The sequence below is a fragment of the Paenibacillus tundrae genome, from assembly GCF_036884255.1.
In the GTDB taxonomy this organism is placed as follows: domain Bacteria; phylum Bacillota; class Bacilli; order Paenibacillales; family Paenibacillaceae; genus Paenibacillus.
In genome coordinates, this window is sequence record NZ_CP145605.1 from 1,924,802 (window position 1) to 2,155,487 (window position 230,686).

At 44.6% G+C, this 230,686-nt stretch carries 229 protein-coding genes, 1 tRNA gene, 2 pseudogenes and 1 riboswitch (2 of these 233 cut by a window edge); of the genes and pseudogenes, 183 read left to right on the forward strand and 49 right to left on the reverse strand.

Annotated features, from left to right (window positions below):
* From V6W81_RS08580 to V6W81_RS08600, 5 genes are all read left to right on the forward strand, one after another.
* Positions 1-40: the end of an Lrp/AsnC family transcriptional regulator gene (locus tag V6W81_RS08580; RefSeq protein WP_056698588.1), read on the forward strand. It extends 461 nt beyond the left edge of the window; 40 of the gene's 501 nt are visible here — the last part of the coding sequence; its start codon lies beyond the left edge, outside the window; its stop codon occupies positions 38-40.
* A 13-nt stretch (positions 41-53) separates the two neighbouring features.
* Complete coding sequence (locus tag V6W81_RS08585; protein ID WP_128101082.1) at positions 54-1,262, forward strand: aminotransferase class I/II-fold pyridoxal phosphate-dependent enzyme; 1,209 nt, start codon at positions 54-56, stop codon at positions 1,260-1,262.
* A 213-nt stretch (positions 1,263-1,475) separates the two neighbouring features.
* A complete protein-coding gene (locus V6W81_RS08590) occupies positions 1,476-1,697 on the forward strand; it encodes an aspartyl-phosphate phosphatase Spo0E family protein (RefSeq protein WP_186380932.1) in 222 nt (73 codons plus the stop codon).
* Between the two features lie 197 nt (positions 1,698-1,894).
* Positions 1,895-2,446, forward strand: a complete 552-nt coding sequence (locus V6W81_RS08595) for a hypothetical protein (protein WP_056698582.1) — start codon at positions 1,895-1,897, stop codon at positions 2,444-2,446.
* Positions 2,447-2,484: 38 nt separating this feature from the next.
* A complete protein-coding gene (locus V6W81_RS08600) occupies positions 2,485-3,018 on the forward strand; it encodes a bifunctional adenosylcobinamide kinase/adenosylcobinamide-phosphate guanylyltransferase (protein ID WP_338542656.1) in 534 nt (177 codons plus the stop codon).
* Between the two features lie 225 nt (positions 3,019-3,243).
* Here the strand turns inward: V6W81_RS08600 and V6W81_RS08605 are convergent, their stop codons facing one another.
* Positions 3,244-3,855: a DedA family protein gene (locus V6W81_RS08605; RefSeq protein ID WP_338543972.1), complete on the reverse strand. Its 612-nt coding sequence runs from the start codon at positions 3,853-3,855 to the stop codon at positions 3,244-3,246.
* 222 nt (positions 3,856-4,077) lie between these two features.
* Between V6W81_RS08605 and V6W81_RS08610 the strand changes: the two genes are divergently transcribed.
* The 8 genes from V6W81_RS08610 (at position 4,078) to V6W81_RS08645 (ending at position 11,209) form a co-directional block, all read left to right on the forward strand.
* Positions 4,078-4,653, forward strand: coding sequence for a cob(I)yrinic acid a,c-diamide adenosyltransferase (locus tag V6W81_RS08610; RefSeq protein ID WP_145047973.1), 576 nt, complete (start codon positions 4,078-4,080; stop codon positions 4,651-4,653).
* Positions 4,650-5,636, forward strand: a complete 987-nt coding sequence (locus tag V6W81_RS08615) for an RluA family pseudouridine synthase (RefSeq protein WP_338542657.1) — start codon at positions 4,650-4,652, stop codon at positions 5,634-5,636. Before V6W81_RS08610 ends, V6W81_RS08615 begins: the two co-directional genes overlap by 4 nt.
* Positions 5,637-5,793: 157 nt before the next feature.
* On the forward strand, positions 5,794-6,159 hold the full coding sequence (locus V6W81_RS08620; protein ID WP_338542658.1) for an arsenate reductase family protein: 366 nt from the start codon (positions 5,794-5,796) through the stop codon (positions 6,157-6,159).
* Between the two features lie 185 nt (positions 6,160-6,344).
* Positions 6,345-7,238: a 5'-3' exonuclease gene (locus tag V6W81_RS08625; protein WP_082560452.1), complete on the forward strand. Its 894-nt coding sequence runs from the start codon at positions 6,345-6,347 to the stop codon at positions 7,236-7,238.
* Positions 7,235-8,347, forward strand: coding sequence for a phosphodiester glycosidase family protein (locus tag V6W81_RS08630; RefSeq protein ID WP_338542659.1), 1,113 nt, complete (start codon positions 7,235-7,237; stop codon positions 8,345-8,347). The genes V6W81_RS08625 and V6W81_RS08630 overlap by 4 nt, the downstream gene beginning before the upstream one ends.
* A 31-nt stretch (positions 8,348-8,378) precedes the next feature.
* The gene (locus tag V6W81_RS08635; RefSeq protein WP_338542661.1) at positions 8,379-9,074 is read left to right on the forward strand and encodes an MOSC domain-containing protein; all 696 of its coding nucleotides are present in this window, start codon (positions 8,379-8,381) and stop codon (positions 9,072-9,074) included.
* 63 nt (positions 9,075-9,137) lie between these two features.
* On the forward strand, positions 9,138-10,016 hold the full coding sequence (locus tag V6W81_RS08640; RefSeq protein ID WP_338542663.1) for an ROK family protein: 879 nt from the start codon (positions 9,138-9,140) through the stop codon (positions 10,014-10,016).
* Positions 10,017-10,207: 191 nt separating this feature from the next.
* Complete coding sequence (locus tag V6W81_RS08645; protein WP_338542665.1) at positions 10,208-11,209, forward strand: HRDC domain-containing protein; 1,002 nt, start codon at positions 10,208-10,210, stop codon at positions 11,207-11,209.
* 90 nt (positions 11,210-11,299) lie between these two features.
* Here V6W81_RS08645 and corA read toward each other — a convergent pair whose 3' ends face one another.
* Complete coding sequence (gene corA, locus V6W81_RS08650) at positions 11,300-12,235, reverse strand: magnesium/cobalt transporter CorA (RefSeq protein ID WP_145047966.1); 936 nt, start codon at positions 12,233-12,235, stop codon at positions 11,300-11,302.
* Positions 12,236-12,687: 452 nt separating this feature from the next.
* Positions 12,688-12,812, forward strand: a riboswitch (SAM riboswitch).
* Positions 12,813-13,012: 200 nt separating this feature from the next.
* Between corA and metA the strand changes: the two genes are divergently transcribed.
* From metA to V6W81_RS08680, 6 genes are all read left to right on the forward strand, one after another.
* A complete protein-coding gene (gene metA / locus V6W81_RS08655; protein ID WP_056698550.1) occupies positions 13,013-13,930 on the forward strand; it encodes a homoserine O-acetyltransferase MetA in 918 nt (305 codons plus the stop codon).
* A 24-nt stretch (positions 13,931-13,954) separates the two neighbouring features.
* Positions 13,955-15,142 (forward strand): aminotransferase class I/II-fold pyridoxal phosphate-dependent enzyme, encoded by a 1,188-nt coding sequence (locus tag V6W81_RS08660; protein WP_338542666.1) that lies wholly within the window; start codon positions 13,955-13,957, stop codon positions 15,140-15,142.
* Positions 15,135-16,319 carry a trans-sulfuration enzyme family protein gene (locus tag V6W81_RS08665; protein WP_338542667.1) on the forward strand — a complete coding sequence of 395 codons (1,185 nt, stop codon included), beginning with the start codon at positions 15,135-15,137 and terminating at the stop codon, positions 16,317-16,319. The genes V6W81_RS08660 and V6W81_RS08665 overlap by 8 nt, the downstream gene beginning before the upstream one ends.
* A 403-nt stretch (positions 16,320-16,722) precedes the next feature.
* Complete coding sequence (gene mqnC, locus V6W81_RS08670) at positions 16,723-17,862, forward strand: cyclic dehypoxanthinyl futalosine synthase (protein WP_338542669.1); 1,140 nt, start codon at positions 16,723-16,725, stop codon at positions 17,860-17,862.
* Between the two features lie 264 nt (positions 17,863-18,126).
* Positions 18,127-19,056: an aldo/keto reductase gene (locus tag V6W81_RS08675; protein ID WP_338543973.1), complete on the forward strand. Its 930-nt coding sequence runs from the start codon at positions 18,127-18,129 to the stop codon at positions 19,054-19,056.
* Between the two features lie 33 nt (positions 19,057-19,089).
* The gene (locus V6W81_RS08680) at positions 19,090-20,103 is read left to right on the forward strand and encodes a zinc-binding alcohol dehydrogenase family protein (RefSeq protein WP_338542671.1); all 1,014 of its coding nucleotides are present in this window, start codon (positions 19,090-19,092) and stop codon (positions 20,101-20,103) included.
* Positions 20,104-20,232: 129 nt separating this feature from the next.
* Here V6W81_RS08680 and V6W81_RS08685 read toward each other — a convergent pair whose 3' ends face one another.
* From V6W81_RS08685 to V6W81_RS08700, 4 genes are all read right to left on the reverse strand, one after another.
* A complete protein-coding gene (locus V6W81_RS08685) occupies positions 20,233-21,138 on the reverse strand; it encodes a YitT family protein (RefSeq protein ID WP_145047962.1) in 906 nt (301 codons plus the stop codon).
* A 107-nt stretch (positions 21,139-21,245) separates the two neighbouring features.
* Positions 21,246-22,484 carry a cation:proton antiporter gene (locus V6W81_RS08690; protein WP_338542674.1) on the reverse strand — a complete coding sequence of 413 codons (1,239 nt, stop codon included), beginning with the start codon at positions 22,482-22,484 and terminating at the stop codon, positions 21,246-21,248.
* 4 nt (positions 22,485-22,488) lie between these two features.
* Positions 22,489-22,983 (reverse strand): cation:proton antiporter regulatory subunit, encoded by a 495-nt coding sequence (locus V6W81_RS08695; protein ID WP_056698525.1) that lies wholly within the window; start codon positions 22,981-22,983, stop codon positions 22,489-22,491.
* A gap of 323 nt (positions 22,984-23,306) precedes the next feature.
* Positions 23,307-23,711, reverse strand: a complete 405-nt coding sequence (locus tag V6W81_RS08700; protein ID WP_307215633.1) for a hypothetical protein — start codon at positions 23,709-23,711, stop codon at positions 23,307-23,309.
* 308 nt (positions 23,712-24,019) lie between these two features.
* On the opposite strand from V6W81_RS08700, the gene V6W81_RS08705 reads away from it, so the two are divergent.
* The 16 genes from V6W81_RS08705 (at position 24,020) to V6W81_RS08780 (ending at position 42,264) form a co-directional block, all read left to right on the forward strand.
* Positions 24,020-24,964, forward strand: a complete 945-nt coding sequence (locus V6W81_RS08705; protein WP_338542676.1) for a putative sporulation protein YtxC — start codon at positions 24,020-24,022, stop codon at positions 24,962-24,964.
* A gap of 434 nt (positions 24,965-25,398) precedes the next feature.
* Positions 25,399-27,336: a threonine--tRNA ligase gene (thrS, locus tag V6W81_RS08710; protein WP_338542678.1), complete on the forward strand. Its 1,938-nt coding sequence runs from the start codon at positions 25,399-25,401 to the stop codon at positions 27,334-27,336.
* 367 nt (positions 27,337-27,703) lie between these two features.
* Positions 27,704-28,246, forward strand: a complete 543-nt coding sequence (locus V6W81_RS08715; RefSeq protein ID WP_430701344.1) for a 3D domain-containing protein — start codon at positions 27,704-27,706, stop codon at positions 28,244-28,246.
* Positions 28,247-28,339: 93 nt separating this feature from the next.
* Positions 28,340-28,546 (forward strand): hypothetical protein, encoded by a 207-nt coding sequence (locus V6W81_RS08720; RefSeq protein ID WP_235540651.1) that lies wholly within the window; start codon positions 28,340-28,342, stop codon positions 28,544-28,546.
* A 209-nt stretch (positions 28,547-28,755) separates the two neighbouring features.
* Positions 28,756-29,799, forward strand: a complete 1,044-nt coding sequence (liaF, locus tag V6W81_RS08725) for a cell wall-active antibiotics response protein LiaF (RefSeq protein ID WP_338542680.1) — start codon at positions 28,756-28,758, stop codon at positions 29,797-29,799.
* Positions 29,800-29,802: 3 nt separating this feature from the next.
* Complete coding sequence (locus V6W81_RS08730) at positions 29,803-30,840, forward strand: sensor histidine kinase (RefSeq protein WP_338542682.1); 1,038 nt, start codon at positions 29,803-29,805, stop codon at positions 30,838-30,840.
* Positions 30,837-31,499 (forward strand): response regulator transcription factor, encoded by a 663-nt coding sequence (locus V6W81_RS08735; protein ID WP_338542683.1) that lies wholly within the window; start codon positions 30,837-30,839, stop codon positions 31,497-31,499. Before V6W81_RS08730 ends, V6W81_RS08735 begins: the two co-directional genes overlap by 4 nt.
* Before the next feature lie 192 nt (positions 31,500-31,691).
* Positions 31,692-33,350, forward strand: a complete 1,659-nt coding sequence (locus tag V6W81_RS08740) for a S1C family serine protease (RefSeq protein WP_338542684.1) — start codon at positions 31,692-31,694, stop codon at positions 33,348-33,350.
* 134 nt (positions 33,351-33,484) lie between these two features.
* Positions 33,485-34,174 (forward strand): response regulator transcription factor, encoded by a 690-nt coding sequence (locus V6W81_RS08745; protein WP_338542685.1) that lies wholly within the window; start codon positions 33,485-33,487, stop codon positions 34,172-34,174.
* A 1-nt stretch (position 34,175) separates the two neighbouring features.
* Positions 34,176-35,636, forward strand: a complete 1,461-nt coding sequence (locus V6W81_RS08750; RefSeq protein ID WP_145409574.1) for a sensor histidine kinase — start codon at positions 34,176-34,178, stop codon at positions 35,634-35,636.
* 69 nt (positions 35,637-35,705) lie between these two features.
* Positions 35,706-36,659 (forward strand): 4-hydroxy-3-methylbut-2-enyl diphosphate reductase, encoded by a 954-nt coding sequence (locus V6W81_RS08755; RefSeq protein ID WP_239292848.1) that lies wholly within the window; start codon positions 35,706-35,708, stop codon positions 36,657-36,659.
* A gap of 277 nt (positions 36,660-36,936) precedes the next feature.
* A complete protein-coding gene (gene aroF, locus V6W81_RS08760; protein WP_338542687.1) occupies positions 36,937-38,001 on the forward strand; it encodes a 3-deoxy-7-phosphoheptulonate synthase in 1,065 nt (354 codons plus the stop codon).
* Positions 38,002-38,407: 406 nt separating this feature from the next.
* Entirely contained in the window at positions 38,408-39,832 is a 1,425-nt protein-coding gene (gene glnA / locus V6W81_RS08765) for a type I glutamate--ammonia ligase (RefSeq protein WP_307215657.1), read from the forward strand.
* 232 nt (positions 39,833-40,064) lie between these two features.
* Entirely contained in the window at positions 40,065-41,156 is a 1,092-nt protein-coding gene (serC, locus tag V6W81_RS08770; RefSeq protein WP_338543974.1) for a 3-phosphoserine/phosphohydroxythreonine transaminase, read from the forward strand.
* A 216-nt stretch (positions 41,157-41,372) separates the two neighbouring features.
* Positions 41,373-41,837 (forward strand): tRNA (uridine(34)/cytosine(34)/5-carboxymethylaminomethyluridine(34)-2'-O)-methyltransferase TrmL, encoded by a 465-nt coding sequence (gene trmL / locus V6W81_RS08775; RefSeq protein ID WP_056698484.1) that lies wholly within the window; start codon positions 41,373-41,375, stop codon positions 41,835-41,837.
* Between the two features lie 172 nt (positions 41,838-42,009).
* On the forward strand, positions 42,010-42,264 hold the full coding sequence (locus tag V6W81_RS08780) for an AbrB/MazE/SpoVT family DNA-binding domain-containing protein (protein WP_024629045.1): 255 nt from the start codon (positions 42,010-42,012) through the stop codon (positions 42,262-42,264).
* Between the two features lie 124 nt (positions 42,265-42,388).
* Here the strand turns inward: V6W81_RS08780 and V6W81_RS08785 are convergent, their stop codons facing one another.
* Entirely contained in the window at positions 42,389-43,300 is a 912-nt protein-coding gene (locus V6W81_RS08785) for a serine hydrolase domain-containing protein (protein ID WP_338542691.1), read from the reverse strand.
* Between the two features lie 470 nt (positions 43,301-43,770).
* On the opposite strand from V6W81_RS08785, the gene V6W81_RS08790 reads away from it, so the two are divergent.
* The 6 genes from V6W81_RS08790 (at position 43,771) to V6W81_RS08815 (ending at position 51,595) form a co-directional block, all read left to right on the forward strand.
* The gene (locus V6W81_RS08790; RefSeq protein WP_338542692.1) at positions 43,771-44,535 is read left to right on the forward strand and encodes an alpha/beta hydrolase; all 765 of its coding nucleotides are present in this window, start codon (positions 43,771-43,773) and stop codon (positions 44,533-44,535) included.
* 10 nt (positions 44,536-44,545) lie between these two features.
* The gene (locus tag V6W81_RS08795; RefSeq protein ID WP_128101106.1) at positions 44,546-45,505 is read left to right on the forward strand and encodes an ABC transporter permease; all 960 of its coding nucleotides are present in this window, start codon (positions 44,546-44,548) and stop codon (positions 45,503-45,505) included.
* Positions 45,506-45,522: 17 nt separating this feature from the next.
* A complete protein-coding gene (locus V6W81_RS08800) occupies positions 45,523-46,425 on the forward strand; it encodes a carbohydrate ABC transporter permease (protein WP_145047950.1) in 903 nt (300 codons plus the stop codon).
* A gap of 132 nt (positions 46,426-46,557) precedes the next feature.
* Positions 46,558-48,153, forward strand: a complete 1,596-nt coding sequence (locus V6W81_RS08805; protein WP_251382846.1) for an ABC transporter substrate-binding protein — start codon at positions 46,558-46,560, stop codon at positions 48,151-48,153.
* A gap of 121 nt (positions 48,154-48,274) precedes the next feature.
* On the forward strand, positions 48,275-50,440 hold the full coding sequence (gene bglX, locus V6W81_RS08810; RefSeq protein WP_338543975.1) for a beta-glucosidase BglX: 2,166 nt from the start codon (positions 48,275-48,277) through the stop codon (positions 50,438-50,440).
* A 138-nt stretch (positions 50,441-50,578) separates the two neighbouring features.
* A complete protein-coding gene (locus V6W81_RS08815) occupies positions 50,579-51,595 on the forward strand; it encodes a LacI family DNA-binding transcriptional regulator (protein WP_338542695.1) in 1,017 nt (338 codons plus the stop codon).
* Between the two features lie 377 nt (positions 51,596-51,972).
* Here V6W81_RS08815 and V6W81_RS08820 read toward each other — a convergent pair whose 3' ends face one another.
* Both V6W81_RS08820 and V6W81_RS08825 read right to left on the reverse strand, forming a co-directional pair.
* Positions 51,973-53,037: a phosphodiester glycosidase family protein gene (locus V6W81_RS08820; protein ID WP_338542697.1), complete on the reverse strand. Its 1,065-nt coding sequence runs from the start codon at positions 53,035-53,037 to the stop codon at positions 51,973-51,975.
* Complete coding sequence (locus V6W81_RS08825) at positions 53,034-53,444, reverse strand: uroporphyrinogen-III C-methyltransferase (protein WP_056698453.1); 411 nt, start codon at positions 53,442-53,444, stop codon at positions 53,034-53,036. Before V6W81_RS08825 ends, V6W81_RS08820 begins: the two co-directional genes overlap by 4 nt.
* A 433-nt stretch (positions 53,445-53,877) precedes the next feature.
* Here V6W81_RS08825 and V6W81_RS08830 point away from each other — a divergent pair, with 433 nt between their 5' ends.
* The 3 genes from V6W81_RS08830 to V6W81_RS08840 all read left to right on the forward strand — a co-directional run bounded on the left by V6W81_RS08830 (position 53,878) and on the right by V6W81_RS08840 (position 56,773).
* Entirely contained in the window at positions 53,878-54,534 is a 657-nt protein-coding gene (locus V6W81_RS08830) for a response regulator transcription factor (protein ID WP_056698450.1), read from the forward strand.
* Between the two features lie 144 nt (positions 54,535-54,678).
* On the forward strand, positions 54,679-55,902 hold the full coding sequence (locus V6W81_RS08835) for a PLP-dependent aminotransferase family protein (protein WP_338542698.1): 1,224 nt from the start codon (positions 54,679-54,681) through the stop codon (positions 55,900-55,902).
* A gap of 244 nt (positions 55,903-56,146) precedes the next feature.
* Positions 56,147-56,773: an FMN-dependent NADH-azoreductase gene (locus V6W81_RS08840; protein ID WP_056698444.1), complete on the forward strand. Its 627-nt coding sequence runs from the start codon at positions 56,147-56,149 to the stop codon at positions 56,771-56,773.
* A gap of 134 nt (positions 56,774-56,907) precedes the next feature.
* Here the strand turns inward: V6W81_RS08840 and V6W81_RS08845 are convergent, their stop codons facing one another.
* Positions 56,908-57,756 carry a DUF2161 domain-containing phosphodiesterase gene (locus V6W81_RS08845; protein ID WP_338542700.1) on the reverse strand — a complete coding sequence of 283 codons (849 nt, stop codon included), beginning with the start codon at positions 57,754-57,756 and terminating at the stop codon, positions 56,908-56,910.
* Positions 57,757-58,115: 359 nt separating this feature from the next.
* Between V6W81_RS08845 and V6W81_RS08850 the strand changes: the two genes are divergently transcribed.
* The 5 genes from V6W81_RS08850 (at position 58,116) to V6W81_RS08870 (ending at position 68,658) form a co-directional block, all read left to right on the forward strand.
* Complete coding sequence (locus V6W81_RS08850) at positions 58,116-60,011, forward strand: PrkA family serine protein kinase (RefSeq protein WP_338542702.1); 1,896 nt, start codon at positions 58,116-58,118, stop codon at positions 60,009-60,011.
* A gap of 243 nt (positions 60,012-60,254) precedes the next feature.
* Positions 60,255-61,253, forward strand: a complete 999-nt coding sequence (locus V6W81_RS08855) for a globin-coupled sensor protein (protein ID WP_338542703.1) — start codon at positions 60,255-60,257, stop codon at positions 61,251-61,253.
* 135 nt (positions 61,254-61,388) lie between these two features.
* On the forward strand, positions 61,389-62,393 hold the full coding sequence (locus tag V6W81_RS08860) for a LacI family DNA-binding transcriptional regulator (RefSeq protein ID WP_338542705.1): 1,005 nt from the start codon (positions 61,389-61,391) through the stop codon (positions 62,391-62,393).
* Between the two features lie 218 nt (positions 62,394-62,611).
* On the forward strand, positions 62,612-65,905 hold the full coding sequence (locus V6W81_RS08865) for an endo-1,4-beta-xylanase (protein WP_338542706.1): 3,294 nt from the start codon (positions 62,612-62,614) through the stop codon (positions 65,903-65,905).
* A 290-nt stretch (positions 65,906-66,195) separates the two neighbouring features.
* Entirely contained in the window at positions 66,196-68,658 is a 2,463-nt protein-coding gene (locus tag V6W81_RS08870; RefSeq protein ID WP_338542707.1) for a bifunctional diguanylate cyclase/phosphodiesterase, read from the forward strand.
* 193 nt (positions 68,659-68,851) lie between these two features.
* Here V6W81_RS08870 and V6W81_RS08875 read toward each other — a convergent pair whose 3' ends face one another.
* Complete coding sequence (locus V6W81_RS08875) at positions 68,852-70,288, reverse strand: SpoVR family protein (protein WP_338542708.1); 1,437 nt, start codon at positions 70,286-70,288, stop codon at positions 68,852-68,854.
* On the reverse strand, positions 70,285-71,451 hold the full coding sequence (gene yhbH / locus V6W81_RS08880) for a sporulation protein YhbH (protein WP_056698424.1): 1,167 nt from the start codon (positions 71,449-71,451) through the stop codon (positions 70,285-70,287). The genes V6W81_RS08875 and yhbH overlap by 4 nt, the downstream gene beginning before the upstream one ends.
* A gap of 395 nt (positions 71,452-71,846) precedes the next feature.
* Between yhbH and V6W81_RS08885 the strand changes: the two genes are divergently transcribed.
* The 9 genes from V6W81_RS08885 (at position 71,847) to V6W81_RS08925 (ending at position 82,124) form a co-directional block, all read left to right on the forward strand.
* Positions 71,847-73,184 carry an MFS transporter gene (locus V6W81_RS08885; protein WP_338542709.1) on the forward strand — a complete coding sequence of 446 codons (1,338 nt, stop codon included), beginning with the start codon at positions 71,847-71,849 and terminating at the stop codon, positions 73,182-73,184.
* Between the two features lie 473 nt (positions 73,185-73,657).
* Positions 73,658-74,932, forward strand: a complete 1,275-nt coding sequence (locus tag V6W81_RS08890) for a sulfotransferase family protein (RefSeq protein ID WP_430701164.1) — start codon at positions 73,658-73,660, stop codon at positions 74,930-74,932.
* Positions 74,929-76,860, forward strand: a complete 1,932-nt coding sequence (locus V6W81_RS08895; RefSeq protein WP_338542713.1) for an asparagine synthase-related protein — start codon at positions 74,929-74,931, stop codon at positions 76,858-76,860. The genes V6W81_RS08890 and V6W81_RS08895 overlap by 4 nt, the downstream gene beginning before the upstream one ends.
* A gap of 63 nt (positions 76,861-76,923) precedes the next feature.
* On the forward strand, positions 76,924-77,064 hold the full coding sequence (locus V6W81_RS08900) for a paeninodin family lasso peptide (protein WP_174715277.1): 141 nt from the start codon (positions 76,924-76,926) through the stop codon (positions 77,062-77,064).
* A 220-nt stretch (positions 77,065-77,284) separates the two neighbouring features.
* Positions 77,285-78,232, forward strand: a complete 948-nt coding sequence (locus tag V6W81_RS08905) for an aldolase (RefSeq protein WP_145047934.1) — start codon at positions 77,285-77,287, stop codon at positions 78,230-78,232.
* On the forward strand, positions 78,229-78,528 hold the full coding sequence (locus tag V6W81_RS08910; RefSeq protein WP_145047933.1) for a lasso peptide biosynthesis PqqD family chaperone: 300 nt from the start codon (positions 78,229-78,231) through the stop codon (positions 78,526-78,528). The genes V6W81_RS08905 and V6W81_RS08910 overlap by 4 nt, the downstream gene beginning before the upstream one ends.
* 3 nt (positions 78,529-78,531) lie before the next feature.
* Positions 78,532-79,026, forward strand: coding sequence for a lasso peptide biosynthesis B2 protein (locus V6W81_RS08915; RefSeq protein ID WP_260985389.1), 495 nt, complete (start codon positions 78,532-78,534; stop codon positions 79,024-79,026).
* On the forward strand, positions 79,016-80,203 hold the full coding sequence (locus V6W81_RS08920; RefSeq protein ID WP_338542716.1) for a nucleotidyltransferase domain-containing protein: 1,188 nt from the start codon (positions 79,016-79,018) through the stop codon (positions 80,201-80,203). The genes V6W81_RS08915 and V6W81_RS08920 overlap by 11 nt, the downstream gene beginning before the upstream one ends.
* Before the next feature lie 4 nt (positions 80,204-80,207).
* Positions 80,208-82,124: an ABC transporter ATP-binding protein gene (locus V6W81_RS08925; RefSeq protein ID WP_338542717.1), complete on the forward strand. Its 1,917-nt coding sequence runs from the start codon at positions 80,208-80,210 to the stop codon at positions 82,122-82,124.
* A gap of 169 nt (positions 82,125-82,293) precedes the next feature.
* Here the strand turns inward: V6W81_RS08925 and cysC are convergent, their stop codons facing one another.
* Entirely contained in the window at positions 82,294-82,932 is a 639-nt protein-coding gene (gene cysC / locus V6W81_RS08930) for an adenylyl-sulfate kinase (RefSeq protein ID WP_145047930.1), read from the reverse strand.
* Between the two features lie 168 nt (positions 82,933-83,100).
* On the opposite strand from cysC, the gene V6W81_RS08935 reads away from it, so the two are divergent.
* From V6W81_RS08935 to pdaA, 3 genes are all read left to right on the forward strand, one after another.
* On the forward strand, positions 83,101-84,330 hold the full coding sequence (locus V6W81_RS08935) for a glycosyltransferase family 2 protein (protein WP_338542718.1): 1,230 nt from the start codon (positions 83,101-83,103) through the stop codon (positions 84,328-84,330).
* 130 nt (positions 84,331-84,460) lie between these two features.
* Positions 84,461-85,267, forward strand: coding sequence for a hypothetical protein (locus V6W81_RS08940; RefSeq protein ID WP_338542720.1), 807 nt, complete (start codon positions 84,461-84,463; stop codon positions 85,265-85,267).
* 93 nt (positions 85,268-85,360) lie between these two features.
* Positions 85,361-86,140 carry a delta-lactam-biosynthetic de-N-acetylase gene (gene pdaA / locus V6W81_RS08945; protein WP_056698387.1) on the forward strand — a complete coding sequence of 260 codons (780 nt, stop codon included), beginning with the start codon at positions 85,361-85,363 and terminating at the stop codon, positions 86,138-86,140.
* A 214-nt stretch (positions 86,141-86,354) separates the two neighbouring features.
* On the opposite strand, the gene V6W81_RS08950 is transcribed toward pdaA, so the two are convergent.
* The gene (locus V6W81_RS08950) at positions 86,355-87,203 is read right to left on the reverse strand and encodes a DegV family protein (RefSeq protein ID WP_338542721.1); all 849 of its coding nucleotides are present in this window, start codon (positions 87,201-87,203) and stop codon (positions 86,355-86,357) included.
* Positions 87,204-87,304: 101 nt separating this feature from the next.
* A complete protein-coding gene (locus V6W81_RS08955) occupies positions 87,305-87,730 on the reverse strand; it encodes a hypothetical protein (RefSeq protein WP_056698381.1) in 426 nt (141 codons plus the stop codon).
* A 294-nt stretch (positions 87,731-88,024) separates the two neighbouring features.
* Between V6W81_RS08955 and V6W81_RS08960 the strand changes: the two genes are divergently transcribed.
* Positions 88,025-88,411, forward strand: a complete 387-nt coding sequence (locus V6W81_RS08960; protein ID WP_145047925.1) for a DUF423 domain-containing protein — start codon at positions 88,025-88,027, stop codon at positions 88,409-88,411.
* A gap of 157 nt (positions 88,412-88,568) precedes the next feature.
* Here the strand turns inward: V6W81_RS08960 and V6W81_RS08965 are convergent, their stop codons facing one another.
* On the reverse strand, positions 88,569-89,126 hold the full coding sequence (locus tag V6W81_RS08965) for a hypothetical protein (RefSeq protein ID WP_338542722.1): 558 nt from the start codon (positions 89,124-89,126) through the stop codon (positions 88,569-88,571).
* Between the two features lie 290 nt (positions 89,127-89,416).
* On the opposite strand from V6W81_RS08965, the gene V6W81_RS08970 reads away from it, so the two are divergent.
* Together V6W81_RS08970 and V6W81_RS08975 are read left to right on the forward strand one after the other, a co-directional pair.
* Positions 89,417-89,977 (forward strand): hypothetical protein, encoded by a 561-nt coding sequence (locus V6W81_RS08970; protein ID WP_338542723.1) that lies wholly within the window; start codon positions 89,417-89,419, stop codon positions 89,975-89,977.
* A 338-nt stretch (positions 89,978-90,315) separates the two neighbouring features.
* Entirely contained in the window at positions 90,316-90,618 is a 303-nt protein-coding gene (locus V6W81_RS08975) for a YunC family protein (RefSeq protein ID WP_056698365.1), read from the forward strand.
* A 194-nt stretch (positions 90,619-90,812) separates the two neighbouring features.
* On the opposite strand, the gene mtnA is transcribed toward V6W81_RS08975, so the two are convergent.
* Both mtnA and mtnK read right to left on the reverse strand, forming a co-directional pair.
* Complete coding sequence (mtnA, locus tag V6W81_RS08980) at positions 90,813-91,886, reverse strand: S-methyl-5-thioribose-1-phosphate isomerase (protein ID WP_338542724.1); 1,074 nt, start codon at positions 91,884-91,886, stop codon at positions 90,813-90,815.
* A gap of 25 nt (positions 91,887-91,911) precedes the next feature.
* Complete coding sequence (gene mtnK / locus V6W81_RS08985; protein WP_338542725.1) at positions 91,912-93,129, reverse strand: S-methyl-5-thioribose kinase; 1,218 nt, start codon at positions 93,127-93,129, stop codon at positions 91,912-91,914.
* Positions 93,130-93,424: 295 nt separating this feature from the next.
* Here mtnK and V6W81_RS08990 point away from each other — a divergent pair, with 295 nt between their 5' ends.
* The 9 genes from V6W81_RS08990 (at position 93,425) to V6W81_RS09030 (ending at position 101,447) form a co-directional block, all read left to right on the forward strand.
* Positions 93,425-93,886 carry a Dps family protein gene (locus V6W81_RS08990; protein WP_056698356.1) on the forward strand — a complete coding sequence of 154 codons (462 nt, stop codon included), beginning with the start codon at positions 93,425-93,427 and terminating at the stop codon, positions 93,884-93,886.
* 141 nt (positions 93,887-94,027) lie between these two features.
* Positions 94,028-94,609, forward strand: a complete 582-nt coding sequence (locus V6W81_RS08995; RefSeq protein ID WP_338542726.1) for a DUF1802 family protein — start codon at positions 94,028-94,030, stop codon at positions 94,607-94,609.
* 364 nt (positions 94,610-94,973) lie between these two features.
* Complete coding sequence (gene sufC / locus V6W81_RS09000; RefSeq protein ID WP_056698351.1) at positions 94,974-95,756, forward strand: Fe-S cluster assembly ATPase SufC; 783 nt, start codon at positions 94,974-94,976, stop codon at positions 95,754-95,756.
* 26 nt (positions 95,757-95,782) lie between these two features.
* Positions 95,783-97,087 (forward strand): Fe-S cluster assembly protein SufD, encoded by a 1,305-nt coding sequence (gene sufD, locus V6W81_RS09005; RefSeq protein WP_145047918.1) that lies wholly within the window; start codon positions 95,783-95,785, stop codon positions 97,085-97,087.
* Complete coding sequence (locus V6W81_RS09010) at positions 97,084-98,304, forward strand: cysteine desulfurase (RefSeq protein ID WP_145047917.1); 1,221 nt, start codon at positions 97,084-97,086, stop codon at positions 98,302-98,304. Before sufD ends, V6W81_RS09010 begins: the two co-directional genes overlap by 4 nt.
* On the forward strand, positions 98,294-98,725 hold the full coding sequence (sufU, locus tag V6W81_RS09015; RefSeq protein ID WP_056698341.1) for a Fe-S cluster assembly sulfur transfer protein SufU: 432 nt from the start codon (positions 98,294-98,296) through the stop codon (positions 98,723-98,725). Before V6W81_RS09010 ends, sufU begins: the two co-directional genes overlap by 11 nt.
* A gap of 20 nt (positions 98,726-98,745) precedes the next feature.
* Positions 98,746-100,143, forward strand: a complete 1,398-nt coding sequence (gene sufB / locus V6W81_RS09020; protein WP_128101144.1) for a Fe-S cluster assembly protein SufB — start codon at positions 98,746-98,748, stop codon at positions 100,141-100,143.
* Between the two features lie 249 nt (positions 100,144-100,392).
* Positions 100,393-101,115: a M23 family metallopeptidase gene (locus V6W81_RS09025; protein WP_338542731.1), complete on the forward strand. Its 723-nt coding sequence runs from the start codon at positions 100,393-100,395 to the stop codon at positions 101,113-101,115.
* Positions 101,116-101,312: 197 nt separating this feature from the next.
* Positions 101,313-101,447 carry a YjcZ family sporulation protein gene (locus V6W81_RS09030; protein ID WP_217363773.1) on the forward strand — a complete coding sequence of 45 codons (135 nt, stop codon included), beginning with the start codon at positions 101,313-101,315 and terminating at the stop codon, positions 101,445-101,447.
* A 145-nt stretch (positions 101,448-101,592) separates the two neighbouring features.
* Here V6W81_RS09030 and V6W81_RS09035 read toward each other — a convergent pair whose 3' ends face one another.
* A complete protein-coding gene (locus V6W81_RS09035; protein ID WP_145047915.1) occupies positions 101,593-102,642 on the reverse strand; it encodes an HD-GYP domain-containing protein in 1,050 nt (349 codons plus the stop codon).
* Between the two features lie 120 nt (positions 102,643-102,762).
* Positions 102,763-103,503 carry a molybdenum cofactor biosynthesis protein gene (locus V6W81_RS09040; RefSeq protein ID WP_338542733.1) on the reverse strand — a complete coding sequence of 247 codons (741 nt, stop codon included), beginning with the start codon at positions 103,501-103,503 and terminating at the stop codon, positions 102,763-102,765.
* A 123-nt stretch (positions 103,504-103,626) separates the two neighbouring features.
* Between V6W81_RS09040 and V6W81_RS09045 the strand changes: the two genes are divergently transcribed.
* The 8 genes and pseudogenes from V6W81_RS09045 to V6W81_RS09080 all read left to right on the forward strand — a co-directional run bounded on the left by V6W81_RS09045 (position 103,627) and on the right by V6W81_RS09080 (position 111,505).
* On the forward strand, positions 103,627-105,057 hold the full coding sequence (locus V6W81_RS09045; protein ID WP_338542734.1) for a bifunctional metallophosphatase/5'-nucleotidase: 1,431 nt from the start codon (positions 103,627-103,629) through the stop codon (positions 105,055-105,057).
* 69 nt (positions 105,058-105,126) lie between these two features.
* A complete protein-coding gene (locus V6W81_RS09050; RefSeq protein WP_260985388.1) occupies positions 105,127-106,251 on the forward strand; it encodes an HD-GYP domain-containing protein in 1,125 nt (374 codons plus the stop codon).
* A gap of 349 nt (positions 106,252-106,600) precedes the next feature.
* On the forward strand, positions 106,601-107,737 hold the full coding sequence (yfkAB, locus tag V6W81_RS09055) for a radical SAM/CxCxxxxC motif protein YfkAB (protein ID WP_145047912.1): 1,137 nt from the start codon (positions 106,601-106,603) through the stop codon (positions 107,735-107,737).
* A gap of 45 nt (positions 107,738-107,782) precedes the next feature.
* Entirely contained in the window at positions 107,783-109,135 is a 1,353-nt protein-coding gene (locus tag V6W81_RS09060; protein WP_145047911.1) for a hemolysin family protein, read from the forward strand.
* 214 nt (positions 109,136-109,349) lie between these two features.
* The gene (locus V6W81_RS09065) at positions 109,350-109,574 is read left to right on the forward strand and encodes a spore coat associated protein CotJA (protein ID WP_056698319.1); all 225 of its coding nucleotides are present in this window, start codon (positions 109,350-109,352) and stop codon (positions 109,572-109,574) included.
* 3 nt (positions 109,575-109,577) lie between these two features.
* Entirely contained in the window at positions 109,578-109,856 is a 279-nt protein-coding gene (locus V6W81_RS09070; protein ID WP_145047909.1) for a spore coat protein CotJB, read from the forward strand.
* 165 nt (positions 109,857-110,021) lie between these two features.
* Positions 110,022-110,222: pseudogene (locus V6W81_RS09075) on the forward strand (manganese catalase family protein); the annotation flags it as partial.
* 269 nt (positions 110,223-110,491) lie between these two features.
* Complete coding sequence (locus tag V6W81_RS09080; protein WP_338542738.1) at positions 110,492-111,505, forward strand: hypothetical protein; 1,014 nt, start codon at positions 110,492-110,494, stop codon at positions 111,503-111,505.
* A 195-nt stretch (positions 111,506-111,700) separates the two neighbouring features.
* Here V6W81_RS09080 and V6W81_RS09085 read toward each other — a convergent pair whose 3' ends face one another.
* The 4 genes from V6W81_RS09085 to V6W81_RS09100 form a co-directional block, all read right to left on the reverse strand.
* Positions 111,701-113,314, reverse strand: a complete 1,614-nt coding sequence (locus V6W81_RS09085) for a recombinase family protein (protein ID WP_338542740.1) — start codon at positions 113,312-113,314, stop codon at positions 111,701-111,703.
* Between the two features lie 219 nt (positions 113,315-113,533).
* Positions 113,534-113,998: a hypothetical protein gene (locus V6W81_RS09090; RefSeq protein ID WP_338542742.1), complete on the reverse strand. Its 465-nt coding sequence runs from the start codon at positions 113,996-113,998 to the stop codon at positions 113,534-113,536.
* Between the two features lie 206 nt (positions 113,999-114,204).
* Positions 114,205-114,576 carry a hypothetical protein gene (locus V6W81_RS09095; protein ID WP_338542744.1) on the reverse strand — a complete coding sequence of 124 codons (372 nt, stop codon included), beginning with the start codon at positions 114,574-114,576 and terminating at the stop codon, positions 114,205-114,207.
* Between the two features lie 347 nt (positions 114,577-114,923).
* Positions 114,924-115,292: a helix-turn-helix domain-containing protein gene (locus V6W81_RS09100; protein ID WP_338542746.1), complete on the reverse strand. Its 369-nt coding sequence runs from the start codon at positions 115,290-115,292 to the stop codon at positions 114,924-114,926.
* 159 nt (positions 115,293-115,451) lie between these two features.
* On the opposite strand from V6W81_RS09100, the gene V6W81_RS09105 reads away from it, so the two are divergent.
* Entirely contained in the window at positions 115,452-115,682 is a 231-nt protein-coding gene (locus V6W81_RS09105) for a helix-turn-helix transcriptional regulator (protein ID WP_338542747.1), read from the forward strand.
* A gap of 255 nt (positions 115,683-115,937) precedes the next feature.
* Here V6W81_RS09105 and V6W81_RS09110 read toward each other — a convergent pair whose 3' ends face one another.
* Entirely contained in the window at positions 115,938-116,210 is a 273-nt protein-coding gene (locus tag V6W81_RS09110) for a hypothetical protein (protein WP_338542748.1), read from the reverse strand.
* Positions 116,211-116,304: 94 nt separating this feature from the next.
* On the opposite strand from V6W81_RS09110, the gene V6W81_RS09115 reads away from it, so the two are divergent.
* The 18 genes from V6W81_RS09115 to V6W81_RS09205 all read left to right on the forward strand — a co-directional run bounded on the left by V6W81_RS09115 (position 116,305) and on the right by V6W81_RS09205 (position 126,979).
* On the forward strand, positions 116,305-116,544 hold the full coding sequence (locus tag V6W81_RS09115) for a hypothetical protein (RefSeq protein WP_338542749.1): 240 nt from the start codon (positions 116,305-116,307) through the stop codon (positions 116,542-116,544).
* A gap of 22 nt (positions 116,545-116,566) precedes the next feature.
* Positions 116,567-116,809 carry a hypothetical protein gene (locus V6W81_RS09120; protein ID WP_145047901.1) on the forward strand — a complete coding sequence of 81 codons (243 nt, stop codon included), beginning with the start codon at positions 116,567-116,569 and terminating at the stop codon, positions 116,807-116,809.
* Positions 116,810-116,908: 99 nt separating this feature from the next.
* Positions 116,909-117,154 (forward strand): helix-turn-helix domain-containing protein, encoded by a 246-nt coding sequence (locus tag V6W81_RS09125; RefSeq protein ID WP_338542752.1) that lies wholly within the window; start codon positions 116,909-116,911, stop codon positions 117,152-117,154.
* Between the two features lie 4 nt (positions 117,155-117,158).
* The gene (locus V6W81_RS09130) at positions 117,159-117,440 is read left to right on the forward strand and encodes a hypothetical protein (RefSeq protein ID WP_338542754.1); all 282 of its coding nucleotides are present in this window, start codon (positions 117,159-117,161) and stop codon (positions 117,438-117,440) included.
* Positions 117,437-117,667 carry a hypothetical protein gene (locus V6W81_RS09135; protein ID WP_338542756.1) on the forward strand — a complete coding sequence of 77 codons (231 nt, stop codon included), beginning with the start codon at positions 117,437-117,439 and terminating at the stop codon, positions 117,665-117,667. Before V6W81_RS09130 ends, V6W81_RS09135 begins: the two co-directional genes overlap by 4 nt.
* Positions 117,668-117,755: 88 nt before the next feature.
* Positions 117,756-118,001 (forward strand): hypothetical protein, encoded by a 246-nt coding sequence (locus V6W81_RS09140; RefSeq protein WP_338542757.1) that lies wholly within the window; start codon positions 117,756-117,758, stop codon positions 117,999-118,001.
* A 98-nt stretch (positions 118,002-118,099) separates the two neighbouring features.
* Positions 118,100-118,339 (forward strand): hypothetical protein, encoded by a 240-nt coding sequence (locus tag V6W81_RS09145; RefSeq protein WP_338542758.1) that lies wholly within the window; start codon positions 118,100-118,102, stop codon positions 118,337-118,339.
* Positions 118,336-120,327 (forward strand): AAA family ATPase, encoded by a 1,992-nt coding sequence (locus V6W81_RS09150; RefSeq protein WP_338542759.1) that lies wholly within the window; start codon positions 118,336-118,338, stop codon positions 120,325-120,327. Before V6W81_RS09145 ends, V6W81_RS09150 begins: the two co-directional genes overlap by 4 nt.
* Positions 120,328-121,362, forward strand: a complete 1,035-nt coding sequence (locus V6W81_RS09155; RefSeq protein WP_338542760.1) for a recombinational DNA repair protein (RecE pathway) — start codon at positions 120,328-120,330, stop codon at positions 121,360-121,362.
* Positions 121,362-122,069: an MBL fold metallo-hydrolase gene (locus V6W81_RS09160; RefSeq protein WP_338542762.1), complete on the forward strand. Its 708-nt coding sequence runs from the start codon at positions 121,362-121,364 to the stop codon at positions 122,067-122,069. The genes V6W81_RS09155 and V6W81_RS09160 overlap by 1 nt, the downstream gene beginning before the upstream one ends.
* A gap of 205 nt (positions 122,070-122,274) precedes the next feature.
* On the forward strand, positions 122,275-122,466 hold the full coding sequence (locus V6W81_RS09165; RefSeq protein WP_338543976.1) for a hypothetical protein: 192 nt from the start codon (positions 122,275-122,277) through the stop codon (positions 122,464-122,466).
* A gap of 18 nt (positions 122,467-122,484) precedes the next feature.
* Positions 122,485-123,477: a hypothetical protein gene (locus V6W81_RS09170; RefSeq protein ID WP_430701168.1), complete on the forward strand. Its 993-nt coding sequence runs from the start codon at positions 122,485-122,487 to the stop codon at positions 123,475-123,477.
* A gap of 305 nt (positions 123,478-123,782) precedes the next feature.
* A complete protein-coding gene (dnaB, locus tag V6W81_RS09180) occupies positions 123,783-125,195 on the forward strand; it encodes a replicative DNA helicase (protein ID WP_338542768.1) in 1,413 nt (470 codons plus the stop codon).
* An 18-nt stretch (positions 125,196-125,213) separates the two neighbouring features.
* Complete coding sequence (locus V6W81_RS09185) at positions 125,214-125,372, forward strand: DUF6906 family protein (protein WP_338542770.1); 159 nt, start codon at positions 125,214-125,216, stop codon at positions 125,370-125,372.
* 38 nt (positions 125,373-125,410) lie between these two features.
* Positions 125,411-125,581 (forward strand): hypothetical protein, encoded by a 171-nt coding sequence (locus V6W81_RS09190; protein WP_338542771.1) that lies wholly within the window; start codon positions 125,411-125,413, stop codon positions 125,579-125,581.
* On the forward strand, positions 125,559-125,714 hold the full coding sequence (locus V6W81_RS09195) for a hypothetical protein (RefSeq protein WP_338542773.1): 156 nt from the start codon (positions 125,559-125,561) through the stop codon (positions 125,712-125,714). The genes V6W81_RS09190 and V6W81_RS09195 overlap by 23 nt, the downstream gene beginning before the upstream one ends.
* Positions 125,711-126,130 carry a RusA family crossover junction endodeoxyribonuclease gene (locus V6W81_RS09200; RefSeq protein ID WP_338542774.1) on the forward strand — a complete coding sequence of 140 codons (420 nt, stop codon included), beginning with the start codon at positions 125,711-125,713 and terminating at the stop codon, positions 126,128-126,130. The genes V6W81_RS09195 and V6W81_RS09200 overlap by 4 nt, the downstream gene beginning before the upstream one ends.
* 21 nt (positions 126,131-126,151) lie before the next feature.
* A complete protein-coding gene (locus V6W81_RS09205; protein WP_338542776.1) occupies positions 126,152-126,979 on the forward strand; it encodes a hypothetical protein in 828 nt (275 codons plus the stop codon).
* Positions 126,980-127,039: 60 nt separating this feature from the next.
* On the opposite strand, the gene V6W81_RS09210 is transcribed toward V6W81_RS09205, so the two are convergent.
* A complete protein-coding gene (locus V6W81_RS09210) occupies positions 127,040-127,852 on the reverse strand; it encodes an HNH endonuclease (RefSeq protein WP_338542777.1) in 813 nt (270 codons plus the stop codon).
* Between the two features lie 235 nt (positions 127,853-128,087).
* Between V6W81_RS09210 and V6W81_RS09215 the strand changes: the two genes are divergently transcribed.
* From V6W81_RS09215 to V6W81_RS09230, 4 genes are all read left to right on the forward strand, one after another.
* Positions 128,088-128,564 carry an ArpU family phage packaging/lysis transcriptional regulator gene (locus V6W81_RS09215; protein WP_338542778.1) on the forward strand — a complete coding sequence of 159 codons (477 nt, stop codon included), beginning with the start codon at positions 128,088-128,090 and terminating at the stop codon, positions 128,562-128,564.
* A gap of 58 nt (positions 128,565-128,622) precedes the next feature.
* On the forward strand, positions 128,623-130,239 hold the full coding sequence (locus V6W81_RS09220) for a hypothetical protein (RefSeq protein WP_338542779.1): 1,617 nt from the start codon (positions 128,623-128,625) through the stop codon (positions 130,237-130,239).
* A 166-nt stretch (positions 130,240-130,405) separates the two neighbouring features.
* Positions 130,406-130,606, forward strand: a complete 201-nt coding sequence (locus V6W81_RS09225; RefSeq protein ID WP_338542780.1) for a hypothetical protein — start codon at positions 130,406-130,408, stop codon at positions 130,604-130,606.
* A 95-nt stretch (positions 130,607-130,701) separates the two neighbouring features.
* Positions 130,702-130,977: a hypothetical protein gene (locus tag V6W81_RS09230; RefSeq protein ID WP_338542781.1), complete on the forward strand. Its 276-nt coding sequence runs from the start codon at positions 130,702-130,704 to the stop codon at positions 130,975-130,977.
* On the opposite strand, the gene V6W81_RS09235 is transcribed toward V6W81_RS09230, so the two are convergent.
* A complete protein-coding gene (locus V6W81_RS09235; protein ID WP_338542782.1) occupies positions 130,949-131,200 on the reverse strand; it encodes a hypothetical protein in 252 nt (83 codons plus the stop codon). The two genes, V6W81_RS09230 and V6W81_RS09235, sit on opposite strands and share 29 nt — an antisense overlap.
* A gap of 604 nt (positions 131,201-131,804) precedes the next feature.
* Here V6W81_RS09235 and V6W81_RS09240 point away from each other — a divergent pair.
* From V6W81_RS09240 to V6W81_RS09260, 5 genes are all read left to right on the forward strand, one after another.
* Positions 131,805-132,449, forward strand: coding sequence for a winged helix-turn-helix domain-containing protein (locus V6W81_RS09240; protein WP_338542784.1), 645 nt, complete (start codon positions 131,805-131,807; stop codon positions 132,447-132,449).
* Positions 132,450-132,714: 265 nt separating this feature from the next.
* Positions 132,715-133,311, forward strand: a complete 597-nt coding sequence (locus V6W81_RS09245) for a hypothetical protein (protein WP_338542786.1) — start codon at positions 132,715-132,717, stop codon at positions 133,309-133,311.
* A 305-nt stretch (positions 133,312-133,616) separates the two neighbouring features.
* Positions 133,617-134,132, forward strand: a complete 516-nt coding sequence (locus V6W81_RS09250; protein ID WP_338542788.1) for a ParB N-terminal domain-containing protein — start codon at positions 133,617-133,619, stop codon at positions 134,130-134,132.
* Positions 134,125-134,733: a protein Mom gene (locus V6W81_RS09255; RefSeq protein WP_338542790.1), complete on the forward strand. Its 609-nt coding sequence runs from the start codon at positions 134,125-134,127 to the stop codon at positions 134,731-134,733. Before V6W81_RS09250 ends, V6W81_RS09255 begins: the two co-directional genes overlap by 8 nt.
* A gap of 131 nt (positions 134,734-134,864) precedes the next feature.
* Positions 134,865-135,074, forward strand: coding sequence for a hypothetical protein (locus V6W81_RS09260; RefSeq protein ID WP_338542792.1), 210 nt, complete (start codon positions 134,865-134,867; stop codon positions 135,072-135,074).
* Here the strand turns inward: V6W81_RS09260 and V6W81_RS09265 are convergent.
* Positions 135,071-135,730 (reverse strand): DUF4145 domain-containing protein, encoded by a 660-nt coding sequence (locus V6W81_RS09265; protein WP_338542794.1) that lies wholly within the window; start codon positions 135,728-135,730, stop codon positions 135,071-135,073. The genes V6W81_RS09260 and V6W81_RS09265 overlap by 4 nt on opposite strands.
* A 72-nt stretch (positions 135,731-135,802) precedes the next feature.
* On the opposite strand from V6W81_RS09265, the gene terS reads away from it, so the two are divergent.
* The 27 genes from terS (at position 135,803) to V6W81_RS09400 (ending at position 159,740) form a co-directional block, all read left to right on the forward strand.
* Positions 135,803-136,690, forward strand: a complete 888-nt coding sequence (terS, locus tag V6W81_RS09270) for a phage terminase small subunit (protein WP_338542795.1) — start codon at positions 135,803-135,805, stop codon at positions 136,688-136,690.
* Positions 136,671-137,987 (forward strand): PBSX family phage terminase large subunit, encoded by a 1,317-nt coding sequence (locus V6W81_RS09275; protein WP_338542796.1) that lies wholly within the window; start codon positions 136,671-136,673, stop codon positions 137,985-137,987. The genes terS and V6W81_RS09275 overlap by 20 nt, the downstream gene beginning before the upstream one ends.
* A complete protein-coding gene (locus V6W81_RS09280) occupies positions 137,988-139,478 on the forward strand; it encodes a phage portal protein (RefSeq protein WP_338542798.1) in 1,491 nt (496 codons plus the stop codon).
* Positions 139,471-140,301: a phage minor head protein gene (locus V6W81_RS09285; protein WP_338542800.1), complete on the forward strand. Its 831-nt coding sequence runs from the start codon at positions 139,471-139,473 to the stop codon at positions 140,299-140,301. Before V6W81_RS09280 ends, V6W81_RS09285 begins: the two co-directional genes overlap by 8 nt.
* Before the next feature lie 92 nt (positions 140,302-140,393).
* Positions 140,394-141,629: an XkdF-like putative serine protease domain-containing protein gene (locus V6W81_RS09290; protein ID WP_338542801.1), complete on the forward strand. Its 1,236-nt coding sequence runs from the start codon at positions 140,394-140,396 to the stop codon at positions 141,627-141,629.
* Between the two features lie 2 nt (positions 141,630-141,631).
* The gene (locus V6W81_RS09295) at positions 141,632-142,576 is read left to right on the forward strand and encodes a phage major capsid protein (protein WP_338542803.1); all 945 of its coding nucleotides are present in this window, start codon (positions 141,632-141,634) and stop codon (positions 142,574-142,576) included.
* 13 nt (positions 142,577-142,589) lie between these two features.
* Positions 142,590-142,829, forward strand: a complete 240-nt coding sequence (locus V6W81_RS09300) for a hypothetical protein (protein ID WP_338542805.1) — start codon at positions 142,590-142,592, stop codon at positions 142,827-142,829.
* Complete coding sequence (locus V6W81_RS09305; RefSeq protein WP_338542806.1) at positions 142,798-143,184, forward strand: hypothetical protein; 387 nt, start codon at positions 142,798-142,800, stop codon at positions 143,182-143,184. The genes V6W81_RS09300 and V6W81_RS09305 overlap by 32 nt, the downstream gene beginning before the upstream one ends.
* Complete coding sequence (locus V6W81_RS09310) at positions 143,181-143,504, forward strand: hypothetical protein (protein WP_338542807.1); 324 nt, start codon at positions 143,181-143,183, stop codon at positions 143,502-143,504. The genes V6W81_RS09305 and V6W81_RS09310 overlap by 4 nt, the downstream gene beginning before the upstream one ends.
* Complete coding sequence (locus tag V6W81_RS09315; protein WP_338542809.1) at positions 143,494-144,018, forward strand: HK97 gp10 family phage protein; 525 nt, start codon at positions 143,494-143,496, stop codon at positions 144,016-144,018. The genes V6W81_RS09310 and V6W81_RS09315 overlap by 11 nt, the downstream gene beginning before the upstream one ends.
* On the forward strand, positions 144,018-144,488 hold the full coding sequence (locus V6W81_RS09320; protein ID WP_338542811.1) for a hypothetical protein: 471 nt from the start codon (positions 144,018-144,020) through the stop codon (positions 144,486-144,488). The genes V6W81_RS09315 and V6W81_RS09320 overlap by 1 nt, the downstream gene beginning before the upstream one ends.
* Positions 144,485-144,733, forward strand: coding sequence for a hypothetical protein (locus V6W81_RS09325; RefSeq protein WP_338542812.1), 249 nt, complete (start codon positions 144,485-144,487; stop codon positions 144,731-144,733). The genes V6W81_RS09320 and V6W81_RS09325 overlap by 4 nt, the downstream gene beginning before the upstream one ends.
* Complete coding sequence (locus tag V6W81_RS09330; protein ID WP_338542813.1) at positions 144,714-146,066, forward strand: phage tail sheath subtilisin-like domain-containing protein; 1,353 nt, start codon at positions 144,714-144,716, stop codon at positions 146,064-146,066. The genes V6W81_RS09325 and V6W81_RS09330 overlap by 20 nt, the downstream gene beginning before the upstream one ends.
* Positions 146,067-146,510 (forward strand): phage tail tube protein, encoded by a 444-nt coding sequence (locus V6W81_RS09335; protein ID WP_338542815.1) that lies wholly within the window; start codon positions 146,067-146,069, stop codon positions 146,508-146,510.
* Positions 146,511-146,629: 119 nt separating this feature from the next.
* Entirely contained in the window at positions 146,630-147,454 is an 825-nt protein-coding gene (locus V6W81_RS09340; protein ID WP_338542817.1) for a hypothetical protein, read from the forward strand.
* Between the two features lie 36 nt (positions 147,455-147,490).
* Entirely contained in the window at positions 147,491-147,901 is a 411-nt protein-coding gene (locus V6W81_RS09345) for a hypothetical protein (RefSeq protein ID WP_338542819.1), read from the forward strand.
* Between the two features lie 158 nt (positions 147,902-148,059).
* Complete coding sequence (locus V6W81_RS09350; RefSeq protein WP_338542820.1) at positions 148,060-151,374, forward strand: tail tape measure protein; 3,315 nt, start codon at positions 148,060-148,062, stop codon at positions 151,372-151,374.
* Positions 151,375-151,377: 3 nt separating this feature from the next.
* Positions 151,378-152,043, forward strand: coding sequence for a hypothetical protein (locus V6W81_RS09355; protein WP_338542822.1), 666 nt, complete (start codon positions 151,378-151,380; stop codon positions 152,041-152,043).
* Between the two features lie 13 nt (positions 152,044-152,056).
* Entirely contained in the window at positions 152,057-153,037 is a 981-nt protein-coding gene (locus V6W81_RS09360; RefSeq protein WP_338542823.1) for an XkdQ/YqbQ family protein, read from the forward strand.
* A complete protein-coding gene (locus V6W81_RS09365) occupies positions 153,037-153,360 on the forward strand; it encodes a DUF2577 family protein (RefSeq protein WP_338542824.1) in 324 nt (107 codons plus the stop codon). The genes V6W81_RS09360 and V6W81_RS09365 overlap by 1 nt, the downstream gene beginning before the upstream one ends.
* A gap of 3 nt (positions 153,361-153,363) precedes the next feature.
* The gene (locus V6W81_RS09370) at positions 153,364-153,807 is read left to right on the forward strand and encodes a DUF2634 domain-containing protein (RefSeq protein WP_338542826.1); all 444 of its coding nucleotides are present in this window, start codon (positions 153,364-153,366) and stop codon (positions 153,805-153,807) included.
* Positions 153,804-154,628, forward strand: coding sequence for a baseplate J/gp47 family protein (locus tag V6W81_RS09375; protein WP_338542827.1), 825 nt, complete (start codon positions 153,804-153,806; stop codon positions 154,626-154,628). The genes V6W81_RS09370 and V6W81_RS09375 overlap by 4 nt, the downstream gene beginning before the upstream one ends.
* Positions 154,625-155,278, forward strand: coding sequence for a hypothetical protein (locus V6W81_RS09380; RefSeq protein ID WP_338542828.1), 654 nt, complete (start codon positions 154,625-154,627; stop codon positions 155,276-155,278). Before V6W81_RS09375 ends, V6W81_RS09380 begins: the two co-directional genes overlap by 4 nt.
* Positions 155,278-155,598, forward strand: a complete 321-nt coding sequence (locus V6W81_RS09385; protein WP_338542829.1) for a hypothetical protein — start codon at positions 155,278-155,280, stop codon at positions 155,596-155,598. The genes V6W81_RS09380 and V6W81_RS09385 overlap by 1 nt, the downstream gene beginning before the upstream one ends.
* A complete protein-coding gene (locus V6W81_RS09390) occupies positions 155,591-158,518 on the forward strand; it encodes a hypothetical protein (protein WP_338542831.1) in 2,928 nt (975 codons plus the stop codon). The genes V6W81_RS09385 and V6W81_RS09390 overlap by 8 nt, the downstream gene beginning before the upstream one ends.
* Positions 158,519-158,620: 102 nt before the next feature.
* On the forward strand, positions 158,621-159,040 hold the full coding sequence (locus V6W81_RS09395; RefSeq protein WP_338542833.1) for a phage holin family protein: 420 nt from the start codon (positions 158,621-158,623) through the stop codon (positions 159,038-159,040).
* Complete coding sequence (locus V6W81_RS09400; protein ID WP_338542834.1) at positions 159,033-159,740, forward strand: N-acetylmuramoyl-L-alanine amidase; 708 nt, start codon at positions 159,033-159,035, stop codon at positions 159,738-159,740. The genes V6W81_RS09395 and V6W81_RS09400 overlap by 8 nt, the downstream gene beginning before the upstream one ends.
* Positions 159,741-159,809: 69 nt before the next feature.
* On the opposite strand, the gene V6W81_RS09405 is transcribed toward V6W81_RS09400, so the two are convergent.
* The 4 genes from V6W81_RS09405 to V6W81_RS09420 form a co-directional block, all read right to left on the reverse strand.
* On the reverse strand, positions 159,810-160,544 hold the full coding sequence (locus V6W81_RS09405; protein WP_338542835.1) for a hypothetical protein: 735 nt from the start codon (positions 160,542-160,544) through the stop codon (positions 159,810-159,812).
* A gap of 507 nt (positions 160,545-161,051) precedes the next feature.
* Entirely contained in the window at positions 161,052-161,456 is a 405-nt protein-coding gene (locus V6W81_RS09410) for a type II toxin-antitoxin system HicB family antitoxin (RefSeq protein WP_338542837.1), read from the reverse strand.
* A gap of 111 nt (positions 161,457-161,567) precedes the next feature.
* Positions 161,568-161,783 (reverse strand): type II toxin-antitoxin system HicA family toxin, encoded by a 216-nt coding sequence (locus V6W81_RS09415; protein ID WP_338542839.1) that lies wholly within the window; start codon positions 161,781-161,783, stop codon positions 161,568-161,570.
* 133 nt (positions 161,784-161,916) lie between these two features.
* Positions 161,917-162,585: an SOS response-associated peptidase gene (locus V6W81_RS09420; protein WP_338542840.1), complete on the reverse strand. Its 669-nt coding sequence runs from the start codon at positions 162,583-162,585 to the stop codon at positions 161,917-161,919.
* Positions 162,586-162,800: 215 nt separating this feature from the next.
* Between V6W81_RS09420 and V6W81_RS09425 the strand changes: the two genes are divergently transcribed.
* The 4 genes and pseudogenes from V6W81_RS09425 to V6W81_RS09440 all read left to right on the forward strand — a co-directional run bounded on the left by V6W81_RS09425 (position 162,801) and on the right by V6W81_RS09440 (position 165,245).
* Positions 162,801-163,547 carry a hypothetical protein gene (locus V6W81_RS09425; RefSeq protein WP_338542841.1) on the forward strand — a complete coding sequence of 249 codons (747 nt, stop codon included), beginning with the start codon at positions 162,801-162,803 and terminating at the stop codon, positions 163,545-163,547.
* A 147-nt stretch (positions 163,548-163,694) separates the two neighbouring features.
* Positions 163,695-164,081 (forward strand): annotated as a pseudogene (locus V6W81_RS09430) (manganese catalase family protein); the annotation flags it as partial.
* 241 nt (positions 164,082-164,322) lie between these two features.
* The gene (locus tag V6W81_RS09435; RefSeq protein WP_338542842.1) at positions 164,323-164,688 is read left to right on the forward strand and encodes a YybH family protein; all 366 of its coding nucleotides are present in this window, start codon (positions 164,323-164,325) and stop codon (positions 164,686-164,688) included.
* A gap of 317 nt (positions 164,689-165,005) precedes the next feature.
* Entirely contained in the window at positions 165,006-165,245 is a 240-nt protein-coding gene (locus tag V6W81_RS09440) for a hypothetical protein (protein WP_145047834.1), read from the forward strand.
* 134 nt (positions 165,246-165,379) lie between these two features.
* On the opposite strand, the gene V6W81_RS09445 is transcribed toward V6W81_RS09440, so the two are convergent.
* The 4 genes from V6W81_RS09445 to V6W81_RS09460 all read right to left on the reverse strand — a co-directional run bounded on the left by V6W81_RS09445 (position 165,380) and on the right by V6W81_RS09460 (position 169,145).
* A complete protein-coding gene (locus tag V6W81_RS09445; protein ID WP_338542845.1) occupies positions 165,380-166,372 on the reverse strand; it encodes a 3-oxoacyl-[acyl-carrier-protein] synthase III C-terminal domain-containing protein in 993 nt (330 codons plus the stop codon).
* Positions 166,373-166,645: 273 nt separating this feature from the next.
* Positions 166,646-166,996, reverse strand: coding sequence for a hypothetical protein (locus V6W81_RS09450; RefSeq protein ID WP_145047832.1), 351 nt, complete (start codon positions 166,994-166,996; stop codon positions 166,646-166,648).
* A gap of 125 nt (positions 166,997-167,121) precedes the next feature.
* Positions 167,122-167,490: a carboxymuconolactone decarboxylase family protein gene (locus tag V6W81_RS09455; protein ID WP_338542847.1), complete on the reverse strand. Its 369-nt coding sequence runs from the start codon at positions 167,488-167,490 to the stop codon at positions 167,122-167,124.
* An 11-nt stretch (positions 167,491-167,501) separates the two neighbouring features.
* Positions 167,502-169,145: a thiamine pyrophosphate-binding protein gene (locus V6W81_RS09460; RefSeq protein WP_338542850.1), complete on the reverse strand. Its 1,644-nt coding sequence runs from the start codon at positions 169,143-169,145 to the stop codon at positions 167,502-167,504.
* Between the two features lie 411 nt (positions 169,146-169,556).
* On the opposite strand from V6W81_RS09460, the gene V6W81_RS09465 reads away from it, so the two are divergent.
* Positions 169,557-170,513 (forward strand): Gfo/Idh/MocA family protein, encoded by a 957-nt coding sequence (locus tag V6W81_RS09465; protein WP_338542852.1) that lies wholly within the window; start codon positions 169,557-169,559, stop codon positions 170,511-170,513.
* 193 nt (positions 170,514-170,706) lie between these two features.
* On the opposite strand, the gene V6W81_RS09470 is transcribed toward V6W81_RS09465, so the two are convergent.
* Positions 170,707-172,425 (reverse strand): methyl-accepting chemotaxis protein, encoded by a 1,719-nt coding sequence (locus tag V6W81_RS09470; RefSeq protein ID WP_338542854.1) that lies wholly within the window; start codon positions 172,423-172,425, stop codon positions 170,707-170,709.
* Positions 172,426-172,710: 285 nt separating this feature from the next.
* Between V6W81_RS09470 and V6W81_RS09475 the strand changes: the two genes are divergently transcribed.
* The 8 genes from V6W81_RS09475 to V6W81_RS09510 all read left to right on the forward strand — a co-directional run bounded on the left by V6W81_RS09475 (position 172,711) and on the right by V6W81_RS09510 (position 182,816).
* A complete protein-coding gene (locus V6W81_RS09475) occupies positions 172,711-173,397 on the forward strand; it encodes an HAD hydrolase-like protein (protein WP_056698291.1) in 687 nt (228 codons plus the stop codon).
* A 278-nt stretch (positions 173,398-173,675) separates the two neighbouring features.
* A complete protein-coding gene (locus V6W81_RS09480) occupies positions 173,676-174,566 on the forward strand; it encodes a carbohydrate ABC transporter permease (protein WP_056698288.1) in 891 nt (296 codons plus the stop codon).
* A 21-nt stretch (positions 174,567-174,587) separates the two neighbouring features.
* Positions 174,588-175,457: a carbohydrate ABC transporter permease gene (locus tag V6W81_RS09485; protein WP_056698285.1), complete on the forward strand. Its 870-nt coding sequence runs from the start codon at positions 174,588-174,590 to the stop codon at positions 175,455-175,457.
* A gap of 108 nt (positions 175,458-175,565) precedes the next feature.
* Positions 175,566-177,317: a cache domain-containing sensor histidine kinase gene (locus V6W81_RS09490; RefSeq protein WP_338542858.1), complete on the forward strand. Its 1,752-nt coding sequence runs from the start codon at positions 175,566-175,568 to the stop codon at positions 177,315-177,317.
* A gap of 11 nt (positions 177,318-177,328) precedes the next feature.
* On the forward strand, positions 177,329-178,933 hold the full coding sequence (locus tag V6W81_RS09495) for a response regulator (protein ID WP_338542860.1): 1,605 nt from the start codon (positions 177,329-177,331) through the stop codon (positions 178,931-178,933).
* Positions 178,934-179,065: 132 nt separating this feature from the next.
* On the forward strand, positions 179,066-180,466 hold the full coding sequence (locus V6W81_RS09500) for an ABC transporter substrate-binding protein (RefSeq protein WP_338542862.1): 1,401 nt from the start codon (positions 179,066-179,068) through the stop codon (positions 180,464-180,466).
* Positions 180,467-180,543: 77 nt separating this feature from the next.
* Complete coding sequence (locus tag V6W81_RS09505) at positions 180,544-180,879, forward strand: cupin domain-containing protein (protein WP_145047822.1); 336 nt, start codon at positions 180,544-180,546, stop codon at positions 180,877-180,879.
* Complete coding sequence (locus tag V6W81_RS09510) at positions 180,876-182,816, forward strand: heparinase II/III domain-containing protein (protein WP_338542863.1); 1,941 nt, start codon at positions 180,876-180,878, stop codon at positions 182,814-182,816. The genes V6W81_RS09505 and V6W81_RS09510 overlap by 4 nt, the downstream gene beginning before the upstream one ends.
* An 82-nt stretch (positions 182,817-182,898) precedes the next feature.
* Here V6W81_RS09510 and V6W81_RS09515 read toward each other — a convergent pair whose 3' ends face one another.
* The 5 genes from V6W81_RS09515 to V6W81_RS09535 form a co-directional block, all read right to left on the reverse strand.
* Positions 182,899-184,077, reverse strand: a complete 1,179-nt coding sequence (locus V6W81_RS09515; RefSeq protein WP_307215795.1) for a YheC/YheD family protein — start codon at positions 184,075-184,077, stop codon at positions 182,899-182,901.
* 87 nt (positions 184,078-184,164) lie between these two features.
* Positions 184,165-185,271, reverse strand: coding sequence for a YheC/YheD family protein (locus tag V6W81_RS09520; protein ID WP_145047820.1), 1,107 nt, complete (start codon positions 185,269-185,271; stop codon positions 184,165-184,167).
* On the reverse strand, positions 185,271-186,644 hold the full coding sequence (locus V6W81_RS09525) for a YheC/YheD family protein (RefSeq protein ID WP_145047819.1): 1,374 nt from the start codon (positions 186,642-186,644) through the stop codon (positions 185,271-185,273). Before V6W81_RS09525 ends, V6W81_RS09520 begins: the two co-directional genes overlap by 1 nt.
* A gap of 61 nt (positions 186,645-186,705) precedes the next feature.
* Positions 186,706-187,896: a YheC/YheD family protein gene (locus tag V6W81_RS09530; RefSeq protein ID WP_338542864.1), complete on the reverse strand. Its 1,191-nt coding sequence runs from the start codon at positions 187,894-187,896 to the stop codon at positions 186,706-186,708.
* A 30-nt stretch (positions 187,897-187,926) separates the two neighbouring features.
* Positions 187,927-189,294 (reverse strand): YheC/YheD family protein, encoded by a 1,368-nt coding sequence (locus tag V6W81_RS09535; protein ID WP_145047817.1) that lies wholly within the window; start codon positions 189,292-189,294, stop codon positions 187,927-187,929.
* Positions 189,295-189,567: 273 nt separating this feature from the next.
* Between V6W81_RS09535 and V6W81_RS09540 the strand changes: the two genes are divergently transcribed.
* From V6W81_RS09540 to V6W81_RS09550, 3 genes are all read left to right on the forward strand, one after another.
* Positions 189,568-189,915 carry a YlbF family regulator gene (locus V6W81_RS09540; protein ID WP_145047816.1) on the forward strand — a complete coding sequence of 116 codons (348 nt, stop codon included), beginning with the start codon at positions 189,568-189,570 and terminating at the stop codon, positions 189,913-189,915.
* Between the two features lie 150 nt (positions 189,916-190,065).
* Positions 190,066-190,350 (forward strand): hypothetical protein, encoded by a 285-nt coding sequence (locus V6W81_RS09545; RefSeq protein ID WP_145047815.1) that lies wholly within the window; start codon positions 190,066-190,068, stop codon positions 190,348-190,350.
* 257 nt (positions 190,351-190,607) lie between these two features.
* Positions 190,608-191,942, forward strand: coding sequence for a DRTGG domain-containing protein (locus V6W81_RS09550; RefSeq protein WP_338542865.1), 1,335 nt, complete (start codon positions 190,608-190,610; stop codon positions 191,940-191,942).
* A gap of 158 nt (positions 191,943-192,100) precedes the next feature.
* Here V6W81_RS09550 and V6W81_RS09555 read toward each other — a convergent pair whose 3' ends face one another.
* The 3 genes from V6W81_RS09555 to V6W81_RS09565 all read right to left on the reverse strand — a co-directional run bounded on the left by V6W81_RS09555 (position 192,101) and on the right by V6W81_RS09565 (position 193,410).
* Entirely contained in the window at positions 192,101-192,442 is a 342-nt protein-coding gene (locus V6W81_RS09555; protein WP_145047813.1) for a YtpI family protein, read from the reverse strand.
* A 128-nt stretch (positions 192,443-192,570) separates the two neighbouring features.
* Complete coding sequence (locus V6W81_RS09560) at positions 192,571-193,059, reverse strand: hypothetical protein (protein WP_056698250.1); 489 nt, start codon at positions 193,057-193,059, stop codon at positions 192,571-192,573.
* 21 nt (positions 193,060-193,080) lie between these two features.
* Positions 193,081-193,410: a YtrH family sporulation protein gene (locus V6W81_RS09565; RefSeq protein WP_056698247.1), complete on the reverse strand. Its 330-nt coding sequence runs from the start codon at positions 193,408-193,410 to the stop codon at positions 193,081-193,083.
* 239 nt (positions 193,411-193,649) lie between these two features.
* Here V6W81_RS09565 and V6W81_RS09570 point away from each other — a divergent pair, with 239 nt between their 5' ends.
* The 9 genes from V6W81_RS09570 to V6W81_RS09610 all read left to right on the forward strand — a co-directional run bounded on the left by V6W81_RS09570 (position 193,650) and on the right by V6W81_RS09610 (position 203,749).
* The gene (locus V6W81_RS09570; RefSeq protein ID WP_338542866.1) at positions 193,650-197,663 is read left to right on the forward strand and encodes a DNA polymerase III subunit alpha; all 4,014 of its coding nucleotides are present in this window, start codon (positions 193,650-193,652) and stop codon (positions 197,661-197,663) included.
* Positions 197,664-197,873: 210 nt separating this feature from the next.
* Positions 197,874-198,365: a phosphatidylglycerophosphatase A family protein gene (locus V6W81_RS09575; protein ID WP_338542867.1), complete on the forward strand. Its 492-nt coding sequence runs from the start codon at positions 197,874-197,876 to the stop codon at positions 198,363-198,365.
* A 288-nt stretch (positions 198,366-198,653) separates the two neighbouring features.
* Positions 198,654-198,842 (forward strand): hypothetical protein, encoded by a 189-nt coding sequence (locus V6W81_RS09580; RefSeq protein WP_017689496.1) that lies wholly within the window; start codon positions 198,654-198,656, stop codon positions 198,840-198,842.
* Between the two features lie 227 nt (positions 198,843-199,069).
* Entirely contained in the window at positions 199,070-199,246 is a 177-nt protein-coding gene (locus V6W81_RS09585) for a hypothetical protein (protein ID WP_162248944.1), read from the forward strand.
* Between the two features lie 2 nt (positions 199,247-199,248).
* Positions 199,249-200,142 carry an acetyl-CoA carboxylase, carboxyltransferase subunit beta gene (accD, locus tag V6W81_RS09590; protein WP_056695477.1) on the forward strand — a complete coding sequence of 298 codons (894 nt, stop codon included), beginning with the start codon at positions 199,249-199,251 and terminating at the stop codon, positions 200,140-200,142.
* Complete coding sequence (locus V6W81_RS09595; protein ID WP_145047809.1) at positions 200,143-201,174, forward strand: acetyl-CoA carboxylase carboxyltransferase subunit alpha; 1,032 nt, start codon at positions 200,143-200,145, stop codon at positions 201,172-201,174.
* A 106-nt stretch (positions 201,175-201,280) separates the two neighbouring features.
* Entirely contained in the window at positions 201,281-202,708 is a 1,428-nt protein-coding gene (gene pyk, locus V6W81_RS09600) for a pyruvate kinase (protein WP_145047808.1), read from the forward strand.
* A gap of 136 nt (positions 202,709-202,844) precedes the next feature.
* Positions 202,845-203,348, forward strand: a complete 504-nt coding sequence (locus V6W81_RS09605) for an acyl-CoA thioesterase (protein WP_145047807.1) — start codon at positions 202,845-202,847, stop codon at positions 203,346-203,348.
* Between the two features lie 5 nt (positions 203,349-203,353).
* Positions 203,354-203,749 (forward strand): FxsA family protein, encoded by a 396-nt coding sequence (locus V6W81_RS09610; RefSeq protein WP_056695468.1) that lies wholly within the window; start codon positions 203,354-203,356, stop codon positions 203,747-203,749.
* A 96-nt stretch (positions 203,750-203,845) separates the two neighbouring features.
* On the opposite strand, the gene ytvI is transcribed toward V6W81_RS09610, so the two are convergent.
* Positions 203,846-204,964, reverse strand: coding sequence for a sporulation integral membrane protein YtvI (gene ytvI / locus V6W81_RS09615; protein ID WP_338542875.1), 1,119 nt, complete (start codon positions 204,962-204,964; stop codon positions 203,846-203,848).
* A 605-nt stretch (positions 204,965-205,569) separates the two neighbouring features.
* Here ytvI and citZ point away from each other — a divergent pair.
* The 4 genes from citZ (at position 205,570) to V6W81_RS09635 (ending at position 209,644) form a co-directional block, all read left to right on the forward strand.
* Positions 205,570-206,682 (forward strand): citrate synthase, encoded by a 1,113-nt coding sequence (gene citZ, locus V6W81_RS09620; RefSeq protein ID WP_307215826.1) that lies wholly within the window; start codon positions 205,570-205,572, stop codon positions 206,680-206,682.
* A gap of 150 nt (positions 206,683-206,832) precedes the next feature.
* The gene (gene icd, locus V6W81_RS09625) at positions 206,833-208,125 is read left to right on the forward strand and encodes an NADP-dependent isocitrate dehydrogenase (RefSeq protein ID WP_145047804.1); all 1,293 of its coding nucleotides are present in this window, start codon (positions 206,833-206,835) and stop codon (positions 208,123-208,125) included.
* Positions 208,126-208,140: 15 nt separating this feature from the next.
* Complete coding sequence (mdh, locus tag V6W81_RS09630) at positions 208,141-209,082, forward strand: malate dehydrogenase (protein ID WP_056695460.1); 942 nt, start codon at positions 208,141-208,143, stop codon at positions 209,080-209,082.
* 136 nt (positions 209,083-209,218) lie between these two features.
* Positions 209,219-209,644 (forward strand): hypothetical protein, encoded by a 426-nt coding sequence (locus tag V6W81_RS09635; protein ID WP_145047803.1) that lies wholly within the window; start codon positions 209,219-209,221, stop codon positions 209,642-209,644.
* A gap of 296 nt (positions 209,645-209,940) precedes the next feature.
* On the opposite strand, the gene V6W81_RS09640 is transcribed toward V6W81_RS09635, so the two are convergent.
* Positions 209,941-211,500 carry a histidine kinase N-terminal 7TM domain-containing diguanylate cyclase gene (locus V6W81_RS09640; RefSeq protein ID WP_338542877.1) on the reverse strand — a complete coding sequence of 520 codons (1,560 nt, stop codon included), beginning with the start codon at positions 211,498-211,500 and terminating at the stop codon, positions 209,941-209,943.
* 373 nt (positions 211,501-211,873) lie between these two features.
* Between V6W81_RS09640 and V6W81_RS09645 the strand changes: the two genes are divergently transcribed.
* The 12 genes from V6W81_RS09645 (at position 211,874) to V6W81_RS09700 (ending at position 225,244) form a co-directional block, all read left to right on the forward strand.
* On the forward strand, positions 211,874-212,743 hold the full coding sequence (locus V6W81_RS09645; RefSeq protein ID WP_145045910.1) for an SDR family oxidoreductase: 870 nt from the start codon (positions 211,874-211,876) through the stop codon (positions 212,741-212,743).
* Positions 212,744-213,082: 339 nt separating this feature from the next.
* Positions 213,083-213,424, forward strand: coding sequence for a cupin domain-containing protein (locus tag V6W81_RS09650; protein ID WP_338542878.1), 342 nt, complete (start codon positions 213,083-213,085; stop codon positions 213,422-213,424).
* A gap of 117 nt (positions 213,425-213,541) precedes the next feature.
* Positions 213,542-215,371, forward strand: coding sequence for a two-component system histidine kinase PnpS (gene pnpS / locus V6W81_RS09655; RefSeq protein ID WP_338542880.1), 1,830 nt, complete (start codon positions 213,542-213,544; stop codon positions 215,369-215,371).
* A gap of 164 nt (positions 215,372-215,535) precedes the next feature.
* On the forward strand, positions 215,536-216,264 hold the full coding sequence (locus V6W81_RS09660; RefSeq protein ID WP_338542881.1) for a response regulator transcription factor: 729 nt from the start codon (positions 215,536-215,538) through the stop codon (positions 216,262-216,264).
* Between the two features lie 151 nt (positions 216,265-216,415).
* Complete coding sequence (locus V6W81_RS09665; RefSeq protein WP_338542883.1) at positions 216,416-217,597, forward strand: methyl-accepting chemotaxis protein; 1,182 nt, start codon at positions 216,416-216,418, stop codon at positions 217,595-217,597.
* 248 nt (positions 217,598-217,845) lie between these two features.
* A complete protein-coding gene (gene pstB, locus V6W81_RS09670; protein ID WP_056695443.1) occupies positions 217,846-218,601 on the forward strand; it encodes a phosphate ABC transporter ATP-binding protein PstB in 756 nt (251 codons plus the stop codon).
* 59 nt (positions 218,602-218,660) lie between these two features.
* The gene (gene phoU / locus V6W81_RS09675; RefSeq protein ID WP_145045919.1) at positions 218,661-219,320 is read left to right on the forward strand and encodes a phosphate signaling complex protein PhoU; all 660 of its coding nucleotides are present in this window, start codon (positions 218,661-218,663) and stop codon (positions 219,318-219,320) included.
* Between the two features lie 186 nt (positions 219,321-219,506).
* Complete coding sequence (gene polA / locus V6W81_RS09680) at positions 219,507-222,158, forward strand: DNA polymerase I (protein WP_145045921.1); 2,652 nt, start codon at positions 219,507-219,509, stop codon at positions 222,156-222,158.
* Positions 222,159-222,289: 131 nt separating this feature from the next.
* Complete coding sequence (gene mutM / locus V6W81_RS09685; protein ID WP_145045923.1) at positions 222,290-223,120, forward strand: DNA-formamidopyrimidine glycosylase; 831 nt, start codon at positions 222,290-222,292, stop codon at positions 223,118-223,120.
* Between the two features lie 169 nt (positions 223,121-223,289).
* Positions 223,290-224,078, forward strand: a complete 789-nt coding sequence (locus V6W81_RS09690; RefSeq protein WP_338542887.1) for an MntP/YtaF family protein — start codon at positions 223,290-223,292, stop codon at positions 224,076-224,078.
* Positions 224,079-224,087: 9 nt separating this feature from the next.
* Positions 224,088-224,684, forward strand: coding sequence for a dephospho-CoA kinase (coaE, locus tag V6W81_RS09695; protein WP_056695434.1), 597 nt, complete (start codon positions 224,088-224,090; stop codon positions 224,682-224,684).
* Positions 224,681-225,244 carry a lytic transglycosylase domain-containing protein gene (locus tag V6W81_RS09700; RefSeq protein WP_056695432.1) on the forward strand — a complete coding sequence of 188 codons (564 nt, stop codon included), beginning with the start codon at positions 224,681-224,683 and terminating at the stop codon, positions 225,242-225,244. The genes coaE and V6W81_RS09700 overlap by 4 nt, the downstream gene beginning before the upstream one ends.
* A gap of 164 nt (positions 225,245-225,408) precedes the next feature.
* On the opposite strand, the gene V6W81_RS09705 is transcribed toward V6W81_RS09700, so the two are convergent.
* Complete coding sequence (locus V6W81_RS09705) at positions 225,409-225,630, reverse strand: alpha/beta-type small acid-soluble spore protein (protein ID WP_053783555.1); 222 nt, start codon at positions 225,628-225,630, stop codon at positions 225,409-225,411.
* Between the two features lie 116 nt (positions 225,631-225,746).
* Between V6W81_RS09705 and nrdR the strand changes: the two genes are divergently transcribed.
* The 3 genes from nrdR to V6W81_RS09720 all read left to right on the forward strand — a co-directional run bounded on the left by nrdR (position 225,747) and on the right by V6W81_RS09720 (position 228,330).
* Positions 225,747-226,214: a transcriptional regulator NrdR gene (gene nrdR / locus V6W81_RS09710; RefSeq protein WP_056695429.1), complete on the forward strand. Its 468-nt coding sequence runs from the start codon at positions 225,747-225,749 to the stop codon at positions 226,212-226,214.
* 207 nt (positions 226,215-226,421) lie between these two features.
* A tRNA-Ala gene (locus tag V6W81_RS09715) sits at positions 226,422-226,494 on the forward strand.
* 426 nt (positions 226,495-226,920) lie between these two features.
* Complete coding sequence (locus V6W81_RS09720) at positions 226,921-228,330, forward strand: stalk domain-containing protein (RefSeq protein ID WP_338542892.1); 1,410 nt, start codon at positions 226,921-226,923, stop codon at positions 228,328-228,330.
* A gap of 133 nt (positions 228,331-228,463) precedes the next feature.
* Here V6W81_RS09720 and V6W81_RS09725 read toward each other — a convergent pair whose 3' ends face one another.
* A complete protein-coding gene (locus V6W81_RS09725) occupies positions 228,464-228,850 on the reverse strand; it encodes a RidA family protein (protein ID WP_338542894.1) in 387 nt (128 codons plus the stop codon).
* Between the two features lie 108 nt (positions 228,851-228,958).
* Here V6W81_RS09725 and V6W81_RS09730 point away from each other — a divergent pair, with 108 nt between their 5' ends.
* From V6W81_RS09730 to V6W81_RS09740, 3 genes are all read left to right on the forward strand, one after another.
* Positions 228,959-229,297, forward strand: coding sequence for a winged helix-turn-helix transcriptional regulator (locus V6W81_RS09730; protein ID WP_056695424.1), 339 nt, complete (start codon positions 228,959-228,961; stop codon positions 229,295-229,297).
* Positions 229,298-229,770: 473 nt separating this feature from the next.
* Positions 229,771-230,580 (forward strand): alpha/beta hydrolase, encoded by an 810-nt coding sequence (locus tag V6W81_RS09735; protein WP_338542896.1) that lies wholly within the window; start codon positions 229,771-229,773, stop codon positions 230,578-230,580.
* Positions 230,581-230,626: 46 nt separating this feature from the next.
* Positions 230,627-230,686, forward strand: the 5' portion of a protein-coding gene (locus V6W81_RS09740) for a MarR family winged helix-turn-helix transcriptional regulator (RefSeq protein WP_338542898.1). The gene runs 462 nt beyond the window's last position; 60 of the gene's 522 nt are visible here — the first part of the coding sequence; the start codon lies at positions 230,627-230,629; its stop codon lies off the right edge, out of view.

The window sequence follows — 230,686 nt, forward strand, 5'->3', positions numbered from 1 at the left end:
AGACCATCAGGAAGACAACCGTCTCATGATCTCGCCGTAAAGGAAGATGTGTCATGATAGTGAATGAACAGACAACAGGGAATAACAAGAAAATGACTTCGTATCTGGCACCTTTGGTTCAGCAGATACCGCCATCCGGAATTCGTAAGTTTTTTGATCTGGTTGGTGATAACAAAGACATCATTACACTTGGCGTCGGGGAACCGGACTTTGTTACGCCATGGCACATGAGAGAAGCTTGTGTGTATTCATTGGAAAGAGGCATGACTAGTTATACGTCAAATGCCGGTATGCCGAAGCTGAGAGAAGCTATCAGCGATTATTTGCATACCCAATTCGATACAAAGTATGATCCGAAGGACGAAATTATCGTAACGGTTGGCGGCAGTGAAGCGATTGACCTCGCATTGCGGGCCTTGATCGTACCTGGAGACGAAATTCTGATTCCAGAACCGTCGTATGTAGCATATTCACCCATTGCTTCAATTGGTGGGGGTGTGCCTGTTGGTGTTGAGACCTACGCCAAAGATCAATTCAAAGTAACAGCGGAGGCGCTTGAGGCAAGTATTACGCCTAAATCCAAAGTTGTGATTCTGTGTTATCCAAGCAATCCAACCGGAGCAATCATGACGTATGAAGAATGGCTTCCGATTGCTGAAGTGATCAAGAAGCATGATCTTATTGTCATTGCTGATGAGATATATGCTGAGTTGACGTATACGCAAAAACACGTTAGCTTCGCTTCAATCCCTGATATGAAGGAACGCACAATTCTAGTCAGTGGATTCTCCAAAGCATTTGCTATGACTGGCTGGCGGATCGGATACATGTGCGGACACCCAGAGCTTATTGCGGCAATGCTCAAAATCCATCAGTATACGGTTATGTGTGCTCCTGCGATGGGCCAAGTGGCTGCACTTGAAGCTTTAACGAACGGATTAGGTGAGAAGGACAGAATGGTGGAGTCCTATAATCAGCGCAGAAGGCTGATCGTACAGGGGTTCCGCGATATTGGATTAGACTGTCATGAACCCCAGGGTGCATTTTATGCATTCCCAAGTATTCAAAAGACAGGCCTTACTTCTGATGTTTTTGCTGAACGATTGCTCACAGAAAATAAGGTTGCTGCTGTACCTGGTAATGTGTTTGGCCCACAAGGTGAAGGTTTCCTTCGTTGTTCCTATGCAACTTCAGTGACTCAATTGAACGAAGCGCTGGAACGAATCGGAAATTTTGTTTACAAGATACAAAAAGAGGGTTAATAAGTAAGAGGAGTCTTTTGAATGTTTGAAAAGGATACCCGAATGATACAATTTGTTATATTAGAAAAAATGACTTTCTTTTACAAATTATTGTGATATAATTTCAATTTGAAATAACTTTTTCTAGCATTTAACATTCGGAAGAACATTTTCCAAGGAGGGGTTAGCTTGTTTTGTGTTGAATATGAGTTACCGACTAATCGTGGACAATATCTGGCTGAAGGCGATCATGGCGACCGATGGTCGGTGAAACGAGATCACGCATCATTGCATGACATTTCCTTGGAAGATGAAATTCATCTGCTGCGTCTGAAGATGGAGCAGATCTTCCTTGAAGAAAAATCATTCACTTCTGACATCGTTATTGAGATCAGCAGTTTGCTTGATCTGAAGATTAACGAGTACATGAAAGCTAACCCGATCAAAAGCAAATGATATTTTGCCGGGTATATGTAATATAGATTGCTGTTGTTGCAGGCTATCGAAACGTTACGTATATTGGCTGTAGAGAGACCCAGAGGGGTCTCTTTTTTTGTGGCATGAGTCGAATCATAGCCTTAGAAGGCGTGCTTATTTTTTTGCGTGGAACAATTGTGATATATTGGACATAGGAGACAAAAGGGGGAGCTGGAATGAAAAGAGTTTGGGGTCTAATGGCAATCATCTCCATAATTTTGGTGCTTACTGGTTGTGGAGGAAAGAGTGGATTCACGATTTTTATTATTGATAACCAGGGTGATCCGTCCGTTATTTCAGAACAACTACAGGCGAATTTGCAGCAAAAGCTAGGTGAAGAGCCTAAAGTAGAGGTTGTCACTAGTGCGATGTATGATGTACAGAAAATCCTGGTAGAATATGCCGCAGGTGGGCATGATATTTTTATACTGCCTGAAGCAGACATGAAGCAATACGGCAACAATGGCTCAAACGTGTCTTTAGATGATACATTCGATCAAGAGAAATACGAGCGAGGAGTATTTGAAGGTGGAGTTTTCGTTGAAGATGGCACAGGAGATGATGGATCTGATATCAAAAAAGAAACACATCTCTATGGAATTCCGCTTGAAGATATGAAGATGTTCCAAGAAGTGCAGTATGCTGCAAAAAATTTATTTGCAACCATTCCAGTGTCCGCTTCAAATATTGAAGAATCGAAGAAAGTACTGAAGGCATTAACAGAGTAAATAGGTGTGAAGCCTAGCTATGGAAGGAGGGGAGCGGATTGTTGATTACGGTCACTGGGGGTATAGGTAGTGGTAAAACGAAGTTTGCCCTTGGTTATGCGGCGGAGATCAGCCGGGAAGGCATCTATTTATCAACTGGCGATCATGAAGCGATCATTCCGGAATTTCCATCCGCTCACTATCGTGTCATTGAAGCTGGGAATGGTCAACATCTGACGGAAGTTATTCATCAGATTAATCGAGAATCTAATTTATTTCTGGCAGATCGTCGGATTGTAATCGTGGATAGTTTAACCTCGTGGATGGTTGCTGGTTTTAGAGCGAATGACGATTTGGATGAACAACGTGTAGAAACGCAGCGATTGCTGGATGCCATGTTGTCTTATCAAGGGAAGATGCTTGTTATCACCAATGAAATGCATGGTTCACTGAACCCAACGGAAGAAGAGCGTATCTTCGCTGCAAGAATGGCATCGGTGAATCGTGCACTTCAGGCGCACTCTGAACAAGTCTACATGCTCGTATCTGGTCTAGCGATGGAGCTTAAGGCACGCTCAGTACGTTATGAATAAATCGTCTTATATCATACGAGTCATGGCAAAGGCTACATAATGGACGTTTAATAAAGAAAGACGTGCGGTCTATAGGAGACGGCACGTCTTTCTTTATAGGGGCACTAGTGAGAGTAAACGAGGAAAGAGCCAATCATACCCATCCTTTACGTAACATGAATTTGTATATTAGTGTGTATCTTATATCAAATTCAAATAAGAGTTGGCAGAGTGCTAAGGCACGGTCTAGTTCCGAGCTCTACTCCGTTTGATCCACCATATTATGAATCCTACAATAAGGATTGCGAGAATGATGTAAATCACAAGGGAGTACACATCCATAAAGCTCAGAATACTTTCCCATGATGCTCCAAGTGCGGCTCCAACAGAAACAAGAATAATATTCCATACGAATGTACCGATTGTGGTAAAAAGGACGAATAATCCAAACTTCATATTGGACATACCGGCAGGGATGGAGATTAAGCTACGAACAAGAGGAATCATACGGCAGAACAAGACAGTCCACATTCCGTATTTATCGAACCATGCGTCTACACGATGAATGTCCTCTTTTTTGATACGTAGAATATGACCCCAGCGGTCTACTATTTTCTCTAATCGGTTCACATCAATTAACAGTCCAATGGCATATAAAATGATAGCTCCAAGTACAGATCCGATCGTTGCAGCAATAATAACGCCAGGCAGTGTGAGGCTAGTATACGTAGTCATAAATCCGCCGAATGGCAAAATAATCTCAGAAGGAATGGGCGGAAATACATTCTCAAGGGCAATTATCAGCGCGATTCCTATGTATCCATACTGTTCCATGAAATCGGTTATCCAGTTCTGCATCATCGTCTCCTTTTTTTATGGGGGTTTATCAATTTCATGTATACTCAGCATTACAACTCCATTCAATATACGTGGCAAGCTTCCAAGCGGTTTCTGAAAAAAATGCATTTCCGTATCTTATGGTGGTCAAGTATACTGGTTAAGTTGAAGTTAAGGAATGTTCGCAATACTAATAACCCGAATATTCTACCGCGCGAATCAATAACAATTGGAGGGATTAGCATGGGCATATACACACGAACAGGTGACGAAGGTCAAACATCAGTGATTGGTGGACGGGTCATCAAGGATGATGATCGAGTAGAGGCATATGGAACAATTGATGAACTGAATTGTTTTGTGGGACAGGCAATCAGTTTAATTGATCATGCAACAGGGCAATTCGAGGATCTCCGTGAGCATTTGCTTGAAGTACAACAGGAGTTGTTTGACTGTGGATCAGATCTCGCTTTTGTAAGAATTAGTGAGACAAAATATAAAGTGCGGGATGAGATGGTTACTAGATTGGAACAATGGATTGACATGTATGATGCGGAGAATCCAAAGGTAGAACGTTTCATCTTGCCGGGGGGAAGTCAGCTATCGTCTGCACTGCATGTATGCCGTACTGTATGTCGTCGTGCGGAACGCCGCGCAGTTACCTTAGGGCAACATACCGATATTAATCCATCGGTAAGACGTTATTTAAACCGTTTATCGGATTATTTCTTCGTGGTTGCACGGACAGCCAATGCGAGACAACAGGTAGCTGATATTGAATATGTGCGGAGCAAAAAAGTTTTCCGCCGCAAAGAATGAGCCTGTATTATTCGCCGCTTGTCTATACGATTCCTGAGCAGGAGGATGGCTGGCTACTGAAGACCGTGCTTCAGCGGCGGCTGCAAATATCCCGTAAACTTTTGTCGAGGTTGAAGCTCACGGAACAAGGAATCATGTTGAACGGAGAGCGTGTGTATATCAGCGTGAAGGTATCCGCGGGGGATCGACTCGAAGTTCGAATGGAGCAAGAAGAATCAGATGACATTTTGCCAGAAGAGCTGCCTTTTAACATTTTATATGAAGATGAGCATCTGCTTATTGTCAACAAGGATTCGGGCATTATCGTACATCCCACGCATGGGCATTATACAGGCACGCTAGCCAATGGCGTTGTCCATTATTGGAAGTCCAAAGCAGAGCGCTTCCGCTTCCGCCCGATCCATCGTCTGGATCAGGAGACATCAGGTGTGCTGGCGATAGCCAAAAACCCTTATGTGCACCAGCATGTGTCGGAGCAGATGATTGCGGGAACGGTCGATAAAAAGTATATGGCTATTGTGCATGGCTCTCCTGCTGAGGTAGAAGGTGCGGTGGATGGCCCAATTGACCGTGACCCAGAAGAGCCTCATCGTCGAATCGTAACACCTGATGGTTATGCCGCAAGAACCTTATACAACGTGGTAACGACATGGGGAAATGGCAGTGCCAGTGTAGTGAATCTGAAACTGGAGAGTGGCCGAACCCATCAAATTCGTGTACATATGACATCAATTGGTTGTCCGCTAATTGGTGATCGGATGTATAAGACCTTGCCAAGCGATAGAATCAATGCTGAGACAGAAGCGATGCGAAACGAGCGAGATGGGTGGATTGATCGTCAAGCCTTACATGCATACGAGCTATCATTCGACCATCCTATTCTGAAGCAGCGGATGACATTCCAGGCACCACTGCCTCCAGATCTGGCAGCGTTGGAGAAACGACTTGATGCCGAGACGCAACCAAGAGAGGATCGCATCTGAAGATCGCAACCATGCTGAGTATTTGAGTGATCCATATGAAATGGATTGCTTATGAAGTAAAACTGCAATGCGATGGTATTGTTTTCGAGCGACTTTTGGATTTGCAAAGCAAACCAAGGGAAGCGAGAAACGAAACCGGAGCGAAGGAGGAGTAGCAATGAGTCAATTAAAAGTATATCAGTACGCCAAATGCGGGACATGCCGCAAAGCAGTGAAGTGGCTGGAGGCACAAGAGCATCAGCTAGAGTTAATTCCTATTTTTGATACCCCGCCTACTGAAGCTGAGCTTACAGATTTGATCCAGAAGAGCGGCCTTGAGGTTAAGAAATTTTTCAATACTAGCGGAGAGGTCTACAAAGAGCAACAGCTGAAGGATAAGTTGCCTGGGATGTCGGTAGAAGAGCAGATTCGTCTGCTAGCTTCGAATGGTCGCCTCATCAAACGTCCTATTGTAACGGACGGAGACAAGGTCACCGTTGGCTTCAAGGAAGATACGTATGAGCAGGAGTGGAATAATCGCTAAGAACGACGAATAACTTGGATTCTACCGTAACTGAAAAGGTAGTATAATTGTTGCCCTGAATATTAATAATTCAGGGCTTTTTTGGCTGACCGATAAGTGGTAGAACTATGCTATAATGATAGAGTTATTCTGCAATGCAATTATATTTTATTGGTTACACACAAGATAGGAGAGAGTAAACACAAGTGAATCAACGTAATGAACCTACTTTGTTGCTAGTAGACGGTATGGCAGTGTTGTTCCGGGCATTTTACGCAACATCTGCAAGCGGATATATTAGACGTACAAAGGCAGGCTTGCCCACCAATGCAGTTTACGGATTTATCCGTTATTTCTGGGATGCGGTTCAGACCTTTGGGCCAAGTCACGTCATCTGTTGTTGGGATATGGGTGGAAAGACGTTTCGTGGCGAAGAGTATGCCGCTTACAAAGGCAATCGTCCCGAAGCTCCGAATGATCTAATTCCGCAGTTTGAGTTAATTCGTGAAGTCATGGATAGTCTGAATATTCCGAACATTGGAGCAGCTGGATATGAGGCTGACGATTGCATCGGCACGTTAGCGAAATATTACACAGAGCAGACAGACATGAATGTAATGGTACTGACGGGTGATCATGACATGTTGCAACTGATTAATGATCGTACAAGCATTATTATTATGAAAAAAGGTCATGGCAACTACATGGTGTACACACCAGAGTCGCTAATGGCGGAGAAACAACTTACACCTCGCCAAGTCATTGATATGAAGGGCTTGATGGGGGATGCAAGTGACAATTATCCAGGGGTTCGAGGCATTGGTGAGAAGACGGCACTGAAGCTTGTTCAGGAGTATGATTCAATCGAAGGGATTCTGGACAACTTGGATAAGCTTACACCTTCGGTACGCAAAAAAATTGAGAATGATCTGGACATGCTTCATCTGTCCCGCAAATTAGCAGAGATTCACTGCGCTGTTCCAGTTGCATGTGCACTGGATATGTGTGAATTACGTCTGGATCCGGATACGGTGATGGACAAGTTTGAACAACTTGAGATGAAGAGCCTTGGCTCTTGGATGGGAGTGGCAATAGGGTGAGCAGTATTCAAACAAGATCAAGTAAGAGATGGTGGACAGGGGCTATGGCTCTTGTCCTGGCTTTACCGGTATTATTATCAGGGGCAGTAAGTGCTCCACAGACAGCCGAAGCAAAAGCAGCAATCAGTACTAAAGTGCAGAAAGTAAAAGCAGCAGGACGTAGTTTCACCGTGCAAACGGTTAGTATTCCAAAAGGTACACCAGTGACAGTAGGATTAGCGAAGAAACAGGTAGGTCAGACAGCAACATTGCCTTCCATTGTCAAAGCGTATGGGGCGCAAGCAGCGATTAACGGAGCTTTCTTTGAGGCTTATAATGGTGCTCCAGATCCATATGGCATGTTAATAGCTAATGGTAAAGTAATACATATAGGAAGATACGGTACAAGCATTGGTTTTAAAGAAGATGGCACAGCTATCATGGATTCACTTCGTGTGAACTTAACAGGAATGGTAACGACGCCAGAAGGCAAATCCCGCAGTTGGTATGCTACCTTTATTAACAGAACCCCTTCAGCAAATGCAAGCATTACGATGCTGTATACGCCTGAGCGTGGTTCGACGGTTGGGTTCAAAGGTGGTACAGCAGTAGTGATCGAGAAAGGGATCGTTACCAAAAAAGTACCGAATACCAATATTGCCATTCCTAAGAATAGCTCAGTTCTGGTCTTCACAGGCAGTCATAAATCCAACGCCGATCGTTTCGTGGTTGGCTCCACGGTTGAGATGAATTATAAGTACACGAATGCAGCAGGCAAGGAAATTCCTTGGGATGAAGTCGTTACTGCTGTAGGAGCTGGCCCGCGTCTCGTTAAGGATGGGAAGATTTCGATTAATCCAGCAAGTGAAGGCTTCAAGGATCCAAAAATCTTGAATGCCTCTGGTGCAAGAAGCGGGATCGCTATCATGGCCGATGGTTCTGTTCTTCTGGCGACCGTTTCCGGAGCAACGATGAAGGAATGGGCTGCTGTGATGCAGAAGCTTGGAGCGAAGCAAGCGATGAATCTGGATGGTGGTGCATCTTCAGGTATGTATGCTGGTGGTAAAATGCTCACTTCGCCTGGTCGCTTGTTAAGCAACACACTCGTTTTTGGTGGCTCCGTTAAATAATCCGTGAACAATGAAAGGGAGAAATGCACAAATGAAACTCACACAACAATCCGAATTGGGCGATAGCCCTACAGCTGTCCTTTCTCTAAATGTGGGTCAGCCTAAACCTTTGCCTGGTCAAAAACGTGAAGTGCTGAGCGGAATTGTGAAGACTCCCGTTTCTAGTCCTGTTTTCTTGTCATTCACGGGCATGACTGGGGATGCTCAGGCTGATCTAGAGCACCATGGGGGACCCGACAAGGCGGTTTGTGTCTATGACTATAGCCGTTATCCTTTGCTGGAGCAATTGATGGAGCGCAAGCTGGAGTGGGGGGCTTGTGGCGAAAATTTGACGGTCGAGGGCTGTGCAGAGGATCTGGTGCGGATTGGCGATGTGTATCAATTAGGCGATGCTATGGTTCAAGTTAGTCAGCCCAGACAACCTTGCTTCAAGTTGGCAGCTCGATATGACTACAAGGGCTTGCCTGTATATTTTCAGGAAAGTGGACATACCGGCTTTTATTTTCGTGTGTTACAAGAAGGAGAAGTGAAGCCAGGTTCTGTATTCAAACGAATTAGCACGGATTTAACCTCCATGACTATTCTGGAAGCGAACCGGGTGATGCATCAGGGTAAACGGGACGCGGAAGGCATTCGTGCCTTGCTGGCCATTACAACCCTCTCGAACAGCTGGAGACAAACGTTGGTAAACCGTTTGGAGAAGCTGGAAGGCGAGTCGTTGAATTGAACGAGTAGAGTGATCGATGACAGAATGGAATTCCTTTTACATTAATTGAGGAGTGTGACGAACATGACGATCTTAGGCGCGATTGAAGCTGGAGGCACGAAGTTTGTATGTGGTATTGGAAATGAAAAGGGAGAAGTGTTGGAACGAGCAAGCTTTCCTACGACAACACCTGAAGAAACGATGGCGCAAGTCATTGCTTTCTTTGAAGGTAAAAATATTGAAGCTCTAGGTGTAGGTTCTTTTGGCCCAATTGACCCGATTGAAGGCAGTCCAACGTACGGATACATTACCACTACACCCAAACCACATTGGGGGCAATACAACCTTATTGGCAAATTGAAGGAACATTATGATGTGCCAATGACGTTTGATACCGATGTGAATGGAGCTGCACTTGGTGAAGCGACTTGGGGCGCAGCCAAAGGATTAGACAGTTGCTTGTATATTACGGTGGGTACAGGAATTGGTGCAGGTGCTGTAGTTTCTGGTCAAATGGTACATGGATTGTCTCATCCAGAGATGGGACATATCATCGTACGTAGACATCCGGAGGATACCTTTGAAGGATTCTGCCCTTATCATAGCGATTGCCTAGAAGGACTTGCTGCAGGTCCAGCGATTAACAAACGATGGGAACAACCAGCTTATGAGTTATCACCGGATCACAAAGCATGGGAGATCGAGGCTCATTACTTGGCGCATGCACTTATGAACTATGTTCTGATTCTCTCCCCACAGAAAATTGTGATGGGCGGCGGTGTGATGAAGCAGGAGCAGCTCTTCCCTTTGATACGCAAAAAATTACAGGAATTGCTGAATGGTTATGTACAGCATCCCGCACTTCAGTCCGATATCGATCAATATGTGGTCTCACCGGGTCTTGGAGATAACGCAGGGCTGTGCGGCTCCTTGGCGCTTGCGAAGCTTGCACTAAATAAATAAAGTATACAACACGAAATGATTGACGAATTTTTCCAATATGGTATGATATGAGCAACAGCATAGCACGGTTTGTTGAGGAAGCACCTCTCTTGCATTCATTTTGCAGGAGGGGTGTTTTTTTGTGCCTTTTTTGAAGGTGATGAGGGTGAGCCTTACAAGCGGTGTAGCTGAACTCGAAGGAGGGATTGACCATGGAAGTCATTTTTATGAACAGATTAGCAAGAATTACAGATCAGAATGAAGAGCTCGCACAGGTGTGGATTGGCGAAGAAGAAGGCGCATGGCATCTGGGTTGGAGCTTGTATGAGGAAGGGGATCGAGAGGATAAGGTTTGGTATGAGGGCAGTTCGTGGGAAGAACTCATGCATATTTATCGTCATCAACTAGCACTACAGATGAGTGAAGGGTTCCGACCGTTACTACAAGGTTTATTTCATGAGATTGAAGATTTGCGATCACGAAATTATGGTGGACAACGGCTTCAATGTTATAGCGAGTTGTATGCCAATGAAACATTGTATGCAGATCTATGCACATGGCGTAGAAAGAGAGCCGCTTCTGACCGGAAGGCTCCTTATTTTATTGCAACGAACCGGTTGCTTCGCATGATTAGTTCGTATGTGCCATTGACGATGGATGAACTGATGCAATTGCCGGGTGTTGGAGAGAGCAAGGCCTCCGAGTATGGTCAAGCATGGCTGGAGCTAACGAACGGAGTGGAGCGTTCCACCGTATTTCCACTCGACTGGGTATACTCTGCATTGAAAGAAGAGGAGTACGAGAACTGGCTTTATCGACAGAAGGAACAGAAGTATAAACAGGAACTAGACAAATTCAAGACACGTAAGCAAGTACTTGAAGGCATGAAGGAAGGGCACACGTTAGAGGAGATTGTTCACCGTTCGGGATTGTCACGCCGAGAGCTAATCGAATTACTGGAGATCTTAGATCTAGAGGGTTATGATACGGATTGTCTTCTTGATGCAGAGCTTGCCATTATGCCTGAACAAGAACAAGAAGCCGTATGGAACGCCTATGAGGAACTAGGAGACGCGTTTCTGAAGCCTGTGCTACATAAAGTATATGGGGAAGAAAAACCAGGTGGAGGTAGCCTGGAGCAAGTATATGAGAAGCTTCGTATGATCCGGATTCGTTATCGTCGTCATGTGGAGACGGAGCAGAACGTCAGTTAATGTGCGATTAGACCAAAAAAAGACGAGGCCATAACCCCATTAGGGAGGCTTCGTCTTCTATTCTCTTTGAAATGTTCATTCCGAGTCTAATCAGATCCAGTCTTTTTTGCGGAAAATGAAGAACATACTCAGGCCAAGTGTCACCATAAGCCCAATAACCACAAAGTATGAATATTTCCAGTGCAATTCTGGCATAAATTCGAAGTTCATCCCGTAGATACCGGTAATAACGGTCAAGGGCATGAATACTGTGGTGATGGCGGTAAACACACGCATGATCTCATTCGCTCGGTTCGCAATACTGGATTGATAAGCCTCACGTAAGTTGCCCATCAGATCCCGATAGGTTTCGAACGTTTCGGAAATCTTTACCGCATTCTCATAAATATCGCTGAAGTATTTCTGCAATTGATCATCAATGAGACGCAAGTCTTTTTTGTTAAGTGTATTGATGACCTCTTTTTGAGGACCAAGCACTTTTTTGAGCCATAGAATCTCACTACGAAGCCCGATTATTTCGTTTAGGTGAGATTTTTTGGTGTGCATCAGAATATCTTCCTCAAGCTTCTCGATCCGTGCCTCAATTCGATCACCGACAGTAAAGTAATTGTCGACAATTAAGTCAACCAGCAAGTATAACAGACGATCCGGAGTACTGACTTCCTGCTCCCATAGAATAGGTTTTAAAGTTCGCAGCTCACTGACTTTCTGTTTGGTCACACTGATAATGAAATGTCTGCCCAAGAACAGGTTGACGGCACGTAAAAATATCTCTTCATCATCAAAACGAATGCTATTAATGACAATAAAATAATGACTTTCATAAATTTCGATCTTCGGACGCTGTTCCTCGTCACTTAAGCAGTCTTCCACCGCTAGGTCATGCATCATAAATAGCGGCTGAAGCACGGCCAGATCATCCACATCCGCATCAATCCAGTAAAAGCCCTCCGCTGGTGGAGTCAGCGCTTGCTGAATATCATCCACTGGGATAAATACACCGTTGTTTACCAACCGGATTTTCATCGTTATCGACTCCTTCTGCACCCGCCAGGTTGGCGGTTCTTCATCATTATGGGCGCAAAAAGAAGAGATCAGCCGGTCGGCAGCGGAGCCTGGAGATCAGGTCTGCGTTCGCTCTATATGCAAACGGAAGTAACGTCCCGCTGCCGGCATGCTGATGTCAATTCTCTATGCTGTTTGTCGGAATTCGGCTGCCAGTCAGGCCTCGGGTCGCCATCCATTGATTATGTCACCTCTCACATAAGGGTTTACAACACCTGTTTAGTATACCGCTGGTCCAACGTGCTTTCAAGCGCAAAAATGTGTCTATTTCGCGCTCTGAGGCAGTGTATGATAGGTGGTGAAAAACGGTTCCGAGATGTAGAAACTTAGGATGAACTGTAGCTTGACGTGAACGAATTAATGTTTTAAAGTAAACGGAAAGCAATTAAATTTCAAAAATTAAATACAGCGAAATCTTATCAAGAGTAGGTGGAGGGACTGGCCCGATGAAACCCGGCAACCGGCGGTATACCGCACGGTGCTAATTCTTGCAGCGACTATGTGCCCAAGAGGTACTGTTGTAACTGAGAGATGAGAGAGGCGCATATCTATTTACATATGACCTTTCTCGGAATCCGAGGAAGGTCTTTGTTATATGCCCCGACTTCTCAGCACTGATTTTCGCTAAGGAACTTGAGCCTGTCTCACGGCATTAGACGTAGGAATTCTATGCTTGTAGAGCAAGCTCATGGCAGCGTATGCTGCAATCTATTTATGCTCAAGGAGGAGTTTGACACCATGCCAATCAAAATACCGGACACTTTACCTGCGAAGGAAGTGCTTGCAGGGGAAAACATCTTTGTCATGGACGAGACATCCGCATATCAACAGGATATTCGTCCGCTTCGTATCGCTATATTAAACCTTATGCCAACGAAAGAAACGACCGAGACCCAGCTCTTACGTTTGGTGGGGAATACACCTATACAGGTCGACATCGTTCTGGTACATCCGAAATCTCATACATCTAAGAACACTTCCCAGGAGTACCTGGATGAATTCTACAAAACATTTGATGAAATCGAACATCGCCGCTTCGATGGCATGATCATTACAGGTGCACCTGTAGAACAGATGGATTTCGAGGACGTGAACTATTGGAAGGAAATCCAAGAAATCTTCGAATGGACCAAAACAAATGTTACTTCAACCATGCATATATGTTGGGCCTCACAAGCGGGCTTATACCATCACTTCGGCGTTCCTAAAGTTTCATTGGACGAAAAGTGCTTTGGCGTATTTCCACACACGATTAACAAATCTCATGTTCCACTCCTGCGTGGTTTCGATGAAGTGTTTAATGTTCCTCATTCACGTCACACTGAAGTGCGTCATGAAGATATTGAGAAGGACGAGCGTCTTGAAATTTTGGCTGAATCTGAGGATGCAGGTATTTTCCTAGTTGCAACCAAAGACGGTAAACAGATTTTCGTTACCGGACATGCTGAGTACGATCCGTTATCCCTCAAGTGGGAATATGACCGCGATGCAGCCAAAGGATTAAATGTAGCGCTACCTAAAAATTATTTCCCGAAAGATGATCCTTCCCGTGTTCCTCCAGCGACATGGCGGGCGCATGCTAACTTATTATTCTCTAATTGGCTCAATTACTATGTGTATCAAGAAACACCTTACGATATTGGTCCGCAAATTTAATCGAGATAACAGGGGGATTCTGCAATGGAAGATAACAAGTTGAAAATCGAAAGCCGCTTAGCTCAAATTGGTTCTATTCATGAACCGGTCACAGGTGCAATTAACTTTCCAATCTATCAAGCAACTGCGTTTCGCCATCCGAAGCTTGGACAGAGCACGGGATTTGACTATATTCGTACAACGAATCCAACACGTAAAGTGTTGGAGGAAGCAGCAGCTGCACTGGAGTCTGGGGATGCGGGTTTTGCCTGTAGCTCAGGCATGGCAGCACTGCAAACGATTTTTGCATTGTTCAGTCAAGGAGATCATCTGATTGTATCACTTGATCTGTACGGGGGCACATATCGTCTGCTAGAACGTATTCTATCTCGTTTCGGTGTAACAGCAAGCTATGTCGATACGAATGATCTGGCTGCACTAGAGAAAGTTCTCCAGCCGAATACCAAAGCGGTCTTTATTGAGACACCAACCAACCCGCTGATGATGATTACAGATGTTGAAGCGGTAAGCACATGGGCGAAGAGCCATAACTTTTTGACTATCGTGGACAACACGTTGTTGACTCCATTCTTCCAACGTCCAATCGAGCTGGGTGCGGATATCGTTATTCACAGTGCAACGAAGTACCTTGGTGGACATAACGATGTCCTTGCTGGATTGATTGTGACCAAAGGAGAGGAACTGTCAGCAGAAATGGCATTCTTACACAACTCCATTGGTGCAGTGTTATCTCCAACAGATTCCTACCAGTTGATGAAGGGTATGAAAACATTGGCTCTCCGGATGGAGCGCCATGAATATAACGCGTTGACAATCGCTAAATATCTTTTGGAGCATCCAGCTGTTGGTGAAGTCTATCACCCAGGATTGTCGGATCATCCCGGATATGAGGTGCAGAACAAGCAATCCAGCGGTAACACGGGTATCTTCTCTTTCAAAGTGAAGGATGCTCGTTACGTAGAGCCATTGCTGCGTCACATTAAACTCATCGCATTTGCTGAAAGCTTAGGCGGCGTTGAATCATTAATGACATATCCAGCAGTACAAACTCATGCCGATATCCCGATTGAGATCCGTGATGCTGTCGGCGTGGATGATCGTTTGTTGCGCTTCTCCGTAGGTATTGAGCACGCAGAGGATCTTATCGCAGATCTGGGCAATGCCCTAGCAGCAGCAAAACTCGAAATTGAAGGAGGAGCACATCATGAGTGAACAGAACAAAAATTCCGGTTCTTCTGATTCTTCTGAATTGAAATTCGATACCAAACTGCTGCATTTCGGGGATGAGGTAGACAAAACGACGGGAGCTTCCAGTGTGCCGATCTATCAGGCGTCCACCTTCCATCATTTTGATATCTTCAATCCACCACAACATGATTACAGTCGTTCAGGGAATCCTACGCGTCAGGCTTTGGAGGATTACATCACCCTGCTAGAAGGCGGGGTACGTGGTTTTGCGTATTCTTCAGGGATGGCAGCAATCTCCAGTGTCTTCATGATGTTCTCGGCGGGGGATCATATCATCGTGACAGAGGACGTTTACGGCGGAACGTATCGCTTGCTGACTTCGATTTTAAACCGGATGCAGATTGATACGACATTTGTCGATATGACAGATATCGAAGAAGTGAAAGCAGCGATTCAGCCCAATACGAAAGCCGTTTATATGGAGACACCATCCAATCCAACGCTGAAGATTACGGATATCGCTGCAGTAACATCATGGGCTCAGGAGCATGAATTAGTTACAATTCTGGACAACACATTTATGACACCTTACTACCAGCGTCCAATAGAGTTAGGTGTAGATATCGTTGTACATAGTGCTACTAAGTTCCTTGGTGGTCACAGCGATGTGTTAGCAGGGCTTGCTGTAGCTCGTACAGAAGCTCTGGGTAAACAGCTCAAGCAGTTGCAGAACGGGTTGGGTACTGTGCTTGGAGCGCAAGAGTCCTGGCTACTCATGCGTGGAATGAAGACACTTGGTGCTCGTATGGCACACAGTGAACAGAGCACAGCCAAGCTTGCGGCTTGGTTAAATGAACGAAGTGATGTTTCAGCTGTTTATTATCCAGGGTTACAGGATCATCCAGGTCGCGAAGTGCACGAACGCCAGTCAACAGGCTATGGTGCTGTCGTATCCTTTGATGTAGGTTCTGGTGATCGTGCCAAAGCAGTGCTTAATCGTGTGAAGCTACCAATCGTTGCTGTGAGCTTGGGAGCAGTAGAGAGTATATTGTCTTATCCTGCAATGATGTCTCATGCCGCAATGCCTGCAGCGGTTCGTCGTGATCGCGGAATCACGGATGGATTGCTTCGCTTCTCGGTCGGTCTTGAGGACATTGATGATTTGATTGCGGATTTGGAGCAAGCACTTCAAGAATCCTAGAAATCTTCTCTGACAGCAGTAAAAAATATACAATTTGATATGCATGTGTTCAAAAAAGTTGGTTTTCAGTACCAAGAAGATGGGATGAAGATTGAAATAGAGTAGCGGAGCGTAGATTAAGATACGTGAGCAACGGATATTTCGGCTAAATTCCATCTTCGACGCTGAGATGCTGTTAGGCATCCTTCGTAATCAAAAGCGGATTTATTTGAACAATTCTATATGTCTACATTTTCACTTATTTTTAAAGCACCTGCTCATAAGGTGCTTTTTTTCACATGTAACCTGTGTTACGATAGTTGGAGTACAGAAATACGATGTTTTCACCGGAACTTGTGTATCTAGTCCACAAGCTAGGATGATCGTTATCATATTTTCACTTCATGAGGGAGGCTTTTTTATAATGAGTACGGTAGACCGTATCTTAGATAAAGCCCTTCGGGGCGAGCGTTTAGATTTGGAAGATACGATTCAACTATTTGAATCGGACGAAGTGGACAAAATTGGGGCGGCAGCTAATGTTATCATGAAACGCATGCACCCTGAACCATACAGAACATTCGTAATTGGGCGTAACATCAACTACACAAACGTATGCGATGTATACTGCCGTTTTTGTGCTTTCTATCGCAGACCTGGTTCCGATGAAGGCTACGTATTGCCAGATGAACTGATCTTCCAGAAGATTCAGGAGACGGAAGACGTTAACGGTACCGAAATTCTTATGCAAGGCGGTACGAACCCGAATTTGCCATTCAGCTATTACACAGACATCCTCAGAGAGATTAAAGCGCGTTTCCCGAATATCACAATGCACTCCTTCTCTCCAGCTGAAATTATGAAAATGGTTGAAGTTTCGGATGGTCTTACACTGGAAGAGGTTGTACGTGCGATTCACGAAGCAGGATTGGATTCCCTCCCAGGTGGTGGTGCTGAGATTCTAGACGACCGTACACGTCGCAAAATCAGCCGTCTAAAAGGCTCATGGCGCGATTGGATGGACGTTATGCAAACGGCTCACCGGATTGGTATGAACACAACAGCAACGATGGTTATAGGTCTTGGTGAATCCATGGAAGAGCGTGCATTACATCTGATGCGTGTCCGTGAAGCTCAGGACGAATGTATCGCTAATAAATATGACTCTGAAGGGTTCTTGGCATTTATTCCATGGACATTCCAGCCGGATAATACGAACCTCAAATTAGAGCGTCAGACACCTCAAGAGTATCTAAAAACTGTGGCAATCAGCCGTCTGGTATTGGATAACATCAAAAACATTCAATCCTCATGGGTTACAATGGGACCTGAGATTGGTAAGAAATCCCTCGAGTTTGGTTGCAATGACTTCGGTAGCACAATGATCGAGGAGAATGTCGTATCCGCGGCAGGTGCAACTTACAAAGTAAACATTGGTTCAATTCTTCAACTGATTCGTGAAGCAGGTTACATTCCAGCTCAACGTAATACGAGATACGAAATTCTGCGTATGTTTGATGAGGAAGAGAATACCCTTGACCAAGACTTCGTTATGCAGAACTAATAATTAATTGAACGTAAGCTTATTGATTCTTCAAGAAGCCATAATGTCGCGAGTTCCTTCATGTAGAAGGACTTCGCGGCTTTTTGTATTATCGACTAATATTTTTTATTTAGGAAAATGGAGAGCCTAGTCAGATCATGAAACAGTATATAATCCACATATGAAGGTATTTTATATTCTTATTGAACTGGTACAATGAAAAAGCAATGTATTTTACATGACCTCAGATGTTCTCAAATGATGTATAGGGAAAGGGGTAGGATGATGAAGCAAAGAATACTTGGAAGGACAGGACTAAATGTCCCCATACTAAGCTTTGGTGCATCTTCCTTGGGTTCGGTATCTCGTAATATTGATCCTAACGAAGGTATTCGTACAGTACATGCTGCACTAGATGTAGGCATGAACTACATTGATGTGTCTCCTTATTATGGATTAACGAAAGCTGAGACCGTGCTAGGTCATGCAATTCGTACTGTGCCACGTCAATCCTATACGTTATCTACGAAGGTAGGGCGATATGGTGAGCATGAGTTTGATTTTTCACGTAAGCGCATTCAGGAAAGTGTGCAGCAGAGCTTAACAAGACTTCACACAGACTATATTGATATGTTGTTTCTTCATGATATTGAGTTTGTACCAGCTGATATCATTATTGAAGAAGCCTTCCCAACCTTGTTAGACCTCAAAGCGCAAGGAGTCATTCGATTCGCGGGCATATGTGGACTGCCTTTAACCTTGTTCGAGAAAGTATTGCCACAGATCGAAGCCGATGCGATCATCTCGTATTGTCATTACACCTTAAATGATACATCGTTATTATCTCTGCTGCCGCTATTGGAAAAAAACAATGTTGGTCTTGTGAATGCTTCGCCACTCTCCATGGGTTTGTTAAGTACTAGAGGTGCGCCGGCTTGGCACCCTGCGACTGAACGAGTGAAGCAGATTTGCTTGGAGGCTGCGCAATTCTGTGCCGAGCAAGGAAGTAACATCGCGAAGCTTGCTGTGCAGTATGCAACCGCCAATGAGCAGATCCCAACCACTTTGGTGAGTAGTGCGAGTGTTGAGAATATCCGCAATAATGCTGACTGGCTAGATGAGGAGTTAGATGAGGAATTGCTCTCAGCAGTGCTCCGTATACTTGCACCAATTCATAATGAGACTTGGCCAAGTGGTCTTTCAGAATATAATTAAAATCATCTAGGAAGCATCTAAGGGGGAGTAGAGATGAGAGCTGTCGTATGTGAAGAGGTTGAACATCTAACCTTACAGGACGTACCTGAGCCTGAACGAACCGAGCATGAGGCGATCGTTTCAATTAAACGCATTGGTATCTGTGGTACAGACCTTCATGCGTATAAGGGGAACCAGCCATTTTTTACGTATCCTCGTGTGTTAGGACATGAATTAGCAGGTGTCATAGAAGATATCGGGCATAATGAAGCAGGTTTACAAATCGGCGATACGGTTAGCATTATTCCATATCTGCACTGTGGACGATGTATCGCGTGTCGTTCAGGTAAAACGAATTGCTGTGTCTCCATGCAGGTGATGGGTGTACATGTAGATGGCGGCATGCGAGAAAGAATAGCGGTACCTGTATCTCATCTATTGCGAGCGGAAGGGCTGACGTTGGATGAAGCGGCGATGGTCGAACCCCTGAGTATTGGAGCTCATGCTGTAAGAAGAGCTAGAATACAACCAGGAGAACAGGTTGTTGTTATCGGTGCAGGACCGATTGGTCTTGGGGTAATGGCATTCGCCAAACAAGCGGGAGCTAGAGTTATTGCTGTGGATCGAAATCAGGAACGATTGGAACTTAGCCGCTCTTTGGCAGGGGCAGACATCCTGGTACAAGCAACAGGACAAGCAGTGGAACAAGTCAGAGAAGTTACAGAGGGAGATTACGCTACCGCGGTCTTCGATGCAACAGGTAACGTTAATTCAATGAATGAAGCCATTCGTTATGTTGCTCATGGTGGGCAGCTAGTATATGTAGGTTTGGTCAAAGCAGATATTATCTTCCATGACCCGGAGTTTCATAAACGGGAGATGAGTATACTGGGAAGTCGGAACGCGACCCGAGAGGACTTTGAACAGGTCATGCAAGTTTTGCAAGCGAAAAGACTGGATCTGGATGCCTACATTACGCATCGAACGTCTTTTGATCTGTTACCTTCGGCTATCGAGCAGTGGCTACTTCCAGAGTCTAAGGTCGTTAAAGCGATCGTTGAATTATAGTGTTCGTTCCTAACAACATAAAAAATACCAAAAACTCTCTCAGATCCTCAGGATAACAAGTATCCAGAAGGTAGAGAGAGTCTTTGGTGTATTTCGCTATATCATAGTGACCGTTTATAGAAGTCAAGATCACTTCTCTGGATTCGTGACAAGACCCGCATGTGGATCAATGTGTCGCACGATTGATTTGAGCCAGATCATTTCAAGAAAGTGAACCTCGTAATAGAGTGCGCCTGGAAAATGTTGAACCCATCCATCGCTTGCAGCGGATTGGAGAGAATGACTTGGTGGGTTTGGTGTTACAGGTTCTCGGCGTAATCGTTTCCGCAAAGCCTGCGTGACTTGATCCCTCTGCGCGGTTAAGATATACACCTTGCGTTTCGCAGAGAATCCGCGGAAAGCGACATACACCATTTCATAAGCAATTAGATATGCAATGACAGAGTACATGGCCTGATCCCAACCAAATACAACACCTGCAGCCGTTAGAATCAGCAAGTTAAACAGCATGATTATTTTTTCGATAAGCATCCGTTTCCCGCTAAATAAACGTTCGGGTGGCCGAGAAGACGGATCACCGATTTCCAGCGTATCCAGTGTCCCGCCATAACGCACCACTAGTCCGATTCCTATTCCCAGACATAACCCGCCGAACATCGCTGCGGCAAGTGGGTGTTCTACTAGTGGTGGCATGGGATGAAGCACGATGGCACCGATCGAAAAGACAACCAGACCCAACACAGTAACGAGCACAAACTTTTTCTGCACGATCTTGTAGGAAATAAATATAAATGGAACGTTGAACAAGAAGAGGAATAATCCAATTCTCATCTCAGTCCAATGAGCAAATAACGATGAAATGCCCGTAATGCCTCCAATAATAATCTTATTGGGGTGAAGGAACAATTCAAGTCCCACGGAGGCCAGAATACCACCTGCTATCACAAATAAAAGGTTTAACAGGCGACGACTTGATGTGATTCTGGTCTTGGCGGTATGTGGCGCCGGATTAGCCGATATCAGAGGTGCTTTCATACGTCATCCTCCTTTGTGCGGTTCCGAGCCCTTCTCCCTGGGTTATTCACAGAAAGATCGGCGTAGAGCCGCGAGTTGCTATATAATGTCTATTCCACATAGACATGTCATCCTTCTTTTTGCAAAACCTTAGGTTCTTCTTTTTTCTTGCGTTGGTCTTTGAACTTAAATATTTTATCCAAAATTCTAAACACATGTTTGGACTCTTTGGTCAACAATGGTCCGAGGATTGCCAGAATGAGTACATATAACGCGGCAAACGGTTGAATCATTGCCATCAGTCCCCCGGCTTTACCCATGTTGGCCAAGATAATGGAAAATTCACCACGTGATACAATGGTTAATCCAATATTAGCCGATGCTTTTGGAGATAAGCCTGCGCTACGGCCAGCCAGCATGCCTGCAAGGAAATTACCAAACAATGTAAGAGCTACTGCAACCAGAGCTAGCCACACGGCATCGCCACCCAGAGACAACGGATCAATGGAGAGCCCGAAGCTGAAGAAGAAAATGGCTCCAAAGAAGTCACGGAACGGCAGAATCAAGTGCTCAATCCGCTTAGCATGTTCTGTCTCAGCCAGCACGAGTCCAACTAACAAAGCACCAATGGCTTCAGCGACATGGATCGTTTCGGAAAATCCAGCTACAAGGAACAGTGCTCCAAATACGACTAGGGAGAAGAGTTCGTTGGAGCGGATTTTGAGCACCTTGTTAAGCAGTGGTGTTGCTTTCCGTCCAAGAATAATGACAATTAACATGAACCCAAGGGCAATAAGCGCGGACATAATGACGCCTCCGACGGAGGATGAGTCACTGAGTACCAGTCCGGACAAGATCGAGATGTATACCGCGAGGAACACATCTTCAAACATGATGATTCCCAGTATCATTTCAGTCTCTGGATTAGCTGTACGTTTCAGATCGACGAGTACCTTGGCTACAATGGCACTTGATGAAATGGTGGTGATACCGGCAATAACCAATGCTTCTGCAACTGGGAAACCGGAAACAAAACCGAAGATTAATCCCAGCGTAAAGTTAATACCGATGTAGATCGAGCCACCTACTGCAATAGAGCGACCCGATTTCACCAACCGTCCTACCGAAAATTCAAGTCCGAGATAGAAGAGAAGGAATAGAATACCGATCCGACCCATGAAGTCGATAAAAGGCTGACTCTCGATGAATCGGAAGTCTAGATGCCAGATTTTCATGGCATGTGGACCAACGGCCATACCAATCAAAATATAAAAAGGAACAACGGAAAAACGTAATTTAGCAGATAGGAGTCCGGCTGCTGCAATGAGCACCAGCGCTAGACCCACTTCGAATATCAAATGATCCATTCACTCACCCCCTCCCGCTCAGGAGGAGGGATTTGAACAGTTTCTGCTGGTTACGTTCGCCGACAGCGACAACCGTCGATTCTGCAGTGATCACGACCTCCGGACCGGGGCTAATATGTTTTTTGTGGTTTTTCTCAACAACGGCAATAACCGTTGCTCCAGAGTTCTGACGTACGTCTAGTTCACCGATGGATTTACCGATACATCCATAGGAAGCCTCAATTTTGTACCATTCAATGATCAGGTCATCAAAAGTAACTTCAATATTCTCAAGCTGTTTTGGCTTATAGGTCAAGCCGCCGACAATAGCAGCAATCTGTCTTGCTTCATAATCGTCCAGTGTAATCATGGAGATGCTTTGATCTGGATCATCATACTCAAAGTGATACATTTCACGACGTCCATCATCGTGAATAATAATTACAATTTTATCGCCACTACTCGTTTCAATCTGAAATTTCTTACCGATACCTGGTAGATCCGTTTCGCGTACATCCATGGATAGTTGCCTCCTTAAAATGAGGGCTGGCCACAGAAGGCAGGCTTATTTCCCGTAAATCGAATGATCTAATGATGGGAAGAAACATTAAATATGCGGGTAAACAGAGCCAGGAACTCCTGACACACAGCCGTAATGTTTTGAACTCAATTTTTAAATATGGGTATGACAAAAGAGTGCTACAAAGATTGGCATCCAAGCCAATAGGGTATTAATATCTAACTTAGCTAAAAGGGTAATGAGTTATGCACAAGTATTCCGTCTTTTCATAAATGAACGAAGAGGAGTCTCTATGCAAAGCAACCTTAAATACGCTGCAACGACTAGCGAAGAGTGTACACGTATTTTGGTGCTATAGGGGTAGGGGAAACATACATACTGGTGTATTTAATAGGTAGCAGAATTAATCTGCGTTTAAACAGACAAATCAACGGTTTAAAGGGCAGACGTGGTGTTGGAATCCGCAAAATCAATAGTAATGCGAGCACAAGAAAGACAGGTTTCTTATGCACAACCGCAAGAAGTTTAGCCATCACTTGTGGGTATCTACGGATGACGGGCTTCTGTTGAGACTCTGGAATCTGAACCATTATTTCCTTATTAGAGTTTGAATCAACAGATACACCGACAGCGGATTCTGTCTGCATCGGAATAGGGAAACACAGGGCTTGGAATACGCACAAAATGATAATCAAAACGCTGCGGACAATTCTTGGTTGTGTTCTCATTCTGGCTTCCCCCCTTTTCCGTGAAACATACTGTTATAAAAATAATAACACATTTTTGGCTGATCTCCAAACCACTTTTGAAAATAGAATGCAATTTTTTGTGAATAAAGACCCCATATGATCAGCAACATGTAGTATAAAACTAGGAAAAAAGCCGCTAGATCTTGTACTTGAGAATGATTAAAGAGTGAATGTGGCAAAATGCTGAAATATACTGAGAAATCATGACATGCTTTCCATCAATCCGCTTCGTATATCCCCATTCACCTTGCCATATACTTTGAACAGGACGGAAAGGAGTGATTCTTGTGGAACTGTTTACCGTATGGACAGATGTATCTGGGCAAGAGGAAGCGGACCAATTTCATCACTGTATCAAAGAAAAAACCAAAGGTTTACATATAAGTAAAAGAGGCTTCAGGCTTACCTTCAAACATAATGATGGTAGGGCAGTCTGGGTATGCAGAGGTAATGAGAATCACAATGACTTCCAGCAATGGCTACCACAAATTAGTGAATTATTTGCTAATGGCTTGGCTGATTTTATTATGCTTACTCGCGAACGACATATGGTGGAAGATATGATCTCCAAAGCATGTTCCGTCATGGATGAGCACGAAGTAGAGAAGGTAAACCGAATTTGTATGCCGCTTTTGATCAATGGTGATCTGGATCAGCCAGGACTCCGTGAACGTCGACGCTCAACACTCGCAAGTGGATTGAAGAGGGATTTGGAGGATGTTCATTTTTTTCATCTAGATGGTATTGTGAACTTTCGAATGAAGCAGTACAAACAAGAGCTGCATGAGCTGGTGGAGTATGCTCTAGATGAGTTTTGGATGGATCGACAATACGAAGAATTTATGGGATTGCTTAAATATTTTGTTTTCTTCCAGGAAGCGAAGGTGCCTCTAATTCATCTCGTTCATAAAGGAAAGCATGAATTCCAAGTGTATGATGCTGCGCTTAATCTATTGCCTGTGCAAAAAGATGAACAGGTTGTGGTGGAGATGCCTGGACTGGAACTGGAAATGGATATAGAAGATATGATCGTGAGCACGCTTATATCGATCTCGCCTGAGAAAGTGATGTTGCATACCAGCACAGTGGATATGCCCATTATTACTACCATTCGTCAGATCTTTGAGGACAAGGTGCAGTTATGCCATCATTGCCCGGAATGCGAGGTACTGCGCGCGGGTTTATTGACTGGTCTTGACGCAAGCGATCTCGGCAATTATAATAACTGTTGATCCACGAATTATGGGTCGAGTTACTTATAATGACTAATGAACTAAAAGCGTTGACAAAGATATGAGCCACTCAGATGGTCGGTGCAGAGAGAGGGAACTTTGGCTGAAATTTCCTCCGGATTCCACGTTTGGTTTACCCCTTTGTAGTTGCGGTTTTGAAAGCGGAATGTAGAGAGCCACTGGAACGATCAAATGGAACTTAGCCGTGAGTAAGGATCTGCCGGGTCATGCCCGTTATCGTCATGCCAATGAGGGCTGTATATCCAGATCGGATAAGTCAGCTGAATTAGGGTGGAACCACGAGTATATTACACTCGTCCCTTTACCGGGACGGGTGTTTTTTGCGTTTTTTTGCCTTCGTGCGAAAGATCGCAATAGATAATCAGTCCATTATTGAATGGACAAAGGTTACATTTACAGGAGGAATGAGACAAATGGCAGTTAACATTAAACTCCCTGATGGTTCCGTACGTGAGTACGCTGAGGGAAGCACGATTGAAGATGTAGCGGCTTCGATTAGTAGTGGCCTACGCAAAAATGCTGTAGCAGGTAAATTGGATGGCATCGTGGTGGACTTGTCCACAACGCTTCATGAGGGTGCGCTGGTAGAGATCGTAACGTTGGATTCACCGGAAGGTCTGGAAGTGATGCGTCACAGTACTGCTCACTTGATGGCTCAAGCAGTGAAGCGTCTATACGGTAACAAAGAGGTTCATCTGGGTGTAGGTCCTGTTATCGAAGATGGCTTCTATTATGATATGGATCTGGAACAACCACTCAATCCTGAAGATCTGCAGAAGATTGAGAAGGAAATGGAACGTATCGTTAATGAGAATCTGCCGATTGTTCGTAAGGAAGTTAGCCGTGCTGATGCAATCAAAACGTTTGAAGAAGTGGGCGATCCTTACAAACTCGAATTGATTCGTGATCTACCAGAAGATAGTGTAATTACGATCTACGAGCAAGGTGAATTTTTCGACTTGTGCCGCGGACCACACGTACCATCAACAAGCAAAATTAAAGTGTTTAAGCTGATGAATGTTGCTGGTGCATACTGGCGCGGAGACAGCAAAAACAAAATGTTGCAGCGGATCTACGGTACTGCGTTTGTGAAAAAAGCACAGTTGGATGAACATCTGCACTTGCTTGAAGAAGCTCGTAAACGTGACCACCGCAAATTGGGTAAAGAGCTGGAAATGTTCACATTCTCACAATTGGTGGGACAAGGTCTGCCAATCTGGTTGCCTAACGGTGCCAAATTGCGTCGTACATTAGAACGTTATATTGTAGACTTGGAAGAAAGCCTGGGATACCAGCACGTATACACACCTGTTCTTGGTAATGTGGAGTTGTACAAAACGTCTGGTCACTGGGAGCACTACCAAGAGGATATGTTCCCGAAAATGGTTATGGACAATGAGGAACTGGTTCTTCGTCCAATGAACTGTCCTCACCATATGATGGTGTACAAGTCCAGTATGCATAGCTACCGTGATCTTCCGATCCGGATTGCTGAGCTTGGCATGATGCACCGTTATGAAATGTCAGGAGCACTTACAGGGCTTCACCGTGTACGTGCGATGACATTGAATGACTCTCACATCTTTGCACGTCCAGACCAAATTAAAGAAGAGTTCGCTCGTGTAATCGAGTTGATTCAAACCGTTTATAAAGACTTTGGTATTCATGAATACCGCTTCCGTTTGTCATATCGTGATCCACAAGATACAGAGAAGTACTTCCAAAATGATGAAATGTGGGAAATGTCCCAACGTATGTTGCGTGAAGTTGTAGAAGAACTGGATCTGCCATTCTACGAGGCGGAAGGCGAAGCAGCATTCTATGGTCCGAAGCTGGATGTTCAGATCAAAACAGCACTGGGCAAAGAAGAAACGCTCTCTACCGTACAACTGGACTTCCTATTGCCAGAGCGCTTTGAGCTTGAATATGTTGGAGATGATGGACAGAAGCATCGTCCAGTCGTTATTCACCGCGGCGTAATCAGCACAATGGAGCGCTTCACAGCGTTCTTGCTCGAGAACTTTGCTGGAGCATTCCCGCTGTGGCTCTCTCCAGTACAAGCAAAAGTAATTCCGGTATCGGGCAATTTCGAAGATTATGCGCGTGAAGTTGAAGAGAAGCTGAAACGTGCGGGGATCTCGGCAGAAGCAGACTTGCGGAATGAGAAGTTAGGATACAAAATCCGTGAAGCTCAGCTTGAGAAACTTCCATACATGTTTGTCGTTGGGGAAAATGAGCGTAATGCGGCTAGTGTCTCTGTGCGTAAGCGTGGAGAAGGCGATCTCGGCATGAAGCCACTTGACGAAATTATAGCTCAGCTTAAGGAAGAAATTACAACACGTCTCGTGTAATGTTCTAAAAAATATGCTTATCACCGTCTGGTACAGTGGATTCGTCTGCTGTGCCAGACTTTTTTTATTTGCCAGATATCTGTATAACGTGTTTGCTTTTTGGAAAACCTTTGCAGTGAGGGGAGGTTTTATAATGAAAAAGCAATTTATATTACAACAGAGCAGGTTAAGATTACTGATCTCATGGTGTGTGGTAGCCGCCGGATTAGTCGTAGGTATAAATCAGGCAGAGGCGTATACATTCGAAGAGGAAAATGAAGTGAGGCATGTTGAAAATCGTTACAGCAGTAGTCCAAATGTGGTAGAAGTAGAAAAGCAAGAAATTAGGTTGCCTGAGAAATATAGTGACCAAGCTCAGTTAACTACAATGGTCTACATGGGTTTATTGTGGTCTCCACAGCCGATTGTCATCCCTAAACCTGTAGCTCCTGGCAAACAAGTTGTTCTGGATCCGTCCATGCCTGTATTGGCTCCTCGTTCAGAGCAAGTGCTTGGAACACAAAAGGTAACGGCAACGGGTTATACCGCTGGAATTGAGTCGACGGGAAAAGGACCTAAGCATCCTCAATATGGGATTACATATTCTGGTGTGAAGGTAAGGCGAGATAAGGAGACCGTCTCCACAATCGCTGCCGATCCCAAATTGTTTCCTTTAGGTTCTATCCTTTATATTCCTGGTTATGGCTATGGGATCGTGGCAGATACGGGGTCAGCCATTAAGGGCAACAAAATTGATCTTTATTTCCCTACAACAAAGCAGGTATACAAGGAGTGGGGTAAGAAGGATGTAGAAGTTCAGGTAATCAAGCAGGGCGGCGGAAAATGTACGGAACAAATGTTGGACGAGCTGTCGCAGGCAATCGATGTGTATAAATCGGTACCTGATTCATGGCTCGATAAAGCGGTATGATTTTGGAAGTTCCGATCAATGAATAAGCGGGGGGCTCTCTTCACATAATACTCTCTGGGGACGAACCCCACGACTCAGCAATGAGACGTAAATATGAAGAGAGAGGTGATTGTTGTGGCTAAGAAATCCCAAGGTTACAAAACGCCAAACGAGAAGTACAATGCGGAGTTTGGTCAAGAGAACGTAGCGAGCAAAATTAAACAATCCGAGCAAAACAAAGTGAAGGATAATTTTCAAACACCTGATGAAAAATATAACGCTGAGTTCGGCGTAGAAAACACAGGCAAAACACAAAAGTAAGCTGCACACAAACACCTTGGAGCATGTTCTCCAGGGTGTTTTATTATGTGTATATACTTCAAGTACATATTGGGAAACGACTTAAAAAAACCATAAATATCCTGTGGACTCGGTCTAGAGACTGAGATGACTTCCATCTGCCGCCGCTGTTATCAGAGCCTCGTCTGAGGTACACTGGATACAGAATACAGACGAAGGAGACATGAGCGATGAAACGATCTACGCGGGACCGCTGGTGGGTGGGCATACCCCTCATAGCTATTGGTGCAATGATCTTGTTCAGACAATTGGGATATGACATTGATATAGGGTACATTTTTAGAACCTATTGGCCGTTGTTTTTAATCTGGTGGGGAGCAAAAGGAATTTCCGAAATTCGGCGCAATGGGGGCTACGCCTTCATCGGTCCTGTTATCGTATTGTTGATCGGAGGTTACTTTCTTGCCCGCAATCTGGGATGGATTCATTATTCAATGGGAGAGTTTATCCGCTATTTGATTCCAGTGATGCTGATCGGCGGAGGATTGTTTGTACTGGTCGGGCCGCGGCGACGTGATCGAAAGCATCATGACAAAATGCAGTCACCTCCACCACCTGAACAGCCTTATCAGCCATTGTCACCAGAAGATCTAGAGATGCAGTCTACATTTGATGAACAATTTGAGAAAACATTTGGCAAACCCAAGCAAGAACAGAAGCATGATCCATATGGTTCTCACCATACAGATCAAGAGCATTCAAATTCTTATGAGCATCAACAATATAAAAAGCACAGCACGCAAGATTCATCTCACAAAAAATATGCGAAATTCGATTCGAGCAATCCATATGGTCAACACTCCAACGATTATGGGAACTACGACGGCTATGGCGATACGATTAATAAGTCTGCCTTCATTGGCGATCTGTACATGGGGCAAGAAGTATTTACACTGAAGCCAATGAACATCTCCGCATTTATCGGGGACACGGTGATTGATTTGACAAAAGCACAGATCCCGTATGGGGAGACCAAGATTGTGATCTCGAACTTTATAGGGGATGTCAAAGTATTCGTGCCAGAGGATATGGATCTTGGTGTAACCGTGACAACCAATTCCTTCATTGGTGATATGTCATTGCTCAACCAGAAACGTGGTGGATTCATGAGCAGTGCTCAAGCTGAAACTGCACATTATCGTGAAGCAGGTAAAAAGGTACGAATCATTGTGAGCGTATTTATTGGTGATGTCAAAGTTAATAAGGTGGGTTAACACATGATTCGAACGATTCTCAAAGCGAATAAATGGGAACTGATGATGTATTTTGCACTAACCGGTCTAATTACACTTGGCGGCTTCTACTTATTATATGGAGAAGTGCTCTCCGGAGAGAGCCGTCAACGTGCTTGGACCTATGTTGGTGTAGTTGTGTTAGCCACCATTGTTACTGGATATATTGCCGCTCTGCGGCTACAACGCAAAATTGATCTGTTAGACCTCAACATGCTGAAAGTATCTAAAGGTAATCTGACGGTTCGTATGCCTGAAGCAGACGATGCTTCATTTGGTCGGGTATACCAAGAATTCAATGTAATGATGGATTCTATTGAGAAAAAAATGAGGTTGCTTCAGCGCCTCGGTGAGCAGGAAGTGATTGAGAAGGAACAGGCTTCAGAGCGAGCCGTTATTGAAGAGCGCAAACGAATGGCAAGAGACCTGCATGATACAGTAAGTCAACAGTTATTCGCGATGCATATGTCGGCTTCATCACTGCCGCGTCTACTGGAGATGAATCCGGAACAGGGTCGTAATGTGCTGGATCAACTCATTCAGATGTCCCATATTGCACAGCGGCAGATGCGAGGGCTTATTGCACAGCTCCGACCAGTCGAGCTGGAGGGACGTGATCTATCTGCCGCACTGGATAGCTGGTTTCCTGATTATTGCAGGCAGAATGGCCTCAAGGGTGTGAAAGAGCTGGAACTGGATGGCGGAATTTCAGATGCCATTGAGCACCAGCTATTTCTTGTTATTCAGGAGGCTGTTGCGAATGTGGTGAAGCATGCCGAAGCAGGACTTGTTAGTTTGTCGATCCGAGAGAGTGAGCATCAGATAAGCATGAGCATTAGCGACGATGGGCAAGGTTTCTTGCAACAAGCCGACCGCCCGGGGTCTTATGGGTTATCCACGATGCGTGAGCGGGCTGAGAAGCTTGGAGGACAGGTACAGATCATATCGAAGCCGGGAGCGGGAACAACGGTACGGGTGTTCATCCCGAAATTCCCGAATGAATCAGAGGGGGAGACCGAATGAGCGGAAAAGTGAAGGTAATGATTGTGGATGATCATGATATGGTTCGCATGGGGTTGAAGACGTATCTCATGTTGGAGCCGACATTTCATGTGATTGGAGAAGCAGGGAACGGGGAAGCGGCACTGCACCATTTGCGTAAGCTGGATGAGAATGAAATGCCTGATCTAATCTTGATGGATCTGATGATGCCCGTAATGAATGGTGCAGAAGCAACGGAGGCCATCATGAGCGAATTCCCGACTATGAAAATTGTAATGCTGACGAGTTTCCTTGAAGACGATCTGGTTGTACAGGCCATTGAAGCGGGTGCTGTAAGTTATGTGTTGAAAACTGTATCTGCTGAGGAGCTGATCTATGCTCTGCAAGGTGCTTACCGTGGAATGCCAGTCATGACAGGAGATGTGTCACAGGCGTTGACCCGTGGAATCAGACAGCGTACCGCTCGGGAAAGTGAGTCCGGTCTCACCGAACGAGAAAAAGAAGTGTTGCTGCTCATTGCAGAAGGTAAGACAAATAAGGACATCGGCGAAGAATTACATATTAGTATCAAAACCGTCAAAACACATGTCAGCAACCTATTGATGAAATGTGAGATGGATGATCGAACACAACTGGCAATCTATGCTCATCGACAAGGATGGGTGAAGACAAAGGATTAAAATACTGGTCGGACGGAAAAAATGAACTTATAGAGGTCGTTACTGAAAATCGTACTTTTTGAACATGAACTTATTATGATAGGGTTTTATCTCCTTTTTAATTGTTTTTAAGGTACAGTTAAGGTTTAAAGTACAAAATAAGGACAGTTAAAGAATATCTCTTACGAAGAAGAGATTGGGAGGTAGAGAGGCATGGACGAACGTAATTATAGATCAAGCCGTCAAGATGAGGAAAATGAAACAAAGCAAACGGAGAACCGTAATTCTTCCGGGACGGACGATTCCTCATATTATTATTCTTATGGACCTTTTCAGTCCGTGAATCAGGAAGATACAGCAAGTCATCAAGGGGATATGAACCAGCGTGCAGAAGGTGACGTGCAGATTACAAGACCTGATCCTGTGAAGCCAGTACCTTCATATTACAGCCAAGGAGCTTCCGAAGACGCTAGTCGAGGTAAAGCAGGAAGCGGTGGTGGAAATGGTGGTAACGACGGTAAAGGTGGGAATTGGAACTATAACAATCGTCGCCCACGCTCGTCCATCAGATCCCTTATGTTCTCTTTCATTGCAGGGATGTTAGTTATTACTGTTCTAATGTACGTGGCGGACACAACGAACATGTTCACACCGCAAGCATCGATGACAAGTGCCCAAAGCGAGAGCGCAAGCAAAGAGTCTTCTACAAACACGGGTGGAGGCAACAATGTAACGGCATCGCTTTTGCCTACAGGTAAAACGGATGTGTCATCCGTTGTGACGAACACTAGCCCGGCTGTAGTCAAGATTGAGACATTGGCGAAGCAATCAACTCGTAGTGGTGGCTACCAAGGCGGTTCTACGATGAGTGACCCACTATACCAATATTTCTTCGGTAATGGTGGAACCAATGGCAACCAAGATCAACAACAACAGCAGCAACAGCAAAGCAGCAATCAACTTGTCCCACTGGGTATTGGTTCTGGATTTATTTTTGACAAAGAAGGCTATATCCTGACGAACCAACACGTAGTCCAAGGTGCAGATGTTATTCAGGTAACTTTAGAGAACAATAGTAAGCCTTATGAAGCTAAACTGCTGGGAAGTAGCTTCGATCTTGACCTAGCTGTACTGAAAATTGAGAAAAACAGTGGCGATGCTGATTTCCCTGTAGCTCCATTAGGTGATTCCAACAGCACACAGGTCGGTGAATGGCTTGTGGCGATTGGTAACCCTGAAGGATTCGAGCACACTGTTACTGCAGGTGTTCTGAGTGCGAAAGAACGTACGATTAGCATTCCAGACGAAGAAACAGGCAAAACACGTGAATACAGTCACTTGTTGCAAACAGATGCGTCCATCAACCCTGGTAACTCCGGTGGCCCATTGCTCAACCTTAATGGTGAAGTAATCGGTATGAACGTTGCCGTAAGTGCAGATGCGCAAGGTATTGGATTTGCTATTCCTTCGAGTGTAATTTCGGAAGCAGTGAAATACCTGAAAGAAAACAAAGAAGTTCCAAAAGAGCCAGTACCGTTCATCGGTGCATCTCTGATGGCACTCACACCTGAAGTTGCTAAACAAATGGGAACCGACATTACTGAAGGTTCTGTAGTAGCAAGCACGATCTATCAATCTCCGGCTTATCAAGCAGACCTGCGGGCATATGACATCATTACAGGTGCCAATGGTACGCCGTACAATACAAGCCAAGACTTGATTGATTTCATCAAGAAACAGGAAATTGGTAGTGAAGTAACGTTGAACGTCGTTCGTGACGGTAAGAAAATGGATATCAAAATCAAGATTGGTAACAAAAACGATTACGACACTTCACAAACTTCAAATGAGCAACAACAAACGCAACCATAATCGTTGAAGACGGATGTTGCAAAAGCAGATAAGCGGAAGGGTTTGAGGGCCCTTTCGCTTTTTTTGCCTCAAGATGCAGATTGTGCTTCTGCCTGTTACAATAGGAATAAAATGTAGGATAAAGGAGAAAGACCATGCGCTCAACTATTCTGATTGTTGATGATGATGAAAAAATCGTGTCCATGCTTCGTCGGGGGCTGGCATTTGAAGGTTATGAAGTACAGACGGCTTCCAATGGAGCTGAGGGTCTCAGTAAACTGATGGATAAGGAACCGGATATTGTCGTTCTGGATGTCATGATGCCCCAGATTGACGGATTCGAGGTATGCCGGAGATTACGAGAAGCAGGCAGTAAAGTGCCAGTTCTCATGTTAACGGCCAAAGACGAAGTACAGAGCAGGGTAACAGGGCTGGATACGGGAGCGGATGATTATTTGGTTAAACCATTTGCCCTTGAAGAGCTGCTTGCTCGTGTTCGTGCGCTGCTACGCCGTAAAGCGGACATTGTGGATAAACAGGACAACCGACTTGTATATGAGGACATCGTTCTCGATAATGATTCCCGTGAAGTGTTGCGTGATGGACAACGGCTAGAACTTACTGCCAAGGAGTTTGAGCTTCTGAATTTATTTATGCAAAATCCAAAAAGAGTGTTATCCCGTGATCTCATTATGGACAAAATCTGGGGCTATGATTACAGCGGAGAATCTAATGTTCTAGAAGTATATATCGCGATGTTAAGACAGAAAACTGAAGAGTATGGAGGCAAACGCTTGATCCAGACAATTCGGGGAGCGGGTTATATCCTAAGAGGTGATTCCTGATATGTCCATTCGGTTAAGATTAACCGCATGGTATTCGGGTATTTTGGCAGCCGTGCTTATCTTCTGGGCCGTCGTGATTTATGCTTTTGTCTATTTTAACTCTTATCAGGAAGTGGAACAGCAACTAAAGGTTAAGAGCGAACGCATTACAGAACAAATTGGTGTTAATCCGCTTTCCCAATCGCTCGACCTAGATCCATTCACAGAAAGTCAGCTTCAAGAAGCGCAGATCTATATTCAACTGGTGGATTATCAGAGCAGATCGATTAAGATCTCCGGAAATATGGAGAAGGCTGGCATTGACTTTCCTGTTGTGGAGCTGAAGGACATACGGGAACAGCGAGGCATATCCAAAATATACGTGCATGGCACTCCTTTTCTTGTGAATCAACAGCCGTTGTCCCTTCAAGGAACGAATGAAATTAGGGGACTGCTGCAAGTGGGAGCCAATGTTACTTCCCAGGAGCGGCTTCTGGAAGCACTTCGTAATATATTGATCTTTGGCTGGCTTGTGGCGATGGCTCTTGCCATTACATCAGGGCTTATTTTGGCTCGTAAATCCATGCGGCCGTTGGTTAATGTCATTGATGCTGCGAATCAGATTCAGTCAGGAAATGATCTTAGTGTCCGTATTCAATACACCGGTCCGAAGGATGAGATCGGCCGTCTCATTGAAACGGTAAATAACATGCTTGAACGAACCGAATTATCCTTCCGGGGTTTAGAGGAGACCAATGCGGCTCAGCGACGATTCGTATCTGATGCATCGCATGAGCTACGTACACCACTTACGACGATACGGGGTAACGTAGACTTCCTCAAGAAGCTGTGGGATCAGGAGAGTACGGATCGTCCGAATCTTGATGAAGAAACAGTTAAAGAGATGTCCCTTGAGGCGATTGAGGATATGGCAGATGAGGGGAAACGGATGAGCCGGCTAATTAGTGACATGTTGTCACTCGCAAGAGCGGATACCGGTCAGAAGATTGAGCTGAATCCAATTCCATTGCAGATTTTAGTGCAGGAAGTGGCTCGCAGATCCCAATTCCTAGATCGTCAGTCTGAATGGCGTCAGGGCGATTTATCAATCCTCAACGGGATCTATGTCAATGGTAGCAAAGATTATTTGCAGCAAATGCTGTTTATTTTTATTGAGAATGCGTTTAAATACACTCCGGAAGGCTCAGTCACACTTGACGCTATATTGTACAAAGGTCAGGTAGGGCTGCGCATTAGTGATACAGGCATTGGTATGGAACGAGACGAGGTACCGTTTATCTTTGATCGTTTCTATCGTGCAGATGAATCACGCGGAGCGACACCAGGAATCGGCTTGGGGCTATCGATTGCTAAGTGGATCATTGAAGAGCATCATGGCTCGGTAGAAGTCGTCACTAAACGTGGAGAAGGTACCACATTTATTATCTGGTTGCCTGTTGTCTTTGCTCCCCCTATCGAATAAAGGTATAATAGAGTGGACTGCAATTACATCGGCAAGCTTGCCGAAGAAAGAAAGCGGGTGGCAACCAAAGTGGAAGTACTGCGAATTTCGCCAAGGGGATATTGTTACGGAGTTGTGGATGCCATGGTTTTGGCACGTCAGGCTGCACGTAATCTAGATCTACCCCGGCCTATATATATATTGGGAATGATTGTTCACAACAAACATGTGACAGATTCCTTTGAAGATGAAGGCATCGTTACACTGGATGGACCTAACCGGATGGAAATTTTGAGTCAGGTGGAGAGTGGCACTGTTATTTTTACAGCGCATGGTGTATCTCCAGAAGTCCGTAAGCTGGCACGTGATAAAGGGTTGACTACAGTGGATGCGACTTGTCCAGATGTTACGAAAACTCATGACCTTATTCGTGAGAAGACGGCTGAAGGGTATCAGATTATCTATATCGGCAAAAAGAACCACCCAGAACCTGAAGGCGCCATTGGTGTTGCTCCAGATCAGGTTCATCTGATTGAAAAGGAAGAAGAGATTGATCAGTTGAATGTACCAAATGGCAAGATTCTGATTACCAATCAGACTACAATGAGCCAGTGGGACATCAAACATATTATGAGTCGTCTTCTGGAGAAATTTCCAGGTGCCGAAATCCACAATGAAATTTGTCTCGCAACACAGGTTCGTCAGGAAGCTGTAGCTGAACAAGCAGGACAATCGGATCTCGTTATCGTTGTTGGTGATCCGCGGAGTAATAACTCAAACCGACTAGCTCAGGTATCCGAAGAAATCGCGGGTGTAACAGCTTACCGTGTGTCTGACGTAGCTGAGATTCAGCAGGAGTGGCTGAAGGGCGTGAACAAAGTAGCGGTTACCTCGGGCGCTTCAACGCCGACACCGATCACAAAGGAAGTTATTACGTATCTGGAGCAGTATGAGCATGATCAACCAGAGACGTGGGAAATTAAACGTACTGTGAACATGAGTAAACTGTTACCACCTGTGCGTGAGAAAACACGTACGACCTAAAACCAGAATGAATCTTGCGCTAGTCTTCCATTGCCTTTGGAACCTAGCTCGCAAGATTCTTTTTTTTGGATAATGTGCAAACGTATGAGGTCCTTGACGAAGAAGGCAGACTATGGTATATTTACTTTAGTGGTTAAAAGCTTAAAAGCGAACAAGCGTTTAAGCGTGACAGAGAATAGTTAATAATCAGATGCACTTTATGGAGTGCTTTTATTGTTCGTAATCAGAAACGAACATATTGAACAACCTCACATACAAGGAAGGATGGGAATATATTATGATCGTTATTGCAGGCAAAGCTACTCCGGAGGAACAGATTCAGGATATTGTAGCCGTAATCGAAAAGGAAGGTCTTCAAGTTCATATTTCACGTGGAGAAGATCGTACAATCATCGGCTTGATCGGCAAAGTAGAACCTAAAATGCAGGAGCATCTTCATCAAATGAAGGGTGTAGAGAATGTAGTCAAAATCTCGAAGTCTTACAAATTGGCAAGTCGTGACTTCCACCCAGAAGATACAGTGATCTCAATTAAGGGCGTTGACATTGGCGGAAAGGAACTTGTCGTCATGGGTGGACCGTGTGCGGTTGAATCCGCTGCACAGATCGATGAGATCGCTGGTCTGGTGAAAGCAGCAGGAGGACAGGTGCTTCGTGGTGGTGCGTTTAAACCACGTACAGGTCCATACAGCTTCCAAGGTACAGGTGTGGAAGGTTTGATCATGATGGCTGAAGCACGTAAGAAGCATGACCTGTTAACCATCACAGAAGTCATGACACCGGAATATGTAGATATCTGTGCAGAGTACGCTGATATTCTGCAAGTAGGTACACGTAATATGCAGAATTTTGATCTGTTGCGTAAATTGGGTGAGTGCGGTAAACCTGTACTGTTGAAACGTGGATTCAGTGCGACTTATGATGAGCTGTTAAATGCGGCAGAATACATTCTAGCAGGCGGTAACCCCAATGTAATGCTCTGTGAGCGTGGGATCCGTACTTTCGAATCATACACTCGTAATACGCTCGACCTGTCAGCAATCCCTGTATTGCAGTCTCTGAGCCATCTGCCGGTCATCTCAGACCCAAGTCACGGTACTGGACGTCGTGAGCTCGTTGAGCCAATGACGAAGGCTTCTGTTGCAGCGGGCGCAAATGGTTTGATTATTGAGATGCATACGGATCCAGATAACTCTATGACAGGAGACGGTGTACAGTCGTTGTTCCCTGATCAATTCGCCAACCTATTGCAGGATCTAGAGAAGTTGGCACCAATCGTAGGTAAAACATTCAACACAGCTAAACAACCAGCAGAGTTCTTCCCAGCTAGAGTCGGCGTATAATTTATAAGTAAGCTATATGTGCAAAGTTCCGGACATCTACAGGCTGTTCATTCAACATGAATGCAGCTTAAGGATGTCCGGTTTTTCATTCTTTTGGTCATTGAATGGATTTATTAATCAATGGTGATAAGAAACATTTATGATGTGAAGTTTTTTCCATAATTTAGGTATTAATGCACCTGCTTTACCGCATTAAATCGATTAAATATAGCTTGTACAAGTTGTTATACGAAGTTCATGTATTTATAAAATGTGAGTATAGCTAACATCCTCGCAAAAAATACCTTACATAAGTATTGACGATGTCATGTTTGAGATTTTATAATGACGACAGAAAAAAATTCGAATATGGACATTTTCATTAGTGGGGTTGTTTATTGTTCGGAATATTTGGGAGGACGAATACATGTCGGTTGAAAACGTATTGAAAGCAATTCAAGAGAACAACATCGAGTGGGTAGATTTTCGTTTTGTAGATTTAGCTGGTCGTGCACATCACATCTCGTTGCCAGCTTCGGCTGTTGATGCAGACACATTCGTAAACGGAGTAGCTTTTGACGGTTCTTCTATCCAAGGTTTCCGTGGAATTGAAGAGTCCGATATGGTTATGATGCCAGATCCTGAAGCGACATATGTCGATCCGTTCACAGCACACCCTACATTGAATGTTATGTGTGATATTTTCACACCTGATGGTGAGCGTTATGAGCGTGACCCACGCAGCATCGCTGTTAAAGCAGAAGCTTTCTTGAAAGAAAGCGGCGTTGGTACAGCAGCATTCTTCGCACCTGAGTCTGAGTTCTTCATCTTCGACGATGTACGTTACGAGAGCGGTACGAACAGCTCTTCTTACTATGTTGATTCCGAAGAAGCATCTTGGAACACAAACCGCAAAGAAGAAGGCGGCAACCTGGGCTTCAAAGTTCGCACGAAAGGCGGATATGTTCCAGTAGCTCCAGTTGATACTCAACAAGACATTCGTAGTGAAATGTGTCGTCTCTTGGAAGAAGCAGGTTTGTCGATCGAGCGTCATCACCATGAAGTGGCGACAGCAGGTCAAGCCGAAATCAACTTCCGCTTTGATACGTTGAAGAAAACAGCAGATAACCTGCTTGTATACAAATACATCGTGCACAACACTGCACGTCAATATGGCAAAGTAGCTACATTCATGCCAAAACCATTGTTTGGTGACAACGGTAGCGGTATGCACGTACACCAATCCATCTTCGATGGCGATTCCCCATTGTTCTATGACAAAGCGGGATATGCTAACCTGAGCGAAATGGCTCTGCACTACATCGGAGGTATTCTGTACCACGCTCCAGCACTGATCGCTTTGACGAACCCTAGTACGAACTCATTCAAACGTCTCGTGCCTGGTTATGAAGCACCGGTTAACTTGGTTTACTCCAAAGGTAACCGTTCTGCAGCGGTTCGTATCCCAGTTGCAGCAGTGACACCTAAAGGTTGTCGTATCGAGTTCCGTACACCTGACTCCACAGCTAACCCTTACCTGGCATTCTCCGCAATGTTGATGGCGGGTCTGGACGGAATCAAACGTAAAATCAACCCAACAGAGCTTGGATATGGTCCATTGGACAAAAATATCTATGACCTGTCCGATGCAGATAAAGAAAACATCCGCAGCGTGCCAGCTTCTTTGGAAGAAGCGCTTGATGCACTGGCAGCTGATAACGAATTCTTGACTGAAGGCGGCGTATTCACTAAAGAATTCATTGATAACTATATCAACCTCAAACGTGATGAAGCTAAAGCGGTAGCGATCCGCATTCATCCGCACGAGTACAGCCTCTACTTCGACTGCTAATCCAGTCGGAACGGACTGTTCCTCATTCAGAAAAAGCCTCCGGGATTCGTTCTCGGAGGCTTTTCCTCGAATTGAAATGTTGTAGTGCTTTAACTTTGCAGGGTGATAAAGGAATTTGATAGCTCATATTGTGTTTTCAGTGCTTATTTCACTTGAAGCATATAGGGAATACTGATATCATAGCGATAATATTTACTTCTTATGTAAGCTACGGATGGAAAGGGCGGGGGATATTTTGACAAAGAGAGCGTATAATTTTAATGCAGGACCAGCGGCACTGCCACTTGAGGTTTTGGAGCGTGCTCAGGCGGAATTTGTTGATTTTCGTAATACAGGTATGTCGATTATGGAGATGTCCCACCGTGGAGCTGTGTACGAATCGGTACATAACGAAGCTCAAGATCGTTTATTATCTTTGCTTGGCAGCCCGAAAGGCTACAAGGTGCTATTTCTACAGGGCGGTGCAAGTACGCAATTTGCCATGTTGCCTATGAACTTGCTCGGTGCGGGTCAGACAGCCAGTTATGTGAATACAGGCAGCTGGGCTAAAAAAGCACTGTCTGAGGCTAAATTAATTGGTGAGGCTCAAGTGGTCGCTTCGTCCGAAGCGGACAAGTTCATGAAGCTTCCAGATGTATCGAATCTAAGCCTGCCAGAAAACAGTGCATATGTACATTTAACATCCAATGAAACGATTGAAGGGACACAGTTCAAGGACTTCCCGGATACAGGCTCTGTGCCTCTAATTGCAGATATGTCCAGTGATATCTTCTGTAAACCATTTAAGTTGAATCAATTCGGGATGATCTACGCTGGTGCGCAGAAGAACTTGGGCCCATCGGGGATTACGGTTGTCATTGCTCGCGAAGAGCTAGTGAGTGAGTCACCTAAAACAATCCCGACCATGTTCCGTTACAGTACACATGTGGAGAATAACTCCCTTTACAACACACCGCCTTCCTTCTCGGTATATATGGTGAATGAAGTGTTGAAATGGATTGAAGAGCAGGGCGGCCTGGCAGGTGTCGAGCAAAAGAATAAGAAGAAAGCCGAATTGCTCTATAATACGATTGATTCTTCCGGTGACTTCTATCGTGGTTGCGTCGATGTTAATGACCGTTCCTTGATGAATGTTACATTCCGTCTAGCGACAGAGGAGTTGGAGAAACAATTTATTAAGGCTTCTGAGCAAGAAGGATTTGTAGGTCTGAAAGGACACCGTAGCGTAGGTGGTCTGCGAGCATCTATCTACAATGCAGCTCCATATGAGAGTGTGAAAGCACTCACGGACTTTATGACCCACTTCCAACAAACGAACGGGTAAAGAGGAGAGAGTCACAGGAGCAACAAGAGATTGGGCATTAAATTGCGTGTTCAAAGAGGTCGTCATCCTTCGTAATGAAAAGCGGACTTGTCGACTAACCTCTTAAAACGTTGCATCTGTGCCTTTCCAGAGCCTTCCACATTGACGTGTGGAGGGCTTTTCTTTAAGATTAAGGGATTGTCGTTAAACATGAATGAAAAAGGAGATCGAACCTATATGGCTTTACACATTGTTCTGGTTGAGCCCGAGATTCCCGCGAATACGGGCAATATATCCCGCACATGCGCGGCTACCGGCATCCACCTACATCTGGTTCACCCACTGGGGTTTCGTACGGATGACGCTACACTGAAGCGTGCAGGCTTGGATTACTGGCATGCTGTACACATTGAATATCATGATTCTTTTGCTGAAGTTCAAGAGAAATTCCCTGAAGGACGATTTTTCTATGCAACGACGAAGGCGAAGAATCGGTATAGCGATTTTGAATTCCGTGATGGGGATTTCCTCGTTTTTGGTAAAGAAACCAAAGGACTTCCGCCGGAACTTATTGCGGCTAACCCAGAAACGTGCATGAGAATGCCAATGACAGGTGACGTACGGTCGTTGAATCTCTCAAATTCCGCAGCGATTATCGCATATGAGGCATTGCGTCAACTGGAATTCCCGGGCCTAGATTGACCGGGTTCCATCCTGCTAAATAGGTTACGAATGGTCAAAAAAAACATTTTTCAAAAAAAAGGACAAAAAATGTTTATTTCCAGCAGGATTCGACAAAATGTTGGCGAATCTATAAACTTAGTACAAATGTACCTAGAAATTTAGAGTGAGATAGGAGAGGTGTGCCGTAGCTATGAAGCCAGCTGGAGTCGTTCGCAAAGTTGACCAATTGGGTAGGATCGTATTGCCTAAATCTTTGCGTAAAAGGTATCAAATGAATGAAGGAGATCCTGTAGAGATCCTAGTTCAAGGGGATCATATTATTTTGGAGAGATACCGTCCAAAATGTATTTTCTGCGGATCAATGGAAGAAGTCAATGAGTTCAAAGAGCGTTACATATGCGCACAATGTTTAGATGAAATGACCCAGCTTCCACAGCACGGGTAATAAAATTACGTCATGGAGGAACACTCCATGGCGTTTTTTCTTTTTGAAGACTAGGCTAACCTATGGATAGGAGAAGGATAACTCAAGCATGTGTAGCTGATCTTATCATTTGCTCCTTGTTAGTTCAGGATAGGATCGGGAGAATCTCATTCCACACAGCATTAAGAATCTGCTGCATTTGATCTTCTTCACTATTGATCGAGATGACGGCGTGCTGTGCAGGCAAAATGATACAAAGTTGACCATGAGCGCCATCAGCCCGATATGCATCATGCGAACACATCCAGAATTGAAATCCGTAACCCTTACCCCAATCACCATCTCCAGATGTCATAATCTGTCTACGTGTAGCACTTCGAATCCACTCAGCAGGTATAAGCTGCTGCCCCTTCCAGTTGCCCTCTTGAAGAAGCAATTGTCCGAATCGACTCAACTCCTCATTGCTAATCCAAAGACCCGCACAACCCAAAGTAACGCCAAGTGGAGAGGTTTCCCAATCGACATTATGTATACCCAGTGGTTCAAATAAGCGTGGGGTTAGAAAGTCCTTCACGGTTTGGCCAGTTACTGCTTGAAACAGAGCCGAGATCATGAAGGTATCCCCACTACTGTAGGTAAATTGTTTCCCTGGCATTCGATCCAAGGGTAGCGACATGTAATATTTGACCCAATCCTTCTCTTCCAAAGAGGCACGTTCTTCTACGTGTAGTGGAGGATTGTCATGTCCAGAAGACATACGAAGTAGATCCACCAACATTAACTGCTGTGGCGGAAACATCGTCTCGGTGATGGAGGTGGGACTATCGTATGTGAAATAATCGCCAAGTGTTGAATTTAGGTGAAGTAAGCCTTCTTCGATCGCAAGACCAACAGCCATGCATGTGAAGGATTTACTAATGGAATGTTGTAATCGTCGAGTGTCTTGATTGCGATCCCATTGTGCAATGAGATCTCCTTGATGTAATACGCGAGCGGATAACACGTTAAGACGTTCATTCATGATTTTATGAACAAATCCATTTAGCCTATTAGTCATATATAAACCACCTTTCGCAGGATGAAACCCTAGTGAACTAGGTTGGTGAAACGTTTCCGTAACCAAATGCAAAATTAGGGTTTATGTTAGTACATTCCGGGATTGATGTCAATGAATGATGTGCAAACGGTTACGTATAGGCAGTTACCCGCCAGATAAAGTGCCTTTTGGCGCAATTTATAGGGTGCAAAACATGTTTTTTAACAAAAAAAGCGCGAAAAATGTAAAAAGGTTATTGACAGGATTTACTGATCGGGATTATGATTTATTCGAAACGATTCGAAGAAATCGCTTCCAAGTGAATTATGGCTTTTGTAAGTCCATATATATTAAAGTTGATTGAATTTGAAACGATTCGAGAGAATCGTTTCGATAACCCAGCAAACAACAGGGGAATCTACGACATGCTGCAGGCAAGCACCGCAAAAGAGTAGAGTGAGGGCGGCAGTCGATAATGAAAGGGGTTACAAATGGCGCATATAACGATCGAAACGGGATCACCCACGTTATGCATGAATACGAGCATACATGTTGTGTCCAGTGACTCTGGAGAGACTTCAGGCGGTACGCTATATCTGCTGCATGGGGCAGGCGATAATGCAAGTACATGGCAGCGTCTGACGACAATCGAAATGTACGCTCAGCAGTACGGCTGTACCGTCATTATGCCAGAAGCCAATCGAAGCTATTACACGGATATGGAATACGGCCTGAATTACTTCCACTACATCACTCAGGAGTTACCTGACTTATGCAAGCGTCAGCTTAATCTGAATTCCGATCCAGCGAAGACGTATGTTGCCGGTTTATCTATGGGTGGATATGGTGCGCTGAAATGTGCACTGACTTATCCAGAACGATATCGCAAGGTCGCTTCCTTATCGGGTGTGACGGATATTCAGAAACGTTTACAAGATCCGATGATGCCTCCAGACATGATTAAAGAAATGAAAGCGGTTTTTGGTGAACAGTTGGTAGTGAAGCCTAATCAGGATCTATACACCTTGTCAGCCAACTTGCTGCAGCAGGGTGGAGCCTTACCCGATATTCTGAGTTGCTGCGGCGATCATGATCCATTTGTCGAGATGAACCGAGCATTCGCTGAATATATGCAGGATACCGCTTTTGAATTTCGGTATGTGGAGACACCAGGCACTCATGAATGGAGATTTTGGGAACAGCACCTAAGAACGATGTTTGATTTTCTGTATAACGACAAGACCAAAGTAGAGTGAGGAGATGCAAATGAAACCTGCAGCCGAAGGACCTAGCAAAAAGCTGAAGGGACACGTGAAAGGCAATTCGCTCTGGAGTGAAATCTGGAAGCACCGAATGACATATACCCTGTTGATACCGGGACTTGTCTGGTTGATCCTATTTGCCTACATGCCAATGGGAGGTCTATCTCTGGCATTCAAAGACTACAAGGCAAACTTGGGAATCTGGGGCAGTCCATGGAGCGGATTTGAGAATTTTAAATATGTTTTCCGTGACCCAACCTTTATCGATGCCGTATGGCGAACGCTGTACATCAATATTTTGAAACTGATCATCCAGTTCCCGTTCCCGATCATTCTGGCATTGTTGCTGAATGAATTGCGAATGCGCAGAGGGAAGAAATGGTTCCAAACCGTCCTTACCTTCCCCCACTTCCTATCTTGGATCATTGTATCTGGGGTAGTTATCAACGTGCTGGCGTATGACGGACTGGTCAATAGCGCGCTTGGATTACTCGGATTGCCAACGATTAATTTCTTAGGTTCCGAATCGAACTTCGTACCCATGCTGTTATTGACTGATATCTGGAAATCAAGCGGATGGGGCGCAATTATCTTCCTAGCAGCTATATCCGGTATTGACCAGGATCAGTATGAATCAGCACAGATTGACGGAGCTTCGCGTATGCAGCAGATGTTCCGTATCACGCTGCCTAACATTCTTCCAACGATCACGGTTATGTTTATTCTGTCGGTTGGTGGACTCATGTCTTCCGGTTTCGACCAGATCTTCAACTTAGCCAACGCTGCAACCAAAAATGTATCAGAAGTGCTCGATGTATATATCTATCGAATCACGTTCCAGTCTTCAACCGATTTCTCATTCTCGACAGCAGTCAGCCTATTCCGTTCCATCGTGAACATGATTTTGTTGCTTCTCGCTGACCGATTTGCGAAATGGCTTGGCGGAGACGGATTGTTCCGATAAGAGAGGAGGAGTAACGAATGAGTAAGAAAGCGAACAAGAAGCCGAGAATTGGCACTGAAAAAATGACCTTTCTCGATTACATCATATTTGCCATTCTACTTGTGCTTGCCTTGATGATTCTAATTCCGTTCTGGAACGTGATCATGATCTCATTTGCAACACAAAAGGAATATGCTGAAAATCCATTTCTGATGTTCCCGAAAGAGTTCACACTGGATTCATACCGAGCATTATTCGCTGACGGAAGTATCATTTCAGGGTACAAAAACACACTTATTTTGCTCGTGATTGGATTGCCGCTCAGCTTGTTCCTGACAACGAGTATGGCTTACGGCTTGAGCCGCAATAAGTTTCCGTTTAAAAAGTTTCTGTTTTTCCTAGTGCTGTTCACTATGATCTTTAATGGTGGGATTGTACCACTGTATCTCATTATGAAATCGTTGCACCTTACAGGTACATTGTGGTCAGTGATCCTCGCGGGAAGCTTCAGTGCCTTCAATATGATTCTGATGATGAACTATTTCTATACCTTGCCAGAGTCACTGATGGAGTCTGCGAGATTGGATGGAGCGGGTGAATGGAGAATCCTGTTCTCTGTCGTTCTTCCACTGGCGACGCCGATCATAGCTACCATCACGCTCTTCTATGGGGTAGCTTACTGGAACAGTTGGTACGATGCGATGATCTTCTTGCGAAAAGCGGATCAGTTACCATTGCAGAACGTGCTCAGGACGATCATTGTTACGTCTCAGACCAATGCATCCAATGCATCTAGTGTCGATGCAACCCAAGTCAGCAACTTCTCTATGGGTATGAAGATGGCGGCTGTATTTGTAACGATGGTTCCGATTATGTGTTTCTTCCCAATGCTGCAGAAGCACTTTGCCAAAGGGGTATTAACAGGGGCAATCAAGACCTGATTATACGTATAGAGGTAGTTCAGAAAGTGCGCTTTTAATTACGCAAAATGCCTGTGGGCACCATCGGCATGGAACGTCCTTTTTGAACACGAGTAGGTTTAGAAATTCAACTACAAACATGGGGGTAAGAGCATGAACACGAACAAAAAGTTGTCAGTTAGATCGATCTTTGCTATCACACTTTGTTTATTGATGCTGGTGGTGACGGCTTGTTCTAATGGTGGCTCAGAAGGTAGTAACGAAAAGGACGCAGATGGCAATTACAAAGATAACCTGACCATCTCTGTAGCGAACCTGACGGAAATTAAAAACGGAAATTTGGATAATGACTTCCATAAGTTCTGGACAGACAAATTCAATGTAACGTGGGATTACAACTATATCGACTGGGATTCATGGGGCGAGAAGCTTCGTCTGTGGATCAACTCGGGTGACTTGCCGGATGTATCGGTATGGAACTACGTTCACGGAGATGCGCTGAATAACATTGATCAAGGCTTGTTCTACAAATTCCCGGATGATTGGAAAGAGCGCTGGCCGAATGTTGCTGCAGCGTATAACTTGACAGGGCTTGGCGATAAGTTGGAGGAGCTGACAGGTGGAACGTATCTCCTGCCTAGACCGATTTATTATGAGAACAAACCTGCTGATCCACTTACGAACCAAATCGGTGTCATTGCTCTTCGTAAGGACTGGGCAGAAGCGGTTGGTTTCGAATTGAAGGATGCGTATACCACATCTGAATTGAATGAATATGCTGCACTCGTAAAAGAGAAAGATCCAGGTAAAGTGGGGAACAAGCTTGTACCCCTGTCTTATAACGCTGCTGATGCGATGACTAACATCATTATGCCAAACAGCGTGCATGCGATCACAGATTCTCCATTCTTCAAAGGTGAAGATGGTCAGTTCCACTGGGGACCAGCAGAGCCTGAAACACTTACAGGGCTGAAATTGATGCAAAAAGCATATAAAGATGGTTTGCTCAACCCTGAGTTTTACACATGGAAAAACAATGAAGGTCAGAACAACTTTAAAGTAACAGGTACAGCAGCAGTAACAAGTCTGGGTGGACTTGCTTCATACAGACAAGGTCTAGATTCGGATATTCGTAAAAATCTAGGTGTAGATAGTGATGAAATGGTTCATACGGCAATCGTTCTTGGTGACGACGGTAAATACCGTAACCTGGAGCAAGCCAACTTCTGGTCCGCATTGATCTTCAATCCGGAGATTAGTGACGAGAAATTTGAACGCATCATGGATCTGATTGACTATTCCGCAACCAAAGAGGGACAATTGCTCATCAACATGGGCTTTGAAGGAACCGATTGGAAATACGATGAGAACAACGAATTGGTGAGCTTGCTGCCAGAAGGAACGGTTCTAGAAGATAAGTACCCAGCTCGTTTCGAAGGATTATACCTGCTTGGTGACGATTTCAGTGTAGTCAACCCTGCGATCAAAAAGGATTACCGCGACCGTGCCGTAAAACTGTTTGAAGAAAAAGCAAAACTTGGTACAGAGGGTCAATCGCTCGCAACCTATGACTGGGATGTCAACCTATACGACTCCAAAGCGAAAAGTCAGGCTTCATTCGATTACCAGAACGAATATGCAAACCTGATTCTCAAAAGTGGAGATCTGGAGGCTAACTGGAAAGAATGGGTGAACAGTAAAATGTCTCTGGTTCAACCTTACCTGGATGAGCTGAACGAACAATTTTAAGTGAAGATTCAGGAAGTAGATGGGACATGGTGGAAGTAACCTGTCTCATCCACCCGAACCCGGTGCGTAGTTAAATATGCAGCCGGGTTCTTTAATTCAACGAGGTGTGGAGGAATACATGATGAATAATGAGCAATTGATCGATCTGGTGGGACAGATGACTTTGGAGGAAAAGACAGCCCAGCTGCTCCAATTAACTTCTAACTTTTATGAAGGGACGGATACGCAGGGGCAGATTACTGGCCCGATGGAAGAGATGGGAATTACCCAGCAGTCTGTGGATGCAAGTGGCTCTATTCTAGGGTTGTCCGGTGCTCAGGCGATTATTGATGTGCAGCAAGCTTATATGGAAAAAAGCCGACTCGGCATCCCCCTTTTGTTCATGGCAGATGTCGTGCATGGGTTCAAAACGATTTTCCCCATCCCGCTGGCGATTGGTTGTTCATGGGATACCCAGTTAGCGGAGCAAAGTGCTGAAATTGCAGCACGTGAATCTGCAGTATCTGGTTTACATGTTACATTTGCCCCTATGGTGGATTTGGTTCGCGACCCGCGCTGGGGTCGTGTCATGGAAACGACAGGAGAAGACCCTTATCTGAACAGCTTGTTCGCCGCAGCCTTTGTTCGTGGATATCAAGGGGACAATCTACAGGAGGAGACAGACCGGCTCGCGGCCTGTGTCAAACATTTTGCTGCGTATGGTGCGGCAGAGGGTGGTCGTGATTACAACACGGTGGATATGTCGGAGCGCAATCTTCGTGAGTATTATTTACCAGCTTATAAAGCTGCGCTCGATGCAGGTGTAGAGATGGTGATGGCATCATTCAACACAGTGGACGGTATTCCCGCTAGTGGCAATGAGAAGTTGATGCGTGACATTTTGCGTGAGGAATGGGGATTCGAAGGGGTGCTTATCTCGGATTGGGCTTCCATTCGTGAGATGATTGCCCACGGGGCAGCGGAGGATGATCGTGAAGCTGCATATCGTGCGATTCGTGCTGGTGTGGACATCGAAATGATGACACCTTGCTATGTTCATCATCTGCCTGCGTTGATTGCGAGTGGTGAGGTGAGCGAGAAACTTATCGATGAAGCGGTACTTCGTATATTGCAGCTCAAAGAAAAATTAGGCTTGTTCGATAATCCGTTCCGAGCAGCCAATCCAGAACGGGAGCGCGAGATCGTGTTCTCGAAGGAACACCGTCAGGTGTCCTATGAGCTGGCTACCAAGTCGGCAGTGCTGCTGAAAAATGCGAATGGCATTCTTCCATTGAATCCACAAGCCCATATTGCCTTGATTGGCCCATTTGCCGAAAGTGAAGATATTCTAGGATGGTGGTCATGTGAAGGGGTAAAAGCGGATGCAGTTAAGCTGGGAACAGCATTGCAGGAACGTCTTGGCACAGATCATGTCCATCTTGCCCAAGGCAGTGGTGTGCATACGATCACATCGGAGCAGATTGCAGAAGCGCTAGAAGTTGCAAGCAAAGCAGATTTGATTGTACTTGCGCTGGGTGAGGATTCGGACATGAGTGGTGAGGGTGGATCACGCACTGATATTCGTTTGCCAGCAGCGCAATTAGAGCTTATCAAGCATATAAGATCTACAGGTAAACCGTTGGCAACTGTTATCTTCAATGGCCGCCCACTTGATTTACATGGCATATGGGAAGAATCGGATGCCGTACTTGAAGCGTGGTTCCCAGGTAGTGAAGGTGGGACAGCCATCGCTGATGTGCTGACAGGTGTGGTGAATCCGTCTGCTCGATTGACGATGTCCTTCCCTCAATCGGTAGGCCAAGTTCCTGTCTATTACAATCATTTTAATACAGGTCGACCATTGAATCCTCAGAAGACGGAGGAGCGCTATGTTTCCAAATATATCGATAGCCCGAATGACCCGTTGCTCCCATTTGGTTATGGTCTATCTTATACAACCTTTGAGTATGGTTCACTTGATATCTCCAGCCGGGAGCTGAGTAATGAGCTGCCTCTGACCATCAAGGTGAAGGTAACCAATACTGGAGAACGTACAGGCGTGGAGACCGTTCAGTTATATGTGAGGGATGTAACGGGTGAAGTGGTACGTCCAATGCGTGAATTAAAAGATTACGTCAAGCTGGAGCTGGCTCCAGGTGAGACAGGCACTGCAACGTTTACGCTAAGCGAGGCACAGCTTCGCTATCACCACTCGGATCTGAGTTATCGTAGTGACAAAGGCACATTCCACGTCTATGTGGGGCCGAATAGCCGTGATACTCAGGAGACTAGCTTCCAATTAGTATAGTCGGTTATATGTTTAAACGAGGCTATTATGGAATGGTCTCGTTTAAACTAAATTCCATTTTGAATATTCAAAGAGTATAGAAGACATCGGGTTCTCTGATCTGGGGAGCCTGATCCATATAACAGAGGAGCGAAGAATGTGGTCAGTATTAAGGATATCGCCAAGAAGGCGGGGGTTTCGATCTCCACCGTGTCGTATGCACTGAATGGCAGCAACAAAGTGACAGATGAAACGAGCTCCAAAATTTTGGCCATCGCCAAAGAGCTGAACTACGTTCCGAATGCTGCTGCACGGACGTTGAAGAAAAGGGAGTCCAAAATTGTAGGTGTATTTCTGACCGATTTTAGCGGAGATGTCTATGGGGACTTGCTTACTGGCATGAAGGCGGTCTGTAACGCACAAGGGTATGACCTAATAGTATGCAGTGGTAGACAGTCTCATCGGATGCTTCCAGAACGAATGATCGACGGAGCCATCATTCTAGATCACACCTTTGCCAGTGAGGAATTGCTGCAGTACGCTGATCGTGGACACAAGATCGTTGTGCTTGACCGGGAGTTAGATCATATGAATATCAATCAGGTTCTGCTGGATAATAAGGCTGGAGCAACGCTTGCGATGGAGCACCTTATGGAGCAAGGGCTTACCAAGATATACGTAGTGACTGGTCCGGAAGGCTCGTTCGACTCTGTACAGCGTATGAAGGCTGTGAGACAGGTTACTGAGCGTGAACCCAGTGTGGAATGGACGGTGATTACGGGGGACTTCGAGAAAAGTAGCGGAGAAATGGCTGCGAATCAGATCATCCAAGAATATACGAGCCCCGTTGGTGTGTTCTGCTTGAACGATGAGATGGCGATTGGGCTATGTAACCGACTTGCCAGTAGTGAGCTACAGGTTGGACAAGATATCCACGTCATTGGATTTGATAATATTGAACTTAGCAGTTATGTTAGTCCAAGGCTCGTTACCATTGATTATTCCAAACGAAAATGGGGCTCATTGGCAGCAGAGCAATTAATTAAACTTATGGCTGGAGAACCAGTAGAGCATGAACGGATCTACGTGAAACTCGTAGGAGGAGGCTCTGTTCGCAATCAGGTTGAACATACATCTGTTATAACCGTAGGCGACAATTCGGCGGCGTATTATTGATGATGCAGTCCAAAGGTCGCGAGTATATAACGTTTAGCGCGCAAGAACTAAGAGACAAGAATTAAAAGAATGATTACATTCTTTATAATCCTTGTCTCTTGTTGTATTGTCTGTATTTGAGTCCAGGGTACAAACTTAGATTTAGGCTTCGTTATAGGCAAAGAAAAAAGCCTCTTCGCGAAGAGGCTTGGCCATTATAGACCTTTTGTTTTGTCATTGTTGTAGGATGCAGTCAGGATGCCTGCCATATACAGAGCGAGTACGATTGCGATAATCCAGAATGTCAATGAGAACGACATATACTTGCCACCTCCTGCACATATCTCAATTTCTTCTATTATAACCAATATGGGAAGAAAAGGAATGCCTATACAGGGTTATTTATAAAATAAAAAGTGAGTAGGTACAGGTCTGAGATTTCCATCCGATGGATTGTTGACCACCCGATTGTTCAGAACCAGTGACGAAGATCCACCACCGTCTAGATTATATGCGTCAACGACGCCAAGCTTGTACAGCCGAGCTTGTAGCTCTTCTAAGGTTGCCCCGGAGCTACCTTTCTCGTTATAACCATCCACTACAATAATCAGTATCTGATCATCCTTGTAATTGCCGATGACAGTACGTGGAGCCCGCTTAGGGGATACCTTCCATTTAGCAGGGATAGGCGTTTTACGACCATTTTGCAGCAATACAGGTACAAACGTAGCTCCAAACTGAGGCTGTAGGCGATCTAGGGAGCCTTTGTCAAAAAACTTGCCACCGACGAGCTTACCTGCATCGTTCAGTCCTACAAAAAATAAATCTTTAAAACTAGCCTGAAATCCATTCACATACTTTCCATCCATAACGGTTGTACTTAGAGGATAACGTTTGCCCCCGCTATCAGCGAAGCCGCCCGCATTAATTCCAGCAATGGCTCCGGTGCGTCTGACAGCCTGCATGGTCGTCTCTGACTTTCCGGCTTCACTATTGAGAGCCATCTGCATCGCTGTCGGGTCTTTAAGCTTGATTTTCATTGCATAGCCCTTATAAGTGCCCGGATTAACTCGGTACATCTCGATCGTAAGACGGTCACTGTTGATCCGTTCAAATGGTACGCCCAGTTTAGACGAGATCCGTTGATTGTAGATCGTCTCTGGGCGAGTGGCTTGTGACGTCGCCTTTTGAACAAGAGCTGACATTGTACTTGTTGTTTGATTGTATAATTGCGTTGTCTTTTTAATAGAAGAAGATGTTTGGACGGCAGCTTCTTCAGCCCCCGAAAGATCCTGACGAATAGCTTGGGTTTGAGAAGTAATCGTCTCTTCCGGCGGCGTGAGTTCCGCTAGACTAGCGGGCTCAAGCGAAGGACGAAACAACAGCAGACAGAGCATAAGTCCAACAAATGGAGCGAGTGCAAGCATAAAAAAACGATTAACCTGTTTGACGGGTGTAATCATTTGAGCAGATCCATCTTTTTCTGGAGGGTCTCCAGTTGTTTTTTGACTTCGCTCAGTTGGGTATACAATTTATTGCTGTTGTCCGTTTTGTCGTTTGCATTGTCCTTGGTGAAATTCAGCAATTCGTTGAAGGATTGCACTTGTCCCTGTAAGTCAGAAACTTCCTTCGATATCGTTGTTAGCTGCTTTTCATATTCTGATTTCAATGCGTTAATCTGCTGTTGATTATGTGTCTGAAGCTGATCAATCATCTGCCGCTGGAGATGGTTACTATAATAGTAGGTTCCGATTACTCCGAGTGCAATGAGCACAATCCACATGACCAGAAACAGTTTAATTGAAGAACCGGCCTTGCTTTTGGTGCTCCGGGTGTGATGGGTGTCAGAAGGTTGAGCAGAAGGTTTCATATCATCACTCCTGGTTATTTATAGGTACTAAAAAAATTCCAATCCTCATTCTATCACGCCCCTATTGATTACGCAAAAATGAAATTCTTTCAGTAATAGGATAAAAAGAGATTGCATCGGAAGGAAGTCCTAGGATACAATTTCTTATAGATGCAATAAGTAGGAACTTTGGGCAAGTTTTTCGACCTTTTTAGCTAGGAATACAGGAGAATTATACTATATTGTGATCGTAATAGACGGAATAATTGGGATTTTAGCACAATATAGAACATATGTAGGGCTTGATCAGAGCCTTATCACTTATTTTTCTTCAAATTTCGACATTGTGCAGCGTATGCTTCTTCTATACGTGGACTGTCGCAGGCAATGGTGAAGAGTGAAGTCGAAGGATAGAAAAGCAAATTTGTCCAATACATAACCAGGGGGAACAACAATGAAAAAAGTATGGCAGGTGGTCATCGTAGATATCCACCCCACCAGCATGCTGGGAACGAAATTAATTTTGGAAGAGCAACAGGATCTGCTGGTACGTGGCATGACTTCGACAGGAACAGAAGGACTTGAGTTGGTGAAAGCCAATCAGCCTGATCTGGTTCTGATGGATTATCGACTTCCCGAAGGTCAAGCAGATCAATTTATTTCCGAAATAAAAACGGTATCAGCGCACAGTCATATCGTTATTCTCACGGATGAGGATAATGTGAAGTTATTCCGTCATCTAATGAATCTCGGGGCAAGCGGAATGCTGTCCAAGCAGGCTTCCCCTAGCCAACTGATTCATCTGATATCTGGACTGCGCGAAGGTTATGTGTCCATGCCGATGGCTTGGTTGACCAGCGCAGAATGGGCGGAGCCGATTGAATCAAGAGCGGAAGAATTCATCGTAGATTTGACGGAAACCGAAAATTTTATTATGGAAAGAATTGTTCAAGGGGTAACCTATGATAAAATAGCGAGTGAGATCAACGTTAGCCGTCGTTCGATCGACAACTATTTGCGTAAAATCTATGTGAAGCTAGACGTGAGCAGTAGAGCGCAAGCTATCGAGCGGTATGCGTTGTGTGCCAGACAGACCAAATCCATCTCTTGATGAGCCGCATTTCATGACTCTCGCGTTCTAGGATTCGTTAAGTGACATGTACAATCGTCATATTCTATGTTTTATTGGAATAGGTTGTAGTGGCTACGAGCTATGTGCATAGTTCGGAATAGGGACGAAAGGAGAACGAGACCAATGAGATATTTCTTCGCCTCCCGTACAAACAGACTGTTGTCTTCACCGCTCAGGGATATTCGCAAAATGTCTGACAAGGATTATTTCATTTCTCTAGCGGAGGAGTTGCCAGCAGAGGAATTGTTCCCATTTAAACTGCTGGAAGAGGCGGCTGTGTCTGTATTTAGTTCGGGTCCCTCTGCGCTTCAGTATGGTGAACCGGCTGGATACAGACCCCTAAGAGAGTGGCTGGACAAGGATTGGAACACTCGCAAAGGCATACGAACAGTTCCGGAGCAGATATTATTAACGACTGGAACGCAGCAGGCCATTGATCTCGTCATGAGATTGCTGCTAGAGCCAGGGGATTCTGTTCTAGTTGAACACCCCACATCTCCAGGCTGCCTCGAAGTTTTGGAGATGCAAGGAGCCACCATTGTGCCTGTGATGGGCGACTCTGACGGAATATTGCCAGATCAATTGGAACGCCATATGCAGCAGGTGAGGCCGAAGCTGCTTTTTGCTGCACCTAGCTTCTGTAATCCTACGGGTACGTTGTGGAGCTTGGAACGACGGGAGGCGGTATTGGACTTATGTTCTCGTTATGGTGTGCTGCTTGTAGAGGATGATTCGTACGGTGAATTGCATTTTGATGGCCTTCAGACCGAGGATTTCTATCGCAAATACCCATCACTCTTCGCATTGGATACAGCAGATCAGGGTGGACATGTCTTGTACATTGGTTCGTTCAGCAAAACGGTTGCGCCAGCCTTACGCACAGGATGGGCTGCAGGTCATCCTGCTCTAATTCAGGCGATGGCATCGGTTAAACGGATTGCAGATGGACAATCCAGCCCAATGAATCAGCGATTGTTGTATCAACTATTAGCACATTCTCCTTTTCGCTGGACGGATCATTTATCCTTGTTGAACCGGGAATACAAAACCAGGCTGAAATTGATGCTGGAATTGTTGAAAAGGCCTGGCTGGAAGGGTTCCAATTACGATATACCCCGAGGGGGCATGTATCTATGGGTGGAATTACCTGAAGGATTGGATAGCGGGGCATTGCTTAGAGCAGCTCTGTTAAAAGGTGTATCTTTTCTACCGGGTTCTCTCTGTTCTACAGGAGAACAAGATCATCGTCATATTCGATTGAACTTCAGTCATCCCGGTCGAGATGAGCTGTTACTTGGCATGAACCTAATCAGCGAGTCCATCGCCGAATTTACGGCACGTAGTTAATTACACAGTAGAATAAATACAATTTATATAGTGAAGCAAAATATTGGATCTGCACCTGAGATGGTCGTTACACGTACATTTCAGGCTGCGGGTTCTATTCCGTCCAAAGTAATTACGTTATTGCATCCACTAACATTTTTATATATAATGTGTATTAATAAGTTGTGCTCTTATAAATAGGGGCGGCAATTTTAATTTAGTGCCTATCGCACTTATCATTTTAAATTAACGGGGGAAACCAAACATGGCTAATATTTTATTTGTTAAAGCAAACGACCGCCCTGCGGATCAAGCAGTGAGCGTTAAATTGTATGATGCATTCTTGAGTGCATACAAAGAATCCCACCCAGGTGACACAGTTACTGAGTTGGATCTTTACAATACAGATATCCCTTACTATGGTAACGACGTAATTACTGGTGGTTACAAAGCAGCTAACGGTATCGAAGCAACTCCAGCAGAACAAAAAGCAGCTGCACTTGCTGCACAATTGCAAGATCAATTTTTGGCAGCTGACAAAGTTGTATTTGCATTCCCGCTCTGGAACTTCACAGTTCCTGCTCCATTGGTGAACTACATCTCTTACCTGAGCCAAGCTGGTAAAATGTTCAAATACACTGCTGAAGGCCCTGTAGGTCTGGTTGGCGACAAAAAAGTAGCATTGTTGAACGCACGTGGTGGCGTATATTCTGTAGAGCCTATGGCTTCTGTAGAAATGTCCGTTAAATATGTAACCAACGTATTGAACTTCTGGGGTATTCAAAACCCTGAATTGGTTATCGTTGAAGGACACAACGCTTCCCCTGATAACTCCGAAAATATCGTTAACGCTGGTTTGAAACTGGCTGCTGAAGTAGCTAACAGCTTCTAATTCAGTCGATATGCAATGCAGAGAGCCTGTCTTTCCTATGAGGAAACGACAGGCTCTTTTTTTATAAATGCCACAGCAATATGCGGCTATTATCATCGTGGTTGAACATACGAGTGGGAGAATCTTCCCACAGTTCAGTCATTTTTTTGGATTACATAAGATAACATGTCTTCGGCGACGTGCTCCAGCTCCTGTTCCCCCTCATTAGAGAAGGAGTTCTCTGAATCAGAGCTCCATTCCAATTCATTCATGCGAAGTTCAAGCAGCTCCTGTTGGTCAAGCATATGTGCGTGTGCTGTAAGAGCCTCAATTCCCTTAACGGTAAGGATGTACTTTCCCCGAGATACTCGTTCGAACCAGCCATAATAATTCTTCTGTAGGATCGATGCGGTCGAACCCACTCCTGTCTGTTTAGCGATAATCGCTGGTGAAGCTTCACCTTCATTCCTTAATGCAGTAGCAACACGTAATGCTTTTTCGCGGTAAGCCGTCATTAAGGGTTGGCGTGTACTGCCTCCTGTATTGTAGTCTCCGGTACGTTCGTCGAATTCTCTTAGCAGCCGTTGCCGTCTAACGCCGCCTTTACGAGAAGATGAAGGGAGCGCATGATTTAGTATGATGGGTTCACAGAGGACATCAATCAGAGGCGATTTGGTTTTGAAGAATGTAACAGCAATTAAACCAAGTCCTAGTTTATTGCAGACTGCGGTCAGTTCACTCCAGCGTTGGTTCACCGCGCCTCGTTTACTACGGTTACGTTCTACCGCCAAATATACATTCGGACTTAGTTTCAATCGTTGCATACCTTGTAGTAGGAGAGAGAGGTTGAAGGACTTTTTCATCTCCACGATTAGAGGCACGTCCTCATTAGCCCTAATACCAACCAGATCACAATGCTTCACTTCGGCTCTCACGGTATACCCCCGCTTCTCGAAGAATGCCTTTATTGGCGGATATAATTCGGTTTCGTATTGAATAGCCATCCTCGCCGCTCCTTTCCTGTGAAGCTCTTCTGCCTTGCTAAGTGCTGTCCGTTTTCCTGAATTAGAACCTTTATTATAGCATATCCGTTCTTTTTTTTCTGAGGGTCAAGATGTCTGATAGAACAAGGAATGGGTAAAATTAAGAGCTGTGAATTGAAAAAAAGAGGTCAACTTATCCAATTTGCCGCATAGGTATGTAATACACTTTTCACAACAATATCAGTCGTTTGGACAGAGGGTGGCGGGACTAATCCGGACCGCAGATGGGTATTCAAGCAGGAGCCGCAATTCTATTGATTTCTTCATACCATTCGGAATGGTTGACAATCACACTAAAGGAGCCATGGGAGGTACCAAGCATGAATATTTTTGAACGCGTTGCGGAACATCGGGCAGAGAGTGACCGTTTGTCATGGAACGGAACATTTGAGGATTACATCGCACTGCTGAGAGAAGATCCGACTCCGGCAATGACGGCTCACGCACGAGTGTATCAGATGATTGAATCATTCGGCGTGGAAGAAGTGGGTGGACAAAAACGATACAAGTTTTTTGAACAAGAGATTTTTGGCTTGGATCGTTCCATTGAGAAGCTAGTCGAAGAATACTTCCATTCAGCAGCACGCCGATTGGATGTACGTAAACGGATATTATTACTTATGGGACCCGTCAGCGGAGGTAAATCGACGCTGGTGACGTTACTGAAGCGTGGCTTGGAGAAGTTCTCCCGTACAGAAAAGGGTGCGGTGTACGCCATTGAGGGATGCCCAATGCATGAGGAGCCTTTACATCTCATTCCACTGGAGCTTCGTCCAGAAGTAGAGAAGGAAATAGGTGTTCGAATTGAAGGCAACCTATGCCCTTCCTGCCAGATGCGGCTTCGCACAGAATACGGCGGAGATATTAGCCGCGTGAAGGTGGAACGCGTCATCATTTCGGAAGATAACCGGGTAGGGATCGGAACATTCAGTCCATCGGATCCGAAATCCCAGGATATCGCAGACCTCACAGGAAGCATCGACTTCTCCACAATAACTGAGTTTGGTTCAGAGTCTGACCCGCGTGCTTATCGATTCGACGGGGAATTAAATAAAGCAAACCGGGGACTCATGGAGTTCCAGGAGATGCTGAAATGTGATGAGAAATTCCTCTGGAATTTGTTATCGTTAACGCAAGAGGGTAACTTCAAGGCTGGACGATTTGCGTTAATCAGTGCGGATGAAATGATTGTCGCACATACGAATGAATCAGAGTACAAATCGTTTATTTCCAACAAAAAGAACGAGGCGCTGCAGTCCCGGATGATTGTAATGCCAATTCCTTACAATCTGAAGGTGTCTGAGGAAGAGAAAATTTATGAGAAACTCATTCAACAAAGTGACATGAAGCATGTTCACATTGCGCCGCATGCTCTGCGGACAGCAGCCATTTTCTCGATACTTACACGTTTGAAAGAAACCAAGAAACAAGGCATGGATCTGGTTAAGAAAATGCGGATGTATGATGGTGAGGAAGTTGAAGGGTACAAGGAAGCAGATTTGCGTGAAATGCAGAATGAGTATTTGGATGAGGGGATGTCGGGAATCGATCCGCGGTACGTCATCAACCGGATATCCAGTGCTTTGATTAAGCAAAATCTTCAGTGCATTAACGCGCTGGATATTCTTCGGGCAATCAAGGACGGTCTGGATCAGCATGCTTCTATCTCCAAAGAAGAGCGTGAGCGCTATCTAAACTTTATTGCTCTGGCTCGCAAAGAATACGACGAGCTTGCCAAGAAAGAGGTACAAAAAGCGTTTGTTTATTCATTCGAGGAGTCTGCAAGAACATTGTTTGAGAACTACCTTGATAATATCGAAGCTTTTTGCAATTGGTCCAAAATTCGAGATCCATTAACAGATGAGGAAATGGATCCGGATGAGCGTTTGATGCGTTCGATTGAGGAGCAGATTGGCATTTCTGAAAATGCGAAAAAAGCATTCCGGGAAGAGATTTTGATCCGAATCTCGGCATATTCCCGCAAGGAGCGCAAGTTCGAATATAGCAGCCATGACCGTCTGCGTGAAGCGATCGAGAAAAAGCTGTTTGCCGATCTGAAGGACATTGTCAAAATTACGACATCAACGAAGACTCCGGATGCGACACAATTAAAACGAATGAATGAAGTCATTAAGCGATTAATTGAGGAACATGGTTACACTGCGACGAGTGCCAATGAGTTGCTGCGCTATGTGGGTAGTTTATTGAATCGCTGACCGAATATCAGACCATTCCGGATCAGGCTCTTAATGCCTGCTGTGAGGCTCCTTCACGGCAGGATTGAGAGCCTTTTTACATGCTTTACATAGAAATGAAGTGAGTTTAATCACAATCCTGTACAAAATTATGACAAAATAGTTCTAATGGTTTATGAAAAAGTAGGTCATTTAGTCTATAATCTATACAATATTTAGAAATTCAAGTTTTTTATTGGTTACTAAGGAGTCGATTACATCACTATGAGTATTGCTGCAGCAAGACAGAAACAACTCGATTATATTGGACTGACAAGCAAAGATTTGCAATTACTTGCCGCTCACCGGCCAGTCTTTGAGAAAGTGGTAAATGAAGTTGTTGATCACTTTTACAGACATGTAGGCAACTATCCTGAACTGGTGGATCTGATTGCTCGATTCTCTAACATTGACCGATTAAAAGAAACACAACGGATGTATTGGTTATCCATGACGGACGGTATCGTGGATGACGCTTATATTAATCAACGTATTGAGATTGGGTTGGTACACTCACGAATTGGATTGTCTGAAGATTATTATCTAGGTACATATATGGTCTATCTCGATATTGCGACAACCATTTTCCAGCAGGTCATTCCTGAGTCATGGCATCCCATCATTCAAGCACTTAGCAAAATGTTCAATCTAGATTCTCAGCTTGTACTGGAAGCCTATGAGAAAAAAGAAAAAGAAAAGCTGCATCATCTTGCGGCGGATCAACAAAATACGTTGCTGGCCATTACGCAAATTACACAACAGCTGACAGGGATGATCAGTGAACTGAATGAAAATGCTCGAGCGATCTCTGATGTGGCTATGCAAACGGCAGCTTCCCAGGATCAAGCACATGAACTGCTGGAAGAGTTAACAGGAGAAATACATCAGATCGGTAAGATGGGGGAGCTCATCCGCGAAATTTCAGATCAGAGTCACCTTGTTGGATTGAATGCAGCAATTGAAGCTGCACATGCTGGGGAGTTCGGTCGTGGCTTCGAAGTTGTCGCAAGTGAGGTGCGTAAGCTTGCAGCGAGTTCTCGTGATGCACAAGGAAAGATTCAGGCTAATCTAGAGCAGATTATGAAGAAACTAAGTCATGTACAGAAGGAATCAGAACATACGTCTCAGGGGGCACGCAGTCAAGCGTCCCGTTCTCAAGAGCTGGCTGTGTTCGCCACAACGATGGAGAAATTGGCAGTGGATCTGCAGAAACTGGATCATTAAGCTGTAGATAATACACTTGTTGGAACCGGTATTACCGTTTCTGGCTGTTTTAAGCTATAATGGGTAGACAAACCTGCCGATGTGTTAGCGTAAGCAGCCGGAGACAGGGGATTTATAAGAGGTTGAGGTGATCAGATGGCTTCTATCCATGATGTGGCCAAAGAAGCGGGCGTATCTGTTGCAACCGTTTCCAAAGTACTGAATGACTATCCTGATGTAAGTGACAAAACTCGAAAAAAAGTCAATATAGCCATCGAACTATTAAAATATCAACCCAATGTGGTCGCACGTGGATTAGTTAAACGTCGCTCTTGGACAGTAGGCGTACTCTTAACCGTACCGTTTACCAACCCATTTGTATCGGAATTGTTAGAAGGGATCAAGACAGCGCTAGAGAATAGCGGTTATGATCTTGTTCGTTTATCTACCCGTTTCGATGACCCTGGCTATTCATTCATCAAGCATTGCCGGAGCCGTAATGTGGATGGTGTTGTAGTATTTGGTGAAGGAAGAGAAAACAAAAGTATTGAAGAGCTAGTTCATGCAGAGATTCCAACGATGTTTGTGGATACGGATTTGTTCGGCAAGCGAGCTGGATATATCACAACGGATAATGCGAATGCTATTGGCATGAGTGTCAAACATTTATATGAGCTGGGGCACCGCCGGATTGCGTATATTTCGGGGACGTTAGGTTCAGCGGTAGCGAACCTGAGGCTAGACGGATACAAAGAAGGGCTGAGACGCTGTGAGATCCCGTATTCAACCATCTATTTGGAAGAATGTGATTATTCTTTTGATGGTGGAGGTAAAGCAGCGAGAAGGCTATTAGCCCTGAAGGATCATCCTACTGGCATTGTCTGTGCTTCGGACATGTCCGCATTTGGAGCAATTCAAGAAATTGAACGGCATGGTCTGCGTGTACCTGAGGACATATCTGTTATTGGCTTCGACAATACATACTATGCACAGGTGTTCAAGCCTGGACTAACGACGATTAATCAAAATATATATTCGATTGGTATCAAGTCGATTGAGTATCTGATTGCTATGATCGAGAATCCAGACTATACGCCTCCAGTAGTTACGGAGCCTTCCAATCTGGTCATTCGTCATACAACAGCACCTGTGCCTGAGTAGGTGACCATAAGGACAAAAGAGGACAGCCAATGGCTGTTCTTTTTTTGTATGTGATTAGAAGATATGCCTCATCTGTAGGTGAGCGTATTCGCTGCTGAGGTTGCTGATGGTAGTGGTGGAAATGGAACAAGATGGTAATTAAATCCGTTAGTGGCCTATATAATGAAAGTGTTTACAAAAGCATCGATGTATAAAAGAAATACGAAGGAGGCAATGGGATGCGTTATCGAAAATGGTGGAGCTTGTGCTTAACAATGGTCATGGTAATCAGTTTGCTGCCTTTGACGAGTCCGGGAAAGATAAGTGCCGAGGCAGCAGATGAGGATGACTTATTACTGTTTCATTCTTATGAAGAGGGTACCTCCCAAGGGTGGACACCTAGAGGCAGTGTTACGCTCGCCGTGACGGAGGAGGATGCGTATGAAGGAACACACGCTCTCCAGACAACAGGTCGAACCGCAGCGTGGAATGGACCTGCCTTGTCCGTAACGAATATAATGGAGAAACACGCTGTCTATGAAATATCAGGATATGTGAAGCTGTTACCTGGGACGACTCCGACCAATCTTAAATTTACCGTTGAGCGTCGTGAAGGTACTCAGCCTGCACAATATGATCAAGTAAACACGGCTATTCCTGTAACTGATCAGGAATGGGTTAAGTTACAGGGACAGTATAGCTATCAGCAAGGAACAGACCTGCTATTGTACTTAGAAAGTGATGACCTAACGAGTAGTTATCTGTTGGATTCGTTCCAATTGCGACGGGTAACTGCTGCACCGGAGCCTGAGAATCCAAGTGAACCTGGTGAACAGTTGTTTGCAGCCGATTTTGAGAATGATCAGGTGGGAGAATGGCGCCCGCGAGGCTCTGAGCAGCTGAGTGTTGTCACAGGCACTGGCCATAACAGCACGCGTAGCTTGAAGACGTCCTCCCGTACAGAAACATTTCATGGACCGCTCATCGAGGTGTTGAATTACTTGGAGAAGGGAAGCACCGTGCATATTTCCTTTTGGGCGATGTATGATGAAGGGCCAGCCACTCAAGTTATTAATGGTTCCTTGGAGAAGGAGTATCATGACGACAGCTCAACCAGAGAATATGCTACATTTGCTTCAACCAGTTTGACTAAAGGACAATGGAAGAAGATTGAAGCGGATGTCGTCGTTCCAAGTGAAAGTAGTGGAATTACTGGCTTTCGATTCTATGCGGAAACTCCGTGGAAATCGTCTGAAAATGTGACAGAGGCGGATACGATTCCATTTTACATTGATGATGTTGTGATTACAGCGACAGACTCACTGAAAATTGAACAGGACATTCCAAATTTAGCTAGCACGCTCGGAACCTCTTACGACGTTGGGGCGGCTATTGACTTGTCAGCTCTTAATCCACAAGATCCACATGCACAGTTGTTAGTCAAGCATTTCAACAGCATTACCGCGGGTAATTTTATGAAGATCGATGCGATGCAACCACGTGAAGGTGAGTTCGTCTGGTCGGACACCGATCGATTGGTTGAGTTCGCCGAGAACAACAATATGCAAGTAAGAGGTCATACGTTAGTATGGCATAGCCAAGTCCCCGAATGGTTTTTTACAAGTCCGGATGATGCATCACAGCCAGCGACTAGGGAACAACTTCTTGCACGGATGAAGACACATATTCAGACAATCATGCATCGATATCAAGGCAAAGTTCACACTTGGGATGTTGTCAATGAAGTCATCTCGGATGGAGGAGGTCTGCGTAATCAGGCAAGTGGTTCCAAGTGGAGAGATATCATTGGTGATGTAGACGGTGACGGTGATGACAGTGATTATATTGAACTGGCGTTCCGGTATGCACGTGAAGCCGATCCTAACGCTGTGCTGGTCATCAACGACTATGGGCTGGAAGGTAGCGTTAATAAACTGAATGATATGGTGGAACTGGTCGAAAAGCTGCTCGCGAAAGGTACACCAATTGATGCGGTTGGGTTCCAAATGCATGTGTCCATGTATGGACCGAATGTACAGCAAATCCGTGAAGCTTTTGAGCGAATTATTGCTCTGGGAATCAATATACAAGTGACAGAGCTGGATGTGTCTATTTATTCGGGTTCATCGGAGCAGGAGAAACCAGTCACAGATGAAATATTGATGCAGCAGGCATACCGGTATAAGGAATTGTTTGATCTGTTTCAGGAGTTTGATCAGCGCGGAGTACTGGATAGCGTAACCGTTTGGGGGCTTGCGGATGATGGAACATGGCTGGATAATCATCCCGTGCAGGGGCGTAAAGACGCACCTCTTTTATTTGATCGGAAACTGAAAGCGAAACCCGCTTACTGGGCATTGGTTGATACGACAACACTGCCGGTGTATCGGAACGAATGGACAGCGAACAAGGCTAGCCCTGCTATGCCGGATCGCAAAGGACAGGAAGATGTGCTTTGGGGAGCCGTGAAAGGTGTGCAAGTTTCCCATAGAGTAGAAGGTACATCGGATGTTACGGGGCAAGCAAGCGTGCTGTGGGATAATAAAAAGGTAAATCTTCGCATAGAAGTACAAGACACCTCCCGACAAAAGGGGGATCAGGTGCAGGTGTTCCTTGAAGAAGAATGGAGTGACCCCACAGACGAAGGGGTGGCTGATCCTACTTCTAAGAAGAAAAAAGAACCCAAACCAGTGAATGGACAGTATACATTTGAACGAAATGGCGGCAAAGGGAAGGATCATAAGTTATACAAAGTAAAAGAGACATCGACGGGTTATATCATTTATGCAGCTATCCCATTGTCAGCCTCTGTACTTGCCGAAGGCAAAACGTTGTCCATGGATTATCGAATTCAAGATCAGCAGGCGGATGGTCACACCTCCGTTGTCGTCTGGAACGATGTCAATAATCAACAACCGAATGAACCGGGGAATCGTGGCAAATTGAAATTAGGCAGTACCCTGAAACATACGAAGGTCACGTATGGTACACCCGTGTTAGACGGTCAGAAGGATCGTATATGGAAAAAGGCGGCTTCCATTCAAACGGATGTGTGGGTTCTTGGGAGCTCTGGGGCAACAGCGACAGCACAATTGTTATGGGATGAACAATACTTGTATGTGCTCGCCGAGGTCAAAGACCCGCTGCGTAGCAAAGCTAGTGTGAATGCATACGAGCAGGATTCCATTGAAATTTTTGTGGATCCCAATCATAACAAAACGTCGTTTTATCAAGAGGATGATGCTCAATATCGAATCAATTATGATAATGAAACCTCTTTTGGAGGCAATGCCCTTCAGGATCGGTTTCAATCTTATACACGTCTGACGGATGCGGGTTACATTGTAGAAGCAGCCATTCCATTAGATCTGGTGTCGACACATAATGCACCGTGGATCGGATTCGATCTGCAAGTGAATGACGATAGCACAGGTGAAGGCAAACGTAGTAGTGTCTCCATCTGGAGTGATGTTTCAGGTAATTCATATCGCGATACCTCCGGATTCGGTAACCTGCTGCTCGTTCGCAAATGATAAAGCATGAGAGGAAGCATAATTCGTGCCCGGTTCAATGAATTGGCAGACAATAGATATGGAAATAAGTGTTGATTTTCGGGAGTAGGACGATTAGACTATATACATCAATATTAAACGGGTTTCAGATGTGCATATAGCTAGGGATACGTGATGTATCCGCTTGCTGGAGTTTGTGGTTACAAGTCAAATGAAGTGAAGGGAGTGCCTGTCACCGGGACAGAGCACTCGCTTCTTTTTTTACTTTTAACATACATACAAGACATTTGCCGGTTGAAAGGAAAGACGGAGTGGAGCACATACATGGAACGTACAACTCGGAACTTGTTATTTTATCTTACGTTATTGCTGCAGTGGCTTCGTACGCAGCGCTTGATCTTGCAGGGCGGGTAAGCTTGGCCAAGGGGATGCCAAGAAACGTGTGGCTCACCTGTGGCGCGATGTCGATGGGACTAGGAATTTGGTCAATGCATTTTGTGGGCATGTTGGCCTTCACCCTCCCGATGCACGTTTCCTATTCAATGGGTGGAGTAACACTTTCAGTTCTGCTTGCCATCGTTGCATCTGGTGTAGCTTTGCATATCGCTGGCCGAGAGTCAGTGTCGATGAGGCAGCTCATGGTTGCTGGCTTGCTCATGACTGTCGGGATCAGCAGTATGCATTATGTGGGGATGTCGGCGATGTCCGCTTCAATTACGTATCAGCTGTCTAAGGTAATCCTATCGATATTGATCGCGGCAGCGGCTTCCTTTGCTGCATTGTGGCTTATGTTTTTTTTCAGGCATCAACATTCACGTTCGACCTGGGTGTACAAGCTGGGCAGTGGACTTATTATGGCGATTGGCATAACGGGAATGCACTATACGGGGATGTCAGCCGCGCAATTTCAGAATGGGCATGTCATGGTAAAACACTCAGGCATGCAGATGAACCCCGACATGCTCGCTTATTTAATTGCAGCTGGCACGTTTGTTACGTTGGGCTTTACGTTATTCGGTATTTTCTTCAATCAACGTCTCTCTCAAAAAGACCAGCGTATCCATGAGAATGAACAATGGTACCAAGCGCTGTATCACAACCATTCCGATGCCATTATATCAGTGGATCGAGAAGGCTACGTCAAAGGCATTAATGCTGCTGTTACTCGTATAACAGGGTATGAAGAGCAAGATGTGATCAATCGGCGTATTGATGATACTCTCGAACATGTTGAAATCTATTGGCAAAACGATATGCAGGATGTGGCCTGGGGAGAAGGTTGTCTAGATCAGCATAACTACAACGCAACGATGAGGGTCATGGACGGGCGGTTGCGAGATTTGCATGTTAGCGTTGTGCCTGTGTTGATCAAGGGGAATCATATGGGCAGTCATATTTTAATCAAGGATGTTACTGAAGAGAAGCAGGCACAAGAGAACATTCTTCATCAAGCTCTGCATGATTCACTTACAGGGTTGCCCAACCGGCGAAAGCTGGATGATGTACTGGCCGCAACCATTGCCTCCTCCGAGTTAACAGGTCAACAATTTGCAGTTATGGTGATGGATATTGATCGCTTCAAAATGATTAATGATTCGCTGGGTCACTCCATTGGAGATATCTTCTTGCAAGAGGTTAGTGATCGAATCATGGATGCGATGAAAGCCTGGGATCCCAAAGCCGAGGGTAATGTTATGTTAGCTCGTATGGGCGGAGATGAATTCACATTAGTTGTTGCTAATGATCCGAGGAACGAGATTGGCGTGGCTGAGCTTGCAGAGCGAATCGTCAGTGCGATTCAATTACCATACCGTCTAAAAGAGAATGACTTCTATGTTACCGCAAGTATTGGCATTGCGATGTATCCCGATCATGGTACGGAAGCGGATAGTTTATTGAAACATGCGGATACCGCTATGTATGAAGTGAAGAAAAACGGCAAGAACGGCTTTCAATTCTATACCACCCAACTTGATTCAGAGTTGTATGAGCGAATCGAACTCGAAGGATATTTGCGTAAGGCGCTGGAACGTGATGAGATGGTGTTGTATTATCAGCCCCAGATTCGGACGGAGGACAGTCGGATGATTGGTGTGGAAGCACTCATTCGCTGGAACCACCCACACAAAGGAATTCTGCCACCGAATGTCTTCATTCCACTCGCTGAGGAGACAGGTATGATCTATGCGATTGGAAACTGGACGCTGCGGGAAGCCTGCAGACAGATGAAGCAATGGCATGAGGCTGGTGGGCCACTCATTCCAGTCTCGGTTAACTTATCCAGCCTGCAATTCCATCAGGCTAACCTGCTAGAGCAGGTGCAACACGCGCTGCTTGAAACTGGGCTGGAAGCCAAATATCTTGAGCTGGAGATTACAGAGAGCATGATGATGGACGCTTCTGTGTCTACGGAAATTCTTAACGAACTTACCTCGCTCGGCGTGAAGATCAGCCTTGATGATTTTGGTACAGGCTACAGCTCGCTCAGCTACTTGAAGCATTATCCAATCCACAAACTAAAGATTGATCGCTCGTTTGTTACCGATATTACGGAGAATCGGAGTGATCAGGCGATTGTCGCGACGATTATCTCGATGGCTCAGCATTTGAAGATGGAAGTTATTGCGGAAGGCATTGAGACCAAGGGACAATTGGATATTTTAATGCAGAATGACTGCAAAGAAATCCAAGGGTATTACTTCAGTCGTCCCTTGCCAGCTCAAGAGGTCGAGCATCACTTTTTTGTTCCACTGCGGTTAGGAGATCCATCTTAGAATTGGTTTTGAAATTGTGGGGTTGAGAGTTCATTATTAGCTATGATCAATTTTATAACATCATGCCAAGCGGCAAGTCCCCGTTATTCTACAGGGACTTGCCGCTTTATTTGTTAATCATACATATTGGATTAATTAAGAATTGAACAGTTAAATCCATTTGGATTCATTAGTTAATCAAGGTGAGGACATCTCACAGAAACTTACGATGGTGCTTCTTGCCATCATAGGTAAACCAGATTGGTTTATCCTCTACACGGGTTTCCAGATGCACTGTGCGACCCCATAGCTTGTAGAGATAAGGAAGGGTGCGCTCCATATATTTAAGATCCAGCTCAATGCCTTCATATTGATGTTTGAGGACAAGCTCGCCAGTTCGCAAATAGTCTGCGTCTTGAACAACGAGGTAAGGAGAGCCGCCGTTTACGCGTGAGAATACAAGCTGATCACGTATGTTTTCCCAAGACTTGTCGGTAATTTTCCAGTCTGGGCCCTTTTTCTCAAATACGTATAGGTCAAGGTCTTCCGTTAATTGTTTGGTCATGTAATTGCGGATAAACGAGGTGTCTGAATCGAATTCACGAACCTCGAACATTTTGGCACGACCCATACCCGGTTTGCGTCCCAAACGCTCCCGCTCTTCCTTGGATGGATGATCCCATCGGTGTTCAATATCCTCGAATATTTTAAGTCCCAGGTAATATGGATTCAAGCTTTGTTTGGACGGCTGCACCACAGAGGAATTCAGCTTGGCGAATTCAATGGTGTCTTCACTACTAAGATCCAATTCGCGTATAATGCGTTGATGCCAGTACGAAGCCCAGCCTTCGTTCATGATTTTGGTTTCCATCTGTGGCCAGAAATAAAGCATTTCTTCGCGCATCATACTCATGATATCCCGCTGCCAATCGGTTAACACTTCGGAAAACTCTTGAATGAACCACATCACATCTTTTTCCGGCTCAGGGGGGAAGTGATGGACTTTAATTCCATCTGCAGGAGTTGCCTCATCCTGTCTATCGTCCAGAGCCCATAAATCGTCATAACGCCCTTCAGGTCTAGGCGCTTTCTCCCCACGCTGTTCACGTATCTTCATTTCCATGTAACGTTGTTTGTCCAATTGACGGGGCTTAATGAGCTGTGGATCAACATGCTCCTGAATGGCAATGACAGCATCGATGAAGGCTTCCACGGCCTCCGTACCGTATTCCATCTCATAGTTGCTGATCCGGTCAGCTGTCGCTGCCATGCTCTCGACCATATTTCGGTTTGATTTAGAGAAGCGGGCATTGTTTTTGAAAAAGTCACAGTGCGCAAGCACGTGTGCCACAATGAGTTTATTTTGAATAAGGGAGTTTCCGTCGAGCAAGAAGGCGTAACAAGGGTTAGAGTTGATCACAAGCTCGTATATTTTGCTAAGTCCAAAATCGTATTGCATCTTCATCTTATGAAAGGTTTTGCCAAAGCTCCAGTGGCTGAAACGAGTAGGCATGCCATAGGCGCCAAAAGTATAGATGATGTCTGACGGGCAAATTTCGTAACGCATGGGGTAGTAATCTAGGCCGAATCCATCGGCAATCTCCATAATTTCGGCAATGGCATATTCAAGGTCGCGGATTTCATCGGTCATCCTACACTGCCTCCTTCGCGTTTCTGAAAAAAGCTGCGCAAAGCTTTGTATACTTCGCCTTTTTCTTTGATCACATAATACATGAACTGGTCCATCTTGATATGGCGATAAGCAGACATGAGTGTACTGCTGCGATTGTATTGGTTCACTTCGCCATAACCGAACATGTTGCTTCGTTTCATCAATTCACCGATCAGCTTCACACAACGCTCGTTGTCAGAGGTCAGATTATCCCCGTCAGAGAAATGAAAAGGATAGATGTTGTAGCTGGAAGGAGGGTAACGTGAATCAATAATGTCCAGTGCCTTCATATATACGGAGGAACAGATGGTGCCCCCGCTCTCGCCGCGGGTGAAGAATTCCTCTTCGGTGACCTCTTTTGCTTCGGTATGATGGGCAAGAAACACAATTTCGACCTTCTCATATTGACGACGCAGGAAACGAGTCATCCAGAAGAAGAAGCTGCGTGCGCAATATTTTTCGAAGGAACCCATCGATCCAGAAGTATCCATCATCGCAATAATGACAGCGTTGGATTGTGGAATGATCTTATCTTCCCACGTCTTATACCGCAGATCGTCAGGACTGATGTGATGAATGCCGGGATTGCCCGTTGTTGCATTTCGCCGTAAGTTCTCCAAAATGGTTCGTTTCTTATCAATGTTAGACTGCATTCCTTTTTTGCGAATATCGTTGAACACGACCGTATGTGTCTCGATGAGATCTTTGTCCTTCTGTTTCAGATCTGGAAGCTCCAGTTCTGCAAATAACATATCTTCCAATTCCTCTATGCTAACTTCCGCTTCCACGATGTCATGACCGGGCTGATCGCCGGCTTTTTCGCCTTTTCCTGGCTTCTGCGACGCAGGATCACGACCGATGACGTCACCGACCTGACTGTCACCATCACCTTGCCCCACATGTTTTTGCTTCTGGTAGTTATACACAAAACGGTACTCATCCAGACTGCGGATTGGTACCTTGATGATTTGTTTTCCATCAGACATGATGATGTTTTCCTCCGTGATTAGATCCGGAAGATTTTGCTTAATGACATCTTTAACCTTTTGCTGATGGCGCTGTTGGTCCTGGTACCCTTTGCGGTGAAGCGACCAATCTTCCCGGGATACGACGAACGAGTAAGGCTGGTGTGAATTTGACATGTAGGCACCCCCCATTGATTACGCGGCACAGTTTGGCCTGTCGGTAATTAAGTATATTCACGGGCGGGGACGATATGTGATGAGAGAGCATATAAAATGATACATTTATGAAGCGAGTAGCTTTGAATCCTTCGGAATAGTCGCATCCTGTGGGACGTTAAGCGCTATTTTAGACTAATTTGATTGGAATACATGTTATATCACGATTTCATTGCGATAATTTACAAAAAGCGGGAACAAGTATGATAAACTTCCTTTAGAATAGATAGGTGCGAGTTCAAAAAGTACGTTGTTACAAAACGTGTTTTGTAAGCCACAACGGACATTTGGAACAACCTCGAAATGGAAATGATCCAGCATCCCACATGAGGATGTATGCAAAGGAAGGGTTTTATTTGGAGAAACGGGCGGTTAAAGCTTGGATTATGTATGATTGGGCTAATTCGGCTTATGCAACAACAGTGCTAGCAGCTGTGCTTCCTGTCTTCTATGCTTCAGTAGCAGCAGCGACACTAGATGCGGATACAGCCGCGTCTTATTTGGCGTACACGCATTCCATTGGTATGTTATGCGTAGCTTTACTCACACCTTTGTTGGGCACACTTTCCGATTTATCGGGACGTAAAGGGGACTTCCTACGAGTATTTGCCTTAATAGGCATAATGGCTACATTAGGATTCAGTATTGTAGGAGAAGGAGACTGGCTTCTGGCCTCCGTACTGCTCATTATTTCTACGATAGGTTTTGCGGGCGGTAATACATTTTATGATGCCATGTTGCCTGATCTTGTGCCGATCGAACGGCGAGAGATGATCTCTTCGAAGGGGTATGCATATGGTTATATCGGCGGAGGTTTGTTGTTAGCACTCAACTTGTTAATGATACAACAGCCAAGCTGGTTCGGCTTGGACAGTACATTAGCAGGTACTCGGCTTGCCTTTATCTCTGTAGCGATCTGGTGGTTGCTGTTTTCTATCCCAATCTTCCGCTTCGCTCCACGCCGTCCTGCGGCAAAAGATTTACCACAATCGTGGGGAGGATACGCCAGAGTAGGTGCACGAAGACTACGTCAAACCTTCAAACAGATGTTACGTTTTCCTCAATTAATACGGATGTTGGTTGCCTTTTGGTTTTTTAATGATGGAATTAATACCATTATCCTGATGGCGACTATTTATGGGACAAGTATCGGTATTGGGACTACGGATCTAATGCTTGCGCTGTTAATCACCCAATTCGTTGGTTTCCCATGTACGTTATTACTGGGGGCTTGGGCACAGCGTTGGGGAGCTAAACCAATATTGCTGGTAAGCTTGTCTGTGTACATATGTATCGTTATTCTCGGTTATTTCATGACAGAGGCGCTTCATTTCTATATACTTGCCGGGCTTGTTGGTGTGGTACAGGGCGTCAGTCAGTCTACGGCTCGTTCCTTGTTCAGTAATCTGATGCCTTCTGGCAGGACAGGGGAGTATTTTGGATTCGTCAACATAACAGGCAAATTTTCCTCTATCTTTGGGCCGTTTGTGTTCGGACTGGTAGGTCAATTAACGGGTTCAAGTCGCTGGGGGATACTGTCTTTAATTTTCTTCTTTGTTGCAGGCATCGCCTTCTTGTTAATGGTCAAAGTACAGCAGGGAATTACGGATGCTCAGCTTGCGGACCAGGAAGATCAGAAGCAGTGGGGCGGACATTCGCCCAAGGTTGGATCAGATATCAATGTATCAGGATAACTTCAAGCGTAGCACTGGGGGAACAGCGATCGGAAGGTTGTTCTGTCATCGGAGTGGCAAGTGTAAATATTCTATAGTTCAATTCACATATCAGCTAAACATGAGATTATGAATCTTATCTGTCACTGGAATCCATCTCATAATCCTATAGAGCTTCAGGTCAGTTCATTCGTTGAACAGATCCTGGAGTTTTTTTATTTGGCGACAAGTCATAAATGAGAAGATGACCGGAATAGGTATGGAGGGGTGATTCAACTACGGTAGCAACGAAGATTCGCACGAAAATTATGAAAAATTGAAAATAAAAGATTGACATGATACATTTTGTATCATAGAGTAAAACTATGAATACATAACGTATCAAAAACGTTGTCGAAAGTACATATATTGTCTAGGCATACGAAATCACGTCTGATCCTCGAGCTTTCCTGAGTATACCAACTGCATGCTTATTATATAAACAAAAGGAGAGGATGCCATTGGTAGATATTCAAGGTAACGGACTTGTATTTTTACTTTGTGTCCCTCGCAGTGGAAGTTCACTCTCCACCGTCATGTTACAAAATCACAGCCGCATATTTGCCACGCAAGAGATGTGGTTCCTAATGAGTCTGGTCGATCTGGCCAAAGCAGAACCTCGCCCCTATGGTGGAAATGCCATCATTCGTCAGTTCTATAGCGCGATGGTGTCTGAGGATGTATTTGAACAAGCATGTCGAAGGTTCGCCCTAGAAATCTATAATGGTTTCCTACAAGGCAGCGGGGCAGACTTCGTTGTAGATAAATCTCCGCGTTACTATTATATGCTGGAATGGCTTGATCGTCTTTTTCCACAGTCCAAGCGAATTCATCTCCAGCGTAATCCACTTTCCATTGCTGCATCATTCAAAAAAGTTAACCGTAACTCAGGCAATGGATTCGAACTCATTCAGAGTTTACAAAGTCCCGAATTAAATATGAGAGCCGTTGACCTGACCTTAGGTTTGCTCAGACTAAATGATTACTTTGAGGTGGAGCATCCTCAAGCTTATGAGATAAAGTATGAACAACTCGTCGCAAGCCCCAAGGACGAACTGGAGAACTTATGTACCTTTCTCGGGATCAGCTACGAAGAGGGCATGGAGCAATATGGACGGTTTGTGGATACAACGAAATCCAATATGTTCTACAGCATGGGTGTAGGCGATCCGTTCTTGGCATCACATCAGGAAGCACACAAGGATTCAATTAACAACTGGAAAAGTATACTTAATCATCAAGAAGTTGAGCTATATTGCCGAACTATTGGAGCAGATTTGTTTCATCGAATGGGGTACAGCCAGCAGTTAGAGGAAGCGGAGCAATGGACGGGTGTACGTTATGAAGCCAGCGCAGATCAAGAGGTTGTGGAACGACTTACACGTCAATTCACAAAAGCAACCGGATGTGAGTGGCAGCCTCATTACCGAATAAAGCCTGAAGCTGCAGCAATACATTCCGAGCTTGAAAGAACAGATGCTACAGATACACAGCAAGCATCAGCACCCGATCCAACGCTAGCTGCATTAGCAACGATAAGGCAATTGGAAGCTGCATTACGGGCTGCGGATCATCGGTTAGAGCGAGGATATAACGAGCGCGAGCGATTAAAGATGCAACTAGCCTCGACGCAAAGCAAGATACAGCGGATCAAATCCTTGATTCCATTTGGTCATCAGCTTAGTGCCTGGGCATCCCAGCGCAAGATTCTACGGGGAGGAAAGTCATGAGCGCCATTGCGGGGATTGTTCACACCGAGGGTCAAGAAGCATTGTGGGAAGATAGTTGGCGGTTGTATGCCAGCTTGGGTCATATTCCAGCGGACACGACAGGAGTGTGGAAAGGCAATGAAGCATTCCTAAGCTGTCATGCACAGTGGATTACACCAGAATCAGTTCATGAAAAAACACCTTTATATGACGAGGCTAGCGGCCTCTCTATTACCGCCGATGCTATCTTGGACAATCGGGAGCAATTAGCAGACCAATTGCAGATATCCAGAAGAGAATTAGCTGAGTTGGCAGATAGTGAGTTAATTCTAAGAGCTTATCAACGATGGCAGACAGACGTGACAAGCAAGCTGCTTGGAGACTTTGCTTTTGCCATCTGGGATGAACGCAAGCGTACGTTGTTTGCGGCTAGAGATATTACGGGCATGAGATCCCTGTACTATCGCCATGATGGACAGCGCTTTGCCTTCTGCACCCTAATGAATCCTCTGTTGTCCTTGGAGGGTGTTTCCAAAGAATTAAGCGAATCCTGGTTAGCTGAGTTTCTCGCGATCCCCGCAATGCATGGCGCAGCAGACATTCAATTGACTGCATATCGGGGCGTGAGGCAGCTGCCTCCGGCTCATACGCTGCTTTTTCGAGACGGTAAGATCGAGTTGAACCAGTATCATCGCTGGGATGAGGTTGAACCGCTTCGCCTCAAATCAGATGGAGAGTATGTAGAAGCATTCCGTGATGTTTTTGCACAAGCTGTAAGCACACGATTGCGGACTCATCGGCAAGTCGCTGCTGCCTTAAGCGGTGGCCTTGACTCAGGAGCGGTTGTTGGTTTTGCCTCAGGTACATTGCGAAGCCAAGGGAAAAAGCTGAACGCCTATAGTTATGTCCCTGTGTCCGATTTCAAAGATTATACACCCAAAACATTGCTTGCAGATGAACGACCTTTCATTCGATCTACGGTGAATCATGTAGGCAACATTTCGGAGAATTATCTGGATTTTGAAGGCAGAAGTCCCTTCAGTGAAGTGGATACATGGCTTGAGATGATGGAGATGCCGTATAAATTTTTTGAAAATTCGTTCTGGATTCGCGGCTTTTACGAAAAGGCCAGTGAGCAGGATGCGGGCGTTTTACTCACTGGAGCAAGGGGCAACTTTACGATCTCCTGGGGACCGGCACTAGAATATTACGCAAGCTTAATGCGAAGTGGACGCTGGGTGAGACTATTCAAAGAAATGAAGCAATATAGTGAACGTACAGGGATGAAATTTTCACGGATTGCTCGAATCACAGCGCAGAAGGCGTATCCAGAGCGATTTCAGTCATCTCGAAGTGGTGGAATTCCACACGCAACCAATCAATTAATTCATCCTGAATTCGCCCAAAAAACAGGCGTGTTGGATCGTTTGGGTTCACTGGTTGTGCTACAAGGTGGGGCACAGGCAGACGCCCTGAAAGTGAGAGCAGAGAAGTTCAACAATTTGGCGATTGCGAGCAAAAATGGGGCAATGGCAACAAAATGTTCACTCCGTTATCGTGCCTGGGAACGAGATCCTACGAGTGATGCACGTGTGATACAGTTTTGCCTCTCTGTACCGATTGAGCAGTATGTTAATCAAGGTACAGACCGATCATTAATCCGCCGGGCAACGTCACCCGAGTTACCGGATAATGTGAGACTGAATCAGCGTGTACGAGGTGTTCAGCCAGCCGATTGGTTACATCGTATGATTCCGGATTGGGGAGCATTCACAAGTGAAATTCGGGCATTGTGTTCTGATAGTCGAGTAGCTGGCATATTAAACACGGATCGAATCTATGCAGCTCTTCAAAACATACCTCAGCCTCGTCCTGAGCTTGCATCGCATCCTGACTTGCGCTTAATGATGCATAGCCTCATTGTGTATCGGTATATCCGGCAATTCTGATACCGGGTGGTGCTATTGATTGGTGCCTAATCCAACATGCACTCATGAAAGGGGGTGAACACAATGCAAATCGAAAAAAAGCAATGGCAAGCTCCAGCACTTGAAGTTTTGGAAGTAAACCAAACCCTCGCAGGTAAAGGTTACAGACAAATCGACTGGATCACAGAACACGATGCTGATCTGTATGATCCACCTGTTTCCTAAGTAAGAAGCAATAAGCATTGTCATTATACTTAAAGGGCGGAAAGGCAATAGCTTTCTTTTCGCCTCCGCCCTTATATTAAGCAACACCAATATAAGGGCTTTTTTTACTTTTTTTAATGGGTCGGCCGTACCGTTCAAAATACGTTAGCTCATTATGCTTACTACTGCAAGCAGATGCTTTAAATATGCATGTTTAATAACTTGCCAAGAGGAGGCGTTTATGTTGTCTCTGCGTTATGAAGCTTATGGATTACATTGGATAAGCCAGATTCACATGCCCGAGCTCCGGATTGTGCCAAGCGGTCATGAACCGATGACGAAGACCACGGACGTATACATAGAGTCCACCGATTTAACTGCCCTGTGGGAGTCATGGGATGTGGGGGAAAGTAACTTTGTATGCAGAGAAGGGAGCCTTTTTTTTCGGGTAGCTGGAACAGGACTCTTCTTCATGGAGCAAGGACGGCGTATCCTGGTATCTCCTGAACCGGGAGCTGAAGAGAAAAAAGTCCGTTTATACATTCTGGGCACATGTATGGCTGTAATTATGATGCAGCGTAGCATACTTCCACTTCATGGGAGTGCTGTAGTCATTGATGGGTGGGCCTATGCATTTGTTGGTCACTCTGGTGCAGGGAAGTCTACATTATCGGCCGCACTTGCCTCACGCGGTTACCCGCTTATGACCGATGATGTGGTTGCACTGACGTGGGATGCAGGCGGAAGAGCCATTGTATCGCCGGGATATCCTCAACAGAAGTTATGGCAATCCAGCTTAGATGGCTTCGGGATGAACGAGCAGAACTATGCAACCATTCATGCCGAGGTAACAAAATATGCGATACCTGTTCAGCATTATTTTCATGATCGGGCTGTTCCTCTTGCGGGAATATTCGAATTAGATCCGAGGCCGGAGGAAGCTTCAGCAAGCATTCAAATGACAGAAGTCACGGGATTGGAGCGGTTGCACCTGTTGTGTACACATACGTTTCGAAGCACGCTTGTATCACGTCAAGGACTCGCACAATGGTTGTTCGAGACCGTCTCTAGGTTGTCTGCAAGTATAGAAGTTCACCGAATTACGAGGTCAGGCTCTGATTTTACGGCGTTTGAGATGGTAGATCGGATCGTAGACCATGTACGCAAAGGAGTGTATACAGAACAATGAATATGACCCAACCAATCCAAGAACAGGATCGCTTTGTACAGAAGGAAGGCCATCTCGTCAGTGATATGGGCGGTGAGAAGGTCATGATGAGCATTCAAAGTGGCAGGTATTACAATCTGGGCAGTACAGGGGGACACATCTGGGAATTGATTGCGGAGGAGCGCACATTGGCTGAGCTGGTAGATGCACTTGCCTCGGAGTATGAGATTGATCCTGAGATTTGTCGTGTGCAGGTTGTTCAGTTTCTGGAGCATTTGACCCGTGAGGGATTAATTAACGTCACCCGTGGAGCATAGAGAATGTTTCGGAAAATGGTTCGCAAAATCAAAGCGTACTTCTCATTGACACGGACTCTCCGTCTTATGTTGTGGGAAGCATTCTTCTATCTCGGACTGGCGCGCATTCTCAAAGCAATGCCATTTGCCAAAATTGCTCCAGGGCTCGGCATCCCCATGCATGAGACCCCGATGACTGGCCTAAATCGTAGTCAAATCGTCGCCTTACGGAATGTGTCTAAAGCGATTATGTTGGCAAGCAAAATCACACCATGGCAAAGCCGATGTCTCGTTATGGCTATTGCTGCAATGAAAATGCTAGAACGACGCAACATTAGTAGTACGCTCTATATGGGTACTGCTCGAAATAAAGAAGGGCAGATGATGGCTCACGCCTGGCTCAGAAGTGGAAAGCTGATCGTGACTGGAGCTGACACGATGGATCAATACACCGTAGTTGGTGTGTTTGGTAAACAATGTTCAGAGAAGGGATCTGGGGAAATTGTCTATGAATCTTGAATTTGAAGATTATACAACGGGGTTCCCGCAGGAACTCAAGCTGATGTTGTTCATGATCCAGAGTGATCCAACCTCTCAATCATCAGCACTAGAAGCGATGGCGGAGAACATCGATTGGAATCTATTTATGCGGTTAGTATATCATCATCGGCTGTATTCGGTGCTATATCTAAAGATCAAACATGGCAATATGTCATTTGTTCCAGCAAACGTTGTGGAAAGTTTCAGGCAGGAGTACACGGCGAATACATTTCGCATGTTACATCTAACAGCAGAGATGGAGCATGTGTGCGGTGCCTTGGCTGGACAAGGAATTCGGAATATCACGCTGAAGGGACCAGCTCTCGCTCACGATCTGTATGGCGAGATATCCATGCGTACATCGAAGGATCTGGATATCCTTATTCCTTTGGAGGATGTAGCAGCCGCAGAAGAAGTGCTAGAGACCCTAGGGTATGTAACGAAGGAAGGCACACGTATTACCGCAGTCCAGAGCTGGAAATGGCGAGAACATCATGTGTGTTATATGCATCCGGTCAAACGAACACAGGTAGAGGTGCATTGGCGTCTGAATCCAGATTCTGGCAAAGAGTCAGATTTTGAGGTGTTGTGGAAACGAAGCCGATTGAGCCCGTATACTCAAACCCCTGTTCGAATGCTGGAGAGAGAAGATCTATGGGTTTACCTGGTGACACATGGTGCAAGACACGGCTGGTTCCGATTACGCTGGCTCTTGGATATTGATCAGATGATCCGTACGATGCCGATGGATACAAATCTTCTAACGAAACGTTTGAAAGCAGAGGGACGTATGGCGATTGGAACGCAAGCTCTGCGATTAGTCTCAGCTCTGCTGAATACACCTCTGAACTCGAGCTATCATTCGCTGTTATCCTTGAATTCCAAGACAGGAGATCGGCTTGCAAGACACGGTGTGCTGTTTATGCATGAGATGGTTGAAAGCCCTGCACATGTGAAGAGTTACCAGTCTTATCTGTTTGCACTGAGAAGTCGGAGACAGAAAATGTTTTTTTTCATTGAACGATTGTATCCAAGCACTTGGGATGTGGAACAGTTTCCGCTCCCACGTTATTTGCACTTTTTATATTTTCCGTTACGTCCGTTCCTCTGGTTCTGGCGTCGAATGAAAAGGAACACGATGGCGGAAAGGGGATAACACGATGCTCTCAGAACTTCAATTTTATATGCGTAAATTACGTAGTGTAACTGGACCGGTACTCTATTGGAATCTACTAGGGATGATCAGTATCAGCTTGATGGAAGGCATCGGCATTTATATGTTAGTTCCGATGTTGAGCTTAATTGGAGTGTTCCAGCTGAACTCGGCCGGGATTCAGATCCCGTGGATCTCTGATGCCTTAAGTGGGTTATCTCAGAACAATCAGTTGCTCCTGGTACTTATAACTTTTGTTGTTATCCTCTCAGGTCAGGCATGGTTGCAACGTCTGCAGACGATTCGAAACACCAAAATCCAGCAGCAGTTTATACGGACACTACGCCTAGAAACCTATCGTTCAATCCTCGCGGCGGGCTGGCCTTTTTTTCTCCGAAAAAGAAAATCCGATTTTAACCATATATTAACGACTGAACTGGCACGGGTTAGCCAAGGTACGAATATTATGCTGCAAATGGCGGCCTCGTTAATCTTTACGGGTATTCAGATCGGTCTTGCTTTCTGGTTATCAGCCAAACTAACCACACTCGTACTGGTTTGTGGATTAGTGCTGTTCTTCGTTCTAAGGAAGTTCGTCAAACGTGCTAAGCAAATCGGAGATCAGACATCTGAATTCTCGCAACATTATTACCACGGGTTAACAGAACATTTTAACGGGATAAAAGATATCAAAAGTAACATGCTCGAAAGTTCTCATATTCATTGGTTTGACGGCATGTGCAAACGAATCGAACGTAATGTTATCCAGTTTAGCAAGCTTAATAGTGGAACACAGTTCATCCACAAGGTATCTTCAGCCGTCATTATTGCTGCGTTTATCTATCTCTCGATGCGTGTCCTAAATGTGCCCCCAGCAAGTTTGCTGCTTATTATTCTTATTTTCTCCCGTTTGTGGCCGAGATTCACTTCCATTCAGTCTAACCTGGAGTATATCAGCTCCATGCTGCCCGCTTTTCGGATTGTTCGTGAGCTACAGCTGGAAACGGAGAAAAGTCGTGAAATACATAATACCCTCACAGGTGCGGCATATCAGCCTGATTCTGATCCGTCTAGTCCTGGTCCGCGTTCCATGCGGATGAAAGCGAAATCCCAAGCCCAGGCTCAAGTGAGCACGAGTGGTATGGTGGAGGATATGCGTCCCATTCAGCCCTTGGAATTACTGCGCTCCATTAGCTGTGAGTATGTGAATTATCGTTATGAGGGAAGTAATACGTATGCTCTTCGTGAGGCGAATGTCACAATCCCGGCCAAAGGCATGACGGCTATTGTAGGTAAATCCGGTGCGGGAAAAAGTACCCTGATCGATCTTATTATGGGTCTGATACGACCGGAGAGTGGTCAGATTCTTATTGATGGTGAACCTCTCACCGAAAGCTCATTGCTGGCTTGGCGAAGCTCCATTGGGTATGTGCCCCAAGATCCATTTTTGTTTCATACGAGCATTCGTGAAAACTTGCGTTTGGTTGACCCAGATGCCAGCGAAGAACAGATGTGGCAAGCGTTACAGTTTTCGTCCTCGGCGTCCTTTGTACGCAAATTGCCACAGGGTCTAGATACCGTTATTGGTGATCGTGGCATAAGGTTATCCGGTGGTGAACGTCAACGGTTAGTGCTTGCACGTGTGATGTTGCGCAATCCTTCCGTGCTGGTATTAGATGAAGCGACAAGTGCATTAGACAGTGAAAATGAACAACATATTCATGAAGCGCTCGAACGCTTAAGAGGGCATGTAACGATCATTGTTATTGCCCATCGCTTGTCTACTATTCGTACAGCCGATCGTGTCATTGTCCTGGATGAAGGCCAGGTTATTCAGCAGGGCGGTTACCAGCAGCTGTCCACCGATCCTATTGGAACCTTCAGTAAGTTGCTCAATATGCAGGCAGGCGTAGTAGGTCAGTAGGAGTAGAGCAATAGGTGTTGAGTGATGTAAGCATTATTTCATGTTGTGCATGATAAAGAGGCGCAGACTATAGCTGCGCCTCATATCTTTAACATACGTCTGCGAACTGACAGTTACAGCCTCATACCTTCTACCTTCAAACTTTGAACATGAAAACTGCCGTAAGAGCTTATCCGATCCGGTTCGTGGTTGTAGACAGGGGAAGTTGTAGAGAATCGGTCTGCTCTAGATGCCTTACGATCTCAGCTACAGCTTCGTCCAAAGAGAGCAGTTCCGTATCGATAATGAGCGAAGGTTCCTCAGGAATATCATAAGGTGCGGAGATCCCAGTGAAATGTAGGATATCCCCGTTACGAGCTTTCTTGTATAAACCTTTTGGATCACGCCGCTCACATTCTTCAATAGAACAACGAACATAGATTTCAATAAAGTCACCAGGCTCGAATAACTGCTTGACCATTTCGCGATCCTCTGCGTGAGGAGAAATAAAAGCTGAGAGAACAATTAATCCAGCATCCACCATCAGTTTAGATACTTCACCAATACGGCGTAGGTTCTCTTGACGATCGGTGGCGGTAAAGCCAAGATCCCGATTAAGTCCATGACGCACATTGTCCCCGTCCAGCACATAACAACGTATTCCTGCGTCATATAGATGCTTCTCTAACGCAAAGGCAAGGGAGGACTTCCCTGCACCGGAAAGACCTGTGAACCACAGTGTACGGCTGCGATGACCATTGCGAATCTCGCGCTCTTGTCGATCTAAGCTGGATTGTTGCCAGGTAATGTTACGTTCTTCTCTCGTCACAGATATCCGCCTCTTCCTATGTAGTATATGTATAATATTTTAACATCTTTTCAAGATTGTAGCATCAAATTATACCTATCAATCATAGGCTATGTAAGGTATTTATTCTCAATTAAGAACCGATTTCTGCATCATAATATGGTATGGAATGGAGAGATCATAGGGAGCATGTTAAGTTCAATTTTGATCGCGCTGCAGGTCGTCATTTTAATCTGGTTTGGGTACTGGTTTATCATATCGTTGTTTGGATTCGGCAAAGCGAAACCGATGGAAATGCGTGCTCCTAAGAGTCGGTTCTTGCTGCTTGTTCCTGCTCATAACGAGGAGGTTGTCATTGGAGATCTACTAGACAATCTGAAGATGATTGATTATCCAGCGGAGTTGTTCGATATTTGTCTCATTGCCGATAATTGCTCTGATCGCACCGCCGATATTGGTCGTGAAAAGGAAGTCATTGTACTGGAACACTATTATATGCCTGGTGAACCTAAAGGCAAGCCGTATGCGATGAAATATGCACTAGATATGATCGACCTTGATGATTATGAAGGAATTTGCGTTTTCGATGCAGATAACTTGGTAACTCCGAACTATCTCAAAGAAATGAATAACCATCTCATCGCAGGCCATCGGATCATTCAATGTTATTTGGATACGAAGAATCCCAAGGATAATTTTATCACGATGTCTTATGCAACCAGCTATTATATGATGAACCGCTCGTGGCAATTAGCCAAATCTCGATTGGGGCTCGGAAATGCAATTGGTGGCACAGGATTCTGCGTGGAACGCCAATTGTTTAACGAGATTGGTTGGACTGCGCGCAGCTTAACCGAAGATTTAGAGTTCACCATGCAGGCATTGTTGAAAGGCGTTAAAACCCATTGGTCTCATTACGCCAAAGTGTATGACGAGAAACCAACGAATTTCTGGTTCAGCTGTGTTCAGCGTTTACGTTGGGCTAGGGGGCATTGGGACGTATGTTTCAAATATGCTTTTCCACTGATCTGGAGAGGCATCACGAAGCGTGATATGTCAGCGATTGATGGGGCGATGTATCTTCTTAACCCAGGGAAAGTAGTTGTCGCTACAGCAATGAGTATGATGTTTTATATATCACTGGTATTTGGAAACCAATTGTATGATCCATTTGTGCCGATGTGGTTATATGGAGCGATGATTCTATTTAATGTAGTGTATATTGGTATTGCGCTCCGAGATGCATCTCACAAGATCAATCTTTTCAAATCTTATGCAAGCCTGCTCTTCATTAGTTATTCCTACATTCCATTATTTATGTGGGCGTTGGTTACTTTTACGAAGCGTGTATGGATTAGAACAGAGCATACCAAGAGTACAAGTTTACAAGAGGTGGAGAAAGCTCAGGCCAGCGCCTAGTTAACGAAGAAGAGTCATCGGAATCTCAGGCTCCGAGGGACTCTTTTTTTGGTATACTATATGAGGTTGAATCGAATCAAATCGAATTGAAGGCACAGAGCAGTGACAGCTTAGTTGGAGGTTTCTTTGTATGAAAGTAAGTATTACGACATGGCATTCTCAGCAAAATCAAGAAACCTATATGCAGACCGTTCCGATCAAGCGAGGCTTATTATTCTATTTGGCACATACATACGAAACTTCCCATACATCAGGGCCATATGCTTTTGTCATGCAGATCAAACAGATGCAAAAGCTGCAAAGATTGTTAACCCCAAAAATGATCGATGGGAGGACGCTCTCTACTTCCATACGTATAAAGTGCAGTGATGGCGTTAAACGCAAATTAGCAATTCGGAAATTCGGACAAGATCACCTTGGAATTGGATTGCATATGGATGAGTATACATTTCTGACAAATGGAGAAGATCTAAATTCAATTCTTAGCGTCATTAGGGATCAATTGTCTCGGTTAAGTGTACGAGAAGATGAAGACTATAGCTGCCAAGAACGTGTTACGTTATACTCTGCGCAATCAACAACACAGTTTGAGTATGAAATGATAGACCGCCGCTTCCGTATCGTCATGATGCAGAAACAGTTGATAGAGGGTAAGGTGCGCGGGGGAGCCATATATGAATTTTACCTCGATATTCAAGTGTTACTTCAGTTGCAAGCTTGGATGAAGCACATGTCCTCTCATTCTCTCATAGAAGATACATTAACGATTACATTATCGGGTGCAATGGACATAGACCTCAAGGTGACGCGTTCTGAAAGGGGAGTTCAATTGGACATGATCAAAAAAGACGTTAAACAATGCAGGTTCTCATTACTCCCCGGTGAAGAAATTCAACAATTTGTCCAGTACATTCATGAAGCTATATACTGTTACTAAGAAACCAAAATACATATATTTGCTGTCCCTAAGGCATATTACCTGTAGGTGTTTGTATTAAATAAACAATACTCAGGAACAGGGGCGAGTTGGATGAAGCGATTGGTGCTTTACGTGCTGTTAGCGATAGTAGCAACCTGCACGCTGCCGGCACAGATTGAAGCATCGCCGGTGACCGGAGCATATCATTTCGGGTTCAAAAAAAGTCAAAATGGACAGTTACCTTCAATTGATCAGGAAGGGTTTAAGGCGATTCTAGAGCAAAATGATGCCATTTTCTTGGGAGATACGAAGCAAAAAGAATTGTACCTCACGTTTGATAACGGATATGAAAATGGGTTTACACCTGCGATTCTGGATGTGCTTCGTGACAAGAAGGTGCCTGCGGCTTTCTTTGTTACAGGACATTATCTGAAGGATCAACCGGAGCTGGTAAAACGAATGGCGGCTGAAGGCCATGTGGTCGGCAACCATTCCTGGAGCCATCCGGACATGACTAGAATCTCGAATGACAAGATCCGAACAGAGCTGGATCAGGTCAAGACTGAAATCAATCGATTAACGGGACAACAGGTGAGTTTTTTACGTCCGCCACGAGGTATTTTTAACAATCGTACGCTTGCAGAAAGTCATGCACAGGGATATGTGAATGTATTCTGGTCTGTGGCGTATAAAGACTGGGATACTAATGTACAACGTGGGGCGGATTACGCACGTCAGCAGGTGCTGAAACAGCTGCATCCAGGTGCGGTTATTCTGTTACACTCGGTTTCCAAAGATAACACAGAAGCACTCGGTTCCATTATTGATGAAGCGCGTCGGCAAGGATATGTGTTTAAACACTTGGATGATCTCAAAACAAAAAGCTACTAATGAAGTTTAGTGACAGGTTGAAACAGGATCAACTGTTGTTTTGAGGATATTTTGACGTTGAGATAAATTGCATCAAAATTAGGAATTTAGAAAAATATTATCTGCTTGAATACAGAAGGGCATCCTCAGCTATAACTAAGGATGCCCTTTACTTTGTAAATATAAAATCGTTATAGAAGCAGCTCCACATCATCTGGAATGTGACATTCAGATGTTACAATGCGGTATTATAAATAATACCGATCGTTTTGGGACCACAGTGACTACAGATCACACATCCTGCGGTAGCTAGCTCTACACGAGCGCCTGTCTCTTCTTGAAGTGACTTTTGCAAATCAAGCGCATCTTCCTCTGCCATCGTATGCACTACGATAATCAGATCCTTATCGATCTGCTCCTTATTGCTTAATGTGTTCTGCAGCATTTGCTCCAGAGCCTTTTCGCGTTTGCCGCGAACTTTGTAAGCGGGAGCCATTTTACCATCTGTAACTCGAATCACGGGGCGGATTTTCAGCAGGCTGCCAATTAGATTTTGCATGCCAGAGCATCGACCGCCTTTATGTAAATACTCCAGCGTATCAATGACGAATTCAGTCCGCACATTGGGTTTGAGGGCTTCGATTAAATGTGTGATCTCTGATAAGGTTTGACCATTCTGCGCTGCATGAACTGCTTTCATGACAAGCAGTCCAATTCCGGATGAGAGATTCAAGGAATCTATAACGGAAATTCGCCCTTCTGGGAATTCAGAGCTGGCGAGCAGGGCATTTTGATATGTAGAAGAAAGTTCAGAGGATAAACTGATATATAGGATATCATCCCCTTGGTCTATGTATGGCTGGAATGCCGTCATGAAATCCGCTGGAGAAGGCGCAGCTGTTTTGGGGAGACGACCATCCCTACTTACGCGCTCATATAGCTGCTCCGGTTTAATCTCAACACCGTCTTTCAATGATTCCTCGCCAAATACAACATAGAGCGGAATAATTCCAACGTCATACGTTTGAATCCACGATGGGGTCAGATCACTGGTGCTGTCTGTAAAAATTTTGATTCGTGACATGTTGATCTCCTTTGGATATGATAATTTGAATAAAAAGTATGTCATATGTTTGACGTTTGCAACGTATATGTTGCTGCTTCGTGCGACACCGTGTTGCCTGATTACGCCATGAACATCCCCGCTAGAATCAGTCCGGCAAATGCCAAAATCAAGATACCATTAAGAATCGTCCCGATAATGGCGAAGATTTTCTTCCGATTTTTGAGCACAAGCCCAATGACACCAACGATAAGCCCAGCCAAATTCAGGACGAGACAAACTAGGATGGATAGCGAAGCTAGAATGACCGCAGGATGCAGAGCAATTTCCTCAACGTTCGCAGGTGTGAACGAATCCAGTGAGCTAGTCAGAGCCATCGCAGCAAAGAAGAACGTTAAAATATAAGCAAACAGAGCGACTAATCCAAGAATAAAGCTAGCAATACCAGGGCCAGATTGTTTCAATCGGATATTGTTCGGTTCTTCTGGATACGGCGTGAACGAGTTGTTATCGTATGAATGTGGTTCATTCAGATGGTTATTATTCATATTATATGATTTCCCTCCTTATCCTGCTGATTAGGTAATGCATGTTATTACCCTTATTTAAACGTAGTGATTCTTGAGTTGGTTTCAAAAACACACCTTTTTACTTTTCCATAAAAGTCGATAAAAATCAAGATATCTCAGCACTTTCGCTATTGTTTTCGAGTGAATGTATACTTTATAACAACCAAAGTAGGCGAGTACGTTCAGTTATTGAGCTAACTGGCAAACGATAGTGAAATTCGGTTACAATAAAACATAGTGCAAACTATGAACTTAAAGGGGAGATAGAGGGAAATGCAACGTAAATGGATGATGCTGGGCGCAATACTTACGATGCTGTCTGTGGCGATTGGTGCGTTCGGTGCACATATTGTAAAGGAGCACATTGATGCCAAAGCCCTTGCTACCTATGAAACGGGTGTACAGTACCACATGATCCACGCTGTCGCTTTGCTGATTGTTGGACTTACCGCAGGACAACTAGGGGAGTCGGCGAAGCTTAGATGGTCGGCACGTCTTCTGCTGATTGGGATCATTGTGTTCTCTGGTAGCTTATATGTACTCAGTACAACAGGAATCAAAATATTAGGCGCCATTACTCCAATTGGTGGTGTAGCTTTTATTGCAGGTTGGCTACTGTTCGCCTTAGACGTGTGGCAACGAGGTAAGGGACGATCCTAATTACATAAGGATGCTTCCGTGTTTCACTTGAAAAACCATTGTTAATATAGAATACTTGATTTAACTAATGCGCTTACACCATGTTTAAAAAAAGCAGCCTACATGGAAATGTAATGGGATTTCCACGCGGGCTGCTTTTCATTATACTTTGTTGTTTTTACAAAAACTCATCAATTTCATTCGTTTTGAAAGTGTAAACCTGCTTCTCATCTACATGGTAAATGCTTACGAGGTTATTTTCCCGATCAAAATTTAAAATGCGGCAAGGGATACTCTGATGTTTACCGTTCTTGTTGTTTACCACAATACGTGTTAGACGATTTTCCTTAATCAGTGTGTCGATCCATTCATCAAATGAGTTTCCGCTTTGGGAAGGCTCGGATGATTCCTTCTTTGGAGTGACATCTTTAGGTTGCTCTTTTTTGGCTGGAGCAGAAGAAGCATTCGTTGAAGCGCTTTTCTGTACCGTACTGTCCTGAGCTTTTTTTCGTCCATTGTGAAGAGCCGTAATGGATTCTTTTTTAGATTGAATTGTCGCTTCAATAATCTTGCCAAGCTCTATACCGGATTGAATCCGGAAGTCCACAATCTGTTCCTCTTTGTTCATGAGCTCCAACAGGGACTGCAGTGCCAGTGCATTTGAGCGGTTCTTAATCAGAACATCGACGTTAAATAGATAGCCGATTTCTTCTTCGTTGGATAAGGTTTCTTTCATTCATCCCAGCCCCGTTAAAATATATGTGAATACCGTAATACGTCTAACCTACTATATCATTAATGTGGCAATAATCATAGTGTCAAGGCGGAGAAAATGCTATGGAAGAATCGGTTAAAGCCAGGGGGGTTGAAGCGGCATTCATTTTTGCTTTTTAGCTATATTATTTGTAAATAAAGTTGGTAATGACTGGTGATTCAGTAGAGTTATAGATGTGGATAGTAATCAAATTCGAAAGATTCGTTTTGAAGACTATGAAAGAACACTTCGAAATTGAAGGAGATGAACAAATGAGTTATTACGAATTAGCAGCGAAGAGAATCAGAAATATTGACCCTAACCTATATATTGGAATCTCGCAGAAAAGATACGAAGAAGTAAGAACTAAAGGGGAGTACGCTGCAGACGCCACATTGATTGCTGAATATTACCGTAGGGTGGGCGTTTTTTTGCAGCATCTCTCCAAAGAAGCCACCGGCATTTATGTGGGAATGGATTTGTTAATTGGTTATCGAATTCCTGATGATGCATGGGACAACTTCGTAGTTGATTTTCCTAATTTTAAAGATATTGACCTGAGCCTTATAAAGCTGTTAAGTATGCACTATCTGCGATGGTGCGCTCTAATTGATGAGAAGAACGGTTTTGCTTTACAGTACCCAGACATCTATGAACCGATGATCACATTGTTTGAAAGAGGAGGTGGACGCATTAGTACCCATCACCATGAACTAGTTGGAGGGTTTGGCGGTTTTCCTAAGACGATCTATGCCACGAGAGGGGACATGAACCCTTTTGACATCAGCGAGAGCACACTTAAAAAGATCATTGAAGAGGTGGAGTTCGCGTAGCATATCTTAAGGTGTATAAAAATGGGGATTTAACTGAACGGAACTGTATCCGTTGCGGCAATCGTCTATTGATCCATTCACACATCACGGAATATGGTTATCCATGGTACAACATTAAATGTGAGTCTGAGAGTTGTTTTGATAAAAATTTCTCATGATTCAATTGATAAAAAGATTGTAAATGGCTTGCTGATTTCGAGAATAAATTGATCTTATCTCGAATGTGAAAGACGGATTCGGAAGCCATTTTCTCGATACACGGCAAGTGTCCACACGACTCTTCAGGGCAAGGCATACAATTATCTTGACCTGCGGAAGAGGAGGTGGATCGGAAGACTATGGTGACGATGGAGCCGATTGTCGTTGGGGAACACGTGTTGGTGGGAGTAGAGGTTAAGCTGCCCAAAACAACGCTGCTCACAATTAACACATCGAAGGGGTATATCATGTGTGGAGCACTCGATGTGGGATTACTTAATGAGGTGCTGGGAGATCGCAAGATTATTGCAGCTCGGGCAGTAGGTGTGCGCACACTGGAACAATTGCTGCATGCTCCGATGGAATCGGTGACAACAGAAGCCGAAGCTATGGGCATTACAGTTGGCATGACCGGCGTAGATGCATTATTGAAAATGATCTGAACATCTAAATGGATTATAGCATCTAATCCAAACTAATATTATCCCCATCCCAATTTAAATGGTATTTCAACTCTACATCAATCCAATATCAAACTAACTTCAAGGTTAACGCCAAAAAAAAGGGCTCCTTTCAGGGAGCCCTCATTTCTTTACGTATCATTTATGTCATAGAACTCGGTTCATAAATATAGGAATTAAGCTTCTTCCTTAGCAAACAATGCTGCAAGATTCTCTTTGAAAGGCGCACGCACGACACCTTTTTCCGTAATGATGGCTGTGACATACTCGTTCGGAGTAACATCGAAAGCTGGGTTAAATACTTTAACACCTTGCGGTGCGGTACGTTTGCCAAAACCTTCGGTAACTTCCTCTGCTGCACGCTCTTCTATTGGAATAAGATCGCCTGATGGCGTAGACAGATCAATGGTGGACAGTGGGCTAGCTACATAGAACGGAATGTTATGCGCTTTGGCAAGTACTGCAACGCTGTACGTTCCGATTTTGTTCGCTACATCGCCATTCGCAGCCACACGATCTGTGCCGACGATAACGGCTTGAATCCATCCCTTCGACATGACCATTCCGGCCATATTATCACAGAGCAGTGTAACGTCAATGCCAGCCTGTTGCAATTCAAATGCAGTCAGGCGTGCCCCTTGCAGTACAGGACGAGTTTCGTCCGCAAATACTTTAAGGTTGATACCGCGTTCTTGAGCGAGATACATCGGTGCAGTTGCTGTGCCGTATTTGGCTGTCGCGAGTCCACCGGCATTACAGTGCGTAAGCACACCCATACCATCCTCGAACAGTGGGAGTGCGTTCTCGCCGATCATACGGCATACTTCTTCGTCTTCTTTTTGAATGAGAAGAGCTTCGGCTTCAAGCGCTGCATTACCATCCTCAATCGATGTGCCAGCCTCTGCAAGCTCATTGGCCTTTTGCATCATACGATCCAGCGCCCAGAACAGATTAACTGCTGTTGGACGAGATGTTGCCAAGTGAGCACAGATGGATTTTACATGATCCAGCCAGCCTGGTGTACCCATTCCATCATAAGCTTTGGCGCCTAGAACAACGCCGAATGCAGCAGCAATCCCGATCGCAGGAGCTCCACGTACTTTCATGGAATGAATCGCTTCCCATACTTCCTCAGGTGTGTACAGCTTCAGCATCAGAATGGTCTCGGGTAGAAGACGCTGGTCAAGCATTTCAAGCTTGTCCTGTTTCCATATCAGGGAGGACAAAGGCTGGTGTTCAGAAGTTGTCATGGGTGTGCCTCCGTTTTTGTTAGATTTATGATTTGAGTGCAGAGACAGCTGTAGACACGGTGTCTAACAGTTCTCCGATGGTGTTCAAGCGACGATTGCTCTTAATAAGAGCTTTACCAATGGCTAGTGCTTTGCGCTGTGCGCGTTCACGTTGTGCTGCATCTTCAATGGTATCGATATCCGCTACATGTGCGAGACCTACAATACGACGTACCATTTTTGCACCAGCGAAGCCAGCTGTATCCCGGAACACTTTTTGTACATAGTGGTCTTGATATCCCGGAGCTTTTGCCATAGGGTCAACCAAATCATTCACCCACAGGGCACGGAAACGGCTCTCAAATTCGGTCCAGACGTCCCGAACCATGTCTAGCAGCAGAGCTTCACGCTCTTGAAGTGCTTGGCTATCTTTGATCGATCCTGGAAGGGAAGCATAATTGAGTAGCAGGTTCGCAATCACCGCACCAATATCGAAGCCCATCGGCCCATAATAAGCAAACTCTGGATCAATGACTTTAGTGGATTCTGGTGTTACAAAAATGCTGCCTGTGTGCAGGTCGCCATGAAGCAGTGCTTCACCATGAGTCAGAAATTTCTCGCGTAATAAAGCAACTTCCAAGTGAAGTTCTCCATCCGTACGAAGCGCCTCAGCTTCGTCCTCAATAGAAGCTTCATAATTATTTTTCTCAGCGATCCGGTAGGGCTCATCGAATATCAAATCCTCGGTTATTTTACACTGATCTGGATTGATAAATCGACCTTGTTTTTCTTTCTTCAGTTGCTGGTTCATGCCGAGGTCGGAAGTAAAGAAGAGTGTTCTTGCCATAAATTCACCGATATGTTGTGCAAAAAGTGGATAGCTTGTACCCTCTATAAGACCTTTGCGCATAATCACATGATCACTCAGATCTTCCATTACCGTTAATGCAAGATCGTCATCGTAATGATACACCTCAGGCACCATTCCAGGGCAGAGACGATACTCTTCCTGTAGAATTTCACGCTCAATGCGAGCCCGTACAAGAGACAATGGCCATGATTCTCCTACGACTTTCGCATAAGGAAGCGCCTGTTTGATAATGATACTTTTATCGGAGTTCTGATCTGTGATATGGAAAACCAAATTCAGATTGCCGTCGCCGATCTCACGACATTCTAGATTCGAATCTGCCGTAAACGGATCAGGTAATGTTCGCGCCAATTCGATTGCTTCCTGGGGTGTTAAAGGGTGATATTGGGACAAGAATGCCACCTCCATATATATGAAGAAACAGGAAAACCCACTTCTTTGCTTGGTATATGTCAGTATATCGGAATTAGCTCTGCTTTTGTACCCTTTTTTTGATACTGGCGATGTCAATCTTGTTTCACACTTCAGGGACGAGGGTAAAAACAAATAGGCCGGACGGTTGAAGTAAAACGCCCGACAAGGCTTCCCGCAAGCGGCGGTGCCGAATAGCTAAATCTCTGTTATACAGGGCAGAACGACTCTGCTTTCTCGTGTAACGGACTAACTTTAAATAAAGGATGGGATTCAAATGGCTACAACTAACAAAACAAATCAAACAAAAACAGTTGAACAATTACTTAATCGTCAAGTGGCAAACTTGAACGTCCTTTACGTCAAAATTCATAACTATCACTGGTATGTAAAAGGTCCTAATTTCTTCACATTGCATGTTAAATTTGAAGAGTTCTATAATGAAGTGACTGTACAAATGGACGAAATTGCTGAGCGTATTCTTACACTTAAAGGTAGCCCAGCAGCTACAATGAAAGAATATCTGGAGCTCTCTTCTATTCAAGAAGCTGCAGGTGGAGAAGATGCGAAACAGATGGTGCAGAACCTAATCGAAGATTTCGCAACGCTGTCTAATGAATATCAGGAAGGTATTGAAGCGGCTGACGCTGCTGAAGATCAACCTACATCAGATATGCTGACAGGATTCAAGGCAGATCTGGAGAAGCATATGTGGATGCTTCGCTCCTTCTTGGGCTAAGACATCGATTTTCATCCATTACTATAGTACCTAAGTATGTACTAGTACACGAATCGTCGCCTTTCCTACGTTATGGAGAGTTGTCAGGTAGGCGCCCCAACGTCTATACTGCTGACAAGACCGATTCGGGGAGGGGAGCATATGATAGGTAACAATATACCGGCATTGAAAGAGTGGGCTTCCACGATCAAAGCCTTAGAACAAGGTCGCCAAATTATGGTGATGCGTAAAGGCGGGATCGTGGAGGAAACTCGACATTTTGAGCTGAAAAGTCCAGCGTTTGTTCTGTATCCGACTTATGAACATCAGCGTATAGAACTGATCAAGTCCTCTGATCATCCCTATGTTGAGGAGTCATTGGCCGAATGGGTGCCCGAAGCCTCGACAATCCGCATCACCTCTTATGCCGAAGTGGTGCAAGATGTGGAGATTAGAGATCAGGAGACGCTGGATAAACTTCTAGATTTACATATGTGGACTGCGGATTTTGCCGAAGACCGCCTGAAGTGGAAACGAAAAGATCCGCTCCATGTATTATTGTTGCGCGTGTACCGTTTGAATGAACCGATGGAGATTCCGATTTTGTCTGAATACAATGGTTGTCGTTCTTGGATTTCCATTCCGAATGGTTCGTTGCCGAGCGAAATGACGCCGGTGATGGACGTTGCGGATTTTGACGAACAGGTACGGAAGGTTAACGAATTGCTCAAAAACGAAGAATAATGACAAGAAGGGCTTGTCCATCATATGGATAAGTCCTTTTTTTTGTAGGAGGACATGCTATAACAAAAGATGTGTTACAGTGATTTTTGTCACTGTTTATATACTGTCAGGATGTATTCTCATTTGATTCAAACCTACTTTTATTATAGAATCAGGTAGAATAATGTTTTATCCGGAGGACAAGAGTTCTCGGAAATGACTTGATAATCAATGAGAATCAGTTTAGAATTATTCTAAAGTGTTCTTGGCTTTACAGATTACAGTACCCTAAGAAATTCAGAGGAAGCTCTGTTCAGATATTAATAGGTGCTTTTTCGTTTTCGACAGCAAACATCAATTTAATCAATGGAGGGAAACAATACACATGGCTACGAATTTCGTCATTGAAGGTCTGAAAGCGACGATCGAAGGTAAGGAAATCCTGAAAGGAATCAACTTGGAAATGAAAGGTGGAGAAATCCACGCAATCATGGGTCCAAACGGAACAGGTAAATCAACACTGGCTTCCGCGTTGATGGGACATCCTAAATATGAGGTAACTGATGGTGTAGTAACACTTGACGGTGAAGACGTACTGGATATGGCTGTAGATGAGCGCGCACGTGCTGGCTTGTTCTTGGCAATGCAATACCCAAGTGAAATTGCTGGTGTTACTAACTCCGACTTCTTGCGTAGTGCAATCAACGCACGTCGTGGCGAAGGAAACGAAATCTCCTTGATTAAGTTCATTCGTCAAATGGAAGGTAAAATGAAAGAGCTCGATATGAATCCTGAGTTCGCTCATCGTTATCTGAATGAAGGTTTCTCCGGTGGTGAGAAAAAACGTAACGAAATTCTGCAAATGATGCTGCTTGATCCAAAAATCGTAGTACTTGATGAAATCGACTCCGGTCTGGACATCGACGCTCTGAAAATTGTTGCAGACGGTGTAAATGCAATGAAGAGCGAAGATCGTGGATTCTTGATCATCACTCACTATCAACGTCTCTTGAACTACATCACACCTGACTACGTTCACGTTATGATGCAAGGTCGCATCGTGAAATCCGGCGGACCTGAGCTGGCTCAACGTCTGGAAGCTGAAGGTTATGATTGGGTAAAAGCAGAACTGGGAATTACAGATGAAACTGTAGGTCAAGAAGCGTAATAGACAAAACGGAGGAGGATCATTTCATGACAACACAAACAATTCTTCCGGTTGAGTCTGAAGCGCTTCGTACCCTGTCGGAGAGCAACAATGAACCCGGCTGGTTGACTGAGCAACGGCTTGAGGCTTTGAAGCTTGCAGGTGAGCTTGCGCTTCCTAAACTGGAAAAGCAAAAAATCGAACGCTGGAATATCAGCGAGTACGGAACATATAAAACGAACGGAGCAATTGCTTCTTTGGAAGAAGTACCTGCTTCAATTAAAGAGTTGGTTCAAGACCAAGCTGAAGGTAGTCTGGTTATCCAACGTAACTCTGCTACAATCTACTCCAACTTGTCTGCTGATTTGGCGGCAAAAGGAGTAATCTTCACAGATCTGGCTTCAGCGGTTCGTGAACATGGCGATCTGGTGAAACAATATCTGGGCACGGCAGTAAAAGCGGATGAGCATTCTATCGCGGCACTACATGCAGCTCTTTGGAATGGTGGAGTTTTCCTCTACGTTCCAAAAAATGTTGAAATTGAAATCCCATTGCAAGCGGTCTTGCTTACAGATGATGCATCTGCAACATTTGCACCTCACGTGCTCGTTGTTGCTGAAGCAAACAGCTCTGTAACTTACGTAGATAACTATGTATCCGGTGAACTGTCCGCACCTGTTTTCCATAATGGGGTCGTGGAAGTGTTCGTTAAATCTGGTGCTAAAGTACGCTTCGCAACAGTACATCAGTTGAATGTGAATGTAACAGATGTTTCCTACCGCCGTGCAGTGGTAGAGAACGACGGCTCAATCGAATGGATCGTTGGTGAAATGAACAATGGTGACACAGCAAGCAATACGATGACTGTGCTCAAAGGGAATGGATCCAGCTCGGATTCCAAAGTGATTGCGGTTGGTTCCGGTTCACAGAAGATCAACTATACGACAGAAGCTCGCCACTTTGGTAAAAACACGCCAAGCCAAATGATTACTCGTGCGGTTATGCGTGAAGAAGCTTCAGCGATTATCAACGGCATTACGAAGATCGAGAAAGGTGCCACAAGAGCGGATGGACAGCAAACAGAGAAAGTACTGATGCTGAGCCCTAAAGCGCGTGGAGATGCCAACCCGATCCTTCTCATTGATGAAGATGATGTAACAGCAGGTCACGCAGCTTCCGTAGGTCAAGTGAATGCGGAGCAGATCCATTACTTGATGTCGCGCGGGATTAACCGTACGGATGCGGAACGCCTGATCATTTATGGCTTCCTCGCACCGGTGGTGGCGGATATTCCTTTGGAAGCACTGCGTACCCAATTGCAGTCCCTGATTGAGAAGAAGCTGGGACAATGAACCCATCCATTCGCGAGCAATTTCCGATCCTCCACCAGGAAATTAACGGACATCCGCTCGTTTATCTAGATAGTGCTGCAACTTCACAAAAGCCTCGTGCTGTGATAGAAGCAGTTAAGCATTATTATGAATATGAGAACTCAAATGTGCACCGCGGTGTTCATACCCTTGGTAGCCGTGCCACAGACGCTTATGAAGGCGCGCGTGAGAAGGTTGCTAAGTTTATCAATGCACGTCGCACGCAAGAGATCATATTCACACGCGGGACTACGACAGCCCTGAACCTAGTGGCTTCGTCGTATGCCCGTGCGAATTGCAAAGAAGGCGACGAAATTGTTATTACGCAAATGGAGCACCATAGCAACCTGATTCCTTGGCAGCAAGTGGCTAAGGAGACAGGTGCAACATTGAAATACATCCCACTTCAGCCTGATGGTCACATTGAATTGGCTGATGTGGAGAAGACGATTACGAACAATACCAAAATTGTAGCAATCGCGCTCGTATCCAATGTTATGGGGTTAGTTCATCCCGTAAAACAAATTGCTGAAATTGCACACCGCAATGGTGCGGTCATCGTGGTTGATGGCGCACAGAGCACACCGCACATGAAGGTGGACGTGCAGGATCTAGATTGTGATTTCTATGCGTTATCCGGCCATAAAATGTGCGGTCCAACCGGAATCGGTGCACTTTACGGCAAAAAGGCGCTGCTGGAGTCCATGGAACCGGTTGAGTTCGGCGGTGAAATGATTGATGATGTAGGTTTGTATGAATCAAACTGGAAAGAGCTACCTTGGAAATTCGAAGGTGGAACGCCAATTATCGCTGGTGCGGTAGGCTTGGGCGCTGCTATCGATTTCCTAGAAGAGATTGGCATGGATGAGATTGCGCATCATGAAGGTGTACTGGCAGCGTATGCTACAGAACGTTTGTCCGAAATTGATGGGCTTACGATCTATGGACCAGCTAAACGGCATGTCGGTGTCGTAACCTTTAACTTGGGAGATGTTCACCCCCATGATGTGGCAACGGTACTGGATGCGAGTGGCGTAGCTATTCGTGCCGGACACCATTGCTGTCAACCGCTAATGCGCTGGCTTGAAGTGAGCTCAACAGCTCGTGCCAGTTTTTATCTATACAATAACGAACAAGATGTGGATCGGCTTGTCAGCGCCTTAATCCAGACAAAGGAGTATTTTGGCGATGCAACTTGATGATCTGTACCGGCGTGTTATAATGGATCACTACAAAAACCCGCGTAACCGCGGAACGTTTGATAATGACGCTGTCACGGTGAATTTGAATAATCCAACGTGTGGCGACCGGATTTCACTGCAACTTATGCTGAAAGACGGAATCGTTCAGGAAGCCAAGTATACGGGTGAAGGCTGTTCCATCAGCATGTCTTCGGCATCGATGATGTCTGAGGCGGTTAAAGGTAAAACAATGGAGCAGGCTCTCGATATGGCTAACCGTTTTTCCTCACTGATGAAAGGGGAAGAAGTCGATTTCGACGATTATGAAGATCTCGAAGCCCTATCCGGTGTGAACAAGTTCCCTGCACGCATCAAATGTGCCACTCTGGCCTGGAATGCATTACGCAAAGGAATCGACGAAGAGGACAATGTACAATAACGATAGGGAGGTAGAGTAAGATGGCTAAAAAAGCACCAGAAATGGAAGAGTATAAATATGGTTTTCGCGATGAGCACGAATCCATCTTCAAAACCGGTAAAGGTCTGACTGCAGAGATCGTTACTGAAATTTCTCGGATTAAAAATGAACCAGAATGGATGTTGGAATTCCGTTTGAAATCCTTGAAACAATTCGAGAAAATGGCTATGCCAAAATGGGGTGGAGACCTCGACGGATTGGACTTCAACGATATTCAATACTATGTTCGTCCTTCTGATAAGCAAGGGAAAACATGGGAAGAGGTTCCTTCTGAAATCAAAGAAACCTTTGATAAATTGGGTATTCCTGAAGCAGAGCAGAAGTTCCTTGCAGGTGTATCGGCTCAGTATGAGTCCGAGGTGGTATACCACAACATGCAAAAGGAATTGGAAGATCAAGGTGTTATCTTCATGGATACCGATACAGCTCTGAGAGAGCACCCGGAAATCCTGCGTGAATATTTCGCTACCGTTATTCCACCAGCAGACAACAAGTTTGCAGCGTTGAATAGTGCCGTATGGTCCGGAGGAAGCTTCATCTACGTGCCAAAAGGCGTGAAATGTGAAGTGCCTCTGCAAGCATATTTCCGGATCAACTCCGAAAATATGGGACAATTTGAGCGTACACTGATCATTGCAGACGAAGACAGCTTCGTTCACTATGTTGAGGGCTGTACAGCTCCGATCTACAGCACGAACTCACTTCACAGTGCGGTTGTTGAAATCATCTGTAAGAAAAATGCCCGTGTTCGTTACACAACGATTCAAAACTGGGCACCAAACATCTACAACCTCGTTACTAAACGTGCGGTTGCAGAAGAGAATGCAACGATGGAATGGGTCGATGGTAACATCGGTTCCAAACTGACGATGAAATATCCTGCTGTTGTTCTGAAAGGCCGTGGAGCGAAAGGTTCCGTTCTGTCCATCGCTGTAGCTGGTAAAAATCAGCATCAGGATGCAGGTGCGAAAATGATCCACTTGGCTCCAGATACAACATCAACGATCGTTTCCAAGTCCATCAGTAAACATGGTGGTAAAGTAACGTATCGTGGTCTGGCTTCCTTTGGTCGCCAAGCGGAAGGCGCGAAATCCAATATCAAGTGTGATACCCTCATTCTCGATAATGAGTCCACATCCGATACAATTCCTTACAATGAAATCATGAATGACAACATCATGCTGGAGCATGAAGCGACGGTATCCAAAGTATCTGAGGATCAACTCTTCTATCTGATGAGTCGTGGTCTGACCGAAGCAGAAGCAACACAGATGATCATCATGGGCTTCATCGAGCCGTTCACGAAGGAATTGCCGATGGAATACGCGGTAGAAATGAACAGATTGATCAAATTCGAAATGGAAGGTTCTATCGGTTAACCTTTGTCTGACAATGGTTAGCGGATAAGCTGGACGCTTGCGCCCTAATTCCTGCCTGAATAATTTCATGTAATACAGATTAAGATCGAGGATTTTCCTCGGTCTTTTTTTGTTGTCTAAAAGTATGTTTTATTTTGTGTGAAACGTACCTTAAGTGCATGCTAAATGTTGATTTTTTGGTATAAAATAGGATCATTCGCACAAGCCATCTCATAGATTCAAGCATCTATTGATAGAAAAGGATGTGACATGATGAGCTTAAATCCGTTTGAGGGATATCGTATTACCAGCTCATTTGGTTATCGTATTCATCCCATCCATGGCGGGCAGACATTTCATCGGGGTATTGATCTGGTCACAGAGCCATGGAATGGCTCTGTCTATGCTTTTTTGGAGGGAGTCGTACGATTTGCTGGTGAAGGGGTTACAGGCTCAGGATTCGGAGGTTACGGGCTTACAGTAGCGGTAGAAGATCATCGAGGTTACTTACATTGTTACGCTCATCTGTCCCGAATTGCGGTGAAGGTTGGACAACATGTTCAGCAAAAGCAACTCATTGGCAATCAGGGCAGTACGGGTCAGAGCACAGGACCGCATGTGCATTATGAAATACGTAAAGCAAGTAGACCCTCTTATGGTTTCACAGCGAGTGAGAATGGCGTTGTCGAGCCGGAAACATATCTGAAGTCCGAATATCGCTCCATGGCGGAGGAAGAGGAGGCACAGCCCATGACAAGTGAGGAGAAGCAAAGGTTTGAGACTATGCAGAGAACATTGGAAGCTCAGGCGTCCTGGATTAAGCAGCAGCAAAATCGTGCCAATATGCCCTGTCCCGCCTGGGCACAAGATGCATTCAATTATTACCGTTCATTCATCATGACGGATACAGGGAGCTATGATTTTTGGAGGTTGCTTGTCATTATGTACCGCAAGGAGAAGAATATTAACGTAAATCCCGACGCGACAAATTAACAACTAGGTATTGACCAGGCTAATGATTGTTCCAACCATGTGATAAGCTTCAACAAAGTCCTAATGCTCTTCAACAGGTAGCTGAACTTAGGCAGATATAGGCGGATAACCATTTATGTATTATTGCCAATTCGCCCGGTTCAAAAAAATGCTGTTGTCATATGTTAGGGTATACCTGATGAAGAGGAGGCAATCACATGAGCGAAGTAGGATATGGCTGTGGTGGTAACAACGTAGGTGGCGTGGGTGGTTACAACCCATTCACATCGACAGGTGCAATCTTGGTATTGTTCATTCTGTTGGTTATCATCACTAAAGCGTTCTGTGTATAATTCGTAAACAATTCTCTAAATAGAAAAGGGAAGCCGTTCACACGGCTTCCCTTTCATACATTATAATGGCGAAGGTTGAGTCACTATTATGACTTGATATGTCTTCATCCAATCTCAATAAATCCTTTTTGATCCCTAATCAATACTACTGGACATAAATCTCAACAATCGCAACATCTCTTTCCTTCGCTAAATCGATAAAGGCAGAGGATGTCTGTACGAGTGGACGGAAGTAATCCGCTGGATTATTCATGACAATGAGACCAGTCTGACCTGTGGTGAGAAGAACTCGTTTACCGATAAAATTAGGAAGCATATGTTTAATAAGTTCCTGAGTGACTTCTCCATTTAATTGACCAAAACTAAGGCTGTACAGCTCGCATAAGACAGAGATTAGCTCTTGTTTGGTCTGATATACCCGATTGGTTGTCATGGCGCTGTACACGTCAGCTACAGCTGTAATACGGGAGTATGGATGAATCTCGTCTCTTTTTAGTCCGTAAGGATAACCACTACCATCCTCACGCTCATGATGCTGTAATGCTACGGTTGCAAGAAGTTCATCTTGAGTCGATTCCATAATAATCTCATACCCATATAGGGTGTGCTTTTTCATTTCTTCGAATTCTTCCGGAGTTAATTTCCCCGGCTTATGTAACATTTCAGGAGGAATCTTCGATTTGCCGATGTCGTGCAAATAACCAGCTTTGGCCACGGTCAAACACTCTTCTGGATTATACCCCATCCACCCCGCGATATAGAAGGCAAGCATGCCAACTTGTAACGAATGAGTGTACGTGTATTCGTTATCTCCGTCCATCATAAGTAGAAGAGAAACGACATCTTTTTGTTTTTCAAGCTGAGATGTTAAGTTAACTAAGATATGATCAACCTGAGTCTCATCAATAAATCCCTTTTCCATGGCTTGCTCGAACAACGTTTCAGTACCTTTTATCGTATCTTCAAACAGATTAGTTAAAAGACGGGTTTGATCGGAACGTAAGGTTTGTTCATCAGAGTGTAAATCGGATGGTGTATGCTCTACATCTGCGTAATCGATTCCGTGTTGCAGCAATTTGGCAATATCATCTTCGCTAAGCGTGGAACCTTTCACCAGCATGTGGAGACCTGCATTGTTATATACGTCATTTATTAACAGGTCGCCAGGTTTAAGATCAGTAACATGCACTCTCACGTATAAACCACCTTTTCCTCGACTAATATCGACACATATCATTATAATAACAAGAAAAAAATGGGTTGACAACGACTTGTTTACTAATTTAATTAGTAATTCAAGAGTTAGAATAACTAATTATTGTTGTTGCATAGGGTTCCAAGGACCCAATTGATGACCCTTCCACTCGGAGCCATCTTCCCATATTTCTTTTTTCCAGATCGGCACAGTTTGCTTCAATCTCTCGATGGCATAACGACTTGCATCGTAACAATCACTGCGATGAGGAGAGGAGACGGCAATGACCACACTAATCTCAGCAACGTCTACTTGTCCAATTCGATGGCTTATTGCGCATAACACGCCAGGCCAGCGCTCAGAGATTTCATCACCGATGGCTGCCATCTGTGCTAGCGCCATGGGAACATAAGCTTCATATTCCAAGTGCACTGTTCGTTGTTCACCCGTCATCTCGCGCGTAGTTCCGACAAACGTAAGAGCAGCACCATGGTTAGCGGTAATGACAAGATTGGTCGTTGCTTCCACAGACAAGGGAGATGTAGTGATCTGATATCGTCCATCTGGAGTAGTAGAGGAAGCCCCTTGCTCGGACTTCCGATTCTCTGTGCCATCACCTCCGGATACAGGAGGTATCAAAGCAATCTCATCTTGAGCCGATATAATAGTATCGGCAGGAGCGTACTGTTGGTTTACAGCAAGAAAGGAAGTGCGGATCTGAGAGGCTAATTCAGGGTATGATTCGGCTAATTTTTCTTTCAAAAGAGCAGCTGTTGGCTCAGCTCCGTCATATTCATATTCAATCAGAGAAGTGCCGAGGCGTTCAGCAATACCTGCAAATAGTTGAATGTTCAATTTCATGAGAATTTTCCACCTTTTTTTCAAAATCTAAACCCTTTCAATATATCATAACGAGAAGGAAAATGTTATGCTTATCTATTAGAGGAATGAACGTTTTAAACGGAATCAGAAGGAGGCGGTGTGATGAGCACCACGAATACACAAGTGTTAACAATACTGCATACGAATGACATTCACAGTCATTTTGGTGCCATGAGTTCGATCGCCGCCATGATTGAAAAAGAAAGAGAACAAGCTGAGAATATTTTGGTTCTTGATATAGGAGATCATATGGATCGTAAGGCTGTGGAGACGGAAGGCACACTTGGAGCAGCCAACGTCGACGTGATCAATCTTACTGGATATGATGCCATTACGATCGGGAATAACGAAGGACTTACGATAACACCTGAACAACTGGCAAGAACATATTCCGGGCTCCAATGTCCTGTTGTTTGCGGAAATGTTGTGGAATATGAGACTGGACTTGTCCCATCCTGGATGCACACGTCGCTCGTCGTGACCAAGGGTGAATTTCGCATCGGTTTATTAGGGGCAACAGCACCATTCACTACGTTCTATGATTTGTTAGGATGGAGTCTTCTTGATCCTATCGAGACGCTGAGTAAACAAGTTGCTGAATTGTCTCCCAAGGTGGATGTCATCATTGTTTTATCACATTTGGGACTATCCACAGATCGCAGATTGGCAGAGCAGATTGAAGGCATTGACGTGATCTTGGGCGGACATACACATCATGTGCTTGAGGAGCCTCTGATAATTGGCAATACCACCATTGCAGCAAGCGGTAAGTTCGGGGAATGGCTCGGTAAAGTGGTCTTAGAGCGTCAGAACTCTACGAGCAAGCCTATCCTTGTAAGCAGTGGATGTGTTCCGGTGACATCCACTCTTCTGGAAGAGCAAGTTACTCTCGCAATCGCTACGAATCGTGCTGAAGCAGAGAAATCACTAGAGCAGACAGCCGTAATGGTGGACAAGCCACTTTCCGTTCATTATGAGCGTGAATCCCCTTTTGCCACCTTGCTTGCGCAAGCGGTTAGACAGGCTACAGGTACCCAAGTGTCTCTGGTGAATGCAGGACAGTTACTTGGAGATCTTCCACAGGGAGTTATTACCAAAGGAATGTTACATTCCCTATGTCCTTCTCCGATCAATGCTTGTACAATATGCTTAAAAGGCAGCCACATCCGTGAAGCACTTGAGCAATCATTGCTGCCAGAGTTTACGGATAAACCAATCATTGGATTTGGGTTTCGTGGGAAGGTTCTAGGAACGTTATGCGTGGACGGGATGGAGATTGAATATGATCCTGAGCGACCGGCATATGAGAAAATTCGTTCTATACGTATTGCGGGCAGTCCTATTCAGGAGGAACAACAATATGTGGTCGGTACACTCGGAATGTTTACGTTTAATGTGGGATATCCTCCACTCGCCCAGGGTACAGAAACGAATTATTATCTTCCAGAATTCTTACGGGATCTAGTGGAAATAGAACTAAAACGACCAGGAGCGCTGGACGAATGCCTGCGACCTCGCTGGCGAGAAATATAATAAGTACTTGCCTTCTGCTGAAGCGGCGGCTAGTTGCAATTACATCTACGGAGCGGGAGAGGATAGGCTGTGCGTTTAGTACATATAAACTTATTGCAGCCTGGCATGAAGCTGGGGAAAAGGATATATAGCGAAGAGGGTTTGGTACTGCTCAGTGAGGATGTGGAATTAACTCAGCGATTAATCTCTCGAATGAAAGATCTCGGGATCGGATATGTCTATATAAAAGACGCGGCAACAGAGGATATCATTGTACCCGAAATGTTACAGGAGGAGACCAAGCGTAGAGCGTTGGTTGAGATTAAGCAGCAGTTCCAGAACATGTCTGGCTTTCGAACGAAGAGCCGAATCCCGCATTTCGGTAAAACACTGACCGGATTAATGAATACGATTTTAGAAGACATCGGTAGCCAGAAGGAAGCCATGATTATGCTCATGGACATGAACTCTACTGATTTTGACTTATATAATCATTCATTGAATGTTTGTGTATATACATTGGTTCTTGGGGTAGCATCGGGCTACAATAGACAACAGCTAATGGAAATTGGCCTTGGTGCCTTATTGCATGATATCGGAAAAACACAGATAGCTTCAGAAGTACTGTATAAGCCTTCTAGATTAACGGACGAGGAATTCAAACTCATTCAGCAGCATACTACATATGGACATCGTATCCTCAAAGACGAGCCGGGTATACCGCTTTTGGCTGCACATTGCGCACTCCAGCATCATGAACGAATTGACGGTAGCGGTTATCCATTCGGCCTAAAAGGTAATGAAATTCATGAATATGCCAAATGGATTGCACTCGCGGATTCATACGATGCGATGACAACCAATCGAGTGTATCAGCAAGCCTTATTACCACATCAAGCTGTGGAAGTACTCTACACTGGTTCTTGTACGCTTTATGAACAACGGATGCTTGAGAAATTTCGAGATTGTGTTGCGATCTATCCTATTGGCATGTCGGTTACACTAAGTACAGGTGAGGTTGGTGTCGTGGCCTCGATCCATCCACGTATCCCGCAACGCCCAATCATTCGAGTGCTGAAGGATGCAGAGGGTCAGGTTTTGCATGCACCCTATGAGATTGATCTATCGACTGCATTGTCAGTTATGATTACAGGTGTGGAGGGCGCGGAAGAGATGCCTTCGATGCCAGTTAGTGGACAGTATTTGGAAAGCTGACATCCAACTTAATCAGTACAAGACGCTTCTATCGTAATATTTGGGTTGAATAGACTCAATATACAGGAGCGTTTTTTTGCCTTGTAATTGTACCCATTAGTTATAAGGTTGTTCAAAGTTACGCTTTATGATGATGAAACAAATCTGGTCTGATTATCTACAATTAAAGTGGGTTTTACAGTACAAATGTAAGCCTACGTAGGGCAGTTTTCCTACACGAAATAGACAGACCCTTTCCTCCGAGGCATTCAAAATTGTGCTATGATAAAAGATAGCTCCAAAAAGATTGAGTCGGAGTATGATGTAAATAAAAATTTTTAGGTTAATAAAAGGAATAAGGTGAAAAACAATGACCATGCTAAATTCAGGATCGGTTCAACCGATGCCTTTATCGCCGACAAACGATCCATGGGATCCAATCGGTTCTTTGCGTACATATGGACGCCATGTACTGACTAGTGTAGAAATGACCGTGACTCATTTGTGTAATATGCGCTGCGAGCATTGCGCGGTGGGTGATATGCTTACGATGCGTGAGGCTCCAGCTCTTCCGTTGCCTTTGATGTTGAAACGGTTAGATGAGGTAGAACATCTGCAAACGATTAGTTTGACAGGTGGGGAACCAAGCTTCAGTCAGAAAACGGTGGATGAGATGATTATTCCGCTGCTCAAATATGCGAAGGAGCGTGGCATAAGGTCCCAGATCAATTCCAATCTTACGCTAGATCTGAATCGATATGAGAAGTTGCTTCCTTATTTGGATGTCATGCACATCTCCTTTAATTATCTGAATGCGGATGATTTCCATCAAGTTGGGTTTGCGAACAGTGGCAGACCGGTTAAACGCGAAGTTGCGGTGAAGATGTACGAGAAAATGATCGAAAACTCACGTAAGTTAAGTGAAGCTGGCATGTTTATCTCTGCCGAGTCCATGATTAACTACCGTACTCATGACAAACTCGAGGGTATTCACCAGTTAATTCGTGAGATGGGCTGTGTACGTCATGAAGTGCATCCGATGTATAATTCGAACTTTGCATCCAACCTGCCTGTTCTGTCGCTGGATCATATGCGTACGGCCATTCATCGATTGCTTGACGTACGTGATAAGGAGATGTGGATGTTGTTCGGTACACTTCCATTCTTCGCATGTAGCGCTGCGGAACAGGATCGTGAGCTGATTAATCGTCTGCACAGTGAACCGAACGTAACCGTTCGTAACGATCCAGATGGGCGTAACCGAGTTAACGTAAATATGTTTACAGGTAATGTGTATGTGACTGACTTTGCAGACATCCCAGCCTTTGGCAACATTCGAGATCGTAAGCTGGATGATGTCTTCCATGAGTGGTCGGCAGAGCATCCGCTGAACCAGACAGTGAATTGTCACTGTGATATCGCATCCTGCTGCGGCCCTAATCTGTTGGTGGCGGATATGTATTATAAGGGTGTTGATTTTAAATCAAGAAAGGCAATTACACGCTGACCTTCCAGGTGCATTCCTGAATAGATAGAAAAGGGGAGTTTCGACTTGGATATTCATACCGAATTTCATCTTGGGCAATTACTGTTTAATCTGGTGTGTGTGTTTCTGCTCGTCTTCTTGAATGGCGTATTTGTTGCAGCGGAATTTTCCCTCGTGAAAGTGAGGCAGACTCGTCTGACGCAATTACAGAGTGAGGGCAATCGTCTGGCTGGCTATGCGCTAAAAGTGAACGGCAAACTGGATGCGTATCTATCTGCAACCCAGTTTGGAATCACGTTGACTTCCCTTGGACTTGGATGGCTCGGTGAACCAGCGATATCTGAATTACTGGTTCAACCCCTCATGACCAAGCTTGGTGTAGTAGATACAGCGCTCATATCGACAGTTTCCGTTATCGTAGGTTTCAGTATTATTACGTTCCTACATATCGTACTTGGTGAGCTTGCTCCCAAATCACTGGCGATTCAAAAGACAGACGGAGTTGCGCTGTTCTTGTCTGCACCACTGCTCCTTTTCTATAAAATCTTCTTCCCATTCATCTGGGTGTTAAATGCGTCGGCGAATGCGTTACTCCGTCTTGCTGGAATTGAACCTGCAAGTGAAGGAGAAGCACATTCTGAGGATGAGCTGCGCATTCTCATGAAACAAAGTGCCAAGAGTGGAGTTATTGATAAGGATGAGATCAAATTGATGGATAACATCTTTGATTTCTCTGATATGCTCGCTCGTGAGGTCATGTTGCCACGTACAGATATGGATTGTCTTTACACCAATCTGTCTTTGGAGGAGAATCTGAAGATCATCAATGCGACTAAGCACTCTCGATATCCGGTAGCGGTGGAGGATAAGGATGAGATCATTGGATTTATCCATATTACGGACTTACTGCTAGCTGAACCAGAACAACAGCATGACCTTGCTTCTCTCGTTCGTCCAATTCTCAACGTTCCGGAATCCATGGAAATTAGTCATGTGTTACGTCTCATGCAGAAGAAACATTCTCAGATGACGTTGGTGGTTGATGAATATGGCGGTACAGCCGGATTGTTAACAGCTGAAGAGATTCTGGAAGAGATTGTCGGAGATCTGTACGATGAGTTTGAGGACGAGCGTCCACATATGGAGCGCAATGGGGATTCTTTCTCAATCGACGGTCGCTCTCTTATTGAAGAAGTGCATGAATGGACTGGAGCCGTTATCGATGATGATGAAGTGGATACCATCGGCGGCTGGCTGTTCAAGGAGCTTGAAGGTAGTCCTGCCAAAGGCAAAACACGCGAACGGAACGGATACGTATTTGAGGTGGAGGAATCCAGTCGATTGCGAATTACGCGGGTGAAGGTGTACAAGCATACAATATCGCAGGACAATGATGAACCAGACCAACAAGATGAATAATTAAAGTGAACACGTATGCTGAATGCTCGTGAGTTACGTTGACCTTCGTGAAGCTTCCCTGTGGGGATTGGAGCGGAGGTCTTTTTTTAGCTTTTACTGAAAAATACGGATTAACCCATACGATTGAGACATATGGTTATAGAGACGGGAAGCGTAGGGTGATTATGAAACGTAGGAAGGTTAATTCAAAAAAACTAGAAAGGAGGTTTGTGGTATGAAGGATCCGCAGATTCGTGCATACAGGCCATTTATTGGACCATTTGATCCGTGTGAACCGAAGGAGATTCGAACGTATTTGGTTCCTCCACAGCTGTTTATTCCATTTCAACCTATGGGATGGCCGCAGTATAGTCCCGCAGAAGCGCTTAGATTAGGAACGTTGTGGCCCGCCTTGTACAGCCCATACACATCGGCAAAAGCGAAGGAAAAGGGGGTGTAATTGATGGAATCTGAAGAGGTAGCTAAAGCTTGCGATGCTAGATATTATGAGTTGCTAGAGGAATTACAGGCCTTAGATTTTGTGTTAGTGGAGCTTAACCTGTATTTGGATACACATCCTGGAGATTATCAGAGTATTGAGCAGTACAATAAGTTCGCTCAAGAACGCATGCGAGTAGCACAGGAATTTCAGCAATTGTACGGTCCGTTAACGAACTTTGGTCATGCCTTTTCCAAATACCCGTGGGAATGGTCACAGACGCCTTGGCCTTGGCAAGTATAGAAGCAGTGGGCAGAAATTAGAGCATATGCGTAAAAAGCAATTGGAATTCTTATTTTATAATTGATTTTGGGGATACGAAGATCGAGGCATTTTGGGAGCCTATGAGCTGGAGCGAGCGTTAGATTTGAAGCTGAACCAAATGGAAAAATAAAGGGGGAGCCCTGTGTGTGGGTGTATGAGAAAAAATTGCAGTATCCCGTTCGGGTAAGTAAATGTGACCCTCATATGGCTAAACTACTTATGGAGCAGTACGGCGGTGCCGATGGAGAATTGGCTGCTGCGTTGCGATATCTAAACCAACGTTATACGATTCCTGATAAGATCATTGGGCTGCTGAACGACATCGCTACGGAGGAATCAGTACATCATAGCTATCAATCATAGTCTAATGCATTAACCTAAAATACTTACTAAAAAAGATCCTTGGAATTTTATTGGTAATTCCAGCTGCAGCCAATAGGGGTGTACTTTTTGATTAATAAACAGATTTTCAAATCACAATTGATACAATGAAATAAATTTAAATATTATTACATAATATACATTAAATTACATCTTATGTTTAGACTTTAATATCTCCAAAGGATTATAGTAACAATTGTTAGTAAACAAATAGAAAAGGGGATTAATTCAGAATGAAAAAGTATCTACTAGTATTGCCATTAACTATGTTATTGGTGTTCCTTTGCTTGCCATTTGCGAGTGCATCTGCAGCTTCAGTTGACATTTTGAGGGGACTTGAACCAGTAAATTTTGCACGAACAAATTTTGTTAATTCTATTAGTAATGCAACAGATGGGAACGATGATACATACCTAGAAACAAATTACTTAGCTAACAATGGCACTCTTACGAGCTACGCATACTTGTATAAACTGCCTGAAGCAACGAGCTTAAACAAAATTAGAATTAAAGTCGATAGCATCGAAAACTTTACGAGTATAGGATTTGAAGATGCTGCTGGCAAGGGTCTCTATAATGTACAAGTAAAATCGAACGATCAAACTACAGTTCTTGATGAAGTTAAAATTTCTAAAGAGGTTAAACAAATTCGTATATATGTTACTAATAAGGCAGCATTAAAATTGTATTCACTTGAAGCATATTCTGATCAAGTCCAAACTCCAGATGTACAAGCACCTGCTGATCTTGTAGCTAACGCAGCGGACGGCAAAATTGACCTGACATGGAGTGCAGTTCCTGAAGCCACAAGTTATGCAATTAAACGTGCTACAACTTCTGGTGGCCCTTATCAAACTGTAACAGATAGTGTATATGATACGAAATACACTGATACGACTGTTACCAATGGTGTAACGTACTATTATGTTGTGACCGCAAATGTTAACGGTATTGAAAGCGAATATTCAAATGAGGCTTCAGCTACACCTACTGAAACTCCAGTTGTAAGTGGTAATAGAGCTCGTGTTGTCGTTTATCTGATCAGCGGATTAGAGAAGGAATATGATCTTTCTAGTTCAGAACTATCAGCATTTATTTCATGGTATAGCAATCGCGCTGAAGGCATTGGTCAAGAAGTCTACGCCTTTAATAAGAATTCTGACATGAACAATTATATTAGCAGAAAAGACTTCATCGCTTTCAGTAAGATTGAGATGTTTGAAGTTAATGAGTATGTATCAAACTAAATAGTTTAAAGGAGCAGCTAAATAGCTGTTCCTTTTGTTATCGTAATTAATTGTCGATATTATTAGAAAAAGTTTATTAGGAGTATAGGCAAGAGTTGACAAGTCGAATATCAATTAAAGGAAACATTAGTAAAGGTGTTAACCTCCTACTAACATCATAAGATATGTTACGCCAGACTTATGAATTACTCTTATCTACACTCGGGGGAGTTTAGGGAATAATTTCAAATCGAATTGCCCAATTGCTTCTGGTCTTGTCCAGTGGCCTTTTATTGTTTTGGTGTATACCGCCACTTCAAGAACTGACTTTAACAAATTATTCTTTTGCTCGGGGTCGTCCGTCTTTGTATAAGTATCCAATACATATTCAACATTAGGAATAATGTTTACTTTAGCGGTTTGTCTTCGTTTCTCCAAGTCCATTTCCCCTAAAGCAGCTCTAATGCTTTCCTCAGTTTCCCCAATCCGTTGTGCGAGGGTTTGTGATCTCTCTAGGTACGTCTCTACAGTATAAATTTTCTTCTCTAGTAAATCATGCAGATTATTATTCTGTTCGTGAAGCTCATGCAGCTTCTTTTCGAGATCCTTTACAATCTGCTCTTTAATGTTTAAAGTAGATTCGTTTTCTGAGATCCTCTCAGGTTTATGTGTGTTCCACTGGGCTTTATAATTTTCTAGCCAGACACGTAATCCTTCTAGTATTCTTTCTTCTACTATATATCCTGGTGAACTGATATTCTTACATGTCGGCCCCTGACATATTAGTCCTGTTGGAGTATCAGGATTTTTGTAAGGACGACGAACCATAAGACGCCCACACATTCCGCATCTGATTAATCCGGCTAGAGGATTGATTATAACCCCTCTTGGAGCTGGAGGATGATAGTTGCCCTTCAATATCTCCATTGCCTTATCCCATGTTTCTTTAGTTATAAGCCCATCATGTTTACCATCAGCAAGCAGCCATTCACTCTCATCTACTCGTGGGCGGTATCTGTGGACTACGCCGTTTTTCCGGGTTTTCTTTTCGGGGCGTCTGCGCCAAGCGATAGCACCGTAATAAACTGGATTGCGAATTATCCCATTAATCGTAGCGACAGTCCATTGGCTGTTCTTTAATGTAGGTATGGATAGTTGATTCAGCTTTTTTGCAATTAAGCCTGTGCCAACCCCTTGATTAACGTACATATCAAATATCATTTGGATGATAGGGGCTTGCTCGGGATGAGGTTCCAATGTCCAACCTTTTTCTTTCTCTAATTTGATGCGATTGAAACCATAGGGTGCTATATTGCCAATGAATTTTCCTTCAAGAACGGAGTCCTTACGCCCAGTCTGTTGTCGACGATTGATAGTTTTATACTCACGACGGGACATGAAGAGACCAAATTCAAAGTACTCTTCGTCAAACTCATTGTCAGGATCATATGTTTTAACAGGCGTAATGATTTTTGTGCCGGCATATTTAAAAGTTTGTGCGATGATCCCCTGGTCGATGGTATCACCGCGCGCCAAACGCTCAATTTCCATGACAAGTACACCGTCCCATAGTCCTTCTTCAACTTGACGAAGAACATTCTGAATAACAGGACGTTGTGCTATGGTTTCGCCTGAAACGATCTCTCTGAAGACTTCAGAAATATTTATCTTTAGCCGTTTAGCTAAATCAAATAGATTGCGCTCATGTCTTGCCAGCGTTTCTCCTTCACCGCGACTCTCGGCTTCCATATCCGCCCGCGATTTACGCAAATACATGCAGAAACGCCCTTGAAGTTTTGAGGTGAGTTTTGCGTATAATTCGTCTGACATGGTCAAGCCTCCTTAATATTTTATATGTATTTTTTTGAAAAGTATGTTCATTATCAATAATATAGCACATATGTTCTGGTTTTTGGGTGAAAGAAAAGCCCCGAAGGGCTTATTGATCGTTCGCGCTTCCTACTGATAACATTAGAATCTTGGTATCTTTCACAAAATTCATGCTGTACCTAAATCCATTACGTATTACAGAAGATGAGAAGTGTATTTTCATAAAGAGTCTATAAATTCTTTGTATTTATTGAATTCTTCTTCAGGCATAGTTGCTGGGACTTGCAAAAGGATATTATCTTTTGCATATGTAAGTGAACGGAACATTTCTAAGGTTATTCCTAACTCTTCGTAGATGTTCTCCATTGTAGCAAGATCGTCTGTATTTTCAAAAATGAATATATGTCCCGAAGGTATATCTTTTAAGACAAAACCACTGTTTTCAGACCCTTCTGTTGCAGAAGAACCCTTTAGAGAAGGTAATTCAAATCTAACCAGTTCAGCGGTTTCAGGCTTTAAACTCATGTCTCCATCTTCGGTAACTTTCCTTGGGTTCTCAGCTTCTATGCTCAACTTTTCTAATTTTGCAATTACGTCATCAGCAGTAACAGATCTCCCACTACTGCATCCTGTAATAAGAAGCAGAGCTCCTAGAAAAATGAGGATTGGCCATCCTTTTTGCATTGTTTATTCGCCTCTCGTTTATAAAATTATTATAGGCATAAGAACATCACTCTGTATAAGATAGACACAGTTGCTGCTATCTGATATAAGGAAGTGTGAAAGAAAAGAAACACATTCACACATCCTTAAAAACTCTTATGTAAATAGTTTTGAGATTAAAATTAATGACTATTGTTACTGAATTATGTTCAAATACTCGTGAGAAATCATCTTCTTCTCCACTCAAGAAAAGCATTTAAGTGTAGGCTACCAAAAATAATTAATGCAAGTACCGACAATACAACAGATGCGCTAACACTATTAAACAAATTACCTAAGTTCCAGGCTAAATAACCATAGCACCCAGTCAAAATAATTAAAACAATGGCTCGTGTCACTTTAAACCAGAGCAGAACTGCTAATCCGATCAGCAGTCCCCCAAACAATAACCACGAAGAAAATTGACCTCCTAAACCAGCAGAGACTATCAAAATTTCAAGCAAAACAAGCCCTGATCCAGCCCCGTAACTTCTTGCGTTGATGACCCCGTGTTCCACTTTTCTTTCTATAGAAGCATTATTCTTATGATCCATAGACATTGTTCTAAGCCGAGCCTCCTTTAATAAAATTTTGAAATATAGAAGCAGCTCACTTCACGAAAGTAAAAAAGGCAGGAATGGTTCGTTTAAGAAACCATCCCGTTAAAGTAAATCTATATCTGCATTTTTCAGCCCTTTTAACCACCAAAATTCTGCCAGAAGAGCATTTACCTGATTATAGACACATGTTAAAATCGAACATGAACAGAACGTTTGTTCTTTTTTTAACAAGAACTAGGAACGGAAGTGTCATCATGGAGAAAACAGATATTAAAAAAGCTATGATTGAGTTGGATGGAGTACCTTTGGGACACCTCGAGAAGGAACAAATTATTATAAATCTAAAATCAATCTTCCTCGGAAAAGATGATTTGTGCAGCTCGCTTGAGCTTTTTTTGAATAGCGGGGTCAGACAGATCAAGCCCTAGTCTCTTTTCTAAATCCTCAAAGAATTCAAATTTAGCTTTTAGTTCATTATCAAGAGTTAAAGTTTCCCGAATATTTGATCTTCCATAGAGATAATCGACATTGACTCCAAATAGGTCAGCTATCTTATTCATAGTATCCATAGGAGGCTGTTTAGTTCCATTCTCATATGCAGTATAAGTAGGTCTTGCAACACCTAATATTTTTGCTACATACTCTTGAGTCCAGATAGGACTCTTTTTTTTCATCTCTTCTCGCTCATTCTTTAACCTTTGAGCAAAAACTTCCATAATAACACACCAACTTTTCTAGGATAGTACCAGTATAGTGTTACTGAAAGAAACTTTAAACTTAAGTTCCTAAAAGAAACAATTATTGTTGACAAGTTCCTTATAGTAACGTAATATGTGTTTATGGATGTTACTTAAAGGAACAAAGGAGGTTGAAGCATGAGATCTTGGCTTAGAGAAATTCGCGAAAAATATAATATGACTCAAGAACAAGTGGCTTTTAAAGCGGGAATTTCTCGTAGCTATTTTACTAACATTGAAAATGGAACCAAAACGCCATCAGTTATAGCTGCAAAGTCAATCGGTGAAGCACTTGATTTTCCGTGGTCATATTTTTTTGAGGAGAAATGTTACTTTAAGGAACAAAAATACAAGGAAGGAGTGAGCTGATGAACGAGTGCCCACGATGTACCAGTAACAAAATCTCAACGACAGATAACTTTTGCAAAGTTTGCGGATTCGAATTATTCCAAATCACAATACAGAAGTTTGAAGTTAATTCAGAAACCGCCGCGGCCACGGCAGCTTCTGAACAGCCTAAATTAATTATGACGAGTAAGTTTTTCATCTTTCCAGATCTAAGTGAAGAAGAAATAGATTCTTTGCATATGACACTAATGAGAGCTGCTTTTGAATGGAAGAGTTCTAATGGATTTCAGTATAAGTAATTGAAATTGGTAAACCGCAATGAGTGCAGAGCTCATCATTTGAAGCTATATAACCTGCAGGGAATTTAATTCCATTGTTACTTGCACAAGAAATGCTATAAAAACTCACTTTATTTTCAGATGGATGTGTTTCTGGAGAATGTGCCACGGATCCTTCGCCACCGATTATCCAGCCGAGTTTTTTAAGTTCCTTGTTCAAATTCAACTTATCCTCTTCAGAAAGTTTCCTAAAGTAAACCGAATGATTCATACATTTCACCTCCTTTCCTATTAAATGGTGTGTGCAAACTCCATTTTAGCAGAAAGAGGAAAGACAAACCCAGAAAAAGGAGGTTCAAAAAACAATGGCTGTCCCACAACTTGATCCGCATAAACATAATCCTGGGAGGGATGTGCCGATGCCGATCCAATCTAAAGAATTGCCAGCAGGGAACGTTGTAGAGACGTATCAGTTCGGAGTAACCACTGTTCATATCTGTGATGACTTCATTGCCCAAACACCTATGCAGATTGCCAAAGTGATTCGAGAAATGCACATAGCTGGTTGGGCTATCTTACAGAACCAGAAAAGCGAAGCCGAATAGGCTTCCATTGGAGGACAAGCCTATGAAATTTGTTTGGATCAAACCCACATCCCGAGCATGTTTTATCGCTGCTGTAGTAACAAGAGTGAATGTTGGAAAAATGACAATCGATCATGCAATCCATCACACACTTTCTTTGGAACGACAGTGCAGACATCCACATCTGATCTCCAAGAGAGAGCTTAAATCTGTGAAACGTGAAGCTGAGGCTCAGATCCGTAAGATACAAGAAACCCGCCGAGCTGTACCGACTGGCGGGAGTTGAGAGGATCGATGGAGCCGGGGAAGCTCTAAAAGTATAATACTCCCCTTGTTAATAGCATTTCCATTCCAATATGGAATATTCGGGAGGGGGTGAACACGGTTGGATATAAAGTTTGGGGCAATCATGAGGGCTTGCCGCGAACGAGCTGGTTTTACGCAGGAACAAATGGCGGACAAGCTCCATCGCACGCAAGCCTGCGTTTCAAAATTTGAAAAGGATCATAAGATTCCGGACATGACCACTATGATGCGATGGGCAGAAGTAACAGGTGCAAGGGAAGTTGTTGTTGCTTTCATTTACGGAATGGACGGAATCAGCATGATTCAAAGACTGATTGGAGGATAAACGAATGAAGGTAGATCAATTGGAATTGGAATTACAGTTCATTGCGGCAAATGCTCGGCACAACCTGAACCTCATACATATGAACCCTGAAAGAGTGCAGGAGATGAAGCGTGAACGGGTAATCGGAGCATTGGAATTTATGGATGGATTGCATGAGGCATTTGAAGGACAAAAAGAAAATGCCCGCCTTGCAGGGCGGACACTTGGTCTGAGAACTTGGTTGAAGTCTCTTCTGCTGCTCATTTTATCGTCTCCCGAGCAAAAGCGCAAGGGGGAATCAGTATGAGTGAACAACTCGCACGTCAGATAATCGACAATTATGTTGCTTCGACACTGGCTTTACGGGCAAGTAGCGTGTCTCCATCGGAGGTTGGTGTAACTGACGCTGATGCCTATAGTAGTCATCGACTGGATATCTTCATTCGTTGGGAGAATGCAAAGTTCAGCCTGCAGGAGCTTCCTACTGAGTACAAGCTTCAAGCAATTCAAGCAATAGATGCAATTACCGCCTGATGAGTTCACTGCGGAGTGAACGAAACCTAGCCCTATGGGGCGATGGTCGCGGGAAACCGCAATACATATGAAGGGAGGAACTGAGTATATGGCAATTCATGAATCAGTGAATAAGATTCTAAACCAGCTGAGTAGCCTGGCAGATGACACAAATGATGCTTTAAATAACACAGCGTACATTCTTCGCAGATTATCAGAATTTACTGATGGTGAGCTCAATGAAGTGATTACTCAACTTGAAGCAATCAGAGATCAGGTAGAAGAGTTGGAAGAAGCGCACGAAAAGGTTCAAGAAGAGGTTGCAAATTTGGAAGAAGAATTAAACGAAAAATGACCGCGGGCTAGGCGGTCATCACTGATCTTTCACAACTAAATATGGATACACGGTCATCTTACCATGGGTGACCGTTCCAAACAAGGAGAGTTGATATCATGGCAAACTCACATTCGGCTTACTCAGTCGATTTAAGTCAACAAAACACTGAAACGAAGGTGCTACCAGCCAACGTTTACAATCCTGCCGCTCTTGAAATCAGAGGTAGCTTCGGGAGTATTCAAATCGCCGCATCCGAAGGGCAACTTGCTGAGATTGAATATGCCATCAAGCAACACCTCGACAGCATTAAGTATCCGCAGCCGGTTCCTCCGGTTCAAGAGGAGGCGACGGCATGAAAGAGCTGATCCTTGTATCCCTGACCCTTCGTAACTTCAAAGGCATTCGGGATTTCGTGCTTGAGACTGGTAGTTCCAGCGTGTCCGTGTTTGGTGACAATGCCACTGGCAAAACAACGTTGTTCGACGGATTCGTGTGGGATTTGTTCGGTAAAGACAGCCAAAACCGCACAGACTTTGAAATCAAAGGCCTGGACGAGGATGGCAAGGTCGCTGAACACGGTCTGCAACATGAAGTTGAAGCTGTTCTGATGGTTGATCGTCGCCGTCGTTCCTTTAAGAAGGTGTTCTCTGAGAAATGGACGCGTAAGCGTGGACAGGCTACTGCCGAATTTGGGGGTCACACTACAGATTATTACGTGGATGGCGTACCAGTTAAGCAAGGGCAGTACAAAGCTGAGGTAGATGCTCTGATCAGCGAGGACATTTTCAAACTGCTGACAAGTCCTTCTTACTTTAACGAAATTCTTAAACCGGATGCACGTCGTAAAGTACTGATGGAAGTATGCGGTGAAATGACGGATGAAGAGATCATTACAGGAAATAAGCAACTTGCACCGCTGACTGACATTCTTGGTGATCGGAGCCTTGAAGATCACCGTAAGGTGATTGCAGCCCGTCGAACCGTGATCAATAAGGAGCTGGATAAAATCCCTGTCCGCATCGATGAAGCACGTCGAAGCATGCCAGATGTGTCCGACCTGGACCCTGAGTTACTGCAGGAAGACATTGAGACGATGCGAGGTAGGGTGGACGCTAAGACAGCCGAACTCCAACGGATTCAATCCGGCGGTGAGTTATCGGCCAAAGAACTCCGCTTACGGGAGATCAAAGCTGAGCTAACGGACATTAAGCAACGTGTCCAGGCTGATGGTTTACAAGCAGTTGATGGACAACGCAGATGGGTTATGCAACTGAAAAGCGAGGCATCTGATTTACAATCTCGCATTTCTGCCGGACAACGTGAAGTTGAACAATACAAAGGACAAGTAAGCCGTGCTGAAAGCCAGGCTTCACGGTTACGTGAGGAATGGCATGCTGCTAATGGATTGGAGTTTCCTGTTCATGAGCACGAACACGACGAGAATTGCCCATCTTGCGGACAATCACTCCCTGCGGATCAAGTTCAAGCTGCTAAAGACAAAGCCTTGTCAGATTTTAACTTAGATAAGTCCAAGCGCCTTGAGCGGATCTCCGCTGACGGTAAAGCGGCAGCCAATGAAGTTACTAAGCTGAAGCATTCCATGTTTGATGTGGAAGAAAGCATCAACAGTTTCCAAGAACAATTGATAGCCAAACAAAGCGAAATTACCAATGCAGAATCGACCTTGCAAAGCTTGCAATCGAACATTGCTGATCCAGCTGAGAATGCAGAGTACCAGGCGAAACAACGCGAAGGTGAGACAGTACGTGCTGAAATCGAGAGTCTTCGTTCTTCTGCTGCTGATGCTATTGCTAAGGCTCAATCAGAGATTCGTCTCTTGCGTATCCAAGTGGACGAGCTTGAAGCAGACAAAGCGAAGCTGACGACCGTAGCAGCTACGGAAAAACGTATTGCTGAGCTGGTCGAAGAGGAACGCAAGCTCACTTCTGAATTTGAGAAATTGGAACATGAGTTATTCCTTACCGAAGAGTTCACACGGACGAAGGTTAGCATGTTGGAATCCAAGATCAATAGCAAATTCAAGCATGCACGATTCCGGTTGTTCGAAGAGCAGGTCAACGGCGGCTTGAAAGACGTTTGCAAGACGACGTACAACGGTGTTCCTTATGAGGGTGGCCTGAACAATGCAGCACGAATCAATGTTGGCTTGGACATCATCAATACGTTGGGACAGCATTACGGGTTCAGTGCTCCGATCTTCGTGGACAATGCCGAAGCCGTTACACAACTGATTGATACGGATGCCCAAGTGATTCGCTTGGTGGTATCTGAAGGTGACAAGAAGCTCCGTTTGGAGCATAACGACATCCAGGAGGCGATTTAATTGAGTACAGAAAAACAACAAGCTCCCCAGCCAGGGGAGCAAGCCATTACTAAGACAGAGCCAACACAATCTGAACGATTTATGACCAAGGTCATTTCTGAGTTTGGTTCAAGTGTTGGTGAAGTTGCCCTTACCAACTTCCAAAAGCGTCTTGCACAGAATTACTTCATTGCTTTGGATGCAGTGTTGAAGACTGCAGAAGAAAAGCGCCTGAAAAAGTCTGACCAGTATCGTGATCCTGTTCCTATGACTTGGGCGAACGTGAACATGGATAAGTTGTCACGCGATGTAGTTGCTTATGCACGGATCGGATTTGACCCAGCTCAGGCAAATCACATCAATCTGATTCCATTTAAAAATAACAATACAGGTAAGTACGATATCGGCTTCATTGAAGGGTACCGGGGCATTGAACTCAAATCAGTAAAATACGGTTTGGAAGTTCCCGACCACGTAACTGTTGAGCTGGTTTACTCAAATGATTACTTTGCACCTATTAAGAAAGATGCAAATCACCCACATGAAAGTTATGAATTTGAGATTAAAAACCCTTTTGATCGCGGGAATATCCTTGGGGGATTTTATTTTCACTCATTCATAAAAACTCCTGAGAAAAACAAGCTGGTAATGATGACGCTCAAGGAAATTGAGAAAAGAAAACCAGAAAAAGCTAGTGCCGAGTTCTGGGGAGGCGAGAAAGACAAATGGGAGAAAGGTAAAAAGGTAGGCACTGAAACGGTGGAAGGCTGGTACGACAAAATGGTTTGGAAAACTGTCTACCGTGCAGCTCATAATGATATCACCATTGACAGTCAGAAGATCGATGACGATTATCTGCGCTTGAAGCAAATCGAGAGTGACTTGTCAGAAGCAGAGGTTTCAGAGGAAGTACGAACTAATGCAAACCGTAACATCATTGACGTTACTCCACCCCATATGAATGACGTTCCTAACGAGCCATCTTCATCTGAGGAACAACGGGAAATGGACTTCGGAGCTGAAGCTCAACCAACTAACGATGGGCCAGGCTTCTGATGATCGAGATTACTTCCCTCGGCTCCAGCAGCGCGGGTAACGCCTATCGTATCACTGATGGCAAAACCCCGCTCTTGCTGGATGCAGGACTTAAATATAAGGAGATTCAACGTGCTCTTGCCTTTCAGGTATCGTCCTTAGCAGGATGCCTTGTAAGTCATGAGCATGGCGACCATAGTGTCGCTATCAAGGATCTGATCAAGGCTAGTGTGGACATTTACACCAGCGCTGGTACTGCAGATGCATTGGGGATTGACAGTCACCGTTTGCATCGCATATCTGCCCTAGAGCCATTCACAATTGGTACCTGGTCGATTCTACCGTTTGACGTTCAGCACGATGCAGCGGAGCCTTTGGGCTTCCTCTTGGCTAATACAGCAGGGGACAAGCTGCTTTTCGCAACTGATACCTATTACATCAAGCATCGGTTCAACGGTCTGACTCACATCATGATCGAGTGCAACTATTCAATCAATATACTCAATCAAAATATTGCCGCTGGCCGTGTGCCGGCGGTCATGAAACATAGATTGCTTCGTTCTCACTTCTCGCTCGAGAACGTGAAAGAGTTCATCAGAGCGAATGACATGCGTCGTGTGCAAGAGATTCACTTACTCCATCTGTCAGACAACAACAGCGACGAAGAATTGTTTAAACGGGAAATAGCAGCCCTCACAGGCAAACTGGTTTATGTAGCAGGTAGGTGATGGCATGGATGATCTAACTGGCAAGCCGCTCCTAAAGAGCATGATGGGCGAGCGGATCTGGCGGCTGTTTGATACTGACAAGGCAGCCTTCCAACGAGAGACGCTTGCATATTTCGAACGAGGTTACCCGGATTGGGAAGTCAAGCGGGTTAAAGAACCGCACGTATTCTTACAACACAGAAAGGGTCGATGATACTTGGCAATTGTGAAGCAAATATCGGTTGGGGCTTCATTCACGAAAAATCTAGGCAACTTTCAGAGTTTGAAGGTGGAGGCCACTGTCGTTATGGAGTTGCAGGACGGTGACGATCCGAATGCTGTATACGCTGAAGCGTGGGAAACAGTGCAAGCGCAAGTACGCAAAGGACTGGCTAACAAGGTTGATAAAAATAATTAACAACAGGGGATGAACGGTATGCCCGAAGGCAGTTACCCGTTTCCGATTTACTCCGGCATCTTGGAGCCAGAACACTACAAACGAATAGGCAACGCGATATGGCTTTTCCTCTGGTGCATCAGTTCAACTACGAAGGAGATTGAGGAAGAGGAAACTGTCTGGGGCGTTGTCCTCGGCGGTAAGCCAATGAAGCTGTCTGAGATAGCCGAGTATTTTGGAGTTAACGACAAGACAGTGAGCCGCTGGTTAAACGATCTGGAAACTAACAAGTACATTGAAGTGACCAGGGCACCAAGAGGATTAATCCTGAAGGTTCGAAATTCCAAAAAGAGATCAGACAAAAGTGTCCGATCAGTCGAAAGTGAACAGACAAAAGTGTCTGATCATACTGTCGGTGATAAGACAGATATGTCCGATCACAATCAAAGTGATAAGACAATATTGTCCGATCAGTCGGCAAGTGATCAGACAGAAATGTCCGATCACACACCAATTTTGGGTAGTGATCAGACAAATATGTCCGATCTAAAAGATATTACTACTATTACTACTACTGCTACTACTAACGAAGCATCAGATTCATGGGATGGCATTTTGAATCCTGTTCCTCCTGAGGACGATGGGATGATTGGAATATTGAATGCCTATTGCAAGATGCACAACAAACTAGATTTTCACGTTAATCAAAACGAACGTTCAGCCATGGGTAAGATGGTCGCCGGAGGTACGCCTAACCCTTTTACCATCCGAACTATGGCAAGCCTACTTGAGGCAAAACGTCAACGTGAGGGAAACACATTCAAGCTTCCAAAGAGCTTTTTGTACTATGTCGAAGGTATCGAGGAGGCTTGGAAAGTCCATCAAGCAACGGAACAACAGCAGCCATTTAAACCTGCTTTGGTACCGAACGCACAAGCCCCAGCGGCTACTCAGCCGCGCAGATTAAGCCGTCAGCAGCAAGAACTTGCAGACTTAAGACGGCGAGCGGAGGAGGAACGTAAGCGTGGATAGAGCTGAAATTTTTGACTTGTTAATCGAGATCAAGGAGAACTACCCCAATTTCGATGTGAGTGAAGAGAATGTGGATCGCCACATGAAGTATCTGCATGATTTCTCGTTTGAAGCAGCTCAGCAAAACCTTCAGGAGCATGTAAGGACGGGGAAGTGGCCACCTAATATTGCTGAGATCCGCGGCAATTTAGGAGACCAGGAAGCTCGGAAACGTGAGCTAGAAGCAACTAGGGCTTATCTGGATCAACGAGAAGCAAATCGGGCAAAGGCAACGTTACCGCCTCCCGGATGGAAGGATGGTTTACTTGCAAAACTTCGGAGCGATTGAAGACAGGCTGCCGATTAGCATCGAATTTGAACAAGCTGCTCTTGGTGCATTAATACTCAAAGCGGATGAAGCATTGGAACATTTTGAGCTACTTACACCGGATGCATTTTATGACAAGGCCAATCGCCTGATTTATAAGACTATCTCTGAACTGGCAGATGCCCAGCAGCCGATTGATCTGACGACGGTAACCGCCCGTCTGAAGGAGAAAGGTGAGTTAGAGGACGTTGGAAATGTAAGTTACCTGGCTAAACTCGCTCATGGCGTTCCAACCGCTGCGAATGCAGGTTACTACTTCGAACAGTTAAAGGATCTGGCAATCACCCGTGAGTTTATTCAAACCAGCATGTTGCAAGTCGAACAAGCAATAGCTGGCACGAAGGTTCCACAGTTACTTGCCAGTGCCCAGCAGTCACACAACAAGATTGCCGATCGTGCTGCACCAAAACAAGATTTCAAGCCAATCAAGGACGTGCTCATGCGGTTCGTGGATGACGTGGAGACGCGGGTATACAACGTCAAGAACGGTATCGTCAACGGGTTGCACACTGGATTCATTGATTTGGATAGCATCACAGGTGGATTGCAACGTAGTGACCTTATTATCGTCGCGGCACGGCCATCCGTAGGTAAGACGGCTTTTGCACTGAACATCACGCAAAATGTCGCTAAGAATACGAAAGATGCAGTGGCACTTTTCAGCTTGGAAATGTCTGATGGGCAGTTCGCTCAACGACTTGTCAGTTCAGAAGGAAATGTCGATGCCAGTTCGATTCGGATGGGTGACATACAAGATGAAGACTGGATCAAAATGACCACAGCTATTGGTACCTTGGCTGAAACGAATATCTACGTGGACGATTCGGCAGGGATCACCATCCAGGACATATGTTCCAAGTGTCGCCGCTTGAAGAAGGAAAAAGGCTTAGCAATGATCATGATCGATTATCTGCAGCTGATCGAAGTTGCTGGAGGTAAAGGTAAGTCGGGTGAGAATCGTCAACAAGAGGTTTCGTTCATCAGTCGGACATTGAAGCACTTGGCGCGTGAATTGGATGTTCCCATTGTCGCACTTTCACAACTCAGTCGGGCAGTCGAGCAACGCCAGGACAAGCGTCCAATGATGAGTGACTTGCGGGAATCCGGATCCATTGAGCAAGATGCCGACATTGTAGCGTTCTTGTACCGGGACGACTACTACAACCAGGAAACCGAGAAGAAGAATATCATCGAGATCATCATTGGTAAGCAGCGTAATGGACCGGTAGGTACGGTGGAGCTGGTGTTCTTGAAGAACTTTAATAAATTCGTTAACTATAACCGAACACATAACGATTCATACGGGCCAACACCGCCAGAACCGCCTAAAAATATCGAACAACGCCAATAGGCGTAGGGAGGAACGGATATGAAACAGGGAAAAAAGCCGACAAAGCGGCAAAAAATGGAGATTAAAGCAAACGGCTTGAGTATGGATAACTGGCTTGTTGAACGTGATACACCAAGCATGATGATTATTGTTCACCGGGAATCCGGAAATTCTCGAACCATTCGGCGAGGAGCCTGATGGGTAGCCCTTGGACGCGATGGAGCGTCTACGAATACATGAAACATCGATTCGTCCGAACTGGTCATGTTCCCAATGTAGATGAGCTGCGGACTGAATTTACGGGGATTGATCAAACTGAGCTCCATGAGGGGATCGCTGAGTTTGAGACAATCGTCGGTGATTGGTCAGAAGTGGAGGTACAGCATGCAACAACGAAAACCAATTGATCCATTCTTTCAAAGCAAGATTAAGTACGACGTGGTTGGTGAACAGGGGCAGCTCATTGGTGAAGTTTTCTTGCTTAGTCGGGATATGTTGCCTACCAAGCAACCTGATCGGAAGGAGCTGATCACCAAATGATTGCTTTCACGGTTTATGGGGAGCCAGTTGCTCAAGGGAGACCGCGAGCATCTACGCAAGGTGGCTTTGTTCGAATGTACGATCCAAAGAAGTCCAAAGATTACAAGGATTATGTTCGATTGGCTGCTGCTGAGCATGCACCCGGTGCACTGCTCGAAGGACCACTTGGAATGGTGTTGACAGTGTACCGATCAACACCGAAATCCTTCAGCAAGAAGAAGGCAGCGTTGGCTGAATTCGGAGAGATCCGCCCGATCAGCAAGCCTGACGTGGACAACTACCTGAAGGGCGTGAAGGACGCACTCAAAGGCGTTATTTGGAAAGATGATAGCCAGGTTGTTGAAGTCTTTGCTCAGAAGCGATACAGCGCCAGACCGCGCATTGAAGTGAAAATCAAACAGTATTCACAATTATAAAATTCGAGGGGATGAACGAATATGACAAACGAAATGGTGAAATTTACGGCAGAAGTAGCAAAGGGTATCAGCGTAGGAACGAAGGATGTAACGATTAAGTTGCTTATTCCTCTTGCTGCAGTTGAGTCCAGACTTTCTTCCTTGGCTAAGCTTCAGGAAAAAGAAGTGATGGTATACCTCGGAGATCCGCAAGGCTCATTCGACTTCGACGATGAAGATCAAGATCCAATGTACCGGACTTATGAAGGTGGTCGCCGTGTAACAACCGATTCATCAGGTGTGGTAACGAGAATTGAAGGATCTGAGGAAGAGAAGGACGAGAACCAGGCGGAATTGATTGATGGTGAAGGCAACCCTGTTCAGCAGCAGGAGCCAACTGAAAGCGATGAGGAAACGGAAAATGACGATGGACAGCCTACTGTTACGCCAACAGGTGAAGAAGATCCAGGTACAGATAAAGACGATCCATATGGTGATAACGACGATATTCCGGACTGGATGAGACAGAGCGGTGATGGTCAACCCAAATCAGTGGAAATGGACTTCTCAACTGATAATTCCACAGGCGATCAGAATCCATCCGATCAAGATACACCTTCGGGTGGTACAGAAGGGGCTCCTGATGAATCTTCCAAGGATGCGCTTGAACAGTACATCATCACTCAGCGGCCATCCTTCCCTGACATGCCGCTTGATTTCCCGGATCTCTTCCAACAGAAGCGTGATCAAGGCGTCACATGGCGTGAAATTGCCAATAGCGTTGGCATGACGTCCGGTCAATTGAGTAGCAAGCTTACGAAGTATAAAGAACGTGTTAAGGAAGCAATGGCTGCTAACGGAGTAGCATAAACATCATTCATATAGCAACTACCCCGGTCAAACATTTGACCGGGGAATAATTGACTATTTTCAGGAGTAAAAACTATAGAGCTGATCAAGGCTAATTTCTATTTTTGATTTTTTTAGCCTACTGATTCTTTTGTTAAATAACGTATCGATTAAAAGCTTTTTCTCTACAAATATAGCATGATGCAGCTTTTTGTGACATGTACTACAAAGTGAAATAATATTAGCTTCCACATCTAAGCTAACTGGTACAATGTCTTGAAATCCCATAGGGACAAGATGGTGTGCCTCTACGTAATTTTTACCTGTTTTAAAAGAAGTGAACTCTTTGTGATTGGAATTGAATTCACATAGGTTATTGGCAAGTTCGATAGCATTGCGTGCCACAATAGGATCTCTTGAATACTTAAACTTACTATTGCTCAATACTTTATTTTGTTTAGGTTTGGGAGCATCAATTATTACTAGGTTTTCTGGCACTTTAACATTAGCGATTTCTTTTTGATAGCTAGGGTCATCGGCTTCTTCATCGATATCGCTGTAGGAAAGAAATCTCATTTTAAGTTCGAAGGGATTCTCTGTTCTATAAAACTCTATATACTCAGCATCATCTTCAGGAACTATTACAAAAGGTTTTTCTTTACCAGCTAAAGTCTGATTTTTACGTTCAGCAAGTATATATCTATAGCTATGAGAGAAGGAATCTTTTAAGAGGTTTAAGAGATCGTGCTTTGAATCATATCTTATCTGGTATGTATCGTTTGTTCTTGATTTAATCAAAGATTTTTGTAGTGATACAGGAAAGATTTTTTCCTGATACAAGAGGTTAATTCTGTTTCTATTTAGTTTACCATGAGGATCCGGTTGACTAGACATTAGAAACGATTCGTGAAAATCAATGGGTACAGTGCTCCCCCATTGAAAGATACTCCAATCAACTTTTTTTCTTCCTACTAGATTTGGAGCATTAGGTCTTGTCCAGCTAGTTTCTTTTACCAGAAATATCATTCCAATCTGAATAGTTTTTGACTCTCCCCCGCAAGCTTGCCGGCACGACGGGGGACACATCGAATAAACTCACCAAAATTATACCACGGGTGAGGGGATCATAATGGGGAAAAGACGAAAAAACAACTTACAACTGACGTTTAACATACTGCCGATTGACGAGAAAGCTACCCGCCGCGCTGTGGAGGAATATTTGGAAACCGTTCGGCAGTACCGGCAGATCGGTTTCACACGCAGAGAGGCAGCGATCACGCAGGCGTATGTTTATAGAGAGCACCAATCTACAAATGCTATCAGCAAACAAACAGAAATTATTGCTGTTTACAACGTAGATAAGGAAACGGAACTGAAGGAAAAAGATCGTTTGCTCAGGTTGGCCATGGAAAGGCTATCGTCTATTCAGCGTGAGGTAATACAACGGAGTTATCTGGACAATGAAGGTGAGTTTGATTACATCAGTTGTGGAGAAATGGGGCTAAGCGATAGAACATATAGAAGAATTAAAAATGAAGCGATAAACATTTTATCCTTTGCTCTGGATCTAACAGTTTCACATAATGAAGTAATTTTAGTAGAGTAGTCGATGATATTTTCGGCTACTTTTTTTAATGATATTATAAGTTGAGGAGAGGTGGAGGATGAATTCAAAAGGGAATTTTATAGAAGTTTATGCAACCTATAGCGATATTTTTGGTGAGAAATTTGATAAAGACAAGTTAATCAGTATGATATATGACCTTCCACTCGGAGGAGTGATTAACATTTTATCAATGCTCAATGCTCGTGAACGTAGTGATACAGAAATAAGAGCTCGTTTTTATTCTTTCTTAAAAAATAGTCCAAATGCAGATTATATAATTCAGGGGTTAGAAGGAAGAACATTGTATACTTCCCAAGGGCTACTTTCTATTTGGAAATGGTTACTCACATATGGTGATTTCAATAAAATGAACGAGTGGGTGGATCCTGATCAGGGTATTTTTATTGTCCTATATCTTCATCTAATCCTTGGTGACTATCTTTATTCAAGTGAAAGTGAAGAGAATGATGATGCAATTATCTACGAGTTGTTCAGTAACTTGAACTTTAATTCCCAATTAGATGTGTACTCGGCTTTTGGACGTGCATGTGTTATATATGATGAGATTGCTAAAGATACGAGTAATTTCAGCACTAATGAATACATGGATATCAATTTGGCCTTCGAAAATAAATATGGATACAGTATTAAAGAATATCTAGCTTGCTTGTTTTCTATAGTTGCAACGTTTGATGTAGCAAAACAGAAAATTCAGAGTAGTGGCGCGAGAGATATTAACTATTTTAAACAATTTTCGAATAATGTTAGAATCGATGAGATTATGGAACAACTATCAGTAAATATAAATAATGCTAGAGAATGGTCTATTAAAAATGTTGAGAATAGTTGGAATTTTCAGCTTTTTAAAGAAAAACCTTTGATTAAATTAAACAACGGATTTTACTTACCATTCAGTCTCAGATTTCTTCATGAACAGGTTTACTCTCAACTTTTCTTTAAAATCAGAGAATGTTTTCCAAAAGATGATGGACAAATAATTAGTTTTATAGGGAGGTGTTTTGAAAAATATGTTGAGATCATAACTGAAGAAGCTTTAAAAGTTTCTAATATTAAATATGAAACTATACCAGAGTTTCGGTTTAAGAATGATAGATCCCCCGATTTCATGGTTCGGTTAGGTGGGAAGTTACTAGCAGTTGAAGCTAAAAATAGAAGATTAAAACTGGACTCTATAATAAATAGAAATCAAGAAACAATAGATTCTGATGTGAAGAATATGATCGAAGAACCGATAATGCAATTGCACAAATGTTTGAAAAAACTATTTGAACGCAAACATCAATCTGTAGTGGGTGTTGACGAAATCTACCTTGTAGTTGTAACACAAGGGTCTATATCCACACTTCCGAATTTTATGAAAGATATTGAAAATCATGTTTTTGGAGAATTTGAAATTCCAGTAAAGGCTATCTATCATTTTGATATTGAAGAGTATGAATATTTGTTAGGAATAGTTGGAAAAAAAGGTGCTAAACCGATATTTAGAATTCTTAATGATAAGACTAATTTGGCTCCATATGTATCATTTAAGAACTATTTGTACATGAAATCTTATATCAATAAGCGATTAGCCTTTATTGGAGATAAATTTAAGCATTACACTAATATTTTTGAGAACATGCTAACAGGGAAGACTGGAGACAGTGGCCGTTAAATAACCTTAATTTGTCCGTTAGTTGGCCCAGTACTGTACTTTTAATGTTGTATATTGGTAATGTGGAAATCGAGCGAGAATGAAACGCACGGCTGCACAATGCGGCATTAGACCGGGGCGTTCCTCTTCTCGCCTTTTCTATTTCAATTAATTGGAGGTACTATATATGAAACCATCAATTGGACGCATCGTTCATTATAAGGATACTGAAGGTAAGACACTTGCCGCCATGGTCGTCCACGTCAATCCAGACACTGAAGGAATGGTTAATTTGACCGTGTGGAATGAGTTTGGTAAGCAGTTCAATACGTTGAACGTCCATCAAGGAGACGGAGCAAAGCAGTGGAACTTGCCGCCACGCGTTTAATCATTTCGTTGATTTTAACGATATGATCATGTCGAGGTAGTGCTCGATTTGATATGTAGGAATGGAGTATGGATTTAGAAGGGAGGAGTGGGCTGGTGGATACTACTATTGATAAAGAACTTCAAGAAACGGCAATCGTATTTCTAAAGTGGGCTAGGAACAAGCTTGAGAATGAGTCGGTCGATATAGACACTATGAATTTGGTTCCTCAGATTGCAGGAGTGGCATGCACCATGATTACGAACATGAAAGATCAAGGAGCCACTGAGAGCCTTGAACAATTCGTTCAGAAGCTCCAGCAGCCAGGCGGAAAACTAGCATTAAAAGAGATTCTCAGTAATACTATTTCTGATTCTCTAAATAAGAACTGAGTTCTCTATGATAATCCTTCAAGATTTGGAGGGTCATTTCAGCTGACATTCCTAATGTTATGTTGGACATCATAACAATTTTAGTATTGGTTTCACCGAACATGGATTCCATTTCCGTATACTTTGGATTTTTCAGAGCTTCATCCAGTCTAGAAGTTAGCGAATTCGTTAATTCAGGAACTAGATTCTTTATTTTACTTTCAAAATCAAACTCAAAACTCATGCTTAATCTCTCCTCATAGGTTCAAATGGTGTGCGACAACTTCATTTTAGCAGAAAGAGGAAATAGCAGGTTGGATTATATATGAATTAGCTAGGAATCAGCAGGAAACGACGGGTTTGTTCCAGTTCATCGGGACTCACCCGTTTTCTGTTCCTTGACCCGTATTGGTAGCTTCAGTAAAATGGTCTTGTTCTTCCTCTATAGTTACAAAGCACGTATGCTTTAAAGCAAAGAGCAAAGCGTTTTTGCTGCGGACGGTACGGACGCCAATCTTGTAAAAGCGTCACACGATTTGCCAAAAGCGTCACTTTATAGCCAGTAAACGTAATTTCATTAGCCATTATCGTACATATTACAGCCAAAGTCGTTCCTTCGGGATCGGCTTTTTTTATTGGAGGAGTTCAATTGATTAGCAGCAGAAGACGTAAAAGGAAACGGGCACGACCCAATAAGCAGCCTGAGAAGTGCAGAGGTTGTGTATGGGGTAGATGGGATGGAGTGAAACAATTTTGTAGTAGACCTGTTTGTACAAAAAAATAATTTTCTGTCGCATATTGTATCATTTTGGAAACCCAGTTATTATTGTTCGGGGGAGTTGAGAAATATGAACAATAAAAGCAAGGTTCAGAATCCACTTACAATTATTGCAATCTTCGCGGGAATTGCTGAAATAGCAGGAACTGGAGTGTTGCTAGGCTTACCTTTAGAGATACAAAGTACATTTATATGGTTTGTTATGTTATTCCCAGTGGGATTGGTAACAGCATTCTTTTTGGTTTTGTTATTCAAGCACAATGTCCTTTATGCTCCAAGTGATTTTGTAGACGAGAACAATTTTATGAATCTACTTCAAAATAAAAAGGTTCAAAATGATCTCATTGAAGTTGTGGATTTGCTACAACAGATAAAAGAAAATAACACAACAAACGAGCAACTCAAAGGTGTTCTTAATGAAGTTATGCTTAAACTTGAACGTACAAAAGAAAGCAATGAAGATATTATTGATAATTTCAACGAAATAAATAAAATTAATAAATTTTTAAGTTACAGTGTCGAAAAGTCTAGTTTGGAGATTGATACAAATTTAATTGAAGTTATTAAAAGCGCTGGAAACGAAGGTATAACTAGAACGGAATTAGCAAGAAAACTTGGCCTAAGTACGGCCAGAACTTTCGCTAGGGCTTCAAAATTTGTTAATATGAAGCTTATCAGAATAGAGAATAACGTTTACTATTATAATGTGAACTGATTTTGGCACCCATCGTGGTGCTTTTTCTTTTGCTCTAATATGACGAGATACGATCAGTTTTAAGCTTGAATAGGTGAGAACGTCCGTTTGCAGGGGTCAACCATTTTAAGAGCGGAGAACAGCAACTGAGTGAGCGTACGCATGCATATGATGGTCACCCAATCGTTGAAACCAACTCAACACAAAGAAGGGGTAAGGAATTGATCCATAACATCACTTTTCAAGCTCTTATGCCGACATAATAGTATGAAGGGAGATGTCCAAAATGATTGAGCAAGATGCTGAAAAATATTTGCAATGCATGGAAGAAATCAAAGCTCGAATCGGAGTTATAGAAACGCTTGGAATCCAAAATAGCGTCACGATTTTTGAAATTGAATTCATTTATCTGCAGTTTAGAAAGATAGTCGAGCTCATAATGTTTTCTTCAATATCAGCAAATAGAGTTGAATATAAGAAACAACATCGAAGATTCAAAACTCATTGGAATGCTAAAAGGATTTTAAAGAGTATGCATGAAATTAATCCAAACTTCTATCCCCAACCAAGTAGACAGGGATATGACAGTGAAAATCAAAGGACGGCAGATCCGATTTTAGATGGTTATCTCACGAAAGATGATTTAGTTAGGTTGAATGATCAGTGTGGAGAAATATTACACGCTACGAATCCTTACAGTAGAGAAAAGAATTATAGAGCGTACTACGATGAAGTGAGTTCATGGGTACTTAAAATAGTGAATCTACTGAGTCATCACCAAGTTCAATTGATTGACAGAGACTATCAGCTATGGGTGGGTATGCAAGAAGAAATGTCTGGAAGAGCGTTTTATTCAATAATGAGATTAGAAGGAACTACTTAATAAGCGCCTGTTCTCATTTTTTATCTTGCAGAACACAAATAAGGGCAAACCGTAAATGGTCTGCCCTCTTTGCTTATTTGGATTTCATTGCTTGGATTACTGCAGTCTTATATTTGTATCGGTGAATCAAGACTAAGCAAATCCACGGGATTGTAACGGTCAATAGAGCCGTCATCATATGCGTTCACACCTTCCGTAATTTGGTCACCGTAATCATCGTTCTATGGGTAGGAATAGTTGTGATGGCCAAGACATTTTCTTTAAAACAGCCCTTTGTCATCATAAAATCAATGGAGGTAATTGAGATGAACATCAGAATCGTGCCAATCGATCAGATTAATGCAGCTGCCTACAACCCTCGGGTTGATTTACAGCCAGGCGATCCTGAGTATGAGAAGCTGAAGCGTAGCATTGAGGAATTCGGCTATGTGGAGCCGATCGTCTGGAATGAACGCACAGGGAACATGGTCGGCGGTCATCAGCGGTATAAGGTAATGATTAACGAGCTTGGACACACTGAGCTGCAGGTATCTGTGGTTGATCTAGATGATCAGCAGGAACGGCTCCTGAATATTGCTCTGAATAAGGTATCAGGTGATTGGGATGAAGATGCCCTATCGCAGTTGCTTGTTGAGCTGCAACAGGAAGGTGTGGATATTTCCTTGTCCGGGTTCGACGATGTGGATCTAAAGCAAATGCTTGGTGACATCGATGTGCCGAACTTTGATGTAGGTACCGCAGAGGATCAAGGAGATCTGGGCGTATTAACTTCACGTTTGGTGACTTGTCCGCACTGCGGGGAGGAATTCGAGCATGATTGATTTAAAAGTGGATTGGGCGACTCATGCAGCCGCTAAGTTTGCCTGTGAGAACTTCCATTATAGCCGCAGCTTGCCAGCAGGGAAGTCGGTTAAAGTAGGGGCTTGGGAAGATGGTCAATTTATCGGGGTTGTCATATTCAGTCGTGGGGCGACTCAAAATATCGGTTCCCCATACGGATTGACGCAGCGCGAATGTTGTGAACTTACACGGGTTGCATTGACCAAGCATCAATCATTTGTATCGGAGATCCTTGCCAAAGCAATTCGATTCTTAAAGGAGCAATCGCCAAACGTTGAGCTGATCGTCAGTTATGCAGACGTTGAACAGAACCATCATGGCGGGATTTATCAGGCAACAAATTGGATTTACGAAGGAAAGACAGACGGAGAGCATTACTTCATCATCAAAGGGAAGAAGGTACATCCTAAGTCGATCCACAGCAAGTATGGTACAGGTAGTCAACGTATCGACTGGATCAAGAACAACTTGGATAGCAATGCTGAGTTGTATCGTACAGAGGGTAAGCACAAATACTTGATGCCGTTGAACAAGAAGATGCGGCGTAAGATTATGCTTCTTCATAAACCTTATCCCAAATAAAGAGGGAGACGCGCTAACGTCTCCCTGATCACCCAGGGTATCCCCCGGCTGAGATAGCGGCAAGCCACGCGTGGCATTCTCTCAGATCCGCTATCTCGCATTCCATCATAACGGAAAGCTGAGGGATACGCATGAGAACACCAGATGAAGTTTTGTTGCAACACGAACTCGCAGTAGCGGAGAGTATCCTTGAGAGCAAAGAGCAGTACCGAAAAATCGTTAAAGCAGCCATTGCCCAGTGGGTGAAAGACCTACAGGCTGGACATATAAAGATGCAGACGGTTCAGGATCTGGAACGTCTCATTGAATTGGATATCAAGCTTCAGCAGGATGAGTTTTAAGTAGTCTCAGGAACTGGTCTTTCACGCATCTCTATTTGCTCTCGTTGGCCTTCTGAGATTGTTTGATTATAGAGTTCATTTAGCATTTTCGGCTGAGTTATTTGATTCTCAACAATGAAATTTATAAGTCCGAATAAAGTCAATGTAGTGTGATTGTCATCTTTCAGGTCAAGTTTACCGGGATGAACTGCATTGTTTCCAACGACTCTTACAATATCTAATGCTTGTTCTACTCTTTGTGGAAGACCATTTCGTACTAATAACTTAATATTATCGTTTATTCCTTTACTATTTTCGCCTACCAGTTCGGTTAAAAGTTTTTCAAGAACGAGTCTTAACAGTGCAGCGGCTCCTCTGGGCGACAGAGGGGCTATACTTCTTGCTTCCTCATAATCTTGAACTAATTCAATAGGCATATCTTGATGAGGGGAAGGGATTTTACTGTAAGACTCAACAGGAATGATCATCTCACTTTTATACCAATATGATCTCTGAAAACAATGATCACATGTACACATGGCTAATTCCGCTAGCTCAAAATAGCCATCTGATCCTCCGTAGAAAAGATCGTCCCAGCTCTGTGTAGTGTAAACTTCACAATAAGGACAACTGAATTTATCTGATCTGTAATCCGGAATAAAATATTTAGTCTGCATGAATTGTTTCCTTTCTAGTTTAGGATGTTCCTTAATTATACATTTTTTTGTTGGGGGTGGTGATGAATGTAGATGGCCAGAGAACGCAGTCCCGAGCGGGACAAGGCTAAACTGATGTGGCTGGAGAGCGGCGGGACGATGAAGTTAAAAGACATCGCCGCCGCTCTTTTTGTTGGGGAAACGCAGATAAGAAAGTGGAAGTCTCAGGATGCTTGGGCATCCGAGTTGAATAGTAACGTTACCAATGATTCCAATAGTAACGTTACCAAACGCGGGGCGCCCAAAGGGAACAAAAATGCTGTCGGGAATCGTGGGGGAGCACCCCCAGGGAATAAACGTGCTGTCGGCAATAAAGGCGGTAACGGTGGACCATTTGGGAACAAGAAAGCCGTAACGACAGGTGAGTATGAAACCATTTGGCTTGATGCCTTGGAAGATGACGAGCTGGATCTCATCGATCGGATTGATACTGATCCGATTTTGCAGGCTGATGAAGCAATTATGAAATTTGAGATCCGAGAACGTCGGATGTTATTACGAATCAAGAGATTGACCGATGGACTGACCGAGAAGGAACGGCGTGTTCTTTATGAGCTCAAATCAATAAAGGAAGCCATGACGGTTCATGATGAGATGACAGGTAAAACGAAGGTCGTTCCGCATACTCGTACAGAGCTGGTCGAATCCGAGATTGAGGAAAAGACATTCCGCGTCATTGATGACATCATTTCACTTGAAGAAGCTCTAACACGGGTCCAGGACAAGAAGTTGAAAGCTATTGAGCTGAAGGCGCGGCTACAGGATGAGGAGAAGCGTGTCCGTATTGAGATGCTGAAGCATGAGCTGATGATCAAACGTGGCGGTGCTGAACCTGATGAAGTTGAAGATGATGGATTCATGGATGCTCTGAGGGGACGTGCTGCGGAGGTGTGGGCTAAAGATGGCAACTCTAAAGCTTAAACCTTCATCATTCAAGTGGAAACCCTTCTCTGACAAGCAAGTCCAAGTCCTGACTTGGTGGATGCCTGAAAGCCCTCATCATGATTTGGATGCAATCATTTGTGACGGGTCAGTTCGTGCCGGCAAGACAGTAGCAATGTCATTCAGCTTCATTGTATGGGCAACGGAGACGTTCCGAACTGAACAGTTTGGTATGGCAGGAAAGACGATCGGGGCTTTACGCCGTAACGTTGTGGGTCCACTCAAACGTATGCTTGCCAGTCGTGGGTACCAGGTGCATGACAACAAGACTGAAAACGTCCTGACGGTATCCCGTGGGCTTGTCAGCAACCAATTTTTCCTGTTTGGCGGTAAGGACGAACGATCACAGGAACTAATCCAAGGTATCACCTTGGCGGGTATGTTCTTCGATGAGGTAGCCCTGATGCCGAAGTCCTTCGTGGATCAGGCAACTGCCCGTTGTTCGGTTGAAGATGCAAAGATGTGGTTCAACTGTAACCCTGCGGGACCTTATCACTGGTTCAAAGTGGAATGGTTAGATAACCTTGTTGTTAAACGGGCTATTCATTTACACTTCACCATGGAAGACAATCTTTCGTTGTCCGAACGTGTCCGAGATCGGTACCGTAGGATGTACACCGGAATATTCTATGACCGATTTATTCTTGGACTGTGGGTTATGGCAGAAGGTGTGATCTTCTCCAAGTTCAATGACAAGCTGCATAAGAAACCACGCGACTGGTTCCCTACAAAGTTTGATCGCAAGTTTATATGTATTGACTACGGAGCTAATAACCCAACCACCTTTTTAAAATATGGTGTGGTTGGTAACGTCTATTATGAGCTGGACGAATACTATCATGACATAAAGAAGCTAGGCGAACGGACAAACAGCGAATATGCTGACGATCTACTGGCTTTTGTCGATGGTGATGAATATGCAGTCTTTATTGACCCGAGCGCCAAGGCTTTCATCATTGAACTGAAGCGTAGAGGAATTAACCATGTTAAGGCTGCGGTCAATGATGTACTGGATGGTATTCAAACCGTTTCAAATCGTTTCCAAAACGATGAATTGTATATCTGTGCCGCCAACACCAACTCTCTCAAAGAGTTGGTTTCTTACATTTGGGACGAGAAAGCATCCCAACGTGGTGAAGACAAGCCGATTAAACAAAATGACCATACCTGTGATGCTCGGCGATATGGCATTCACACAGATTACCTAATGCAGCAATCTAAAGCACGTAAAAATGAAAGGAATCAACGAAATGATGAGGGAGTGGGGTGGATTTAATTGAGTACCATTGAAGATACAGCGGGGCCAACGTTTATTCCGATCACTATCGCCAAAGCTGAGGTTCCTGCTAGTGAAAGGCTGCCAGATCTTTTTTCAGGTAGTTATACACCAGAAAACTTGATCAGTTACCCTCAAGGTGGAGATCCTGCTAGTTGCAAAGCGATTGTGAAAGAAAGTAATATCCTCCCCCAATGTGTAGACGCATATAAAAGGAATATTGCTGGATATGGAATAGCTTTGGAATATGCCGCGGGGGAATCAGATGAAACGGCTCAAGGTGAATGGGACTTAGCAGATAAGTTTCTTAAAACGGCCAATCTTGAAAAGTCAACGGATACCATTATTGAAGATTTAATCTGTGACTTAGAGGAATGCGGTAATGCTTATTTAGAGGTTGCCCGTGGTCAAGGAAGTGAACTTCCAGCCTTGTACAGGATTCCGCCTAATAACGTTCGATGTACGCCAGAACACGATAGGGTGGAAGTGAAGTACAAACGGATGATTAAAGGGAACGTTGAAACATTTACCCAGCAATCATATGTAAGGAAGTATGCACAGAAGAGGGGCGGCAAAACGACGTGGTTCCGACCATTTGGGACGAAAATCGACGATACATCGTCTGAAATAATCCATCTTCGTATCGGTAATGATGGTGCATACGGTGAACCTCGTTGGTTTGGTAATACTCCTGGTGTGCTGGGAAGCCGGAAGGCTGAAGAACTGAATCTAGGTTACTTTTCTAATGGGCGAATGTTGAAGATGATCTTGACTGTGATCAATGGCCGTTTAACTAAACGATCTATTGAGCTGCTTAAGGAAGCGAGAGGACAAGATTCACAAGACGGCATTCTCTATTTAGAAGTCGAAGGTGATGAGATAGGTGGACCACTTGATGAGAGTCGGGAAAAATCGCAAATCAAACTTGATAAGTTGAATGACCTTCTTCAACAGGATGCCTTATTTCTGGAATATGGTAAGGAAAAGAAGGCGGATATCCTTTCTTCATTCCGAATGCCTCCGATTCTGGTTGGGCAAAGTTCAGATTATAACCGTGCTACAGCTCAAGCGGCGCTGCAGTTTGCCGAGGAACAAGTTTTCCAACCTTATCGACAATGGATCATGGACGAAGTGTTCAACAATCGGCTTTTACCTGATATGAATATTCACCGAGTGAAAGCCATATTGAGAGGACCGAATATTATTGATCCAGAAGATCGTAAAGCAATGTTGGAATTCATCGCTGACCGCGGTATCATGCTGGTTCGTGACCTGATCCCGATTGCTGAGGATGTCCTTGGTACAACCGTCGATGAAAGCAAGTTCAGCCAAGAGTACCTTGATACACCGATTGCTCAATTGGCAAGCAGCCAACCCGCTATACTCGATCCTGAAGAACAAGGCGATGCTGACGACCTGCAGGAACGTGTTTCCGTTATTGCGAAGCGTTTGCTACGTAAGGGGAGGGCAGAGGTGGGCGTCCATGTGTGAGTCTTGTTGGGAGCTGATTGCCAAAGCTGATGACGATGAATTCCTTGATAGCCTTGAGCTGACATTTGTGGAACGCAAGTTGCTCGAAGAGTTGTACAAGCAAGGCGAGGATCGGATCATGGAGATCCTTGAACTTCAGGGACAAGCTCTGCAAGATGCAATAGCTGAGCTGAGCGAAGAAGCTTTAGGAAACATCGGTGAGCTTGGCAATGTGCTACTTGCTTTACACACTTCTGATGTCTTCAGTCATCTGTTTGAAACGGCGGTACAGGAAGCATTTGAACCGTTGTTTAATCTGGCTGGGGAATCGGAGTTGTTACAGCTTGTTGATGAGAAGACATGGAGCATAGGCAACGAAGCGGCTAAGCAATTTGTGCAGGAAATACGCAGCCTGGTACCCGATATGACTCAATCATCAACGGATACGCTCCTTCGTAGCTTCGAAAAAGCGATTGAGGAAGGGAATACACCGTCTGAACGTGCTTTATTGGTGCAGGAGATCAGCGCTATAGCTGCTACAGGCGAGGATGGTCCATTTACCATGCAACGAGCTCAGCGGATCTCGCGAACTATGAGCACGGCAGCAGCCAATGGCGGTAAGCTTGAAGGCTGGAAGCAATCCGAAATTGCTAAGGGTAAGAAATGGCGTTCTGCTGGGGGTTCACGTACCCGGAAGACCCACCGCAAGGCATATGGTCAAGTCGTGGATCTGGATAAGCCGTTTAAGGTGGGCAAGAGCAAGTTGATGTATCCGGGTGATCCTGCTGGAGATCCGGAAGAAATCATAAATTGCCGCTGCGCGATGCAGTTGGTACTTGATTAGAGGTGAACTGAATATGAGAAGCGTTGGTATGGTGCTGTTGTGGTCATGCCTGTTTGCTGTGCAATTATACATGAGAGGAGGTGAGAGAAGAAATGACCTACAAAATGAAGGACGCAAAGATTACGCACTTGTCGCTGGTAGATAAGGGCGCTAATGGTGTGCCATTTGCCATTATCAAAGCAGCGGGTAAGAACGCCATTCAGAAGCAAGTTCAGATTGCAAAGGTGGATGACACGCAACACATCGTTATTGGTGTGGTGTATCAGCCAGATGTCGAAGATGCCCATGGTGACATGATGGATTCTGTCGAGATCGAGAAGGCAGCGCATCTCTTTATGCAAGAGCAGCACACCTACAACATCGATAAGCAGCATGACCTGGACGCTGACAAAGGCTATGTGGTTGAATCATACATTGCCCCGTGCGACATGGAGATTGGCGACCAAGTGATTGCTAAAGGCTCGTGGGTTGCTGGTGTGAAGGTCACTGACGACGACACATGGGAAGACATCCAGAAGGGAGACATCACTGGATTCAGCATGTTTGGTGTTGGTAAACGTGAAGAGGTTGAGGAAGAAGTGTCCAAAGGTCTCATGCACAATATTAAAAAGGCGATTACTGCAGCAGTAGCACCCATCATCAAGGGGGCTGTAGCTGACAAATACAATAAGAACCGGAAGAACCGCGAATTTTGGGCAGCGCAAGACGCCTTGAATGCGGTTCTTTTTCGTTGGGACTCATGGGAATCAGGTATGGAAACAGATCCCGAGATTATTCGTGATGCTCTGCAGGATTTTGTTGAGATCGCACAGGACGTATTAGTGCAGGAAGACATCGTGAAGGCGATCGGTAAACCACCGGAAGCTATCGTGAAGGCTGGCAAAAAGATATCTGCAAGCAACCTGCAGCACATTGATGATGCCATTGCTACATTGACCGACCTTAAAAATAAAACGGCTCCCGAAGAAGAGTCCGAGGAGGAAGAAGATTTGAAAGCAGATGACATTGTAAAAGCGGTACAGGCAGCTGTTGCACCTATTGTTAAGCAAGTGGAAGGATTGAATGCTGAAATCAAAGAGTTGAAGAAACAGGATGGCGAAGGTGATCCAGATCCTAACGTTGGAACGGGCGCTAAACCAGAAGCCGACGCTGTGACCGATGCTATTGCTAAGGCTCTTGAACCACTGACCCAGCAAATGACCACATTGGCCGCTGATGTGCAGCTCGTTAAGAACAGTCGGGCTGGCAGCGCTCAAGGACCTGATAACGATCAGATTACCAAAAGCGCAGTTCCCAGCTACATCACAGCAATGAACGGAGGACAATAATCATGACTAACAATGCACAATTGATTTCTAAGGAACAACAGATCGCAAGAATTCATAAATCCGTTAATATCACTATGCCTAAAAAAGAGGCAGAAGAATTTATGGTTGATACAACCAAAAAAGCAACAACTTTACCGAAGTTGAACACCAAGTACAGAGATGTACCAGCTGGTAAACTTGATCGTTTGAAAGTGAAATCTCGTCAGATCCGACAACATACTGGTAGTGAAGCACCAAGCGGTACCGGTGGAATTGAAACACCACAAGTTGATTATGCAGTTCGAAAAGTGTATTGGGATGAGTGGTTGAAAAACGATGATGTTTGGTACAACAATACTGCTCGTGGAGAAGATATCGAAACCAAAACGATTGACTTAATTCAATCGCAGTTTGGTGTTGATTTGCAGGATCTCCTGTTTAACGGCGATACCGATGCAAAGTTGTCTGATGGAACAACTACTGATCCATTCTTGTCAGTGCTGGACGGATTTGTGAAGAGGATGAAAGCATCCACGCTTAAAACCGACCTTGCTGCTAATGAACCTACCATTGATGACTTTGTCAATCATGTGATGCTGCTTGATGAAAAATATTTGAACATGACTGATCTCACATGGATTATGAATCGCCGCACGTACCAGAAGCTGGTTTCCTTAGTCCAAAAGCGGCCAACTACATTGGGTGACGTTACACTGATTAATGGTAAGTTGACGGAGATCGCTGGATATCCAATTGAAGTTGTTCAATCCTTGCAAGGTGGATTTGTTGCATTGACTCCACTCAGCAACTTGGTGCCGGTGTTTACTCGCGATTTGCAATACAAACGTACCGCTGAAGGAGCAACGGCAGCGATTAAAGATTCAACGTATCACATCCTTTTTGCCCACGCTGATGCGGTTATCCTTGAACTTGAATCCGTCGCTTACATGACAGGCAGTAAACTATAATAGGGGGTAACACATGATGCCAAAAGTACAATATAAAAACCAAACGGGCGCACTTCATGTTGGTGGAGGGCGCTTTTTTTATGCTAACAAACCGGTTGATCTAACGGATAAAGAATGGGCATTGCTTGAAGATCGAGAGGATCTGGAATTGGTCACTACAGATAAAGCCAAAGGAAAGGGTTCTACTGCAGATACTGAAAAGGATAAAAAGGAGCCTGCCAATGAACCCGACAATCCTACGGCAACGAAGTAGGGTAACCCAAGTCCAAGATGCCAATGATCAATTACTTGAACAATATATTGATGATGCACAGGTTCGAATGGAATTGTTCTTACCTGTGCCATTTCCGGACACGCCGGACAAAACAATCATTCTTGCTTGGGTGAAGCTGGCTGAAGGACTTGCCTTGCAAGATAGTGAAGAATATCTTGCTGCTGTTGCACGTAACTATGGGTCAGAAAGCGATGGTGCATGGACTTATACCCGGAATGCAGTTAAAGGCGTTACGACTGGAAACGTAGATGTTGATACCATTCTATCGCTTTGGATACGGAAAAATCAGGCCGATCCAGACGACGGTGGAAACATTAGGGCGTTGATTCTATGAATCACCGATTTAAAACGCCGCTTACTGTTTATCGGGTAGGCAATAAGCGAGATGATAACAATTTGTTTGATGTTCGGGAGCCTGGTCAATCAACCACCTTAAAATGCCATCTCATTAAGACGGAGATATCCGACAAGACAGATACCAAACCTGTGATGTACATCATTAAAAAGACTATTGGTGTGCCGAAGTCGGCAGATGTCCAAATCAGTGATGAGATTGTGTTGAGTGGTCGCCGCTATTTGGTGATCGATGCGAATCCACGTCGATATTGGATGGAGCTCTTAGCTTCATGTGAGGTGAAGGGCAATGATCGTTAATGATTTTGATGGACTTGCGAAGCGATTCAAACGGCTTGCCGATAAGGGAATGAAGCAAGTCTTGACCAACGTTGCTGAAGCGATGGGTGAAAGCCTGTTAAACCATATCATTGACGAGATTGACAGCCAAGGGCTGATTGATACAGGTCTAATGTGGAACTCTTTTACCCGTGGCGGTGACGGCAACGTTTGGGAATGGGATATTGATCGCAATTCAATCACATTGGAAGTCGGTTCCGACCTCGGATCTGGTTCGTCCAATCAAAATGAGTGGGGCTATCCAAGGCTGATCAATGAGGGATACACAATCCATAAGGCTCACTTTGTACCAGGTTACTGGAACAGCGGTGGGTCTTTTGTGTATGACCGTAATGCCAAAGGTGGATTTATGGCAAAGCCGCGTAGCTTCATCGGTCGTAAGTATTTCGATATTGCTGTTACACAGTTTGAAGGCGGCATGAACCAGCTCATCATTCAACGCCTGGACAAAGAACTGGAAAGGGTGTTGCGTTGATGGATGCAGGTTTAAATACATGGGGTGAAATTGTACGGCACGTTTACCCGGATCTCCAAATGTTCCATGATCGATCGCAGTGGCTGGCGGGAAACTTCGATACGCCATCGGTGTTTATTGAAACGGATCTCGTATCTGATAAGGTCAGTACCCCGCGTGCTAACCGAATTGTGGAGGACGTGGGTCTGGTGTTCCATTTTGACAAGGAACGAGTGACGGAAGAAGACGAGGGAGAACCAATTCCTTTCGATCTAACGCCATTCTTCATGTTCTTACGCCAGAGGAAGTACCTCTACGCTTCGAAACGCTTTGGTATTGCAATGATTATGGAGCCACCACGCAACCGACCTGAAAAGGATCGGATTGAGGTCACCTGCAGGTATTCCTACCTGATCAGTGTTCCGAAGATTCCGGTACCGAAGATTAATGAATTTTACATTGGCTATGAAGGAAAGGAGCTGGCTCCATGAGTACACGAAACAGGGACAAACCCGCTACTCAGGCAATGCAAGACCTGAACAAGCGGACAAAGGATGAATGGATTGAGGGTGCAGCCGCCTTGAAGCATGAACGCTTTGAGGTGGCGGGCGCCCTTTTTGATTGTAAGGCTGATACCTTGCTATCACAGCAGGAAGTACAAAACCGATTGGATGCATACTTGCGACCAGTGACGGTAAAGAAGGAGGAAACGTTGAATGTCGATTCAGAGAGCTAGACCAGGTGCGTATGTCGAATTGATCGCATTGGCTAAGGCCAGAATTGTAGCAGTGACAGGCCGTGTGCTTATCCCGTATCAATCAGAGTGGGGAGCAGTCAGCCAGGCTGTTGATATGGCGGACACATCCGAAAGACTCAAGGAAAGCGGCCTACAAGTGGACGAGCTGGAGCTGGCATCCGAAACGGGCGCAACCGTGGTCGGGTACCGTGTGACGAATGGATCTGAAAAGGCTGCCGCTATTACTGTCACGGATAGTTACACGATTGAAGCACGTTATCCAGGACTCCGCGGTAACGACTTTGAATACATGATCCGGACAAGCTTAGTGGATGCCACTAAGAAAGAAATCATCGTCCGTGATACCAAAGGTATTTACGACACAGAGACATTTCTTGTTGCTGACAAATCTGCTGCAGAAGAAACGCTAAAGAAATCCAACATGATTCGTTTCAGATCTACTGGTGCGGTGGATCTGGTAGACGTGGCGTACACGCCACTAACAGGTGCTGTATCCGGCACTGCAATGATTACGGCATCTGAATGGAGCCGGGTTTTTAACCGTGTCGATGGTTTGACGTTCGATGTGTTTTACTTACCTTCCACTGAGGCTTCTGTTCAAGCGGCTGCCAAACAGTGGCTCCTTGATCGTCGTTTGAAAGCCCGTAGGCTTGCTCAGTTGGTTGTTGCTGGGATTGGACTAGACGATACCGATATCGACAAGCACAATGCCCGTAGTAGAAATATGAACGCTCGATATATCGTCAATTGTTCCATTGCCGGTACGCATATCAATGGGAAAACATACAACTCGGTGAAATGGGCAGCATGGTTGGCTGGTTTGATGGCTGGTACTCCGGCGAATAAGTCGTTTACTGGTGTGAAAGTACCTATGACTCAGGCTGCCATTGACTGGAGTCACTCCGAAGTCATCAAAGGATTGGCTGAGGGTACATTGATGGCTACGCGTGACGGTTACGACTACATCATTGAATCAGCAGTGAATACACTGACTACGTTGGGCGCAGGTGAGCGTGAGGACTTTGGTAAGATTCGTGTTTCCATGACCATTGATCAGGTCTTGAACGATATTTATTCAACAGCCAAGAAGTGGAAGGCAAAGCTTGATAACGACAAAGATGGTCGGGGGATGTTTATCGCGGCTGTGTTGGAGTACTTGGCAATCCGTAGAACTCAGAAAGCGATTGATGAGGGTTACACCTTCACGGAAGATCCCAACAACGTAAGTGATTTCGATTACGCGTATTTCAAATTGTTCGCCAAGCCGCTTGATGCAATTGAAGCATTCTACATCACATGGGAGGTGGCGTAATTGGAACGCGAACTTATTGGTCGAAACCTTTCGGTTGAGGATGATAATGGCGATTCTATCCAGACCATTAAAGAAATTGAGGTTACATTGAATCCTGAAACATTGGATATTGTCCGTGCCAGACGCATGGCGAAGACTAAGCAAATTGTGGGTTATGAGATCCCGATCAAGCTGGTCATGTCTAAATTAGAGTCACGGTTGCGTTATCGATTATTGGAAGATTTCAAGGCAGGCAAGACTATGTTCTTGGATCGGATCACAGGGGCATTGGAAGATATGATCACTGGTAATGTGGAGCGTGTTTTGCTTACGGGTATTCACATCCACGGTAACATGGATATCATAGTTGCGCAGATTGATAGTAACACTGGTATTGATATCACACTTGAAGGTACTGTTACAGACTTTGAGTTTGTAGAGCAATTCCCAGATTACATGGCTTAAAGCTATCCCCAAAAATATTATTATGTGGTAAAATTTATGAAGCTAACATGTCTAATTGGGGGAATTATATGTCATTCAGAAAAACCAATTCGAGATATAAAAGGATTATACTGCGGATAGTGGCTATTTTACTTTTTTGTCTTGCTATCGTAACAAGTGCCTTTCCAGAACTAATAAAATGGCCAAAATTGAAAATCGATGGTTATGTTCTTGTTTTTCTGATATCTGGATGTATTATTTTGAGTATTGAATATCTTAAAACAATAAAAATGATTCTAAACAAGAAAAGTTTTCTAAAAGCTAGCATTGTAGTCTTAGGAATTATAATAATAGTTTTGAGAATGTTCTTTGAAAAAATTAGATTTGATAACACCTCTTTATATGTATTGGTTCTTTTAGTCCTAATATTGCTAATTCCTAATATTCAAGATCTCATTTTGAGAATTAAAAAAATTAAAAAGGGAGACTTTGAATTAGAGTGGGATGAACAGATGATTAAAGAATTAATAAACAATATTGAAAAAGTTGAAGAAAGAAAAATTGATCATAAAGAAGATGACACTAAACAGCCAAATCAAGCAAAAGACGATACTCCTAGTGTCGATTACTTCAAAGAAAGTTTAAAACCGTATATTGACGAGCCAAGGATTATTCTTATTCTAGTAGCTATAGAGATTGAAAAAAGAGTAAGAAATCTAGCCTTTGATACTGGGACAAAAATTATAATGTCTCATAGACAAGCTTTAAAAGAAGTGATTGATAAAAACATAATCTCTACTGAAGTATTGTTGATGAATGATCAATTTATGAAAGTAAGAAATGTTGTAGTGCATGGAAGAGATGATGAATTATCTAATAAGGATCTCTATGAAACAGCTAGTCTTGGTCTGAGAATTTTAGCGTTTTTACCAATAAAATATAAAATCAACGAACAGAGTTCCTAGAAATAGGGGCTCTGTTTTATTTTGGGAGGAATTATGATGAGCGACAAATTACAAAAATATCTTGCAGCTGGTACGGCTGACACTAAGCCAGAACAAATTGAAGTGGATCTGGATGGAGAGAAGTGGTCTGTTCGTCGTTTGACCACGATGGATCTGCGCCGTGCCTATGAAGCGGCATACAACGATGATGGTACACCAAAAGGGAATTTTAATGACATCGATGCGATGATTGTTAAAGCTACTGAACACGATTTTGATTGGAAGAACGTTAAACTGCTGACCGCATACAATTGTGTGACTAAAAACGAATTGCCACCGCGTATGTTGAACAATCCGGATCATTATGCAAAGTTGTCCAAAGCCGTTCGGAATTTCAAAGAGACGAAGGAAGAGCTGCTTAGAGAAGCAAAAAACTTATCCGGCGAGACGGAGACGCAAGCTGGGTAGCATCCTTTTGGATCAACCAGAAAAAGTTACCGTCCGAAGTCTTGCCGTATGAAGTAAATAAGAACAGGCAGTACCTATTTTGCCTAGCCGCATCGATGCTGGCTGAGGAAGAACTGAAGAAGCTTAACAAAAAGTAGGCCGGGAAGGGGGTGCATACTATGTCTACGGCCAGTCGTATTACAGTACCTATTGAAGCAAGGGATCTCGTATCCGGTACGCTGCGTCGTATGCAAAGCGGACTCAGAAATACGCAAGACGATGTTGGCGGTCTTCGTCGTGCTGCGGATCGCATGGGACAAGAGTTCAGTTCGTCCATCCATCGCGCCGGCGAATCGGCTCGTGATCTAGGAGCTCAGGTCGGACGTGCAGCAGATGAGACGCGTCAACTCGGACGTGCAGTTGTAGGTGATTTGTTTCGCCGCGCACGTTCCAGTGCTGAAGACTTCCGTCGTTCCGTTTCCCGTGCTGATGCAGAAGTTAGGGGGGTGTCTGATGCTCACGTAAGATTGCATGCAGATGACCAGATCAGTCCGCTGATCGATAACATATCTGCCAAGATAACGGGCTTGGCCGCTCTTGGTGGCGGGTTGATACTCGGCGGGGGTATGTCGGATGCAATGTTTGGCGGTGTGGGTGATTATTATCAAGAAACTGCTCGTCTTGCTCCATATCTATCGTCACAACAACGATCTGAGGTACTAGCTACGAATGATCACTTGTACGCTCAAGGACTTATCTCTGATAAGGCTACAGGAGCTAGAGAACTTTCAACCCTCGTGCCGATGGTACAAGATAAATCAAAAGTAAGTGAAGCTTTTGCTGCTACTACTAAATTACAGGCAGTGATCCCTGACTCTGGTTCTGAAGAGATGCAAAGAGCGGTTACTCAAACAGCAAAGAATTTCAAAGAATCATATTCCCAAGTAGCTGACAGCATCGCTCATGCGTACATGTCCGTGGGTGATCCTCAAAAAGACTTAGCCGATACGTTCTGGGAGTATAGCCCTTACTTCGCGAGTAGCGGTGTAGACTCGGCTCAAATGAGTAATTTTTTAAGTAGTACAGTCAAAGAAGGCGCCTTTAACTTCGACAAGCCGGGTGATTTCTTCAAAGAAGTTTTCGGCGTTAAAGCTTTGAATGTCGATGATATGTCTAGTTACTTTGAGGCTCGCGGCGCAGGGAAAAAGGAAGCGGCTCGCCAAGCTGCTGCTTTTACTGACGATATTAACTCAGGAGACAAGCAGAAGGCACAAGGGGCAATAGCTGCTCTCCTTGCAGATCTGGCCAGCCAGAACCGAAATGAGTTAAAGCAATCCTTAACGACTCTGGGTTCAGCTACAGGTGAGGACAACGCAGACGCTATTCTAAAAACATATGGTGTTGCTTTTGAAAAAGCGCCTGATATGACTGGAACTACGGATAAAATGGTTTCTCAGCAACAAGCGGCAAACCCGATGACTGAATATATCCAGGCGCAGAATGCAATGAAGTCTCAGCTACAGGATATTGGCGGTAACATTATGCAAGCATCTGTTCCTGCGATGAAGGAATTCAACTCCCTATTGACGGATAACAAGGTTCAGATTGAAGCGTTAGGATCTGGGGTAGCAACAGGAATTAGTAACATCGTTAGCTTTTATCACGAGTTTTCTGGTGTCATTAACTCGGTTCTTGGGGTATTAGCAGGTGTATTGGTTCTCAAAGGTGCAGTTGGTATGGCTAAAGGAACAAAGCAACTATACGATGATGTCACCGGCGCTGGTAGATCGGTTTGGAATAGACTTCCTGGTACCCGCAAGTTTGGTGGCGGCGGTGGTTCATCGCCGATCAGTGGAGCTGATCTTGTCTCCAGCATGAACGTCAATGCTTCTCGTGTTTATGTCACCGGCAACATGGGCGGTGGAAATGGCGGGGGTAACAGCAGAAACCGACGGAGAAATCGCCGGAATGGCGGTTCAGACGGGTCAAACTCAAGAACGAACAAACCTAGCAAAACGATCACCAAAACCGACATTATTGGCGATAAGAAGACGAAACCGCAAACCAGCACCAAGACAAAGGGTAAGGACGTTTCTTCTACTACAACCAAACCGTCGAAAACCAATCCTAAGCTAGGTTCAGATGGTTTGCTAACGACTGGACTAAAAGGTACAGGCGGTGCTGCCAAAGGCGTTCTGAAAGGTCTTGGTGTACTCGGCACAATTGCCAATGTTGGCTTTTCTGCTTATGACATGTACGGGGTTGCTAAGGAACAAGGTTGGAAGGAAGCTATTTCTACTCAGGGTGGATCTACGGTTGGTAGTTTAGCAGGTGGTACAATTGGTGGTTTACTCGGGTCATTAGTTGGTCCATTAGGAACTGCCGCAGGTGCTGCAGTCGGCAGCTGGGCAGGGGAGAAGCTTGGTTCATGGGCGGATTCAAGCGGTGTAACTCGTGACATCGTAGATGGTGTATCCAATCTTACGAGCTCAATCAAGGATTGGATGGGGTTTGGCTCAAAAGACGAGCCTAAGCCGACTCCTTCAAAGCCTGAATTACCTAAAGAATCATTCATTACCACCACTGCATCCACAACCAAAGAAGCTGAACAGAAGATTAAAGAGACAATGGAGAACGTTGTTTCCAATGTGCAGCAGAGTGGATTGAAGCAAGGTCTTACAGATGCAATGAACGAGAGCGGCGTTACCCAAGCTGCAGATCATATCAAGGACAAGCTGGTGAGTATGTTCCGAGGTTCCGAGTCTAAAGAAGCAGAAAGCAACATCAAGTCTGTTGGTACGGCGGCTAAGGAAACTGAACAGAAAGCTAAGGACTTGGGAGTTACATCTAAATCAGCGGCACAGGATGTGGTAAGCAGTAATAGCAAGGCTGGTCAAAGCTTTAGTAGTGTTAGTTCGGCAGCTCAAAGTGCTGTCAGCCAAGTGCATAGGGATCTGATGTCGCTGAGTAGCGTTTCAAGCCAGGGCAGTAGTTGGGGAAGCAACCTGATCAGCATGATGGTTTCGGGTATGCGTAGTCAGTTTCCTTCATTGACTTCTGTTGTCTCCAACGCCGCCAAGATCATGCAAAGCTACCTTGGATTCGCATCACCTACAGATGAGGGGCCGGCTAGTAAGTCAGACAAATGGGCACCGAACTTTGTCTCGATGTTTGCTGATGGTTTGCGTCCGGATTCGATTAAAGAACGGATGAACCTGATTGCTGGGACGATGCGTGACGGTGTGGATGGCATCGAAGGGGCAAGTTTGTCCGGAAGTCCTATTCCGGTTCGAACAACGCCATTATCTGCAGAAGCATCCACTGGTAGCAAGTCAGTAACGATCGGCAACATTACGATTGACTTTGGACAACTCGCTAAAGGCATTACTAATTTTGCAGAGTTTGCTCAAATGCTGAAAAGTCCTGAAGGACGGGCATTACTTCGTGATGTTTTGGGAGAAGAGTTATACAAAGCATTGGAGACAGGGGGTTAACTCATGCTTGCAATGTCTCAGGGATCAACCAGATTAACCTTCCCTATCACGCCAGCCGAGGTTCAAATCACAACAGGAAATGATGTGGATTCATTCAACGTTATAACTGGACAAGAGCGAACAGGGAAACCCACTGCCAAGTTGCAGCGGGTTTCTTTTTCGGCTATCTTACCGCGTGAATGGCGTGAAATATGGGAGACGGATAAGAAGCAAACCGTTACCTACAAACGTCCTGAAACAACATGGCAACTGTTGGAGAAGTGGAAACCCAAGCCTGTTGTGCTGAATTTTGAGGAGTTGTTCAGCACAACGATGTTGATCGAGAACATGGAGATCGTTTATAAAGACGGGCAAGGCAACATTCACATGACAATGACTTTGGTCGAGTATAAGCCAGTCAAAATTATTTCATATTCCAACACAAAACAGCTCCTTAAGCCTGGTGTGATTATTACGAAAGCCAGCAAGAGCCGTCCGAATACCACAAGTAAAAGCGGTAAAAAAGACGACAAGAAGAAGACTACGACCAAGAAGAAAGTCGCAGCAAAGAAGAAGTCCACGGCAGCCGCCAAGGATGCTGCAGATAATGCGACAGGTTCATTTGACTACACAGGTCGCAAAAACAATATTGCAGCCGCAATGAAAAAAACGAGCTATATACAAAGTTAATAGGAGGGCAAACATGGACAAATTTGCAGTCATATACGGTAAACAGGATGCCAGGTCTGCCCTCACTCCTGCAATAACGGACATTTCATGGTCATCCCAACGAGATGAGATTGCGCGCAGTATGACAGTTCGGCTGCGCGATATCCCAACAGTTAGTGTAGCTGGTATGCTGATGTGCTTTTCGCATAAGGTGGGTAAATCCCTTCTTCATCATAAGAACCAGTTTTTCCACGGACCCATCATTGACTACGAAAAAGATGAATTTACAGGCGCTTGGGAGATCAAGGCCAGGGAGATTGGATGGTACCTTGCGAAGAACAAAGGTGTGCGACCATACCTGAAGGGCGAAGCGGGGGCTGAATTGCAGAAGTACATCAAAACAACTGGAGTTGATTTTCGTTGTCCTGCCCTCGGGTTTAACCTGGATGAACGATACGGGACGATGGCACACTCTGAGGTGATCCTGGATGTGTTGCAAAAGGCATATGAGCGTAGTGGCTACCGGTACCATGTCGATGCGATCCGGACGGAGCAACATTTTTATCTGCAAGTCGTGAGGGAAGGCACCAATGAAAAGGTGCCTATTTTTGTACCTGAACAGATGGAAGCGAGCAGCGCAGGGTACAACATCGAGGACACATACACGGTTGTCACTGCTCAAAAATATAAGGATGACAAGCTATCTGTATCAGTTACAAAAACGGATGCCAGCGCCTTGAAAACCTTTGGTCGAATGGAAGAAATCATCGAAGTAGAAGAGGAAGAGAATCCGACCACTGTTGCTACTCAGCGACTAAAAGCAATGGCTAAGCCTAAGCAACTCAAGCGAATCACGGTACGTCATGAGGATTATACATTGGCTGGCTTACGGGCTGGTTGGCTCGTGCTGATCAAGACAACTGTGGTTACCAAATGGATCGTAGAGAGTGCCGACACGAGCTGGAGCAACGGCATATTTACGGTCAAGATGGTCTTGGAACGGAGGGAAGCATAATGATGGGTGATGCGATTCAACTGATGAAAGAAAAGCTGAAAGGTCACATTGATGCGCGGGATACAGAACGTGCGACCCTTGTTAGCTGGCCTAATCCGAAGATTGAGATTGATGGAGATCCGCATCCCTATGAATCAGGAAGTATTGTTATTGCAGATTATTTACAGGAACGTGAGATTGAGATCACTTTTGAGGTCGTGGAGCCAGAGCCAGCGATTTTGAAAGGTAAACTCCTGATCCCTAGCCCGTTGGAGGTGGGAGATAGGCTGCTTGTATCACGCATGACGGGTCAGCGTTATTACGTGTTGGGAAAGGAGCGTTAGCACATGAATGAAGACGAAACGTTATTCCCTGAAATGGATCTCGAAGAAGTAGACGTCACCGATCTAGTCGATAACATTCCTTCTGAAACCAAATGGACATACAAAATGGATTTTCGCAATCGCCGAGCTGTCCTTGATGAGTATGGGCGTCCTGTTCGCACGAAAAGTTATGAGGAATTTCTTGTTGAAACGGGCATGAAAATCCTATGCACAGAACGCTTTCAATATGTCGTCTATGGAGAAGATGTAGGCGTTGAAAAATCAGAGTGGCCAGGATGGGAAGACAATGAGATTATCCGTGATATTGAAGAAGCACTAACGGCTCATCCTGAAATAGAACAAGCTGAGGTAATATCAATGACTCGTGTTGACCGTGGGATGGATCTGACAATTAAAATTATGGGCTTAGTTGGCACGGCTGAATTGAGTGAGGTGATTGATGTATGAGCTTGATTATTAACGATCTGCCAAAGTTTCCTTCGATTCCGATTTTGGAGGAAACGCCTGATATGATCTATCAGCGATGGGTTAACCGTGTTATTGCCTTGGCGAATGAACGAGGAGATCCACCGCCACCTGTAGGCGAAGGTGAATTCTTTTACGACATGTGGTACCCAATCGCACAAGAAGTAGCCGAACAACAGGAGTTATGGGGCTATGGCGTACTACAAGCTACGCCGATCTGGGCAGATGATGAGTTTCTGGACGCACACGGCTGGGCTGACGGAATAGTGCGTAAAGATGGTGAATCTAATGATGATTATCGACTACGGATTCTTGAACGTGCATTTACCGAAGAGGGCAGCGGCCGCCGAACAGATTACGAGCGCTGGGCAAAGGAGATCCAAGGCGTTGGAGCTGCTGTCGCAAGGGAAAAAGAGCGACATGACAACTCCATTGACCTATATCTAACTGACATGAACGGCCAGCCGATCACGCTAGAATTTGCTGAGCAAGTCAAAGCGCTAATGTGGGATGAATATCGCATTGCCGGTCATGATCTGGCTGTGCATCCAGCTCCGGTGTTTGTAGTTACGGTAAAAGCGACATTGGAAACGACGGAAGAACTGCCTAAACTGGCTGAGCTGATCCGTCAGCGTGTAGTGGCATACGCTAATGGTCGCAATAAGTTGTTGTACAACTACATTGCAGCTCTATTGCTTGTGCCTGGTGTCGAGAATTACAGTGACTTCACGATTAATGATGAACTTGAGGATGTAGACGTGCCTGCTGTGTCGTTGCTGCAGGTAGAGGTGGTGTTATCATGATCCCTGTTCGATACCGTGAGGTCTTGCCGCCTTACTGGTACGAAAACGAGGTAGCAGTCTGGCATTTTGGAGTAATGGAGGAAGAGATAGATTTACGAGAACAGAAGATGAATGACCTCGTAAATCAGTTTCTATTGCAAAGGGCTACCTGGGGGCTGGGTATTAAGGAATGGATTTACTTCCGTGCGGAACAAGTTGGCACATTGGCTAACCGCCGCGAAGCAATTCGCAGGAAACGGTTAGCGAAGAAGCCGTTCAAGTTACCTATTCTCCGACAGATCGGCTTACAGTATGGCAAGCTCTTACAGGTGAGAGAAGAGTTTCAGGCTAAAGAGATTCACTTTGAATATGACTCAAAAGCTCCAATCAATTTAGCGGGGCTATTTGGTGATTTCGAATATATCCGTCCTGTTCACATTAACCGTGCCGTTCCTGTGATTAAGACGACTACTCCAGCGATTACGCTCAGCGGGAATGTATATTGTCATGCCGTAGATTTTCCGATATGCGGTTTAGAAATGCCCCTTGAATTGGGGAGAAGTGGGGTTCTGGCTTCTCAAAGTATTACAATCGCGCCGACTGCGTCGCATACTCGGATTGACAGTCCAATTACAGGTTTTGAAATACCCATGCAAGGAGGAGTGCCTTAATGGCAGATATTATTCAATCGCTATTGCTTGATTACTTGGTAACGGATGCTGATTCGCATTTTGACCATGCTCTAGTCAATGTAGGAGGTGAACTAGTCCAATACCCCATCTATAACACGGTTATTTCTGGACGAACAATACGCAAATACGTCTATTTAAGTGACACAGAAGTAGTAGGTAAACAGATTCTTGGTGCATCCCTTATGGATGGGCAGGGTCGAACACTTGCTAACCAAGCTCTTAATGTTATTAAGAACGATCGGGGTTTTCTGATCGGGTTTGAACTCTCGATTAAGTTGGAGGTGAAGGCGATTGTATAACAAACAGGAGTGGAAAGATGAGATACCCGATCTGACTAAGCCAATTATGGATTCATCTACAGGAAAACAAAAAACGGATCGGCAGACTGGTCGGCCTCTCTTTGAACTTGTGCAGGAAGGAACTCGTATAACCTCATCTAGATTAAATACAATGGAAGACGGCATCGAAGCTGCCCATGGCTTAGTTGAGATTTTGATTAAGGAAATGGGTGGGAACTTTGTTGCAACTTCTAATGGAATTAGAGGTTTGGCTTGCACTACGCAAGGTTTGAAAGTGACATGGACAGCTGGTGTTGCTTATGTAAATGGGTTGCGATATGAGGTGGCTGCGGGTGAAATCGATTTAGCGCCAACGAAAGGTCAGTATGTGTATGTAGACACTGATGGCGTGGTTAAAGTAGCCACAAATGTAAAAGTCGTTCACAAGGGCTTAGTTATTTTTTATGCTTCGACAGATACCAGCGGTGTAATTTCTTCTGAAGATCGTCGAGTTAATCTCAATATGGAAGAGCTTCGGAAACGGATTGAAAGTGTTGAGAATGACATAATCACAAAAACAAATACAGCGGAAAGAAATGCGAAAACATACACAGATGAGCGGGTAGGCGTGCTTACTGACCTCAAAACGAATGCAAAAGGAAATGCTGTCCTAGCTATTAACGAGCTTTTTCAATCTGTCAGTAACGGGAAAGAATTACTAGCCAATGCGATTACTGACATGGGTCAACCGACATTGGCTACTGATTCTTACGAGGTAATGTCTGAGCACATTGGTATGCTGACTACCAATACCTTCATGAAAGAGTTCGGCATCACTACTGCTGGGTATGATCTACCTACAACTCTGACTCAGGTGATGAAGGTCAGCTTCAGATATGTAGGTCTCCTCAACTCATTTGCTCCGTACATTCTGTACTCGAACAATGGCTACCTATGGACACCTGCTACAATTACTGTCCCTGAAGGAGTATTACTTAATTCAGCTAGGCAAATGGCCTACGGCAGTGACTTGTTCATTGTCTTGGCTAACGGCAAAAACTTACTTCGCTCAGGGAATGGGGTTGACTGGGAATTAGTAACGCAACCTACGAGCTCTGCTACTAGCTGGACTAACATTGTATATGCTGGCGGTATGTTCTGTGTAACCGATGGCAAGTCAACTATGCTCTCTGTTAATGGCTACACCTGGACTGTATATGAGAACTCTGTCGCCGCCCTGAATACTGGAGGTAATATTCCTAATAACCTTACAGGAGGAGAATCAAGCCACGCCAAGTTTATCATGTCCTACCCAGCGGACGTAAACAGCACCAACATCATTTACTCCAATGACGGAGTTGCCTGGAATCATATTGTGACTTCTTCAGGACTGCTGCCTCCTGTAGTAGGAGCATTTACCTTCGGATCTAGAGGATGGGTTGCGCTAGGCGTTGAAGGGGTAGCTACTTCTGTAGACGGGGCTCTCTGGGAAGTAACTACTTTTACAGGCAGTCAGATCAACAGTGTTCCGAGTGGCTGTTTAGCTTACTTCGGTGGGCAATATGTGGTAGCTGGTCAGTCTAGGAACGCATCTAATTTTACCCGTGCCGCCATCTTCACATCTAGAGATGGCAATGTGTGGGAGCGTGTCTGGATGTCAGCTGATAACTTCACTCTATCGTCTTTTCGTAGCTTGGCATATGACGAAGAGTCGGCCATCTTCTACTCGACAACCACACTACTGACGGTATACACCGGTAAGGTGAATCCCGGTAGCATCTTCGATGATGCCAGAGTACGCGAGCGAAACTTCCGTACCAGCCTTGCACAAGCCATCTTTAAGCAAACTGTAGGTACTTCCACAGTTGCTGCGCCTGAGTTGATGCTGGAGAATATTGCACGAATTCCAAGGAACGTAGCTGCTACGGATTGGGTGAATCGACAGACCATCGCGCCAGCTGTTTTAGTTAAAGCTGTATGTATGGTTAAGGCTTCCTTTGTTGGCGTAACCCAACTCGCCAGCGGGGCTACTTCGGGCAATGCGATTCGATCTCAGAATGGCGGGACAAGCTTCGCAACAGTCAGCACGCCTAAAGTAGATGCTGTCGATATTGCTCACAACAATGCAGGTATGATCGTAGCGGTTGGTCAAGCATCGTCTGGAGTAGTTGCGTCCGCTATGTATTCCACCAACGTAGGACTTTCGTGGACTGCTGTATCGACTGCGCAATTGTCAGCTAGCTTGGACTTCGGCATTATCCAATGGACGGGTACTAAGTTCATCGCCATCACCAGATCGGCAGCGGTATATTCTTCTACAGATGGTACTACGTGGTCTTCTGAGCCTGTTTGGATGGGTCTTAGAACAGGTACGATTATCGACTCTGTGATTACTCCACAGGGTATGTACATCATGACTAACTACAACATCCTGTACACCGCGGACTATGTTACGTATGAGACCATCTTGACTTGTAACAACTCATGCCTGTCTGCTTTAGCCTATGGCAACGGCGTCTTAGTAGTTACAACTACTGCTGTTACTGTCATCAACAGGCCAGACGGTACGCAGGATATGTCCAAACGAGGAGAAGTACTAACGAGTACAGATGGTGGCGTAACCTGGCAGTTCAATATATTAGGCTCCAACAATGCTGGCTGGGGTGGAGGTAGTGCTAAGCAGTTCACGGACGTGACCTTCAACAGAGGACTATTTGTAGCTACGTTGAATAGCTCGTCTAGTCCGAATATTGCTGTATCACACGATGGCGTTAACTGGATTGGGCGAAGCAAAGCAAGTGGAGCCAGTGCAACCAACTACAGTAGAGTCACGGGCTTCGGGGGAGTGTTCATCGCATTCCCAGGGGGATCAGCTAACAGTACTTGGATGACATCCGGCACTATCGACCAAGAACTATACAACGCGGGACGAGGCTATTAATTAGCCCAACTGAGATAAAATTGATTTTAATGCCATTCGGCATTATTGATCCTCTCTGAATTCAGGGAGGATTCTTTATATTATTTTGATGGGGGATATGAAATGGAGAAAGTGGGGAAATGGGCTTTAGCCGCAGGTAGCTGGCTGGTGTCATACTTATTTGGAGGTTGGTCTGGAGTGCTGGGAGTTTTGTTAGTTTTCGTTATGCTAGATTATATAACCGGGATTGCTGCTGCTGCGCATACTGGACAGCTTAAAAGTAAAATTGGCCTTATCGGGATTGCCCGTAAGGTCTTTGTTTTTGCCATGGTGGCAGTTGGGCATTTGGTTGATGGTATTTTAGGTGACGGTCATTTATTTCGGGATACGGTCGCTTTCTTTTATATTGCGAACGAGCTGTTGTCTATTACCGAAAATGGCGGGAGACTAGGAGCGCCAGTTCCTGCTGTGATCAAACAAGCAATTGAAGTCTTGAAGGGTAAAGGTGGCAATAACGATAAAGGAGCTGGTACGAATGCTTAAAGTATGGATTGATGCAGGACATGGTGGCAAGGATCCGGGAGCAGTAGCCAATGGAATCCAAGAGAAGGATATCGCCCTGAAGGTATCACTCGGCATTAAGGAACGATTGGAAGAAACATATGAGGATGTACAAGTTCTGCTCTCAAGATCCACGGATGTATTTTTAGAACTTCGTGATCGGACAGCTAAGGCAAACGCAGCTGGTGCTGACGTCCTGGTTTCTATTCATTGCAACGCAGGTGGTGGCAAGGGAGGATTTGAGTCTTTCCGTTATACTTCGGCTTCACAAAATAGTATCAAGCTTCAGGAGACATTGCACAAGGCGATTATGTCCAAGCTCGGTGGAATTGATCGTGGGCAGAAGTCGAAGAATCTGCACATGGTGCGTGAATCCAGGATGCCAGCAGTCCTGACAGAGAACTTGTTTGTTGATGTGGTAGCAGACGCAGATTGCCTTAAACAAGCAAGTGTAATCAAAACGATTATAGAGGGTCACGTCCTAGGCATTGCAGCATACTTAGGACTTACTAGCAAGTTAATGGAAGTTCAACCTGTGAAACCAAGAGATATTAATATAGTTAGTAAATGGGCTGAAACCGCGTGGAGGGACATGTCAGAAAGAGGATACTTCGATGGTCAACGTCCGGGGTCACCCATTACACGAGAGGAAGTTGCCGTTTTACTTAGTAGAATTTTATAAAAAAATTCAAGGAAGTTTTTTTATAAAAAGAGAGGCGCCAGAGAATAAGCGCCTCTTCATACATGGAGATTAAGGAGTTTCAGTCAAGAATGAATAACCATCAACCAATCCACGAACAGTATAGGTAGCATATGCTACACTAGCGACATAGTGATCTTCAAAAACATTTTTATTGTAGTTTGCATTTTTCGCAGAATTTGTATAATCCTTTGAGAAAACTAATCCTATATTTGTACCACCTTCCCCAAAAAGACCAAAAGCTCTAACCTGCACGACACTCCCAATACTACTATGGTATTCTTGATTAGTGTCACGAATTACAAAGTTTCCAGTTAAGAAGTTATTTACGAATCCAATATCATGCGTTCCATGTCCAGTGAGCTCTACTTTGTTAAAATTCCCCTTGAAGTACCAGCTGGCATCACTTACTTGTGGCGTTGAAGATGATTGAACCGATTGAGTTGAGAAGTTTTGGTTTACTGGTATTGCATGAAGCTTGACAAAGTTTGCATCTTCTTCAGAGAAAATTTCACCGATCTCATATTTGTCAGCAATCTCAGTGAGCTTAGCATTGATTTCGTTCGTTGTCATTTCATTTGAAAAGGTATTAATATTTGTTATAGGTATGGCGTTTTCTTTTACGGAATTCGCTTCTTCTTGAGAGAGTATTTCTCCTGCACCATAATTCGCTTCGATTTCACTTATAGGACTTGGGTTAACGCTTTGAGCATTAGCTGCCATAGGCAACAGTAAAGTAAATGCTCCAGCAGTTAATAATGTTTGGATAGTCTTTTTGTTCAACATTTTGTAGTTATCTCCTTTAGGTTGAATATTATGTTAAAGTTTAACATTAAAATTAATTTACCATATATGGGTGTTTTAGGTATATAGGACTTTGGGATTAATTGTATTTTATTAGTTGCTAAAGGTTGTTTTTCAACGTGAGATGGTATAAAGTTGGATGTAATGTTACAGGATGAGGAGGAAATGCTGTATGCAACATTCATTTAGCATACCAGGAATAATAATATTGTTACTGGGATTAGGCCTCGTAGTATTTATTGTAAGAAGTATAGTGAATAAGATTTGGTATTCAAAAAAATAATATTTCAACTATAATTAATAGAAAGTTAGATAACCGTTACGAAACGAAACAAAAAAGGACACTGATGACAGTGTCCTTTTTTGTTTCGTTGTTCTTTTACTGAAAATTCTCTAAAAGTGTCCATATTTATCATTATAAAAAATGATAATATGCCTGATGGAACTATCTGAAGTCCTCTTCTTAAAAGCGAACGGGTAGACAGCTGATTATTTAATACCCAATGCATCCTTAACTGAGTTCTGTAGAAGCTGAGAGAAGTTCAATTCGGCATCTTTGCCGGCATCTCTCAACCACTGTGGGACAGTGCAATTAACTGTAACTGATTTATTCGCTGCAGCATCACGATACGGAGGGAGGAAAACCTCAACAAATACAATTCGGTCGCTCGGATCGTTCAACTCAATAGCATCAAGTTCAGAAGGTGAAGGAATCTCAGCATTTTCATGTTCCATTTCAATAATGCAATCAATCAACATGCTTTTAGCATCTTTAATGGCAGTTTGAACGTCAGGTGCAAGAACTGCTGTTCCAGGCACGTCAGGGAAATAAAGACCAATGCCACCATCTTCACCTTTTTCAACTACAGCAGGGAAAATAAATGTGTTTACCAATTTATCTCGCTCCTTAAATTCATTTTATTTTACACCTGTCGTGTTATCTATACATAACATGACGAACCGGTCTATGCCGGAGGCAAGCAATGGCTTTAGAGAAGGGAGGGGTTAAAAGATAACCCCTGATGTCTTCTCGATGCTTTTGAGTGTGCCAATCGGTATCGTCTGACCACTGTTGTGGAAACTGATGATAGCAAATCTGGATGGATCATCTTTATGTATCCATTTACTATGACTTCCGCCGCCAGTGTGTGAAGGGGATTTTATAAATCCTTCTTCTTTCAACCGTTTGAGCACTTCTCGTACCGTTCGCTGTTTCGGCATCGCTTACCTCCTTTCTATAGTATAATTATAACACGTGTTTTTATGCGTGTCAAATAATTACGCGCGTAAATATGCGTGTTTTTATTTTGGTTGAGAAAAAGAGCAGGAGGGATAACCTCTCTGCTCTTTATTCCTAACTTACCTCTTTGATCAAACCCTCGTTATTATTCCGCACATTCCCTACTGCAGAATCGACCTTGTAGGCACTCATTCCAGCAGCGTCATACGGTCTGAGTAGCCCCAGAATGCTTTCCTTATCCGAATCCTTTTTCAACCATTCCGCTTCATCCTGTGACCGAAGAATGACTGGCATTCGATCGTGGATGTCTGACATAAGGCTATTAGGTTCTGTAGTGATGATTGTGCAAGTCGACAGCTTTCTTCCGTCCTGATCGATCCATGTATCATATAGACCAGCAAGAGAGAAGATTGAATTGTCCTTCATTAGAATCCGCATTGGTTGCTTATTCGATCCTTCTTTCTTCCACTCGTAGAATCCATTACAAGGCACAATACATCTTTTAGAACTAATCAGTCGCTTGAAAGCTGGTTTCTCATCTAACGTCTCAGCTCGGGCGTTGATCATCTTACTCCCGATTTTGTCATCCTTTGCCCAAGAAGGTACAAGACCCCAACGTAGTGAGCCCAATCGATTCCCTTTACTACTTCCAATGATCGTCGGAATATACTGCATTGGCGCAGCGTTAAAGTTTGGTTTGTAATCAAATCCTTCTGCAATTGACGCCATATAACGTTCCATAATGTCTTCTAGTGGATCTATTATAGTAAATCTTCCGCACATACTCACTGCCTCCTTTGAGACGATATACTATGTAATTTTACTCAAAATATTGAGATTAGAAACGGGTAATATGTGGAGTTAGTTATCCATAAAAAAATAAAAATGCAATAAATTAGATGATATTTATAGATCAGCAAGTTTATGTTTAGACATATTGTGATTTATTCTGTAATCTTCAAACAGATATACATTAAGCACAAAAAAGGGGTAGTAAGATGAAAAAGAAAATTAGCTTTATACTTAGTTTAGCACTATTTGTTTCAATCCTAATCCCACTTGCTTCAGTAAGTGCATACATGGGTGGACTAGCGGATGGAAAAGTAATGATTTTAACCGACGGTAATCCATATCATCCTGCGCAAGACAGCACTTATTTAATTACTGATAGTGATGAAACTACATATTATACTATTCCTGTCGGTAAAGCGATTTCAGTCAATCTAGGTTCAAAGACAAATTTTAATTACATTCGTATTTTGGCAGACTCAAACCAATTAGCAATAAATACGTATGCTAACTCCCATGTGGCTGGAAAAAGAGTAGATGCATTATATAGTGGTGCTCCTGATGGTTCTTTAAAAGATTTAAGTATCTCAGGAATACAATACGTACAATTGAAAAATAATTCGAATGTAGATATTAACCTTTACGAGTTTGATGTATTTACAACAGACCCTACAGTTCCAGAACCACAACCACAACCTGAGCCTGAGCCTCAACCTCAGCCAGATAGTAACAGGGCTATTATGGTCATAACAATGACAACTGGCTTGGAAAAGGAATATGACTTAAGCATGCAAGAAGTTAACAGCTTCATTGACTGGTATGAAGCGAAACAAGCGGGAAGTGGAAGGGCGTCATATGCAATTGACAAGCATGACAATAACAAAGGTCCGTTCAAGAGTCGGAAGGATTATATCTTGTTTGATCGGGTACTGACATTTGAGGTAAGTGAATACTAAAAGAGTTGGGGCTTCATCGGTTCAATACTGATGAAGTCTTTTAATGTGGTTTTCCAAGGATGCCATTAGTCTTATCTCGATGCTAAAGTCATAAAAATAATGAATTGGCATAGCGATATGTTAATTTATGAACGATAACTATAGTGCACGGAAGAATTTGCTCATCTCGAAATGATTGCAACCATGATCTACAAGCTTACCAAAGATGTAACGGTAGAGCAGTTGGAGCAGGCAGGCTTAGATGCACATTACGTCAATCATGATCGAGCGTTGTTCTATAATAATGCTGCAGGCGTGCCTTTCACGGCTACGTATATCCAAGCTAAAGGTGATCCGATTGCCGATCTCTATGAGGATATTGCAGCCGAGGAGAAGGCACGAGCTACTTATCAATGGTTAATCGATATGACCGATGATGTTGATCTACAAGATAGTCTGAAGTTTCTGCGTGAACGGGAAATTGTGCATTCTCTGCGATTCCGCGAAGCTGTGGAGATCCTGAAGGATGATCGGGATACGAAGAAGATATTTTAGGGGTTAGGTACCGGTTATCAGTAGATTTGAATAAAGAGCCACTCCTTTATATTAAGGAGTGGCTTTGGCATTAGCGCGAGGCACCTACATATATAGAACTTACGACTAATAAACATAAACATCTATACATCACATCGTTTGATTTAACCAAACTCATAACAATGTACAATCTTAACATGAAATTCATATAATGATAGTTAAATAGAAACATCAACAAATGAGCAGAGGAGAGAGCCGATCAATGAGCTATGAGAATGCACTTCAACGTTATATTCATGCGACAAACACACATCACTTTGAGAATGTTAACCAGTTACTACACCCCAATGCGGTTTACTGGTTTTCAGATCAAACGTGCAAGACGACTCACGAAATTCAAAATTATTTTGAGAACTCTTGGGATACGATTAAGGATGAAGTCTACTCCATTTCAGATGTACAATGGCTAGTGACTGAAGAGAATACGGCAACATGTATCTATACATATCATTATGAGGGAGTGCTTAACGGAAAGTTTGTATCTGGCAGTGGTAGGGCAACGAATGTTTTTGTCAAAGTAAACGAAGAAGAGTGGAACATCATTCACGAACACCTCAGCAGTCTTTAGCGCATCCTTAACACATAGTCGTAGCAGTATCCCATTATGAAAATGGATCACTTTATCTAGATAATCAATTAGATTAGAGACATGAAGCAACTTATTACAAACAGGAAGGAAACTATTTACGAGAACAGAGAACATGATCAAATAGAAACGAAATGGCAACCTTTAAACAGGGTGGATATCATTTGATTCTGTTTTACATTTTATATGTATAATTGCTATAATAATACTTATTAAGTTAAATCAAGAATCCCCCTCAAACTTCACAGGATACTTGTACCGCTAACGCTAGACACAATACATACTTTGGGAGTGATCGGATGACAAGAAGTGGATTTAGGAACATGCCGATGTGGTTTATACTCGTTGCAATTGCAGTGATTGTTCTCATTTCAGTCAATTTCTTTTACTTGAATACTGCGGTTAATATGATTGCATTAACAATCTTGAATGTTGCCAACGCCATTCGATTCTGGAAGGCTGAACGGAGCGTGGCCATCGTGCTATTAATAGCAGGTGTTGCTTGTGGGCTGTATCTCATCAAGTACTTATTGAATTGAAATCTCTCAAGAAGCGCTACAAATAAAATCTGGTCGTCCACTTTGGCGATCTTTTTTTATGCATAATAAAAAAACAACCGCCATTGTAGTTCACCAATGAACGGTTGCCTTCATTATATTTAATAGTCAACTAATTAATATTCAACGATCATGGCAACATTTTGCCACCCAGCACCGACAGTCCAGAACAGCACTTTGTCACCACGTTCAATCTGTCCTGAGGCAATAGCTCGGTGTAATGCAATGAATGGACTGCTCGTGGATGTATAACCGAACTCATCTCCGATGTACACCGCAATTTCATCCGCAATCCCAATGTTCGCCGATACCGCACGAATATTGGCAATAGACAGTTGAGAGAAGCAAGCGGCTTTAATTTCACTCGGTGCTATTTCATTACGCGCGAGCAACGTCCGAATAGACTCGGAAGCGGCATCTACACAGATGGAATCATCGAAAGGTGTGAATTTCACGTGAAAAGCACCTGCGTCTACTCCGGTTTTACCCAGCTTCGCTAATCCTTCAGCAGGAAAGAGAGAGTTACCATACACACACGTATCTGTCTGATAGATGGAGTCAATGAAACCAACACGCTGCTCCTCGCGCTCCACGATTACGGCTGCTGCAGCATCTCCGAAGTTAGCAAAGTATACTGGATCATCAGGGTTCGCATGAGGAGCTATATAATCCGAACCGATAATTAGAGCGCGGCGGATTCTTGGATTGCCTAACATCTGGCGGCTAACCTGTTCGAAGGCTGCGGTCATTCCAGCACAGTTGGCATTGCTATCGATACAGATGGTATGAGAAGCTCCGTTAATCAGACGGTGAATCATTAAGGAATTCGTAGGGAAGATGTACTCTGGTGTTTGGCTTGCATAAGCAATGAGGTCAATGTCTGCACCCGTCAGTCCAGCCTTCTCAAGAACATTGCTAGCCGCTTCGAACGCCATACTAAGTGAGTTCTCATCCTCATTGTCAATCTTATAACGCTGATCGCGCCCAAGTGCTTTTAACAAACCACGAATATCTACACCTCTTGCATCAAAATGTTCAATATAAACGTCATTGCCCACTTTGTTTGACGGATGATAGATATCGATGTCTACAATACGAATTCCGGCCATCTTCGTTCTCCTCCTGTGCGGGACGGTTTATCCAGAGCTTGTCCGCCTGGTATTTTAAGTAGTTGTTCAAAAAGTCCGCTTTTGATTACGAAGGATGCCTGACTGCATCTCAGCGTCGAATATGGGATTCAGTCGAAATAAGTGGATGCTTACGGAGCTTGTTTCCTTCGGAAACATGTAGTTGCTCACCTAGTTTGCCTACGCTCCGCTACTCCATTTCTATCTTCACCCCATCTTCTCGGTACTGAAAACCGTCCTTTTTGAACTTGCATTTTAAGTTGTCACAGTAGATATGATTTCGAGGTTGTCCAGACCAACCGCACGGCCGAGTCGGGATAACTGCATTTTAAGAATAGAATTATTCTCAAGGGTCAGAACAATTTTTTTGTACCCGTCTTTTTTGAACATCGCGAGGCAGCCTTCAAGCAATGGCACAATATCTGGAGCAGTAACGTTCAGCTTTTTGCAATCAATATTCAAGTTATACTCTTGGGTGTTAATCGGAGCAATGGTATCTTGATACGCAGAGATCGAACGTAATCCGTCTTCCTGTGAAAATGAACCTTCTAGCTCGATGTTTAATACCTTGTTTGCTGCATCCGTTTTAAGAATAAAACTTCCCATGATTGTTCTCTCCCTTTTAATGAGTTAAGGCTATCCCGAAGGATAATTTAACCATATTATAAAGGGATTGATGTAAGAAGATCAATAAAAAAGTCGAATCATGTATAAAGATGTAGAAAAGTGAATTATTGGATTTCCTCGAGTGTCGCGAGCAAGATATTAAACGCGCTGATGATACGTGGTGCGCCAACACATGGAGCCAAATGTAGCAGAATTCCTTTGAGTTGCTCGACGGTTATTCCAACACTCAGAGCCATCGTATAATGCACGCCCAGCTGCTCATATTGTCCCTGTGTAATTAATGAAGAGATGATCGCAACTTCTTTCCACTGATCTGTTATCGTGGTACGTTGAAAAATATCCCCGTAGGCTGTCCCCATAATGAATTCAGCCAATTCAGGAAACTGTTCCTTGATCGGATTCAGCGCACGTGCACCATACTCGCCAGATAACTTGGCAAAACGTTCTAATCCCTGATTTACGTGTTCACTCATCGCTGTTCCTCCTAGTTCAAATTAAGTGTACGATGGGCTGTTGGTGGAATTTCATCACGATCCGTAAGCAGTTCAATGACCGTAACTTGATTTAATTGTTGGGCTTCCTTAAGCGCAACATTGAATTCAGCCTGCGTCTCTGCTCGGAAGGCCACTGCGCCAAGAGATTCTGCAAACTTCGCTGCATCCATTGGAACCTCGAATAATGTGCCATCGATCCGGCCTGTTGTTTTTTGCATACCTTTGAGTGCCATGTCCAATTGCTTGTTGTTCACCACGATAAAAATCACGGGGAGCTGGTTACAGACAGCGGTATTAATCTCAGTCCCTAACATCATGAAGCAGCCATCCCCTGTAATACATACGATTGTTTCTTCAGGCGCAGCTGCTTTGGCTCCGATTGCCATACCGATGGCATTACCCATGCAAGCGAAGTAGGCATCGAATACGAAACTTCCTGGTTTCTTGACTTTGTATCGCTGAACCGCATGGAATCCGTGGCTACCATCATCCACGAACAAGGTGTGGTCATACGGAAGGATATCGCTCATGTTCTCGAGGACAGATGCCAACGATAACTGAGATAATTCTGGAAGCGGAAGGAAGTAATCCGCAGGTGGTAACGCTCTGTTCATTGCTTGAAGTTGTATTGTATGTTCTGTGAGGTTCCCAAGAAGGTGGTTCATATTATCTTTAAGATCGCCGGAGATATGTAAGGTTTGTGAGTTTAGAATTTTACCAACGAAGGTAGGGTCGCTATCAAACTGGATTAGGTATGCCGGATGATTCTCTGGCTTAAGGTTACAAATCGTCATATCACTCAAACGAGAACCTAGCACAATATATAGATCACTCTGATTCATCAGATCATCCGCATGTGGGAAACCTCCGACTCCACAAGGGCCATGATATAACGGATGATTCCAGGCGATGGCACCTTTTCCACCAGGTGAAGTGATGACGGGAATATGAAGGAGTTCGGCAAGCTGTAACAGTTCATCATGAGCATGTGCACGGCCAACGCCCTTGCCAGCGATAATTAATGGATGTTTGGATTGTTGAATTAAGGGGAGAACTCGGTTTAGATTAGTAACACTGATCATAGGCTCAGGCTCGGGAAGGATGATTCGGCATTGTTCCACAAGTTCGGTCTGTACATCAAACGGAAGGCAAAGATGAACAGGGCCTTTGTTTGGACCTAGTGCGATGGAGATCGCATGATTAAAAAGGGTAGCGAAGTGGTCTCCACGCTCGACAAGCTTACTGAATAATGTGGCGGGTCTGAACATCTCAGCTAGATCGGCCAAATAAGACGAGGAATCCTGGCATTGGGGAAGTCCCAATTCTTGAATGGACTGATGTCCGGTAATAAATAGTACAGGTAGGTTGTTCGCCTTCGCATGGGCAGCGGCGGTTAATAGATTGGTTCCGCCTGGACCTGAGGTTGCAAATGCTACACCCAATCTCCCAGTCTGAAGTGCATAACCCGATGCGGCGAATCCTGAACTAGATTCATGGCGTCCAGGGATGAATTCCAGTCCATAATCGACCATCTTCAACGCAGCAGGGCAAATGGATTTTCCGATAATTCCAAAGACATGGGTCACGCCTAGATTACGCAGAGCTTCCGCTAAATAATCTGCAACGGTTCTCATTTGGGCACCTCGCTTCATGAAATAGGTTTTTAGACCCAAAGGTCTGATTCCTTTTTTTGAGAGCAAATTACGGTATTAGGTTGTAATAGGAAATAAATGCTTGATACTAGGAAGAGTATCTTTTTTTGTGGTTTTTTGTCAATAGATTTTTAAGATTATTAATTTTTGATTCTTAGGCTGGTAGCGCTTAAAGTCTTACTACAACTCACAAAAAAATATAGTAAAATATAACTGGAACAAAATACCTATTATTTTCTAATTACATTTAATGTAAAATAATGACTTAAAATGATGGTTTTCAACTGAATTAAACAGAAAAATAAGAGCGAGGCTTCACTTTTCGTATCTACGCAAAAAGGAGTGGCGCTGTATCACTTTCTGGTATACTAGAATTCGATTGGAGTGAACTCAATGAAAAAGATTAAAATGGCTGTCATTGGATTAGGTAAAATGGGCTTACATATGATTCATCAAGCCAAGAATGAACAGCACGTAGACGTAGTGGCAGTATGTGATAGCAACGAGCAATCTCTTGCGGATTATACAGCCTCGAACCCTGAGACAAGTACATATACGGATTATCGTCGTTTGTTAGATGAACATGAGATTGATCTGGTATACGTTGCGGTACCACCCAAATATCATTATGGAGTAGTGATGGAGGTGCTTCAGCGTGGAATCCATATCTTCTGTGAGAAGCCTTTAGCTAACAGTGTAGAGGAAGCCGAAGCTATGCTTGCTGCAGCTGAGCAGTCAGGTGTGCTCCATGCGATCCATTTCTCCATGCCTCATGAACCAGCAGTGCTTCAATTGCAGAAGCTAGTACAGGAGGGAAGTACGCTTGGTACTATTCGTAAAATTGAACTGGTTCTCCGGTTCCCGCAATGGCCGCGAGCTTGGCAACAGAATCCATGGATTTCGACCCGGGATCAGGGTGGATTTATTCTAGAAGTGGGTATTCACTGGATTCATGTGATCCAGACGGTGTTCGGTGGACTGAACGTCATAAACAGTCAGGTGCAATATCCCGATCATTCGAACGGTTGCGAGAGGGAAATTCATGCAGAAATGCAGCTTCAAGATGGCACTCGGGTAGAGATGAACGGAATCTCACACTTTGCGGGTGAAGAACGTGTATCTATGGTGGTGTATGGTACGGAAGGAACAATCGCGCTGGAAAACTGGGATCAACTGATGAGTGGGCGGATTGGAGAGTCACTAACACCCGTAACCGTTGATGAATCGCTGAGTGAATTACCTGTACTGAAACATGTAATTGCACGTGTTCAAGACAAGCCGGGCAGAATATATGATTTCAGGGATGGGCTTGAAGCGCAACGGATCCTGGAGGCACTTCGAAGTAAGTAACCTAAGCGATAAGAATAAATAACCGATAGGATACTTTCTGGATCTACTGAATCAAAAAAATGAATGTCTCAGAAGGCATTTCTTCCCTACACAGTGTCAATGTGATCCAAAATTACAAAAAAAGAAGCAGTTGCCGAATTCAGCAACTGCTTCTTGTATTTAGTTTCACTAAACGATAGTTCTCATTTCCTCATTATGCAAGTTTGAATCGGTTCACGAGCTCATCCAGTGCATCGGACATTTGGTTCAATTGTTTGGATGTGTCGGTCATTTCTTGCAAGGAGGCTAATTGTTCCTCGGTCATGGCGGATACTTCTTCGGTTGCTGATGCAGTGTCTTCCACAACAGCGGATACGGCATGAATAGAAGACATAACAGCCTGACTGCCTGCTGTGAGCTCTTCCACCACAGCGGAGATGTCCACCATTTCCCCACTTAGATCATGAATGTGTTCTGTAATATTAGCAAAGGCATGTCCAGCATCCTCTATTGTTCGTAATCCTTCTGTGACATGAACAGTATTGGAGTCTACGATCTGAACGGTGTTATGCACACCTGCAAGTACAGTTTCAAGAATGCTTGTAATATGTTTGGCTGAGGTAGCGCTTTGATCTGCCAGGTTGCGAATTTCGGTGGCGACAACAGCGAACCCTTTGCCATGTTCTCCGGCGCGCGCAGCTTCAATTCCAGCGTTAAGAGCCAGGAGATTGGTCTGTCTAGCCGTTCCTGAGATCGATTCTGCAATGGAGATGACCTGATCAGACATTTTAGAGATGTCATTAATAGACTCCTGAACGGAGCGGAACGATTGTTCAATGGTTTCCATTTTACCCACTGCATTATTAATGCGTCCTTGTCCATCCAGTGCGATTGATTCGGTTCTTACAGCACGTTCAGCAACATCAGCTGTAGAAGCGGATACTCGGTTAAGTCCAGTCAGCGATTGCCCCATGGCAGCGACCATCGTTTGTGTCAGAACGACTTGTTCATCTGCGCCTTCAGCAACTCGTTCCATGGCGGTGGCAACTTCCTTACCTGCGGACAGGTTATCCGACACACCTTTATCCAATCGATCTGAAGCCGTACTCAGGATGCTGGCATTGTTCTGAATCTCAAGCATCATTTGTTGCAATCCGAGCAGCATTGCATTAGCTGCATCTGCCAATTCGCGCGTCTCATCCTTCATATGGGTCGCAATCCGGAGGGTTAGATCTCCGTTAGATGAGCCAATGTCGTTCAGTGCGCTGGTGACGCTACGAATATTTTTGACAATAGAGCGGGACAGTGTCAGAGCTGCAATGATCGAAATCAAGGCAACAAGGATGAGCGCACCGTATAGTTCGATGTTGAGTAGCTCGTTTTTTTGTTTGAGTGCTTCAGTGCGTTGTTCGGTCAACACTAGCTCATTGGTGCGAAATGTTTTTAGTGAATCCCGAATTTGATCCATATCCTGCTTACCAGGATCATTCACGAAGAACGCTTGCAAGGTGGACGTGTCGTTAGCTCGTCGTGATTCAATAACTGGTTCACCCGCAACCTGTACCCAATTGTTTATTACATTATGTATGTTCTCAAGTAGGGCGAGCTGTGCTGGATTATCAGCAATGAGTGCTGCGAGCTGTGAGATGATTGTTTCCTTCTGTTCTAAACCCTCGGTGTAAGGTGCAAGATAACTGTCTTGTCCGGTAATGACATATCCTCGTTGACCTGTCTCCATGTCCACCATCGTTCTTTCCAACTCATACGTTAAATCATGTACTTTCATATCGTGATCGACCAAGAAATCCAGCTCCCGTTGGAGTTGGCTAATACTATTTTGGATCAATACAATAGAACCGGCTAGAACAGCCAGCACGAGCAAATAGCCCAAACCAATCTTGTAGAAAATTTTAAAGGTTCTGCGCTTTACCATGTTTGTTATTCCTCTCTGTCGGGTATATATATTTGTCGAAAAAACAGGAAAAACACTAAATTAGGACTTTAGATGTAGGGTCTGGATGACTATTTTCAGTATTATACTTAAACTAAATCATTTTGTATATAGTTTGTTTACTTTATGTATAATGTTATCTGCTGAGTTGTATAACGTTCGCGGAATGTGTTTTACAATGTTCGGTTTACACCTGCAAACGTTTATGTTTATCATGGGGAGGGAACGATTCCGAATACATATCCCAATCCGAAAGGACGCTTTGATATGACAAAAGAAAAGGTATTGCTTAAACCGGAAGCAATGATATTTGATATGGATGGCACACTATTTCAGACAGAGACGCTGTTGTTGCCTGCTTACCACCAGTTGTTTGATACGCTGAGAGCAGAAGGACACTTTGAAGGTGAGACCCCTCCAGAGGAACGGATGATTGGAAGTCTTGGTATGTTACTTGAAGATATATGGAAAGTAGTTATGCCTGAAGCATCGGAGGCGGCACATCGTCGCGCGGACGAATTGTTGCTTCAATTGGAGATTGAAGGTCTGGATCAAGGGGGTTCTACACTCTATCCTCACGTGAAGGAGACTTTAACAGCGCTCAAAGAGCAGGGGGTGCGGTTATTTGTTGCGAGTAATGGACTTGAGGATTACGTCAAAGGTGTAGCGTTTGCCCACGAGATCATGCCTTTGTTTGAAGGCGTGTACAGCGCTGGTCAATACAAAACCCCTTCCAAAATTAATCTCGTTCAGATCTTGCTTGAGAAACATCGGATTCAAGATGCGTGGATGGTGGGTGACCGTTCATCGGATGTAGAGGCAGGGAAAATGAATGGACAGACCGTTATTGGCTGCGCTTATGCTGGTTTTGGTAGGGATGAAGAACTGGCGGGATCGGATGTATTGATCTCTGATTTCACAGAACTACTTCGTCTGTATAAGGAAGCAGAATAACCGTATAAAACATTTAACATATTTATTGTTGTTAACAAGGTATAACCTGCATTTCCAATGAAGTTTCGTTGGAGGTGCTGGTTTTTTTGTTTTAAACTCCTCATATTCTTTCACATTCTTTCCCATTCACTCAATTCATTCACACGCTTCACATTTCCATTCACTCATCCACATTCACTCAGTTACATTCTCCCCTGTAAAAAGTGGATTTCCCCATCCCGCTTCACACGGTGATCGCTCTATACTTCTTGCAAAAGCAAGTAAGGGGGTCAATGTTGATGAAGCCAAAAAAAGTGCATGCGTACCTGTTCATCTTTCCCAGTTTATTTCTAACTCTCGTGTTTGGGGTGTATCCCCTCATATGGGCTCTACGTTATATGTTCTACGATTATCAAGGCATTGGTACGCCCGTATTTATTGGACTTGGCAACTTTGCCCGCATTATGCGGGATACACAGTTCTGGTCAGCTGTTGGCAATACGGGAGTCTATGCATTAGGTAAACTTGTGGTCACGATTCCGCTAGCTCTGACACTCGCCATCATCTTGAATCGCAAATGGAGAGGGCGTTCACTGCTAAGAGCTGTGTACTATCTTCCAACCATTTTCAGTGCTTCAGTTATGGCGATTGTATTCTTTATTATTTTTAATTCGTACAACGGAATATTGAACCAACTACTGGTGAAGTATCATGTGATCTCTGCCCCGATTGGCTGGTTAGATGCCGATCATGCCATGATGACGACCATAATTATTGCGATCTGGGGAGCTGTGGGGAACTATATGCTGCTGTTTATTGCCGGTCTGCAGAGTATTCCTGAAGAACTGTATGAGGCGGCATCGCTGGACGGAGCGAATGAGTTCCAGAAGCTTAGAAATGTGACGATTCCACTACTCGGTCCTGTGCTGCAGATGATTATTATGCTGGCGATTACAACCGCACTCAAAGGATACGAGAGCATTATGGTACTAACCGAAGGAGGCCCGTATGGCAAAACGGAAGTGATGTACTTGTATCTGTTTAAATTGTTATTTCCGATATCCGCTGATACACAATCGCTCCAGCAACTGGGTTACGGCAGTGCAGTAGGCTTCACTACAGCCATCATTGTAGGTGCCGTCACACTCATTTATTTCTGGATATCCAAGAAGCTTAATGATGTTTATTAACAGCAGACAGGAGGAACGGACATGTCACAAACGGTCATAAATCCGAGTATTTCACCTAAGTGGGTTCAAGGAATAAAGCGAACACTACTCACTATTTTTCTGCTTATCATCGCTGTCCTGTCGTTGTTTCCGATTCTATTAGTACTGCTAGGCTCGTTCAAAACAAATCAGGAATTAACGGGCGGTGCAACGATATTACCTAAGGTTTGGCAGTTCTCTAACTATGCTCAGGCATGGCAGACAGCCAATTTCTCAGGATTTACGCTCAATAGTGTCTTTGTTAGCGTCACTGCAACAACAGGAATGCTGTTAGTTTCATCCATGTCTGCCTATGCCGTGGATCGCGTGAACTTTAGAGGGAAGAAGGCGTACTCCATTTTGATGGCATCTACCTTGTTTATATCCATCGGAGCTGTGGTTCTGCGTCCGCAATTTGATCTGATGGTCAAATTAGGCCTGAATCATACCCTATGGGGTGTCATCATTATTTTAATTAGCGCTCATGCCGCGACGTACTTCATTTTAGTGGGCTTCTTCAAAAGCATCCCGCGTGATCTAGATGAGGCAGCCATGATCGATGGCTGTAACTTCTACACCGTGTATTGGCGCATCATTCTTCCATTGCTTCGCCCCGGTTTGGCGGTTGCAGGACTTGGAGCATTTCAGAGCTCGTGGAATGAGTATATCTTGCCTTTTGTGTTCACGATGAACAATCCCAATTTGCAGACCTTGCCTGTGGGCTTGGCGAATCTACGTTATGGCATCGGGGCTGCTGCTGAGGTTCAACTTATGATGGCTGGGGCGTGTCTATCGATATTGCCACTGCTCGTTGTGTATATCTTTGCGAACAAATCCTTTATGCAGGTGACATTAGGTGCGGTCAAAGGCTAGGCGTAATCTCCTTAAAATGGGAACGGTATTATGGGATATTCTGCTGTGCTATACTCTTGTTAAAATCTCCAGTGGCAGAGCTAATCCGTATCCGAGGAGTGAACGCCGATGAACATGAACTTCTATAAGATGACTCTGAAAAAAAGGATACAACTGTTGTACATTTTCCTGGTTGTATTATGCATCAGTGTAACAGGAATTAGCTCGTATCTCTTCGCTGCACGAAGCATTGAACGAAACGCGCTTGAGTTGAAGCAGGGCATCCTGAATAAGTCAGTTCAGGTAATGGATGAACATTTAAGGCACATCGTGGTATCTTCATATTCGTTTATGCTGAATGACACCTTTACTCAGGTGATGCGAGATGTTCGCAACAATAATGCCTCCCACTATTATCAGAATCTATCACTACTGCAAACGTCATTTACGCAATTGAAGCTTGTAGAGCCCTTAATTGATACGACCTTTTTAACAACACCAATTGGTGATTTTTACTCAACCAAAGATGTACCGAACCGGGATGATGGATTTGCTAAGGAGTACGGGCAGCTTGTGAAGCAACAGGGCTGGAATACAATGTGGTTTGGTTCGCATCCAAGTCAGTTATTCCAGGCGAAGGAACATGTGTTGTCACTGTTACTCAAACCGATTGTGGTTGATAATCACTCCTTGTCTAACGTTTATATGGTGGTCAATATGAAGGAAGAAGCGATGAGGGATATTCTGGTTCAGGACTTGATGAATAATTCAATTGAATTGTTTTTGCTGAACAAAAATGGGTCACAGGTTATCCGGTCAACCTCCCAGGATGTGAGTTACCTAACCGACCCTGAATTCAGCCGCGAGATCAGTCGTGGTACAGGCGGGGATTTTAGATATACGAGTAGTCAAGGAGAGGACATGCTCATCAACTATTCTGCATTATCAATGAATGAGGACTGGGTGATGGTCAGTGTGCAGTCCAAATCAGATTTATTGTCTCCACTGCGGAAGATTCGTTGGTTAGTTATTGGGATTATGGGTTTCTGCATCGTGCTCGCCCTAGGGCTGTCGAACTTGCTGGCATCTGCTCTGCTCAAACCGCTGAATAAGCTGCGTCGTTTAATGGTTGAAGTACAATCGAACGATCTGGATGTGCGCTTCCGCAGCAAGTACGATGATGAGGTCAGTGCGGTGGGGTATCGTTTTAATCGAATGCTGGATCAGATCCAGGTTTTGTTTGAGGAGGTACGGGTAACCGAGCGGGATAAACGACGTTTCGAAGTGAAAGCGCTTCAAGCACAGGTTGATCCTCACTTTCTCTACAATACGTTAAATACAATGTTCTGGAAAAGTGAGAGTGGTGAGAAAAAAGACGTTAGTGAAATGATCGTAGCATTGTCACTGTTGTTCCGACTCGGGTTGAATGATGGGAAGGACATGACCAATGTAGAACAAGAGATTAAGCATGTAGAGCAGTACCTACAACTTCAACAACAATGTTATGAGGATCTATTCATTTATCGTATTGAGGTGGGTGATCCATCCTGTTATTCCGTAGAATTATTGAAAATATTACTGCAGCCTTTAGTCGAAAACTCCATACTGCACGGATTCCGTGATAAGGATGAGCTCGGCGTCATTGTAATCAGAATTAATCGAGATGAAGACATGCTGACACTTGAAGTCACTGATAACGGTTGTGGCATGGATATGGCTGAGGGGCAGATCAGAGAAGGAGTCGAAGGTAGACGTCAAGGATATGCACTTGGGAATCTCCATGACAGATTAAGCCTATATTACGGAGATGCCGCTTCAGTTGTATTTGAGAGCAACATAGACGTCGGAACGACGGTTACCATCACGATTCCAATCATCTGAGGAGGGGTAGTATGGATCATTTGACGGTATGTGTCATGGATGATATTCAGGCGGTTGTAAAAGGCATATCTTCGACCATTGCTTGGGAAGAGCATCAGGTGAAAATTGTAGGTACAGCCAACAATGGCGAACAAGGGTGGTTCCTACTTAATGAACAAGAGCCGGATCTTGTCATTACCGATATCAAAATGCCCCGCCTCAGCGGTCTTGAATTGATGAAACGGGCATCCGATGCAGGGCTGCGCACCAAGTTTATATTCATTAGTGGGTATTCTGATTTCCGTTATGCCCAAGAGGCGATTAAACTAGGTGCTTCCGATTATTTGCTCAAACCGTTTACCCCTGATGAAATATTAGGCGCAGTGCTCAAGGTAAGAGAAGTGATTGAAGGTGAGCAGGCACAGTCGAGGCAGCTTGAACAATTGGAACAAAAGGCGGAGAGCAGCAGCGTGCATATTCGTCATAGCTACCTTCTGGGACTGCTTCGTCAAGAGGTTGGTGGTTTTATGAATGAGAATCGTTGGGATGAACTACAGATCGATCTCGATTCTTCGAATCTTCAGCTCATGGTGATTGAAGTCGACGGGTATACCCGGTGTGAAAATACAATACATCTGGATGCCGAGATCGTGCCTTTTGCGATCCAAAATATTGTGGAAGAGACGCTGAATCGCCACACCAGAGGGGTTGTATTACGCGAGAGCAGATACCGGCTTGTGGCGATGTTTAATACACCAGCATCCATGACAGCTCCAGAGCTGCTGGAGGAATGTCGGCTTAATGTGGAACAATTCAGTAAAAAGACGATCTCAATCGGTTTGGGCACGATTGCCCGAAGACCTCAGGAGGTGTGGAGTGCGTATGCACACGCCGATAAAGCCATTGCCTACCGCTTTTATAGTGAGGGTAACTGCATCTTCCAATATGCAATCGTCGAACGTCAGGAGTGGATAGCACCTGCTTACCCTTTGGAGAAGGAGAAGGAACTCTTTTATGCGCTCAAGTGTGGCAATGAGAGCACCTGTCACCGGATCATTGATGATATTTTGGATGAATGGCAGTTTTCGGAGGGATATCCTGAGCCACTTACTATGATCCGTTTGTTGTCCGGACTCGCGTTCGCCATCTATCGTGCTTTTTGCGATGAAATTACGGAGGAAGAACGCATGCGTTTAGAAGCTGACCTGATGGTGCTGGAGGCGATGCGCTCGTTGACATTTGACGGTTGGAAAGGGTACATCAAGCACTTTAGCAGCATGGGCTGCGACATTATGGATAAGAAGCGGCTTACGGATGTGAAGCAGGCCATTCATAAAGCTCAGGAATTTATAAGTATGAACCTGGAAGAGAACCTGACGTTGAACCTTTGCGCTCAGTCGGTTCACTTAAGTCCTAGTTATTTTGCCAATGCATTCAAGAAAGAGACCGGCATGACCTTGATTCAATACATTACAAAAATGAGGATGGAGAAGGCCAAGGAACTGTTGGTCGCAGGCATACAAGTACAGGAGATCTGTCAGATGCTGGGTTACGAGGATCGCCCGTATTTCAGCGGATTGTTCAAAAAGTACTGTGGTATGACACCTACGCATTTCCGTCAAATGTATCTGAATTAATGAATGCAGGGAACATCATTTGTCCCCCATTCATAGTTATAATGTCCCTCACTTCATCAACGGTAGAGCGATTATCATTACGTTATCGGGTAACCTGAGAGGTTGTCCAGACAAGCATAGGGGGGCTTTTCAATGGCTAAGAAATGGATGATGACTACACTGAGTGCATTGCTCGCATTGAGTTTGGCTGGATGTTCTACCAACAATGGAACGACAGCAAGCACCGGAACGGGTGGTAGTGATGGCAAAAGTACAGAAGGGAAAACCAAGGTCATCTACTGGACGCCCGATCGCCATGATGCTGATTTTATGAAAACCAAAATTGATGAGTTTAATAAAACCAATAAGGATAATATTGAAGTGGAAATGACCGTGATGGGTGACAATTACCCTCAAGCGGTAGATATTGCTTTTGCAAGTAAACAAGCACCGGATGTGCTGCAAGTCAATGATTTTCAGACCTATTATCAAAAGGGATATCTAGCTCCAATTGACGGCTATATGAGCGAGGACATGAAGACTACGTTCAAAGACAGCCTAATCGATAATAAGAATACAATAGATGGAAAAATATATACTCTCCCGAATACAGGACAAGTGTGGAGACTCGTGTATAACAAAGATATTTTTCAAAAAGCCGGAATCACCAGTCCGCCTAAAACGTTGACCGAAATGGTGGAGGATGCGAAGAAAATTACGGACGCTGGGAAAAGTGAAGGAATCTATGGCTTTGCTAGTCCGTTCAAAAGTGGAAGCGGTTTCTGGAGAGCAGCGAACACGATCGCAGGCGCCAGTAACAATTACGGCATCGATGGCTATAACTACCGTACAGGTCAATTCGATTTTGGCATGTACAAGGATGTTGCACTTGCGCTTCGCCAAATGAGTGAGGATGGAAGTATGCTGCCAGGGGTTGAAAGTCTGGATATTGATCCGCTGAGAGCGCAGTTTGCACAAGGCAAAATTGGGATGTACATCAACCATTCCGGCGAACCAGGGGTATACAAAGATCAATTCCCTACCGAAGAGAACTGGGCTGCTGCTCCTGTGCCCACAAGTGATGGAACGATCAAGGGTGCTTCGCAAGTTATAGGTGGTTCATATATCGGAATCAGTGCAGATTCAACGCAAAAAGAAGCGGCATGGAAGTTTATGGAGTATGTATACAGCAAAGACCTTCAGAGTGAGTATTACGAAAAAGGCTATGGTATCTCCCTTATTCCAGCGGTATTAAGTTCAGGTAAGAAACCAAACATTCCTGGCATTGAAGGCTTCTTGCCGAAGCGCTATGATGCGATTTTCCCTGCGAATCCAGGGGTAGTAACAGAAAGCTCGCTGGAAGGAACGAAATGGACAGATGCATTTTCCATCTTTGTCTTTACCGGCGGCGATATCGATAATGTGATCAAAGATCTGGATAGCAGATACAATGCTGCGCTGGAGAAGACCAAAGCGGCAGGCTTAACCAATATAAGCGCTGATCCTTCCTTTGATTCCTCCAAGCTTCAAGGCAAATTATCAACAGAAGAATAGCAGTAGTGATGCGTTCAATTAAGCGGCTGGGGTTCCAAGACTCTGGTCGCTAATTCCTAAGGAGAGGGGCAAGAACTATGATATTGGAAAATGCAGCGATACCTGCACAAGTCATTAACGCAACGAGCTCTCGTAAAATTTTGGGTATGGGTGGAACATTGATGATGGTCGAGGTGAGCTTTGCGAAAGGCGGAATCGGTGAAGTTCACTCTCATGATCAGCATGAGCAGGTAAGCTATATCGTTAAGGGCAGTTTTGAGGTTCAAGTTGGTGAGGAGACACGCATCCTGAGGGCAGGGGATAGCTTCTATGCTGGCTATAACGTTCCGCACGGGGTCAAAGCACTGGAAGATTCCATCATTCTAGATGTGTTTACCCCTTTTCGTGAGGATTTCATTGAGGAGCCCCAATGAGTGATTTCTTCCTTTCGACTGTTGAACTGCATCAGGCGGCGGACTATTATGAGCGACATTTTCCAGAGGAAGCACGAAATTCGGTGACCATTGCTAATCGTGCAATCATTAATGAATTTATCGTTCCTTATACGAATGATCTCAGTCGATGGATTCCGATGGGAACCCCTGTAGATTGGCTTCATAATCCAACCAATGATCTGGAATTCACCTGGGGCATGAACCGGCATTGGCATATGATTGATCTGGGCAAAGCGTATTTGATGAAAGGCAACCCCCTATATGTGTCCACCTTTATGGCTCACCTTCGAAGCTGGAGAGAGCAGAACCCAGTACCTGCTCAATTGCCTTATGATGAGGCCGTCTTTTTCCAAAAGCCGGGTCCTTGGCGTCTGCTGGAGACTGGACTGCGGGTACAGTCATGGATATCTGCCTACAAATACATGGAGGATAGTCCACTGCTGGACGCCGACTTTCAGGCAGAATTCAGGCAAGGTTTAGAGGAACACGCCGAATACTTGACCCGATACCTAGGAAGTACAGAGATTAATCATGCCATCATGCACATGCAGGGATTATTCATGATCGCGATCTTTCATCATACCCACCCAAGAGCTGCATATTGGCGGCAGGTAGCGATGGAACGATTGGAGCTGTGTCTGCTTCACCAGATTAACTCAGAAGGAATACAAATTGAACTGACGACTCATTATCATAATGCGAGCATTGAAATGTTTGGAACACCGTATTTACTAGGGAAAATAGCGGGTCATCCTTTCTCAGCATGGTATGGTGAAAGTCTACGCAAAATGGGTGCGTTTACCGAAGCATTAATTCGGCCAGACCATCAATCAACCGGGATTGGTGACTCGGACTGGATCAGTGATGGAAGGCAGCGCTTAACCCTGCTTGGTGCCATTCTGGAGGACGATCATTGGATCGGTCGAGGGACAGAAAGCTCCGAATGTCTCTGGCTTCTCGGTGCAGATCAGTATAAACGTTGCACGCAACTTCAGGTAGCAAGTACACCTTCGTTGTCGAGCAGTGCGTTCCCACAGACAGGGTACTATGTGATGAGAGACCATCATCAATATCTCTTCTTGGATGCTGCTTCAATGGGCGGAGCACACGGGCATGCAGACGCGCTGAACATGGAGTGGATGTGGGGCAAGCAGCTTATGTTCACAGACACTGGACGTTATACGTACGAAGAAGGGGAATGGCGACATTATTTTAAAAGCACACGAGCCCATAATACGATTACAGTGGATGGGCTAGATCAGACTCCTTACGTATCCACACAGCAATGGGGTGAGCCTGAAGCGGTAGCTACAACATTCCGTTGGGAGAGCAATGACTGCTATCATTTTGTGGATGCGTCGCATGACGGGTATACCCGCCTAGCTGATCCGGTTACACATCGCCGCTGGATTATGTCAGGCGTAGACGTTCCTCTGCTCTTCATCGTGGATTGGCTGGATGCGGCAGAAGAGCATGTGTTAGAGCAACATTTCCACTTGCATCCAGATGCTCGTCTCACATGGGAAGGGGAAGCAGCTGACGAGCGAGTAGCTCAAATGACGTATTCAGGAACGAATACCACGCTTTCCATGCAGTGGGTCACAGCAGGTATAGCAGAACATGCATTACAGCTGACGGAGCATACAGGCTGGGTATCCGAAATATACGGCTCTAAACTTGAAACCACCGTCATTCAAGGCAAAGCTGCTTTTACAGGTTCAATCGGCATACTTACGATATGTTTGCCAGCGAATCAGCAGATCGATCAGGTAACACAGGTAACCTCGTGTAGACTTAAACCTGAGCGGATGCAAATCGAAGTAGCATACAGGTATGGTGACGAAAGTGGGGTTATCGTTATTGATAACGACACTGTGCAATGGACGGCAGAAGAGGATTCCATTCCATCCCCATGATTGAAACGAGTGGAGTTAGAACGGTGAGAAGGAGTGGATGTTCACGTAAGTGACATTCACTCCTTCTACTGCATTCTAACATTTATCTGGTTTTCCGGACTTTTCTCATCCGTGTACTTTTCTTCACCGTTGTTATGATGCTGCGTTCTTTTCGAGGGATGCCTGGTTTCTTATTGCGGTACACCCACAATGCGTAAGCCAGAGGTTGAGTGATGGCTTTTTGATAGATTTCACGTTCACCAATACGAGCAAACACCTCACGCGCTGGCTTGGGATTCACCTCAAGCAGATAGATCCGACCACTCTTATCAATCGCTAAGTCTAATGCAAGCTCGCACAGATCCCCATACGTATCTTCTAGAAAGGAAGCTACATCAATGCCGAATTTCTCGGCAGTTGTATGGATCTCAATTCGCTGATCTTCATCCGATATCCATTGCTTCATCAAGCGGTTCATCGCTACCGCCTGCCCCCCGCCATGCAGATTGGACGTTACACTTTTCTCGGCTCCCATTCGTCCAGCACAACCAGTCAGTTCCCATTGTCCCTCGCCGTTCTTCTGAACAAGCATACGGTAATCATGCACACGCCCGTTGGGAAGCTGAAGCTGGATACCTTCTTGAACCAAATATTTATCTTTCATATTCCAGTGTTGGAGCAGGGAACCCAGTCGAGACAAGTGCACTTTACGCGGTGTAATAATTCGCCTCTTCTGATCTCGTCCCTGCACCAAGACCATATTGGATTCACTTTTGATTCGTTCAATACGCAGAATGCCACGTCCACCGGTGCCATTAATCGGCTTGAGATAGATGAGAGCAGCACTTTTCAACATGCGATTCACGTCGGACATATCCTGGAACAGGATCGTTTCTGGCAGATGCTCGCGAAAGGCAGGTTTCCCAGACAGTGTCTGATGAATCGTCCACTTGTTGCGTAGTGGACGATTCAGAAAAAGGAGATGCCCGTATTTTTCACGAAAAGCAAGGAGCTGTTGAAATCGACGATTACGCTGTATCCGACAACGATCGAAGATCATATCGGGGAAAGGACGCCACTCTCTGGACCAACCCTTCTCCGAATGAAAGACCATTGCTTCAATCTGCTTACCTCCCGGATGTACATCCGCAGGTGTGAATACATATATGTCGAGTCCCCGCTTGCGTCCTTCGAGGATCATCCTGCGATATATGCTCCGTTCTTCTAAGGCTCGGTGTTCGTTCAGGTACAACGTCATAATGCCTAGAACAGGTGAGGACACAAACAATCACCTTCTTTAGCTTTTATTCCTTTCCAGTATGTCTTTCGAATAGATGTTCAAAGTGTACTTTTTGAACAACCTCTTCCATTAACGTTTGGACTGACGGGCAAGATAGGCACTGTAGTGGAAAATGCGTTCCAGCGACCTGCGTCTGATCTGTGGTTCATCGAATTTCATAGGCTTTGCATTAGCTTCAAAAAACCAGATCTCGCCGAGATCATCCACCCCAAGATCCATGGACATCTCGCCAAGGGTATGCCCCGATCCACGTTCGACTTGCCTAGCAATCATCAGCGAGGTTGATTTCACCCTCTTCATTAGCGTGGTGCTTAACTCCTCACCGAAGAGCTCAGTCAACAGCTTTTCGGGATCCTCCACACTGCCTCCGCGAGGGACATGTGTCGTGATGCTGCGGGAACCGGCCAACCTCGCACCGACGCCCGTAACACTCCATTGACCTTTACTATTCTTCTGCACAAGTACCCGGAGATCGAAAGGGCGTTTGCGTGAAGATGCGAGTTCAATGCCTTGCTGCATAATGTACGGGGTATGACCCGTCTCTCTACGGATGCGAGCCCACAACTTGGCGAGTGTAGCAGTTTTGTATGTGGTGCTTTTTCTAGAACTTTGGACTTTGAGCCGATAAGGGAGCCGATCCTTCTCTTGAAACTTGAGCATCATGATGCCTTTTCCCGCTTTGCCGCTTTCGGGTTTCAAGTATAGATAAGGATAGGATTTGAGTACTGTAGCGAGTGCGGATGCACTGCGCATACGGCGAGTATAAGGTATTAGGTTTTGAGTCGATTTCGACTTCTTGAGCCATTCAAATAGATTCCACTTGTTGAAGAAAAAAGGATTATATAACTCGATCCCAGATTCCATGCATTCAGCGATTTTACGTTGAACCGACGGTTTGCGCTCATCCTCCCGGTTCGGTATGCGATTATACAGGACATGGGGAAGTGGGAAGGACTGTGAAGTCCATTTTCCACTTCCTTTGTTGTAGATGTAGCCCTTGACGGTGGAGCCAGCCACATTCAGATCGCGGACAGTCACGATGTAGACCACATACCCCATACTTTCTCCGGTTTGAATAATGTCTTGAAAATTTTGATGATTTCCCCTGAACATCCGTTGATCATCATGCATCGTCAACACGGCAATGACAGGTTTAAAATCATCGTGAAGGCTCATCAAATGTCGTCCTTCTTCCGGAATTTGCTCAAGTATAGGCAATGTTCCAAGATGTGCTCCACTGATGATTTTCCCTCCACTCGGAGTGAAGGGTGACGGAAAATGGAGCGTCCGGGTTTGGCGTTCGCTTCGAACATCCATACATGTTCCTCCTGATCAATGCCCAGATCAAAGCCAATCTCACCAATCAAATGCTGGTGCTGGGTTTCAATCGCCTGGGCCAGTGTAATAGCGACGGATTTGGCCTGCCCTAGCACTTCTCCCGCGCGGTCACCGAAGTTACGGCTGAGCGCCTGCTCAGGGGTCATTAGAGAGCCGCCGTTTTTGATATGTGTTGTTACGCTACCCCGACCTGCCTTCTTGGCGCCGATACCTACGACGACCCACTGATTGCTGCCGTTTTTGTGCATGTGAAAACGAAAATCAATCGGGCATTCATCGATTTCAATAAGACGGATTCCCTGCTGAACGACGTAACCACGGAGCTGCTTGCCATGTCTGCCTTGCAGCATCCGCATCAAGCTATTGAACGAGCCAAAACGCAAAAGTGCATTGCCGCTTTTTTTGCGATAACGTGCGAAATATCCCCGTTTGGGCGAGTAGGTCAAACGATAAATCCCGTTGCCGAGACTTCCAGCCGTTGGCTTATAATAGACAAATTGATGGCGCTCGAGCATTTCTTTCATTTGCTCCACAGTCGGATTCGTAATGGATTCAGGAATATAACGCCCTGCGGACGGATCATTCTCCAGCAATTTATAGATATCCGATTTGTTAAAAAAGCTCCAGTTGAAGAAAGGAATTTTTCGGCGGATGAACCGTTCGCGCAACTGGTTAATCGCAGGCGAAAAATCGGAACGTCGGCTCGGCAACCGATTATATACAACATCCGGCAACGGTACGGTTTTGCGTACAAAGCTACCATTTTCATTCAGAAAGTATCCGGATACCGTCTCATTTGACCAATTGATATCTCGTGGTGTGAAGGCATAAATATAAGATTTACGACTTCCTTCACGAAGCAATTGTTTGATAAAGCCGGTACGAGAACCGAACGGATTCGTACTGGTCGCTGGTCCGTCAGACAATACACCGATCAGTGGTCCAAGTTGAACCTCATCGTTCTGCAGGTTGCGCAAGTAGATGCTCCCACGTTTGGGGACATTCATCAGATTGCGGATGCCTGAGGCGAGATAGAGGTGTTTCCCCGCCTTCTTAATAGGTTTGATCGTAGCAGGTACGCGGTCTCGACCAAATCGCAGATGTATCGTTTTTTTACCAGACAGATTGAGGCTCTTCATTAATGCGTTGGACACATATACCACCTTATCCGGCTGTTGAGTGAAATGCAGATTGCAAAAGGTCAAACTCATGATTTATCCTCCTATCCTGAAAAAGATCCTTCGGCTCCATGGCAAGCGGGCGCTGCAGGCCTTAGCCGCCGTGAATCGGGATGGGTTTCAGGCCAGCTTTGCTGGATGTATTCGGCATTTTCATTGTTGGACGGTAGACGTCCGTGAGAACATGTTGTTGCAGCAAATAACGAGCATAGGCAAGTGGTTCGGTATACGTCAGTGTATGCATCTGCGGATTATCCGCCATTGCGAATGCGGATCGGCCTGGTTTGGAATTCACTTCGAGCAGCCAGAGACGACCGTCAGTGTCTGCTCCGAAATCAATGCCAAGTTCAGCCAGCCGACCGAATCGGCTCTCCAGCAGCGGAGGAATTAGAGTAGCCGCCTGCTTGATCCTCTCCAGCAAAATAGCGGTATGAGATGAACCATATCGATCCATCAGATAAGAATGCACAGGATGTGCTGTACCTCCACCATGTAAATTAGAAGTGAGTGATCCTTCGATACCTTCTCGCACCATACATCCGGTCAGGGACCATTGCCCGTGACTATTTTTTTGTACTAGGGCTCGAATATCGAATGGATGCCCGTGATGGCTTAGATTAAGGTAAGGCTGCATAATCATGCTGTGGCGGGTCATAGATGATTCGACCCAGTCATGTACCGATTGATACGTATACAGTGAATAGCTAAACCTCTCATTGTGGGAGTCACGACCATCTACGATCCAAGAACGGCCTGCTTCTGAAATGAGTCTGAAGGTATCCCGTCCGTGAGTTCCAGCCACCGGCTTAAAGAACAGTCCTGATGACCAGCGCTCTAACCAAGGCTCCCACTTCACACCGGGTTGTAGGAGGAGCGTGGGCGTCAGTAAGGAACGCAGCGCCGGTTCGTGGGATAACGCCCGGTGCACCTTCCATTTGCCAGGTAACGAAGTTGACCAGTAACGCGGTCGCTGTCCACTAGTTGACCACACAAGATGGTGAAGCTGTTGTCGTATTTGTTTGGGGATAGGTCGTAAGCAACGATCCATTAGCAGATGAATTTCGGGAATAGGAGCTTTCTTCCATACTCCGTGCCGGTACACATATCCATGTTTAGGCAGTGTGCATGTCATCTCACTCGATATGACGAGAACGAATATATTGAGATTAAACTTCGGACTTTCCAAACTAAGACGCCTACAGAAGAGTTCATCTGCGAAGGGAGAGGTTGCTTCCTCGCCACGAACCAGTATCGCCATGGTTTTGGGCGGATGCCATGGGAACATTGCTCTACACCTCCTGTTCTAGATGACTCTTCAGAATCCGGCGAGATAGCTTGAATATTCCAACATCGCTTTGACCGAAGGTCGGATTTTGCTCTCGCTTAGCGGTGTATTATCATTTTTGGATGGCTTCGAGTTGACTTCCAGCAGCCACACACGTCCTGTGGTATCTAGGGCTAAGTCAATCCCGAGTTCACCAAAATGAGCGGGAATTGCTTGCTCAATGCCTTTCGCAATATCCAGTGCAGCCGTGTGCAGCCCAGCGTAAGCTGAAGCTTTGGCAGCACTGGACAATGCCGTTTTGGCGACAGCTTCCTTGACGGTGCTTAGACTCCCGCCTCTTGCCAGATTGGAGACATAGTGACTTCCACCAGCAATGCGGGCAACAATGGAAGTGACACTCCATTTGCCCACTTTGTTTTTCTGCACCAGAGCACGGAAGTCTACAGGTCTGCCGCTATTATCGATCAAGGTCAGTCCCTGCTGAATCTGGTAACGAGTTGTTTTCATTTTTCCAGACAGACTGGCATACAGTTTATCCAATGAAGTATAGGTCTGCTTACGAGTGCCTCCAACGCTTGTAGCTAAAGTGAGGAAGCTTCCATCGTTCTGGCGGGATACTCGAATGATCCCTTTGCCTAGAGAGCCGCGAACAGGCTTAAGGAAAACGACGGGATATCGGTTGCACATCGCTTTGAGCATAGAAGAAGTTTTGAGCAGATGAGATTCCGGCATCACTTTTTTGAGCGTTGTGATGGACTTCAAAGCATCGAACACTTCATTTTTGTCCAGAAATTTTTCATTAAAGGTTTGCGTACCGTAGAGCGATTTTACTTCTTTCATGAAATGCTGTACGCTAGGTTTGTTCTCAAGCTTACGGGACGTCAGCCGGTTATTGACGACATCTGCTACAGGCAGAACGGTCTTTTTCCAGCCGTCATCGTACACCCAGCCTCGCATTTGACCCTTGATCGTTCCAATATCCTCTGGCGTAAAGAAGGATACATAGGCGCCTTGCTTCCGGCAGGCGTTCACCAGTTCATGACAGAACATCGTGATGGAGCCGAAGGGTCGATCAGGCTGATCGGGGTAATCCTGGCTTACCAACACACTGATGAAGGGACCAAGGCGCAGCGTGCGACTGGCTGAACGATAAGATACGCTAAGCACAGAGCGGGGTACAAGGCCAGTTTGGCTGGCTACCGTCTGATTGATGCGTAGACCGTCATAGCGAGGAACCGGAATGACGGTAACTTCACGGCGGAAAGAGCCAAATTGTAACTGAAGCGGCCTTCCCGAAGGGATCTTTAATGCTTTGAGTACCCCTTCGCCCAGCATGATGACGTCGTCCTGCAAGATGCCCGAGCCGGTAACCTGAATCGTTACTTTTTTTGTGGACATCACGGATCTCCTTCCGGGCGGCAACTTGATGTCTGATCTCGAAATTAAAGCGGCATCTGAAAACATGGCATGTGCTTCATCATATGAGGACATATATCCCTTGGTGATTGACCCATTTGGATTAAATGCAATTCCTTGGGGTCAGGTGATGGAGGGCTTGTTTTGACTTGCCTTGTTTGACAGTAGTTATTTACGTGTATTAACACGGATGAACGTTGCGATGAGAATGTGATGAACAAATGAACAACAACTCATATCCGAGGAGGAATTATAGTGAACATTTATGACAAAGCCAATGATTTGGCGAAAGCCCTGAGAGAAAGCAACGAGGTAGAGGAAATTACCTCTGCAATGAAGTTGATTGAAGCTGATCCAGAAGCAAAACGTATGTTAGATGGCTTCCGTGACCAGCAAATGGAATTGCAACAACGTATGATGAGCGGGGACATGCCTGCACCAGAAGAGATGGAGAAAATGGAAAAGCTGTTTGAGGTGCTGAGCCTTAACCTGAACATCCGTCGTCTATTTGATGCTGAGCGTCGTCTGAGTGTCATCATTGAAGATGTGAACAAAATTATCGCTGATAGTCTTGGTCACTTGTATGGTGGCTCAGAAGCATAAGTGATCTAGCAGCTCCACACGCGCGTATACACGTCAAGTTATGACTATACGAATGTATCCCTAACGATTTGTCCAAACCTTTCATATTACAGCAATCCGGTTCATAGACTAGACATATAGAGTCGATCAAGAACGAAGGAGCTGTGAATAGTGAAAAGGTTGAAAAAAGCAAAACACGTGATCTATCTCTTAGTTGCCTTGTCTATGCTAGTTATTGCATTACCGCGAATTTCCTTCGCAGGTGGAATGGACTGGGTGAACATTTTTGGTATCGTGTGGGTGCTATTCTCCATGTTAATCATCGGTGCTCACTTACATTTCATTCTGGGTGTAGATGAAGAGAAGAAGCGTGCTCTTGAAGCGGTTAGACGCGCCAAGTTGCGGCAATGGGAAATGAAGCTGTTGGACAAGCAGGAACAGAGTAAATCGGTGTAGAGATTGTTCAAAAAGTCCGTAATGGATCAAGCATGGTTAGGTCGTAGTGCACGACTTGGAGCTACTGTGGAAAGGCCGTATTCTCTTCTAGAGTGAAGAGATGCGGTCTTTTTTTGCGATCTTTTTTGAATTTAATAAGGTGTGCATGATCTATTAAAGAGGTTGTATACATAAGGAGACACGATGGGGTTATTTTCCTCTGCTCGTGTTATAATAGATACAGAATAGTACAGATGCATCTTCGGGGGTGGTACAGTTTGGACGGACAAGAAGAGAATGTAACGAAGCATGAACAACTGCTACAGCATATCGAACAATTGAAGGTTGGTAGTAAAATATCTGTTCGTGGATTAGCGCGAGAGCTTGGGGTAAGTGAAGGTACAGCATACCGCGCGGTGAAAGAGGCAGAGAACTTTGGGATGGTTGTGACCAAGGAAAGAATCGGAACCGTTCGAATTGAGAAAAGACCTCGGGGCATGACAGAGCAGCTTACTTTTGCCGATGTGGTTACGATTGTAGAAGGACATGTGCTCGGCGGCAGTGACGGACTTGCCAAACCGCTCCATAAATACGTGATCGGTGCTATGAAAGAACAAGCGATGGCTCGTTATATTGATGCAGGCAGTTTGTTGATTGTTGGTAACCGTGATAATGCACACTCACTTGCCCTGGAGCAGGGGGCTGGTGTATTGATTACTGGGGGCTTTGGAACAAGTCGTGAGGTGCGTTTGTTGGCTGATGAACTTGGGCTACCCATTATCTCTTCCAGACATGATACATTCACTGTGGCCTCTATGATCAACCGAGCAATCTTTGACCGACTGATCAAGAAAAAAATCATGCTGGTTGAGGATATCATCGGTCAGAAACCACGACTTCAGGTGCTTAAGGTGACCAGTTCTGCGTCTGATTTCCACAAGCTGGTCGGAGAGACAGGAGAACATCGCTTTCCTGTGGTGGATGAATGGAACCGTGTTATTGGGATTGTGAGTCTCAAAGATGTGAGTGAATTGAAAGAAGATCAGAGTATTGAGAAATGTGTAGTACGCCGCCCGGTTACGGCCTCACTGCAGACCTCTCTCGCTTCGGCTGCTCAGATTATGACCTGGGAGGGAATTGATTTCCTGCCGATCGTGGATCGGAACCGTAAATTGATTGCTTCCGTGACACGCAAAGAAGTCCTTCAGGCGATGCGGGATGCTCAGAAGCAACCCCAGCTCGGGGAGACCTTTGATCATCTGATCTGGAACGGATTCGCCGAAGAACGCGGAGAGCAGAATGAACTGATGTTCCATGGATTTATTATTCCGCAGATGGCGACGGATCTTGGAACAATCTCAGAAGGGGTTCTCCTTAACATAATGACACAAGCCGGACGCCGTGCTGCATGGGACGTGACGGGCAATGACCATGTTGTGGATAATGTGACTACCTATTTCGTCAGACCGGTGCAGATCGAAGATCAGATTTTGGTTCGTCCGATTATTTTGGAGACAAGCCGCCGTACCTGCAAAATGGACATTGTGATTACACGTGATGGAAGTGTAGTATGCAAAGCGGTCATGACCTTACAATCCATTGATCATGCGTAGTAGCGTCGTGGTTACTATTATTGGGTGGAATGCCAAAAGAGGATATCTCCTCATCGTTTACGTCAACCGTTATGGAGTGCGCGGGCAGACATGTATTCGATGTAGGCAGAGATCCTCTTTTTGTTAACCTAACGCATGGAAAGACAGGGTGAGTTACATTATACGGATGGGCTAGATGGATGAGGTGATCTGCCTTCTGCCTGTTGCTGCAGCCGAGCATAATGACTACGGTTACGGAAACCAGCAAACAGATTGTATGCACCCACTAGCAAAAATAGCGCTTCCACAACGATGGATAATGTTGAGCCGCTAAAGACAAACATGAGGATTAGAGCCAGTACAATGAGCATTGCACCCATCCAGATGTTTGTCCAGGAACGATACACTCCTGTGGCAGCAGGGTGTGTGCTTCGATGGGAACGAATACTATTCACGGCGGCACAGACCAGGGTCAATGTGAAGATGGCAATAAGGCTGTACTTGAGTACTTCAATAAACACGAATACCAGGCTCCTTTTCTGGAAAGCATTTACTGCCCTTATTGTATCATGCCATTTGCAGACAAGGGCAGTTTTTTTGTTGTGGTATTCGTAAATCTATTTTCATTCTTGAAACTACATCGTGTGGGTTACGTTGGGACATGTTGACGAATCTGCACCCAGACTTGTAGCACACCTTCCATTACTAGCATCGTTTTTACTTGAACGGTATAATCCTTCTCTCGAACCGTATACACCTTTTGATTTAACATAATCCGGGTCATTTTACTATATTCGTCGATGTTGAAAACATCTCGTCCACGAAGCGCCTCCAGTTCATCGCCGAGCTTTTGCAGTAATACTTTTAACGAAGCCTCGTCTGGCCCCTTGTCAGAATCCTCTGCTCGGACTTTAATTTCTTTGATGACCGTTTGGCGTTTACTATATTTTTTCAGCGTTTTGATATCTTTCTCATTCTGATGAAGTTGTAGCTGTAATTCCTGATTGTTCAGCCACAAGGTGTTGTAACTGAGGTGGAATATGCCATTGTAAACAATGGCTCCCGCAATCATACCAAGGACAAAAACAGCGGTCATGCGCATTAATGGACGGTAGTTGGAGAACGGCGGAATTCTCATAAACCTTGCCTCGTGACCATATCAGCCACGTCCGCCGCCGCAGACCCATTTCACAAGTTCGGTTCCCATATGAGCGCCCATGAAGGCTGAGATGAGATACAAGATTTGTTTGACTGCTGGTGATAGATTACCGTCAAAGAAATTACTTTCGATGACACGCATGGGATCAATCGTACCTCCGACTGCCGCTGCAAGCGCCCATATTTTTATTTTGCCTGAAATATCTAGCATTGTCTGCGTAGGTGGCTGAAGAGAAATGACAGCTCCAATCCCTCCAATCATGGCACCGCCAAGTACGATCCCAAATGCGATAAAGAAATCAAGAATAGCTTTGGACAAAAATGTGCTCATCTAGCAACACTCCTTCTCAGACCCAGTACACGTCCCCAAATCCGAGTTCGAATAGGAGGGCGGCTTGTACTTCTATTGTATGGGCGTGCCCCCAGACGTTATGATAAAATAGAATAATAAAGTATTTTGTCCATATCGATGATTTAACAATTCATAGAAGAGGTAGAGGACAGAAATAACTGTTTCATTTATATAAGTTATTGCCTATTGCAATAATAGCGGCGAAAGGAAGAAAAAACATGAGTTCTTTTGTGCATTTGCATGTTCACAGTGAGTATAGTTTGCTGGACGGCGCTGCGCGTATTTCGGATCTCGTGGACAGAGCTGCAGATCTCGGAATGACATCACTTGCGCTAACCGATCACGGCGTGATGTATGGCGCTATTCCTTTTTATAAAGCGTGCGTAGCACGGGGTATTAAGCCGATTATCGGATGTGAGGCGTATATGACTGCGGGCTCTCGCAAAGAGCGGGGAAGTCGTAAGGATCAGCCGATTCATCATTTGATTTTGCTGGCGAAGAATATGACAGGTTACCGTAATCTGATGAAGCTATGTTCGATCGGTCATTTGGAAGGTTTCCATTATAAGCCACGGATTGATATGGAGAGCTTGCAGGCACATCACGAGGGCATCATATGTTTAAGTGCGTGTCTGGGCGGAGAGGTGCCCCAGCATTTGCTGCACGGACGAGAAGAGGAAGCACGGCGGGCAGCGCTGCGTTACAAAAACATTTTCGGAGAAGACTTCTATCTTGAACTTCAGGATCATGGCCTCTCGGAGCAAAAACGTGTCAATCCACAGCTAATGAAATTAGCTGCTGAGCTGGAAATTCCGCTCGTAGTGACGAATGATGCTCATTATCTGTTAGAAGAGGATGCGGAGCTCCAGGATGTGCTGATCTGCATCGGGACAGGTAAGACTGTTGATGATGAAACTCGGCTGCGGATTGGAACGAACCAGCTGTACCTGAAAAGTGGGGAAGACATGGCGCGCTTGTTCCCTCATGTGCCTGAAGCTATAGCCAATACCGTTCGCATTGCGGATTCTTGTGAATTGGAGCTGGAGTTTGGCAAATCTATTTTGCCTGAATATAGACCTCTCCCAGAAGGACAGAGCCCATCTACGTATTTGCGTCAATTGTGCGAGGTAGGTATGGAAGAACGGTATAGCAACACCGTGCGGTGGACGGACAAGGAGCAGCGTTCAGAGCTGGAGCAGCGATTGGATTATGAGCTTCGGGTGATTGATAGCATGGGATTCTCCGATTATTTCCTTATCGTATGGGACTTTATCGCTTATGCTCACAGTCAGAACATTGTGACCGGACCCGGTCGGGGTTCATCCGCAGGTAGTATCGTAGCCTACACGCTGAAAATCACAGATGTTGATCCTATGAAGTACAACCTGCTCTTCGAGCGGTTTCTGAATCCTGAACGGATCTCCATGCCCGATATCGATATTGACTTCAGCGATGAACGTCGGGATGAAGTCATTGATTATGTTGCGGACAAGTACGGAAAAGCGCATGTAGCACAGATTATTACCTTTGGTACGATGGCTGCTCGTGCAGCAGTACGTGATGTTGGACGTGCACTCAACGTGCCGTATGGCGAAGTAGATAAAGCCGCGAAGCTGATTCCGGCTCAGCTAGGCATCAATATTCAGCGGGCGATGGAAACGACGCCTGAATTGATGACCTTGTATGAGACTAAACCGAAAACACGTGAGCTGTTGGATATGGCGATGAAGGTAGAAGGTATGCCTCGTCATGCCTCCACACACGCAGCCGGAGTGGTCATCTCTCGGGATCCGCTGACAGACGCTGTTCCGCTGCAAGAAGGCAGTGAGGGCACTGCTCTGACGCAATATTCTATGGAGAATTTAGAGGCCATCGGATTGCTCAAAATGGACTTTCTCGGATTACGTACCCTTTCTATTATTGAGCGTTGTCTTCGTTGGATTGGGGAGCATGGAGAGGTGCCAGATTTCCGCCATATCCCAGACGATGATGCACAGACGTATGAGATGCTGGGGCGCGGCGATACGATGGGCATTTTCCAATTAGAGTCTGCGGGAATTCGGCGTGTCATGAAGGACATGAAACCAAGCGTATTCGAGGATATTATCTCCGTGCTGGCTCTGTATCGGCCAGGCCCAATGGAGTTTATATCCAAATATATTCAGGGTAAGCACGGTCAAATAGCAGTGGATTATCCGCATGCCGACCTTGAGCCAATCCTGAAAGATACTTACGGTATCATTGTCTATCAGGAGCAAATCATGCAGATTGCTTCGCGGATGGCAGGTTTCTCACTGGGTGAAGCCGACTTGCTGCGTAGAGCCGTGTCGAAGAAAAAACGGGAAGTGCTGGATCTGGAGCGCGGACACTTTGTTCAGGGTAGCCTGAAACAGGGATATAGTGAAGCAGAGGCAGATTTGGTCTACGATATGATCGTCAAATTTGCAAACTACGGTTTCCCGCGTGCCCATGCTGCCGCTTATGGTGTACTGGCTTTCCAAACGGCGTATCTCAAAGCCCATTATCCCGTTCATTTTATGGCGTCCATGCTGACAGCTGTAATGGGTAGCCACCGAAAAGTTGCAGAGTATGTCGTGGAGTGTCGCCGGATGGAGATTGAGGTATTACCACCGGATGTGAACGAGAGTGGTATTTTGTTTACGCCGGTCTTTACTGCTACTACTTCTTCTGATCGACAGGAAAGTAATGCTACAACTCAAACCGATGAGAACACGGAAGAAGAAGCTACGAATGGTCATGATGATGGCTATGACCATGCACACTACGGTGATGCACCTCTTCCAGATGATCCTGGGCCTGAGCCCGGAGAAGAGGGTGCTACTTATGAGTGGCAGACATCCACTGCCATAACCGAACCTTCTGCGAAGCCCGAAGGGACGGGCGTTGTCACAGCTGCTACAGCAGGGTATTCGAGCGAGGAAGAGAACTCAGCTTCACAGCCGGCGGTTTCATTTACAGATGCAGGGTCATCGGTGGAATCGGACGAGGAAGCACAGACGCTTACAACGCCAGGTGCCATTCGCTTTGGTCTTGCTGCAGTCAAAAACGTAGGTACCCAAGCGATGGAAAGCATCATGATTGTGCGTAAGGAACGACCTTTTGACAGCCTGCTCGACTTTTGTCGACGTGTCGATCTGCGGGTGTGTAATAAACGGGTAATTGAATCGCTGATCCAAGCGGGAGCTTTTGATTCGTTGCCCGGTCATCGAGCACAGTTACTTGCGATGCTGGATGAAACGGTGGAGGCCGCGCTGAAATGGCGTAAGGAACGTGAGGACTTACAGATTCAATTGTTTGATTTTGTGGAGACACCGAATTGGGAGATCGAATATCCGGAAATTCCACCGTTTTCTGCAAGTCAGCAGTTGGAGCTAGAGCGCGAATTGCTCGGTCTGTATCTCTCTGGACATCCGCTGGATGATTTTGAGAAAATACTTGAATCCAGCGGCGCAGATCGGATTATGGAATTGACCGAGGCGGCCGATGATACGATGGCGGTTGCGGCGGGCATGGTTGTCTCTGTGAAGTCGATTACGACGAAACAGGGGAAAGCGATGGCGTTCATGGAGCTTGAAGACCAGATTGAACGCTGTGAAGTAGTTCTCTTTCCCGAAGTATGGCGGCGAAGCCAGCAGGTGATCGGGAAAGGTGAACTGCTCGTCGTGCGTGCCAAAGTGCAGCAGCAGGACGAAGGGTTTAAGCTGCTGGCTGAGGAGGTGGCGCAGCTCACACCGGCGGCACTGGAACAGCAGCTACGCAGTCGCGAACGGCGTGCGAAGCCCGGCAGCGCATCGCGCCCAGCGGCTGCGCCGAAGCAGCCGGCTGGTGCGGGTGTTGGAGCTGGAGCGCAGCCTAGCGGCGTAGGCTCTGCAGCAGTGCGCGGCAGCGATGCTGCAAGGGGTGACACAGCCGGGGCGAGAAGCGCTCCGAGCGGACGCCCCGGTGCAGGCAGTGCGGAGCCGACTCGTCGGCCCCAGGCGGTGGAGCAGCGAGTATTTGTGAAGATTAGCCCTCAGGCGGAGACGCCCGAGATGCTGGCGCGGTTGAAGCAGCTTCTGGAGCAGCATCCGGGGCCTGTAGCCACTGTGCTCTTCTATGAGCAGCAGCAGAAGCTACTTGCACTTAGTGACGGCTATCGAATCAAGCCTTCTCCAACCCTCATTGCCGAAATGGAGAACATGCTTGGTGAAGGAACCGTCAAAATTAAATAGGTTCAGCAGACAACTTGTCTGTCTTCATAAGATAAGAAGAACCTGTTCGGTGACAACCGGACAGGTTTTTTGTGTTTAATTTATTCATTATTACCTGCTGAATTGACATAGTGAGGCTTTTTTTATGAACATTTTGTGAGTGTACTGCATACACTTGAGAACACCGAAGAACCTGGGGTTCTCCGGGGGAGTGAGGCGGGAGGTCGAGATATGTCATATGAAATCGTAGAAGCTATGCTGGCCCGGCGGGGTGTACAGATTGAAGCGATCGCGGAGATTGTATATCATCTGCAAAAAGGGTACCACCCGGAACTGACCATGGATGATTGTGTCATCAGTGTTAAATCTGTACTGCAAAAACGTGAGGTGCAGTATACGCTGTACACGGGCATAGCCCTTGACGAGCTTGCAGAGAAACGTTTGTTGCCTCAGCCGTTACAAGCTATTATGGAAGCGGACGAATCCTTGTACGGAGTGGACGAGACTCTGGCGCTTGGCATTACACATGTATTTGGTATGATTGGTTTAACTAGCTTTGGTTATCTGGACAAAGAAAAAATAGGCATTATTCATGACCTGAATGAGCACGGATCGGCCATTCACGTGTTTCTGGACGATCTTGTTGCAGGGCTTGCAGCTGCTGCTTCCGCTCGTATTGCGCACAAAAATATTAAAGCCAAGAAATATCCCGGTGATGTATAAACGAGCATCTACGTATAGGTTGTGATGTTAGAAACGCCCTTTGTAGAGGTAGAAGTGCAGGTCTTCCATGTCGTCCTGATTGCTTGGAAGACTTGCATATGCACGCTCAACACTTCAAATTGCAAACATTCCGTTGACCGTATCAGGTGTCTTTGGGGAGCAAATATCCCTCATAATCCTGTTTTCTGCCGATAGATCCCGAACCCTTTCTTGCAGAAAAAAAGTGAGGTATGTTATCATTAGTCCAATATACGGGCTCTGAACATTAGCTTAGGGGGCGGACATGGTATGTGGACGGTGATTTACATTGCACCGACGGCAAAGGTTGCGGACAAGATCAAGACCAAGCTTTCGGAAGAAGGTTTTCTGGTACAGACCCGTCCCATCAGTTTATCCAAACAGCAATTTGAGATTCGCGTTCCTTCAGGGGAACTGGAAGAAGTCCAGGAAGTGCTGAATTCGATTCTGCATTCCTGATCGTTCAACATCAGACACACGCCTTGGCGAATGAGAAAGTACCATTGGTACATAAGGCTGACCGCGTAAGCGGAGAGAGAGGAATCGACTTGCATGTGCTGTATGCTGCTGTCCTTCCTTCTTTTTTTGTTAGGACAAGAACCGATCTCGTTGCATTCGGAGACCCTACCAAGATAGATTTAAGCATCGGCGCAACAATCTTTCGGTAATTGCAGGTAACATCAATCGTGCTGACAGAAGCCGCTGATCCTTGCCTTATGCCGGTGGATTTTTTTGTTGTGAGTGCTGGACAAGACCCACGGCAGCTTGTGGGACGTAAGCGGTTTACCGTCGTACGCGGAGAAGTCGTCATTGACGATAACTGCAAGTTGCGGCTAATCAAATCAACGGCTGGAGAGGTGTAGTTGTGTTCAAAGATATATTCCAGAAGAAAAGGAAGTACGCCACCATACCTTCCGAGCGTGCGCTTCAAGGCGAAGGTCAGGAAGTGAGTGAGCGCCCAAAACGAGAAATACCTGAAGGGCTAATGAACAAGTGCAGCAAGTGTGGCACGATTCAATATAGTAAGGAATTAGAGAAGAACCTGAAGGTTTGTCCTTCTTGTGGTTACCATATGCGTCTTAACGCAATGGAACGTATCGCGATGATTTTGGATGAGCAAGGATTCGTGGAACATGATGCGGATATGGTATCAGTTGATCCCCTTGGCTTCCCAGGGTATAGCAGCAAGCTGGAGCAGCAACGTCTGAAATCCGGTTTGAAGGAAGCTGTTATTACTGGTGAAGGTACGATTGAAGGCTTACCCGTTGTAGTAGCGGTTATGAGCTTTGACTTCTTTACAGGTAGTATGGGTTCAGTGGTTGGAGAGAAAATCACCCGTGCTATTGAATATGCTACAGAGAAGCGACTGCCTATTATTATATTCTCTACATCGGGTGGTGCTCGGATGCAAGAGAGTATTCTCAGCTTGATGCAGATGGCCAAAACGAGTGCAGCGTTGTCCCGATTAGATGAACAGGGCGGCCTGTATATTTCAGTGATTACAGATCCGACTACCGGCGGTGTTTCGGCGAGCTTTGCGAGCTTAGGCGATATTAACATTGCTGAACCGGGAGCTGTATTTGGCTTTGCCGGTAGAATTGTTATTGAACAGACAATTCGTCAGAAACTGCCTGATGATTTCCAAACAGCAGAATTTAATATGCAGCATGGACAGCTGGACTTGGTGGTTCACCGGAAAGAACTTCGTACAACCCTTGCCAAGCTTCTAGATATGCATAGTGAAAAAGGAGGGGTCTAAATGGCGGGTGAGTTGCCATATGAAGCGCCTCTGGTTGAGATGCGCAAAAAGATTGAAGAGCTCGTACAGTTCGGTCAGGAAAAAGGCATCGATTTCACAGACGAGATTGCGCGTCTGGAGGAACGTTATCATAGACTGGAAGAAGAAATATACTCTGGCATCACAGCGGCTCAGAAAATGCATCTGGCTCGGCATCAACAGCGCCCAACAGCTCTCGATCTAATTCAGTTGATTTTTACGGATTTCATTGAGCTGCATGGTGACCGTATGTTCGGCGATGATCTGGCTGTTGTTGGTGGATTAGCGAAGCTAGATGGCAAAACAGTTACCGTCATCGGACAGCAGCGGGGGAAGGATACGAAAGACAATATCGCCCGCTTTTTCGGGAGCGCTCATCCGGAAGGTTTCCGGAAAGGGCTTCGTCTCATGAAGCAAGCTGACAAATTCGGACGTCCAATTATTACGTTTATTGATACTAAAGGAGCGTATCCGGGTAATACTGCTGAAGAGAGAGGTCAATCGGAGGCTATTGCTCGTAACCTAATGGAGATGGCCAAACTGTCTGTGCCAGTTATTGTTGTCGTTATTGGTGAAGGCGGAAGCGGTGGCGCACTTGCACTAGCCGTAGGTAACCGTGTGCTCATGCTGGAGCATGCCATCTACTCAGCGATCTCTCCGAATGGAGCAGCTTCGATTCTGTGGAAGGATGCAACGAAGGCAGATCAGGCTGCAGAAGCCATGAAGATTACTGCCAAAGATCTACTGGAAATGAACGTTATTGAGGATATCATACCTGAACCTCGTGGCGGGGCTCACCGGGATTATGAAGCATCTGCGGCAGCCATTCATGAGGCTCTGATCCGTCATCTGGATGAGATGAAAGGGTGGAGCAGCGACCAATTGAAGCAGGATCGCTATGAGAAGTTCCGTAAGATTGGCTCGGTCACATTTGAATCTCCAGTCCCAGATCAAGCTCCTCAACCACCTGCAGAAGTGGATGTTGTGAATAATTTGTCGGGAAATGCTGAATGATGTGACGAATTTCCTATACAAATGAACCAAAGTATAGTAAATTTAATAGTTGGAAAAAGAAAAAGACATATACAGAGAGACCTTTTAAAATCGGAGGAAACCCAAAATGCGCAAAACGAAAATTGTATGTACGATTGGCCCATCCAGTGAATCACTGGAAAACACGAAAAAATTGATTATGGCCGGTATGAATGTGGCCCGTCTGAACTTCTCCCACGGTGATTTCGATGAGCACGGCGGACGGATCAAAGCGATTCGCCAAGCATGCGAAGAACTTAACAAAACAGTAGCGATCCTGCTGGACACCAAAGGACCGGAAATTCGGACAGGTAAACTCGAAGTTGAGCCAATTGAATTGGTTCAAGACGAGTACATCACTTTGACAACAGAAGAGATTCTGGGAACCAAAGAACGTCTTTCCATTACGTATGCAGATCTCCCAAATGATGTTGAGCCGGGATCTACAATTCTGATCGACGACGGTCTGATCGGACTGACTGTGGTGGAAGTGCAAGGCACCGAGATCAAATGCCGTATCGTTAACGGTGGTTCGATCAAGAGCAAAAAAGGTGTTAACGTTCCGGGCGTTGCTATTTCTCTGCCGGGTATCACTGAAAAAGATGCTAACGATATCGTATTTGGTATTGAGCAAGGTGTCGATTTCATCGCGGCTTCTTTTGTGCGTAAAGCTAGTGACGTACTTGAGATTCGTGAATTGCTTGAAAAACATAATGCTGGACATATTCAAATCATCTCCAAAATTGAGAACCAACAAGGTGTTGACAACTTGGACGAAATCCTTGAAGTGTCTGACGGTCTGATGGTTGCTCGTGGAGACCTGGGTGTTGAAATTCCTGCTGAAGAAGTACCATTGGTACAAAAACGTATGATCGAAAAATGTAACGTTGCAGGTAAACCGGTTATCACAGCTACACAAATGCTGGATTCCATGCAACGTAACCCACGTCCAACTCGTGCTGAAGCAAGTGACGTGGCTAATGCGATCTTTGACGGTACTGATGCAATCATGTTGTCTGGTGAGACAGCTGCGGGTAAATACCCAGTTGAATCCGTTCTGACCATGTCTCGCATCGCTGAAAAAGCAGAATCTGCTCTGCCTTACCAAGAGCTGTATCTGAAGCAACGTGTTGCTCAACAAACAACTGTAACTGAAGCAATCAGCCAATCGGTTGCATTGTCAGCTCAAGATCTGAACGCAAAAGCGATCATTACTTCGACTGAATCAGGACATACAGCACGTATGATCTCGAAATATCGTCCAGAATCACCAATCATCGCTGTAACAACAGAAGACAGAACTTCCCGCCGTCTCGCACTGGCTTGGGGTGTAACACCTGTCAAAGGTAGATTGGTTGATTCCACAGATGCATTGTTTGAAAATGCAATCGAAGGCGGAGTGAAATCCGGACTTGTTAAAGAAGGCGACCTGGTTGTTATTACAGCTGGTGTACCTTTGGGTCGTTCCGGTTCCACGAACCTGATCAAAGTAAGCCAAATTCCAAACCAAGCTTAATTGTTGGAATGGATTCAATGATGTTAAGAACAGGAATGAAGCAATGGGGCATGATATGTCCCATTGCTTTTTTCCATCTATATACCGATGTGCAACCATAACACATTCAGACTCGTATAACGAAGGGAGTAACCTCATGGAGCAAAATGGAACAGGGAATTGGTATGCGGCGAACCTCCGCGTGCGTTATCAAGAGAGTGACCAGATGGGTGTTGTCTATCACGCGAACTATTTAAATTGGTTTGAGATCGGTCGAACTGAGATGATTCGCCAAATGGGGTATACATATCGTAAAATGGAGGAACAGGGGTTACTACTTCCCGTAACCGGGCTGGATGTGAAATATCATAAACCTGCAAGGTACGATGATGAAATTGTGATTTTCACCCGAATTGCTGCATTTAGCGGTCTACGACTGAATTACGAATATGATGTAAGACGAGTGACTGCAGACAATGGTGTGAACAGCATAGGACAGCGAGTGTGGTCATCTGATGAATCTAGACCAGGAGAACGATTAGTCACAGGCTCTACCCAACATGTATGGGTGAACGGCGACTGGAAGGTAGTAAGGCTGGATAAGGTAGCCTCTGAGCTCTACAGTGCACTTGAGAAAGTGTGGCTCTCAGGAAAGGAGTAATACGAATGCGTAGATGGATGTGGGCTGTACTGCTCATCGTTCCGGTTATTGAACTGTTTGGTTTTATTCTTATGAGCGACTGGATCGGAGCGGGAAAGACGCTGCTTCTTATGATTCTCACGTCCTTGATCGGTATAGCAATGTTGCAATTTGAAGGACGGAAAGTGCTTGTGGATGCCAAAACCGAGATGGAACGAGGTAAAGTGCCTGGCCGAAAAATGGTCGATGGACTATTTGTTTTCGTTGGGGGATTTTTGCTACTGATTCCGGGTTTTGTTACGGATCTCATCGGGTTTACATTGGTGTTTCCATTAACACGTTCGGTGTATCGTCTGTTTTTCTTAGGATGGCTTGAGAAAAAAATGAAAAATGGCAGTATCAAATTTTATCGCCGTCCGTAATGATAATAGGTATTCGAACCAAAAAGGCTCCACCTGTGCAGATGCATCTGCCGAGTGGAGCCTTTACTCATACTCTAAGTAACTTTTCTGTACGCTTCATCGGACCCTTCCGTTGATGATGTATGTTCGTATATCCCGTAGCACATTGGCTCGATTGAATGCATCGAGAATCACCAGGCTTACTGGGCCGATGATCAAACCAAGCACGCCGAATAGCTTCAATCCTACAAACATGCCCACTAGTGTGGCAAGAGGGTCTAAGCCTACACTACTAGCTAATACTTTAGGTTCAATAATCTGGCGTGCAATCAGCACAATCAGATAGATAACCGATATCCCAATTCCCAGGTACAGATCCCCATTCATAATGAGATAAGCGGCCCACGGAACCATGACTAATCCAACACCGAGATAAGGTAACAAATCAACAAGCCCGATAAGAAGTGCAATCGTGAAAGCAGACTTAACCTGCAAAATAAGTAATCCAATCATCACAAACACAGCGGTAATGGAGATCATGATGAGTTGTGCTCTTGCATAACCAAACAGAGCCTTTTTTAGGTCATTCCATATGTCAGTGATCGGTTTGCGGATGGAGGAAGGTACCCAGCCAGATACGGTAATGCTATGACGGGTCCAACTTTTGCTAATAAAGAACGTGGAGAGAAGCACAACGATTAGTACTGCACCCATATTAGGCAGCGAAGTGAGTAGATTTAGAATTGCGTTGAAGAATCCAGTCACAAGGTCCGTAACCGCCGTTCCGACCGTCTCCGTTGTTTTGCTGATGTTGCTATTGATCGTTTCCTGATAGTTTGGGTTTTCTTTGTAGAATTCATTAATCTGTGTAATCAAACTTTGGATCGTATCATTCTCCGTCCAGCGGATAAAGACAGCCTTTATCTCATCGACATGGAGATCGAAACTTGTCGTTAATGAAATGACCTCTTTCACCATGCGAGTTACAGCAGCGGATAACACGAGTGCAATAGCGCCGAAATACACGATCAACGATAGAGTGACAGCAAGCCAGCGTGGGAACCGTGCTTTATGCTGAAGCAGTTTCACAAGAGGGTTCATGGCATAAGCGATGATCCAGGCAATTGCAAAAGGGTACAGCAGGGGAAACAGCAGATAAATGGCCACCGCGATGAGAATCGTCGCAATAATTACCCATAATCCGCGCATAAGGCGCTTCAATATAATTCTGTCCAAACCTCACGTCTCCTTATCTAATAGTTCATTCAGTTCCAGTTCCATGAAGGTATCTAATTAATATAGAGCAAATAGGACATTTTGAAACGCCAATTTCGTGAAAATGCATGAGATTTGTGTTCTTTTGCCTAGAGTATGCCAGATGGCAGGGGATAATAGCAATAAAAAGAAGAAGTTGAATAGGACTACGTCAAAACTATATATGTGAATCAATTTCATAATACCTTTAGTTACTTCAATCAAGGGTAGATAATAGATCAAAATGGTTCAATTTGTCTATATCTAGTCACAAAACTCCATTTCCAGTGATTTATGAAATTGATTCGTGTAGAATAAAATGTCAACCTTGTTTGTGTAAAGGCTTTCAAAAATGCTTTATCAGGTCGATAAATATGTTTGATGTGCAAAACAGCTTCCGTCATGTTCACATAAACGACAAAATCCAGTATGATTATATAAGTAATTATCGATTGACAGATGATAAACCCGAATTTTTACTTCTTTACTATTTTATGAAATGTAAATGTTTACAACACCAGGAATGCTTATGGAAAGCTTCATTATGCTAGTGTTTTTTGATTTCGTTTAATAAAGGAGAGAGTAATATGACAGCTACCAAAGGTCTGGAAGGCATCGTTGCAACAACCTCCTCGATCAGCTCTATTGTAGACGGTGTTCTTACATACCGTGGATACAATATTGATGATTTGGCAGAGCATGCAAGCTTTGAAGAAGTTGCTTATTTGCTGTGGTTTGGTAAATTGCCGAACGCAGATGAATTGAAATCCCTTCGTAAAAGCTTGAGTGATTACGCGCCGATCCCAAGTGATCTGGTTGCACAAATCAAATTGTATCCCAAAAACATGAGCACGATGGCAGCTCTACGTTCTGCCATTTCTGCCCTAGGATTATATGACGAGCAGGCTGACGAAATGACGGCTGAAGCGAACGAGAACAAAGCAGTTAAATTGCAGGCTCAATTGCCAACGATTGTTGCAGCTATCGCTCGTATTCGTGAGGGTAAAGAACCTGTAGCACCAAAAGAAGGCGCTTCCATTGCCGAAAACTTTTTATATATGTTGACTGGTGAAGAACCGTCGGATACAGCAGTAAAAGCCTTGGATCAAGCGCTCGTATTACATGCGGATCACGAGTTGAATGCTTCCACTTTTGCAGCACGTGTAACTGTTGCGACATTGTCCGATATTTATTCCGGCGTGACTTCCGCTATCGGGGCGTTGAAGGGGCCGCTACATGGCGGTGCTAACGAAGCCGTAATGAAGATGTTGAACGAGATTGGCACACCGGACCGCCTTGAAGCAGCAATTCAGGAGAAACTGGATAACCGTGAGAAAATCATGGGCTTTGGACACCGTGTGTACAAAAATGGCGACCCACGTGCGAAACATCTGCAGAAGATGTCTAAAGAACTGGGCGACATGAATAATGATACACGTCTCTATGATATGTCTGTGAAGATTGAAGAATTGGTTACAGGACAAAAAGGTCTGAAGCCAAACGTAGACTTCTACTCTGCGTCTGTCTATACACAGCTAGGCATCGAGCACGAGTTATTCACACCAATCTTCGCGATTAGCCGGGTATCCGGTTGGACTGCTCACATTCTGGAGCAGCTCGCAGATAACCGCATCATTCGTCCTCGTGCTGAGTACACTGGACCAACAGAACAGAAGTACATTTCAGTCGAGCTTCGCTAATTACGTCAAAACCAGTATAATAATGAAGGATGGGGCGAAGGGTGAATTCGATTGACGAGAGTCAGTCGAAGACGAAAGACCCTTCCCTCGATTAGACAAGCGGTATAATCATACCTAAACTCATACAACGATCAAGGAGGAATTGTAACTATGAAATTAGAAAAATTCGCTCATCCAACTGAAGGAGAAAAAATCCAGATCGATAATGGTGCACTGCAGGTTCCTAACAACCCGATCATTCCGTTCATCGAAGGTGACGGTACAGGTCGCGATATTTGGAAAGCTTCCAAACGCGTATTGGACGCAGCAGTTGAAAAAGCATATGATGGCAGCAAAAAAATCGCTTGGTACGAAGTATTTGCTGGTGAAAAAGCATTTAATACATACGGGGAGTGGTTGCCGAACGATACGCTCGAAGCGATTCGTGAGTACATCGTAGCAATCAAAGGACCTCTGACTACGCCAATCGGTGGTGGTATTCGTTCCCTGAACGTAGCACTTCGTCAAGAGCTTGATTTGTACACATGCCTGCGTCCAGTGCGTTATTTCGACGGCGTACCTTCCCCGGTTAAACGTCCTGAATTGGTTGATATGGTTATTTTCCGTGAAAATACAGAAGATATCTATGCAGGTATCGAGTATGCAGAAGGTTCAGATGAAGTGAAAAAAGTTATCCAATTCCTGCAACAGGAAATGGGCGTTAACAAAATCCGCTTCCCTGAAACTTCTGGTATTGGTATCAAGCCAGTTTCTTCCGAAGGTTCCAAACGTTTGGTTCGTGCAGCGGTACAATACGCAATCGATCACAATCGTAAGAGCGTTACGTTGGTACACAAAGGTAATATCATGAAATTTACTGAGGGTGCCTTCAAAAACTGGGGATATGAAGTGGCTGAAGAAGAGTTCGGCGATAAAGTATTCACTTGGGCTCAATACGATATCATCAAAGATAAAGATGGTACAGATGCAGCGAATGCAGCTCAAAAAGCAGCTGAAGATGCTGGCAAAATCATCGTAAAAGATGCGATTGCTGATATCGCCCTGCAACAAGTATTGACTCGTCCAGGCGAGTTCGATGTTATCGCAACATTGAACCTGAACGGTGACTATCTGTCCGATGCACTTGCAGCACAAGTGGGCGGAATCGGTATCGCTCCAGGAGCTAACATTAACTACGTAACAGGACATGCTATCTTCGAAGCTACACACGGTACTGCTCCTAAATATGCTGACAAAGATGTCGTGAACCCTGGTTCCGTAATCCTGTCCGGCGTAATGTTGCTTGAGCACCTGGGCTGGCAAGAAGCGGCTAACCTGATCTACAAAGGTATGGAAACATCCATTAACAATAAAACAGTAACGTATGACTTCGCTCGTCTGATGGACGGAGCAACTGAAGTGAAATGTTCTGAATTCGCTGATCAAATCATTAAAAACCTGTAAGGGGAGATGTGAATCGTGACTATTCAGCGCAAAAAAATCACAGTAGTCGGTGCCGGTTTTACCGGTGCTACGACTGCACTGATGCTTGCCCAAAAGGAACTCGGGGATGTCGTTCTAGTAGACATTCCTCAACTGGAGAACCCGACAAAAGGTAAAGCACTCGATATGCTGGAGGCAAGTCCTGTTCAAGGCTTCGACAGTCATATCGTCGGAACTTCCAACTATGAAGATGCTGCAGGTTCGGAGATTGTTATTATTACGGCAGGAATTGCCCGTAAACCGGGAATGAGTCGTGATGATCTGGTCAATACGAATGCGGGAATCGTGAAGTCCGTCTGTGAAAATGTGAAAAAATATTGCCCTGATTCAATCGTCATTATTCTGAGCAACCCGGTAGATGCAATGACTTATGCAGCGTATAAAACTCTTGGTTTTCCCAAAAACCGCGTAATTGGTCAGTCGGGCGTACTCGACACGGCCCGTTATTGTACATTCATCGCTCAAGAATTGAACGTATCTGTTGAAGATGTGCGTGGATTCGTTCTTGGCGGTCACGGGGATGATATGGTGCCCCTTGTTCGATATTCGAGCGTTGGCGGCATTCCGATAGATACGTTAATTCCAGCAGATCGGATTGAAGCGATCGTGCAGCGTACACGCGTTGGCGGTGGTGAGATCGTGAACCTGCTTGGTAACGGTAGTGCGTATTATGCTCCAGCAGCTTCCCTCGTGCAAATGACGGAAGCCATCTTGAAGGACAAGAAACGTATCATTCCTGTCATTGCTTATCTTGAAGGTGAATACGGTTATAACGATCTGTTCTTAGGCGTGCCGACGATTCTAGGCGGCGACGGGATCGAGAAAATATTTGAATTAGATCTGACTGCTGAGGAAAAAGCAGGTCTGGATAAATCTGCGGAGTCCGTTCGAAATGTCATTTCTGTTGTAAATATTTAAGTTTGAAAAGATTTTGAACAAGAACAAGGAGAAAACCCCCGAAAAACCGGGGGTTTTCTTTCTTTTGGATAAGTTCCCCAGTATAATGGTATGTGATGTATAGCACACTGAAATGAAACTGAGGAGGATGGAAATTTTGGGAATGATTATGTATCTGCTTCATATTGTTGGAGCACTGTCGTTAGGCTTCTACCTAATTCTGCCGTTCGTAGTCGGTAGGATCCGTAAGCTGAATGTAGCAGCACAAGAGGGCGCATTCACATCACTTCGATCTTTAAATCGTATCGCTCAGTATGGACTGATTATCCAGCTTCTCACTGGGGGTTACCTGATGACAAAAGGGGAGTACTCTCACCTGTGGATGGGTGTAGTGGTTGTCTTGTTGCTTGCAATGGCTGCCATCGGTGGAATTATGGGTAAACCGCTGCGTTTGGCTGCAGAAGGTGTGAAGAGCAACCGCGATGTAAGTCCAGAACAGAGCAAGATTCGTATGTTTAGTACACTTCTTGCGGTGTTCTTACTCATTATGGTTTATCTCATGGTGGATAGCAGCGTAATCTAAGAGTGAAATAGTACTACAATACGTAAAGCGTTCTAACCTGATTCTAAGCCTTTATCGATTGTGCCAGTAATAACGATGGGACAAGCTGACCTGAGGTGATATCAGGTGCACATACAAACCAAGATACAACCAAAACAGACAGCCCTCAGACTGTCTGTTTTTTTATTTATGCTATTCACGAGATCAGATGTATTTAATATTGATGATGTACGAACTTAAAGATGTGCTCCAGAATTGAGCTGTGTAAGTAAAGCTTTTTGATCTTGAAACTAGTTAGTTTAACTTAGCTAAGTGAATTAAGCGAGACTGGCGCTGTAGGCAAAAACAGCATTCCGCCCATTCCGCTTCGACTCATATAACGCACGATCTGCATCCCGCAGTAACGACTCTAATGAATCATCTTCCCCGCTGTACTGTGCCACCCCAAAGCTTGATGTAATCGAGATCCGAACTCCTTCAACCTCAAGTGGCTCATTGAGCAACGCAATTCGTAGCTGTTCAGCAAGTTGCTCGCCATCCTGAAGGGAAGCACCGGGCATAGCAATTACGAATTCTTCGCCACCATATCTGGCAAATAGTATTTCGGAGTTCAGGTAACGGTTACATACCGTGACTACATGAATAATTGCCTTATCACCGACATCGTGACCGTAGGTATCATTAATGCGTTTGAAATGATCAATATCAAATAAGATAAAAGCTGCCGGTCGAAAAGTTAGCTTAGCTTCATTCAAAATTTCCTTGCCTTTGTTCAGAAACTGCGTTCGGTTATAGATTTTGGTGAGCCCATCAAAATAAGCCATTTGTTTGAGCTGCTCCTGGAGAAAACGTTGTTCTGTAATATCGATGAGCATAATTAAAATCCCGACAACCTGAGCACCTTTATTAAAGACATATGATGTTCTAACCTGATAACATACGGTATGTCCTTCTAATTGCCAGTACAAGTCGGTCTGAAGACCTTCTCTACCGTACTCCACAGGAAAGGTTTCTCCAGCTAGGCTAAGCCAGATATCGTCCCACTTTTTCCCGATCATACTTACTTCAAGCTCAGGCAACATGAGACACATGGCTTTATTGTAATCTACAAGACGATTGGAACTATCGAGCACAAGTACACCCTCACGCATGCTCTCAAAAATGCTGTCTTTGGCAATAGGAACAATTGTAAGCAGACGTGAGGATAGTATTGCCCAGATATACATGGCAGATGTAATACACATCAGCACAGGAACGGGATCTAATCCACCTGGCGTAAGTCCCAGCAGATAAACAAAGGCGGCGACCATTGGAATAAGCTGTGAGGTGATTAGCGTGAGCAATTGTCTGCGGTACATTTTCTTCGTATGTTTCCATTGACCAATGAGAATGAGACAGGCGCATAATAGACACGAGAAGGTAAACGCTCCTTGTACAACGTACCACTGACCTATGGAGATATCCATAAGGGGGACTGCCGTATCTGTTCTAAGCCATACCTGTTTGTAGAATAAATGGTGATAATCGTTGGTGGCTACCATGAAGAGTGTGATAGAAGGGATAATGAACATGGCAATAGTCGCTTTACGAGATAGTGTTTTCCCGGTGTATTGAATCATAAGGAGCAGGCCAAGTGAAGCGGAGAAAGGCATACCCATATACTGAACGACTGTCCAAAATTTCATCTGTTCCAGTGTATTGCTGGCTAGTTGTATTGCATACCCGAAGGTATAAACGCAAAGGGCTGCCGTATAGAGCATAAATATTTTGGAACTGGGAATTTCGGCTCTTCTAAAATAGGAATATAAACACAAAAAGACATTCAAAACGGCTGAAGTCGCTACAAGTGTTATATATGAATCAATACTCGATCCCATGGTCTGGTCTCCAAATCGTTATGATATCTAAAACTTATCTGTATACTGTACATTCTACATCAGCCAAAGCGGCATAGGAATACAAATTACGATTTGAAACAGGGCTTTTTTTAAAATTTATCGAACTTTATGACCGAATAGATTGTTATACGATGAAAATAATCGAAATACATAAAATTACATTCGAGTTGTTCTTATTCCATGCGATTTACTTGTTTAATTCAGAAGAGCAGTGGTAAGTAAGTTTAGAGACAACATTGTTGGAGGTTGTCAGGAAGAAGATTCAAGATCAGAATAATCTGTCCTGTTCATGCCATCCTACACAGTGAGACGAGAATCAATATCCAATCCAGTATTGAGAGGAGAATGCTTCATGTCAGCGCAAACACAAACCCAAAAAACAATGCCAGCCCAACATCAGGATCAGCAACCAGGAATCGAATCAGAGATGAATCCTAGACCCGAGTTTGAGAAACCTGAGTATAAAGCAGCCGGAAAATTGTTAGGTAAAGTGGCGTTAATCACGGGTGGAGATAGCGGTATTGGACGAGCTGTAGCCGTTACTTATGCAAAAGAAGGTGCCGATGTCGCGATTGTGTATCTGAACGAGCATCAGGATGCCGAGGAGACGAAACGACAGGTTGAGCAAGAAGGAAGAAAATGCATTTTGATTGCTGGTGATATCGGTGATACTCAATTTGCCAAAAAATCCGTGCAACAGACGATTGAGCAACTAGGTAAGCTTGACATTCTGGTGAATAACGCTGCTGAGCAGCACCCACAGCAACAATTAGAGGATATTACACCTGAGCAACTAGAGCGCACGTTCCGCACCAATATATTCGGAATGTTTTATATCACTCAGGCGGCATTGCCACATCTTAAACAAGGCAGTACCATTATTAACACGACATCGATTACAGCCTACCGAGGCAATCCATCCTTGATCGATTACTCATCGACCAAAGGCGCGATTACGTCGTTTACACGTTCCTTGTCTATGAACGTTGTGGAGAAGGGGATTCGAGTTAACGCCGTAGCTCCTGGCCCGATCTGGACACCACTTATTCCATCAACATTTGATGAGAAGAAGGTAAGTGAATTTGGATCAACTCAGCCGATGAAGCGCCCAGGACAGCCTGACGAGTTAGCCCCTGCCTATGTATACTTGGCTTCAGATGATTCCTCTTACGTAAGTGGTCAGGTTATGCATGTGAATGGCGGCGAAGTAGTGAACGGCTAAAGCAACCTTAACCTAAGATGATTGTAGATATGACGTCCCGTTACCAGTCTAGCTGGTCGGGACGTCTATTTAATATCAGGTGTGGCTTACAAAAAGATTGAAAATCGATAGAGAATTTTACATAGAACAACATCAGACCTAATAATTACATGATATTTTATCTAGATATCTATTCTAAATTTAGGTTGTTCCCTTTGATCTATGGCAGGATGTTAATAACTAGCGAGTGAAGGCAATCACACAGGTATCTATAGAGTGTTAACCTATATTAATGCTCATATTGTCGAAAGAAATCTGTGATAAGATAGACAAACAGATATTCGACAGGGGGAGCCAACCGTGAAAATTAGTAAACAAAATGCTTCACATTATATATGGGGAAATCAATGTGATGGATGGCACTTGCTACAGAACGAAGGATTGAGCATCATCCATGAGCGAATGCCAGCGGGAACGGCTGAGATTAGACATTATCACTCGGTTAGCCGACAATTTTTCTTCATTTTAAGTGGCATAGGTTATATGGAGCTCCAAGGTGAGGAATTCGAACTTGAAACGCATGAGGGAATAGAGATTCCTCCAGGCGAACCTCATCAGATGCAGAATCGAAGTACAGCGGATGTTGAGTTTCTGGTCATCTCTCTGCCGGGTACACGCGGAGATCGTATCGAGTTAACTTAGATAGCGACCCATTTGAGAGCTCAGAGGTCAATTTGCATGGATAACGAACGGAAGTATAATCGAGTACACGTATCAGCAGAAGTACATTTGATAAATCAACAATAAAGGAAGAGATTAATGAGACCATTTCGAGTTCGCCTGTCCATCATCATGATGGTTCTAATCGGTGTATCCGTTATTGTAGCGGGATATACAATGGGCAGAGTGTTTAAGACAACACATACCACAGCTTTGGAACAAACGATGGTGCGTGAGATTAATCTGTTAAAAGCAACATTTCCGTTTCACGATGCAAGCGATCCGACATCTCCCGAGACTAGACAATATTATTCTGCGCGTGCGCTTGAACTTGATCGGCTGACAGATTCGCGAGTAACCTTTATAAATAGAGATGGGACGGTCATCGGCGACTCGGAAAGCGATCCTGCCAATATGGATAACCATCTGGAACGTGAAGAAATAAAGGGAGCCATTGGAGATGGCTATGGTCAGGCAATACGATATAGTGAGACGTTAGGACAGGACATGCTCTATGTTGCACTTCCCGTCAATTCAGATCAGAGTGACATGGTTGAAGTGCCTGGAGGTAAATTTGACGGTTATATACGCCTGTCTATGAGCCTAGCGGCTGTAGATCAAGGACTTCAGCGTGGCTGGGTAATTACGTTCACCGCACTTGGATTGCTATTTCTTATCGTAGCACTCGTAAGTTATCGTGTGGCACGCAGTTTAACCTCGCCAATTGAGCATATCATTAAGGTCGCTCATCGAATAACCAAATTAGAATATGACGCTAGGGTGGATGTCACACGCCGAGACGAGATTGGTCAGTTGGGGCTTGCGATTAACGGGATGGCCGATAGTCTTCAGACCCAGCTCAAAACGATCCGTGATAATGAGGCGTTGCTGCAAAGCGTACTTGCCAATATGACAGGCGGCATTGTCATGGTAGACGCAGGGCAGTCGATTGCATTGGTGAATCGAGAAGCAGAACGGATGCTTGGCATTCAGGCTGCGCGAGTTACAGGTAGACCTTATGTAGAATTAAAAAAACACTATGAGCTAACACGCTCCATTGAGGAGAGTGTTGCACTACAAGAACGAATGCATGAGGAAGTAAGTGTATTTAACCCAGAGGAACGATTGATTCGGATTGATGGCGTGCCAATGACTGAAGATGATGGTAGTTACCGCGGGATGTTATTCCTTCTTCAGGATGTGACAGCAATTCGTAGGCTGGAGTCAATGCGAAGTGAGTTCGTAGCCAATGTATCCCATGAGCTGAAAACTCCTGTAGCAGCAGTTAAAGGTTTTGCTGAAACGTTGTTAAGTGGTGGTGTGCAGGATAAGGAAACAGAACGCTCATTCCTGAAAATCATCTATGATGAAGGGGATCGACTGAACCGACTAATCGGAGATATCCTGGAACTGTCCAAAATTGAATCCAAGCGTGCTCCTTTGCAATGTTCACCTGTTCACGTTCATTCCTTCTTCGAAATGGTTCTGGGAACACTGTCCACCGTGGCCGAGAAGAAACAGATTCGGATGCAGATGGTTGTGCCAGAGGAACTCTATATCGAGGCAGACGAGGACAAGATGAAACAGATCTTTATCAATCTATTGTCCAATGGCATCAACTACACACCTGAAGGTGGACGCGTGAAACTTCAAGTGACGGTAGAGCGTGAAGATGATGAGGAGCAGGTCGTATTTGCGGTATCAGATACCGGTATAGGCATTCCGAAGAATGATTTGCCAAGGATTTTTGAACGTTTTTACCGTGTAGATAAAGGCAGATCACGTAATTCGGGTGGTACGGGACTTGGTTTGTCTATCGTAAAACACCTTGTTGAACTGCATCACGGCAAACTTTCCGTAGAAAGTGAACTCGGTCTTGGCACAACGTTTCGTGTGATTCTTCCGTTAATTCAAGATGAACAAGTATAGGCCTCGGGAAGTGAATTGTAAAAAGGTGTGCTTTTCTTTACACTAAGTTAACAAATAGGTGCTATGATAGGAAATGTGTTGTGGCTATAGAACAATTATAATAGGTGAGATTGTTCTCGTAGTTGGTATGTTTGAACGCGCACTATAAGGAGAGAAGGGGTATCATGGCACAGCGTTTGCTTGTAATTGAAGACGAACCTACATTATCAAGATTACTTACGTATAACCTTACACAGGAAGGCTATGATGTAACAGCGGAGGATCACGGATCTTCTGGATATGATCGAGCATTATCCCAGGAATTTGATCTGATATTGCTAGATCTGATGTTGCCAGGAATGAATGGTCTAGACATTCTGAACAAATTAAGAGTTCAAGGTGTAACCACGCCGGTGATCATTCTGACAGCCAAAACCGGTGAAGCTGAGGTTGTACAAGGTCTGAAATCAGGAGCAGATGATTATATCACGAAGCCATTTGGCGTATCGGAATTGCTCGCCAGAGTAGACGCAGTGTTAAGACGATATTCCAACGGTGAGGACTTGCCCCAACCTGTGGACAAAGAAGGCTCCCGAATTGTATTGGGTGAACTGGAGATTTATCCATTGAAGTATGAAGTAACACTTGGTGGACAGTCCATTAGTTTGCGGCCGAAGGAGTTCGAAGTACTTCTCTATCTTGCGAAGAAACCGGGCGTTGTGCTCACTCGCGATGATCTGATGAATGCAGTCTGGGGCTTCGATTATATCGGAGGTCAACGTACAGTCGATGTTCACGTAAGCTCATTGCGGAAAAAGTTAGAGTTAGATCCAGAATCGGTTCACATTGATTCGATTCGTGGTGTAGGTTATAAATTGGTTGTAAAAAGAAAAACTCCCCATCATTCGAGTTAACGATGATTGGGGAGTTTTTTTTACATTGATTTTACATAAAGAATTATTTTCCTTCATGAATGAAGAGTAGCATAAATTCGAATGATTGATACTTTATACCTACATGATGCACCGCAGGATGGAGTTCATACGTAAAGGAGAATGCGCATTTATGCCTATGTTGCTTGAAGCGAGACCACTTGACTTGTCCGAACAAGACAGTCGTGTACAAGAGAACATAACCGAGATGAAGGAAGTTCAAAAGTCTGAAAACACACTTCTTAAGCATCCGTTATCGATTCGTAATTATTGCCGAGAAGTTCCGGTTGTACATGTACATACCACTTGTGGGGAAGCGGCTAGTATGTTAAATGCAAATGAGGCCTATCCATGTATCGTAATGTGTGATGAACAGATGAAGCCGCTTGGTTTGTTAATGAGGGAGACGTTGTATCGACTCCTTAATGGACGTTTTGCAGCGGATTTATTTTATCGTAAGGCAGTTCAACATGTCGTGGATTCATTGCCGGTTATTGTGGACGTTTCAGCAGATGCGCCAAGCATTATTGATATTGCGTTGAAGCGAGAAGAGCAGCACTTTTACGATTGTATCCTAGTTACAGAAGAGGACAAGCTACTAGGTGTCTTAACCATGCGGGATATGATGTTTCTATCACGGAAGTTACAGCAACAGGCGAGTGAGGAGCGTATACGAACAATTACCGAATCAAGACAAGAGATTGCCCGCATTAACGAATCGGTTACAAGTTTAGTCCATGCTGCGGGACAAGCGGGAGAAGAAGCACAGCGAATTATGCATCTATCCGAGGATGGAGAACGTAGCCTTACACAAGTCGAAACGTCGTACCAGCGGGTCTACCGGCATATGGAGGGGCAGCGTCAGCATACAAATGTAATGTTGGACTCTATTCAAACTGGTGCAGGGATGGCAAGTTCTATCCGTTCCTTAGCAGATCAGAGTGCTTTGCTTGCTATGAATGCTTCTATTGAAGCTGCTCATGCAGGAGAATATGGTCGCGGATTCCAAGTGGTAGCCGGTGAAATTCGCTTGCTTGCCAAGCAGACTCGTGAGGTAGCAGGGAATATGTCTTCTTTGCTTGAAGGTATCGGTGACCTGACGAAACAAACCGTAGAATCGATCCGGGCAAGTGCCGCGGAGATTGATGGTAGTTCAACACACGTTACTGCTGGAGAGTTAGCTTTCAGGGAGTTGAACAGTGCTGTTGCAGGAATGTCTCGTATTGCAGAGGGTATAGCTTCGGAGGGAGAGAAGGCGGCAGATATGGCTTTACATATCCGTACCCAGTTGAAAGAGATGGCTCGTTCCGATTGACCATCTCATCTTACCCAATTTTAAAACTAATTAATGCACATAAAGGCATCCATCGTTGCTGTGATTTAACCCTAAGGATCATGGCGAAGAAGATGTCTTTTTACATTCCGTTAACATGAAAGTGATACGGTTTTTACAATGGGAAGGTAGGATGTTAAGGATGGCCAAGAAGCTTGCTCTGATCATAGTGATTGGACATCAACGTAAAGGGACTAAATTTCCCTGCAGCGAAGGAGAAGTGAGCATCCATGAAAGACCTCATTCATATTGATAAACTTAATTTATACTATGATACGCATCATGCGCTTAAAAATATATCGATGGATTTGCCGGAGCGAACGGTTACTGCGTTTATTGGTCCATCGGGTTGTGGTAAATCCACATTGCTCCGTACATTGAATCGGATGAATGACATGATTCCAGGCGTTCGCGTGGAAGGACAAGTTATGCTGGACGGATCGGATATCTACAGCAACGAGATCGAAGTCGAAACGTTGCGCAAGCGGGTGGGGATGGTATTCCAGCAGCCGAATCCTTTTCCAAAATCAATCTACGATAACGTAGCTTACGGCCCACGTCTGCATGGGGTAACGCAGAAAGCTGAGCTGGATAAATTGGTGGAGCAAAGTTTAACACATGCTGCCCTGTGGGACGAAGTGAAGGATGTACTCAAAAAGTCAGCATTAAGCCTATCTGGTGGTCAACAGCAGCGTCTGTGTATTGCACGTGCACTTGCTGTTCAGCCTGACGTATTACTTATGGACGAAGCAACCTCAGCCCTCGATCCAATCTCTACGCTTAAAATTGAGGAGCTTGTTAAAGAATTGCATAATAAATATACGATTGTTATGGTAACCCATAACATGCATCAGGCCGCGCGGGTATCCGGTCGTACGGTATTTTTCCTGAATGGTGAAGTGGTGGAGGCTGCGGATACCGAGACATTATTCTCCACACCGCAGGATTCCCGAACCGAGGATTATATATCCGGAAGGTTCGGTTAAGTAAGCTGATTGAATGTTCCCGGCATATCCGGAGATGATGGACGAGGGGGATGGAACCTATGATTCAAAGAAAAGAATTTGATCAAGAGCTTGAGGAATTGCGTACATTGCTTCGTGAGATGGGCGAGCACGTAGGAACAGCATTGGATGGTGCAATCGAGAGTCTACAGACACTAGACGTGGATAAAGCTCAGGTCATCATCAAGAATGATGCGAATCTGAATGCGCTGGAAGACAAAATTATGGAACTTGGTTCCAAGCTCATTATTACACAACAGCCGGTTGCCAAGGATCTACGCCGCATTATCGTTGCTTTCAAAATCTCCAGTGATCTTGAGCGCATGGGCGATCTTGCATTGGATGTAGCCAAAGTGACACTTCGTATGGAAGGTCAAGAGTTAATTAAACCCCTTGTTGATATTCCGAGAATGGCTGAAATCGTGAAGGTAATGATCGATGAAGCGATTGAATCCTTCCTGAAGGAAAACACGGATCTGGCTTACAAAATGGCTCAGACTGATGATCAGGTTGACCAACTGTACAGCCACATGATCAGTGATCTATACACCTTCATGACAGATCATCCGAACCGGGCTTCACAAGCGATGCTGTTGATGATGGTAGGTCGCTACATTGAGCGTATCGGTGACCACGCAACTAACATTGGCGAGAGCACGGTATATCTGGTGACGGGTAAACGTCCGGATCTGAACCAGTAATTGTAATTGATAAGCATACGTTTGGAATTGGGGACTTACATGCACGGAATGAAGGAACTTTCTCAGGACGCCTATTCACATAGGTTGTTCAAGGGAAGTTCCTTTTTTGTTGTTGCAGGTGTGTATGGTATCATGAGAGTAGATATAGAATCTGAAGTGTGACCATATAATACGTGAGGTGCTGGAATGGACAAGTTTATTCTCATAGATGGAAATAGCATTATATATAGGGCGTTTTTTGCAATGCCGCCGTTGACCAATTCAAAAGGATTACATACCAATGCGGTATATGGGTTCACCACAATGCTGTTAAGGCTGCTTGAAGAGCATAAGCCGACACATGTGATGGTGGCATTTGATGCGGGCAAGGTGACTTTCCGTCACGAAGGATATCAAGAGTACAAAGGTGGACGCGAGAAAACACCAACTGAATTGTCGGAACAGTTCCCCTTGCTCAAAGAACTCCTGCGAGGATTCGGCATTGCACAGTTTGAGCTTGAAGGATTCGAAGCGGATGACATCATCGGAACGTTGACCAAACGTGCCGATGAGGCAGGAAGACAGGTGCTTGTTGTCTCGGGTGACAAGGACATGCTGCAGCTTGCCTCTGACCATGTTCATATCGGGCTAACACGCAAAGGTGTAACAGATATTGAATTGTATGACCCTGCCCAGATTAAGGAGCGTTATGGCTTGACTCCATTGCAGATTATCGACCTGAAAGGTCTCATGGGCGATACCTCTGATAATATTCCAGGCATTCCTGGAGTGGGAGAGAAGACAGCATTAAAGCTGTTGCATCAATTCGGTACCGTAGAGGATGTACTGAATGGCACAGCCGAGCTGAAAGGTAAAATGAAAGAAAAGATCGAAGCTCACGCTGAAGATGCTCGGATGAGTAAGCAGCTAGCTACGATCCATCGCGAGGTTCCATTGGAGCAGACGTGGGAAGATATGCAGTTTGCAGGCTTGCAGGAAGAAACAGCAGGGCCAGCACTGGCGAAGCTAGAATTCAAGTCATTGCTTGAACGTCTGAACTTCAGTGGCAAGGTAGACGCAGTAGAAGCTGTGCCAGCGGCAGAGGTTAAGTCTACGATTGCTACAGAGGAAACAATTGAAGAGCTATTTGCCTCGCTCGAGACCATTGATGTTATACATGTGGAAACGCACGGTGACAATCCGCATCAGGCGGAATTGGTTGGGATCGCGTTAGGTTCAAGCGAAGAGTACACCTTCTTGTCTCCTGAACTGCTTCAATCGAAGGCAGCGTCTTCTGTAAGAGCATGGCTAGCGAATTCAGACGAGCCTAAGCGAGGATATGATCTACACCGCGTAGATCTTGCACTTCATGCCCACGGCATTGAATTTGCGGGAGCGGCTTTTGACGTGCAGTTGGCTGCTTATCTGCTCGACCCTACAGAGTCCAACCAGACGATCAGTGGCTTAACTGCGAAGTACGGGCTACCGTCTCTGGTAGAGGATGATACGGTGATGGGCAAAGGGGCCAAGTATAAAGTGCCTGAGGTGGAAGTGTTGGGTGATTTCCTATGTCGCAAAGCGGCGGCAGTAGCAGCCATTATCCCACTGCAGGAGAAGGCGCTTGAGAGTGATGAAATGAACTCACTGTTCCATGAGCTGGAGATGCCGTTATCACGTATTTTGGCTGATATGGAGAAGCAGGGAATCAAGGCGAATACGGCTGATTTGCAGGCTCTGGGTCATGAATTCGAAGAACAGATTGGTCGATTGATGTCCGAGATTTATCGTCTCTCGGGTACGGAATTTAACCTTAATTCACCGAAACAGTTGGGTGAAATTTTGTTTGATAGATTAGGTTTACCTGTGGTGAAGAAAACCAAAACGGGTTACTCCACCGATGCGGAAGTGTTGGAAAAACTTGCTCCGTATCATGAGGTAGTCCAGCATATTTTGCAATACCGTCAGTTGGCGAAGCTGCAATCCACTTATGTGGAAGGTTTACTGAAGGAGATATCACCGCGAGATGGCAAGGTTCATACGTATTATCGTCAGACGATCGCGGCTACGGGACGCCTGAGCAGTCAATTCCCGAACCTACAGAACATTCCGATCCGGATGGAGGAAGGTCGTAAGATCCGGAAGGTATTCGTACCTTCGGAGCCTGGTTGGACGATATTGGCAGCAGACTATTCTCAGATCGAATTGCGTGTACTTGCACATATCTCAGATGATGAGCGATTGAAGGAGGCTTTTGTACATGACATGGATATCCACACGAAGACGGCCTCTGACGTATTTGGGGTGAAGGCTGAAGAAGTGGATAGTGATATGCGTCGATCAGCTAAGGCGGTAAATTTCGGAATCGTGTATGGCATAAGCGACTACGGTTTATCCCAGAACTTGAACATAACGCGCAAAGAGGCAGCGCAGTTTATTGATCAATACTTCGAAGTATTCCAAGGCGTACGTCGGTATATGGATGATATTGTGAAGGAAGCGCGTAAGGATGGATATGTCAAAACGTTATTGGAGCGTCGTCGTTACCTTCCTGAAATTAACGCAAGCAACTTCAACATACGTTCCTTCGCCGAACGTACAGCGATGAATACACCAATTCAAGGAACAGCGGCAGACATTATCAAGCTTGCTATGGTGCAGATGGATGAGGCGCTGCGTGAGCGTAACTTGAACAGCCGTATGCTGCTTCAGGTACACGATGAGCTTGTATTCGAAGTGCCGGCAGATGAATTGGAAACGATGAAGGAGCTTGTGCCAGCTGTCATGGAAAAAGCGTTAGAGCTGTCTGTGCCGCTCAAAGCAGAAGTTAGCTACGGGGAGAACTGGTACGAAGCGAAATAATAGATAATGGTAGTATGGAAAGTAGTGGGGGCTACCGATATTTTACAATTGGTTTCTCCCATGCTTTTGACACAAGAAAGGGTGCCGCTGAGCCTCATCTTCCGTTATAATATAGGGGAGGTGAGAACATCATGCCGGAATTACCGGAAGTCGAAACAGTCAGAAGAACATTGAATCAACTTATCGTAGGTAAGACCATTGATCGAGTTACGGTTAGTTTGCCGCGTATTATTCAGCGGCCGGACGATATAGATGCTTTTGCATTAGAACTCGCGGGACATACAGTTATCGGTGTGGAGCGCAGAGGTAAGTTTTTACGTATTTTGCTGGACGGGCTGGTGCTTGTCTCTCATCTTCGGATGGAAGGGCGCTATGGTGTGTATCAGCAACACGAAGAGGTAGAGAAGCATACCCATGTAATCTTCCACTTTACCGATGGAACTGAGTTACGTTATAAGGATGTACGTCAGTTTGGCACGATGCATCTGTTCAATGCAGGAGAGGAGCTTGTCTCCAAACCTTTGTTGAAGCTAGGTCTAGAACCACTTGATCCGGCGTTTACAGTTACTGCCTTTCGCGATGCCGTTGGCAAACGGACAACCAAGATTAAGGCTGTATTATTGAATCAGGCATATGTGGTCGGGATTGGGAATATATATGTGGACGAGGCTCTGTTCCGCGCAGGTATTCATCCAGAGACGATTGCCAAAACATTGTCTGAAGCTCAGCTCACGGTGTTGCATGAAGCGATTGTGTCGACATTGCAGGATGCAGTCAATGCAGGTGGCTCGTCGATTAAGTCTTATGTGAATGGTCAAGGTGAGATGGGCATGTTCCAGCATCAATTGAAAATTTATGGGCGCAAAGCCGAGCCTTGTCATAATTGCGGTACGATGATTGAGAAAAGTGTGGTGGGTGGCAGAGGCACACATTACTGCCCGAAATGCCAGCCTATATTGTAGTTGAGTCGCTACGCTGCGCCTGAAGTACACATTACTTTTTGAACGATCTTTTAAACTGAAGCACCCTTGGATTCCTCCTTCCATATACTGATATGGCAGAAATAAGCGGGCGTATACCCATACTGACATCTGTCGGTTGGAATGGATCCGCACAGGGGAGGAATCCGGGGTGCTGCATCATTTTATTTCATTACTGGCGCTTGCTTTGGCGCTTAGTTTAGATGGTTTTGGAGTCGGGATTACATATGGGCTGCGCAAAACCAAGATTCCGTTGCTATCCATTGCTGTTATCTCTATTTGTTCGGGATTAGTAATCGCCTTGTCGATGCAGGTAGGGGTGCTGCTATCCCATGTAGTTTCGCCGAATGTAGCATCCGAAGTTGGGGCTGTGATATTGATTGCGATTGGTGGATGGTCACTATTTCAGCTTATACGCAAGCAGAGTAAGGAAAGAGCGGAAACGGATGAAGGTACAGTGGAAAATTCGGCAAGCGAGCATGTAGAGAGTAGAGCCAACGGAACATCAGCCTTAACGGAGCAAGAGGTAGCTTCCAAAGGGAAAAACCAGGTTCTCGCATTGGAACTGGAGCAGTCAGCTTCAGGGGGCTCTGTGGAGCGGATGGTCTTCACCTTAGAACTTCGAAAATTAGGTGTCGTCATTCAAATACTCCGAAGTCCCTCCAAGGCAGACATGGACAATTCGGGAAGCATCTCGACTCAAGAAGCGATGTGGCTGGGTATTGCACTATCACTGGATGCATTCGGTGCAGGGCTTGGAGCTGCGCTACTCGGATTTCCAACGCTGTGGACAGCACTTGTCATTGCGTTGTTTAGTGGAGCGTTTCTGTCACTCGGGATGAAGGTTGGACTTCGTTTTGCTGCGCTGCAATGGATGCGTCGATTGTCCGTGTTGCCAGCACTGTTATTAATGTTTATGGGAATAATGAAGCTGTTGTGAGGTGAAATGATGAATATTGGCTTAACCGGCGGAATCGCCACAGGAAAGAGCAGTGTTTCCGCCCTTCTTGCCAGTAAAGGAGCACTGCTCATTGATGCAGACGTTATTGCCCGGGAGGTCATGATGCCCGGGCATCCTGTTTTGGCTGCCGCTGTACAGCGGTTCGGACAAGCCATTCTTCATGAAGACGGGACGTTGGATCGGAAGAAGCTAGGCAGTATTGTTTTCCAGCATCCAGAGGAACGTAAAGCGCTTGAGGCTATTACCCATCCGGCGATTCGCCGAGAGATGAGAGAACGAGCGGCCGCATATGAGCAGGCGCACCCGGATAAGCTTGTGGTATCGGATATTCCTTTATTGTACGAGTCGGGTCTGGAAAAAGGATTCGATGAAGTCGTCGTTGTATACGTACCTAGAGCGATACAGAGAGAACGATTGATGAGCCGGGATGGGTTGACTGGTGAGCAGGCTGACGCCCGGATTGCGGCTCAGATGGACATCGAACAGAAAAAGCAGCTTGCTGATATCGTTATCGATAACAGTGGAGCATGGCACGATACAGAGCAGCAAGTCATCTCTTTCCTGCAAGGTAAGGGATTAATATGAAATGGCTACGTAAGAAACGGGTACTGCTGTTGATGTTTGTTTCCTTCGTTCTAGTGCTGTTCTTGAATACGAACTGGATGGCTTGGTTCTACCCGATTCATTATAAGGAAGAGATTCGGGCACAATCCTATAGCTATGAAGTAGACCCGTTTCTAATTGCTTCAATTATTAAGGTAGAGACTAACTTCAAAACAAGCTTGGAATCTAAGCGTGGTGCCATCGGACTTATGCAACTCATGCCGGATACGGCCAATTGGATTATGGAGCAGGCCAAAATTCCGGGTACGTCATTAGAAGAACTGAAGCATAAGCCTGAGAGGAACATTCAGCTTGGTACTTGGTACCTGAAGAACTTATCCGATCAGTTTGATGGCAATGAGGCGGTCATGATTGCTGCGTATAATGCGGGACCAGGTAAGGTTAGTAGCTGGCTCCGAGATGGCGTGTGGGATGGGTCATTTGATACAGTCAAGGACATTCCTTTTGGAGAAACCCGGCACTATGTACAACGCGTCATTTATTATTATAATCAATATGTTAAGATCTATAATACGTTCTAGTTCGGATATATCGTGTGATGCTGTAGCTAGATGCAGGTAAGTGTGAAAATGTATGGTTCTCATGCACGGTACAAGTGTCGGTTATAATAGTAGAAGCACAGAGCAGACCGGTTGTTCACCGGTCGCCCCATGCTCCTCTATAATACCGTATTACGATGCAGATATTATTGGTATTGACCTGCCAATTGCTGTTCTGCAATTGTTACCAGACGCTTCGTGATGTATCCACCGATCGAACCGTTCTCGTAAGAAGTCATGTTACCTTGGTATCCGTCTTGTGGGATGCTGATTCCGAGTTCTTGAGCAACTTCGTATTTCAGTTGTTCCAGGGCTGCGGAAGCTTTAGTTACCACCAAGTTGTTGGAGTTACCGTTGCTTTGTGCCATTGCTGTTCACCTCCTCGCGGTTGGTAAAAGTATTATGTGTCGTAGATACCATTTTCATTACAAAATGCTTACAGGGAACTTATGGAAAAAAGTAAAACATGGGAAGTGACCAAAAAATGAAATGTCCTTATTGTGCTTTTATGGGCACCAAGGTGCTTGATTCCCGTCCGGCCAATGAAGCAAAATCCATTCGTCGCCGTCGGGAGTGCGAGCAATGTAGCCGCCGATTTACCACTTTTGAGATGGTGGAAGAAACACCGCTGATTGTTATTAAGAAAGATGGAAGCCGAGAAGAGTTCAGTCGGGACAAAATTCTCCGGGGGCTTATTCGCGCATGTGAGAAACGTCCAGTCTCGGTGGAGACACTTGAGATGATGGTTTCTGAAGTAGAGAAGTCTTTGCGTAATACCGCTGATGCGGAAGTGGAAAGTCGCCAGATTGGTGAGTTATTGATGGAACAGCTCTTTCCCGTGGATGAAGTGGCATATGTTCGCTTTGCTTCGGTGTACCGTCAATTTAAAGACATCAATATGTTCATGAAAGAATTAAAATCATTGCTGTCCAAAGAAGACCTGGAGGACTAGATTCCTGGGGCAAAGGGAGAAGAGCAAGCTGGGGTTACGATACGTCGTCATGAGTGTGTTCCAGGTAAGAAGATTGTTCTTCTCCAGATCCTTTGGGCTGTATTGAGCAAATAGAAAAAGATATTGACAGTAAAACAGGTATTGAATATGATAAAGGGGTCGCCTGCGGAATGCTGCAGTGATGGACGAGTTATCATTGTATATCTTGGGGCCTTAGCTCAGCTGGGAGAGCGCATCGCTGGCAGCGATGAGGTCAGGGGTTCGATCCCCCTAGGCTCCATACCTAAAGAACCCGCTAAACACAAGGATTTCCGAGTGTTTGGCGGGTTTTTGCTATGTTAAATTGTTTTTAAGATGCAAGAAATTCAGCTCACATGAAAAAATTTAAAGGTGATGCTTCTATCACCATAGGAAGCCTCTATTTTCACACTCGTGTGCAGCTCCCAGCACCTTGGTGCCGCACTTCATGGCAAGGTTAGTCACCTTGGTTAAATATAGTAGAACCTATATAAGGGTTCTGTTATGATGATGGAAGGTTTATAAGATTATCACAGAAGCAACTAAATATGATAGTAAAGGAGTGAGCTCTTCTTTAGGAACATCTTGCTGGAGAGATACATAGTTAGTTAAAGCTAGAGGGACATCCATTTTTTAGATCAAAGACTTTTTGTAACAATAGCTACTAAGAGAATGGGGAATAACAGAGATGAAACGAAATGTATTGCGATGCGCTACTGTGATGATGATGTGGGTTGTGATATTCATGCTCACGCCTAATCTGACATCAGCAGCAGGACTTCATTTTCCTGAACGGGATGAGGTCAAGCGAACATGGAATCAACTGCAGGACATGAACGTTGGATTAAAGACTTATGATATCGAGCCTTCCTTTAAAGCACCATATGAGATCGGAAAAGTGAATCAGACGATGCTTGAACAAGCCTTATTAGCTACGAATCTTGCTCGTGCCTTGGCGGGATTGCCAAGTGATGTGCAGTTGGATAACGAATTGAATGCGTTGGCACAGCATGGTGCGGTCTTACTGGCTGCTACCGATAAGCTGTCTCACTATCCTGAGAAACCAGCAGATATGACAGATGAATTTTATAACAAAGGCTATGAATCCACTAAAAGTAGTAACCTGTCAAGCGGAAGAGATAACTTAAGTAGAAATGTATTAGACGGTTATATGCCAGATACAGGTAGGAATGCAGATCGAGTAGGACATCGCCGTTGGGTGCTCAATCCTTCTTTGCAGAAGGTGGGTTTTGGTATCGCTGGTGGATATGGTTCAATGCAGGTGTTCGACAAGTCTCGTGCAGAGGCAGTGAATTATGATTACATCGCATGGCCAGCAGCAGATTTCCCGCAGCAGTTATTTGGCGGTTCTCACCCGTGGTCTGTGACGTTGAATCCCGACAAGTATGAGAAGCCTTCTTTGCAGAATGTAAAGGTACAAGTAACTGATCTACAAAGCCAGAAAAAATGGGCGTTAGATAGTGCAAATAACGATCTAAACAAGGATCTATACTTGAATGTGCAGTTAAGTGGGTTCGGCGTGTCTAACGCTATTATTTTCCGTCTGGACGGAGTAGAGGAGTACACAGGGAAATACCAAGTTGACATTAGTGGCTTGCGAACAGTGGGTGGACAGGTTACCGAGTTATCTTATACGGTAGAGTTTTATGATTTGTCCCAGCACTTCTATCCGGGCGAGACGGAGAAATGGAACCTGCAGTTTTCTGTTGAGAAAGGTTGGTCATATGAGACACGTACGGGAACGAATTATTTTGATGAAGTGAATCGTCCATATATTGAAAAAGGAAGTACGCTCGTTCCACTAAGGCTTGTAAGTGAGTCACTAGGACTCGACGTCGAGTGGGATCCAGCAGATCGAGTCATTCGGATCTCAGATGATAAGAAGGAAATTGTTTTGAAGACGGGTAGCCAACAAGTCCGGGTCAATGGTGTAGAAACGACAGTTTCCGTAGCTCCAACAGTCGTTCGGGGTGTAACCTTTGTGCCACTGCGGTTTGTTTCTGAACAGTTGGGTCTGTCCGTTGATTTTGAAGAGAGTAGCAAGTTAGTCCGAATTGAGCGGGAGTACGTGCACTAAGTTGCTCTTTTAATTGTGGCAGTTTCAGATCAGACTGTACTAATTGTTATGAGAAGCGGGATTCCCAGCTATATGCTGAGATTCACCGCTTCTCATTTTTATAAAGAGAGATGACCAACTGCTTATAATAGCGTTATTCCGTATGTGCTACTGCTCTGATCTCGACTAATTGTTCGGGGAAAGCTAGGTAGGTAACACCAATAAGGCTACCCGCAGGACGATGGTGTTCCCCTAGGTACTCTTTAAAAAGCTCAATAACTTGCCCTCCATGTTCCTGTGCGTTGGTTAGGTATACCTCAACATAAGCGAGATTGTTTTTCGTAATGCCGAACTGGGATAATACGTGATCTAGATTTTCTAGCGTTTGACGCGTCTGGGTTTCAATGTTACCAGCACCAACGAATTCACCTGTTGCATTATGGGAAAATTGACCCGAGATGTAGAGGGTGCCGTTTACACGATATCCTTGTGTTATACCGTGATCCCAGAGATTGTGATTATACGTTTGAACTGCATTCATATGATTCTCTCCTTTACTTCAAAGTAAGGCTAAGTATAAACTTGGGACATAGAATAGGATAGTACGCACTTTAAAGATAGGTACTATCTGAAAGGGTAGTGTGAAATTATGGGAATATCCGATCTGAACGGCGGAGATACAAATATTGCAGATACACCGTTTGGTTATACGATGTCCGTAATCGGAGGGAAGTGGAAAATGATTATCCTCTATCTCTTAGCGGAAAAACAAACGGTTCGCTTTAATGAAATGAAAAGGCAGCTTGGGGTAATTACGTTTAAGACGCTAAGCTCCCAGCTCAAGGAGTTGGAGGCCGATGGGATGGTTCAGCGGAAGGAGTACCCTCAAGTGCCGCCTAAAGTCGAGTATAGCCTCACGGACAAGGCAAAGACATTGTTGCCTGTGTTGGAACAGCTATGTGATTGGGGAGTTAAGAACCGCAGTTAGCACGAACGTGGAATTTTTGAGAGTTTGGTTGTATAGGAGAAGTATCCCACAATAATCGAGCGCATCCCTGCCAGCGATGAGATAAGAAGTTCTACGTCAAACTTATTTCAGAACTCATTCCTGAGCTCCGCCATAAGGGCATCGTCACATCATGTGATGGTGTTCTTTTAAATTTAAAGATATCTCTGCCATGAGGGGTTAAAAGAATCCGTTTGAAGAGTTTACATTGAGCACCGTAACTTGTATGAAATATAATGATTATAAGTTCATTGTAAACGCTTTAATTTGACGTAGACAAAGGTAAACGCGAATGATATATTGTTTCTACAAGAAACAATATTATTTGTAATGAATATGAAATTCGAAAGTCAAGCGCATCAGAAAAACACAATTATGGGTACACATATGCTAAGGAATTTAATCAATTTATTTTCCATTTAGTGTTTGAGTGTAACCAGAAGGATGGGATGAATATGAGCACGATTGAGACAACGATTCAATCATTTGACGGAACACAGCTTTATTTTAGTAAAAATGTTGTCAGGGATGCGAAAGCAGCGGTCGTTATCGTTCATGGATTATGCGAGCATGCTGGGCGCTATGATTATGTGACAGAGCAACTGAATAAACGTGGTGTTAGTGTCTATCGTTTTGACCACCGGGGTCATGCCAGATCAGAAGGACAGCGTACGTTTTATAGTGATTTTCATCATATTATTGATGATGTTAATGTCATTGTTGAAGAAGCATTACAAGAGAGCGGCGATACCCCTTTATTTGTGATTGGACATAGCATGGGCGGCTTTGCAACCTCTGCGTTTGGGACGAAATATCCTGGCAAGGTTCAAGGTATTGTACTTTCAGGAGCACTCACGCGTTACAATACGAAGGTTGCCGGAGAACTGCCGCTTGATCTTCCGCTTGGCACGTATTTTCCGAATGAGCTTGGAAGTGGCGTGTGTAGTGATCCGGAGGTTGTATCCGCATACAATAATGACCCGCTTGTTGAGAAGCAGATTTCTGTGGATCTGTTCAATAGCCTAGGGTATGGAGTAGCGTGGCTGAAAGAACATGCGAAGCAATTTGTTGATCCGGTACTTGTTCTTCATGGAGCGAATGACGGACTGGTGAGTGAACAGGATTCACGTGATTTTTACGGAGATATTGCGTCGACCGACAAAACATTGAAAATTTACGCCAACCTCATGCATGAGATCTTCAACGAGCCTAGTCGTGATGAAGTTATTGAAGAAGTGATAACCTGGATTGAAAAACATATCTAATTTCAGTACATTTAGAGAGAGAATTTGAAAATGAAAGGGATTATCCATGAAATTGGAATGGATGGGCAACCATCGAGCACTCGTCGAGAAGATTATCAAATATGGC

What these genes read in the sequence shown, in the direction of transcription:
- V6W81_RS08925 (WP_338542717.1), top strand. Translation starts at nt 80,208, where the DNA reads ATGCTCTCAGAACTTCAATTTTATATGCGTAAATTACGTAGTGTAACT.
- V6W81_RS08605 (WP_338543972.1), bottom strand. Translation starts at nt 3,855, where the DNA reads ATGCAGAACTGGATAACCGATTTCATGGAACAGTATGGATACATAGGA.
- V6W81_RS09025 (WP_338542731.1), top strand. Translation starts at nt 100,393, where the DNA reads ATGATGAGCTTAAATCCGTTTGAGGGATATCGTATTACCAGCTCATTT.
- V6W81_RS09320 (WP_338542811.1), top strand. Translation starts at nt 144,018, where the DNA reads ATGGATGCAGGTTTAAATACATGGGGTGAAATTGTACGGCACGTTTAC.
- V6W81_RS09365 (WP_338542824.1), top strand. Translation starts at nt 153,037, where the DNA reads ATGATGGGTGATGCGATTCAACTGATGAAAGAAAAGCTGAAAGGTCAC.
- V6W81_RS09265 (WP_338542794.1), bottom strand. Translation starts at nt 135,730, where the DNA reads ATGCAGACTAAATATTTTATTCCGGATTACAGATCAGATAAATTCAGT.
- V6W81_RS08730 (WP_338542682.1), top strand. Translation starts at nt 29,803, where the DNA reads ATGATTCGAACGATTCTCAAAGCGAATAAATGGGAACTGATGATGTAT.
- V6W81_RS08935 (WP_338542718.1), top strand. Translation starts at nt 83,101, where the DNA reads ATGTTAAGTTCAATTTTGATCGCGCTGCAGGTCGTCATTTTAATCTGG.
- V6W81_RS09700 (WP_056695432.1), top strand. Translation starts at nt 224,681, where the DNA reads ATGAAATGGCTACGTAAGAAACGGGTACTGCTGTTGATGTTTGTTTCC.
- pstB (WP_056695443.1), top strand. Translation starts at nt 217,846, where the DNA reads ATGAAAGACCTCATTCATATTGATAAACTTAATTTATACTATGATACG.
- V6W81_RS09530 (WP_338542864.1), bottom strand. Translation starts at nt 187,896, where the DNA reads ATGTTCCCATGGCATCCGCCCAAAACCATGGCGATACTGGTTCGTGGC.
- V6W81_RS08995 (WP_338542726.1), top strand. Translation starts at nt 94,028, where the DNA reads ATGATAGGTAACAATATACCGGCATTGAAAGAGTGGGCTTCCACGATC.
- V6W81_RS08975 (WP_056698365.1), top strand. Translation starts at nt 90,316, where the DNA reads ATGGTGACGATGGAGCCGATTGTCGTTGGGGAACACGTGTTGGTGGGA.
- V6W81_RS09325 (WP_338542812.1), top strand. Translation starts at nt 144,485, where the DNA reads ATGAGTACACGAAACAGGGACAAACCCGCTACTCAGGCAATGCAAGAC.
- V6W81_RS08890 (WP_430701164.1), top strand. Translation starts at nt 73,658, where the DNA reads ATGCCATTGGTAGATATTCAAGGTAACGGACTTGTATTTTTACTTTGT.
- V6W81_RS08780 (WP_024629045.1), top strand. Translation starts at nt 42,010, where the DNA reads ATGAAGCCAGCTGGAGTCGTTCGCAAAGTTGACCAATTGGGTAGGATC.
- V6W81_RS09030 (WP_217363773.1), top strand. Translation starts at nt 101,313, where the DNA reads ATGAGCGAAGTAGGATATGGCTGTGGTGGTAACAACGTAGGTGGCGTG.
- V6W81_RS09425 (WP_338542841.1), top strand. Translation starts at nt 162,801, where the DNA reads ATGAAAAAGAAAATTAGCTTTATACTTAGTTTAGCACTATTTGTTTCA.
- V6W81_RS08820 (WP_338542697.1), bottom strand. Translation starts at nt 53,037, where the DNA reads ATGATTACACCCGTCAAACAGGTTAATCGTTTTTTTATGCTTGCACTC.
- V6W81_RS08910 (WP_145047933.1), top strand. Translation starts at nt 78,229, where the DNA reads ATGAATATGACCCAACCAATCCAAGAACAGGATCGCTTTGTACAGAAG.
- V6W81_RS09130 (WP_338542754.1), top strand. Translation starts at nt 117,159, where the DNA reads ATGAAGGTAGATCAATTGGAATTGGAATTACAGTTCATTGCGGCAAAT.
- V6W81_RS08685 (WP_145047962.1), bottom strand. Translation starts at nt 21,138, where the DNA reads ATGAAAGCACCTCTGATATCGGCTAATCCGGCGCCACATACCGCCAAG.
- V6W81_RS08615 (WP_338542657.1), top strand. Translation starts at nt 4,650, where the DNA reads ATGAGCCTGTATTATTCGCCGCTTGTCTATACGATTCCTGAGCAGGAG.
- trmL (WP_056698484.1), top strand. Translation starts at nt 41,373, where the DNA reads ATGGCTTTACACATTGTTCTGGTTGAGCCCGAGATTCCCGCGAATACG.
- V6W81_RS09185 (WP_338542770.1), top strand. Translation starts at nt 125,214, where the DNA reads ATGAAACAGGGAAAAAAGCCGACAAAGCGGCAAAAAATGGAGATTAAA.
- V6W81_RS08740 (WP_338542684.1), top strand. Translation starts at nt 31,692, where the DNA reads ATGGACGAACGTAATTATAGATCAAGCCGTCAAGATGAGGAAAATGAA.
- V6W81_RS08645 (WP_338542665.1), top strand. Translation starts at nt 10,208, where the DNA reads ATGGAAGTCATTTTTATGAACAGATTAGCAAGAATTACAGATCAGAAT.
- V6W81_RS09450 (WP_145047832.1), bottom strand. Translation starts at nt 166,996, where the DNA reads ATGGGAAGTTTTATTCTTAAAACGGATGCAGCAAACAAGGTATTAAAC.
- sufC (WP_056698351.1), top strand. Translation starts at nt 94,974, where the DNA reads ATGGCTACGAATTTCGTCATTGAAGGTCTGAAAGCGACGATCGAAGGT.
- V6W81_RS09220 (WP_338542779.1), top strand. Translation starts at nt 128,623, where the DNA reads ATGAATTCAAAAGGGAATTTTATAGAAGTTTATGCAACCTATAGCGAT.
- mutM (WP_145045923.1), top strand. Translation starts at nt 222,290, where the DNA reads ATGCCGGAATTACCGGAAGTCGAAACAGTCAGAAGAACATTGAATCAA.
- V6W81_RS09310 (WP_338542807.1), top strand. Translation starts at nt 143,181, where the DNA reads ATGAATCACCGATTTAAAACGCCGCTTACTGTTTATCGGGTAGGCAAT.
- V6W81_RS09300 (WP_338542805.1), top strand. Translation starts at nt 142,590, where the DNA reads ATGATGCCAAAAGTACAATATAAAAACCAAACGGGCGCACTTCATGTT.
- V6W81_RS09720 (WP_338542892.1), top strand. Translation starts at nt 226,921, where the DNA reads ATGAAACGAAATGTATTGCGATGCGCTACTGTGATGATGATGTGGGTT.
- V6W81_RS09085 (WP_338542740.1), bottom strand. Translation starts at nt 113,314, where the DNA reads ATGTCAGACGAATTATACGCAAAACTCACCTCAAAACTTCAAGGGCGT.
- V6W81_RS09010 (WP_145047917.1), top strand. Translation starts at nt 97,084, where the DNA reads ATGAACCCATCCATTCGCGAGCAATTTCCGATCCTCCACCAGGAAATT.
- V6W81_RS08895 (WP_338542713.1), top strand. Translation starts at nt 74,929, where the DNA reads ATGAGCGCCATTGCGGGGATTGTTCACACCGAGGGTCAAGAAGCATTG.
- V6W81_RS08790 (WP_338542692.1), top strand. Translation starts at nt 43,771, where the DNA reads ATGGCGCATATAACGATCGAAACGGGATCACCCACGTTATGCATGAAT.
- V6W81_RS08585 (WP_128101082.1), top strand. Translation starts at nt 54, where the DNA reads ATGATAGTGAATGAACAGACAACAGGGAATAACAAGAAAATGACTTCG.
- V6W81_RS08735 (WP_338542683.1), top strand. Translation starts at nt 30,837, where the DNA reads ATGAGCGGAAAAGTGAAGGTAATGATTGTGGATGATCATGATATGGTT.
- V6W81_RS09400 (WP_338542834.1), top strand. Translation starts at nt 159,033, where the DNA reads ATGCTTAAAGTATGGATTGATGCAGGACATGGTGGCAAGGATCCGGGA.
- V6W81_RS09510 (WP_338542863.1), top strand. Translation starts at nt 180,876, where the DNA reads ATGAGTGATTTCTTCCTTTCGACTGTTGAACTGCATCAGGCGGCGGAC.
- V6W81_RS09080 (WP_338542738.1), top strand. Translation starts at nt 110,492, where the DNA reads ATGAAAAAGTATCTACTAGTATTGCCATTAACTATGTTATTGGTGTTC.
- V6W81_RS09520 (WP_145047820.1), bottom strand. Translation starts at nt 185,271, where the DNA reads ATGAGCCTTCACGATGATTTTAAACCTGTCATTGCCGTGTTGACGATG.
- V6W81_RS09115 (WP_338542749.1), top strand. Translation starts at nt 116,305, where the DNA reads ATGGCTGTCCCACAACTTGATCCGCATAAACATAATCCTGGGAGGGAT.
- V6W81_RS09490 (WP_338542858.1), top strand. Translation starts at nt 175,566, where the DNA reads ATGAACATGAACTTCTATAAGATGACTCTGAAAAAAAGGATACAACTG.
- coaE (WP_056695434.1), top strand. Translation starts at nt 224,088, where the DNA reads ATGAATATTGGCTTAACCGGCGGAATCGCCACAGGAAAGAGCAGTGTT.
- mtnA (WP_338542724.1), bottom strand. Translation starts at nt 91,886, where the DNA reads ATGACAACTTCTGAACACCAGCCTTTGTCCTCCCTGATATGGAAACAG.
- V6W81_RS08915 (WP_260985389.1), top strand. Translation starts at nt 78,532, where the DNA reads ATGTTTCGGAAAATGGTTCGCAAAATCAAAGCGTACTTCTCATTGACA.
- V6W81_RS09285 (WP_338542800.1), top strand. Translation starts at nt 139,471, where the DNA reads ATGTGTGAGTCTTGTTGGGAGCTGATTGCCAAAGCTGATGACGATGAA.
- V6W81_RS08675 (WP_338543973.1), top strand. Translation starts at nt 18,127, where the DNA reads ATGAAGCAAAGAATACTTGGAAGGACAGGACTAAATGTCCCCATACTA.
- V6W81_RS09045 (WP_338542734.1), top strand. Translation starts at nt 103,627, where the DNA reads ATGAGCACCACGAATACACAAGTGTTAACAATACTGCATACGAATGAC.
- V6W81_RS09475 (WP_056698291.1), top strand. Translation starts at nt 172,711, where the DNA reads ATGACAAAAGAAAAGGTATTGCTTAAACCGGAAGCAATGATATTTGAT.
- V6W81_RS08960 (WP_145047925.1), top strand. Translation starts at nt 88,025, where the DNA reads ATGCAACGTAAATGGATGATGCTGGGCGCAATACTTACGATGCTGTCT.
- V6W81_RS08920 (WP_338542716.1), top strand. Translation starts at nt 79,016, where the DNA reads ATGAATCTTGAATTTGAAGATTATACAACGGGGTTCCCGCAGGAACTC.
- V6W81_RS09375 (WP_338542827.1), top strand. Translation starts at nt 153,804, where the DNA reads ATGAGCTTGATTATTAACGATCTGCCAAAGTTTCCTTCGATTCCGATT.
- V6W81_RS09255 (WP_338542790.1), top strand. Translation starts at nt 134,125, where the DNA reads ATGATTGATTTAAAAGTGGATTGGGCGACTCATGCAGCCGCTAAGTTT.
- V6W81_RS09315 (WP_338542809.1), top strand. Translation starts at nt 143,494, where the DNA reads ATGATCGTTAATGATTTTGATGGACTTGCGAAGCGATTCAAACGGCTT.
- V6W81_RS08970 (WP_338542723.1), top strand. Translation starts at nt 89,417, where the DNA reads ATGAGTTATTACGAATTAGCAGCGAAGAGAATCAGAAATATTGACCCT.
- V6W81_RS09095 (WP_338542744.1), bottom strand. Translation starts at nt 114,576, where the DNA reads ATGTCTATGGATCATAAGAATAATGCTTCTATAGAAAGAAAAGTGGAA.
- V6W81_RS08950 (WP_338542721.1), bottom strand. Translation starts at nt 87,203, where the DNA reads ATGTCACGAATCAAAATTTTTACAGACAGCACCAGTGATCTGACCCCA.
- V6W81_RS09580 (WP_017689496.1), top strand. Translation starts at nt 198,654, where the DNA reads ATGTGGACGGTGATTTACATTGCACCGACGGCAAAGGTTGCGGACAAG.
- V6W81_RS09170 (WP_430701168.1), top strand. Translation starts at nt 122,485, where the DNA reads ATGCCCGAAGGCAGTTACCCGTTTCCGATTTACTCCGGCATCTTGGAG.
- V6W81_RS09295 (WP_338542803.1), top strand. Translation starts at nt 141,632, where the DNA reads ATGACTAACAATGCACAATTGATTTCTAAGGAACAACAGATCGCAAGA.
- V6W81_RS09480 (WP_056698288.1), top strand. Translation starts at nt 173,676, where the DNA reads ATGAAGCCAAAAAAAGTGCATGCGTACCTGTTCATCTTTCCCAGTTTA.
- V6W81_RS09345 (WP_338542819.1), top strand. Translation starts at nt 147,491, where the DNA reads ATGAGCGACAAATTACAAAAATATCTTGCAGCTGGTACGGCTGACACT.
- nrdR (WP_056695429.1), top strand. Translation starts at nt 225,747, where the DNA reads ATGAAATGTCCTTATTGTGCTTTTATGGGCACCAAGGTGCTTGATTCC.
- bglX (WP_338543975.1), top strand. Translation starts at nt 48,275, where the DNA reads ATGAATAATGAGCAATTGATCGATCTGGTGGGACAGATGACTTTGGAG.
- V6W81_RS08845 (WP_338542700.1), bottom strand. Translation starts at nt 57,756, where the DNA reads ATGGCTATTCAATACGAAACCGAATTATATCCGCCAATAAAGGCATTC.
- V6W81_RS08830 (WP_056698450.1), top strand. Translation starts at nt 53,878, where the DNA reads ATGAAAAAAGTATGGCAGGTGGTCATCGTAGATATCCACCCCACCAGC.
- V6W81_RS09405 (WP_338542835.1), bottom strand. Translation starts at nt 160,544, where the DNA reads ATGTTGAACAAAAAGACTATCCAAACATTATTAACTGCTGGAGCATTT.
- V6W81_RS09575 (WP_338542867.1), top strand. Translation starts at nt 197,874, where the DNA reads ATGTCATATGAAATCGTAGAAGCTATGCTGGCCCGGCGGGGTGTACAG.
- V6W81_RS09535 (WP_145047817.1), bottom strand. Translation starts at nt 189,294, where the DNA reads ATGTCCACAAAAAAAGTAACGATTCAGGTTACCGGCTCGGGCATCTTG.
- V6W81_RS08745 (WP_338542685.1), top strand. Translation starts at nt 33,485, where the DNA reads ATGCGCTCAACTATTCTGATTGTTGATGATGATGAAAAAATCGTGTCC.
- V6W81_RS08595 (WP_056698582.1), top strand. Translation starts at nt 1,895, where the DNA reads ATGAAAAGAGTTTGGGGTCTAATGGCAATCATCTCCATAATTTTGGTG.
- V6W81_RS09110 (WP_338542748.1), bottom strand. Translation starts at nt 116,210, where the DNA reads ATGAATCATTCGGTTTACTTTAGGAAACTTTCTGAAGAGGATAAGTTG.
- pyk (WP_145047808.1), top strand. Translation starts at nt 201,281, where the DNA reads ATGCGCAAAACGAAAATTGTATGTACGATTGGCCCATCCAGTGAATCA.
- terS (WP_338542795.1), top strand. Translation starts at nt 135,803, where the DNA reads ATGGCCAGAGAACGCAGTCCCGAGCGGGACAAGGCTAAACTGATGTGG.
- V6W81_RS09215 (WP_338542778.1), top strand. Translation starts at nt 128,088, where the DNA reads ATGGGGAAAAGACGAAAAAACAACTTACAACTGACGTTTAACATACTG.
- glnA (WP_307215657.1), top strand. Translation starts at nt 38,408, where the DNA reads ATGTCGGTTGAAAACGTATTGAAAGCAATTCAAGAGAACAACATCGAG.
- V6W81_RS08640 (WP_338542663.1), top strand. Translation starts at nt 9,138, where the DNA reads ATGACGATCTTAGGCGCGATTGAAGCTGGAGGCACGAAGTTTGTATGT.
- V6W81_RS09350 (WP_338542820.1), top strand. Translation starts at nt 148,060, where the DNA reads ATGTCTACGGCCAGTCGTATTACAGTACCTATTGAAGCAAGGGATCTC.
- V6W81_RS09200 (WP_338542774.1), top strand. Translation starts at nt 125,711, where the DNA reads ATGATTGCTTTCACGGTTTATGGGGAGCCAGTTGCTCAAGGGAGACCG.
- metA (WP_056698550.1), top strand. Translation starts at nt 13,013, where the DNA reads ATGCCAATCAAAATACCGGACACTTTACCTGCGAAGGAAGTGCTTGCA.
- V6W81_RS09160 (WP_338542762.1), top strand. Translation starts at nt 121,362, where the DNA reads ATGATCGAGATTACTTCCCTCGGCTCCAGCAGCGCGGGTAACGCCTAT.
- V6W81_RS08695 (WP_056698525.1), bottom strand. Translation starts at nt 22,983, where the DNA reads ATGGATGTACGCGAAACGGATCTACCAGGTATCGGTAAGAAATTTCAG.
- V6W81_RS09105 (WP_338542747.1), top strand. Translation starts at nt 115,452, where the DNA reads ATGAGATCTTGGCTTAGAGAAATTCGCGAAAAATATAATATGACTCAA.
- V6W81_RS09445 (WP_338542845.1), bottom strand. Translation starts at nt 166,372, where the DNA reads ATGGCCGGAATTCGTATTGTAGACATCGATATCTATCATCCGTCAAAC.
- V6W81_RS09495 (WP_338542860.1), top strand. Translation starts at nt 177,329, where the DNA reads ATGGATCATTTGACGGTATGTGTCATGGATGATATTCAGGCGGTTGTA.
- V6W81_RS08680 (WP_338542671.1), top strand. Translation starts at nt 19,090, where the DNA reads ATGAGAGCTGTCGTATGTGAAGAGGTTGAACATCTAACCTTACAGGAC.
- V6W81_RS09645 (WP_145045910.1), top strand. Translation starts at nt 211,874, where the DNA reads ATGTCAGCGCAAACACAAACCCAAAAAACAATGCCAGCCCAACATCAG.
- V6W81_RS08795 (WP_128101106.1), top strand. Translation starts at nt 44,546, where the DNA reads ATGAAACCTGCAGCCGAAGGACCTAGCAAAAAGCTGAAGGGACACGTG.
- V6W81_RS09240 (WP_338542784.1), top strand. Translation starts at nt 131,805, where the DNA reads ATGAACAATAAAAGCAAGGTTCAGAATCCACTTACAATTATTGCAATC.
- V6W81_RS08875 (WP_338542708.1), bottom strand. Translation starts at nt 70,288, where the DNA reads ATGACCGATGAAATCCGCGACCTTGAATATGCCATTGCCGAAATTATG.
- thrS (WP_338542678.1), top strand. Translation starts at nt 25,399, where the DNA reads ATGGCAGTTAACATTAAACTCCCTGATGGTTCCGTACGTGAGTACGCT.
- V6W81_RS09415 (WP_338542839.1), bottom strand. Translation starts at nt 161,783, where the DNA reads ATGCCGAAACAGCGAACGGTACGAGAAGTGCTCAAACGGTTGAAAGAA.
- V6W81_RS09470 (WP_338542854.1), bottom strand. Translation starts at nt 172,425, where the DNA reads ATGGTAAAGCGCAGAACCTTTAAAATTTTCTACAAGATTGGTTTGGGC.
- V6W81_RS08940 (WP_338542720.1), top strand. Translation starts at nt 84,461, where the DNA reads ATGAAAGTAAGTATTACGACATGGCATTCTCAGCAAAATCAAGAAACC.
- V6W81_RS09725 (WP_338542894.1), bottom strand. Translation starts at nt 228,850, where the DNA reads ATGAATGCAGTTCAAACGTATAATCACAATCTCTGGGATCACGGTATA.
- V6W81_RS09305 (WP_338542806.1), top strand. Translation starts at nt 142,798, where the DNA reads ATGAACCCGACAATCCTACGGCAACGAAGTAGGGTAACCCAAGTCCAA.
- V6W81_RS09330 (WP_338542813.1), top strand. Translation starts at nt 144,714, where the DNA reads ATGTCGATTCAGAGAGCTAGACCAGGTGCGTATGTCGAATTGATCGCA.
- V6W81_RS08835 (WP_338542698.1), top strand. Translation starts at nt 54,679, where the DNA reads ATGAGATATTTCTTCGCCTCCCGTACAAACAGACTGTTGTCTTCACCG.
- V6W81_RS09250 (WP_338542788.1), top strand. Translation starts at nt 133,617, where the DNA reads ATGAACATCAGAATCGTGCCAATCGATCAGATTAATGCAGCTGCCTAC.
- V6W81_RS09565 (WP_056698247.1), bottom strand. Translation starts at nt 193,410, where the DNA reads ATGAGCACATTTTTGTCCAAAGCTATTCTTGATTTCTTTATCGCATTT.
- V6W81_RS08785 (WP_338542691.1), bottom strand. Translation starts at nt 43,300, where the DNA reads ATGACTAATAGGCTAAATGGATTTGTTCATAAAATCATGAATGAACGT.
- polA (WP_145045921.1), top strand. Translation starts at nt 219,507, where the DNA reads ATGGACAAGTTTATTCTCATAGATGGAAATAGCATTATATATAGGGCG.
- V6W81_RS08720 (WP_235540651.1), top strand. Translation starts at nt 28,340, where the DNA reads ATGAAGAGAGAGGTGATTGTTGTGGCTAAGAAATCCCAAGGTTACAAA.
- V6W81_RS09735 (WP_338542896.1), top strand. Translation starts at nt 229,771, where the DNA reads ATGAGCACGATTGAGACAACGATTCAATCATTTGACGGAACACAGCTT.
- V6W81_RS09100 (WP_338542746.1), bottom strand. Translation starts at nt 115,292, where the DNA reads ATGGAAGTTTTTGCTCAAAGGTTAAAGAATGAGCGAGAAGAGATGAAA.
- V6W81_RS09465 (WP_338542852.1), top strand. Translation starts at nt 169,557, where the DNA reads ATGAAAAAGATTAAAATGGCTGTCATTGGATTAGGTAAAATGGGCTTA.
- V6W81_RS08660 (WP_338542666.1), top strand. Translation starts at nt 13,955, where the DNA reads ATGGAAGATAACAAGTTGAAAATCGAAAGCCGCTTAGCTCAAATTGGT.
- V6W81_RS09570 (WP_338542866.1), top strand. Translation starts at nt 193,650, where the DNA reads ATGAGTTCTTTTGTGCATTTGCATGTTCACAGTGAGTATAGTTTGCTG.
- V6W81_RS08955 (WP_056698381.1), bottom strand. Translation starts at nt 87,730, where the DNA reads ATGAATAATAACCATCTGAATGAACCACATTCATACGATAACAACTCG.
- yfkAB (WP_145047912.1), top strand. Translation starts at nt 106,601, where the DNA reads ATGACCATGCTAAATTCAGGATCGGTTCAACCGATGCCTTTATCGCCG.
- V6W81_RS09070 (WP_145047909.1), top strand. Translation starts at nt 109,578, where the DNA reads ATGGAATCTGAAGAGGTAGCTAAAGCTTGCGATGCTAGATATTATGAG.
- V6W81_RS09395 (WP_338542833.1), top strand. Translation starts at nt 158,621, where the DNA reads ATGGAGAAAGTGGGGAAATGGGCTTTAGCCGCAGGTAGCTGGCTGGTG.
- V6W81_RS09145 (WP_338542758.1), top strand. Translation starts at nt 118,100, where the DNA reads ATGGCAAACTCACATTCGGCTTACTCAGTCGATTTAAGTCAACAAAAC.
- V6W81_RS09455 (WP_338542847.1), bottom strand. Translation starts at nt 167,490, where the DNA reads ATGAGTGAACACGTAAATCAGGGATTAGAACGTTTTGCCAAGTTATCT.
- V6W81_RS09225 (WP_338542780.1), top strand. Translation starts at nt 130,406, where the DNA reads ATGAAACCATCAATTGGACGCATCGTTCATTATAAGGATACTGAAGGT.
- V6W81_RS08965 (WP_338542722.1), bottom strand. Translation starts at nt 89,126, where the DNA reads ATGAAAGAAACCTTATCCAACGAAGAAGAAATCGGCTATCTATTTAAC.
- V6W81_RS09595 (WP_145047809.1), top strand. Translation starts at nt 200,143, where the DNA reads ATGGCGGGTGAGTTGCCATATGAAGCGCCTCTGGTTGAGATGCGCAAA.
- V6W81_RS09235 (WP_338542782.1), bottom strand. Translation starts at nt 131,200, where the DNA reads ATGAGTTTTGAGTTTGATTTTGAAAGTAAAATAAAGAATCTAGTTCCT.
- V6W81_RS09195 (WP_338542773.1), top strand. Translation starts at nt 125,559, where the DNA reads ATGCAACAACGAAAACCAATTGATCCATTCTTTCAAAGCAAGATTAAG.
- V6W81_RS08700 (WP_307215633.1), bottom strand. Translation starts at nt 23,711, where the DNA reads ATGAGAACACAACCAAGAATTGTCCGCAGCGTTTTGATTATCATTTTG.
- V6W81_RS09500 (WP_338542862.1), top strand. Translation starts at nt 179,066, where the DNA reads ATGGCTAAGAAATGGATGATGACTACACTGAGTGCATTGCTCGCATTG.
- V6W81_RS08840 (WP_056698444.1), top strand. Translation starts at nt 56,147, where the DNA reads ATGGCTAATATTTTATTTGTTAAAGCAAACGACCGCCCTGCGGATCAA.
- V6W81_RS08750 (WP_145409574.1), top strand. Translation starts at nt 34,176, where the DNA reads ATGTCCATTCGGTTAAGATTAACCGCATGGTATTCGGGTATTTTGGCA.
- V6W81_RS09605 (WP_145047807.1), top strand. Translation starts at nt 202,845, where the DNA reads ATGGAGCAAAATGGAACAGGGAATTGGTATGCGGCGAACCTCCGCGTG.
- V6W81_RS09420 (WP_338542840.1), bottom strand. Translation starts at nt 162,585, where the DNA reads ATGTGCGGAAGATTTACTATAATAGATCCACTAGAAGACATTATGGAA.
- V6W81_RS09245 (WP_338542786.1), top strand. Translation starts at nt 132,715, where the DNA reads ATGATTGAGCAAGATGCTGAAAAATATTTGCAATGCATGGAAGAAATC.
- V6W81_RS08990 (WP_056698356.1), top strand. Translation starts at nt 93,425, where the DNA reads ATGGCTACAACTAACAAAACAAATCAAACAAAAACAGTTGAACAATTA.
- pdaA (WP_056698387.1), top strand. Translation starts at nt 85,361, where the DNA reads ATGAAGCGATTGGTGCTTTACGTGCTGTTAGCGATAGTAGCAACCTGC.
- V6W81_RS09040 (WP_338542733.1), bottom strand. Translation starts at nt 103,503, where the DNA reads ATGAAATTGAACATTCAACTATTTGCAGGTATTGCTGAACGCCTCGGC.
- V6W81_RS09090 (WP_338542742.1), bottom strand. Translation starts at nt 113,998, where the DNA reads ATGCAAAAAGGATGGCCAATCCTCATTTTTCTAGGAGCTCTGCTTCTT.
- V6W81_RS09460 (WP_338542850.1), bottom strand. Translation starts at nt 169,145, where the DNA reads ATGAGAACCGTTGCAGATTATTTAGCGGAAGCTCTGCGTAATCTAGGC.
- V6W81_RS09135 (WP_338542756.1), top strand. Translation starts at nt 117,437, where the DNA reads ATGAGTGAACAACTCGCACGTCAGATAATCGACAATTATGTTGCTTCG.
- V6W81_RS09190 (WP_338542771.1), top strand. Translation starts at nt 125,411, where the DNA reads ATGAAACATCGATTCGTCCGAACTGGTCATGTTCCCAATGTAGATGAG.
- yhbH (WP_056698424.1), bottom strand. Translation starts at nt 71,451, where the DNA reads ATGTCAAATTCACACCAGCCTTACTCGTTCGTCGTATCCCGGGAAGAT.
- V6W81_RS09435 (WP_338542842.1), top strand. Translation starts at nt 164,323, where the DNA reads ATGAGCTATGAGAATGCACTTCAACGTTATATTCATGCGACAAACACA.
- V6W81_RS08865 (WP_338542706.1), top strand. Translation starts at nt 62,612, where the DNA reads ATGCGTTATCGAAAATGGTGGAGCTTGTGCTTAACAATGGTCATGGTA.
- V6W81_RS09120 (WP_145047901.1), top strand. Translation starts at nt 116,567, where the DNA reads ATGAAATTTGTTTGGATCAAACCCACATCCCGAGCATGTTTTATCGCT.
- V6W81_RS09275 (WP_338542796.1), top strand. Translation starts at nt 136,671, where the DNA reads ATGGCAACTCTAAAGCTTAAACCTTCATCATTCAAGTGGAAACCCTTC.
- phoU (WP_145045919.1), top strand. Translation starts at nt 218,661, where the DNA reads ATGATTCAAAGAAAAGAATTTGATCAAGAGCTTGAGGAATTGCGTACA.
- V6W81_RS09385 (WP_338542829.1), top strand. Translation starts at nt 155,278, where the DNA reads ATGGCAGATATTATTCAATCGCTATTGCTTGATTACTTGGTAACGGAT.
- V6W81_RS09205 (WP_338542776.1), top strand. Translation starts at nt 126,152, where the DNA reads ATGACAAACGAAATGGTGAAATTTACGGCAGAAGTAGCAAAGGGTATC.
- liaF (WP_338542680.1), top strand. Translation starts at nt 28,756, where the DNA reads ATGAAACGATCTACGCGGGACCGCTGGTGGGTGGGCATACCCCTCATA.
- V6W81_RS08690 (WP_338542674.1), bottom strand. Translation starts at nt 22,484, where the DNA reads ATGGATCATTTGATATTCGAAGTGGGTCTAGCGCTGGTGCTCATTGCA.
- V6W81_RS09355 (WP_338542822.1), top strand. Translation starts at nt 151,378, where the DNA reads ATGCTTGCAATGTCTCAGGGATCAACCAGATTAACCTTCCCTATCACG.
- V6W81_RS09665 (WP_338542883.1), top strand. Translation starts at nt 216,416, where the DNA reads ATGCCTATGTTGCTTGAAGCGAGACCACTTGACTTGTCCGAACAAGAC.
- V6W81_RS09290 (WP_338542801.1), top strand. Translation starts at nt 140,394, where the DNA reads ATGACCTACAAAATGAAGGACGCAAAGATTACGCACTTGTCGCTGGTA.
- V6W81_RS09370 (WP_338542826.1), top strand. Translation starts at nt 153,364, where the DNA reads ATGAATGAAGACGAAACGTTATTCCCTGAAATGGATCTCGAAGAAGTA.
- aroF (WP_338542687.1), top strand. Translation starts at nt 36,937, where the DNA reads ATGATCGTTATTGCAGGCAAAGCTACTCCGGAGGAACAGATTCAGGAT.
- sufU (WP_056698341.1), top strand. Translation starts at nt 98,294, where the DNA reads ATGCAACTTGATGATCTGTACCGGCGTGTTATAATGGATCACTACAAA.
- V6W81_RS09610 (WP_056695468.1), top strand. Translation starts at nt 203,354, where the DNA reads ATGCGTAGATGGATGTGGGCTGTACTGCTCATCGTTCCGGTTATTGAA.
- V6W81_RS09380 (WP_338542828.1), top strand. Translation starts at nt 154,625, where the DNA reads ATGATCCCTGTTCGATACCGTGAGGTCTTGCCGCCTTACTGGTACGAA.
- V6W81_RS09065 (WP_056698319.1), top strand. Translation starts at nt 109,350, where the DNA reads ATGAAGGATCCGCAGATTCGTGCATACAGGCCATTTATTGGACCATTT.
- V6W81_RS09360 (WP_338542823.1), top strand. Translation starts at nt 152,057, where the DNA reads ATGGACAAATTTGCAGTCATATACGGTAAACAGGATGCCAGGTCTGCC.
- V6W81_RS09260 (WP_338542792.1), top strand. Translation starts at nt 134,865, where the DNA reads ATGAGAACACCAGATGAAGTTTTGTTGCAACACGAACTCGCAGTAGCG.
- V6W81_RS08715 (WP_430701344.1), top strand. Translation starts at nt 27,704, where the DNA reads ATGGTCTACATGGGTTTATTGTGGTCTCCACAGCCGATTGTCATCCCT.
- V6W81_RS08900 (WP_174715277.1), top strand. Translation starts at nt 76,924, where the DNA reads ATGCAAATCGAAAAAAAGCAATGGCAAGCTCCAGCACTTGAAGTTTTG.
- V6W81_RS09640 (WP_338542877.1), bottom strand. Translation starts at nt 211,500, where the DNA reads ATGGGATCGAGTATTGATTCATATATAACACTTGTAGCGACTTCAGCC.
- V6W81_RS09150 (WP_338542759.1), top strand. Translation starts at nt 118,336, where the DNA reads ATGAAAGAGCTGATCCTTGTATCCCTGACCCTTCGTAACTTCAAAGGC.
- pnpS (WP_338542880.1), top strand. Translation starts at nt 213,542, where the DNA reads ATGAGACCATTTCGAGTTCGCCTGTCCATCATCATGATGGTTCTAATC.
- V6W81_RS09705 (WP_053783555.1), bottom strand. Translation starts at nt 225,630, where the DNA reads ATGGCACAAAGCAACGGTAACTCCAACAACTTGGTGGTAACTAAAGCT.
- V6W81_RS08905 (WP_145047934.1), top strand. Translation starts at nt 77,285, where the DNA reads ATGTTGTCTCTGCGTTATGAAGCTTATGGATTACATTGGATAAGCCAG.
- V6W81_RS08620 (WP_338542658.1), top strand. Translation starts at nt 5,794, where the DNA reads ATGAGTCAATTAAAAGTATATCAGTACGCCAAATGCGGGACATGCCGC.
- V6W81_RS09440 (WP_145047834.1), top strand. Translation starts at nt 165,006, where the DNA reads ATGACAAGAAGTGGATTTAGGAACATGCCGATGTGGTTTATACTCGTT.
- V6W81_RS09560 (WP_056698250.1), bottom strand. Translation starts at nt 193,059, where the DNA reads ATGAGAATTCCGCCGTTCTCCAACTACCGTCCATTAATGCGCATGACC.
- V6W81_RS08610 (WP_145047973.1), top strand. Translation starts at nt 4,078, where the DNA reads ATGGGCATATACACACGAACAGGTGACGAAGGTCAAACATCAGTGATT.
- citZ (WP_307215826.1), top strand. Translation starts at nt 205,570, where the DNA reads ATGACAGCTACCAAAGGTCTGGAAGGCATCGTTGCAACAACCTCCTCG.
- corA (WP_145047966.1), bottom strand. Translation starts at nt 12,235, where the DNA reads ATGAAAATCCGGTTGGTAAACAACGGTGTATTTATCCCAGTGGATGAT.
- V6W81_RS08855 (WP_338542703.1), top strand. Translation starts at nt 60,255, where the DNA reads ATGAGTATTGCTGCAGCAAGACAGAAACAACTCGATTATATTGGACTG.
- V6W81_RS09140 (WP_338542757.1), top strand. Translation starts at nt 117,756, where the DNA reads ATGGCAATTCATGAATCAGTGAATAAGATTCTAAACCAGCTGAGTAGC.
- V6W81_RS08860 (WP_338542705.1), top strand. Translation starts at nt 61,389, where the DNA reads ATGGCTTCTATCCATGATGTGGCCAAAGAAGCGGGCGTATCTGTTGCA.
- V6W81_RS09660 (WP_338542881.1), top strand. Translation starts at nt 215,536, where the DNA reads ATGGCACAGCGTTTGCTTGTAATTGAAGACGAACCTACATTATCAAGA.
- V6W81_RS08665 (WP_338542667.1), top strand. Translation starts at nt 15,135, where the DNA reads ATGAGTGAACAGAACAAAAATTCCGGTTCTTCTGATTCTTCTGAATTG.
- sufB (WP_128101144.1), top strand. Translation starts at nt 98,746, where the DNA reads ATGGCTAAAAAAGCACCAGAAATGGAAGAGTATAAATATGGTTTTCGC.
- mqnC (WP_338542669.1), top strand. Translation starts at nt 16,723, where the DNA reads ATGAGTACGGTAGACCGTATCTTAGATAAAGCCCTTCGGGGCGAGCGT.
- V6W81_RS08825 (WP_056698453.1), bottom strand. Translation starts at nt 53,444, where the DNA reads ATGAAACCTTCTGCTCAACCTTCTGACACCCATCACACCCGGAGCACC.
- icd (WP_145047804.1), top strand. Translation starts at nt 206,833, where the DNA reads ATGAAATTAGAAAAATTCGCTCATCCAACTGAAGGAGAAAAAATCCAG.
- V6W81_RS08635 (WP_338542661.1), top strand. Translation starts at nt 8,379, where the DNA reads ATGAAACTCACACAACAATCCGAATTGGGCGATAGCCCTACAGCTGTC.
- V6W81_RS09210 (WP_338542777.1), bottom strand. Translation starts at nt 127,852, where the DNA reads ATGTCTAGTCAACCGGATCCTCATGGTAAACTAAATAGAAACAGAATT.
- V6W81_RS09505 (WP_145047822.1), top strand. Translation starts at nt 180,544, where the DNA reads ATGATATTGGAAAATGCAGCGATACCTGCACAAGTCATTAACGCAACG.
- sufD (WP_145047918.1), top strand. Translation starts at nt 95,783, where the DNA reads ATGACAACACAAACAATTCTTCCGGTTGAGTCTGAAGCGCTTCGTACC.
- V6W81_RS09485 (WP_056698285.1), top strand. Translation starts at nt 174,588, where the DNA reads ATGTCACAAACGGTCATAAATCCGAGTATTTCACCTAAGTGGGTTCAA.
- V6W81_RS09525 (WP_145047819.1), bottom strand. Translation starts at nt 186,644, where the DNA reads ATGAGTTTGACCTTTTGCAATCTGCATTTCACTCAACAGCCGGATAAG.
- V6W81_RS08800 (WP_145047950.1), top strand. Translation starts at nt 45,523, where the DNA reads ATGAGTAAGAAAGCGAACAAGAAGCCGAGAATTGGCACTGAAAAAATG.
- V6W81_RS08850 (WP_338542702.1), top strand. Translation starts at nt 58,116, where the DNA reads ATGAATATTTTTGAACGCGTTGCGGAACATCGGGCAGAGAGTGACCGT.
- V6W81_RS09730 (WP_056695424.1), top strand. Translation starts at nt 228,959, where the DNA reads ATGGGAATATCCGATCTGAACGGCGGAGATACAAATATTGCAGATACA.
- V6W81_RS08805 (WP_251382846.1), top strand. Translation starts at nt 46,558, where the DNA reads ATGAACACGAACAAAAAGTTGTCAGTTAGATCGATCTTTGCTATCACA.